144 protein-coding genes, 2 tRNA genes, 1 other RNA gene and 2 pseudogenes are annotated in these 161709 nt (G+C 60.2%); 75 read left to right on the forward strand and 74 right to left on the reverse strand.

Annotated features, from left to right (window positions below; genetic code table 11):
* Positions 1–781, reverse strand: a 781-nt coding sequence (locus tag VFW72_RS00005; protein ID WP_329672205.1) for an amino acid--tRNA ligase-related protein, incomplete at its 3' end; no start/stop codon positions are given.
* Between the two features lie 295 nt (positions 782–1076).
* Here VFW72_RS00005 and VFW72_RS00010 point away from each other — a divergent pair.
* The 6 genes from VFW72_RS00010 to VFW72_RS00035 are packed head-to-tail and all read left to right on the forward strand — an operon-like array spanning position 1077 to position 7182.
* Positions 1077–2480 (forward strand): teichoic acid transporter, encoded by a 1404-nt coding sequence (locus tag VFW72_RS00010; RefSeq protein WP_329672206.1) that lies wholly within the window; start codon positions 1077–1079, stop codon positions 2478–2480.
* Positions 2481–2485: 5 nt separating this feature from the next.
* Entirely contained in the window at positions 2486–3145 is a 660-nt protein-coding gene (locus VFW72_RS00015) for an acyltransferase (protein ID WP_329672207.1), read from the forward strand.
* Complete coding sequence (locus VFW72_RS00020; RefSeq protein WP_329672208.1) at positions 3142–4254, forward strand: glycosyltransferase; 1113 nt, start codon at positions 3142–3144, stop codon at positions 4252–4254. Before VFW72_RS00015 ends, VFW72_RS00020 begins: the two co-directional genes overlap by 4 nt.
* Positions 4247–5383: a glycosyltransferase family 2 protein gene (locus VFW72_RS00025; protein WP_329672209.1), complete on the forward strand. Its 1137-nt coding sequence runs from the start codon at positions 4247–4249 to the stop codon at positions 5381–5383. The genes VFW72_RS00020 and VFW72_RS00025 overlap by 8 nt, the downstream gene beginning before the upstream one ends.
* 15 nt (positions 5384–5398) lie before the next feature.
* A complete protein-coding gene (locus tag VFW72_RS00030; RefSeq protein ID WP_329672210.1) occupies positions 5399–6562 on the forward strand; it encodes a DegT/DnrJ/EryC1/StrS family aminotransferase in 1164 nt (387 codons plus the stop codon).
* Between the two features lie 23 nt (positions 6563–6585).
* Positions 6586–7182: a sugar transferase gene (locus VFW72_RS00035; protein ID WP_329672211.1), complete on the forward strand. Its 597-nt coding sequence runs from the start codon at positions 6586–6588 to the stop codon at positions 7180–7182.
* 67 nt (positions 7183–7249) lie between these two features.
* On the opposite strand, the gene VFW72_RS00040 is transcribed toward VFW72_RS00035, so the two are convergent.
* From VFW72_RS00040 to VFW72_RS00125, 18 genes are all read right to left on the reverse strand, one after another.
* On the reverse strand, positions 7250–8635 hold the full coding sequence (locus tag VFW72_RS00040; RefSeq protein WP_329672212.1) for an L-serine ammonia-lyase: 1386 nt from the start codon (positions 8633–8635) through the stop codon (positions 7250–7252).
* Positions 8636–8637: 2 nt separating this feature from the next.
* A complete protein-coding gene (locus tag VFW72_RS00045; RefSeq protein WP_329672213.1) occupies positions 8638–9252 on the reverse strand; it encodes a helix-turn-helix domain-containing protein in 615 nt (204 codons plus the stop codon).
* Positions 9210–10088, reverse strand: a complete 879-nt coding sequence (locus tag VFW72_RS00050; RefSeq protein ID WP_329672214.1) for a lysophospholipase — start codon at positions 10086–10088, stop codon at positions 9210–9212. The genes VFW72_RS00045 and VFW72_RS00050 overlap by 43 nt, the downstream gene beginning before the upstream one ends.
* 108 nt (positions 10089–10196) lie before the next feature.
* On the reverse strand, positions 10197–11828 hold the full coding sequence (locus tag VFW72_RS00055; protein WP_329672340.1) for a cytochrome D1 domain-containing protein: 1632 nt from the start codon (positions 11826–11828) through the stop codon (positions 10197–10199).
* A gap of 36 nt (positions 11829–11864) precedes the next feature.
* Positions 11865–13070, reverse strand: coding sequence for a heme d1 biosynthesis radical SAM protein NirJ (gene nirJ / locus VFW72_RS00060; RefSeq protein WP_329672215.1), 1206 nt, complete (start codon positions 13068–13070; stop codon positions 11865–11867).
* A gap of 3 nt (positions 13071–13073) precedes the next feature.
* Positions 13074–13628, reverse strand: a complete 555-nt coding sequence (locus VFW72_RS00065) for an Lrp/AsnC family transcriptional regulator (protein WP_329672216.1) — start codon at positions 13626–13628, stop codon at positions 13074–13076.
* Positions 13625–14083: an Lrp/AsnC family transcriptional regulator gene (locus tag VFW72_RS00070; RefSeq protein WP_329672217.1), complete on the reverse strand. Its 459-nt coding sequence runs from the start codon at positions 14081–14083 to the stop codon at positions 13625–13627. The genes VFW72_RS00065 and VFW72_RS00070 overlap by 4 nt, the downstream gene beginning before the upstream one ends.
* Positions 14080–15087, reverse strand: coding sequence for an Lrp/AsnC family transcriptional regulator (locus VFW72_RS00075; RefSeq protein ID WP_329672218.1), 1008 nt, complete (start codon positions 15085–15087; stop codon positions 14080–14082). The genes VFW72_RS00070 and VFW72_RS00075 overlap by 4 nt, the downstream gene beginning before the upstream one ends.
* 2 nt (positions 15088–15089) lie before the next feature.
* On the reverse strand, positions 15090–16232 hold the full coding sequence (locus VFW72_RS00080) for a cytochrome D1 domain-containing protein (protein ID WP_329672341.1): 1143 nt from the start codon (positions 16230–16232) through the stop codon (positions 15090–15092).
* 142 nt (positions 16233–16374) lie between these two features.
* Positions 16375–16722 (reverse strand): c-type cytochrome, encoded by a 348-nt coding sequence (locus VFW72_RS00085; protein WP_414638752.1) that lies wholly within the window; start codon positions 16720–16722, stop codon positions 16375–16377.
* A 2-nt stretch (positions 16723–16724) separates the two neighbouring features.
* A complete protein-coding gene (locus VFW72_RS00090; RefSeq protein WP_329672219.1) occupies positions 16725–17045 on the reverse strand; it encodes a c-type cytochrome in 321 nt (106 codons plus the stop codon).
* Positions 17046–17058: 13 nt separating this feature from the next.
* Positions 17059–18783 (reverse strand): cytochrome D1 domain-containing protein, encoded by a 1725-nt coding sequence (locus VFW72_RS00095; protein ID WP_414638753.1) that lies wholly within the window; start codon positions 18781–18783, stop codon positions 17059–17061.
* A gap of 179 nt (positions 18784–18962) precedes the next feature.
* The gene (locus tag VFW72_RS00100) at positions 18963–19682 is read right to left on the reverse strand and encodes a Crp/Fnr family transcriptional regulator (protein WP_329672220.1); all 720 of its coding nucleotides are present in this window, start codon (positions 19680–19682) and stop codon (positions 18963–18965) included.
* A 172-nt stretch (positions 19683–19854) separates the two neighbouring features.
* Entirely contained in the window at positions 19855–21741 is a 1887-nt protein-coding gene (locus VFW72_RS00105; protein ID WP_329672221.1) for a nitric oxide reductase activation protein NorD, read from the reverse strand.
* Positions 21741–22748, reverse strand: coding sequence for a 4Fe-4S binding protein (locus tag VFW72_RS00110; protein WP_329672222.1), 1008 nt, complete (start codon positions 22746–22748; stop codon positions 21741–21743). Before VFW72_RS00110 ends, VFW72_RS00105 begins: the two co-directional genes overlap by 1 nt.
* Complete coding sequence (locus VFW72_RS00115; RefSeq protein WP_329672223.1) at positions 22729–23514, reverse strand: CbbQ/NirQ/NorQ/GpvN family protein; 786 nt, start codon at positions 23512–23514, stop codon at positions 22729–22731. The genes VFW72_RS00110 and VFW72_RS00115 overlap by 20 nt, the downstream gene beginning before the upstream one ends.
* A 12-nt stretch (positions 23515–23526) precedes the next feature.
* Positions 23527–24963, reverse strand: a complete 1437-nt coding sequence (locus VFW72_RS00120) for a cbb3-type cytochrome c oxidase subunit I (protein WP_329672224.1) — start codon at positions 24961–24963, stop codon at positions 23527–23529.
* A 10-nt stretch (positions 24964–24973) separates the two neighbouring features.
* Positions 24974–25411 (reverse strand): c-type cytochrome, encoded by a 438-nt coding sequence (locus VFW72_RS00125; protein ID WP_329672225.1) that lies wholly within the window; start codon positions 25409–25411, stop codon positions 24974–24976.
* Between the two features lie 220 nt (positions 25412–25631).
* On the opposite strand from VFW72_RS00125, the gene VFW72_RS00130 reads away from it, so the two are divergent.
* Both VFW72_RS00130 and VFW72_RS00135 read left to right on the forward strand, forming a co-directional pair.
* The gene (locus tag VFW72_RS00130; RefSeq protein ID WP_329672226.1) at positions 25632–26171 is read left to right on the forward strand and encodes a YfaZ family outer membrane protein; all 540 of its coding nucleotides are present in this window, start codon (positions 25632–25634) and stop codon (positions 26169–26171) included.
* A 19-nt stretch (positions 26172–26190) separates the two neighbouring features.
* Positions 26191–26565, forward strand: coding sequence for a YbaN family protein (locus VFW72_RS00135; protein WP_329672227.1), 375 nt, complete (start codon positions 26191–26193; stop codon positions 26563–26565).
* A gap of 7 nt (positions 26566–26572) precedes the next feature.
* Here VFW72_RS00135 and VFW72_RS00140 read toward each other — a convergent pair whose 3' ends face one another.
* Entirely contained in the window at positions 26573–27199 is a 627-nt protein-coding gene (locus VFW72_RS00140) for a hypothetical protein (protein WP_329672228.1), read from the reverse strand.
* A gap of 319 nt (positions 27200–27518) precedes the next feature.
* Between VFW72_RS00140 and VFW72_RS00145 the strand changes: the two genes are divergently transcribed.
* Entirely contained in the window at positions 27519–27809 is a 291-nt protein-coding gene (locus VFW72_RS00145) for a co-chaperone GroES (RefSeq protein WP_329672229.1), read from the forward strand.
* 51 nt (positions 27810–27860) lie between these two features.
* Positions 27861–29507, forward strand: coding sequence for a chaperonin GroEL (groL, locus tag VFW72_RS00150; RefSeq protein WP_329672230.1), 1647 nt, complete (start codon positions 27861–27863; stop codon positions 29505–29507).
* Between the two features lie 122 nt (positions 29508–29629).
* Here groL and VFW72_RS00155 read toward each other — a convergent pair whose 3' ends face one another.
* Positions 29630–29791, reverse strand: coding sequence for a DUF3149 domain-containing protein (locus VFW72_RS00155; protein WP_329672231.1), 162 nt, complete (start codon positions 29789–29791; stop codon positions 29630–29632).
* Positions 29792–29921: 130 nt separating this feature from the next.
* On the opposite strand from VFW72_RS00155, the gene VFW72_RS00160 reads away from it, so the two are divergent.
* On the forward strand, positions 29922–32231 hold the full coding sequence (locus tag VFW72_RS00160; protein ID WP_329672232.1) for a patatin-like phospholipase family protein: 2310 nt from the start codon (positions 29922–29924) through the stop codon (positions 32229–32231).
* 10 nt (positions 32232–32241) lie between these two features.
* Here the strand turns inward: VFW72_RS00160 and VFW72_RS00165 are convergent, their stop codons facing one another.
* The 3 genes from VFW72_RS00165 to VFW72_RS00175 are packed head-to-tail and all read right to left on the reverse strand — an operon-like array spanning position 32242 to position 34950.
* The gene (locus tag VFW72_RS00165; protein ID WP_329672233.1) at positions 32242–33345 is read right to left on the reverse strand and encodes a chemotaxis response regulator protein-glutamate methylesterase; all 1104 of its coding nucleotides are present in this window, start codon (positions 33343–33345) and stop codon (positions 32242–32244) included.
* 15 nt (positions 33346–33360) lie between these two features.
* The gene (cheD, locus tag VFW72_RS00170; RefSeq protein ID WP_329672234.1) at positions 33361–34089 is read right to left on the reverse strand and encodes a chemoreceptor glutamine deamidase CheD; all 729 of its coding nucleotides are present in this window, start codon (positions 34087–34089) and stop codon (positions 33361–33363) included.
* 21 nt (positions 34090–34110) lie between these two features.
* Complete coding sequence (locus VFW72_RS00175; protein ID WP_329672235.1) at positions 34111–34950, reverse strand: CheR family methyltransferase; 840 nt, start codon at positions 34948–34950, stop codon at positions 34111–34113.
* Positions 34951–35209: 259 nt separating this feature from the next.
* On the opposite strand from VFW72_RS00175, the gene VFW72_RS00180 reads away from it, so the two are divergent.
* Genes VFW72_RS00180 through VFW72_RS00190 form a run of 3 tightly spaced genes read left to right on the forward strand, consistent with a single transcriptional unit; the run spans position 35210 to position 37200 of the window.
* Positions 35210–35953 carry a GGDEF domain-containing protein gene (locus VFW72_RS00180; protein ID WP_329672236.1) on the forward strand — a complete coding sequence of 248 codons (744 nt, stop codon included), beginning with the start codon at positions 35210–35212 and terminating at the stop codon, positions 35951–35953.
* Between the two features lie 8 nt (positions 35954–35961).
* Entirely contained in the window at positions 35962–36780 is an 819-nt protein-coding gene (locus VFW72_RS00185) for a MinD/ParA family protein (protein ID WP_329672237.1), read from the forward strand.
* 21 nt (positions 36781–36801) lie between these two features.
* The gene (locus VFW72_RS00190) at positions 36802–37200 is read left to right on the forward strand and encodes a group II truncated hemoglobin (protein WP_329672238.1); all 399 of its coding nucleotides are present in this window, start codon (positions 36802–36804) and stop codon (positions 37198–37200) included.
* 23 nt (positions 37201–37223) lie between these two features.
* Here the strand turns inward: VFW72_RS00190 and VFW72_RS00195 are convergent, their stop codons facing one another.
* Positions 37224–37922: a Smr/MutS family protein gene (locus VFW72_RS00195; RefSeq protein ID WP_329672239.1), complete on the reverse strand. Its 699-nt coding sequence runs from the start codon at positions 37920–37922 to the stop codon at positions 37224–37226.
* A gap of 10 nt (positions 37923–37932) precedes the next feature.
* Complete coding sequence (gene radC / locus VFW72_RS00200) at positions 37933–38601, reverse strand: RadC family protein (protein ID WP_329672240.1); 669 nt, start codon at positions 38599–38601, stop codon at positions 37933–37935.
* Positions 38602–38689: 88 nt separating this feature from the next.
* On the opposite strand from radC (VFW72_RS00200), the gene VFW72_RS00205 reads away from it, so the two are divergent.
* The 10 genes from VFW72_RS00205 to VFW72_RS00250 all read left to right on the forward strand — a co-directional run bounded on the left by VFW72_RS00205 (position 38690) and on the right by VFW72_RS00250 (position 46661).
* A complete protein-coding gene (locus tag VFW72_RS00205; protein WP_329672241.1) occupies positions 38690–39148 on the forward strand; it encodes an FKBP-type peptidyl-prolyl cis-trans isomerase in 459 nt (152 codons plus the stop codon).
* A 1-nt stretch (position 39149) separates the two neighbouring features.
* Positions 39150–40127, forward strand: a complete 978-nt coding sequence (ispH, locus tag VFW72_RS00210; protein ID WP_329672242.1) for a 4-hydroxy-3-methylbut-2-enyl diphosphate reductase — start codon at positions 39150–39152, stop codon at positions 40125–40127.
* 21 nt (positions 40128–40148) lie between these two features.
* Positions 40149–41468, forward strand: a complete 1320-nt coding sequence (serS, locus tag VFW72_RS00215; protein ID WP_329672243.1) for a serine--tRNA ligase — start codon at positions 40149–40151, stop codon at positions 41466–41468.
* 55 nt (positions 41469–41523) lie between these two features.
* Positions 41524–41615, forward strand: a tRNA-Ser gene (locus tag VFW72_RS00220).
* 100 nt (positions 41616–41715) lie between these two features.
* Positions 41716–42096, forward strand: a complete 381-nt coding sequence (locus VFW72_RS00225) for a hypothetical protein (protein ID WP_329672244.1) — start codon at positions 41716–41718, stop codon at positions 42094–42096.
* Between the two features lie 133 nt (positions 42097–42229).
* Positions 42230–42922, forward strand: coding sequence for a Bax inhibitor-1/YccA family protein (locus VFW72_RS00230; RefSeq protein ID WP_329672245.1), 693 nt, complete (start codon positions 42230–42232; stop codon positions 42920–42922).
* A gap of 40 nt (positions 42923–42962) precedes the next feature.
* Positions 42963–43871, forward strand: coding sequence for a Tim44 domain-containing protein (locus VFW72_RS00235; RefSeq protein WP_329672246.1), 909 nt, complete (start codon positions 42963–42965; stop codon positions 43869–43871).
* Positions 43872–43950: 79 nt separating this feature from the next.
* The gene (locus VFW72_RS00240) at positions 43951–44499 is read left to right on the forward strand and encodes a Spy/CpxP family protein refolding chaperone (RefSeq protein ID WP_329672247.1); all 549 of its coding nucleotides are present in this window, start codon (positions 43951–43953) and stop codon (positions 44497–44499) included.
* A 27-nt stretch (positions 44500–44526) separates the two neighbouring features.
* On the forward strand, positions 44527–45243 hold the full coding sequence (locus VFW72_RS00245) for a response regulator transcription factor (RefSeq protein WP_329672248.1): 717 nt from the start codon (positions 44527–44529) through the stop codon (positions 45241–45243).
* Complete coding sequence (locus tag VFW72_RS00250) at positions 45240–46661, forward strand: HAMP domain-containing sensor histidine kinase (RefSeq protein ID WP_329672249.1); 1422 nt, start codon at positions 45240–45242, stop codon at positions 46659–46661. Before VFW72_RS00245 ends, VFW72_RS00250 begins: the two co-directional genes overlap by 4 nt.
* Here VFW72_RS00250 and VFW72_RS00255 read toward each other — a convergent pair.
* Positions 46645–47982: a UDP-glucose/GDP-mannose dehydrogenase family protein gene (locus VFW72_RS00255; protein WP_329672250.1), complete on the reverse strand. Its 1338-nt coding sequence runs from the start codon at positions 47980–47982 to the stop codon at positions 46645–46647. The two genes, VFW72_RS00250 and VFW72_RS00255, sit on opposite strands and share 17 nt — an antisense overlap.
* A 73-nt stretch (positions 47983–48055) precedes the next feature.
* On the reverse strand, positions 48056–49147 hold the full coding sequence (locus VFW72_RS00260) for an NDP-sugar synthase (protein ID WP_329672344.1): 1092 nt from the start codon (positions 49145–49147) through the stop codon (positions 48056–48058).
* 212 nt (positions 49148–49359) lie between these two features.
* Here VFW72_RS00260 and rfbB point away from each other — a divergent pair, with 212 nt between their 5' ends.
* The 17 genes from rfbB (at position 49360) to VFW72_RS00345 (ending at position 67466) form a co-directional block, all read left to right on the forward strand.
* Positions 49360–50442: a dTDP-glucose 4,6-dehydratase gene (gene rfbB / locus VFW72_RS00265; protein WP_329672251.1), complete on the forward strand. Its 1083-nt coding sequence runs from the start codon at positions 49360–49362 to the stop codon at positions 50440–50442.
* An 11-nt stretch (positions 50443–50453) separates the two neighbouring features.
* Positions 50454–51353: a dTDP-4-dehydrorhamnose reductase gene (rfbD, locus tag VFW72_RS00270; protein WP_329672252.1), complete on the forward strand. Its 900-nt coding sequence runs from the start codon at positions 50454–50456 to the stop codon at positions 51351–51353.
* 6 nt (positions 51354–51359) lie between these two features.
* A complete protein-coding gene (rfbA, locus tag VFW72_RS00275) occupies positions 51360–52244 on the forward strand; it encodes a glucose-1-phosphate thymidylyltransferase RfbA (RefSeq protein WP_329672253.1) in 885 nt (294 codons plus the stop codon).
* Between the two features lie 12 nt (positions 52245–52256).
* A complete protein-coding gene (rfbC, locus tag VFW72_RS00280; RefSeq protein ID WP_329672254.1) occupies positions 52257–52820 on the forward strand; it encodes a dTDP-4-dehydrorhamnose 3,5-epimerase in 564 nt (187 codons plus the stop codon).
* Complete coding sequence (locus VFW72_RS00285) at positions 52810–53736, forward strand: lysylphosphatidylglycerol synthase transmembrane domain-containing protein (RefSeq protein WP_329672255.1); 927 nt, start codon at positions 52810–52812, stop codon at positions 53734–53736. Before rfbC ends, VFW72_RS00285 begins: the two co-directional genes overlap by 11 nt.
* Before the next feature lie 6 nt (positions 53737–53742).
* Entirely contained in the window at positions 53743–55164 is a 1422-nt protein-coding gene (locus tag VFW72_RS00290) for a UbiA family prenyltransferase (protein WP_329672256.1), read from the forward strand.
* Positions 55165–55175: 11 nt separating this feature from the next.
* Positions 55176–56537, forward strand: a complete 1362-nt coding sequence (locus VFW72_RS00295; protein ID WP_329672257.1) for an FAD-binding oxidoreductase — start codon at positions 55176–55178, stop codon at positions 56535–56537.
* Positions 56534–57271, forward strand: coding sequence for an SDR family oxidoreductase (locus VFW72_RS00300; RefSeq protein WP_329672258.1), 738 nt, complete (start codon positions 56534–56536; stop codon positions 57269–57271). Before VFW72_RS00295 ends, VFW72_RS00300 begins: the two co-directional genes overlap by 4 nt.
* 128 nt (positions 57272–57399) lie before the next feature.
* A complete protein-coding gene (gene epsF / locus VFW72_RS00305; protein ID WP_329672259.1) occupies positions 57400–58830 on the forward strand; it encodes a chain length determinant protein EpsF in 1431 nt (476 codons plus the stop codon).
* Positions 58827–59702, forward strand: a complete 876-nt coding sequence (locus VFW72_RS00310; protein ID WP_329672260.1) for a polysaccharide biosynthesis tyrosine autokinase — start codon at positions 58827–58829, stop codon at positions 59700–59702. The genes epsF (VFW72_RS00305) and VFW72_RS00310 overlap by 4 nt, the downstream gene beginning before the upstream one ends.
* Positions 59703–59707: 5 nt before the next feature.
* Complete coding sequence (gene xrtB, locus VFW72_RS00315) at positions 59708–60637, forward strand: exosortase B (RefSeq protein WP_329672261.1); 930 nt, start codon at positions 59708–59710, stop codon at positions 60635–60637.
* Positions 60634–61359 carry an exosortase C-terminal domain/associated protein EpsI gene (locus tag VFW72_RS00320; RefSeq protein WP_329672262.1) on the forward strand — a complete coding sequence of 242 codons (726 nt, stop codon included), beginning with the start codon at positions 60634–60636 and terminating at the stop codon, positions 61357–61359. The genes xrtB (VFW72_RS00315) and VFW72_RS00320 overlap by 4 nt, the downstream gene beginning before the upstream one ends.
* A gap of 9 nt (positions 61360–61368) precedes the next feature.
* A complete protein-coding gene (locus tag VFW72_RS00325; RefSeq protein ID WP_329672263.1) occupies positions 61369–62661 on the forward strand; it encodes a hypothetical protein in 1293 nt (430 codons plus the stop codon).
* Complete coding sequence (locus VFW72_RS00330; protein WP_329672264.1) at positions 62658–63815, forward strand: glycosyltransferase family 4 protein; 1158 nt, start codon at positions 62658–62660, stop codon at positions 63813–63815. The genes VFW72_RS00325 and VFW72_RS00330 overlap by 4 nt, the downstream gene beginning before the upstream one ends.
* A complete protein-coding gene (locus VFW72_RS00335; protein ID WP_329672265.1) occupies positions 63812–64834 on the forward strand; it encodes a CgeB family protein in 1023 nt (340 codons plus the stop codon). The genes VFW72_RS00330 and VFW72_RS00335 overlap by 4 nt, the downstream gene beginning before the upstream one ends.
* Positions 64831–66273 carry a hypothetical protein gene (locus tag VFW72_RS00340; protein ID WP_329672266.1) on the forward strand — a complete coding sequence of 481 codons (1443 nt, stop codon included), beginning with the start codon at positions 64831–64833 and terminating at the stop codon, positions 66271–66273. The genes VFW72_RS00335 and VFW72_RS00340 overlap by 4 nt, the downstream gene beginning before the upstream one ends.
* Complete coding sequence (locus tag VFW72_RS00345; RefSeq protein ID WP_329672267.1) at positions 66270–67466, forward strand: glycosyltransferase; 1197 nt, start codon at positions 66270–66272, stop codon at positions 67464–67466. The genes VFW72_RS00340 and VFW72_RS00345 overlap by 4 nt, the downstream gene beginning before the upstream one ends.
* Here the strand turns inward: VFW72_RS00345 and VFW72_RS00350 are convergent.
* Positions 67412–68272: a glycosyltransferase family 2 protein gene (locus VFW72_RS00350; protein WP_329672268.1), complete on the reverse strand. Its 861-nt coding sequence runs from the start codon at positions 68270–68272 to the stop codon at positions 67412–67414. The genes VFW72_RS00345 and VFW72_RS00350 overlap by 55 nt on opposite strands.
* Positions 68265–68822: a putative colanic acid biosynthesis acetyltransferase gene (locus tag VFW72_RS00355; protein WP_329672269.1), complete on the reverse strand. Its 558-nt coding sequence runs from the start codon at positions 68820–68822 to the stop codon at positions 68265–68267. Before VFW72_RS00355 ends, VFW72_RS00350 begins: the two co-directional genes overlap by 8 nt.
* 178 nt (positions 68823–69000) lie before the next feature.
* Between VFW72_RS00355 and VFW72_RS00360 the strand changes: the two genes are divergently transcribed.
* Positions 69001–70254, forward strand: coding sequence for a glycosyltransferase WbuB (locus VFW72_RS00360; protein ID WP_329672270.1), 1254 nt, complete (start codon positions 69001–69003; stop codon positions 70252–70254).
* Positions 70255–70261: 7 nt separating this feature from the next.
* Here VFW72_RS00360 and VFW72_RS00365 read toward each other — a convergent pair whose 3' ends face one another.
* The 4 genes from VFW72_RS00365 to VFW72_RS00380 form a co-directional block, all read right to left on the reverse strand.
* Entirely contained in the window at positions 70262–71701 is a 1440-nt protein-coding gene (locus tag VFW72_RS00365; protein WP_329672271.1) for a DUF1501 domain-containing protein, read from the reverse strand.
* A gap of 7 nt (positions 71702–71708) precedes the next feature.
* On the reverse strand, positions 71709–73490 hold the full coding sequence (locus VFW72_RS00370; protein ID WP_329672272.1) for a DUF1800 domain-containing protein: 1782 nt from the start codon (positions 73488–73490) through the stop codon (positions 71709–71711).
* Entirely contained in the window at positions 73426–74529 is a 1104-nt protein-coding gene (locus tag VFW72_RS00375; protein ID WP_329672273.1) for an NDP-sugar synthase, read from the reverse strand. The genes VFW72_RS00370 and VFW72_RS00375 overlap by 65 nt, the downstream gene beginning before the upstream one ends.
* A gap of 157 nt (positions 74530–74686) precedes the next feature.
* Entirely contained in the window at positions 74687–75835 is a 1149-nt protein-coding gene (locus tag VFW72_RS00380) for an acyltransferase (RefSeq protein WP_329672274.1), read from the reverse strand.
* A gap of 26 nt (positions 75836–75861) precedes the next feature.
* Between VFW72_RS00380 and VFW72_RS00385 the strand changes: the two genes are divergently transcribed.
* The 3 genes and pseudogenes from VFW72_RS00385 (at position 75862) to VFW72_RS00395 (ending at position 79323) form a co-directional block, all read left to right on the forward strand.
* Positions 75862–77091: a glycosyltransferase family 1 protein gene (locus tag VFW72_RS00385; RefSeq protein ID WP_329672275.1), complete on the forward strand. Its 1230-nt coding sequence runs from the start codon at positions 75862–75864 to the stop codon at positions 77089–77091.
* A gap of 10 nt (positions 77092–77101) precedes the next feature.
* A pseudogene (locus tag VFW72_RS00390) lies at positions 77102–78259 on the forward strand (glycosyltransferase family 4 protein); the annotation flags it as partial.
* A 32-nt stretch (positions 78260–78291) separates the two neighbouring features.
* Positions 78292–79323 carry an NAD-dependent epimerase gene (locus tag VFW72_RS00395; protein ID WP_329672276.1) on the forward strand — a complete coding sequence of 344 codons (1032 nt, stop codon included), beginning with the start codon at positions 78292–78294 and terminating at the stop codon, positions 79321–79323.
* A 211-nt stretch (positions 79324–79534) separates the two neighbouring features.
* Here VFW72_RS00395 and VFW72_RS00400 read toward each other — a convergent pair whose 3' ends face one another.
* The 14 genes from VFW72_RS00400 to gmd all read right to left on the reverse strand — a co-directional run bounded on the left by VFW72_RS00400 (position 79535) and on the right by gmd (position 95749).
* On the reverse strand, positions 79535–81112 hold the full coding sequence (locus tag VFW72_RS00400; protein WP_329672277.1) for a GMC family oxidoreductase: 1578 nt from the start codon (positions 81110–81112) through the stop codon (positions 79535–79537).
* 387 nt (positions 81113–81499) lie between these two features.
* Positions 81500–81919, reverse strand: a complete 420-nt coding sequence (locus VFW72_RS00405; protein ID WP_329672278.1) for a c-type cytochrome — start codon at positions 81917–81919, stop codon at positions 81500–81502.
* A gap of 9 nt (positions 81920–81928) precedes the next feature.
* Complete coding sequence (locus VFW72_RS00410; RefSeq protein WP_329672279.1) at positions 81929–83533, reverse strand: glycosyl hydrolase family 28-related protein; 1605 nt, start codon at positions 83531–83533, stop codon at positions 81929–81931.
* Between the two features lie 196 nt (positions 83534–83729).
* Positions 83730–84761 carry an acyltransferase gene (locus tag VFW72_RS00415; RefSeq protein WP_329672280.1) on the reverse strand — a complete coding sequence of 344 codons (1032 nt, stop codon included), beginning with the start codon at positions 84759–84761 and terminating at the stop codon, positions 83730–83732.
* A gap of 15 nt (positions 84762–84776) precedes the next feature.
* Positions 84777–86024, reverse strand: coding sequence for an oligosaccharide flippase family protein (locus VFW72_RS00420; RefSeq protein WP_329672281.1), 1248 nt, complete (start codon positions 86022–86024; stop codon positions 84777–84779).
* A complete protein-coding gene (locus VFW72_RS00425) occupies positions 86011–86715 on the reverse strand; it encodes a glycosyltransferase (protein WP_329672282.1) in 705 nt (234 codons plus the stop codon). The genes VFW72_RS00420 and VFW72_RS00425 overlap by 14 nt, the downstream gene beginning before the upstream one ends.
* Before the next feature lie 344 nt (positions 86716–87059).
* Positions 87060–88382: an O-antigen polymerase gene (locus tag VFW72_RS00430; RefSeq protein WP_329672283.1), complete on the reverse strand. Its 1323-nt coding sequence runs from the start codon at positions 88380–88382 to the stop codon at positions 87060–87062.
* Positions 88383–89414, reverse strand: coding sequence for a glycosyltransferase family 2 protein (locus tag VFW72_RS00435; protein ID WP_329672284.1), 1032 nt, complete (start codon positions 89412–89414; stop codon positions 88383–88385).
* A gap of 7 nt (positions 89415–89421) precedes the next feature.
* The gene (locus VFW72_RS00440; protein WP_329672285.1) at positions 89422–90279 is read right to left on the reverse strand and encodes a polysaccharide biosynthesis tyrosine autokinase; all 858 of its coding nucleotides are present in this window, start codon (positions 90277–90279) and stop codon (positions 89422–89424) included.
* Positions 90280–90310: 31 nt separating this feature from the next.
* A complete protein-coding gene (gene epsF, locus VFW72_RS00445; protein WP_329672286.1) occupies positions 90311–91762 on the reverse strand; it encodes a chain length determinant protein EpsF in 1452 nt (483 codons plus the stop codon).
* 28 nt (positions 91763–91790) lie between these two features.
* Positions 91791–92498 (reverse strand): exosortase C-terminal domain/associated protein EpsI, encoded by a 708-nt coding sequence (locus tag VFW72_RS00450; RefSeq protein ID WP_329672287.1) that lies wholly within the window; start codon positions 92496–92498, stop codon positions 91791–91793.
* Positions 92499–92569: 71 nt separating this feature from the next.
* Positions 92570–93475, reverse strand: coding sequence for an exosortase B (gene xrtB / locus VFW72_RS00455; RefSeq protein ID WP_329672288.1), 906 nt, complete (start codon positions 93473–93475; stop codon positions 92570–92572).
* A gap of 10 nt (positions 93476–93485) precedes the next feature.
* Complete coding sequence (gene fcl, locus VFW72_RS00460; RefSeq protein ID WP_329672289.1) at positions 93486–94415, reverse strand: GDP-L-fucose synthase; 930 nt, start codon at positions 94413–94415, stop codon at positions 93486–93488.
* 188 nt (positions 94416–94603) lie between these two features.
* Complete coding sequence (gene gmd / locus VFW72_RS00465) at positions 94604–95749, reverse strand: GDP-mannose 4,6-dehydratase (RefSeq protein ID WP_329672290.1); 1146 nt, start codon at positions 95747–95749, stop codon at positions 94604–94606.
* A gap of 187 nt (positions 95750–95936) precedes the next feature.
* Here gmd and VFW72_RS00470 point away from each other — a divergent pair, with 187 nt between their 5' ends.
* The 13 genes from VFW72_RS00470 (at position 95937) to VFW72_RS00530 (ending at position 111100) form a co-directional block, all read left to right on the forward strand.
* Complete coding sequence (locus VFW72_RS00470) at positions 95937–97409, forward strand: lipopolysaccharide biosynthesis protein (protein ID WP_329672291.1); 1473 nt, start codon at positions 95937–95939, stop codon at positions 97407–97409.
* Positions 97410–97431: 22 nt separating this feature from the next.
* On the forward strand, positions 97432–98526 hold the full coding sequence (locus tag VFW72_RS00475; protein WP_329672292.1) for a glycoside hydrolase family 99-like domain-containing protein: 1095 nt from the start codon (positions 97432–97434) through the stop codon (positions 98524–98526).
* Positions 98523–99593, forward strand: coding sequence for a glycosyltransferase family 4 protein (locus tag VFW72_RS00480; RefSeq protein ID WP_329672293.1), 1071 nt, complete (start codon positions 98523–98525; stop codon positions 99591–99593). Before VFW72_RS00475 ends, VFW72_RS00480 begins: the two co-directional genes overlap by 4 nt.
* A 27-nt stretch (positions 99594–99620) precedes the next feature.
* Positions 99621–101033, forward strand: coding sequence for an O-antigen ligase family protein (locus tag VFW72_RS00485; protein ID WP_329672294.1), 1413 nt, complete (start codon positions 99621–99623; stop codon positions 101031–101033).
* A 19-nt stretch (positions 101034–101052) separates the two neighbouring features.
* Complete coding sequence (locus VFW72_RS00490; RefSeq protein WP_329672295.1) at positions 101053–102096, forward strand: acyltransferase; 1044 nt, start codon at positions 101053–101055, stop codon at positions 102094–102096.
* 129 nt (positions 102097–102225) lie between these two features.
* Positions 102226–103119 carry an exosortase B gene (gene xrtB / locus VFW72_RS00495; RefSeq protein WP_329672296.1) on the forward strand — a complete coding sequence of 298 codons (894 nt, stop codon included), beginning with the start codon at positions 102226–102228 and terminating at the stop codon, positions 103117–103119.
* Complete coding sequence (gene epsI, locus VFW72_RS00500; protein WP_329672297.1) at positions 103119–103805, forward strand: exosortase-associated protein EpsI, B-type; 687 nt, start codon at positions 103119–103121, stop codon at positions 103803–103805. The genes xrtB (VFW72_RS00495) and epsI overlap by 1 nt, the downstream gene beginning before the upstream one ends.
* Positions 103806–103842: 37 nt before the next feature.
* Positions 103843–105282 carry a chain length determinant protein EpsF gene (gene epsF, locus VFW72_RS00505; RefSeq protein ID WP_329672298.1) on the forward strand — a complete coding sequence of 480 codons (1440 nt, stop codon included), beginning with the start codon at positions 103843–103845 and terminating at the stop codon, positions 105280–105282.
* Between the two features lie 24 nt (positions 105283–105306).
* On the forward strand, positions 105307–106182 hold the full coding sequence (locus VFW72_RS00510) for a polysaccharide biosynthesis tyrosine autokinase (protein WP_329672299.1): 876 nt from the start codon (positions 105307–105309) through the stop codon (positions 106180–106182).
* A gap of 26 nt (positions 106183–106208) precedes the next feature.
* Positions 106209–107312: a glycoside hydrolase family 99-like domain-containing protein gene (locus VFW72_RS00515; protein WP_329672300.1), complete on the forward strand. Its 1104-nt coding sequence runs from the start codon at positions 106209–106211 to the stop codon at positions 107310–107312.
* Between the two features lie 5 nt (positions 107313–107317).
* Positions 107318–108709: an O-antigen ligase family protein gene (locus VFW72_RS00520; protein WP_329672301.1), complete on the forward strand. Its 1392-nt coding sequence runs from the start codon at positions 107318–107320 to the stop codon at positions 108707–108709.
* Positions 108710–108716: 7 nt separating this feature from the next.
* Positions 108717–109859 (forward strand): glycosyltransferase family 1 protein, encoded by a 1143-nt coding sequence (locus VFW72_RS00525; protein ID WP_329672302.1) that lies wholly within the window; start codon positions 108717–108719, stop codon positions 109857–109859.
* Positions 109856–111100, forward strand: coding sequence for a glycosyltransferase family 4 protein (locus tag VFW72_RS00530; RefSeq protein ID WP_329672303.1), 1245 nt, complete (start codon positions 109856–109858; stop codon positions 111098–111100). The genes VFW72_RS00525 and VFW72_RS00530 overlap by 4 nt, the downstream gene beginning before the upstream one ends.
* On the opposite strand, the gene VFW72_RS00535 is transcribed toward VFW72_RS00530, so the two are convergent.
* The 5 genes from VFW72_RS00535 to glnE all read right to left on the reverse strand — a co-directional run bounded on the left by VFW72_RS00535 (position 111083) and on the right by glnE (position 118173).
* Positions 111083–112057: a glycosyltransferase family 2 protein gene (locus VFW72_RS00535; RefSeq protein ID WP_329672304.1), complete on the reverse strand. Its 975-nt coding sequence runs from the start codon at positions 112055–112057 to the stop codon at positions 111083–111085. The two genes, VFW72_RS00530 and VFW72_RS00535, sit on opposite strands and share 18 nt — an antisense overlap.
* Positions 112058–112065: 8 nt before the next feature.
* The gene (locus tag VFW72_RS00540; protein WP_329672305.1) at positions 112066–113259 is read right to left on the reverse strand and encodes a DUF1972 domain-containing protein; all 1194 of its coding nucleotides are present in this window, start codon (positions 113257–113259) and stop codon (positions 112066–112068) included.
* Positions 113260–113571: 312 nt separating this feature from the next.
* A complete protein-coding gene (locus tag VFW72_RS00545) occupies positions 113572–114570 on the reverse strand; it encodes an EpsD family peptidyl-prolyl cis-trans isomerase (protein WP_329672306.1) in 999 nt (332 codons plus the stop codon).
* 70 nt (positions 114571–114640) lie between these two features.
* Positions 114641–115279, reverse strand: a complete 639-nt coding sequence (locus VFW72_RS00550; RefSeq protein ID WP_329672307.1) for a hypothetical protein — start codon at positions 115277–115279, stop codon at positions 114641–114643.
* On the reverse strand, positions 115276–118173 hold the full coding sequence (gene glnE / locus VFW72_RS00555; RefSeq protein ID WP_329672308.1) for a bifunctional [glutamate--ammonia ligase]-adenylyl-L-tyrosine phosphorylase/[glutamate--ammonia-ligase] adenylyltransferase: 2898 nt from the start codon (positions 118171–118173) through the stop codon (positions 115276–115278). Before glnE ends, VFW72_RS00550 begins: the two co-directional genes overlap by 4 nt.
* Before the next feature lie 153 nt (positions 118174–118326).
* Between glnE and VFW72_RS00560 the strand changes: the two genes are divergently transcribed.
* The 7 genes from VFW72_RS00560 (at position 118327) to VFW72_RS00590 (ending at position 126371) form a co-directional block, all read left to right on the forward strand.
* Positions 118327–122652: a YhdP family protein gene (locus VFW72_RS00560; RefSeq protein ID WP_329672309.1), complete on the forward strand. Its 4326-nt coding sequence runs from the start codon at positions 118327–118329 to the stop codon at positions 122650–122652.
* 7 nt (positions 122653–122659) lie between these two features.
* Positions 122660–123160 carry a TlpA disulfide reductase family protein gene (locus tag VFW72_RS00565; protein WP_329672345.1) on the forward strand — a complete coding sequence of 167 codons (501 nt, stop codon included), beginning with the start codon at positions 122660–122662 and terminating at the stop codon, positions 123158–123160.
* A gap of 22 nt (positions 123161–123182) precedes the next feature.
* On the forward strand, positions 123183–123737 hold the full coding sequence (locus VFW72_RS00570) for a hypothetical protein (RefSeq protein ID WP_329672310.1): 555 nt from the start codon (positions 123183–123185) through the stop codon (positions 123735–123737).
* 21 nt (positions 123738–123758) lie between these two features.
* Entirely contained in the window at positions 123759–124217 is a 459-nt protein-coding gene (locus tag VFW72_RS00575; protein WP_329672311.1) for a PTS fructose transporter subunit IIA, read from the forward strand.
* A complete protein-coding gene (locus VFW72_RS00580) occupies positions 124186–124455 on the forward strand; it encodes an HPr family phosphocarrier protein (RefSeq protein WP_329672312.1) in 270 nt (89 codons plus the stop codon). The genes VFW72_RS00575 and VFW72_RS00580 overlap by 32 nt, the downstream gene beginning before the upstream one ends.
* 179 nt (positions 124456–124634) lie before the next feature.
* Entirely contained in the window at positions 124635–125615 is a 981-nt protein-coding gene (locus VFW72_RS00585; protein ID WP_329672313.1) for a SphA family protein, read from the forward strand.
* 93 nt (positions 125616–125708) lie between these two features.
* Complete coding sequence (locus VFW72_RS00590; RefSeq protein ID WP_329672314.1) at positions 125709–126371, forward strand: chalcone isomerase family protein; 663 nt, start codon at positions 125709–125711, stop codon at positions 126369–126371.
* Between the two features lie 29 nt (positions 126372–126400).
* On the opposite strand, the gene VFW72_RS00595 is transcribed toward VFW72_RS00590, so the two are convergent.
* From VFW72_RS00595 to queC, 3 genes are all read right to left on the reverse strand, one after another.
* A complete protein-coding gene (locus VFW72_RS00595) occupies positions 126401–128317 on the reverse strand; it encodes a M48 family metalloprotease (RefSeq protein WP_329672315.1) in 1917 nt (638 codons plus the stop codon).
* A gap of 38 nt (positions 128318–128355) precedes the next feature.
* A complete protein-coding gene (locus VFW72_RS00600; protein WP_329672316.1) occupies positions 128356–128949 on the reverse strand; it encodes a LemA family protein in 594 nt (197 codons plus the stop codon).
* Between the two features lie 65 nt (positions 128950–129014).
* A complete protein-coding gene (gene queC / locus VFW72_RS00605; RefSeq protein ID WP_329672346.1) occupies positions 129015–129734 on the reverse strand; it encodes a 7-cyano-7-deazaguanine synthase QueC in 720 nt (239 codons plus the stop codon).
* A gap of 191 nt (positions 129735–129925) precedes the next feature.
* Between queC and VFW72_RS00610 the strand changes: the two genes are divergently transcribed.
* Positions 129926–130702 (forward strand): ferredoxin--NADP reductase, encoded by a 777-nt coding sequence (locus tag VFW72_RS00610; protein WP_329672317.1) that lies wholly within the window; start codon positions 129926–129928, stop codon positions 130700–130702.
* A gap of 41 nt (positions 130703–130743) precedes the next feature.
* Here VFW72_RS00610 and VFW72_RS00615 read toward each other — a convergent pair whose 3' ends face one another.
* On the reverse strand, positions 130744–131013 hold the full coding sequence (locus VFW72_RS00615) for a DUF2061 domain-containing protein (protein ID WP_329672318.1): 270 nt from the start codon (positions 131011–131013) through the stop codon (positions 130744–130746).
* Positions 131014–131211: 198 nt separating this feature from the next.
* On the opposite strand from VFW72_RS00615, the gene VFW72_RS00620 reads away from it, so the two are divergent.
* On the forward strand, positions 131212–132393 hold the full coding sequence (locus VFW72_RS00620) for an SMP-30/gluconolactonase/LRE family protein (protein WP_329672319.1): 1182 nt from the start codon (positions 131212–131214) through the stop codon (positions 132391–132393).
* Positions 132394–132407: 14 nt separating this feature from the next.
* Here the strand turns inward: VFW72_RS00620 and VFW72_RS00625 are convergent, their stop codons facing one another.
* Together VFW72_RS00625 and VFW72_RS00630 are read right to left on the reverse strand one after the other, a co-directional pair.
* Complete coding sequence (locus tag VFW72_RS00625; protein WP_329672347.1) at positions 132408–133157, reverse strand: sulfite exporter TauE/SafE family protein; 750 nt, start codon at positions 133155–133157, stop codon at positions 132408–132410.
* Positions 133158–133210: 53 nt separating this feature from the next.
* Entirely contained in the window at positions 133211–134518 is a 1308-nt protein-coding gene (locus VFW72_RS00630) for a glutamate-5-semialdehyde dehydrogenase (RefSeq protein WP_414638756.1), read from the reverse strand.
* A gap of 31 nt (positions 134519–134549) precedes the next feature.
* Here VFW72_RS00630 and VFW72_RS00635 point away from each other — a divergent pair, with 31 nt between their 5' ends.
* Positions 134550–134885 (forward strand): hypothetical protein, encoded by a 336-nt coding sequence (locus VFW72_RS00635; RefSeq protein ID WP_329672320.1) that lies wholly within the window; start codon positions 134550–134552, stop codon positions 134883–134885.
* 113 nt (positions 134886–134998) lie between these two features.
* Complete coding sequence (locus VFW72_RS00640; RefSeq protein ID WP_329672321.1) at positions 134999–135133, forward strand: hypothetical protein; 135 nt, start codon at positions 134999–135001, stop codon at positions 135131–135133.
* A gap of 18 nt (positions 135134–135151) precedes the next feature.
* Here the strand turns inward: VFW72_RS00640 and VFW72_RS00645 are convergent, their stop codons facing one another.
* Entirely contained in the window at positions 135152–136450 is a 1299-nt protein-coding gene (locus tag VFW72_RS00645; protein ID WP_329672322.1) for an FAD-dependent monooxygenase, read from the reverse strand.
* Positions 136451–136572: 122 nt separating this feature from the next.
* Between VFW72_RS00645 and ispB the strand changes: the two genes are divergently transcribed.
* From ispB to VFW72_RS00665, 4 genes are all read left to right on the forward strand, one after another.
* The gene (ispB, locus tag VFW72_RS00650) at positions 136573–137556 is read left to right on the forward strand and encodes an octaprenyl diphosphate synthase (protein WP_329672323.1); all 984 of its coding nucleotides are present in this window, start codon (positions 136573–136575) and stop codon (positions 137554–137556) included.
* 16 nt (positions 137557–137572) lie between these two features.
* Positions 137573–137649 (forward strand) — tRNA-Pro (locus tag VFW72_RS00655).
* A gap of 256 nt (positions 137650–137905) precedes the next feature.
* Entirely contained in the window at positions 137906–138475 is a 570-nt protein-coding gene (locus VFW72_RS00660) for a YbhB/YbcL family Raf kinase inhibitor-like protein (RefSeq protein ID WP_329672324.1), read from the forward strand.
* A gap of 93 nt (positions 138476–138568) precedes the next feature.
* A complete protein-coding gene (locus VFW72_RS00665) occupies positions 138569–139891 on the forward strand; it encodes an NnrS family protein (protein ID WP_329672325.1) in 1323 nt (440 codons plus the stop codon).
* On the opposite strand, the gene VFW72_RS00670 is transcribed toward VFW72_RS00665, so the two are convergent.
* The 3 genes and pseudogenes from VFW72_RS00670 to VFW72_RS00680 form a co-directional block, all read right to left on the reverse strand.
* A complete protein-coding gene (locus VFW72_RS00670) occupies positions 139892–140572 on the reverse strand; it encodes an anaerobic ribonucleoside-triphosphate reductase activating protein (protein WP_329672326.1) in 681 nt (226 codons plus the stop codon). It abuts the gene before it with no gap.
* Between the two features lie 7 nt (positions 140573–140579).
* Positions 140580–142895 (reverse strand): annotated as a pseudogene (locus VFW72_RS00675) (ribonucleoside triphosphate reductase).
* 74 nt (positions 142896–142969) lie between these two features.
* Positions 142970–144697 carry a monovalent cation:proton antiporter-2 (CPA2) family protein gene (locus VFW72_RS00680; protein WP_329672327.1) on the reverse strand — a complete coding sequence of 576 codons (1728 nt, stop codon included), beginning with the start codon at positions 144695–144697 and terminating at the stop codon, positions 142970–142972.
* Positions 144698–144815: 118 nt separating this feature from the next.
* Here VFW72_RS00680 and chrA point away from each other — a divergent pair, with 118 nt between their 5' ends.
* On the forward strand, positions 144816–146171 hold the full coding sequence (gene chrA, locus VFW72_RS00685; protein ID WP_329672328.1) for a chromate efflux transporter: 1356 nt from the start codon (positions 144816–144818) through the stop codon (positions 146169–146171).
* Between the two features lie 38 nt (positions 146172–146209).
* Positions 146210–148138, forward strand: a complete 1929-nt coding sequence (locus VFW72_RS00690; RefSeq protein WP_329672329.1) for an acyltransferase family protein — start codon at positions 146210–146212, stop codon at positions 148136–148138.
* A gap of 1700 nt (positions 148139–149838) precedes the next feature.
* On the opposite strand, the gene VFW72_RS00695 is transcribed toward VFW72_RS00690, so the two are convergent.
* From VFW72_RS00695 to argJ, 11 genes are all read right to left on the reverse strand, one after another.
* On the reverse strand, positions 149839–152691 hold the full coding sequence (locus VFW72_RS00695) for a DUF927 domain-containing protein (protein ID WP_329672330.1): 2853 nt from the start codon (positions 152689–152691) through the stop codon (positions 149839–149841).
* Entirely contained in the window at positions 152688–153077 is a 390-nt protein-coding gene (locus VFW72_RS00700; protein WP_329672331.1) for a hypothetical protein, read from the reverse strand. Before VFW72_RS00700 ends, VFW72_RS00695 begins: the two co-directional genes overlap by 4 nt.
* Positions 153074–153319 carry an AlpA family transcriptional regulator gene (locus VFW72_RS00705; RefSeq protein ID WP_329672332.1) on the reverse strand — a complete coding sequence of 82 codons (246 nt, stop codon included), beginning with the start codon at positions 153317–153319 and terminating at the stop codon, positions 153074–153076. The genes VFW72_RS00700 and VFW72_RS00705 overlap by 4 nt, the downstream gene beginning before the upstream one ends.
* Before the next feature lie 152 nt (positions 153320–153471).
* Positions 153472–154356: a hypothetical protein gene (locus VFW72_RS00710; protein ID WP_329672333.1), complete on the reverse strand. Its 885-nt coding sequence runs from the start codon at positions 154354–154356 to the stop codon at positions 153472–153474.
* A 17-nt stretch (positions 154357–154373) separates the two neighbouring features.
* Positions 154374–154931 (reverse strand): RadC family protein, encoded by a 558-nt coding sequence (radC, locus tag VFW72_RS00715; protein ID WP_329672334.1) that lies wholly within the window; start codon positions 154929–154931, stop codon positions 154374–154376.
* Positions 154932–154934: 3 nt separating this feature from the next.
* Positions 154935–155150 carry a hypothetical protein gene (locus VFW72_RS00720; RefSeq protein WP_329672335.1) on the reverse strand — a complete coding sequence of 72 codons (216 nt, stop codon included), beginning with the start codon at positions 155148–155150 and terminating at the stop codon, positions 154935–154937.
* Between the two features lie 296 nt (positions 155151–155446).
* Positions 155447–156049 (reverse strand): hypothetical protein, encoded by a 603-nt coding sequence (locus tag VFW72_RS00725; RefSeq protein WP_329672336.1) that lies wholly within the window; start codon positions 156047–156049, stop codon positions 155447–155449.
* 346 nt (positions 156050–156395) lie between these two features.
* A complete protein-coding gene (locus tag VFW72_RS00730) occupies positions 156396–157655 on the reverse strand; it encodes a tyrosine-type recombinase/integrase (RefSeq protein ID WP_329672337.1) in 1260 nt (419 codons plus the stop codon).
* A gap of 178 nt (positions 157656–157833) precedes the next feature.
* Positions 157834–158204: a transfer-messenger RNA gene (gene ssrA / locus VFW72_RS00735) on the reverse strand.
* A 100-nt stretch (positions 158205–158304) separates the two neighbouring features.
* The gene (locus VFW72_RS00740; RefSeq protein WP_329672338.1) at positions 158305–160710 is read right to left on the reverse strand and encodes a YCF48-related protein; all 2406 of its coding nucleotides are present in this window, start codon (positions 160708–160710) and stop codon (positions 158305–158307) included.
* A 182-nt stretch (positions 160711–160892) separates the two neighbouring features.
* A partial coding sequence (gene argJ / locus VFW72_RS00745; RefSeq protein WP_329672339.1) for a bifunctional glutamate N-acetyltransferase/amino-acid acetyltransferase ArgJ occupies positions 160893–161709 on the reverse strand: 817 nt, incomplete at its 5' end.

Consider the following 161709-nt stretch of genomic DNA (forward strand, 5'->3'; position numbering starts at 1 on the left):
CGAAGCCGCCCACCACCAGGCGCTTGAGGTACAGCTCGGGCGCGATGCGCAGGAACATCTCCTGGTCCAGCGCGTTGTGGTGGGTGACGAAAGGCTTGGCGTTGGCACCGCCGGGAATCGGGTGCAGCATCGGCGTTTCCACTTCCAGGAAGCCGTGCTCGACCATGAAGTTGCGGATCGAGGCCACGCCCTTGCTGCGGGCGATGAAGCGCTTCTTGGCTTCCTCGTCCATCATCAGGTCGACATAGCGCTGGCGGTACTTCTGTTCCTGGTCGGTCATGCCGTGGAACTTGTCGGGCAGGGGGCGCAGGGCCTTGGTCAGCAGGCGGATCATGTTGACCTTGATCGACAGCTCGCCGGTCTTGGTCTTGAACAGGGTGCCTTCGGCGCCCAGGATGTCGCCCAGGTCCCAGTGCTTGAAGTCGGCCAGGGTGTCGGCGCCCACGTTGTCCAGGGTCACATAGACCTGGATGCGGCCTGTGGCATCTTGCAGGGTGCCGAAGCAGGCCTTGCCCATGACGCGCTTGAGCATCAGGCGGCCACCGACGCTGACCTTGACGGCTTGTGCTTCCAGGGCTTCGGCTTCGGTGCCGTCGTGTTGCGCATGCAGGGCTGCAGCGCGGTCAGCCGGCTTGAAATCGTTGGGGAAGGCCACGCCACGAGCACGGATGCCGTTGAGTTTCTCGCGGCGCTCTTCGATCAGTTTGTTGGTGTCCACCAGGGCTTCCGCAGGGGTGGCTTGGGCGTGGTCTGTCGCAGAGGGCTTTTGAGGCGTGGTCATGACGGCGTCTAGAGTGAAATCGGCCAAACCCTAGATTGTACGAGAGGGGGAAAAAAAAGCCGACCCCGCTGCCGGGATCGGCCAAGATCTCACCAATGTGAGGGTTTCTACTGGAGTTGAAACCAAAACCTGTCGTAATCAGTGCGCTTTAAGGCCAATGTCAGGGGCTTAATGCGATGCGTCAATCATGAGCAGGATCTTCCTATAAGAAAAGCAGACATTTGTCGAAATGTAAAAAGAATGTCGCTATTTCGTCCCTTTTCAGCCACACGTGGGCCTGGGCGACAATCCCACCATGTCTTTGGAAGAATCTCGCACGTCTCAACCGCTTGTCGAGCCGCGTTGGCGCCAGCTATGGCGTGCCGTACCACGGGCTGCGCTGGGCAACCTGCTGGCCAAGCTGTGCATGGTGGGTTTGGGTTTGGTCATCACCGTGCTGGTCGCGCGGCAGGGGCCCTCCGTGCAGGGGGCGTTCGCGCTGTTTGTGGCCGTTGAATCGGGTTTGCTGACGCTGTTTTCCGGTTTCGGCTTGTGGCTGGCTCGGCAGTTGTCCCTGCGTCAAGGGGGGCAATATGGGGCCGTGCGGCCCATGTTGACCGGCGTGCTGCGCGCCGCGGTGGGCTTGGGTCTGGTGGCCTCTTTGGTCCTGGTGGGGGTGTCGTGGTGGTCTACTCGCCTGCCCTATTCTTTGCTTTGGTTGTTGGCGTTGGCCGCACCGTTTCTGTTGTTGGTACCGACCGCGACCGGCTTATGGCTGGGGCAGGGGCGGATGTGGCCCATCAATGTCGCGCAGGTCGCGGCGCCGGCCAGTGTCTTGATGGGGTTGTCCGTGGTGTGGTGGCTGACCCAAGGGCAGACACGGCAGACCCCCGTGGTGCTGCTGGTGCTGACAGCCTGGGTCAGTGGCAAATCGCTGGTGGCCGTGCTGACCGCCCTGTTTGGTCTTCACGATGCCGCCCGGCATGATGCAGCCTTGCCTCAGCCTGCGGCTCGAGAGGCCGAGGCTCAGGATGCGGAGCCCCTGTCGACACCCGCCACGCCTGTCTGGTGGTCAGCCTGGCCTTTTGTGCTCACCATCGGCGTCACCAATGTGATCAGCCTGCTCAACTACCGAGTCTCCTTGTTCCTGGTCGAGCGCTTCCACGGGCTGGCGGCGGCAGGAACGTATTCGGTGGCGGTGACCGTGGCTGAGTTGCTGTGGCTGTTGTCCTCATCGGTCACCGTGTCGGCTTATGCGCGCATCGGTCATCCAGATTTGCGCGTGGCCTCGGCCATGACTGTGCAGGCGGTTCGCATCAATGTCCTGGCCACGCTGTTGGCCGCCCCTATTTTGCTAGGCGGGGCCTGGTGGGCTCTGCCTTGGGTGATGGGGGCTGCGTACGAGGCATCGCTGTGGCCGCTGGCGGCACTGCTACCCGGTGTGGCGGCTTATGCGGCAGCATCGAGCTTGTCGGCGTTCTACACCAACCACCTTGGCAAGCCCCATTTGTCGGGGGCCATTGCAGGCCTGTCGATGCTGACCAGCCTGCTGGTCGGGCTGGCGTTGGTGCCGCGCTGGGGGCCTACTGGGGCGGCGCTGGCGTCCAGCAGCGGGTACTTCCTTGCCATTTCGGGCGCGTACGCCGTTTTCCTGCGGCATGCCGGTTTGCCTCTGCGGGCCTTGTGGACACCGTCATTGACGCGCGATCAGAGACAATAGTGACCATGTCCATCCTCCTCCAACGACTCAAGCACCCCGTGGTGCGGCTGTTGTCGGTGTTCACCGGGCCGCGCATTGTTTACGGCTGGCAGAACACCGGCGGGGCGTATTGCCCCCACACCCGCGTGAGTACCCACACCTGCTTCGAGGGGCGGGAGGGGCTGACACTGGGTGATCATGTGTTCATCGGCCACTTCAATCGCATTGATGGGTCCAACGGCCTGGTGATTGAAGAAGGCTGCCAGATCACCAATTACGCGTCCATCCTGACCCATTCCAGCCATCGCTCGGTGCGTGCGATGGGGCGCCGCTACGTACACGAAGCCAAGCCGCACGGGTATGTGCGTCGGGCCACTCGCATCGGGGCTTACAGCTTCGTGGGGCCGCATAGCGTGATTGCGCCGGGCGCTCAGATCGGTAAAGGTGTGATCGTGCAGGGCTACAGTTTCGTGTCGGGTGATGTGCCTGATTTCGCGATCGTGGGCACCAAAGTGCCAGGCAAGCGGGCCGAGATCATGGGCGATACCCGTGAGCTGGACCGCGCTTTGTTGCAACGGCATCCGGAGTTGCATGCCATCTACGCCCAGTGGGCCGGTAAAGACAACCTCAAGCGCGCCTTGAATGGCACCGCTTCTGCCAGAGACGAGGACGCGATTCAGCCATGAGCAGTCAAGCGGTGCGAATTCTCTTCTTTGCTGATGCGTCCAGCGTGCACACGCGCCGCTGGGTCGCGGCCGTGGCCGAGCGTGGCGGACGCGCGGTGGTCATCACCCGCGAGCCGGGCGAGGTACCCGGAGCCGAGGAAGTCATTGCCATCGAGCCGGGCAAGGACAAGCTGGGCTGGTTCAAAGCCTTGCCCAAGGTGCGTGCAGTGGCGCGTGAGGTGGCGCAGCGGTTTGAGCCGACGCTCGTGCATGGTCACTATGTGACGTCGTATGGCCTGTGGGCCGCTGCGTGTGGCTTGAACGTGCCTAAAGTGCTGACGGCCTGGGGCTCTGACATTCTGGTCACGCCGCGTGAAAGCCGTCTGATGCGCTTGATTGTGAACTGGTCGTTGCACCATGCCGATCTGATCACGGCCGATTCGATGGACATGCTCGATGCCATCGCACGGTACCACCCCAGTGCCCCATGTCATCAGATTTTGTGGGGGGCTGATACCGACAAGTTCGTGCCGGCCGAACCCTCGCCGGGCTTTGATGTGGTCAGTCTGCGCACTTGGGAGCCGAACTACAACATCGATGTCATCGTGGAGGCATTTGCCGCCTTTGCCAGGCAGCGCCCGCAGTCCCAGGCGCGCCTGCATCTGTTGGGGGGCGGTGTCTTGAAAGAGGCGTTGCAGGCGCAAGCCGCGCAATTGGGGGTGGCCGATCGCGTCGAGTTCCATGGCCGGGTTGGCGATGTGGCGATGGTCAACGCCATCCAGCGCAGTCGGGTGTCGGTATCGATCCCGACCAGCGATGCGACTTCCGTGTCGGTGCTCGAGTCGATGGCCTGCGGTTTGCCCATCATTGCCTCTGACTTGCCTGCCAACCGCCAATGGCTCGACCAGCGTGGCGGGTTCATCGTGCCGGTTCGTGATGTGAGTGCGGTCACCCAAGCCTTGCTGACCGTCTGTGACGCGCCAGCACAAGCCCGTGAAATGGGCGCCTTCAACCATCAGCGCATCGAGCGCGAGGCCTCGCGTCGAGGCCAGATGGATGCCATGTGGCGCCTCTATCAGAAGTTGCTGTTGCCGCGCAACGTGAAAGTGCGAGAAAAAGCCCGTGCTTGAACTCAAGACTCATGGCATTCAGGCTCAGACCATATCGGTCATCGTGCCATGCCGCAACGAACGTGACCACATCGACGTGTTTTGCGCCAGCGTGCTGGAGCAACGCATTCCCGAAGGATGGGATCTGGAAGTGCTCATTGCCGATGGCCGCAGTGACGATGGCACACGCGAGCGTCTGTCGCATTGGGTGCAGCAAGACCCGCGCTTTGCTCTGATCGACAACCCAGGGCGCATCGTGTCGACCGGGCTGAACCGCTGCATTGAGCGGGCGCGTGGCAGTTTCATCGTGCGCCTGGATGTGCACACCGTGTACGCGCATGACTACATTGAGCAGTGTCTCAAGGCTTGGCAGCGAACGGGCGCAGACAACGTGGGCGGCCCCTGGCGCGCCATGGGCAAACCGGGGCAGAAGGTGCAGCAAGCCATTGCGGCGGCGTTTCAGTCGAAGTGGGTGTCAGGCGGTGCCTTGTCGCGCGACTTGAACTACGAAGGCGAGGCCGATACGGTGTACCTCGGAGCCTGGCCGCGTCAGACCTTCGAACGCTTTGGTGGCTTCGATGAAAACCTGGTTCGCAATCAGGACGACGAACACAATCTGCGTATTCACAAGGGCGGCGGGCGCATCTGGCAATCGGCTTTGATTCGTTCAACCTACCAACCCCGCGCGAGTGTGGGCGATGTGTTCCGCCAGTACCGCCAGTACGGCTACTGGAAGCCTTTCGTCATGAAAAAACACGGCCAGGCGGCCGCCTTGCGGCATCTGGTGCCAGGGCTGTTCGTGGCCTCCTTGATCGGGCTGTTGGTGCTGATGCTGGGCTTCGGTGGCCTGACCCTGATCGCGTCGTCGGCGTCCACCTTGAAATGGGTGTCAGCCTGGGGCACCTTGGTGTGCTCCTTGGGTTTGATGGCCTTGTGCCTGACCTATGGCCTGGCGGTTTTGCTGGTCAGCCTGTCGATTTCGCGTGAGTTGGGCGGGCGCTTGCTGGGGCAGTTGCCAGATGTGATCGCGGCCTATCACTTTGGTTATGGCCTGGGCTCGATCCGAGGCTGGCTCGATGTCTGGGGGCGCGGGCGCCCCAATCCCACTTTTGGCCGACTGACGCGTGGCGATGCCCGTAACCGTACCTGACACGATTCCAAGAACATGAGTCAAAACAATTTTTTGCCCTTCGCGCTGCCGGAAATCGGCGAGGAAGAGATCGCTGAGGTCGTGGACACCTTGCGTTCCGGTTGGGTCACCACCGGCCCCAAGGCACGGCGTTTCGAGCAGGAGTTCGTGTCCTTTCTGGGCGACGACAGCCTGCAAGCCATCGCGGTGAACTCGGCCACGGCGGGGTTGCATCTGGCACTGGAAGCCCTGGGCATTGGGCCAGGCGACGAGGTCATCACGACCACCCACACCTTCACCGCCACCGCGGAGGTGGTGCGCTATCTGGGCGCGGACGTGAAGCTGGTTGACATCGATCCGGCCACGCTCAACATCGACCCCGCCGCCATCGAAGCCGCCATCACGCCGCGCACCAAGGCCATCATGCCCGTGCACTACGCGGGCTTGTCGGTGGACATGGACGCCATTGCCGCCATCGCCGCCAAGCATGGCTTGAAGGTGGTGGAAGACGCGGCCCATGCCCTGCCCACGACCTGGAAGGGGCAAACCATTGGCACGCTGCGCAGTGATGCCGTGGTGTTCAGCTTCTACGCCAACAAGACCATGACCACCGGCGAAGGCGGGATGCTGGTGACCCGTGATGCGGACCTGGCTGCGCGCGCCAAGGTCATGCGCTTGCACGGCATCAACCGCGATGCGTTTGACCGCTTCACCGCCAAGGTGCCGAGTTGGTATTACGAGATCGTGGCGCCTGGCTTCAAGTACAACCTCACCGACATTGCTGCGGCGCTGGGCTTGCATCAGCTCAAGCGCTTGCAAGGCTTTCAGGTGCGTCGCGAGCAGATCGCCGCGCGCTACGACGAGGCCTTGGCTGACTTGCCCCTGATCTTGCCCCCCCGCCCGCAGCATGCGGGTGATCTGCATTCCTGGCATCTGTATGTGGTGCGCTTGAAGGATGAGGCGCAGATCAACCGTGATCAGCTGATCGACAGCCTGTTTGCAGACGGCATTGGCGTGAGCGTGCACTACATTCCGCTGCACCTGCACCCCTACTGGAAAGACCGCTACGACCTCAAGCCTGAGCAGTTCCCGCACAGCCAGAAGGCCTACGAGCGCATGGTGACTTTGCCGCTGTACACCCGGATGACCGATGCCGACGTGGAGCGTGTCATTGCCTCGGTGCGCAAGGCTTTGGCCTGAGCCGGCTGGGGTTGAAAGAAGTCATGGGCAAGCGGCTGTTCGATTGGGTGATGTCGACCTTGGGGTTGCTGGTGCTGGCGCCTCTGTTGCTGCTGATGGCCTTGGCCATCAAGCTCGATTCACCGGGGCCTGTGTTTTTCCGTCAGGAAAGGGTGGGTCGCTTTGGCCGGCCGTTTCACATTCACAAGTTCCGGACCATGCGGCATGACCCAAGCGGTAAGGGCTTGCAGATCACTGTCGGGGCAGACAAGCGCATCACCCGTGTGGGCGCGTTTCTGCGCCGCACCAAGCTCGACGAGTTGCCGCAGTTGATCGACGTGTGGGTGGGCTCGATGAGTTTGGTCGGCCCCCGCCCCGAGGTGCCCCGGTATGTGGCGCACTATCCTGCTGACATGAGGGACAAGGTCTTGTCGGTACGCCCAGGCATCACCGACATTGCCTCGATTGAATACCGTGATGAAAGTGCGGTGTTGGCGCGAGCTGCCGACCCTGAGCGAGCCTACATAGAAGAGGTGATGCCCCACAAACTGGCCCTTGCGGCGAGCTATGTCGATCAGGCCTCGGTCTGGCTGGACATCAAGCTGATCTTTCGCACGATTGGTGCCATCCTGAGAGGGTGAAATCCGACCCAGAGGAGGGGGGCGCAAGCCGGTGTCGCCGGTTTATCCGGAGGAATCCGGTCACCGGTCAGCACTCGACGATGTTCACCGCCAGGCCGCCTCGGGCGGTTTCCTTGTATTGGTCTTTCATGTCGGCGCCAGTTTGTCGCATGGTCTCGATGACTTTGTCGAGGCTGACGCGGTGTGAGCCATCGCCATGCAGGGCCAGTCGCGCGGCGTTGATTGCCTTGACCGCGGCGATGGCATTGCGTTCGATGCAGGGAATCTGAACCAGGCCGCCCACCGGGTCGCAGGTCATGCCCAGGTGGTGTTCCATGCCGATCTCGGCCGCGTTTTCGATCTGTTCCGGGCTGCCGCCCATGACCGCGCACAGCCCGGCTGCGGCCATGGAGCAGGCCACACCCACTTCACCCTGGCAGCCCACCTCGGCGCCCGAGATGGATGCGTTTTCCTTGTAGAGCAGGCCAATGGCTGCGGCGGTGAGGAAGAAGTCTTCGATGCCACGCTCGTTGGCGCCGGGCACGAAGCGGTGGTAGTAGTGCAGCACCGCGGGAATGATGCCGGCAGCGCCATTGGTTGGGGCGGTGACGACGCGACCACCGGCCGCGTTTTCCTCATTCACCGCCAGGGCGAACAGATTGACCCAGTCCATCACGTGCAGGGGGTCGGCCGGTGCGTTGGGGCTTTGCAATTTCTGGAACAAGGCCGGGGCGCGACGCTGCACATGAAAGCCGCCAGGCAACTCACCCTGGGTATGGCAACCGCGATCCACGCAAGCCTGCATGGTGTGCCAGAGTTGGCGTAAGCCGGCCTGGGTTTCGGCTTCACTGCGCCAGTGCAATTCGTTGCGCCGCATGATGTCGGCCACGCTGCAGTGGTGTAGACGGGTCAAGGCCAGTAGTTCGGCGGCGCTATGGAAGGGGTAGGGCAAGACGGTGGCGTCGGGCGCGACCACGGGGTGGCGGCTGCCATCTTCGGCCACTTCTTCGCTGACCACAAACCCGCCGCCGACGGAAAAGTAGCTGCGAGAACTGAGCTCCTGGCCGTGCCCGTCCAGCGCAAAAAAGCGCAAGCCATTGGGATGGAACGGCAACGATTTCAGGGGCAGAAAGCGCAGATCGGTGGCCGGGTCAAACGGCAAGTGGGTCTGCCCCAGCAGGGGAAGGACACGGTGCTCGCGCACACAGGCCATCCACGAGGGAATCGAGTCAATGGGGACGGTGTCTGGGGCGTGCCCCATCAACCCCAGGATCACGGCCTTGTCGGTACCGTGCCCACGCCCGGTGGCGCCGAGCGAACCATACAACTCGCAGCGCAGTTGTCGTACCAGGGGCAGGATCCCCTGGGACTCGAGGCGGAGCGCGAAGAGTTTGGCCGCCCGCATGGGGCCGACCGTGTGAGAGCTGGAGGGGCCAATGCCGATTTTGAACAAGTCAAAGACGGACACGGCCATGATCAGCTCTCCGTGCGCAAACGGTCGATCAGTTTGGCCGCCTCGCACAGTGCGCCATGCTCACTCAGGCCCATGTCGGCTAGCTCGCCTTCCGCAATCGCATCGCACAGGCGTTCGAGTTGGAGCAAGATGGCGGCTACGGTGGCGTCGTCGGCGGTCAGGCGTGGCTGCCACTCGCGCAAGGCGGCAATGTGACGCTTGCGGCTGTCGGCGCGAGCCTGTTTGATTTCCGGGTGGTCATAGGCCAGTTGGCGCAGGTGGCGACGGAAGATCAGGAACGAGCGCTGCCCTTCGGCCAGGGCTTCGGCAATTTGCAGGCTGGTGGCTTGGCGTGCCATCAACTCACCCAGGATGGCGGTCTCGGCATCTTCCCAGACCTGGTAGACCTGCACGAAGATGTCGATCTTGTCCTTGTACCAACGGTAGAAGGTTTGCGGGGCAAAGCCTGCACGACGCGCAATGCGGTTGGTGTCCGTGCCGGCAAAGCCGTGCTCGATGAACTCGGTTGCGGCCGCGCGCAAGAGCAGGGTTCGCGTGTCTTCGCCTGCCGCCGCGGGCGCATCAGCCCGGCGACTCATGCGGCGAGGGCGCGGCTGGGAAAGTGTGTCTTCAGCCATGAAAACAGGTCGTGATAGACCAGATGCTGGTCGGGTTCATGGAACAGATCGTGGGCCAGATCCTGATACCGGCATGCATGAACGTGCGCATCGGGGGCCAATTCAACAAAACGGTCGCACGCGCGTGACTGAACCAGGCGGTCGGCCTCAGAGTACAGCAACAGGGTTGGGTGTGTCCATCCGGATGCACGCGTCATCACGGCCTGGCCGTTGTCGAGGATGAACTGAGTCAACCGTGGGGTGATGCGCTGGTGGATGAGAGGGTCGGACTCGATGGCGGCGACCACTTTGGGGTCGGAGCTGCACCAGTCGGCCTTGAGCCCAACCGGTACGGACAGATCCGGAATCAGGCGCCCAAAAGCCGACAGCAGCGCCTTCTGGGTCATGCTCATGCTGGGTTCCAGCGCAGGGGCGCAGAGAACGACACCGTCAATCGGGCGAGCCCAGGCGGCGGGATCGGTGGGGGGCACCCAGGCCGAGGCCATGCGCGCAGCGATCAGTCCGCCCATGCTGGCGCCCACGAGAATGCGTGGCAACTCGGGGTAGGTGCGCTGCGCGGCGTCAAGCACAGCAGCGAGGTCGTGCATGAAGTCGTCGTCTTGTGTCAGCGCCCCACGGTCTCCACCCGAATGGCCATGCCCTCGGTGGTCGTAGGTCAGGACAGCCCACCCGGTTTCATTGAGCTTTTGAGCGACGTCGGCGTAGCGGCCGGCATGTTCGCACAGGCCATGCAGCAGCACGACCAAGCCCTGAGGGCGGTCAATCGGGTAGTGGTAGGTTCTCAGCTGCAGCCCGTCGCGGGCGGCCAGGTGAGGTGGAATCTCGGCTCGGACCATGGTTCGCAGTATGCCGTGAGCCGAGCGTAGTCACGATCATTGGTGTGCGCCTGTGCATGAATGTGGGGGTAACTCGGGACATGGGATTCCCGAGTATCCCCAGCGATCTCAGTGCGACGTGCCCTCTGATCGGGTGATCTTGTTGTAGACGTTGTACTTGCCGACGGGCTTGCTCATGGGCAGTCGCTTGACCTCGGCCAGGGTGTTGGCGTCGTACACGATCAAGGCGCCGTCCATTTCCCACAGGCTGGCCAGCGCGTATTTGCCGTCGCGCGTGAATTCGATGTGGGCCAGCGTTTTGCCTGGTTCGCCTTCGATGGTGCGGGCTGGTTGCAAGGTGGCCTTGTCGATCAGCATGAGCTTGTTTTTCGCGGGGCTCATCATGGCGTCGACCCAGGCGTAGCGGCTGGCCTCGTGGCTGCGCATGAAAAAGCCGGGGCCCAGGGTGGGGATCTGGGTGATGGTTTTCCAAGTCTGCATGTCGATCACGCTGATGACGCCATCCTTCAGGTTGGGCGAAGCCAGCACGGTGGTTTTGCTGCCATCCGGACGTGTCCAGGGCCAGGTGATGCCCGAACCCAGATGCGGCATGCCTGGCAGGTCGATGTGGGCCACGGCTCGGCGGGCATCCAGGCTGATGACCTGGCTGTCGGCCTGGGTTTCACCGGGGCGAGGGCGGGCCGAGCCGATGGCGTAGCGGTAGCCCTGGTCGAAGAAGAAGTCGTCCAGCGGGGCACTCAAGGGGGTGCGGCGTACGCCCAGATAACCCGGCTCGGCAATGGACTCGCCCATCCGGTAGTCATGCACATAGCCGTTGTGAATGGGTTCAGCCTTGGGGTTGTAGGAGATTTCCCATAGCTCGGGGATGTCTTTCAGCGCCACGACAAAGCTCTGGCGCGGGGCGGCGTCATACACAGCCGACACGCGTGACGACTGGGTGCCGTCCAGCGTTTGCGCCGGGTAGAGCTTGAGCAATTGCAGGTTGCTGTCAAACAGCACCACGCTGTGCGGCAGGTAGTTCGCGGCCATCACATAGCGGCCGTCAGCCGACACGGCCACGTTGCGCATGTTGATGCCGGCACGGACCTCGGCCACCACCTTGAGGTTGTAGAGGTCGTACTTGGTGATCCAGCCGTCGCGCGAGCCAAAGTAAACGTACCGGCCGTCTGGCGAGAACTTCGGGCCGCCGTGTAGTGCAAAGCGCGAGGCAAAGCGGTGGATGACCGTGAGCCGATCCCCGTCAATCAGTGACACATGGTGGTCGCCGCCTTCGACCACGACAAACAGGTTCAGCGGGTCGGCTTTCCAGACGGGCTTGCCTGGCCATTTGGCCCAGCCGGCGGTTTCGATGCGAGAGGCCTCAATGTCGGCCTTGGCCCACTGAGGACGGGGCTCTTGAGGCGAATAGATCCATTTGGCCAGCGCGTTGATGTCGTCGGGCTGCAGCTTGTCGCCAAAGGCAGGCATCTGGGTCGCCGCGCGGCCTTGGGTGATGACGGCAATGGCGTCTTTCTGCTTCAGGCGTTCCAGGCTTTCCGGCATGAGTGCCGGGCCCATGCCGCCCAGTCGCTCGGCGCCATGGCAAGCGGCGCAATGTTTGGCGAACAACTCGTGCGGGGCGGTTCCGGCGGCGGGTGCCGAGGTCGCCACGGCTGGCGCTACAGGTTGCGCGTGGGCCATGTCCCATCCGATCCAGGTCATGCCCATGGCCAAGGCAATCTGGGTGATCCATCTCCACATCATCATGTCACTCCGGTTTGTGCGCGCTGGTCTGGATCAATGAGGGGTGTAGGCAAAGGGGGTGACCTTGACGCGCTCGGCCGCCACATCCACCCCGATTTCCTCGTCGGTCAGGTAGCAGCCCGGGTCTTCGGCCCAGAAGTTGCCGGTGACCTGATGGGCTCGCACGCGGGTGTTGCCGTTGCAGATGGCCAGGTGTTTGCACTGGCCGCAGCGGCCTTGCACGGGGCGCGGGTGTTGCTTGAGGCCGGCCATCAGGGCATCGGCGGTGTCGGCCCAGATCTCGCCAAAGGGGCGTTGGCGCACATCGCCCAGGGTGTGGTGCCACCACATGGTGTCGGGGTGGACCAGGCCGAGGTTGTCGATGTTGGCCACGTTCACGCCCGAGGAGTTGCCGCCCCAGGCCACCAGCGCGCGTTGCACATCGTCGGCCCAGCGGGGCAGATGGCGTTGCACCCATTGCAGCAGGTAGATGCCATCGGCATCGTTATTGCCGGTCACGAACTCGTGGTCACGGCCGGCCTGGGCTGCCACCCAGGCGGTGTCGAACAGCAAGTCGAGGGCCTGGCGGGTGGCTTCGAAGTAGGCGTCTTTGGCGCGATTGAGGTTGCCGCGGCCAGCATAGTTCAGGTGCGAGAAGTAGAACTTGCTGATGTCTTCGCGTTCCATCAGTTCCAGCAAGGGGGTCAGTTGGTCGCCGTTCATGGCGGTCATGGTGTAGCGCAAGCCGACCTTCACTCCTCGCTCACGTAGCAGGTGAATGGCTTGCAGCGAGCGGTCGAACGCCCCTTCCAGGCGTCGGAATTTGTCATGCACGGCGCCAATGCCGTCGAGGCTGATGCCGACATAGTTGAAGCCGGTGGCGGCGATGCGATCGGCGCAGGTGGCGTCAATCAGGGTGCCGTTGGTGGACAAGCCGGTGTAGAACTTCATCGCGCGGGCGTGCTGGGCCAGCTCGAAGATGTCTTTGCGCATCAGCGGTTCGCCGCCCGACAGGATCAGTGCAGGCACCCCGGCTTCCTTGAGTTCGCCCATCACCTTCAGGGCTTCGGCCGTGCTCAGCTCGCCCGCATAGTCGGTGTCAGCCGACAAGGCATAGCAGTGCTTGCAGGTGAGGTTGCAGCGGCGGATCAGGTTCCAGATCACCACCGGCCCCTTGGGGGTGCGCTGGGGGCGATGGGGGTAGGTACCAGTGCGTTCGGCCTGGGCCAGGGCATTCATGAATTCGGAAATGCGGAACATGGCTTACTCCTGTGCAGAGCCGGGTTTGCGCAGGCGCAGTCCGGTCTTCTTGAGAATCTGGGTGCTGTAAAGGATGTCGCGTTGGCGCAAGGCGCTGCCCAACACCGCAGCGATTTGTTGTGCCTGCTGCTCGACTTCCTCGCGTGTGTGCCCATGCACCATGGCAAACAGGTTGTACGGCCAGACCGGCAACCGACGCGGGCGGCGGTAGCAATGCGACACGAAGGGCAGTTGCCCCACGCGTTCGCCCAGTTCATCGACCAGGGCGTCGTCCACATCCCAGACCGACATGCCGTTGGCGGTGTAGCCCAGACGGTAGTGGTTGGGTACCGCACCAATGCGGCGAATCAGGCCGCGATCGAGCATGGCTTGCAAGGTGTGGATGACCTCGGCTTCGCTCAAACCGAGTTCGGCAGCCACCTGCTGGTAAGGGTGTGGGGTGAGGGGCAGACCGGCCTGGGTGGCGGCGATCAAGTGGCGCTCCAGATCGCTCAGGCCGGCTGGGGCCTCCGTGTGAGAGCGTGTGGAGGCGGCAGAGGGGGGCTTGGCAGTGTTCATGCGGGCAGACGCAGTTCAACGAAGAACTCGCGCTCCTTGGGAAAGGCCCAGACGGTCAGGCCGGCCAGGACCTCGATGCGCTCGCACACAGCCTGGGCTTCTTGCGGGCTTTCGGCGGCGACCACGAACCACATGTTCAAGGCGTGCTCGCGCCGGTAGTTGTGGGCCACTTCGGTCTGGGCGTTGACGATCTGGGTGACTTCGTCATAGCGCTCATCCGGCGCAGCCAGTGCTGCCAGCACAAACTGACCGCCTGCTGCTTCGATCTGAAACAAGGGGCCAAAGCGGGTCAGCCAGCCTTCGTGCAGCAGGCGGTCCAGTCGGGCCAGAACCTCTTGCTCGCTCAAGCCCAGGTCACTGGCGACTTGGGCATAGGGTGCACTGCACAGTGGAAAGCCGCCATGCAGGTGGTTGATGAGGCGACGATCGGTGTCGTCCAGGCTGGAGTGTGTCATGCCGCGACCGCCAGGGTTGAGGTCTGGCTGGGGCGGAAGTAGCGTCCGCCGGTTTGCTTGTAGCGCTGTGTGCTGAACAGCACCGCATGGTCGTAAGGTAGCAGGCCCGCGTATTGCCGCGCGTGCTCAATGTGGGCACGGGTTTCGGCCTCGGTGCGGCCGTGCACCATGCAATACAGGTTGTAGGGCCAGCCTCCGTCGCGCTGGCGGGCGTAGCACAGGGTGATGCCAGGCTGCTTGGCCAGAGCCTGGCCGCGCTCAATGAGCGATTCGTCAGGCACATTGAACACGGTCATGGCGTTGGCGGTCACGCCCAATTCATGGTGGCGCACCACGGCACCGAAACGGCGCAGCACGCCGGAGTCCAGCCAACTTTCGATGGTGTGCAGCACGTCGGTTTCACTGCGCCCCGATTGTTGCGCCCACAGGGCATACGGTTGGTCGACCAGCGGCAAGCCCGCTTCGATGGCCGCCGCCAAGGCGTGGTCGCGGCTTTCGATCGGTTGGCATCGGCGTTGCTGGACGGCCTGGCAGTGCCCGGTCTTCAGATCGAATCCCAGGTCGATTCGGAAGGCGCGGCGCATGGGCAGACGCAGGGCTCGCAACCCGGTGAGAGTCTCGATCTGGCTCACACAGGTGTCACGGTCGGCCTGGCTGGGGGCGGTCACCACGAACCACAGGTTCCAGTGGTGCTGGCGTGCGTAGTTGTGGTTCACATAGTCAAAGGCGTTGACTTGTTCGGCCACCCTGTCGAGTTGCTCGGGGGGTACGGCGAGGGCGCACAGCATGGCTGAGCCGCCTGCACCCACTCCGAAAATGCCGCCAATGCGGCTCAGGGCACCGGACTGCTGCAACTCGGCATAACGCGCTTGTACCTCCGTGGCTGCGCAGCCCAATGACGAGGCGATGACCTCAAAGGGGCGAGCGCACAGCGGGAAGTCACGTTGCCAGTCGTTGAGCAGCGCCATGTCGAGGGTGGCCAGCGGCCCGATGGATGCATTCATGGTCAGAACCCGATACGTCCAGCACGGTGGGTCAGAAAGATGCCGCTGGGTGCATCGATTGACAGGGTTTGCAGCGTGTCAAAGCTGCTGGGGTCGATCACGCTGACGAGGTTGGCGTCGCGCGAGGAAATCCAGACTTGATCAGCCCGGGGGCTGAATTCCATGTGCAATACGGCCTTGCCCGGTTCGAGTGTGCGAATCACTTGCCGGCTGGCGGTGTCGATGACCTGTACCCGGCTGTAGTCAGGTACCGCAAAATTGACCCAGACCTGCCGGCCATCCGGTCGGGCCATCACGAACACGGGCTGGCCGAGAACGGGGATGCGGGCGATTTCCTGCCAGGTGTCGGTGTCGACCACCAGCACTTCGTGGCGGCCAATGGCTGGCAGGTAGGCGTGGCGACCCGCGACGGCCCAGCCACGCAGGTGCGGCATCTTGTAGACAGGCAGGGGCTCTTGTCCGCGACCATAGCCAGACAGGATCTTGCGGGCCTTGGGTTGCGGTGACCACAGGTCGATCAAGGCCAGGCCGTCTTCGCCAAACAGGCCGGCAATGTAGTGGCGGCCTTCGGGTGAAATCAGCGCGTCGTAGGGCTGGTGTCCCACCTGGGTGATTTTCTGAATGCGGGGTGGCTGGCCCGCGCCGGGTACATCGGCGATCCAGACCTCATCGGCATCGAACAGCGAGAACACGAATCGCTGGCCCTGGCCCACATTGGGGGCATCGACCAGTCCGACCACGCGCGACAGCTTGCCTGGGGCGTACTCGGCCGGAATGTCCGCCACCAGTTCCAGCGTGCGGGCGTCGAACACTTTGACGCCGCCCGGGGTGTAGTTCTGCGCGGCCACATAACGACCGTCTTGTGACATGGCTCCGCCAATGCTGTTGCCGGCTTGCATGATCCGGGCTTCGAGCTTGCGGGTCAGGATATTGACCTTGCTCAGTGCGCCATCACGGCCGAACACGAAGGCGTAGCGTTCGTCGCGCGAGAAGACCACCGATGCGTGAGACAGGTCGCCCAAGCCGGCGACTTCACCCAGGATGGTCATGTGGCTGCTGTTGATGATGGCGACCTTGCCGGTGGCGCGTTCGATGATCACGCCCAAGTCACCGGTGCCCACCGGTTCGGAGGCGCTCGGCTGCATGGCGCAGCCAGACAGGGTAGAAAGGGAGATCAGGGCGCTCAGGCCCAGGGCATTCAGCCAGCGAGACAGCAGAGGCGATCGACTTGGATTTCGTGAGGAAATCTGGGCGGTCATGTTGGTGCTTGCTCCCGGTGGTCTGGTGTCATTCGTTGGGAAAGCCGGCACGCAGTTGCTCGGCGATCCAGCGGGCATCGGCTTCGGAGATCATGGTCTTCCAGCCTGGCATCGGGGTGCCCGGACGCCCGTGGTAAATCGTGGCCACCAAACTGTCGAGCGGCATGCTCGCCAGTGCAGTGGGGGTGAGGGGCGGCCCCAGCCCGCCTGTCAGCTGCATGCCGTGACACGAACCGCAATCTTGTCGAACCATGCGCACCAGGTGGCGGGAGTGATCTGACAAGCTGGCGGCCGTGCTTGGCTGTGGGGCCGTGCTGCAGGCACTGCCCAGCACCAGGCTGGACAGCGCGCACAGCTTGATCAAGCTGTTTTGCAAGATCAGGACTTCAGGATCGAATCGACAGCGCCCTTGAGGTCGTCGTCGTTGATCTTGTCAGAACCATGAGGGGGCATGGGGATGGGGCCCCACACGCCCGAGCCACCCTTGCGAACCTTTTCGGTCAGCTTGGCTGGGGCGGACTTGTCACCCTTGTACTTGGCCGCGATGTCCTTGAAGGCGGGGCCCACCAGCTTCTTGTCCTTGGCATGGCAGGCCATGCAGCCGGCCTTGTTCATGGCTTCTTCAGGGGTGGCCGCCAGGCTGCTGGTGGCCACCAAGGCCAGACCGATGGCAGACAGGGCAATGCTCAGTTTTTTCATGAAGGACTCCTGCTTAGTAAACGTCGTGCTGGGTGTTGTTCACGTTGAAGTGACCAGTCGGGGTGATCAGACGGGGATCCTTGATCACGGCCTTCAGCTTGAGGGTCTTGTCGTCCACCACGACGATGGCCGATTGCTTGTCCTTTGCAGACCAGACAGCCAGCCAGACCTCATCGCCCGCCTTGTTGTACTCAGGCTGAACCACGCGCATGGCGCCGCCATCGGTGATGCCCGCCCACTTGGCGATGGGCAGCACGGTGAACCCCTTGGCCAGGTTCTTGATGTCGTACACCGCGACCGATTGGGACACGTTGGGATCAGGATTCAGAGGGTTGTCCACATACAAGTGCTGAGAGTTCGGATGGCTCTTGATGAACAGCGAACCGCCGCCTTGGCTCTTGATGTTTTCGACGACCTTCCAGGCGTACTGCTTGTGGCCCTTCGGATCGGTACCGATCAGCGCAATGCTGTCGTCACCCAAGTGACCCGTCGACCAGACAGGGCCGTACTTGGGGTGAACGAAGTTCGCGCCACGGCCTGGGTGAGGGATCTTGCCGACATCGATCAGGGCTGACAGCTTGCCTTCCTTCAGGTCCACGGCGGCAATCTTGTTCGATTGGTTTGCAGCGACCATGAAGTAGCGCTTGGTCGAATCCAGACCGCCATCGTGCAGGAAGCGCGCGGTGCCGATTTCCGTGGTCTTGAGGGCGTTGATGTCAGAGTAGTCCACCAGCAAAGTCTTGCCGGTTTCTTTCACGTTCACCACGAACTCAGGCTTGAAGTGCGAGGCCACGATCGAAGCCACGCGAGGCTCGGGGTGGTATTCCTGCTTGTCGACGGTCATGCCACGGGTGCCCACAATCTTCAGGGGCTCCAGCGTGTCACCCTTCATGATGGTGTACTGGGGTGGCCAGTAGCTGCCGGCAATCGCCAGCTTGTCTTCATAGCCCTTGTACTTCGAGGTGTCCACCGAACGGGCTTCCAGGCCCACGCGGATTTCAGCCACGTTGTCAGGCTTTTCCATCCACAAGTCGATCATGTTGATCTTGGCGTCGCGGCCAATCACGAACAGATAGCGACCCGATGCCGACATGCGCGAGATGTGCACCGCATAGCCGGTCTTGACGATGTTGATGATCTTCTTGGTGTCGCCATCGATCAGCGCCACTTCGCCGGTATCACGCAGCGTGGTGGAGAAAATGTTGGCGATGTTGTAGTTGTTCATCTTCTTCGTCGGACGCTTCTCCGGCGGGATGATGACCTTCCAAGTGTTCTTCATTTCGGCCATGCCGAATTCGGGCGGTGTGGGAGGGTCTTGCTGGATGTAGCGGGCCATCAGGTCGACGTCTGCTTCAGACATTTCGCCCGAGGTCATCCAGTTGGGCATGCCGGCAGGCGAACCGTAAGCGATGAAGACTTTGAGGTAGTCGGTGCCCTTGGCCAGGGTGATGTCGGGTGTCAGGGGCTTGCCGGTGGCACCCTTACGCAGCACGCCGTGGCAACCCGCGCAGCGTTCAAAGTAGATCTTGCGGGCTTTGTCGAACTCGGCCTGAGTCATTGCCGGGGCCTTGGGGTTCGAGCTTTGGTACATGGGCTCGTTGGCCAGGGGCGAGGTGCCTGCCTGATAGTTCATTTCAGGCTGGGTCACGCCCTTGTCAGCGGCGTGAGCCAAGCCTCCCAAGGCGGCGAATGCGGCCAGCGCGAGGGTGGTGGCCTGTCGTACTACGGTTGTCTTCATGCCTGGTTCTCCTTATTGCAGCGCAAACCTGCGTGAGCAGGGGTTGTGGGGAGGTTGCTGCTTTCCCTCTGTGCCGATCCATCGTGCGCGGGCAAACCCGCAGGCTCCTTAAAGCAGATCAAGAGCCCCGGGTGGATCGAGACAACATGAGCCACGTCAAACCGTGTGTGGCTTTCGCCTCACGCAGCCATCATTTGGTACTGCGACAAACGTTCGGTGTCTTGAATGCGGATCTGACGCTTGTCGACCTCGATGAGGCCGGCCTCGATCAGTTCATGCAACACACGAGAAAAGTATTCGGGCGTCAGTGACAGGCGTGAAGCCAGCGTGGCCTTGCTGACGGGCAGGGTGACAGTGCGCTGTTGGGTGGACTCACCGTAGGCGCAGGGCAGCGATGGCGTTTCACCGTGCAGGAGGTAGCCAATGACACGCTGTGTGCCGGAACGCAAGGAGTAGGACTCGACGTCGTGGATCAAGCCGTGCAGCTTGCGGGAAATGCCGGCCAGCATGCGCAAGGCGAAGCGGTGATCGGCTTCGATCTCGCGCATGATGGCGATGCGCTTGACCGTCAACAGAGACGTTTCGGTCAGGGCCTGGGCGTTGACGATGTAGGGGCGGCCCGTGAACATCAGGGCTTCCGCAAAGGTTTGCCCGGGGCTGATCAACTCGATCACCTTTTCCTGACCATTGGGGGCCAGCGCAAACAGTTTGACCTGTCCGCTGATGACCGCGTGCAGTTCGTCACAAGGGTCACCCACCCGAAACAGCATCTCGCCACGAGACGCTCGACGAACAATGCAGCCTTCCGCGACTCGCTCGAGTTCAGCAGGTTGCATGTCGGAAAACAAGGGCAATTCGCGCAGATAGGGCGCGATGGCAAACGAGTATTGATGATTCATGTCAGGACTCCAGGACCGCAGCGTGTTGCTGCGTCAGGTGACGGGGGACTGCATGCGATTCTGAAAATACCCGAATTGGTGCATTTGATGCATGTCAATTCCGACCATCTGACTCGGCTTTCATAGTTCTTCAGAACGATGGGGGAAGTCCTCGGTTTCGGGTCTGACCTCGTCACTTTGGGGTGGCCAGTTGCGCGTAAACCGTACTGAGTCGCGACACCAGGTCGGCTGGGTTGTGCACCACAGCGAAGCCGCGTTGCCCGAATAAATTGGGGAGATAGTCGTGCGCCTCCTGGTCGATCGTGACGCAGTAGGGCACCAGACCGGCAGCTTTGGCTTCCAGCACAGCCTGTCGGGTGTCTTCCAGGCCATGTCGGCCTTCGTAGACGTCCAGATCATTGGGTTTGCCGTCGGTCAGCAACAGCAGCAGACGCTGTCTTTCTGGTCGGTCTTCCAGGCCTTTGATGGCATAGCGAATGGCGGCTCCCATGCGGGTGTAATAGCCCGGCCGGATGGCCCCGACTCGCGCCTGAATGGCCGCGTTCCAAGGTTCGTTGAAGCGCTTGAGCAGGTGCATGCGCACGTTGTGGCGGCGTACCGAGCTGAAGCCCAGCATGGCGAAAGGGTCTCCCAGTGCGGTGAGGGCTTCGCCAAAGACATACAGTGATTCTCGGATCACATCGATGATGCGTTGGTCGTTGCTGGCCCAAGCATCGGTGGACAAGGACAGGTCGGCCAGCAACAGGCACGACAGGCTGCGCTCGACGGCCTGCCGGCGGGCATAGACGGGGGCTTCACCATCGTGCCGTGGGCTGGCCAGGGCCTCGGTTTGCCACTGTACCCAGGCGTCGAGGTCGAGTTCCTCGCCCTGGGTCTGGGCGTGCAGGTGCCGCGGCAGCGCGCGCAATATCTCCAGCTTCTTGCGAATGCGACGGGCGGTGCGGCGCAAATGTTCGGGCGGGATATAGGGGGCAGGGGTGCGCGCTTCCAGCAGTTGGGCTGCGCAATGGTCGGGCACCAGGCTCTGGGCTTTCCAATGCCATTCCGGTAGGCGCACGCCAGGGCCCAGAGGTAAATCGTCCTGGGCCGCTCCGGGCAGGTCGAGGTCGAACTTGACACGCGCGGCGCTGGTTTCGCCATCGGGCGCAATGGCCAGGCTGTTCATGTCGTCGGCGGCTGCCATGGCGTTGCCATCGTCGTCGTCATCGGTCTGGCGGTTGACCTTGACGTACTCGCTCCACGACATGATCGATTCGGCTCGGAAGAACATCATCATGCCGCTTCGGTCGGTCGCGTTTTCGGTATGGTGCGCGCGCCGGCGCTTGCGGTCCTCCTGGCTGGCTTGGGCCCGAGGCTCACCCGTCGGCTCCGCGGGGGTGCGTGTGACACCGGATGCCGCCTGCGTTTGGGGCGAAGGGCTGAGCCAGAGCCAGACGGGGGCGACGTCTCGCGGCGCGAGCTGAAGCCCTTGCCAAAGCGGGGGGCTGGCTAGCGGGGGCGCCAAAGCGTGGTGGGTATCGAGCAAGCGTGTGCCGTGCAAGGCCGTTTGCACCAGCGACTCGGCCTGTGCGGCGGGGCCTTTGAGTTGCTCGGTGGCGGGCCGCTGATTCAATAGGTGCGCCAACAAGGCTTGATACCGAGCTTGCATGCCCGGGAAGGCTTGCAGGGCGCATTGTGTGGCCCAGAGGTTGTCGTCAATCCAGCGGCCCGTATCCACATGGCAGGCGGCCAGCGTGGCCAGCCACAGGTAAAGGTCTCGGTTGAGCGTGCGCTCTGGGAAAACGGCGATGGATGGAGGCAAGGCCAGGCTGTCGGCATCGAGCATGGGCAGATGCTCGTGCGTGGCGCTGCCGGCCATCTTTTGCAGCCAGTTGCGTGCCCCGCCGCGCTCTTGCGCGGTGGATTCCCTCAAACGTACGGTGGCGCCGCCACCGGCCGCCCGAAACAGCAACTCGATGGGACGCTTCACCTCGGCGAGATGAACCCGCGCCTGCTCATGCTCCGCGCTGGCCGCGCGGGTGATGAATTGGTGCCAGAGGCGGCCAACCAGCTCTTCCATCAATGGCTCCGTGTAGCGGGTTGGCCCGCAGGGGAGGACGGGCTTGGGGCCGCGGGCGTGGCCATGGCCGAACGGCGTTGACGAATGGTTTCGGCTACCGCGGCCGCGTCCACCTTCCAGGTAAGCAGGGCGGGTTGCTGATGGACCGCTTGCGAGTCGTCGCATGCCTCCAGGCAGCGACCACATTGCACGCAAGAAAACATCATGCGCTTGATGTCGCGCGGGTGCAGTCGCATGGGGCAGGCGTTATCGCAGGCGCTGCCATGGGGGATGTGGCAGGTGCGGCAATCGCGTGCGCGCTCGCGTTCAAAGGCCACCACCATGCCCTTGGGGTTGGCCATCCAGGCCAAGCTTTGAAACAGGCCAACGGCACAGCCAAAACGGCAGAACAGGTGGCGTGCGAACAGGAACTCCAGGCTGAACACCAGGGTGCCCGCACCCAGGAAGCGCGCCTGATTCGGGGTGAGACTGGCATGCAGCAGGTTGTGCCAGATTTCAGCCGGAGGCAGCAAATACGTCAGCAGGGTGATGGCCCACAAGCCTGCAAACAGCACCGACCCGAAGCCGTAGACAGGCCACCACCAAGCCGATTGCTTGATGGCTTGGCCATTGGGGCGCGTGGAGGGCAGGGGGTGTTTGTCCCACAGGCTGAACTTGCCGCAGGCGCGGCGTAGCACGCCGTTGAGCATTTCGACAATGGAAAAGTGGGGGCACAGCCAGCCGCAATACAGGCGGCCATATTTCCAGGCAACCGTCAGCCCCCCCACCACGAACAGCACGATGGGCAGCAAGCCCTTGAAGAACAACTGCGCCGCGGTCTCGGCCGGAGTGGCCTTGCCTTGCATCAGGGCGTCGATGCCCAAATGCCACTTCATGCCCAGCACATACAGCTGGGTCTGGTTCAAATCAAAGCGGAAAAGATCCAGCGCAGGGGCGAGCAGGAACAGGGTGAAGAACCCGATCTGCCACAGCCTGCGCCGGGTCTGTCTAGGTAGGCCAGATGGCATGAACTACCTCATCAAGCGCGGTGGCCGTTTCATGGTCGTCGGTCAGGGCATCGACGATGGCGGCTCGGCAGGCCTGGCGCGGTGTGAAACCGGCGCGAATCAGCTTGCCGGCGTAGATCAGCAAGCGCGTGCTCACGCTTTCTTCCAGGTCATGGTGGCTCAGCCGGCGCAGCGAATGCGCTAGCTTGACCAGGCTTTGCGCGGTGGATGACTCGACCTGCGCTTCGCGAGCCACCACTTGCTGTTCAACCTCGGCCGCAGGGTAATCAAACGTCAAGGCCACAAAGCGTTGGCGTGTGCTGGGCTTGAGGCTCTTGAGCAGGTTCTGATAGCCGGGGTTGTAGCTCACCACCAGCATGAACGACGAGGGTGCGTGCAACACCTCACCGGTTCGCTCAATGGGCAGAATGCGGCGGTCATCAGCCAGGGGGTGCAAGACCACGGTGGTGTCCTTGCGGGCTTCCACCACCTCGTCGAGGTAGCAGATGCCGCCTGCGCGAACCGCACGGCTCAGCGGTCCATCGACCCAGACCGTGTCGCCTTGACCGATCAAATGCCGGCCCACCAGGTCGGCAGCACTGAGGTCGTCGTGGCACGACACCGTGAACAAAGGCCGCCCAAGGCGGGCGGCCATGTGTTCTACGAATCGTGTCTTGCCGCAGCCCGTGGGGCCCTTGATGAGCAGGGGCAGCTGATGGGACCAGGCGCGCTCGAATAACTCGCACTCCTGGCCCTGTGCCTGGTAATACGGGGCACTGTCAGACATGATGATCTCGCATCAGGCACGTTGTGCGGGCGCGGTCTTGCGGCCAGCACCACCCCCAGCCTGGCTCAGTTCTGTCACCGGCTCGCCGCCGATGAAGAAGCTGGCCAGATAGGTCAGCAGACCCAGCAGGAACACCACGCCACCCGACAAACGCAGCCAGTAGAAGAAGTTCAACTGGTCTTGCGTGGCCATGAAGCCCATGGGGGTGCTGGACAAGCGTTGCAGCCAGACTTGCAAGATGCCTGCGCCGGTCAGGGCCAGCACCATCACGCCCATGCCGATGGTCATGATCCAGAAGGACCACATTTCAGCGGCTTGCGCTTCCTTGCTGTTGGCCAGACGGCCGCGCAAGGTGGGCATGGCGTACGAGATCATGGTGATCACCACCAGCACATAGGCACCGTAGAAGGCCAGGTGACCGTGGGCTGCCGTGATTTGCGTACCGTGGGTGTAGTAGTTCACCGCGCTCAGGGTGTGGATGAAGCCCCACAGACCTGCGCCCAGGAAACCCATCACCGAAGTGCCCACCGCCCACAAGACCGCAGCCTGGTTGGGGTGTTCACGGCGGCGACGCTGCACCATGTTGAAGGCAAACACCGTCATCATGAAGAAGGGAATGGGTTCCATGGCCGAGAAGATCGAGCCAATCCACTGCCAGTAACCGGGCAAGCCGATGAAGTAGAAGTGGTGGCCGGTACCCAGGATGCCGGTCATCAGCGCGAAGGCGATGATCACGTACAGCCACTTGTCGATCACTTCACGGTCTACCCCGGTGGTCTTGATCAGCACGAAGGCCAGCAAAGCACCCAGGATCAGTTCCCACACGCCTTCCACCCAAAGGTGAACCACGAACCACCAGTACAGCTTGTCGCGCACCAGGTTATGGGGGTTGATGAAACTGAACAGGAAGAACAGCGCCAAGCCCCACAAGCCCATGAGCAGCACCAGCGAGATGCTGGTCTTGCGGCCCTTGAGCAGGGTCATGGTGATGTTGTAGAGGAAGCCCAAGGCCACCACCACAATGCCGAGCTTCGTTGGCAGCGGTTGTTCCAGGAACTCGCGGCCCATGGTTTCAAGCAGCTCGTTGCCGGTCAACTCCGCCAGCTTGGCGTAGGGCACCAGCAGATAGCCAGCAATGGTCAAGGCCCCTGCGACCAGGAAGATCCAGAACAGGGCGATGGCCAGCTTCGGGCTATGCAGCTCCGTTTCCGCTTCTTCCGGGACCAGGTAATAGGCCGAGCCCATGAAGCCCATCAGCAGCCACACGATCAACAGGTTCGTGTGAACCATGCGAGCCTGGTTGAAGGGGATGTAGGGGAATGCAAAGTCCCCGATCACGTATTGCAGCCCCAGAGCCAGACCAAAGACGATCTGACCTACAAACAGGGCGATGGCGCCAATGAAATAGAGCTTGGCGACCGATTGCGATTGGTATTTCAAAGTCTTCATGATCTTCGCCTCAGCCTTCGATATTGGGTGGCCAGTTCTCGGTGTTGATCTCACCGGTCCACTTCAGGAACTCGACCAGATCGTCGAGTTGCTTGTCGTTCAGATCGAACTGGGGCATCTGGCGGCGGCCAGGTGCGTGTGTGGGCTGAGCCTTGATCCAGGCTTTGATGAACTCGGGGCCGCGACGCTTGTAGACGTTGCCCAGTTCAGGTGCGAAGTAAGCCCCTTCGCCCAGCAGGGTGTGGCAACCAATACAGTTGCGTGTTTCCCAGATTTTTTTACCCGCCACAACGGCGGGCGTGATGGCTTGCGCGTTCGACCGCTTGGGGATTTGCTGCTCGCTGTGAAAGACGATGGCGGCAAACAGGAAGGCGAAAAATGCCGACCCCCCGTAGAACATATTGCGGGCCATCTGTTTGGTGAACCCACCTCCGGCACCCTGGCTCATGGAAACCTCCTGGACACTCAATCCCTAATGCCCACCGCCGAGGTCAACCGACCACGGCTTCCAAATGGGCTGCCCGAGTGTCCGAGTGAACTGCTAGGGCATCCTTAAAGCACATCAAGAAACGAAGGGCCGCCGGGTGCGCTTTGATGTGAGTCAACTGAATGATTTGTCGTCGATATACTGCCGCTGCACTTCTCTCTTATTTGCAACGGAGTTTTCTATGCGTTCCATCTGGCTGGCTGTTCTGGGTCTGGCTGTGTCGGCATCAGCAAGCGCTGACCAAGTCGATTTCTCTCTGAACAACGATGCTTTTGCGGCTCGCTACACCTCGGCGCGCATGGGCAATGGCGCCAGCGTGGACGCGGACTGGTTCCACCATGTTGACCGTGGCAATGTGATCGGTCTGGGTTTGAAGATCGATCAATCACGCGGCTCCAGCACGGTTTCTCTCGGTGGCAAGGCGGTTTTCATCTCGAATGACTGGAAGGACGCTTCGGCCTTGGCGCTGGGCGGCTCTTTCAGCATTGGCATGGCAGGTGACCCGCGCGTGCGTTTTGGCGGTCACGCCTGGGTGGCCCCGGCTGTGACCAGCTTTGGCGATGCCGATGGGTTCATGGACATTGGCCTGCGCGTGGGGTATCGCGTGCTGGATCGCGGCGAGGTCTACCTGGCTTACCGCTATGTGGACGTGAGCTACGAGCGCCACCCTGACCTGAAGGTGCAGGACGGCCTGATGCTGGGCATGGAGTTGTCGTTCTGATTTTCAAGCTGAGCCCAGCATGATTCGGCACACCAAGTTGATTCTGTGGCGCTTGCTCGCCATCCTGGGCTTGATTCTGGCGGTGATCGGTGCGGTCCTGCCTGTCATGCCCACCGTGCCATTTCTACTCTTGTCGGCCTGGGCGGCCGGCAATGGCTGGCCACGGCTGGAGGCCTGGCTGCTGGACCACGCCACCTGGGGGCCGCACATCCGCCACTGGCGTCAGCACGGCGCGGTGTCGCGCAAGGCCAAGGTGCTGGCCTGCTCCATGATGGCGTGCAGCGCCGTGATGATCTGGTTCCTGCCCGTGCCGCTGTGGTTGCGGTGGGGCGTGGATGGCACCTTGCTTGTGGTGGGGGCTTGGTTGGTGTCGCGCCCGGAGCCGCGCGGCTAGAGCGCGGTCAGAAAAAGTCGACGCTCGAGTCCAGCGTGGTGATGGGCCGCCCCTCGTGCGTGGCGTGCTCTTCCGCCGTGGTGTAGGTGCGTTTCAAGCGGGCCAGCCAGTTTTCCGGCAGCATGTCGTCAGACGTGTCGCCGCGCTGTAGCGCCTCTTCCATGCGTTGCATGTCCTGGGTGATGTGCTGCAGGATCTGACTGAGGCGGTCTTCATTTTGCAGCGCCAGAAAAATCTGGTCGACGTTGGCTTGCACCTGTTGTCGGACATTCGCGAGCGCTTGCGACGACGAGGCCAGATCCAGCAGCCCGTTGAACACGTGGCGCACCGTTTCTTCCAGTTCATCGTGGTTGCGGGGGGAGCCCCCAGCAGCCTGGTGGGTGTGTTTGCGCAGTTTGTCGACCTCGCCAACCAGGGCATTGAGCCGTGCGCTGACTTCTTCCCCCGCCTCTCGCGAGTTCAGGGCGGCTTTGACGAGTTCGTCGGCTACCGACATGAAAGAACCCAGCAAGTCCATCGTGGTCGAGGAGGCTTGCACGCGCACAAATTCAATTTGCTGCCGCCAGATGGGCAAAACCTGGATCAGGGCGCTGTGTTGAACGAGGGCGGGAGCGGTCGCAGAGGAGGGCGTCATGTGGCGGCAGGGTCAGGCAATGAAGCGGTCATGCGGTCCCGGCACGAATGAGCCGGACGAGATTGAATCAGGATGCCTGATTCTGATTCGACTTGATCCAAGCCAGACAGAGGTGTTTTGCCGTCATCTTTGCCCGACCTGTCGAGCTGTCGCGAATCGCGTGCATCAGGGGCTTGCATTTTTTTCGGCCCTGCCGATAGAATCATTAGCACTCGACGGTGGTGAGTGCTAATAACTGATCACCGAAGCGATTCAAATGTGAGCGTGTGCTCACTTCTTTTCTCTTCAACCGATGTCTTTTTGATAGACAGGAGTAACGATGAAACTGCGTCCTCTGCACGATCGCGTGATCGTCAAGCGTTTGGAAAATGAAACCAAGACTGCCCTGGGCATCATCATCCCCGACAACGCTGCAGAAAAGCCCGACCAAGGTGAAGTGTTGGCTGTTGGTCCTGGCAAGCGCAACGACAAGGGCGACTTCGTGGCCCTGAACGTTCAAGTGGGTGACCGCGTCCTGTTCGGCAAGTACTCTGGCCAGACCGTGAAGGTCGACGGCGAAGAGCTGCTGGTGATGCGCGAAGAAGACCTGTTCGCTGTGGTGGCCAAGTAATCGGCTGATCCCCAGACTCCCCCATTCAAGTACTGATTTCGGAGAATTCAAATGGCAGCAAAAGACGTCATCTTCGGTGGTGAAGCCCGTGCTCGCATGGTCGAGGGTGTGAACATCCTGGCCAACGCTGTGAAAGTGACCCTGGGCCCCAAGGGCCGTAACGTGGTTCTGGAGCGCTCGTTCGGCGCCCCCACCGTGACCAAGGACGGTGTGTCCGTGGCCAAGGAAATCGAACTCAAAGACAAGCTCATGAACATGGGCGCCCAGATGGTCAAGGAAGTCGCTTCCAAGACCTCTGACAACGCTGGCGACGGCACCACCACCGCCACCGTGCTGGCTCAAGCCATCGTGCGCGAAGGCATGAAGTACGTGGCCGCTGGCATGAACCCCATGGACCTGAAGCGCGGTATCGACAAGGCTGTGGCAGCCCTGATCACTGAGCTGAAGAAGCAATCCAAGCCCACCACCACTTCCAAGGAAATCGCTCAAGTTGGCACCATCTCTGCTAACTCCGATTCCGACGTCGGCGAAATCATCGCCAACGCCATGGATAAGGTCGGCAAGGAAGGCGTCATCACCGTTGAAGACGGCAAGAGCCTGAACAACGAGCTGGACGTTGTCGAAGGCATGCAGTTCGACCGCGGTTACCTGTCGCCTTACTTCATCAACAACCCAGAGAAGCAAGCTGCTCTGTTGGACAACCCCTTCGTGTTGCTGTACGACAAGAAGATCTCCAACATCCGTGACCTGCTGCCTACCCTGGAGCAAGTCGCCAAGGCGGGTCGTCCTCTGCTGATCATCGCTGAAGAAGTCGACGGCGAAGCCCTGGCTACTTTGGTTGTGAACACCATCCGCGGCATCCTGAAGGTGGTGGCTGTGAAGGCTCCAGGCTTCGGCGACCGTCGCAAGGCCATGCTGGAAGACATCGCCATCCTGACTGGCGGCAAGGTCATTGCTGAAGAAGTCGGCATGTCTCTGGACAAGGTCACCCTGGCTGACCTGGGTCAAGCCAAGCGCGTTGAAGTGGGCAAGGAAAACACCACCATCATCGACGGCGCCGGCGCTGCTGCTGACATCGAAGCCCGCGTGAAGCAAATCCGCGTGCAGATCGAAGAAGCCACCAGCGACTACGATCGCGAAAAGATGCAAGAGCGCGTGGCCAAGCTGGCCGGCGGTGTTGCCGTGATCAAGGTGGGTGCTGCCACCGAAGTCGAAATGAAGGAAAAGAAGGCCCGCGTGGAAGACGCCCTGCACGCGACCCGCGCTGCTGTGGAAGAAGGCGTGGTGCCTGGTGGTGGCGTGGCTCTGCTGCGCGCCAAGCAAGCTGCTGGCGCCATCAAGGGCGACAACGCTGACCAAGACGCTGGCATCAAGCTGGTGTTGAAGGCCATCGAAGCCCCTCTGCGCGAAATCGTGGCCAACGCCGGTGGCGAACCCTCCGTGGTCGTCAACGCCGTGTTGAACGGTTCGGGCAACTACGGCTTCAACGCTGCCAACGACACCTACGGCGACATGATCGAAATGGGCATCCTGGACCCCACCAAGGTGACTCGCACTGCTCTGCAGAACGCCGCTTCCGTGGCTGCTCTGATGCTGACCACCGAGTGCATGATCTCGGAATCGCCTAAGGACGACGCGCCTGCCGGCGGTATGCCTGACATGGGCGGCATGGGTGGTATGGGCGGTATGGGCATGTAATGCCTGTCAGAAAGCGGCGAAAGCCGCTTTCACCCAGCGACCCCAAGCGCTGACAAAAAAGCCTCCCGCTGGGAGGCTTTTTTTATGGGCCGACGGATCAGCCATTCAAGTTTGGAACCGAGTCAGGCCTTTGCCCGCAGTTCGCGCTCATGAGCTTCGGTGTCTTCTTTGACATGTCGCGCCACGAATCGGCCAATGTAGCCCAGCATCACAAACATGAATGCGATGACGGCGGCACTCATCAGGCCATAGTCGGTCGTCAGAAAGTCTTTCCAGGCTTGCATGAGGGATCTCCTTTGTTCATCTCGGCCTCTATCTGACGCCTGTTTGGACTTGCGTGTCATGATCCAGATCAATTCCCGGCGGTGGTGCATGGCTGAGCTGTGTGCAAGTTTGAGCGGGCACAATGTCTGAATGAATTTGCCGTTCCGAATCTCGCTACATGCGCCGGGGAAAGCGGCCCGTCTGGCCACGCTTTGCGCCTGCTTGGGGCTCGTTTTGTTGTGGCTGTCGGCGACACCGGCTGTTGCGGCGGCCAGCGTGGAGCGCAGTTCGGAGGTGGTGCGGCCTCGCATTGGCCTGGTGCTGTCTGGCGGCGGGGCTCGCGGGCTGGCGCATGTGGGGGTGCTGAAAGTACTTGAGCGCGAGCGCATCCCAGTGGATGTGATTGCCGGTACCTCCATGGGGGCGATCGTCGGGGGTCTGTACGCCAGTGGTTTGTCTGCCGCCGAAATCGAAACCGAGGTCCTCAAGCTCGACTGGAACAATGTGTTTGCCACTCGGGTCGATCGGCGCGAGTTGTCACAGCGGCGCAAGGAGCAAGATTTCGAAGTCTCCCCCCTGCTGGAGGTCGGCATAGGCAGCGATGGCATCAAGGCGCCGCTGGGCTCGGTGTCGAGTCGAGGCCTTGAAGCCCATCTCAGGCGCTTGACGCTGTCTGCTCGGCAGGTGAAGGATTTCGATCAACTGCCCACCCCATTCCGAGCGGTGGCCACCGACATGGAGTCGGGGCAGGCCGTGATCATGCGTGATGGCGACCTGGCCACCGCCTTGCGATCGAGCATGTCGGTGCCCGGCGTGTTTTCTCCGCTCGAAGTCAATGGCCGCATCCTGGGCGATGGGGGGCTGGTCAACAACACCCCCGTCGATGTGGCCAGAGCCATGGGGGCACAGAGGCTCATCGTCGTCAACATTGGCACCCCTTTGAGCAAGCGGGAAACGCTCAATACCCTCACCGGGGTGACCAGTCAGATGATCAACATCCTGACCGAACAGAACGTGCAGCAGAGCCTGCGCACGCTCAAGTCAGACGACATCCTGATCGCGCCGGAACTCGAAGGCATGACCTCGGCCGATTTCGAGCGGGCCAGAGAGTTTCTGATGCGTGGCGAGTTGCAGGCGGAGGCCATGGTGCTGCGCATGCAAGATCTGCGCGTCAGCGAAGCCGAATACGCCGCCTGGCGGGCACAGCGCAAGCAGCGCGAGGCCAGCCCGGCTCCCTTGGCGTTCGTGAGGTTCGAGGGCAGCAAATTGACCCAGCCCGAGGTGCGCTCGGATGTGTTGTCCAGCCAGCCTGGACAGTTGTTCGATCTGGCCAAGGCGGAGCACGATGTGACCGTGCTGGCGGCCACGGGCGACTATCAGCGAGCTGACTATCGCCTGGTGCGCGGGCCGCGGGGCGAAGGCCTGGTGTTCGAGCTGGAAGACAAACCCTGGGGGCCGGACTATCTTCAAATGGGCCTCGATTTCAGTGCCGATAACCGTGGTCGCAGTGCCTTTAACCTCAAGCTGGTGCACAACCGCCACTGGCTGGATTCGCATGGCAGTGAATGGCGCAATTTCCTGCGCCTGGGCTCGTCGCCGGCCTTGGGCAGCGAGTGGTACCGCCCCATGGACTGGCGCTTGCCCGATGGCATGAGCGGCTTTGTGGCGGTGTCGGGTTTGGCGCAGCGGCGCACGGTGTCTTACTTCACCGATCCGAACGAGCCCCTGTCCGCCAACATCGATCGCAACAGCGCCGGCGTGGCGCTGGAAGCTGGCCTCAACTGGCGTGAGTTGGGTGAGTGGCGCTTGGGTTGGGTGGCCGACGATTGGCGTGATGAGCCCACCTTGATGGCGGCCAGCTATGCCCTGACCAAGGGCGTGCAGCGCTGGCGTGAGCAGGGGTGGCGGATTCGTGCTGTGTTCGACCAGCTCGACCATGCCTATTTCCCCATGCATGGCTGGCGGGTTGAGGGGCGCTGGTTCCAGGGGCATCACTCATGGCGCGACCATGCGCCCTCCGAGCAGCAAGAAGGGGGCACCCGCTACCTTGACTTGCAGGGGCAGTTTGCCCATTCGTGGGGCACCCACACGCTGCAAGGCTATGGTCGCCTGGGCGTATCCGAAGGGGTTCAGCCGAGTGTGCCGCGTTGGGGCCTGGGTGGGTTCCAGCAGCTGTCAGGCTATGCACCGTTCCAGATCAGTGGCTCGCAGGTTGCCTTGGTTCGCCTGGGCTACCAGGTCCGTGTCAGTGACCTTGCCTTGACGCGGGGCTTGTTTGTCGGCGGCAGCGTCGAGCTGGGAAATGCCTGGGATCGGCCGCAAGACATCTGGCGAGGCGCCAAACGCAAAGGCTTCAGCGTGTACCTTGGCGCCGATACGGCTTTTGGGCCGGTCTACACCGCCGTGGTGACCAGCCCCGGTGTGGGGTCGACCGTGATGTTGTTCGTCGGTCGACCTTGATGGCGGAGCGTCAGACCCGGCTGAGGGCTTGGCCCACCGTCGAGCGCAAGTACTCGACCACATGCGGGCCGATCTTGTTCAGGGGCAGCACCTCCTGTACTGCGCCGGCTGCGATCGCTTCGCGTGGCATACCGAACACCACACAGCTGGCTTCGTCCTGGGCCACACAGTAGGCGCCGGCATCGCGCATTTCGCGCATGGCTTTGGCGCCGTCAGCTCCCATGCCGGTCAGCATGATGCCAATCGCATTCGGGCCCACCACGCGGGCGGCCGATTTGAACAGCACTTCCACGCTGGGTTTGTGGCGGTTGACCGGGTCGCCGTCTTGCACGCGGGCGATGTAGTTGGCGCCCGATCGCTCCACGCTCAAGTGCATGCCGCCAGGAGCGATGTAGGCATGGCCGGGCAGAATGCGCTCTCCGTCCTGCGCTTCTTTCACACTGATCTTGCACAGACTGTCGAGTCGGGCTGCATAGTTTTTGGTGAAGCCGGGGGGCATGTGCTGGGTGATGACCACGCCGGGGAAATCGGCGGGCAGGGTGGTCAGCACATCCTTGGTCGCTTCGGTGCCGCCAGTTGAGGCGCCGATGAACAGAATTTTTTCTGTCGACAGCCGGCCCATGGGGCTGCCGCCAGAGGGCTTCACAGCAGGTGCCGCAGGCGCGGTGGCCCCGCCTGTGTTGGCTGGAGCAGCCACATGCAGGCGGCTGATGCGGGCCTTCGATGCCACGCGAATCTTGTCGGTGATGTCTTCCGAAAGCTGACGCAAGCCATCAGCCACGCCGATCTTGGGCTTGGCCACAAAATCAATGGCGCCCAACTCCAGCGCTTTCAGCGTCACATCGGCCCCCCGTTCGGTCAGGGTCGACACCATGACCACCGGCATTGGGCGCAGGCGCATCAACTTCGACAGGAAGTCGATGCCGTCCATGCGGGGCATTTCGACGTCGAGGGTGATGACGTCGGGGTTCAGGTTGCGAATCATCTCGCGGGCCACGAACGGGTCCGAGGCCGCGCCAATGCATTCCATATCAGGCTGGCGGTTGATGATTTCACTCAGCATGCTGCGTACCAGCGCCGAGTCGTCCACCACGATCACGCGAATCTTGGCCATGGTGTGTCTCCTTTATCAGAACAGATCAATCGAACCACCGCCAGTCGAAACCGGGACCACCTTCTGGGCGGCCAGGCGTTCCTGCTGCACGATCTGTTCCGGGTTGGTGGGAGCCAGGCGCTTGACCATGGCTTTGCCGCTATGGGGGAAGAAGCACACCTTGCGTGGGTAGATTTCCAGCACGTCTTTCGAGACCACGGGGATGCGTTCTGTCTTGAGGTACTCCATCACAAAGGCGGTGTTGCGCTCACCCACGTTGATGGTGTTCATGCCGCTGATCACGGCGCCGCCGCCAAATACCTTGGCTTCCAGCGTCAGGCGCGACGCGCCCATCTTCAGCATTTCGTTGATCAGCAGTTCCATCGCGTAGGAACCGTAGCGGCCTGAATCGCTGGCGCCGCCACCGTTGTCGGGCAGCATGAAGTGGTTCATGCCACCGATCTTGGCTTGCCGATCCCACAGGCAGGTGGCAATGCATGACCCCAATGTGGTCATGATCAGTACGTCCTCGTTGAACACGAAGTACTCACCGGGCAGCACCTTCACGGCCTCTGCCTGGAAGTGTGCGTCGAAGAAGAAGAACGAGGCCTCGCCGGGCTTGGGCACCCGAGCCTTGAGCCGATCCAGTCGGTCGCGTCGCTGATTCAGGCCTCCGGCGGCCAGGCCGCTCGTTGACCCGGCGAGCGATCCTCCGGCCAAACCGGCACCTGGACGACCGGCGCTGATGGAAGATGAACTGATCATGTCTTGCCCTTGTCTCCTGGGTCAAACACGGTCATAGACCGTCTTGCCGCGTAACTGGAAAAGATCTTTGGACTCGGTGAAGTTCTCTGAGTGACCCACGAACAGCATGCCGTGCGGCTTCATCACGCTGTGGATGCGTTCCAGCACTTTTCGCTGGGTGGGCGCATCGAAATAGATCATGACGTTGCGGCAAAACACGATGTCGAATGGCTCGCCGAGTTGCCAGCTCGCCTGCATCAGATTGAAGGGGCGGAACTCGACCATGCGGGCCAGTTCCGGCTTGACCCGGATGGCCCCGGCATTGGCGCCCTTGCCACGCAAGAAGAACTGGCGCAATCGTGTTTCGCTCAGCCCTCGGGTGCCGGCGTCGTACACCCCGCGGGAGGCCGTCGTCAGCACGTTGGTGTCGATGTCACTGGCCAGAATCTTGACCGGGGCATGCAGGCCCAGTGATTCGGCCACCGTGATGGCCAGGGAATAAGGCTCTTCGCCTGTGGATGAGGCACAGCACCAGATGCGAGTGGGTTGCGCACCACGCTTCTTGAGGTGTTCGGCCAAGGTGTGGAAATGGTGCTCTTCTCGGAAGAAGGCGGTCAGGTTGGTGGTCAGGCAATTCGTGAATTCCTGCCATTCCTGGCTCGCTTGGGGGCCGGCATTGTTTTCCAGCCACTGCAGATACGAGTCAAAAGACTGGTGGCCTGTTTCGCGCAAACGGCGCGACAGGCGGCTGTAGACCATGGCGTGCTTGCCATCGTTCAGGCTGATGCCCGCCTTGGCATAGATGAGCTTGCGCACGCGCTCGAAGTCGCGGTCGGAGAACGAAAACTCACGATCGATGACCTGGGTTGTGGAATCCGGCATGGAAATAGCCATTTCAACTCACAATGCGAAAGCCAAAACACGGCGACGGAACCGGCGCCCACAGAGGTTATCGGTCAAGCTTTGGCGGGCTTGAATCTGTCAGAAGGACGGGATGCGTTTCGCAGCATGCCTGCATCGACTGGGGCCGCGTGGGGAGATTTCAGGTGGGAAAGCCTCGCAAATCGAGCCTTCGAATCTGACCGTCCTGCTAGACTTGGTCATGAATCAGGTCAGTCCTGTGGAGACCACCATCGCCTCCATGAACACTCTTTCTACCGCCCCGCCGGACACCGAGCTCGCCAGTGCCTTGCGTCTTGACGTCGCGCTCAACCTGTTGAGTCAGGCTGGTTGGCAGGCGCCGGTTTCCGTCACGCCCGGCACCGTGGCTTGGCTCCAGGCCATCGTTGATGGTTTGTGCGACGTTTCCAGCCGCGATGCTTTGACCGGGTTGGCCAACCGTCGTCAGTTCGAAGCTGCCATCAACCGCGAAGTTGACCGGGTGGCGCGTAATGGCGAGCCGGCTTTGTTGCTGGTGCTCGACATTGATCACTTCAAGAAGGTCAACGACACCCATGGTCACGCCGCGGGCGACGAGGTCATCAAAGCGGTTGCACTGGCTTTACAAGAGTGTGTGCGCCCCATGGATACCGTGGCGCGCATTGGCGGCGAAGAATTCGCCATCATCTTGCCCAACTGTCCTCCGGCATTTGGGCAAACGGTGGCGGAACGGATCCGCAAAAAAATCGAAGGCAAGCCCGTCGCCATCATTGGTGGCGAGGCCCTGCAGGTCACGGCCAGCATTGGCGGTGCCTTTGCGCCACAGTGGGTGCGGTCATCCGCCGTGCTGTGGTCTGAGCGTGCCGACCAGCAGCTTTACAAGGCCAAGGCCCAGGGCCGAAACCAGACTTGTCTGGAAATGCCGCCGCTCACCGTGGTGAGCGCCGAAGAGAAGGGCTTGCTGTTTGCCAGCCTGACTCAGTCTGAATCCAACACCACGGAATGATGGTCTCCATGTCCTCATCTGCAAACACTCCACAATCCAGCGCGGCTAACGGCACCTCGCGTCTGGCGCGCACGGTCGCGATCACCAGTGGCAAGGGCGGTGTCGGCAAGACCTTCGTCAGCGCCAACCTCGCTGCGGCACTCACCCGCCAGGGGCTGAAGGTGCTGGTGCTCGACGCCGACCTCGGCTTGGCCAATCTCGATGTGGTGCTCAATCTCTATCCCAAGATCACGCTGCACGACGTCTTCACCGGCAAATCTGAGCTGGAAGAGGCCATCCTGCCTGCCCCGGGCGGCTTTTCTGTGCTGCTGGCCGGATCGGGCCTGGTCGAGTATTCGCGTCTGACCCCTGAAGTGCGCGATCAGTTGCACCAGATCATCGAGGCCGTGAAACCGCGTTTTGACGTGCTGCTGATTGACACCGGTGCCGGCATCTCCGATGTGGTGCTGTATGCCGTGTCCTTGGCGCATGAAGTCATCGTGGTGGCCACCCCAGAGCCCACTTCCATGACCGACGCCTACGCCACCATCAAGGTGTTGTCTTCACAGCAATCTCGCGATCAGCTCAATCTGGTGGTCAACCAGGTGGGGCGCACGGGCGATGGCCGCGCCATCTGCAACCAGTTGCAGCAAGTGGTCGAGCGTTTCGTGCAGTCGCCGGCTGGGCAATCGCCCAAGCTGAATTTCCTGGGCGATGTGCCTCTGGATTCCAGCGTGCGCGAAGCGGTGCAAAAGCGCCAGTTGCTGCTGGAACTGCATCCCGGCAGCCCAGCGTCGCAAGGCATTGTTCAGGTGGCCACCCGTTTGTTGTCGCGTCAGCCTGCTTGATCGAGTCTTGTAGTCCGTTTCATGTCTCAATACGAATCCGCTTACGAGTGGCTGGGCGGCGATGCCAAGGTGCGCGCCCTGGTCGATCGCTTCTACGACCTGATGGATTTGGAGCCGCAGTACCAGGCCTTGCGTGCTGCTCATGGGCCTGAGCTTGATTCGGCTCGCGACAAGCTGTACTGGTTCCTCAGTGGTTGGTTGGGCGGCCCCAATCTCTACATTGAAAAGTTCGGCCATCCGCGCTTGCGGGCCCGGCACCTGCCGTTTTCCATCGGCATTGCCGAGCGAGACCAATGGGTGGCATGCATGGCCCAAGCCATGAACGAGCTGGCGGTTGACCCTGAACTGGCCAACCGGCTGAATCAGTCATTCATGCAAACCGCCGACTGGATGCGCAACCGCGGCGTGGACATGGCCTGATCGCGACCACGCAAGCGGTGGCTTCAGCCCGGCAGCAGGTTCCCCTTGGTGGGAGCCAGCAGAAGAACCAGCGCACCGGCGCCGCCTTCGTCTCCGCGTGCTTGCACAAAAGCCAGCACGCGGTCACTCTGCACCAGCCAGCGCTTGACCTTGTCTTTCAGTACAGGTTGCCGCCCTGGTGAGCCCAGGCCCTTGCCGTGTACCACGCGCACGCAACGCCAGCCTTTGATCTGGGCTTCGCGCAAGAACTGGCCCAGGCTTTCTCGGGCCTCGTCGGTGCGCATGCCGTGCAAGTCGAGTTGCTGCTGAATGGCCCATACGCCGCGGCGCAGCTTGCGCACCACGTCCACGCCGATGCCATCACGGCGCCACGCCAGCGATTCATCGGTTTCCAGCAGGCTTTCCACGTCGAATTCGTCTGACAAGGATTCCGTCAGCACTTGCTTTTCATCTTGCTCGCGGCTGGTCGGAATGGGGGCGGGTTTGGGCGGGGTGTGATGTTTGCGGCCTTTGTCGGGCAAGGCATGCACCGGGCCGACCGCATGTTGGAAGACAGCGCGGTCGGCCTCGGCCTTTCGGCGTGCGGCATCGCGCTTGGCCTGTTCGGCGCGTTCCTGCTCTGCGCGGGCGGCCGCCTCTTTGGCGGCGCTTTTCAGCGCACGCTTGAGGTCACCGAAGTCGCGCAGAGGGGTGTGAGCGGAGGGCTTGGTGGCGTTTTTCACACCGCCAAGCCTACAACAATCCGCGCTCGGCAAATGACAGGCAGGCGCTGCGACCCACCACAATGTGGTCCAGCACCCTCACATCGACCAGTTGCAGGCTGCTTTTCAGGGTTTGGGTGAGCAGCTCGTCCGCTCGTGACGGCTCCAGCACGCCGGAGGGGTGGTTGTGCGTCAGGATCACGGCGCCGGCGTTGTGTGCCAGGGCTTGCTTGACCACTTCGCGTGGGTACACGCTGGTCTGCGTCAAGGTGCCGCGAAACAGTTCTTCGAAAGCGATCAGGCGGTGTTGTGCGTCCAGGTACAGCACACCGAAGACCTCGTGGGGACGGTGCCCCAATTGCATCTGCAGAAAATCCTTCACCCCCTGCGGGTTGCCGAACACTGGCTGGCTTTGCAACCCGTGCTGCAGGCTGCGGCGGGCCAACTCCATTACGGCCACCAGTTCGGCGCATTTGGCCGGCCCCAGACCCTTGATGCGGCCCAGCATTCGGGCATCGGCCTGCAGCAAACCCGGCAGCCCCCCCAGATCGACCAGGACTTTTTCCGCCAGTTGCAATACGCTCAAGCCCTTCATGCCCGTGCGCAGCAGCAGGGCCAGCAGCTCGGCATCGGCCAAGGCGGTGGGCCCCAGCGTTTGCAGCTTCTCGCGGGGGCGCAGGGCAGTGGGAATATCTTTCATAGGGGTATGACGCAAGCGGCCTGGGCAAAACTAAAATTGTCGTTTTGCTCAGCTCACCAATCCATCCTTCTCAAGGGTGGACCGCATCATGACCACAGCCGTCCCCACCGTTGTCTCTGGCTCGTTTCTGACCCTGCACTACCGCCTCACCGGGCCCGATGGCGCAGACGTGGTCAACACCTTCCACGACAAGCCAGCCACCCTCACCATCGGTTCGGGCGAGCTGTCGCCGGCGCTGGAAGCCCGTTTGATGGGCCTGGAAGAGGGCACCCGCACGGTCATGGAATTGCCCGCGGGCGAGGCCTTTGGCCCCCACAATCCGGAAATGGTCCAGAAAGTGGCCATGACCCTGATGCGCGAACTGGGTGACCCCGATGAAACCTGGCGCGTGGGCGATGTGGTGCGTTTCCCCACGCCCGACAACAAAAGCTCGTTTGCCGGCGTGGTGCGCGAGCTGGGGGGCAACGACTGGATCCTGTTCGACTTCAACCACCCCTTGGCGGGCCAGCCGGTGACGTTTGAAGTGCAACTCATCGGGGTGCTGTGACATGACCCAGGTTCAAGACGTCCTGCTGGCCGAGCCACGCGGCTTTTGTGCCGGGGTCGATCGCGCCATTGAAATCGTCGAGCGGGCGCTGGAGCAGTTTGGCGCCCCCATCTACGTGCGCCACGAAATCGTGCACAACACCTATGTGGTCAATGACCTCAAGGCCAAAGGTGCCATCTTCATCGAAGACCTGGCTGAAGTGCCGGCTGGCGCCACCTTGATTTTCAGCGCCCACGGCGTCAGCCAGGCAGTGCGCCACGAGGCCGATGCACGCGGTTTTCAAGTGTTCGACGCCACCTGCCCCTTGGTCACCAAGGTGCACATCGAAGTGGCCAAGCTGCGCCGCGAGGGCTACGAGTTCCTCATGATCGGCCACAAGGGCCACCCCGAGGTCGAGGGCACCATGGGTCAGCTGTCCGAAGGCATCTACCTGGTTGAAGACATCGACGACGTCGCCAAGGTGCAGGTGGCCAACCCCGACAAGCTGGCTGTCGTGACCCAGACCACGCTGTCGGTCGATGATGCTGCGGGCATTCTGGCGGCCATCAAGGCGCGCTTCCCCAACATTCGCGAGCCCAAACAGCAAGACATTTGCTACGCCACCCAGAACCGCCAAGATGCCATCAAGATCATGGCGCCCCAGGTGGACGTGGTCATCGTGGTGGGCAGCCCCACCAGCTCCAACAGCAACCGCCTGCGTGAACTGGCCGAGCGCCTCGGCACCCCGGCCTACATGGTCGATTGCCCAGACGACCTGCAGGCCACCTGGTTCAATGGGCGCCCCCGTGTCGGCTTGACTGCCGGTGCCTCGGCGCCCGACGTGCTGGTGCAACAAGTCATCGCCCGTTTGCGCGCCTTGGGCGCCATCTCCGTGCGTCGCATGCAAGGCGTGGAAGAATCGGTGCGATTCCCTCTGCCCAAGGGCCTGGGTGGCACCGGTCTCGACCGGCCGCTGCCGAATCAGCGTTCTGCATCCTAAATTTTCAAACCCGTAGACAACATGCTCGACATCGCCCTGCTGCGCAAAGACCTCGACAGCGTCCTGGCCCGTCTGGCCAAGCGCAAGAACCCCCAGCCTTTCCTGGACGAGGCCCGTTTCCGCGAACTGGAAGCCGAGCGCAAAACCATTCAGACCCGCACCGAAGACCTGCAAGCGCAGCGCAACAGCCTGTCCAAGCAGATCGGCATGCTCAAGGGCAAGGCCGCCAAGGGTGAAGACACCGCAGCCGAGGTCGAATCGGTCATGGCGCAGGTCGCTGGCATTGGCGACGAACTCAAGGCCAGCGCCGACCGCCTGGAGATCATCCAGGCCGACATGGCTGCCATGCTGATGTCGGTACCCAATCTGCCGCACGACAGCGTGCCCGTGGGCAGTGACGAAACCGGCAACGTCGAAGTGCGCCGTTGGGGCACGCCCGGCACCTATGACTTCGAGGTCAAAGACCACGTTGATCTGGGCGAAAAAATCGGCCTCGATTTCGAAACCGGCGCCAAGCTGTCGGGTTCGCGCTTCACCTTCATGAAGGGCCAGATCGCCCGCCTGCACCGTGCTTTGGCGCAGTTCATGCTCGATGTGCAAACCCAAGAGCACGGCTACACCGAGTGCTACACCCCTTATCTGGTGCAAGCCAAGGCCTTGCAGGGCACCGGCCAGCTGCCCAAGTTCGAACAAGACCTGTTCCACGTCACCTCGGGCGACGCGGAATCGTCGGGCAGCAAGTGGTATCTCATTCCCACCTCCGAAGTCACCCTGACCAACACCGTGGCCGACACCATCGTGCCGCTGGAGCAGTTGCCCATCAAGTTGACCGGCCACACGCCTTGCTTCCGCTCGGAAGCCGGTAGTGCAGGGCGCGACACCCGCGGCATGATCCGCCAGCACCAGTTCGACAAGGTGGAAATGGTGCAAATCACCACACCCGAGCAAAGCTACGAGGCGCTGGAGCAAATGGTTGGTCACGCCGAAGCCATCCTGCAAAAGCTGGAGTTGCCTTACCGCGTCATGGCCTTGTGCACCGGCGACATGGGCTTTGGTGCCACCAAAACCTACGACCTGGAGGTGTGGCTGCCCGCACAGAACGCTTACCGCGAAATCAGCTCGTGCTCGAACTGCGAAGCCTTCCAGGCGCGTCGCATGCAGGCCCGCTTCAAGAACGCGCAAGGCAAGAACGAACTCGTTCACACCCTGAACGGTTCGGGCTTGGCTGTGGGGCGTGCGTTGGTGGCGGTGTTGGAAAACCACCAACAGGCCGATGGCAGTATCCGCGTTCCAGCTGCACTGCGCCCCTACCTGGGTGGACAAGAGTTCCTCAAGCCCTGATTTCTCTGCTATAGTCCAAGGCTTCGCACCGTCAACCACGGTTGCAACCAGTTTAGGAGAGGTGGCAGAGTGGTTGAATGTACCTGACTCGAAATCAGGCGTACGTGTTTAAGCGTACCGAGGGTTCGAATCCCTCCCTCTCCGCCAACTACGAAAACCCCGCCGCAAGGTGGGGTTTTTTGTTTTTGGGTGCACTCTTGGGTGTGGCTCTGCACGCATCAGCGTTTGCCCGTAGAATCAACTCACGATGTTTGGTCGATTGTTCGCGCTCTGGTCCTTGGTTTCCTTGCTGTTGGCAAGCGGGCCTGCTTTTGCTGGGCTGACCTCGACCGCGTTGTACTCCACCGAGTCGACCCTGATTGCCAGCCTGGGCAGCGAGTCGACCGCGCCCTCGACACCCGCAGAGAGCGGCAACGAGGCGCCAGAGTCCATCACGTCCTCCTCATCTTCGTCCGCCGAAGTCGAGTCATCCACACCCGACCCGATGGACTGGCCTGAGGGCATCGAGTTGTTGCCGAACGCGCCGTCCTTGGTGGTTCTGTCTCAATCGGCCCAGCCCAACGTGTGGCTGGGGTTGCCGGATCCCTGCCTCGGCTCTTTGCAGCGTCCGCCCTGTTCGCTGAGCTGAACTCGCTGGCGCGCTAGGCCTGCCTCCGGCTGCCTGGCCGGTTTTCCCGAGTACGCCAGTCTCTCTTCTTTCTCTGTCCTTCCCTTCATGCATTGGCTTTGGCCGTGCATCTACTTCTCAATGGGGTGACCTCATGAACACGCATCTATCTTCGCTGTCCACCACCTACGGTGTGGACGTCATTCAGCAGCGCAATCGCGTGCTGCGCAACACCTACTGGCTGCTCGCGCTGTCCATGGTGCCCACCGTGCTGGGTGCCTGGGTGGGGTTGGCCACCGGCCTCAACAGCATGATGAGCGGCATGGTCGGCCTGGTCGTGTTCCTGGCCGGTTCTTTTGGCTTCATGTATGCCATTGAAAAAACCAAGCACTCCTCGGCGGGTGTGGCGGTGCTGCTGGCCTTCACCTTCTTCATGGGGGTGATGTTGTCGCGTCTGGTGGGCATGGTGCTGGGCCTGGCCAACGGCACAAGCCTGATCATGACCGCCTTTGCCGGCACCGGTGTGGTGTTCCTGGCCATGGCCTCGCTGTCGTCGGTCATCAAGCGCGATCTCAGCAGCATGGGCAAGTTCCTCTTCATCGGCATGATCATGCTGCTGGTGGCGGGCATTGCCAATGTCTTCATCCAATCCAGCGCCCTGATGATCACGCTGTCGGTGCTGGCCATCGGCATCTTCTCCGCCTTCATCCTGCATGACCTCAAGCGCGTGCAAGACGGCGAAGAAACCAACTACATCAGTGCCACCCTTGGTGTTTACCTGAGCCTCTACAACGTCTTCCAGTCCTTGTTGTCCTTGCTGGGCATCTTCGGCGGTCGTGACGAATAAGGCCGGTGTGCTCACTCATTGATTTCAAAAGGAAACCCAAATGAAATTCTTCTCCGTTCTGGCCATGGTGTTTGCGCTGCTGTTGTCCGGCGTGGCCACGGATGCCGACGCTGCTCGCCGAATTGGCGGCGGCAAGACCTCCGGCATGCAGCGCAACAACGTCACTCAGCCCCACCAGGCCGCGCCCCAAGCGCCAGCGGGGCAGTCCGCACAAAAGAACCAGGCTGATGCGCCTGCGGCGGGTACCCCCGCTCAGGCTGCGGCTCCGGCCAAGCGTTCCTGGATGGGGCCCATCGCGGGTCTGGCTGCTGGCCTGGGCCTGGCGGCCTTGGCCTCTCACTTCGGCTTCGGTGAGGAGTTGGCCAACATGATGATGATGGCCTTGTTGGTCATGGTGGTGCTGGGTGTCATCGGCTTCATCATGCGCAAGCGCATGGCTGCACAGCAACCGGCACTGGCAGGTGCGGGAGTCAACGGGGCAGGCGCTCAGTTCGCCGGCCTGGAGCAGGCTCAGCAGCGCACTCCCGTGGCTTCGGGTGGCGCTGGCGGTATCTCGGCCGGTCAGGCTCAGGCAGCACGCGTGCCCGCGGGGTTTGACGTGGCCGCCCTGGAGCGTCAGGCCAAGGTCCAGTTCATCCGCTTGCAGGCGGCCAACGATGCGGGCAACCTCGACGACATCCGCGAGTTCACCACGCCGGAAATGTTTGCCGAGGTGAAGATGTCTCTTTCCGAGCGAGGTGGCGTGGCTCAGCAAACCGACGTGCTGCGTGTGGACGCTCAGGTCCTGGACGTGACCGATGAGCCTGCTCGCTATGTGGCCAGCGTGCGCTTCACGGGCCAGATCAAGGATCTGCAATCCCAGGAAGTCGAGTCGTTTGACGAGGTCTGGCACCTCATCCAGTTCCACAACATCGGCGTGTGGCAACTGGCCGGTATCCAGCAGAGCTGATACACACTTCTTTACGCCCTGCCAACAGCGCGTTTACGCAGGGTCGACATGATGGGCTCCATCGAACAGGAGAACCCACATGTCGACCTCAACCCTTCGTTCCATTTTGATGGCCGCGCTGGTCTCTGCCAGCCTGGCTCATGCCGCCCCTGCGCCGCAGTCGAGCGCTGCTCAGCCAAATGGCGCTGGCGAAGCCTGCCCGCACATGGGGTCAGGGCCGCGTGGTGCGGTGGATTCCGCCCCCATGCCTGGCTTCATGCCGATGCATGGGCCGGGCCTGGAGAAACTGCTGAGCCGCATTGATGCCTCTGCCTCGCAGAAGGAGCAGATTGCGCGCATTCAGGCGCAGGCGCGCCCCGAATTCGACAAACTTCACGCCGAAGGGCAGGCCTTGCGCGAGCAGGCTGCCAAGCTCTGGACGGCGCCTACTTTGGATGAGCGCGCCATCGAGCAGTCAAGCCAGAAAATGGCGGTGCACCACGAACAAGTCAGCCAGCGCATGACCCGTTTCATGCTCGACGTGGCCAAGGTTCTGACCCCGGAGCAGCGGGCCAAGGTGGCCGAGCAGATGCATTCGCGTCGCGAACACATGCGGCATCGTTTTGGCGGTGAACGCCCCCAGAAGTGATCAGGCAAAGGGCGCACAATGCAGGACATGAGCGAGCACCTTCTTCTCATTGACGACGACATGCGACTGTCGGCCATGGTGGGCGATTATTTGCGCAGCCATGGCTACCAGATCTCCAGTGCACCGAGTTTGGCGGCGGGCCGCGAGATGCTGGCCAGGCAGGCGTTTGATGCGCTCATTCTCGATTTGATGCTGCCAGACGGGGATGGCCTGGACTTGTGTCGTGAGTTGCGGGCTTCGCCTCGCACGAGAACCTTGCCCGTCCTCATGCTCAGCGCACGCGGCGAGCCGACCGATCGCATCGTTGGCCTCGAAATTGGCGCTGACGATTACCTCCCCAAGCCCTTTGAGCCACGCGAGTTGCTGGCGCGAGTGCGTGCCTTGCTGCGGCGGTCCAGTGCCGTTGCGGATGATGGCGATGTCTGGCGTTTTGGGCGTCTTGAAATCGACAACGGTTTGCGCCAGGTGCGTCTCGACGGTCAGCCTTGCGATCTGACGTCCTACCAGTTCGATCTGCTGTGTGTGCTGGCCCAGCATCCGGGGCGGGTGCTCAGCCGCGACCAGATCATGGATTTGCTCAAGGGGCACCCGCTGGAAGCGTTCGATCGGTCGATCGATGTCCACATCTCGCGCATTCGCGCGGCGATTGAAACCGATCCGAAAGAGCCTCGACGCATTCTGACGGTCCGTGGGGTGGGCTACGTGTTCGCCAAAAAGCAAGACGCGGACGGCGCTGTGGCATGAAGACCCTGGCCCTGCGCATCTATCTGGCAGTCGTCACGGTTTTGCTGGTGTTCGCTCTGGTGTCGGGTTGGTTGGCCCAGCGCCACATGGATCGTGAGCGCAGCCAGTTGCAGTCGCAGGCCGTCTGGAACGAGCGTGCGGCAGCCTGGGCCGAGTTGCTTGAAAACAGTTTGCCGCCGGCCAGTGCGCCCGAGTCGGCGCAAGCTGAGGCCTTGCTTGAGTGGGCGCAGCGCTTGCGCATGCCGATGGCACTGGATGGGGTCAAAGGCAAGCGCCTGGCCACATCGCCAGACCTCGAAGAACGGCTCCAGCAATTCCCCGAGTCGCGTAGTTGGTTGCAGCAGACCGTGCTGTCAGATGGTCGCACCCTATGGGTCATGCGCCCAGGGTTCTTGCGGCAGCGTCATCGCCTGATGCCTGATGGCATGGGGCCTCCCTTTCCTTTCCCCCCGGCAGATTCTCACCCCGACCGAGTCGGTCCCCGACCTCCCAATGATGAGCCGTTTGGCCCTATTGATTGGTTGGTGCCCCCCTGGCTGGCACGCGGTGCTTCTGCCTTGCTGCTGTCGCTCGTTTTGTTGTTCGTGGCCGTGGCAGCCGGCGCTTGGCCCGTGGTTTCTCGTTTGACGCGGCGCTTGCGTGCCTTGCGCAACGGCGTGGAGGTCTTTGGCGCCGGTCAGCTCCAGCATCGCGTGGCGGTGGAAGGGCGTGACGAGGTTGCCGCCCTGGCGCGCAGTTTCAACGATGCGGCACAACGCATTGAGGACCTGGTGACGTCCAACCGCAGCTTGCTGGCCAATGCCAGTCACGAACTGCGTTCACCTCTGGCTCGATTGAAAATGGCCGTGTCCATGATGGCCGAGGCCTCCCCTGAGCAGGCAGCGCGTTTGCGCAAGGAAGTGCATCAGGACATTGCCGAGCTCGATGCCTTGGTGGAAGAGGTGCTGCTGGCCAGTCGTCTCGATGCCAAGGCTGATCTGTCGATTCAACCGGTCGATCTGCTGGGCATGGCCGCCGAAGAGGCCGCCCGGGTTGGCGCAGAACTGGTCGCCTTGCCCGCCCCCGACGCAATCGCTGTGTACGAAGGCGATGAACGCCTGCTGCGGCGCGCTGTGCGAAACCTGCTGGAAAACGCCCGCCGTTATGGTGGCACTGGGTCCGGTATCACTCTCACGCTGGAGGACGACCACAAGCAGGTTCGGCTGCGCGTGAGTGACCGGGGGCCGGGTGTCCCCTTGGATCAGCGTGAACGGATTTTTGAGCCCTTCTACCGCATGCCGGGCCATGCCGAACATGCCGGTGGGGTGGGGCTGGGTCTGAGTCTGGTCAGGCAGATTGCTCGCCGCCACGGCGGCGATGTCAGTTGCGACGCACCACCCGAAGGCGGTGGTCGCTTCACCATCACTTTGCCACGTTGAGGCCGCGGCCAATGGCGTCGTAGTCCAGACCTGCTGCCGCGACCAGACGAGGGTCGTACAGGTTACGGCCATCAATGATGGTCGGGGTCTTCAGGGTGGCCTTGATGCGATCGAAGTCAGGGCTGCGGAATTCCTTCCACTCCGTCACGATCACCAGGGCGTCAGCACCCTCCAGGGCGGCATTGGGCGAATCGGCATACTTCAAGCGGGGTTCGTCACCGAAGATGCGCTGTGTCTCGGTCATGGCCACCGGGTCATAGGCCGTTACTGTGGCACCGCGCTTGAACAGCTCGGCCAAGACCACGCGGCTCGTTGCTTCGCGCATGTCGTCAGTGTTGGGCTTGAATGCCAGGCCCCACAGCGCAAAGTGCTTGCCTTGAAGGTCTTCACCGAAGCGCTTGACGATCTTGTCGACCAGCACCAGCTTCTGACGGTCGTTGGCGGCTTCTACCGCCTTGAGCACCTTCAGTTCCTGGCCTTCGTCCGAAGCGGTCTTGATCAGGGCCTTCACGTCTTTGGGGAAGCAGCTGCCGCCGTAGCCACACCCAGCGTACAGGAAGTGGGTGCCAATTCGAGGGTCAGAGCCAATGCCCACACGCACCTGCTCGATGTCGGCGCCCATCTTCTCGGCCAGCAAGGCCAACTCATTCATGAAGCTGATGCGGGTGGCCAGCATGGCGTTGGCGGCGTACTTGGTCAGCTCGGCGCTGCGCACATCCATCACCACCAGGCGCTCGTGATTGCGTTGGAATGGGGCATACAGGGCGCGCATCAACAAAATGGCCTGCTCGTCGTCCGCGCCCACCACGATGCGGTCGGGGCGCATGAAGTCGTCCACCGCCGCGCCTTCTTTCAGAAACTCGGGGTTCGACACCACGGCGAACTTGGCATCGCTGCCGCGCTTGGCCAGTTCGTCAGCCACAGCTTCGCGAACCTTGTCGGCCGTGCCCACTGGCACGGTGCTCTTGTCAACGACCACCTTGTAGTCGGTCATCAGGCGGCCGATGTTGCGCGCCGCGGCCAGCACGTATTGCAGGTCAGCCGAACCATCTTCATCGGGTGGGGTGCCCACGGCAATGAACTGAATGGTGCCGTGTGCCACAGCCTTGGCCACGTCGGTGGTAAACGACAGGCGGCCTGCTTTCACATTGCGGGCCACCACCAGATCGAGGCCGGGTTCGTGAATGGGGATGCCGCCTTCTTCCAGGATGCGGATCTTGTTGGGGTCCACGTCCAGGCACAAGACATCGTTACCCATCTCGGCGAGACAGGCGCCGGTTACCAGGCCCACATAGCCGGTCCCTACCACTGATACTTTCATTGAAGCCCCAGGAAAAATAGACAGAAATTGATCGAGATTTTGACAGAAGGGGAGCCAGGCTCACCCAGTTGTCTCAGGCGCGTGCGTCACCCCAGCGCAAGCTGGTGCTTTCGTCGCCCTGGTAGGTGGTCTGGCCGCTCTTGTTGACGCAGTAAACCGGTGAGGCCACCACATCTTCAAATGTGGCCCCTTCACTGATGCGTGTGTATTCGAACAGCACACTGCGACGCACCGTGCACCCCTGGCGCAAGCGGCTGCCGTGACCGATCCAGGCCGGCCCTTCGATGGTCACGCCCGGTTCGATGCAGGTGCTGGATCCAATGTAGACCGGGCCCTTGATATTGACCGTATCCCAGTCGATTCGCGTATTCAATCCTACCCAAACCCCGGGGCGAACCTCGCGTCCGGGCATGTCCATTTGTGCGATTTCCCCGCGCAACACGCGTTGGCATACGGCCCAGTAGTCGCTCACCCGGCCAATGTCGATCCAGTTGAAGTGGCGGGTCTGCGCGTAGAACGGCAACTTGCGCTCGGCCAGCATGGGAAACAACTCGCTGCCAATGTCAAACACCTTGCCGGGAGGCACCAGGTCCAACACTTCGGGTTCGAAGATGTAGATCCCGGTGCTGGCAAAATTCGAGCGAGCTTCCTGAGGCGAAGGCTTTTCCTGGAAAGAGGTGACTTTGCCTTCCTTGTCGGCCACCACGATGCCGTAGTTTTGTACCTGATCAGGAGGAACCGGCAAGGTCACCACGCTGGCCATGGCGCCTTTGGTTTTGTGCTCGAACAGGGCGGCCTTGATGTCGAGGTCAATGATCGCGTCGCCGCACAACACGATGGTGGTTTCGTCAAAGAAGCCGCTGAAGTCCTGAATGCGGCGCATGCCGCCGGCCGAACCCAGAGGTTTGGGCACGATCTCGCCATGCTCGCGCGCGCCCTCATAGGCATACCCGATGTTCACCCCCCAGCGGTGGCCGTCGCCAAAGTAGTTCTCGATCTTCCAATGGTTGAACGCCACGTTGACCATGATGTCCTTGACGCCATAGCGAGCCAGGTGCTCGATGATGTACTCCATCACGGGCTTACCCAGAATCGGCACCATGGGCTTGGGAGTTTGTTTGGTCAGCGGGCGGACACGGGTGCCTTGTCCCGCCGCCAGAATCATTGCCTTGGCCATTTTTCGAGGTGTGAAATGTGTTCGCTCAGACTTTGCATCATGCAACAGTCGTCCCGATTTGCGGGGCTGAATCTAGGTGTTTCCACCTAAATGGTGGGGCTGCGTGGCCCCTTTGTGACGTTGTCACGGGCCGAATTTCTGGGCGCCATCTTCTGTTAGCCTTGGCCGGTCCAATTTTTCTCATTTGCTCGGGGTTTTTTATGGTTCTCATCACCGGTGGCGCTGGTTTCATCGGCGGCAATTTCGTGCACCACTGGATGGAGCGGCGTGCGCAACTGGGCTTGGCTCATGAGCCCGTGGTGGTCTACGACAAGCTCACCTACGCGGGCAACCCCGCCACCATTGGCGAGCACCTGAAATCGGGCGCAGCCACATTGGTGCAGGCCGATATTGCCGATCGAGACGCCGTTCGTGCGGCCCTGCAGAAGTACAAGCCCCGTGCCATCGTGCACTTCGCTGCTGAGAGTCACGTCGACCGTTCCATTCATGGTCCCGGCGAATTCATTCACACCAATATGGTCGGCACTTTCAGCTTGCTGGAAGAGGCTCGTGCTTATTGGATGAGCCTGCCCGAAGGTGAGCGTGCTGCTTTCCGCTTCCTGCATGTGTCCACCGATGAAGTCTACGGGTCATTGTCCGACACCGATCCGGCCTTCTCTGAAACCACGCCGTACGCGCCCAACAGCCCCTATTCGGCGAGCAAGGCGGGCAGTGATCACCTGGTGCGGGCCTATCACCACACCTATGGCTTCCCTACGCTGACCACCAACTGCAGCAACAACTACGGCCCCTATCATTTCCCGGAAAAGCTCATTCCGCTGATGATCCTCAATGCCCTCGATGGCAAGGCCTTGCCTGTGTATGGCGATGGGCTCAACATCCGCGACTGGCTGTTCGTGCGTGATCACTGCGAAGCCATTTGCCAGGTGCTGGAAAAGGGGCGTCTGGGTGAAACCTACAACGTCGGCGGCAAGAACGAGATTCGCAACATTGACGTGGTGACCACCATCTGTCGCAAACTCGATGCCCTGCGTCCCAAGGCATCGGGTCGCTATGAAGACCAGATCACCTATGTCGCCGACCGTCCGGGGCATGACCGTCGTTACGCCATCGATCCCACCAAGATCGAGCGCGAAATTGGTTGGAAGCCCGCCGAATCGTTTGAAACCGGCATCGACAAGACCGTTCGCTGGTTCCTTGACAACACCGAGTGGATCGACACTGTGCGCTCAGGCGCCTACCGTGACTGGATTCAGACCAACTACCAAGGCCGTCAGGGCTGACCCGTTGCTTCATGAAGATCGTCTTATTGGGCAAAAACGGGCAGGTGGGCTGGGAGCTTCAGCGCGCCCTGGCGCCTTTGGGTCGAGTGTTTGCGTTTGATTCGGCCCAGGCAGATTTCACCCAACCCGACCAGGTTATTGAGCAGGTTCGTCGCATTCAGCCAGATGTGGTCGTGAATGCCGCGGCCTACACAGCCGTCGACAAAGCGGAAAGCGACGTCGAACGTGCTCGCCAGGTCAATGCCTCCACACCGGGGGCCTTGGCTCGGTGGGCAGCCGAGCAGGGTGCCCTGCTGGTGCACTACAGCACCGACTACGTTTTCGATGGCAGCGGCGCTGAGGCTCGACGGGAAGACAGCGCCACGGCGCCTCTGAACGTTTACGGGCAAACCAAGCTGGAAGGCGAGCAGGCCATCGTGGCCAGCGGGTGCCGGCACCTCATCTTTCGAACCAGTTGGGTCTATGCCGCCAAGGGGGGCAACTTCGCCCGCACCATGCTGCGTCTGGCGGCTGAGCGCGACCAGCTCAAAGTGATCGCCGACCAGATCGGGGCGCCCACTGGGGCAGATCTGATTGCCGACGTCACCGCTCACGCCATCCGGCAGGTGCAGCGTCAGCCAGAATTGGCGGGGCTGTACCACCTCGTGGCGGCTGGATGCACCAGTTGGTGGCAATACGCCTGTTTTGTCATCGAGTGGGCGCGACAGCATGGCGTGGCCATTCGTGTCGAACCCGACGCCGTGGCGGCCATTCCTACCAGCGAGTACCCCACGCCCGCGCGTCGCCCTCTCAACTCACAACTCTGCACCGACAAATTGCAGACAGCATTCGGCCTCGTCATGCCCGACTGGAAGCAAGGCGTGGAGCGCATGCTGACCGAAATTCACCAGCCCACACTTTCACGGAGCTGAGCCATCATGAATCAACGCAAAGGCATCATCCTGGCCGGAGGGTCTGGCACCCGCCTGCATCCCGCCACCCTGGCCATCAGCAAACAACTGCTGCCGGTGTACGACAAACCCATGGTGTACTACCCGCTCAGTACCCTGATGCTGGCGGGCATTCGCGACATCTTGCTCATCAGCACCCCACAAGACACGCCCCGTTTTCAGGCATTGCTGGGCGATGGCAGCCAGTGGGGTATCAACCTGAGCTACTGCGTGCAGCCCAGCCCTGATGGCCTGGCTCAGGCCTTCATTCTGGGGCGCGACTTCATCGGCAACGACCCCAGTGCCTTGGTGCTGGGCGACAACATCTTTTATGGGCACGCGTTCCAGGATCTGCTGACCAGCGCCACCGAGCGCACCACCGGTGCCAGCGTGTTTGCCTATCACGTGCACGACCCCGAACGCTATGGCGTGGTCGAGTTCGATGGCCAGCAGCGCGCCCTGAGCATTGAAGAAAAGCCCAAACAGCCGCTGAGTAACTATGCGGTCACCGGCCTGTACTTCTACGACAACCAGGTGTGCGACATCGCTGCCAGCATCAAGCCCAGCCCACGAGGCGAGCTTGAAATCACCGATGTGAATGCCGTCTACCTGAAACAGGAACAACTCAATGTCGAGATCATGGGCCGGGGTTATGCCTGGCTCGACACCGGCACCCACGACAGCTTGCTTGAAGCCGGGCAGTTCATTGCCACGCTCGAGCGTCGGCAAGGCTTGAAGGTCGCGTGCCTGGAAGAGGTGGCCTACCGCTGGGGGTGGATCACGGCCGAACAGGTCGAGCGCCTGGCGCAACCCATGCTGAAGAATGGCTATGGGCAGTATCTGCTCAAGGTCATCAACGACAAGATTTACTGATTTTCAAACCCTATGAAACTGATTCCCACGCGCATCCCCGATGTGGTGATCATCGAACCGGCCGTTTTCGGTGATGACCGCGGCTGGTTCATGGAAAGCTTCAACCAGGCCCGTTTCGAGCAAGAGCTCACCCGCTTGGGTTTGCCTCTACCGCGCCCCTTTGTGCAAGACAACCATTCCTGCAGCAAGGCAGGCGTGCTGCGTGGTCTGCACTACCAACTGCCGCCCCATCCTCAAGGCAAGCTGGTGCGTGTGGTGCGGGGTGCCGCGTTCGATGTGGCGGTCGACATTCGCAAGAATTCGCCCACCTTTGGTCAATGGGTGGGGGTTGAGCTCACGGCTTCCAATCACCGCCAGCTCTGGATCCCGGAGGGCTTTGCCCACGGCTTCCTCACGCTGCAAGACGATACCCACTTCCTCTACAAGACCACCGATGTTTACGCGCGCGACTGCGAGCGCAGCATCCTCTGGTCCGATCCGGCCATTGGGGTTGACTGGCCTCTGGCCGGGTTGACGCCTCAATTGGCGGCCAAGGACCAGGAAGCCAAGCTCCTGAAGGACGCGGATGTCTTTTGATGCTCGGCGCTTTCTGAGCAAATGGGGCACCTATGCTCTGTTTGCGGTGTTTGCGGCATGGTGCCTGCATGCCTTTCAGCATGATCTGGCGCAAATTGACCTCAGCACCCTGCAGCATGCCGGCCCCACCATCGCTGTGGTCGGTGGTTTGTCTCTGTTCAACTATTTTTTGCGTGTGGTGCGTTGGCGCATCTACCTGGCCAAGCTGGGGCATCGGCTGCCATGGGGTTTCACGGCTTTGACGTTCATGTCTGGGTTCGCTTTCACCTTGTCGCCCGGCAAGCTGGGTGAAATGGTGCGCGCCCGCTACTACCTGCCGCGTGGCATCAGTGCCAGCAGTCTCACAGGCGCCTTCTTTGTTGAGCGCTTGCTCGATTTGTTGGCCATGATCATCCTGGCATCCGTGGTGTTGGCTGAATTGCAAGCCTATCGCTACTTTTTCTGGGTGGCCGTGGCGCTGGTGGGGGGCTTGCTGGTCATGCTGGCAGTGGTCCCTTGGCAGCGTGTGCGTGTGCCTGTCGGGCAAGGCGCCATCAACATGCTCGCGCATGCGCGGCAGTTTCTGGCTCCTGGCGTGCTCGTCAGTGGGCTGTTGATCGGGTTGGTGGCCTGGCTGGCTGAAGCCGTGGGTCTGAAACTGCTGGCTGATCTCGATCCCACTGTGTCCATTCAGTTGGGGTCTGCCATTGGCATCTATGCCTTGGCCATCATTGTCGGCGCCCTGTCGTTTTTGCCTGGTGGCTTGGGCAGTACCGAGGCAGTCATGACTGCGTTGCTGGTGGCGCATGGCATGTCCGTGCCGCAGGCCATTTTGACCACCCTGATTTGTCGTTTGCTGACCTTGTGGTTGGCCGTGGTGATCGGTTGGTTGTGCGTCTGGCGCTTGCGTCATCACGCAACCGGTTTGCCAGTGTGAGGTTCCATGTCTGACAAGACCCCTGTTTGCGTCGATCTCGACGGATCGCTCATCCACAGCGATCTGTTGCTCGAATCGTTTTTGCTGCTGATCAAGCGCAACCCCTTCTATTTGCTTCTGATCCCCTTCTGGCTCTTGCGCGGTAAGGCGGTTCTCAAGGCTGAAATTGCTTCCCGTGTGCAACTCAACGGGGCGGCTTTGCCCTATACGCAGGCTTTTGTGGCCTGGTTGTGCGAGCAAAAGCAGCAAGGGCGGCCCTTGTGGCTGTGCACCGCGTCCGACCACCGCCTGGCGCAAGCCGTGGCCGACCACCTCCAGATTTTCGACGGCGTGCTGGCCAGCGATGGCCAGACCAATCTGTCGGGCAGCAACAAGGCCAAAGCCTTGGTGGATCGCTTTGGCGAGAAGGGCTTTGACTACTGCGGCAACCATCGGGTTGACCTCAAAGTCTGGTGCCATGCGAGGCAGGCCGTGGTGGTGAACGCATCAGCCGCGCTGGCCAAGCAGGCGCAGTCGGTGGCCCAATTGGGGCCGGTGTTCGAGGCCCCAGTCGCGGGCTTCCGTGCGGTGACGAAGGCCTTGCGTGTGCATCAGTGGGCCAAGAACGCACTGATCTTCGTGCCCTTGGCAACGGCCCACCGCTTGAACGATGGTGGTGCACTGATCCACAGCCTGATGGCCTTTGTGGCGTTCAGTTTGTGCGCATCGTCGGTGTACCTGCTCAACGACATGCTCGACCTCGAGTCCGATCGCCAGCACCACAGCAAGTGCCGTCGCCCCTTCGCGGCCGGCCAACTCAGCTTGTTGTTTGGCTTGGTCATGGCGCCGGGTTTACTGGCTGCCGCCATCTTGTTGTCCACCCTCTTGCCCTGGCAGTTCCTGGGCGTGCTGGCGGCGTACTACGTGGTCACGCTGGCTTACAGCTTCAGCCTCAAGCGCCTGGTCATGATTGACGTGCTGGTGCTGGCCGGGCTGTACACCGTGCGCATCGTGGCTGGTGCTGCGGCAGCCTCGATTGCGCTGTCGTTCTGGTTGTTGATGTTCTCCATCTTTGTGTTCCTCAGCCTGGCCATCGTCAAGCGATATGCTGAGTTGTATGTCATGCGCGAGAAGGGCAAGCTCACGGCCTCCGGGCGTGGTTACCAGGTGGCTGACCTCAGCATCTTGCAAAACCTGGGCACGGCATCGGGCTACATCAGCATCCTGGTGTTGGCTTTGTATGTGAATTCGCCAGACATCGCCGTCATGTACCGGCACCCCAAGCTGGTCTGGGCACTGGTGCCCGTCATGCTTTACTGGATCAGCCGCATCTGGATGGAAACTCACCGCGGCAACATGCATGACGACCCCCTGGTCTATGCCATGAAAGACCGCATCAGCCTGCTCACCGGGGCGGCCGCAGTGGCCGTCATGTGGTTGGCCATGTGAGCCCAACGAGCATGAGCGCCAGCAATCGGTCCATCACATCCTGGGGGCGGGTCCAATGGCCCGAGCATCAGGTTCAAGCACTGGTTGATCGCCATCGAGCCTGGGGCGATGTGGTCGGGGCCCAGGCTTTGAAGCAGCACACCTGGCTGCCCTATGGCAATGGCCGCAGCTATGGCGACAGCAACCTCAACCCAGGGCAAGGTTTGCTGCAAACGCGGCAGCTCGATCGTTTCATCGCTTTCGATCCATCCACCGGGCTGCTGCGTTGCGAGGCTGGCGTTCTGTTGTCTGACATCTTGCGCCTGGTGGTGCCGCAAGGCTGGTTCCTGCCGGTCACGCCTGGCACGCAGTTCGTCACGGTGGGGGGCGCCATTGCCAACGATGTGCATGGCAAGAATCACCACGTGGCCGGCTCGTTTGGTAACCATGTCACCTGTTTTGAGCTGACTCGCTCGGATGGCTCGCGCCGTGTCTGCTCTCCCCAGGAGAACGCCGACTGGTATGCCGCCACCATTGGCGGCTTGGGCCTCACCGGCCTGATCACCTGGGCCGAGATTCAGTTGCGGCGCATTGCCAACCCCTTGATGGACTCGGAGACCATTCGATTTCACAGCGTCGACGAGTTCTTTGAAATCAGCCAGGCTTCCGAGAAGGACTACGAGTACACCGTCTCGTGGATCGACTGTGCTTTCACGGGTCGCAGGTTAGGGCGCGGCCTGTTCAATCGCGCCAACCACGCGCCCGCTGTGTGTCAGCCGCAATGGCTGGAGTCTGATGTGCCGGCTGGTGTGATGGAGCACGCCCGCCGGGTGCCTTTCACCCCGCCGTTGTCGCTCATCAATCAGGTTTCGCTCAAGGCCTTCAACACCCTGTACTTCCATCGTCAACTTGGCGATGCACAGCGTGGCCTGCAGCACTACCGCCCCTTCTTCTACCCGCTCGATGCTCTGCTCGAGTGGAACCGCATTTATGGTCCGCGTGGCTTCTACCAGTACCAGTGCGCCATTCCGCCTGAGCGGGCCTTGGCCGCCACGCGTGAACTGCTCGAAGTCATCGCCGCCAGTGGCATGGGTTCGTTCCTTGCCGTGCTCAAGCAGTTCGGTGCGGTGCCTTCGCGTGGTCTGTTGTCTTTCCCCATGGAGGGCACCACTCTGGCCTTGGACTTCCCTAACCAAGGGCCCAAGCTGCACCGTCTGTTTGGCAGGCTCGACGAGATCGTGCATCGTCATGGTGGGCGACTGTACGCCGCCAAAGATGGTCGCATGACCGCAGCCCTGTTCCAGGCCGGCTACCCGACGTGGCGCCAGTTCCTGCCTTATATCGACCCGCGCCTCAGCTCAGGCTTCGCACGTCGGGTCATGGAGATTGCATGAGAAAAATTCTGATCGTGGGCGCCAACTCGGCCATCGCCCAGGCCTGTGCTCGCCGTTGGGTTCAGCGCGGCGATGCGGTGTTCCTGGCCGCTCGTGGTGCCGCACCGCTGCAGTCGCAGGTTGATGACCTGAAAGTGCGCGGGGCTCGCACCATTGGCTCGCGTGTGTTCGATGCCAACCAACTGGCTGACCATGCGGCCTTGTTTGACGAAGCCACCCGCGCCCTGGGTGGGCTCGACACCATCCTGATCGCCCATGGCACCTTGACCGATCAGGCCAAGGCGCAAGCCGATGTCGATTACGCCTTGGCTGAAATCGCCACCAATGGCACGTCGGTGGTGTCGCTCATGACGCTGGCCGCCGAACGCTTCGAGCGCCAAGGCAAGGGTGCCATTGCGGTCATCTCGTCCGTGGCGGGCGACCGTGGTCGCCAAAGCAACTACGTGTATGGCAGCGCCAAGGCTCTGGTGTCGGCCTTTGCTTCGGGCTTGCGCCAGCGTCTGGCCAAGAAGGGCGTGTCGGTCACCACCATCAAGCCTGGCTTTGTCGACACGCCCATGACCGCCGCCTTCAAAAAGGGCGCCTTGTGGGCGCAACCTGATCAGGTTGCCAAAGACATTGTGGGGGCCGTCGATAAGGGGCGCACGGTGGTTTACAGCCCCGGCTTCTGGCGCTTCATCATGCTCATCATCAAGCACATTCCAGAAGGCATCTTCATCAAGTTGACACTGTGATGACAGTCATCGCGTGTCCCCTTGAATCGGGCGTTTTGAGGGGATTCGCTTGAGCCATTCGGCTCAGACTACGTTTTGTCATACTCGATCCCTAGACTGGTCGGCGTACTGCAAAACGCGAGTCCCGTATGACCTTCCAGCTCATTTTCTCCATCGTTCGGGCACGATGGATCGTGGCAACCAGTGTGTTCGCCACGGTGTTTGCGGCAGCGGTGGCCTTCACCCTGCTCATGCCCAAGAGCTATACCGCCAACGCCTCCATCATTCTGGACATCAAGGGCCAGGATCCGATCGCTGGCATGGTGTCGCCTGCCTTGGCTGCGCCCTCGTACCTGATGACCCAGGTCGATGTCGTGACCAGCAATCGCGTGGCGCTCAAGGTCGTGCGCGACCTCAAGCTCAACGAAATGCCCGACCTGCGCAAGAAGTGGCAAAACGCCACCCAAAGCACAGGCGACTTCGAAGCCTGGTTGGCCACCTTGCTCAAGAGCAATCTGGAAGCCCGTCCTTCGCGCGGCTCCAACGTCATCTACCTCTCGTACCAGGCGGCTGACCCCAACTTCGCTGCCGTGGTGGCCAATGGCTTTGTGAAGGCCTATCTGGACACCACGCTCGAACTGCGCACCGCGCCCGCCAAGCAGTACAACGACTTTTTCGATGCCAACGCGCGCGCCTTGCGCGCTGAGTTGGAGCGGGCTCAATCGCGTCTGTCAGATTTCCAGCGCAATCAGGGGCTGGTGGTGACCGATGAGCGTCTGGATGTGGAAACGGCTCGCCTCAACGAACTGTCGTCTCAGTACGTGATGACGCAAGCCGCCGTGGCGGACTCGGGCAGCCGTCAGAACGCAGCCAATGCACAGGGCGACAAATCTCCCGATGTGCTCAACAACCCCATCGTGGCGGGCCTGAAGTCTGACATCAATCGACAGGAAGCGGCCCTGGAGCAGTTGACTACGCGCCTGGGCGACCAGCACCCGTCGGTGATCGAGGCCCGCAGTGGCGTGGCGGAACTTCGCCGCCGGCTGGATGCCGAGGTGCGTCGTGTCACCAGCAGCGTGGGGGTGGGCAACAGCGTCAACATCAACCGCTCGGCCCAGATCAAAATGGCTCTGGATGAGCAGCGTCTCAAAGTGCTCAAGTTGAAAGCCGTCCGCGACGAAGCCACCCTGCTGCAGCGCGACGTCGACAACGCCCAGCGTGCTTACGACGCCGTGGTGGCCCGCATGAGCACCACCAGCCTGGAAAGCCAGGTCAACCAGGCCAACATCAGTGCACTGGAAATGGCCAAGGCCCCTTCAACCTATTCCAGCCCGCGGCTGTTGACCAACTTCGCGCTGGGCTTCCTGGTGGGCTTGATTCTGGCCGTCGCGGTGGTTCTGATTCTGGAGCGACTCGATCGGCGCTTGCGTGGCAGTGAAGACATGGACGCCTTGCTTCAGTTGCCTCTCATCGGTTCTGTACCGGCTTTCCGCAAGCTGGCCAAAGGGGCAGAGGTCGGTCGCCGCCTGTCCTTCACCCGCTCCCCTCTGCGTGCGCTGACTCACAAAACCGCCTCATGATGCACAACGCCTCTACTACCGCCGGTAGCGTCACACAGCCTGATGGCGCGCTTGGGCACATTCTGCAAAGAACCAAGGGCCTCACGGCCGAGCAGGTCCAGTCTGCGCTTGACTATCAGCAGCAGCACGGTGTTCGCTTTGGCGAGGCCGCTGTGGCGCTCGGATTTGCCGTGCCAGATGACGTGGTCTGGGCCCTGTCGCAGCAGTTTCGCTATCCCTACACCCCGCGATCTGATGCGAAACTTCACGCCGAACTCGTTGTGGCGCATTCGCCCTTTGAAGACGAGGTGGAATCGTTTCGTGACCTGCGTTCGCAGCTGTTGATGGGCGTGTTCAGCGAAACCGGTGTTCGCCAGGCCTTGGCGATTGTCAGCTCCGATGAAGGCGACGGCAAAACCTTCGTCGCAGCCAACCTGGCTGTGGCTTTTAGCCAGCTGCCGGGTCGCACCTTGATCATTGACGCGAACTTGCGTGAGCCCCGCTTGCACGAGGTCTTCGGTGTCGATCAGAACGTCGGCCTGACCGGGGTGCTGTCGGGGCGTGCGCAGCCCAATGTCATCAAGCCTGTTGAGCATCTGCCGAATCTGTACATGATGCCCGCCGGTGTGTTGGCGCCCAACCCCGCCGAGCTGTTGCAGGGGCCAGCTTTCAGTCTGTGCCTGAAAGAGCTGCTCAGCCGTTTTGATTACGTGCTGGTGGACACGCCTGCCGCATCCACCGGGTCTGATGCCCGTGTCGTGTCTGTTCACTGTGGTGCGGCCTTGTTGGTCGGTCGTCGCGACAAGAGCCGTGTTCCGCGTATGCAGTCGCTTGTCAAATTGCTGAACAAAAGCAAGGTCAAGATGGCTGGCGTCCTGATGAACGAGTTCTGAGCACCATGGCCATTCCTGCCAACGATGCACTGGCGCCTGGCGCCCAAAGCCGAAGCTGGCTGCCTTTGCCGCTGGACGTGGTCATTCTTTTTGCAGGCCTGTTGGGTCTGTATGGCATGACCGTCTACCGTCTCTTGCAAGATGATTCCGGTGGTTTGTGGAGCCAGGGCGAGCACAGCCATGGCCCCATCATGTTGAGCCTGGCGCTGTGGTTGCTGGTGAACCGTTGGCGCGAGCAAGCGGCGGCGGGTGAGCTGCCTCTGAAAGGGCAGGGCTGGGCCTGGCCCGTGATGGCTCTGGGTATGGCTCTGTTTGCCTCCGGGCGGGCACTGGGCATCATCTATTTCGAGGTGGGGTCTTTCATTCCCATGCTGGCCTCGGTGGTGCTGCTCATTGGCGGCACCCCTTTGCTCATGAGGCTGAAGTTTCCGGTGTTTTTCGCCATCTTCATGGTGCCTTTGCCCGGCTTCCTGCTCGACCCCATCAGCCACTTCATCAAGCTGCGCATTTCGATTGTCGTGAGCGAGTTGCTGTGGGCCTTCAACTACCCCATCAGCCACACGGGAGTGGTCATCAACATCGGGCCTTATCAGTTGCTGGTGGCCGATGCCTGCGCCGGCATGCGCACCCTGTTCATGCTGGAAGCCATGGGCATCTTCTACCTCAACGTTTTCCGCCACAGTTCCTGGGTGCGCAATGTGGGCCTGGCATTGTTGATCGTGCCCATCTCCTTTGTGGCCAACATGATCCGGGTGCTCTTTCTCACGCTCATCACCTTTCACTTCGGGGATGAGGCAGGCCAGGGCTTCCTGCACGGCTTTGCTGGCATCGTGCTGTTTACCAGCGCCATGTTCCTCATGATGGGCATCGACACCCTGCTGAGGGTCGCTTCTCGCCGATTCGAATCCCGCGCAGGCAAGGAGGCCCAAGCATGAGCCAGTCGGCCTTTTTCAAGCCCTTGCGTCTGAAGGCGTTGACGGTGGCGGTGGCCATCGGGTGCATGGCCCTGGCCTTGGGGGCAGGCGAGTTCTTCCGGCCCCGGTCCTACTGGGCCGATGAAATCGGCAACCCCCAATACGAGCACCTCCTGCCTGCGCAGTTTGGCGACTGGGTGACCCTGCCCAATGCCTCGGCGGCGGTGGTCAACCCCGTTCAGGCCGAAATGCTGGATCGCATCTACAGTCAGACCGTTGCGCGGGCCTATGTGAACCGCAAGACGGGACGCGCCATGATGCTGTCTCTGGCTTATGGCCGCGACCAGTCGACCGACACGCAATTGCACACGCCTGACATGTGCTACCCCTCTCAGGGCTTCCGTGTCATGGATCGCAACAAGCACCAACTCGTCACCCCCTGGGGCAGCTTGCCTTCGGTGCAGTTGCGTACCGCCATGGGTCAGCGCATCGAGCCGCTGACCTACCTGGTGCGCACCGGCGATGTCGTCACCGATGGTTCTCTGCCGAGAAACCTGGCCCGTCTGGGTCTGGCCGTTCGTGGGTTCAAGATGGATGGGTTGCTCATCCGCGTCTCTGAAATCACGAACAGCGACGACGCCTTTGAACAGCAGGAAATCTTCCTGAATGAGCTGTTCGGGGCCTTGTCGCCGAAAGACCGCGCCAAGTTCATTGGTCGGCCCATGCAAGGCCAGGCTGGCTGAGGCTAGGGCATGAATCCGATGTTCGCACGCATTGTGGCGGCCATGGGGGCAGGGGCCCTTGGGCAGGCCATCAGCATCGTGATTCAGGTGGCCTCCTTGCCGCTGTACCTGCTGCACTGGGATGCCAATCGCTACGGCACGTGGTTGATGCTGTCTGCCGTGCCGGCATACTTGCTCATGGCGGATGTCGGTATGGTGGCCACCGCCGGCAACCGCATGACCATGGAAATGGCCCGAGGCCGTCCGGATCATGCCAATCGCATCTTTCACAGTGCCACGGTGTTCATGATGGCCGTCTGTGGTGTGGCGGGCGCACTGGCAACCGTGATCCTGTTGAGCGGATGGATGCCCTTGCCGGTCGACCAGACACTGGCTCTTTGGTTGCTCATGCTCAGCGTGCTGGCCGCCTTGTTCACGGGTTTGAGCGAAGCCGCCTTCAAAGCCACTGGGCGCTACGCTTTTGGCACATCGCTTGGGCACTTGATTCGGCTGGCCGAATGGCTTGGGGGCTTGATCGGCCTGCTGCTGGTTGGCAGTTTCCCGGCCGTGGCCTTGGGTGGCTTGGTTGCTCGCCTGGGTGGCTTGGCGCTCATCATGAGTTGGGCTACGCGCCAGCAAACCGGCCTGAGTTGGGGCGCCGCTCAAGCTCGTCGGTCTGACGTGCTTGACATGGTTCGCCCGGCCATGTCCTTCATGGTGTTTCCGCTTTCCAATGCGCTCACCTTCCAGGGTGCCACCTTGCTGGTCGGGCACGTGTTTGGTCCGGCCCTGGTCACCGTGTTCAATGCGCACCGAACCCTGGCGCGTGTCGCCGTGCAGGTCACCAGCGTGTTCTCCAACGCCATCTGGGCCGAGTTTTCGCGCCTGTATGGCACGGGCCATCGGGACGCTCTGGCGTCTCTGTATGGACGTTCCTTGCGCAGTGGCATCGTAGTGTGTACGGGCTTCAGCGCTGTGCTTTACCTTGTGGCCCCGTGGCTCATCCAGAGCTGGACTCATGGTCGCATTTCGATTCAGCCTGCGCTACTGGCCTGCCTACTGGTCTACGCCGCCGTGGCGGGCATCTGGAACGTGCCGCGCGTCTTGTTGATGGCCTGCAATCAGCACATGGGTCTGGCGCCTTGGTTTCTGGCCTTGTCCAGCGCCATGCTGGTGCTGGCGTATGGGCTGGCACACGCGGTGGGGCTCTCCGGCGTGGCTCTGGCCATGCTCGTGGCCGAGGGGATCATTGCTGCGATCTGCCTGCAACAAGCCTGTGAGCTGATGCGCAACCCAGCCTGGCAAGAGGCGAGTCAGTCATGAAAGTGGCATTGTCTACCCTGGGCAAGTTCCACAGCTTTGACCTGGCTCGTGAGCTGCACGCGGCTGGCATGCTGCAAGCCATTTTCACCAGCTATCCCAAGTTCAAGCTGCACGACGAACGCATTCCAGCGGACCGGCTGATGAGTTTCCCCTGGATTCATGTGCCTTACATGGCCTTGAACAAATGGGGCGTGGCTGGGCCACTCTCGAACCGCGTCATGGAATACCTGGGCAAACGCGCGCTCGATCGCTATGTGGCCAGCCGTCTGCCCGATTGCGACGTGTTTGTCGGGCTGTCCGGCTCCGGGCTGGAGAGTGGGCGACGGGCCCGCCGACTGGGCGCTCGGTACGTGTGCGATCGGGGTTCGGCCCACATTCGGGTACAAAACGACTTGTTGTTGGCAGAGCACGACCGCTGGGGCATGCCGTTCGAGGGCATTGACCCACGTGTGATGGATCTGGAGTGCGCCGAGTACGAGGAGGCCGACTGCATCACCGTGCCCTCGCAGTTTGCCTTGCGCACTTTTCTGGAGCGAGGCATTCCATTTCAGAAGCTGCGGCTTTTGCCCTACGGCACCCACCTTCAACGCTTCCATCAAGTGGGAACTCCCAACCCCATGCGGTTCGATGTGCTCTTCGTGGGAGACATGAGCTTGCAAAAGGGCGTGCCTTACCTGCTCCAGGCCTTTCAGCGACTAGAACATCCTCACAAGCGCCTGCATTTTGTGGGTACACGGTCATCTGCCCTCATGGACCACATGAAGCGGCACCAGCTTTGGTCTGACGACATCCGTGTCTGGGGACATGTGCCTCAATCAGAGCTCAAACGCATCATGAGCATCAGCCACGTGCTGGTCTTGCCCAGCATCCAGGAGGGTTTTGGCATGGTCATGGCACAGGCATTGGCTTGTGGCTGCCCGGTCATCGCCAGCCGCTCCAGCGGCGCGCCCGATTTGTACGAGCATGGCCGCGAAGGCTACATCACCGCCGAGCGCGATGTGGACGCCATCGCCAGCCACCTGCAAATGCTGGCAGACCAGCCTCAGGTGCGCATGGCGATGAGCTTGAGGGCACGCACCCGCGTCGTGCAAATCGGCGGTTGGCGCCAGTACGGCGAGCGCGCCCAGCAGATTTACCGAGAACTTTTGGCATGAAGTCCCTGAACATTCTTTACCTCGGTGTGCGCAGCGGAACCTGTCTGGATCGGGCTCGCGCGTTGCAGCGGCTGGGGCATCAGGTCACCCAATTTGATCCTCGCCACATGTTGCCTCGCACCGGGTGGACCGACCGGGTTACCTGGCACCTCGGGGGGCAGTACTTCGGCCCCTGGTTGGCACGTGCGCTGAATCAGACCTTGAAGGGGCAAACCTACGACCTGTGTCTGGTCGACAGCGGCGAGTGGATGACTCCTGCCGTGGTCAGGCTGCTCAAGCGCTATGCCACCAAGGTGATCAGCTACTGCATTGACGACCCAACCGGTCCGCGTGACTGGCGCCGGTTCACGGCCTATCGCCGTGCGTTGCCCTTCTATGACCTGGTGGTGGTCATGCGCGAGCGCAATGTGCAAGAGGTACGCAATCTGGGGGCGAAGAACGTGCTGCGTGTGTTCATGTCGGCTGACGAAGTCAGCCATGCGCCACGTGTCATCACCCCGCAAGATCAGGCCCAGTGGCAGGCCCAGGTGCTGTTCCTGGGAACCTGGATGCCGGAGCGTGGCCCCTTCATGCTCGAACTGATTCGGCGTGGGGTGCCGCTCACCATCCAGGGATCGCACTGGGCCAAGGCCCCCGAGTGGGCCGAACTCCAACCCTACTGGCGGGGCGATGCCCTCGCGGGCGATGACTACGCCAGGGCCATCCAGTGCGCGCAGATCAACCTGGGCATGTTGTCCAAAGGCAATCGCGACTTGCACACCACGCGCAGCATGGAAGTGCCCGCACTCGGTGGCTTCCTGTGCGCCGAGCGAACCAGTGAACATGAATCGCTCTATCAAGATGGCGTGGAAGCAGTGTTCTGGAAGGACGCGGCCGAGTGTGCGCAACTCTGCACCCATTGGCTGTCGAACGAGTCGGGCCGAAAAGCGCTTTCTCAAGCTGGTCGCATCCGGCTGCAGCGAAACGGGCATCTCAATGAGAACGTCATGCAGCACATCCTGTCCAAGGCCTATTCATGAGTCACGACCCGTTGACCCTGCGAACCGATCTCTCCATTTGGGTTCAGTCGCTCACCTTGCTGGTGGCCGGCGCCTGGTTGCTGATCGCACCATCACATGACGCCTATCTGCTGGCCCTGGGCTGTTTTACTGCTGTCGGTGTGATTGGGCTATTGCATTGCATTTTGCGTGCTCGATCCATCACCATCTGGGACTTGATGCTGGTCTCACTGGGCCTGGGTTATGGCTTGGGCACCTTGAACACCGAACTCAACTGGATCCATTCCACGCTCGACTACTGGGCCTTGACCGCAGCATCTCCTGCTCACGTCATGCGCGTCAGTGGCTGGCTTCTGTTGTTGGGTGCGCTCATCAGTGCCGCATCGGGTCTCGATCGCCGTCCCATTTTGATGGGCGCACAGGTCGCAGACAGTCAACTCAAACTGGCTGCCTCACTGGTTGCCATCACGGCAGCAGCCGCTGCAATTTTGGTGGCCATGGGGACCATTGGTTACCACGCTGACGTCACTGATGGCGGCGTCAGTGTCTCGCCCATGGCGGCCATTGTCATCAGTGCGATTTGCCCTGCGGCTGCCTTGGGGTGTTTCATCTTGCCTCGTGTGAAGGGCAGCATGCGATGGGTCCTGTGGATTGCCTTGTTCGCACTGCTTCTGATTCAGCTCTACCAGGGCCGACGGGTGTTCATCTACACCCTGGTCATTTGCCTGATGTTGCTGTTCGACGCGTGGTCGCCCAAGAAACTGCTGACCTGGCGAACGTTCTTTTCGCTGGCCTTGGCATTCGCGTGCATCGTAGGCGCATCCAAAGTGTTTTATGCGCTTCGCATGGCTGTTTGGGAGTTGGGGTCAGCCAAAGATACTGTGGCCCTGTTCATCAAGGGAAAAGAAATCTTGTTCGATCAGCAGCGGTCTGGTCTGGACGAGGCTGTCAGCGACAACCAGGACAGTCGCACCTTCATCGTAGGCTACCCGGCTGCGTTGCTACAGGCGCTCGACCAATACGACCCGCTCTATGGTGACCTCATCAAGTTCGACGCCGCACTCAGTGTGCCGACTGTGCTGTGGCCGGGTAAACACAAAGTCATCGCCATCGGGTTTGAAGAAGCCTTGGCGAATCCCCACTTTGGTTTGCCCATCATTGACGAGGCCAACAGCATTGTTACTGCTGGCCTGTCCGACTTCGGTGTGGCGGGGATGTTCATCTACCCAGTTGTGCTGCTGCTGATCTACCGGCTTGTTCTTGATCGGGTGCGCACTCTGGGAGGCTTGCCGTATCTCGTGGTGGCGGTCATCTTCATCAATACGCTGTTCAACGTGGAAGCTGCCACGGCTGACTACTTCAACGCGATTCGCAGTGTGTTGATCCTTGGTGCCATGTGCATCCCCTGCATCTTTGTCTGGCAGGTCATCGTCAAGCCCTTTCAGCCCCAACCTGTATGAACCTCGTCTTCTTCTGCCATCCCCCCTTCATGCGGTCGCAGAGCATGCCGCGCTTTGCCCGCATGGTGGGTGAATCCATGCGCGAGCTGGGGCACCGGGTGGACTACTGGGCCCCGCGAGATCGTTGCCACGCGCGCTTTCAGGGCACCCGCCTGGAAAAATGGGCCGGATACCTCGATCAGTATGTGCTGTTTCCCATGGAGGTGAGGCGTCGCCTCAAGCACACCAGCCCGGACACCTTGTTTGTTTTTTGTGATCAGGCCTTGGGGCCTTGGGTGCCATTGGTCAAGCATAGACCTCATGTGGTCCATGCCCACGACCTGCTGGCCTTGCGGTCTGCTCTGGGCTTCATCCCTCAAAACCCCACCTCATGGAGTGGCCGCCTCTATCAGCGCTACATCCGTTGGGGTTTCAGCCAGGCACGGCACTTCATTGCCGTATCAACTCGGACCGAGCGCGAGCTGCGTTCGTTCGGTGGGGCCCAGCCAGACACCTCCACCGTCGTGTTCAATGGTTTGAACTATCCCTACCAGCCTATGGACCTGTCTGCGGCCTTAGCGGTTTTGCAGCAAGCGGGGTTTGATGTAGGGGATCAGGCCCCCATCCTGCACGTGGGCGGCGACCAGTGGTACAAGAATACCGCTGGCGTCATCCGCTTGTACGCGCACTATGCGCGTCAGCAGGTGGCTCCGGCACCCTTGTGGATGGTCAGCCCCCAGCCCAGCCGACCCGATGTGCTGGCTGCCTTGCAAACCGTGCCGCCGCAAGGCCAGGTGCGTTTCTGCCAGGGCATCGACAACCGCACCTTGCAGGCCGCCTATTCGCTGGCTGGGGCCTTGTTGTTCCCCAGTCTGGCCGAAGGGTTCGGCTGGCCCATTGTGGAAGCCCAGGCTTGCGGGTGCCCCGTCATCACCACCGCCGATGCACCCATGAACGAAATCGGTGGGCCCGAAGCCACCTACCTGCCGCTGTTGAAGCCCACCGACGACATCGATCGATGGGCTGCCCACGGCGCCACGGTGTTGGCCAAGCTGGTGGAATTGGAGAGCGAGCCTGGTGTGGTTGAAGCCCGTCGCCGCCGCATCGAGTGGGCTCAGCGCTTTGATGCCCAAGGCGCCATTCGCGACTACGAGCGCGTTTACCGCGCGGTGTGCTCCAGCTCTTCCACCTTCAGCACGATCATGTATTCGTAAATGGCCCGCAGCACAGCGTAAACGAAGCCGGCGCGGCCATCCAGAAAGCCGCGCTTGCCCACATACAAGCCCAGGAACATCACCAGGGGGCGCAATGGCAGTTGGTAGTACAGACCCTTCTGGTGCACGCGGCGCTCATTGGCATCCTTGCTGAACAAGGCCTTGCGCCATTCGTAGCGCGGCTGGGCCTGGCGGGTGTCCAGAATGTGCTTGGCCTCATAGGTGCTGTAGCCATTGTGTTTGGCAAACCAGTGGCTCATGCCCTTGCTGAACGGAAAGTGGTTGAAGTGTGCGTTCAACTCCAGCGTGTCGCCATGCACCACCGTGATGGGGTTGATGATGCGCTCGAAATGAATGGCATCAGGGCGCACCAGCCGAATGTTGAACGGCGAGGGCGTCACATGCCGAATCCAGGTGCCCATGAAATGGTCGCGGCGGTGAATGCGGTAAGCCGCCGCGGGGCTGTGCTCGGTACAGTGCTCGCGCATCGCGGCCAGCAGCTCCGGCGTGGTGCGCTCGTCGGCATCCAGCATCAACACCCAAGGGTGTTTGAAGCCAATGTGGCGCAGCCCCCAGTTTTTATGGGCTGACTCGTCTCCGCCAAATGGCGCCGTGCTGTTGGGGTAGGTGCGTTGGGTCACCTGCGCGCCATGTTGCTCGGCAATGGCCAGGGTTCGATCGGTGCTGCCTGAATCGTACACATGCACGTCGTCGCACCAGCTCACGCTTTGCAGGCAGCCGGGCAGGTCGTGTTCCTCGTTCTTGGTCAGAATCAGAACCGACACCGGAATGGTTGCGTCACTCACGAATTGCTCTCGTCTTGATGGGAACCGCCGGGTTCCCGGCAAACACACGCCACGCGCCGCTCTCAGGCGTACGGGTCATCACTGCACGGGCGCCCACCACGCAGCCTTCGGGTACGGACACCCCAGGCCCAATGAAGGCCTCGGTGCACACCCAGGCCTTGCGACCGATGTGAATGGGGCGCGCCATCAGCTGAAAGTCGGGGCTGTTGTAGTCGTGCGTGCCGGCACACAGGTGCGCGCCTTGCGAGATCACGGCCTCGTCTTCCACCGTAATGGGCGCCATGTTGTAGAAGTGAACGCCTTCACCTATGCCCACATGGTGGCCCACGGTCAATTGCCATGGTGCCCAAACCCGGCAGCTGGCGTGCACGTGAAAGTGCTGGCCCAGGCGCGCGCCAAATAGCCTGAGCAGGGCGGCACGCCAGGCGTGCATGGGTCTGGGTGTCGGACGGAACAGGCACAGCCACGCCACGCCCCATACCGCGCGCATCAATCGGTTGCCCATCGAGAACGATGGCCCCGTTCGCGAATCCACTCCCTGCAAGATCACCGGCGCACTCCTTTCGGCGCACATCGTGGGGCTTGGGGGTAACACCACCAAGTCCCTGGGCATGATCCGAACGGACTACGCCTTGCGGCCTCGGGCCCACATGGGTCGAACGGACTATGCGCTGGGACTTTCTGGCGTTACAGGGCCCCTGAATCATCCCTTCCGTCGAGGAGCGGTGATGAAAATTCTGATCTACAGCGCCAACTATGCGCCCGAGCCCACAGGCATCGGTAAGTACTCTGGGGAAATGGCTGAGTGGTTGGCAGCTAAAGGGCATGACGTGCGCGTTGTGGCCGCACCGCCTTACTATCCTCAATGGCAGGTTGACCCCAACTATGCGGGCTACGGCTATCAGCGGGAAACCCTCAACGGCGTAGACGTGTGGCGTGCCCCGCTGTGGGTGCCCAAGCAGCCCGGCGGGCTCAAGCGCGTGCTGCACCTGCTCAGCTTTGCCGTCACGTCGGCTCCGGTCATGTTGCGGCAGGTGTTCTGGTCGCCTGATGTGGTTTTGACCGTGGCCCCCGCCATGGCATGTGCCCCCATGGGATGGCTCACTGCCCGTCTGAGTGGCGCCACCGCGTGGCTGCATGTGCAAGACTTTGAAGTCGATGTGGCCTTCCAGATGAACCTGCTCAAGGGCCGCCGCATTCAGCAGTTTGCGCTGTGGTGCGAGCGTCGCCTCATGCGCGCGTTTGACAAGGTTTCCACCATCTCCGGCAAGATGGTCGAGAAACTGCATGCCAAAGGCATCGATGCCCAGGCCATCGAGCTCTTCCCCAACTGGGTGGACGTCAATGCGGTGCGCCCGCTGGATGGGCCCAGCGACTATCGTGCCCAGCTTGGGCTGCGAGCCGATTGCAAGGTGGTGCTGTTTTCCGGCACCTGGGGCGCCAAGCAAGACCTGCTGCTCATTCCCGAAGTGGCGCGCCAACTGCAACACCGGCCAGACATTGCCTTCGTGATCTGTGGTGATGGGGTCATGCGTCCGCAGCTTGAAGCTGCCTCCAAGGGCCTGCCCAATGTGCACCTCTTGCCCCTGCAGCCCAAAGAGCGGCTGGGACAGTTGCTCGGCATGGCTGATGTGCATTTGCTGACGCAAAGCGCTGATGCGGAAGACCTGGTGCTGCCCTCCAAGCTCACGGGCATGCTCTCCAGTGGTCGCCCCATCGTGGCCACCTGTCGTGCCAACACCGAAATCGGCCACGTGGTGGCGCAGTGTGGCCGTGTGGTTGAACCCGGCCAGGCCAATACCTTGGCCCAGGCTGTGCTGGAGTTGGTCGATCAGCCTCAGGCTCGTGCCGAACTGGGCCTGCGTGCCCGCGCCTATGCGGAGCACAGTCTGGCCAAAGACCCCATTTTGTTACGCTGGTCGCTCAAAGCGGCCCCGCAAGGCAGCAGCTTGCCAGTGGCTGCCAAGGGCGAAACACTTTGATCGCCAGTCAGGCTAGAAAAAGTCGATCCAGGTCTGACGAAGCGGGGAAGCGATCCAAGCCCGGAAATGCTCTGATCAGCTGATCAGAGCTGGCACCCATCCACCTGCCCAATGCTGCGCCATAAGCCTGGGTGGCAATCGCGGGAAGCAGCACGCCGTTCGACAACATGTCCGGTGAATCGGCATATTCATTGTCATACCGACCCTTTGCGCCATAAACGGGGAAGCGTCCCAGGATTTCGCCCCCATTGACGGCGCCGCCCATCACGAAATGGTGTCCCCCCCAGCCGTGGTCGGTGCCATCGCCATTGCTCACAAAGGTGCGCCCAAAGTCTGATGCGGTAAAAGTCGTCACGCTGTTTCCCACACCCATGCCGTTTAGCGTCTGGTCAAAGTAAACCAAAGCTTCGTCCAATTGCCGAAGCAGCTTGGCGTGACGGGTGTTCTGTCTGTCATGGGTGTCAAACCCGTACAAGCTCACGTAAAAAAACTGCCGTGACATCCCCAGCGTCTGCCTGGCCCCGATCACTCGGGCCACGATTTGAAGCTGCTGGGCCAGCGGGTTGCCGGTTGCCGCTCCCAGTTCATAGGGAGCCTCCTGGGCAGGCGGTAAGGCATTGCTCAGAAGCGCCTCGGCTTTAGATGCGCGCTGGTTGATCTCGCACAGATCAGCCTCCATCGCGTGTGGTGTGCGATGGGTGTTCAGAATGGTCTGAAGAATGGCTGCGACCTGATTCGAGCCATACACATGGGGCCTGCCATTTCCATCAATTTGAAAACCCATTCTTAGGCTGCCCTGTTCAGCAACCTGATAGGGGCGAATGCGACTGCCTTCCAGCCATGCTGTCGAACTGATGCACGAAACCGCTGAAAACAGTGCGTTCTGATTGCCCTCAGACAACTTGTCGGCCAGCAGGCCGCCCCACCCGGTCTGAGTTCCTTCGGGGCCGTGCGTCAACCAAGTGCTTTGCTGGTCGTTGTGCGAAAAAAGCTTGGCCGGCTTCTCCACCGCACCTTGAACATATTGCGCCTTCGTGGTCGGCTGAATCAGTGGCCCGACATTCGGCACAATCGCCAGCCGTTTGGCCTCATTGAATAGCTTGGCCAAGCCTGGAAGCGAAGGGTGCAGCGCGAATTCACGTCCCTCATGTGGGGTTTGGGGGCTGATCTCGTGCAGCTTGTCGCGCGGCAGTGCAATGGACTCCGGTTGTTGATTTCGCGTGGCCTGGTAGCGCGCCCAAGATGCCGAATCAGTCGCCAGCACGGTGTTGTAAGCGTCGTTGCCTCCGTGCAAGAACACGCACACCAATGCCTTGTACGGAGCGGAGCCTGTCGGGGCAGCCCAAGCTTGCAGGCTCGATAGGCTCGCCCAAACGCCCATGGGCATGGTGCTGCATTGGCTTAGAAAGCCGCGCCGTGTCGTTGCGTACACAGTTTTCTCGCGCATGGGCGTTTTACCTTTGAACCAGGAACTCTGGCGAAGCCACAGTCAGCAGCAGTGCTGTGTGCACCCTGTGTCGTCGGTTCTTCAGCTGCTCTGGTTGGTGAATCGAACTCACAGCATCCGTGATCAGCCGCTTCAGCTCTGCGTTCATCAGTCCTCCCATCAACCTCTTGTCCACCTCATTGACCAAGTCGGATGGGGTGCTCGCCAGGGTGAGCAGCGGATGATCGTCGTTCAAATTGAAGGCCAGCTGAATGTCAGGGGGGCCTGACTGGCGATCAAACCCTTGCCATCCAGTACCGAACTCGATGAACCCCCGCATGAAGTTCACGTAGCCGGCTGCACTCACGTCACTGACGAGCTGCATTTCCGGGTTCAGAAGGCCGCCCTTGGCCATGCGCGAGCCGGCTGCCACATACCCTGGTCGAAAGAAATTGAATACCGTAGGACTGCGCAGTGGCGACTGCCCCAGGCCAAAGCCAGGGTCGTGGGTGGGGCGCATCAGAAATGCCCCGGTGGCTGATTGTGCATCGAACGCCCGCATCAAGGCGCTCAGCCTCAACACCGGTTCCTTGAGCTTGCCGGCGTATGTTGAATCAGAAGAGGTGGCGGGTGCCACTCGCGCCTCATCGTCTAACAAAATGGCCCGAATCACTGCCCCCAGGTCACCCTGACTCTTTGTAAACACCGAGGCAACCCGTTGAACATAGCTCGGGCTTGGGTTGGCGGTCACAAACCGTTGAATCAGCTGCTTGCTGATGAATGGCGCCACATTGGGGTGCGATGCGATGGCATCCAAAGCAAGCTGTACATCGCCCATCGGGTCTGCAAGCCAGGTGCTGGCAATCTTCACACCCAGGAAGCGCTTCTCAGCTGTCGAGTGAAACTGAGGGTAGGGCGCCATGGGCATGACCCACTTGTCAGCGTACGAAGCGCCGGTTGCAGAGTTCACCCCTTGCAGAAAACAACCGCCATTGCGAGGCATGGGGCAATCCCAACTGAAGCCGGTCCACACCTTCGCCAGCCCGATTACATCGTCAGCTTGATACGTTTCGATCGGCTTACCTTGTGCATTCAGCTTTGGCGAACCATCCAGATTCAGTTCAAACAACCCTATAGAAAACAGCTGCATCAGCTCGCGGGCAAAGTTCTCGTCTGGAATGCGACCCGTTGCCAAGTCTTCTTTTTCATTGTGCAGATGAGACAGGAAGCAGCCCATGGTGGGGTGCAGCGCCACACGCTCAAGCAGGAAGCGATAGCGATCGAACGCCATTTCGTTGAGCATGTCGAAGAAATTCGCCACGCCACGAGCGGCTTGCAGGTCTCCGCAACTGTCAGCCAAAGACACCACGAAAATTTCAGACAGAGCGAAGGCCATACGCTGCCGTAATTGATCACGGCCTGTGATGGCATGTTTCCAGAAACTTGCAGTGACCTCATCGGTGCTCGACTGGTCGTTTTGCTTACGCAAAATCGCGTTGCGTTGATCCCAGTAGGCCTGGTGTGACGGCAATTCGCGTGGCATGGCGAACTGCTCATCCAGCCACCCTGCGTAGCCCAGGGCTTGAACCCTCGCTACATCAGCAGGGGTGGGGCCAAAAGTGGCCTGCGTCAGAAAGCGTGCGGCATCTGACTCGCTGATGGTTGCACCCCATGCCGTCGGCGCAGGTGCAACCATCAACGCGATGGCCGTCCATGCGGCCATCGCCCAGCGCTTCAGGCCTGCATCAGGCCCGCGCATCACCCCACCGCAAGGTGGTGCCTTCTTCGCCCTGGTAGGTGGTGTGGCCATGGCGGTCCACCACATACTGCGGCGAGGCAATCACCTCCCACAAGGTGCTGTTCGTGTCCATGCGTGTGTAGTCGAACAGCACGCTGCGCACCAGCTTGCTGTCTTTGCGCATCACGCAGCCGTTGCCCAGCCAGGCCGGGCCTTCAATCACGGCTCCTGCATCAATCTGGCAGCCCGAGCCAATGTAGACCGGTCCCTTGATCTGCACGTTGTCCCAGTCCACACGCGTGTTCAGGCCCACCCACACATTCGGGCGCACTTCCTTGCCGGGCATGCGCATGTCGGAAATTTCGCCAGCCAGCACGCGCTGCAGCACAGTCCAATAGTCTGTGACCTTGCCGATGTCGATCCAGTGGAAAGGGCGGCTTTGTGCGTAGAAAGGCAGCTTCTGCTCCACCAGCATCGGGAACAACTGGCTGCCTATGTCGAACTCCTTGCCTGGGGGAACCATCTCCAGCACTTCGGGTTCAAACAGATAGATGCCCGTGCTGGCCAGATTCGAGCGGGCCTCTTCGGGCTTTGGCTTTTCCTGGAACGACTCAATCAGGCCATCTTCTTTCGCCACCACAATGCCGTAGTTCTTGACTTGGTCGCGAGGCACTTCCAGTGTGATCACGCTGGCAATCGCCTTCTTGGCTTTGTGCTCTGCCACCGCGGCGGTGATGTCCAGATCAATCAGCGCATCACCGCAAATCACCAGCGTGGTTTCGTCAAAGAAACCGCTGAAGTCTTGAATGCGTCGCATGCCACCAGCAGACCCCATCGGCCGCGGTGTGATCTCACCGTGTTCGCGCACGCCCTCAAACGAGTAGCCAATCTCCACGCCCCAACGGTGGCCATCGCCAAAGTAGTTCTCGATCTTCCAGTGGTGATAAGCCACGTTGATCATGATCTCCTTGACGCCGTGCCGGGCCAAGTGTTCGATGATGTACTCCAGTACCGGCTTGCCCAGAATGGGGATCATCGGCTTGGGCATGCCCTTGGTCAGGGGGCGGATGCGGGTTCCCTGGCCCGCGGCAAGAATCAGCGCTTTGGTCATTTGTTGGCTTACAGCTAGGTCTGGCAATTAGGACACAGGCATGTTGCAGCTAGATGTCAAACAGGCTTATTGGTTCCCGGTGTGAGGGATGGCTTGTGTCGTAAGGAGCAACTGTACAGGTGTATCCGACTGGATCATTTAATGATTCCAGAGGGGCTTAAGTTCGTCTGAGCAGGCTGGAGAAAAAACGTTTCCACAGATCTTTTTTTCGCTCGGTGAACTGCGCGATGACAAAAACCAAAAATACAGTAGCTGAGAAGGAAGTGTAAGCCCACATGTCTGGCTGTTCTTTTAATGGGTTAATGGCGAGGAACATGAGCAGTATGGGCTGGTGAATAAGGTATAGCGTGAATGTGGCTCCGGCAAGCCATTGAATTGGCTTTTTGTATTTTGTTATAGCTGTCTCCAGCTTCCTTAACCTTGTTGTGATCTGCTGGAATGCAACTAGGTTTAGACAAAACACAATTCCTACAATGTGAAAGTAGGCGACGCTGCTGATGACGGTGAGGCTCAAATCTTCATGTCGAAACATGGATTGACTCATAGGTGCCATTTGATGCCTCACTCCTAAATAGATTATCGGTGTGGCAAGGAATAGTGCGACAACCGACCAGGTCGGTAGCGTAGAGAGCGGAGGTGTGGGGGAGGTCATCCGCCGATAGCAGTAGACACCCATAAGCCAAAGGGGGAAATAGGCGCAAATTTTGGGGCCGGCTATGATCGCTGCGATAAAAGATAGGGTTACTCGACTTGATTTTGGGCCTGGGCCAAAGTGGTACAGACCAAAAATTATGTAGTACCAAACCTCGAAACCGAGAGACCAGTAGGGCTCTCCGCTTCCAACCTGAATGTGGCTAGTCCATAGCTCGTTTGTGAATGTTATTAGTCGTAGAATTTCGTCGACGGACCACGTAAGGTTCAGGTAGTCTGTTTTAAAACCAGCAAGAGTGTTGGGTAACAATCCCAAATAAGGTCGGTTGTCTGCGCTATACCCTATGTAGTCGGCTGCGATGGTAATGGCAATTGCAGGAAGCGCAACGGAGTACATTCTCGCCAAGCGAGAAACGAGGTAGTCCATCCCATTTCGTTCTTTTTTTTCTGTGACAAACGCGATCACAAACCCTGATAGGACAAAAAAAACAGACACAGCTGTGGTGCCGTGACCCGCCAATAGTTTGAAGTGTCCGCCAGTGAAAGTATAGGCGTGACCTAACGCAACCAGCATCGCTGCTAGCAGGCGTACGACATCAAGATAGAGCGATAAAGAAGCGGTCACAGCAGAGGAGGTGGCTCGTTGGAGCTGCATGTTATGCGGAGGGCACACGATGCTAGGTGCAGGGCACCATTCTCAACATCCCTGATTCCGGGGAAACCCTGTCCTCCGGTCTCGAAAAATCTCTTAACTCGATACACTCGAAAGCTCCACCCAGCTCGCCCACTTTTCCGGATATGGTTTTTATGACCCAAGCCTTGCGTATAGCTGTCAATGGGCGCTTTTTGTGTCGTCCAGTCACAGGAGTCGAGCGCTTCGCAACCGAAATCCTGCTGGCGCTTGATCGACTCATTTCGCAAGGCAAGGTTCAACTGCCTCCCATCGAGGTGCTCCTGCCGCCTGGTGTTGAGCCCAAGGTCCGGTTTGACAATATGCCTTTTCGCACGGTGGGTCGCAGGCAAGGGCACCTTTGGGAACAGTTGGACCTTCCGCATGCATGCTCTGGTGCCTTGCTGCTCAACTTGTGCAACACGGGCCCTATCTTGTTGCGCAATCAAGCCACGGTGGTGCACGACGCTGCAGTCTTCGCTGTGCCTCAGGCTTACAGCTTGGGTTTCAAGGTGGCGTATCGATTGCTGCACACCTGTCTTGCATTGAGGGCGAAGCATTTTTGGACCGTGTCGGAGTTTTCGCGCAAGGAACTGGTGCGCTTTCTACCGCTGGGGGGCAAGTCGGTTGTGGTGTTGCCCGAGGGTGGTGAGCATGTGCAGCGAGTCCAGGCCGACGAATCGATCCTGGATCGCTGTGCTCTGCGTACCAGGCCTTATGTCCTGTCTGTCAGCAGTGCTCAACCGGCCAAAAACTTCGGGTTGTTGGTTCGTGCGCTGGAGGGGCGTGGCGATCCTGGTTTTGATGTGGTCGTTGCCGGTGGCACGAATCCCGCCGTGTTTTCTGGCCAGCACACCGCTTTGCCAAGCTATGTCAAACATGTTGGCTATGTGAGCGATCAGGAGTTGGCAGCGCTCTACAAGCATGCGTCTTGCTTTGTTTTTCCTTCGCTGTATGAAGGGTTCGGTATTCCTCCGCTGGAGGCTATGGCCATGGGGTGCCCTGTGGTTGCATCGACTGCCGCATCGATTCCTGAAGTTTGTGCAGATGCCGCCAACTACTTTGATCCACATGATCCGGAGGCCCTGTATGTTGCGTTGATGGCAGTAATGACTGACCCACATTTGAGGGATCGGTTGCGAGCCAACGCCATACGACAGGGACAATACTGGACCTGGACACGAGCCGCGGCCAGTCTCGCGAGTGCATTGAATGAAGCGATCAGCGGCCCACACATCTAACCCGTAACTGATGACTGCTAATCAAACGACCCAAATCGCTTCGACCACTCGTCCGCGTCGAGTGGCTCTTGTGCACGACTGGTTGGTCGTTTACGCCGGTGCCGAGAAAGTGCTTGAGCAAATGCTCGAGATCTGGCCCGAAGCTGATGTGTTTGCGCTGGTTGACTTCGTGCCAGAAAAGGACCGAGCGTTTTTGAAAGGCAAGAAGGTCACCACCACCTTCATCCAAAAGCTGCCTTTTGCGCGCACCAAATACCGTGCCTACTTGCCGTTCATGCCCTTGGCCATTGAGCAGCTCGACCTGTCCGGGTATGACTTGGTTGTGTCCTCCAGCCACGCTGTAGCGAAGGGGGTGCTCACATCGCCTTCACAGGTTCATGTCAGCTATGTGCATTCGCCCATTCGCTACGCCTGGGACCTGCAGCATCAATACCTGCGCGAGTCTGGCTTGACCAAGGGCTTGAAGTCTTGTTTGGCTCGAGCTTTGCTGCACTACATTCGCCTGTGGGATTTACGCACGGCCAACGGCGTAGACGTGATGGTGGCCAACTCCAAGTTTGTGGGCAAGCGCATTCGCAAGGTGTATGGGCGCGATTCGGAGGTGGTTTACCCCCCCGTGGACACGGCCCATTTCACCCTTCGCGCAGACAAGGAAGAGTTCTACCTTACGGCCTCTCGCATGGTGCCTTACAAGATGATTCCAGCCATTGTGGAGGCGTTTGCGCTCATGCCCGACAAGAAGCTGGTTGTCATTGGCGATGGTCCTGAAATGGCGCGCATTCGTGCGGTAGCTGGATCTAACGTACAGATCTTGGGGCACCAGCCCTTTGCTACTCTGAAAGACCATATGCAAAGGGCCAAGGCCTTTGTATTTGCCGCCGAAGAAGACTTTGGCATTACCCCGGTTGAGGCGCAAGCCTGCGGTACCCCCGTCATTGCCTACGGCAAGGGCGGTGCATTGGAAACAGTGCGTGGGCTTGGCGTGGCAGACAGCCAGCCAACAGGCGCGTTCTTTTACGAGCAAACCCCCGAAGCCATCGCCCGGGCTGTTCGCCAGTTCGACGAGCAGGCCCGAGCCATCACTGCTGCAGACTGCCGCGCCAATGCGGAGAAATTCTCCATCGAGAATTTCAAGCGCAATTTGTCGGAACTGGTCGCTCGTACCTTGGCCACCCATAACTGAGATCTGAAGGCATCCCCATGAAAATTCTGGTGACCGGAGCGGCTGGCTTCATCGGAATGCACACCACGCTGGCCTTGTTGGCACGCGGCGACCAGGTGGTCGGCATCGACAACATGAATGACTACTACGATCCGCAATTGAAGCGCGATCGTTTGGCCCACATTGCTCAGCAGCACCCGCAGGCGCCTTTCAAATTCATTGAAATGGATGTGGCCGACACATCGGCGCTGCTGCATTTGTTTGAAACCGAACGGTTTGATCGAGTCATTCATCTGGCTGCGCAAGCCGGTGTGCGCTATTCGCTGCAAAACCCACATGCCTATGCCCAGTCGAACTTGGTGGGCTTTGTGAACATTCTGGAAGGGTGTCGCCACCATGGTGTGCAGCACTTGGTTTATGCCAGCAGCTCAAGCGTGTATGGTGGCAACACCAAGATGCCGTTTTCGGAAGACGACTCGGTAGACCACCCTGTGAGCCTTTACGCTGCAACCAAGAAGGCCAACGAATTGATGGCGCACACCTACAGCCACTTGTACGGTTTGCCCACCACCGGGCTGCGCTTCTTCACGGTCTATGGGCCATGGGGGCGCCCAGACATGGCCCCCATGCTGTTCACCAAAGCCATCATGGCTGACCAGCCGATCAAGGTGTTCAACCACGGCAAGATGAAACGCGATTTCACCTACATCGACGACATTGTTGCCGGAGTCGTGGCCACCATGGACCGCGTGCCCGAGCCAGATGACGGGTTTGACCGCAATGCACCCACCCCTGCCAGTTCCTGGGCCCCCTACCGCGTGTTCAACATTGGCAACAGCGAGCCAGTGGAGTTGCTGGCCTTCATTGGTGCGCTAGAAGGTGCGATTGGGAGGGCAGCGACCAAAGATTTCCAGCCCATGCAGCCTGGGGACGTGGTGGCAACCTATGCGGATACCACCAAGTTGGAGTCATGGACCCAGCTAGTACCGAAGGTGTCGGTTGAGGATGGTGTGAATCGGTTTGTTCAGTGGTACCACGCCTATTTCTCGCACAAATCGGCGAGTTATTGAACTTCGATTTGCGTGGTGAATGCCGAATAGAGGCCCAACGCAAGCAAGCATAGAAAGCCGGGGCCAGCCCACAGGAGCAAGGTCAAGGCCCAGGCTATCAGCCAGGCCGTGAACATCCACGTGAACTTACTCCAGTTGCGTTGCCATGCGGATGGAGCCCACGGGGCAACCACTAAGAGCGGTGGCAAAGCCAATTGCATCAAAAGTGATCTCATGCGGCCCGCCGATGTACGCGAATCAAGTGATCGGAGAGCCTGATCGAGAACGCCATGATGATCATTGTCGGAACCGAATGGCCTGATGTGGGGAAAACTGCGCTACCGGCTACGTATAGATTCTCGACGCCGTGAACTTTGAGATTGGCATCGACCACGCCATCCGAGGCGTCTTTGCTCATCCGTGCCGTACCGATGTGGTGATTGTTGCCCTTGACCATGCTGTTGATGACATCCGGAACCAACGGTGGAGCAACCACTGTACCCAACTTGAGGCGCGTGAGTTCCTTGATCAGAATCTCTTGCCCTTTGGCATATGTTTTGTAGTCCAGGTCACTGAAGGACCAGTTCAATACGACTTTGCGACAACCAAGCACGTCACGTTCATTGCTCAGAGTGATGCGTGAGTCTCGGTTAGGTGCCTGCTCTATACGATGATCTAAGTTGAACGCAGATCCGGTGATTGGAACGCGCGCCCATTTCGACAAGGCATAGTTGTAGAGCCCAGGAATATCCCCAACGACCTGGCCCAGTGCCTTGAGGGCTTTCATGTCGGCGGGTTTCCAGAAAGCTGCTTTCAGTTGACGTGCGGCATCCTGGGTTTGCTCAAACTCCGCGACAGGAAGGAAGCGACAGTAATAGTCAAGAATGCCTTCTCGTTTAATGCACGACTCGGTTAACCCAAGGTTAGCGTTTCGCATGAGTGTGTGAATGGTTCCTCCGTCATAAAGGCGCAAGAACCGCTCGTTAGGGAAGAACCGCCCCGATATCAATTTCGGGTGTTCCATGAAGTACCGTCCCACGTGATCGTGCTCATTGCCGATGCCAGTAGGGACGATGTCATTCGAGTCCAGCAGTAGGCGAGCATTCTCAATGGCATGAGCAGCCAAGACAAAAGTGGTCGCCTCGACGGAGAATGACTGTCCACCCAATGATTTGACGCTCAACGACGTCACTCGCTTGCCATCCTTGTTAAGGTTTATGCGAGTGACATTAGCGTGAAGAAGAACCTGAACATTTGGCAGACCTGCCAAATGGTCTCGCCAAATCTGTCCTTGGCGAGGTTTTCGCGTCAGTTGAAAGACCTGGGTGTAGATGTCTTTTGAGCTTCGGTCCGGCAGTTGTTGTGGGTCAATGCCATCCTTCAGCGCTTCATGTGCCGCGGAAAAAGAATCTGTGTCGAACCCAAGGTCTTGTGCGGCGCGATCAATGTATGGCTTGATCTCGCCCTCCTGTATCGGCCAAGCGGGTACGCCGAGCTCAGGTCGGCCAGAGTATGTGTTGTGTGTGTACGGATGGCAGTATCCCGCCCAGTGGTTGGTTGTGCCGCCAAAGTAGCGAAGTCGGCAAGCGGCGAGGTCGTAGTACTTCACCCCATGCTGCTCAGCTTTGTATAGCGACTGAGTTTCGCCCTCAAGGGTCAAGCCACCGGATTCGAGGAGCAGGACTTGCACGTTGTGCTTGCCCAAGTACCGTGCCAAGGTAATCCCTGCAGCCCCTGCGCCCACAATGCAAATATCTGCGCGCGCCGCTGTTGGTTGCCCGGCGGTACGCAAGTCAACAAAGGTACTCACGCTGTGTCATCCCTCTGGCGCCGAGCTTCGGAGACTAAATAGCCGACCTGCGTTGATGAGAAAGACAATCCGTGAATTTCGTGAACGCGACCAGCAGCCAGGTCTTCCCTGTGCAATAGCTTCAACGACAAAGATAGGTCCGGCTGCTGAGGGGCGGTCAATTTGGCTAATCCATTTTTGAAGTGAGCCAGCGCGGAGGCACAGACCTCTGATGGCAGCGCAGACTCTACCTTTTGTGCCAAGTCACTCAAACATGAGTTCCCGAAAATCGAGGCTACCTCCGGCTCTGTCTCGTAGGAGATATATCCGCAGGCTGCGAGGGCCAATGAGGCTTTAAGAGCAACACGACGCTCCCTGGTCACTGAAAGGGGCTTGGGCCAAGACATGTCAGTCCTTGGATTTGAAATATGCAACCAATGCCTGAACTTCTTCAGGTGACCACCCTTGTACGGCCATTTTGGTACCTGGGACCGTAGCTTGAGGGTTGGTCAGAAACTGGGCAAGGCGTTCTGCGCTCCAGCTCCCTTGGTGGGCGCGCATGGCTGGAGAGTATTCATACTGCACAACGCTGGCAACAGATCGGCCTAGCAGTGCAACCAAATGAGGGCCGATGAAGTTGGCCTTTTGGTCAAGATAGTGGCAGGCTGTGCAGGCTTCTGCCGCTTGCCTGCCACGTTCCACCAAAGAGGCATTTGCCTGGTCGGTGAGTGCCACATGGTCGTTGTAGTGGTGCAAACCGACATTAACGAGCACGTAAGTAACAAGTAGCGCTGATGTTCCGTAAGCAAGCTTTACCGTACGCGCCATGTTAAAAAATCAGAATTTGGAGCATTCCAAGGCGGCTCCTGTAACCTTCGGCTTGGTCTGAAGAGAGCAAATGGCCGAAGTGACAGCCTTTAGATCGCCAGTCAGATTCGCCGAACAGTTGGCCTTAGGAAACGTGTCGTTGGAGAAGTACCCGCCGATGGGCAATTTGCCAATGGACGACAAGCGGTTGTTGCTGATCGCGACGTCTTCAATGGAGCCTGCTGGGCTAAACCGTCCGACGCGAATGCCATCACCAAGGGTGCCTGTTACGGTGTTGTTGTCGATTTGGATGCTCTTGATTTGAATCGCTGGCTTCAGTGTTGGGTCAGCCGGGTCGGTATCGGGTGAGGTGTTATAGATCTCGATGCCACCTTGCCCAGTTGTACCTTTGCTCAAGTTGCTTGCCAACTTTGTGAAGTTCGCTCCCGTTGGAACATATGCCGGCGTGGTTGTTTGTACCGCATTGACGCGGTTACCGGAAATCAAAACATTTTCAACACCAGTCGTGTTGTAGTTGTTCTCGCGCGCGACAAGAATGCCAGCGCCATAAGTGGCGTTGTCTACCTGGTTGTTTTGAATCGTTACTGATTCGCCGCCAACAACCGCAATCCCACGCCCCCAGTACTGGCCGTTAACGGTGTTGTCTTTGATCAAAACATTCCGCACGCGGGCGCTAGTCAAGTAGTCGGAAATCCAGGTGCTGTCAGCTACAGCGCTTGCGCGCCAGGTGGAGGGCATGTAGGTGACGATGGCGATCATGTCATCACCCGTTTCGGTCACCGTGTTGCCAATGATCCTGCCGTCCCTTGAGCGGCCGGTGACATGAATGCCATCGGCTAGGCTTCTGGAAACCAAATTGTTGGCAACCGTAAAGAATCTGGAGGCATAAATGAAAATGCCGGCAGACGAAGCGGAATTGCTTCTATCTGTATTGGGTTGAGTAGTCGCAGGTACAACCTTGTTGTCTTGAAAAACTACTCCGCTGATATATCCGCTGGCAGCCTCTCTTCCATCTGAGACCAAGCGAGCAGAACCAATCTCGGTGCGGCGATAGTCGGTGGTTGCATGGAATGTGAATCCGTACACGCGATCTCTGTCAGCGCGAACAGTTAACGACTGATCTGCTGGCGTAGTTGCGTTGAGCGTCGCGCCATAGCCCCAAAGCGTTACATCAGGGACACGCAGGTTCAGAGACCGTACATGGTCATATCGTCCTGGGGGGAAATAAACCCACTGGCCGGGCTTTACCGCGCTGAGCGCTTGTTGGATAGCGTAGGAGTCATCGATGTCGTCGTTGGGAACTGCGCCAAACGATTTCACATTGATGGCATCGACCGGAACGGATGCGGGGACCGCCGGCGCGGTGTCGCACGATGCTGGGGCAGCTGCAGGGCCACCTTGCTCTGCTTGACCCGCTACTGGCTTGGCCAGAGCCGCGGCAAGCTGTTCCTGTACGAAGGGACCTGTGCTCGAACCAGACGGCGGCACCACGACGTTAGCAGTCGGCGACAACGGATCGCCTGAAGCTCCACCGCCACAGCCGGGTAGTAGAAACGCTGCGGTCGCACAAACGGCGGTAAAGAGGCTAGTGGGCATTCCGGGGCGGGCGTTCATGGTGAGACTCTGCGTTCTTCAATTTACTTAGGCCTCACTATGAACACAGGGGCACGTTTCGGCACGTTAATAAATCACTTTGTGTGTTTTGCTAACGCCTTGATACAAATGATGCAAATCAAGTGGGGCGTGAGAAGTTACCACAAAACCAGAGAACTTCAAAGATGCGCCTTCTTATGCTCTGCAAGTTAGTAATTTAGGACAGCATTCGCTTGAGGGATATCTTTTGTGGTGGGCTGAATACCCAGCCAAGCCCCATTTTCCTCAATAGATCTGCAGCTAAAAGAGAGCCGAATACTCCAACTGGTATTCCAATCAGAAGAATAATATAAATGTTGGTTATTCCGAATATTTTGTGTAGGGCGATTCTCGCCGGGGCAATCAGAAGCAAGTGGATGAGATAGATATCCATTGAGCGCTCTCCAAGAGTGGAGAGCCAGCCAAGTTTCTTGGCCGGAAGCGAGTAGCAAAACAAAAAGAATGCAATCAATACAGTAATAGCAATCGGTGTGGCATTGGGGGTGACAGACCTAAAGCTGTAAGTTCTTTCGTTGAAGGTGATGTGAAAGACGTAAAGTGTCGCCAGTATCCCCGCGAGGGAGATGACAGTAATTCCAGCGTGGCTTATTTGCTCCTTTCTAAGGAAGGGGGCAATAAATACGCCAATGGCGAAATATATAAAGCTCATCTGAAACTCAGACAAGGCAAAGGGCAGATTAACCGGCTTCCAAAGTATCAGGAGTGCAACGCCGATGGCAGGGAGGATAAGTCTGGCTGTTCTAGGGGATGTAAGGAAAATGAGTAGTTCAGTCAAAAGGAACGCCTCAAATAACGCATAAAGGAACCAGAAGATGCTTCTTGGGGCCCAGGGAAAACTCAGTAGCGCGTAGGGGCTGGTTGAGCCATTTGTATAGCCAGACCCAATTACCTCAAATGCGCCAATTATTAGCGACCAGATGATGTAGGGGTAAAAGATGCCATCAAATTTTCCTCCAACTTCCTTCAGTCCATGTCTCCGCTCCATTGTTCCGCTGTACAGCGCTCCGGAGACAAAGAAAAATGCGGGCATCGACCAGATGGTGCTACTACTGCTGAGTGCGTAAAACCAATTCTGTGGGACGTCCTTTAATAGGCCTGCCCCGTCAATTCCTCGCCAAAGGTGGGCAAAGACAACGATAATAATGCCTATGCCTTTGGCGTAGTCAAAAGATAAGTTTCTCTGGCTCATTTTGTATTTGATGTTTTAGTGTGGCGCGGCTGAAGTCGCCGTGTCCTTGATTTGCTGGTTGCTGACTCGGATTCTCTTCACGGTTCGGGAGACAAGAACGAATGTCAAAAACTCTGTCAGAACGACAGAGGCCGCCGCGCCGATTACGCTAAATTCGTTGACCATCAGAGGGGCTTGTATGCAATGGAAGGCCACGCTTGTCGCATAAATCCATTTTAGTCTCTTGTGCTCGCCCCAGGCCAGTATTTTGAGCTGAACGGAAATCATGGTAAGTCCAGCAAATATCGGGCTGATTGTCAGCACTTTCAGTACGGACGCGGACTCGACGAAGCTACGCCCGTAAATGAGTGGGACTAACCAATCGCCCAAGACGACAGCGCCGACCCAACACATCGAGGTGAACGTTATGACAAATGCGTATATATACTTTAATGATGGATTCGAGCCAGCGCAAACCCGAGGATATATGGCCTGAACAGCGGGGCTGGTCATTGCGCCAACCGCCTTCACCAGCTTTTCGGATGCAGAGTACAGGCCTAGAGCGGCTTCCCCTCCTACAAAGCGAATAATGATGCCGTTTGCGTAGATGTAGATGGAACTCAATATCGTTGAAGTGTATATATGAATCCCATCAGTGAATGCATACCTAATGTGGCTGAGTTTGGGTTTTGTGTATTTGAATGGCCTGCTGACTGCAATCCAGGCAAGGCATAGCAGTCCGGTAACAAACTGAGGTCCGAACTGAAGCCACGCTGCGAGTTCCAAATCCGATGGGGTTTTTACATAGATTGCCAACGGAATTAAAGAGAGGAATCGCGGTACGGCGGTGATGGCAGCAAAAATGTGATTTTTTTCCAACCCATGGAATAGCCATGCGGGTGTCATAACACTACCAATGACTGACACGAACGAAATCAATATCAGGGTGCGCGTGCTTGCTAGAGAAGGGGTCAAGCTAAGTGCGGTATATACGATGGCGCAAGCTGTAAATGCAAGTACCATGCGCACCACAGATGTGTTGATAACGATTTCAGAAAGGTTTTCTCGATTGCTGTTGGCTTGTGAGATGCGACGGGTGGCGGTGAGGTTGAACCCAAAGTCCGTGGTGAGTATGAGGTACTGAAGGATAAGTTGTGAAAATGCGAGTGTGCCGAAGGCTTCGGGGCCTAGTGCTCTTCCCAAATAGGGGAGTGCGAGCAAGGGAACCAGGATATTGGTTCCCTGAATGATATAAAGGTGGAGGGCGTTTCTACGTGTGCTCACGGCGTGTGATCGCTTCTGTTCTGTAGAAAAGTTTATAGCGTTCGCAGCACTTGTTCCAGCCAAATTCTCTCAGTGCGAAAGCGCGTGACTCTAATCCAGTAGAGTCCTCATTTAGGGCGCATGCTTGAGCCACAGTATCTGGAAGCGATTCATCGCTGCTTAGTAATAGGACACACTTGGTCTGATTTGCAGCCCATTCGATGAAAGGGGTTGGTCTGGCAATAATAATTGGCGCCTTGCCAATCGCCTCGAAGAACATGCCGCTAACTAGACTTGATTCTGGGTTGTGTGGCAGTAATAACGCGTCGGTTTCGTCTAGCGCTTGTCTCAGATCTGCATCGCTCAAAAATCGGGCGTCGATGGTGACCGAGTCCTCTAGATCGAACTGTTTAACTAGATTTTTGAGTGTATTTAAATAGCCTTCTGAGCACTGGCCCGAAATTTTCAGATGATGTCCCTTTGGCCAGTTTGAAATAATCCTATCAATCCCCTTGTAGGGGCGAATCGCCCCAATGATTCCAAAGTGCAAGGGTCCACTACGATCTTGCCTGTCTTGGCATTGTTCGGATATGGGTGTCTTTGAATCCCAATAGAGCGGGTGTGGCAGATAATGCGCCCTGTAGAACTTGGCGAGCGGGGGGGAGTGAGTGGCGCGCTTGGTACAGATTGAACCAAACGCACTAATCAGCATTTTCGAGATTGTTCTGTTTATCCCTGTTGTGTCGTGTACGGCGTGATTGTGTATGAAATATACTGATTCACCGCGGCTCAATTTGGTAATAAGAAAATAAGTTGCCCAAATCAAAAAGCCTATAAGGCTGAATCTCGGGTTATTTTTCCCATGTGAGAAGCATCGGTTCTCAATCCAGTGAAATATGAGAGTGGAGTCGCGTGAAAGCAGGGTAGGTAGGTAGGGTGAAAAAATCGTCCTGAGTGTCAAAGGCCTTACCTGGTATCCGCATTCAATGAGGATTCTCTTTTGGATCTCGATGTATGAATTTGAAGGGTTGCTGAAGGGGGAGATAAAAGCAGTCTTCATTTTTTTGCGAGGCGGACAGTTGTGGCTGTTAGTTTCGACAACGCTGCCTTCTTGTTGATTTGCTTTCTCTTCAGTCCAAGAACCCAAAGCGCTAGTAATCCCCCGAGTACGGAGGTGAATGACCGTGAAGATCCTAGATATGGATACCTATAGATCTCAAGCATCATGATAAAGAATAGGGGATAGAAAATAACCCCGCGCGCACCGCCGCCTAGGAATGATCGATATAAGACGCCAGCCAGAAAGCCCATGATGGCGTAGTAATAGAATGCGCCAGCAATACCCATGTCGAAGACCGTTGTGTATAGGCCTGATGGATTGTTGAACTCTGGGTCAGCATAGAGGTTTAGAAATTCGTCTAGCGTTGAGTGGCTTGTTCCTGTGTAATAGCGAAATATTGGGCCAATCAGGGCGGGTGCTTTGTGTGCAAATTGTAGTGTGTGCTCGAATTTGTATGTTGGCCAATCATACAGTTCTAGTAATCCTGCGCCGTTGTTCAGGGATGTGTAATAGTACGAACCAAGTCGTCCTACAGCAAAACTCCAGAAGCTTGTCTTGTTGTTGTATACGTCTGATTGCCAGGAGCGAAAATATTCTGCGCCTCCAAAATAGGCGATAAGAGCAGGAATGCCAACAATGGGGCCTAGCTTTAAGAGCGTTTTGATTGCTGTGTTTGTGCTGCGTCGGTGCATTTCGATCAGAAAAGGCAGGAAGCTGGCGACGAATAATTCGATTAGAGCCAGGCGTTCTGCCCACACGTACACTCTAAATATTGTGAATAAAAACAATATGACTGAGAGTGCCTTCAGGCTGAATGGTACTTTTTTAGGTTCGGTTGCAAGCAGGTAACTAATTACGGCAAAGTAAACTGGTAAAAAATTAACTAGCGATGTGACGCCAGCGACGGCGCTGAGGTCGTTTCGGCTAAATTTTTTGCCTCCGGTTATCACCCCTACTAAGGCTGAGGGAGAAAAGATGATGTCTTTAAACCAGAAGGTATATGCGAAAAGGACAATCAAGCCGTAGGCCCAAACGAACGGTGTCCAGTTGCGCTCAGAAATTTTTCCGTGATCTGAGAGCTGAACTTGTTCTCCTACCTTCGATCCTATTGCCATAACAGCGATCAATGCGGCACCCAATGCGAGGTGCCAGCTCTGTAAGAAAACCATCCCCTTAACTCGAATGCTCTCAGTGCCGATGGAACCAACGAAAATGATCGCAAAGTAAACCGGCAGGAGGAAGCCTATCGCGAGGCCGCTCGGCGATAGCCACCAAGGGGCGCTTGGCGTGAAGCTGGATTTCTTTTGAATGTGGATCATTTACTGTCCGCGACTTGCTGGATTGCAGACAAATCGTGCGATCGGGAGCCCGACGCTGCGAGGGGCAACCAAAATAAAAAGAGCCCACAAAAGAAGGCCTAATTTCATGGTGGCAGTGCTTGGTCGCCTGATGATGGATTTGGCTAGCCGGGGTAATAATCTGGATCCGTTCGCAAATCCCTCTAAATAGCTATTTGTATTGAAGAGGCCTCTGGCGTAATCTTGCTTTTCAATCGAAAACTCGAAGATATCTGTAGGAAGGTCGACTTGATTTGGAAGACGGCTGGTGATCCAAGCCTGAAATCGAGCGTATCTTCGCTTGAGTCGCTCTGATTCGTTGGTACGCTTTGCTGCGTTACCCAGCACGAAGCTTTGCTGATCCTCTTTGCGGTGCACTCGATATTCACCAAGCGGGGCATCATTGCCAGCCGTTGCGGCTTCGCCAAGCAGGCTGCAGCCGTAAATTGCAAAGAAGTCTGCGCCGTGCTTGTCTTGATCGTCTAGGGGCAACGGGGCAAGTTTTCTTAAAACAGAAACCCTATATGCGTTTCCGCTGCCAGGCGCAGACTGGTAAAGGCATTGCTGCCTCAGCATGATTTGAGATACCGGACCGCTTGCGAGATGTGTTGGAATAGTTCCCCCGGTTGGGGTTCCAGTCGAGTCTATCAACCGGAGGCGAAAGTGAACCTTGGCAGCGGCCAAATTGGATTTGAATGCGGCAACTACTTCTGTGGCAGCGTTGGGTAGCAGTCGGTCGTCTGAGTCGAGAAAGAAAACAAACTCACCCTTGATGATGTTCAAGGCTGCGTTGTAAGCAGAGATCTGCCCTTCGTTTTCCTTAAGGATGATCTCTGCGCGGTCGCGATAAGACTCGATCACGTCCCGTGAGCCGTCGGTTGATCCGTCATCAACGATGATGAGCTCGATCCGTGGGTAATTTTGAGCCAGAGCTGATTCAATGGCTTTGGCGATATAGCCTTCATAGTTGTAGTTGCATACAACTATTGAAACCAGCGGGACGGATTCAGCCATACGGGGTTCAGCAGTCGTTCAGAATAACGCCAGCGACATCGACCTTGGCAATTTTCAAGGTTGCCAACAGTCTCGAGATGTCTCGTTCAGCGCTTTTATCTTTTCTAGCAATAACCAGACCAGAGCCGCATCGGGCGGCAATGGCGCAGTTGTCCGCGCCAACTTCGGATGCGGGGGTATCCACAATCACGTAGTCAAACTTCTTGCTCAGTTCAACCAACAACTGGGAAAAAGACTGGCGTTCGATCAACTCCAATGGATTGGGAGGAGGATTGCCCGCAGGCAGTAGGTAAAGGTTGGGAATGTCTTGCGCGGGCATGTAGACATTTGGCGCAGATCTTCCGACAAGCGTGTCTGCCAAGCCGCCTTCTGACTTAGGCAAGCCAAATATGCTAGCTAGTCTCGGATTGCGCAAGTCTGCGTCAATCAAGACAGTATTGCGACCGAGTTGGGCGAACGAAATGGCCAGGTTAGCAGCATAAAAACTTTTGCCATCACCTCGATTTGGGCTTAGCACGGCAAATGGTTTGTGTGGCTGATTTTCTGGGAACTGAGACATCAGCAACTGACTGCGCAACTCTCGAAACATTTCCGCCTCTGGCGAAAATGGGTGGCGCGCCACAATCAGCTCCTCGCTCAGATTGGTTGATTTGGAGTGGATGTACGGATATTCATATTGCTGGGCGAGGGCCCAGACTACATCGTCGCCACTGATATAGCCTAGTGCAACTGCGGCTTCACCAAAGCGAGAGCCGTTGGCTTTCTGATACTGAAGGACCGCTTCTACCTGATCGGACGTCAAGCTATTAGCTTGGCTGATGATGTCGCCAATAGGGCGGCTCTTGTTTGGGGTAGTCGAATTCACTCTTGCTCCTGTTCTGAACTAAATGCCTTGCTTACTTGCTCTTCAGCAGAGGGGGCAATAGTTTCGATGCGAGGGACTTCTTATTGTTTTGTCCAAGCTGTGGGTTGGATGCGTTGAAACTTTGTGTCGTGGGGTTGAAGTTGATCTTTCCGATGTTCGCAAGAACTGGGAGTTCAAACATCAACGCGGCATCCTCTTCGCTACGCACTTTCCGATTGGTCGACTCAAGGCGAATAGCCAGCAAGATCCCGGCAAGAATGCCCAAGGCGGTTCCAACGCCTGTATTCAACAAAATTTTGGGTGAAGTAGGTTCAGCTGGCTCGTCAGCGCTGTTCAACAGGCTGACGTTGGTTTGCGTGGTCTGGCTTTCAAGTGACACCTGGTTCAAGCGAGCGAGAATTCCGTCGTACGCCTTCTGGGCACTTTCCACGTCCTGATTCAGTGCTGCGGCTTCATCGCGAATTTGCTTCATTGACAATACTTTTTGTCGCTGAGCTTCATAGCCTGCGATGACCTCTGCCTCGCGGCTGCGATTGACCTGGTTGGCCACGCCAACGCTGCCCAGGATGCGGCGAGTTTCGGATTCAAGTTTCACCGCCAGATCTGCAATCTGGGCCTTCTGTTGCTGCACGGTTGGATGAGCGTCGCCATATCGCGACTGCAGATCCTTGAGTTGTGCCTCTTGGCGAACAAGGTCGGCCTTGATGCCATTAACGACTGGGTTATTCAGGACGTCCTGCAGCTTGTCGCCCTGGGCCAAACGGCTTTGCTGCTGGCGGCTGTTTGTGTCTGCACTCAATGCACGCAGGGCAACGACTTGCTGACTCAGTTCAGCCAGTCGAGCCATTTCGACGTCAAAGCGCTCGTCGGAGCTGATCAGACCCTTGTCCTTAAGGTAGGTTGATAGAGCCGAACGTGCTGCGTCAAGCTGCCCTTTTGCGCGTCGCAGTTGCTCATCAAAGTAATTCGAGTACTGTTTGGCTGGAGCATTGCGCAGTTCCACGGCGGTTTCCATGTAGGCCTGAGCGAATGCATTTGCCACTGCAGCCGAAAACTTCGGGTCTGGCGAAATGTAGGTGATGTCGATCACATTCGATTCTTTGGCAGGCTTGATGTCGGTATTGGTTTGCAGCCAGTTACCGATCCATCCGACAAAGCTGCCACGCCCGTCTGTTGCCGATTGCCACTTGTCCTTAAGGATCGGGCTCTCTGTCAGTTTCAAGTTGTTGACAACTTTCTTGGCAACTCGGTCACTGCGAAGAATATCGATCTGGGTTAGCAAATATCCCTGGCCGCCCAGCCCCGGAACCAGTCCGTTGATCGGGTCGGTTGCCTTGTTGTCAATAACGACCGTGGCGACAGCGGAGTATTTTTTGGGGAGTACCAAACTCACGCCGGCGCTGAGCGCGAGGAACGCACCAGCGGTTGCGAATATGACGAGGCGGCGAGCCTTCAGAACGGTTGTCAATTGGGTAAGGGTCATTGGCGCTCCAAAATCTGTGAGCAAAGGTTTATCTGGCGATCAAGTTCCGGCCGGCGGCTGGGGTCGCGGCAACCAGATCAGCAAGAAATTGTTCTTGTTTACGGAAGGCTGCATCGTAATCGCCTCCAGTCGGGACGCGTTGAGAGGCGCGAACCAAAATACCGTCGGTCATTTTTCCAGCAAGGCCTTCTTTCAAAATAGTAAGGCGAGTGACCCAAGCCGAATCGCTGTAGGTTGCCCCGATTCTGATCCAGTAGCTAACAAGTTCAACCGTGCCGGGGCCACTCGCAGCAATCATCCGTTTTCCCGTGATCAAACTGGTTCGTTCGGGTACCGCGGGAAATGAAGCGGGCTTCAGGTCCAAGACCTTCAGGCCTTGGGCGGGGTAGCACAATTCAGGGCGATGTATTTTTACTTCTTGTCGTTGTCTTGCACCATAGGCAAGCGTCAACATAATCCGAGTGCCATCCTTGAAAGCATATGTTCTCGACAAAATGTCGTCATAGGGCTGGTCCAAATTGGTTTGACCTGGAGTCAGGGTTTGGTCAACCTGAATGGTGCTGCTAGGAATGTATGTCCACCCCGCAAATTCTTTGGGGACGACAGAATCAAGGGCTGGGGCAGGAGAATCGGCGTGGAGTCTCGGGGCCAATGCCACGGCCAAAAGGGCGCCGACCAGTAACGCAGCCACTGTCAGGATCGTTATCCGGCGTGTTTGAAGCTTTTGTTCAGCCATGGTTGCCTATATTTGGTCGAGGTGTGCTGTTGATGCCTTAGCCGCTCTGGCGTGGCAGGACACATGCACAGTCACACTGGACTCCCATTTTTGTTCGTCGAGGGCTTGAAAAATAGGCCGAGAATGCTGTCAACGCCAACTGTCAGCGCAGTAGCGACCATGAATAGAAGAATACCTGCGAAGCCGTGCACGAAGCCTTGGCCGGCTTCGTCGCCAAAATAGTAGGTCACCAGCACCAGCACGCACACGCGCGTGACGTTGGAGACAAAGGAAATGGGCAGAATCAGCGAGGCCAGCAAAATGTTGCGAGCCTTGCTGGCGTGCTGGGCCACGCTCATGTAGAACACGCCAATGGCTTCCAGCGCGAAGATGGAGTTCAGGCCAGCGCAGGCGTCGGCCACAAGCAACCGGTAGGGCCCGATGGTCAAAACAACCCCTGATCGACCGATCGGGTAGCCCAGGTGAAACAGCAGGGCTTCTGACACATAGGACACGGCTGCTTTGAGTGGCGCGGTGATCTGGTCAACCACCGAGCCCGGAATGGGGATGATGAAGATGATGAAGAAGATGGGGAAGGCCATCAGCCGCCAGGCAGCCCAGCCTTTGTAGAGCAGGGCAATGGCCGAAATGACGAACATTTGCGACCCCACGTCCAGAAAGCTGACGTCTTGCGAGCGGCCCACCACGTACATCAGCAAGCCCAACACCATGGACACGCTACCGGCCAGGGTGGCTGGCGATGAGGCCAGGGCCTGAAAGCGGGGCAGCCGCTGCCAGATCAGCCACATGGTGAGCGCCAGCATGACCGGGCCGTGGCCTTGACCCACGACCTTCCACAGCGTTGCGTTCAGCTGCAGATAGGTGGGGGTGTACATGGCCGCCAGGCCCAGGCCCACGGCAATGAGCTCGGCATGGCTTGGCGCGTTGGGTGCAGCCGGTTGTGTTGATGCTGGCGAAGCCAGGGTGCCTGATGTCATGTGTGGGGCGTCAGGTGCGGTTCTTCAGAAAATCTTGGTAAGCAAGACGAATGCCGTCTTCCAGAGATGTTTTGGCCGTCCAGCCCAAACTGCTGAGGCGGGACACGTCCATCAGCTTGCGGGGTGTGCCGTCTGGTTTGCTGGCGTCGAAACTGAGGTCGCCTTGGAAACCCACGACTTTAACGATGGTTTCGGCCAATTGGCGAATGGTGATGTCTTGCCCTGTGCCAATGTTGACCAAGGGGCCGCTGTAGCCGGTTTCCATGAGGTACACGCAGGCGTCGGCCAGATCGTCTGCATAAAGAAACTCGCGCATGGGGGTGCCAGAGCCCCAGACGGTGAGGCTCGCTTGCCCTTGTTGCTTGGCTTCGTGGGCCTTGCGGATCAGGGCTGGCAGCACGTGGCTGTTGTTGAGGTCGTAGTTGTCGTTCGGCCCGTACAGGTTGGTGGGCATGACACTGATGTACTGACGGCCGTATTGGTCGTTGTAGGCCTCGCACAGCTTGATGCCGGCAATTTTGGCAATGGCGTAGGGCTCGTTGGTGGGTTCGAGCGGGCCGGTGAGCAGGTAGTCTTCCTTCAGCGGCTGGGGGGCCAGCTTGGGGTAGATACAGCTGGAACCCAGAAACATGAGGCGTTGCACGCCGGCGGTGTGGGCCGAGTGAATGAGGTTGGCCTCGATGATGAGGTTTTGGTAGATGAAGTCGGCCCGGAAGACGTTGTTGGCCTGAATGCCGCCGACTTTGGCCGCAGCAATGAAGAGGTAGTCAGGGCGCTCGGCGTGCATGAAGTCGTGCACGGCCTGCTGGTTGAGCAGATCCAGTTCCTGGCGGCTGCGGGTGATGACCTGGGTGTAGCCCAGGGCTTGCAGCTTGCGCACCAGGGCTGAGCCCACCATGCCGCGATGGCCCGCCACGAAGATTTTTGCGTTTTTGTCCATGTTGGGCTGAATGCGGAAAATCGGAGGTTGGGTGCTTGGCGTGGTGGAGGGTGCGCCGCAGGAAAGGTTCCCTCCCGCTTCCCCCTGGGATGGGGTGGGCTTCGGCCAAGTGTATCGGCTTTGCGATGGCAGAAGGGGGGAAGCGCGGTGCCTCCCCCCTTACTAAGGTTTCCCCTGATCAGGGGTGTTTACTCGTGGTGATCGTAGGCTTGGAAGCCTGCGAGCTTGACCAGGCTGTCGCGCTTGGCGGCGGTGTAGTCGCTCAGCACCATTTCCTTGACCAATTCGGACAAGGTGATCTTGGGCGTCCAGCCGAGTTTTTCTCGTGCTTTGGTGGGGTCGCCCAGCAGGGTTTCGACTTCGGTGGGGCGGTAGTAGCGAGGGTCGACCTTGACGATCACGTCGCCCACTTTGCATTTGGCGAGCATTTCGCGTTCGCCCTTGGCGTTGACGATGGGCGCCACGGCGGTGACGCGACCCACTTCGGCTTCGCCTTCCCCTTCAAATGCCAGGCTGATACCCAGTTCCTTGGCCGCAAATTCGACAAACTGGCGCACGCTGTATTGCACGCCGGTGGCGATGACGAAGTCTTCGGCATGGTCTTGCTGCAGCATGAGCCATTGCATTTCGACGTAGTCTTTGGCGTGGCCCCAGTCGCGCAGGGCACTCATGTTGCCCAGGTAGAGGCAGTCTTGCAGGCCCAGGGCAATGCGGCTGATGGCGCGGGTGATCTTGCGGGTGACAAAGGTTTCGCCGCGCACCGGGCTTTCGTGGTTGAACAGCACGCCGTTACAGGCGTAGATGCCATAGGCCTCACGGTAGTTCACCGTGATCCAGTAGGCATACATTTTGGCCACAGCGTAGGGGCTACGTGGGTAGAAGGGAGTGGTTTCCTTCTGGGGAATTTCCTGAACCAGGCCGTACAGCTCGGAGGTGGAGGCTTGGTAGAACTTGGTCTTTTTCTCCAGACCCAGAATGCGGATGGCTTCGAGCAGGCGCAGGGCACCAATGCCGTCGGCGTTGGCGGTGTATTCGGGCTCTTCGAAGCTCACGGCCACGTGCGATTGAGCGGCGAGGTTGTAGATTTCGTCGGGTTGCACTTTCTGAACGATGCGCACCAGGCTGGTCGAATCGGTCAGGTCGCCGTAGTGCAGCACGAAGTTGCGGTTGTCGACGTGCGGATCTTGGTAGAGGTGGTCAATGCGGTCTGTGTTGAACAGGCTGGAGCGGCGCTTGATGCCATGCACCTCGTAGCCTTTGTTCAACAGAAATTCAGCTAGATAAGACCCGTCCTGACCTGTGACGCCGGTAATCAGGGCGACTTTTTTGCTCATTGACTTGCTCCTGAGGCAGTTGATCCCGACTTCTGTCGAGCTAATCGTCAAGGTATAGCAGATTTATTTGAAAGTTCGTTGTGGTTGGGGGTGATCAGTTGTATGGACGGCACCAACCTGGCAGGTGTGGGTGCTAGAGTGAAATGCGGGTGAGGCCTGATTCCTGTGGCCTGTGGTGGTGTGATGCATGAGTTCTGATCAGGCCGGGGGCTCGGCCAAGTCGGCTTCGCTTTGGGCGATGGCCGGCAGCCTGGGAACGCGCGGGATGTCGTTCCTGTTTTTCATGTTGATTGCGCGCGCGCTGTCGCCTGCCGAGTTGGGCGTGATGGCCATGGCGTTGGCCGTGAGTGTGTTTGCCGATGCGCTGATCGATTTTGGTCTGTCGTCGCAGGTGATGCGGCATCAGGACGCTGACGATCAGCCCTTTTTCAGTGGCGTGCTGTGGCTGCAGATGCTGTTGGCCACGCTCAGCGGTTTGACCATTGTGGCCGTGTCGGGCTTGGCCGCTCAGGGGTATGACGAGCCGCGCCTGCAATGGGCCTTGTGGGGGGTAGTGGCGGCGAGCTGGTTGAATGCGGCCGGCTTGGTGCCGCATGCTTTGCTGTCGCGCCAGTTGCAGCACAAGTCGATTGCCCTGCGCAATACCTTGGCCACTTTGGTGGGGGGCTGCATTGGGGTGGGCATGGCCCATGCCGGCCAGGGGGTGTTGGCCCTGGTGGTGATGCATGTGGCCAATGCGCTGACCGGCTTGGTGACGGTGTGGTGGGCGGCCGGCTGGCGCCCGTTGGGCTGGGGCTTGTGGCGTGTGTGCCTGGAGGCGGTTCGGCCGGTGTGGGGGCAGGCCCGGCATCAGTTGGGCACGCAGTTGCTGGAAGCCATCATGGTTCGGCTCGACCAAGTGCTGATTGGCGCGGTGTTTGGCGCCGCCACCTTGGGGGTGTATGCCCTGGCGGTGCGCATTTTCGATGTGCTGTTCCAGGTGACCTGCGGACCGATTGCCTCGGTGTTGCTGCCCTACATGGCGAGGGTGGCCAGCGATGCGCGGCAGTTTCGCGAGCGTTTTCTGTCTGTGCTGGGCAGCGTGGCGCTTTTGGCCCCCCCCATTTACGTTTGCGCGGCGCTGTATGCCGGGGTTGGCGTTAACCTCGTGTTTGGCGAGAAATGGGCCCCAGCCGTTCCTTATTTGCAATGGGCTTTGGGAATGGGGGCGGTGCAGGCGGTGGGGTTTGTTCATCCGCCGGCCTTCATGGCCTTGGGTAAGCCCAATTTGAATTTGTCTGTGGCGCTGATCTCTTCGGCGCTGTGGGCGTTGGGGTTGCTGTTTGTGCCCCAGTTGGCGCCTATTTTTGCGATGGTGTTGTGGGTGGGCCGGTCAGCCGTGGGTTTGGCCATGCAGTTGCTGTTCACTCGCCGCTTGATGGGCATACGTGTGGCCGACTACTGGCTGGCAGTGCGGTGGCCTGTGTTCACCACGACGCTGGTGGCGGCGCTGGCCTGGCTGTCTGACTTTGGGCGGGCTCTGGGCATGGGCGCTTGGCTGGGTTTCGTGCTGATGGTGGGCGTCAGCATGGCGCTTTTTGTGTTGCAGGCCTGGCTGCTGTCGGCCGAGTTTCGTGGGTTTGTTTCGGGTGCGCTGGCGCGTAGGCAGCGCACCTCCTGAATCGAGTAGAGAGATAAGAAAGATGGCGAGGCTCGGGGCGAGCGGATCGTGGTTGCCTGGTGTGGCGGCTTTGTTGCTGGGGGTGGGCTGCGCCTTGACCTCGGCTGGGGCTTTTGCGCAGCGCGATCTGTCTTTGGGTGTTTTTTACTTCCCCGGGTGGCGCGACGATGCCCCAGGCGCCCCCGCAGCCAAACCGTGGCAACGGATCAAAGACTTTCCGGAACGCAAGCCTTTGCTGGGTTGGTATGACGAGGGCAATGACGATGTCATGCGCCTTCAGCTCGAATGGATGATTCAGTACGGGCTGCAGTTTGTGGTGTTTGACTGGTACTGGGCCAACGACGGTCGAGTCATGCTGGATCATGCTTTGGCGGCCTATTTTCGAGCCCCCCAAAGAACCAGGCTGCCGTTTGCCCTGCTTTGGGCAAACCATGGCGATGTGCCATCCAGCCAGAGTAATTTTGACCAGATGGTGGACTGGTGGGTGAAGTACTACGCTGCGCGCAGTGAGTTCTTGCGCGTGGATGGCAAGCCCGTGGTGTTCATTTATTCATCGCAGGATCTGGCTGCGCGCGCCAGGGCGTTTGGCACCACAGCCCAACAGTTGTTGTCGGGCGCACAGAAGCGGGCCCGTGATGCGGGCTTGCCAGGGTTCTATTTTGTGGCTGGGGTAACGGGCGATACGCCCGATTTGCTGCGAGAGGCTCGTGCGATGGGCTACAGCGCTGTATCTGCCTATAACTTGCATGCGCCTGCTGGGCAGCAGGGCAAGCTGGCCCACAGTTTCAAAGAGCTGGATGCGGCCTACCAGACGCACTGGCGTCAATATGCGGCCAGCAGCTCAGTGCCCACCATCTTGCCGTTGACGGCAGGCTGGGATAAGCGGCCATGGGGTGGCACTTACGATTCTCGCCATGACCAGTGCATGCCCACGCTGAATGAGTTTCGCGACCACCTGGCTGCAGGGCGCAAGGCTTTGGAGGCCGTGAAGCAGCCTGGCACCAAGCTCGGCGTGTTGTGCTGCTGGAATGAGTTTGGCGAGGGTTCGTATATCGAGCCGACTCAGGTCGAAGGCAAGGCGCGCCTGGAGCGTTTGCTGGAGGTGTTCGGCAAATGAAGGTGCATTTCGTGTTGCCCACCGAGGGCACGGTGCCCGTAGGCGGCTACAAGGTGGTGTACGAGTACGCCAATGGTTTGGTGGCACGTGGCCATGAGGTCACGATCACGCACCCGTTTTGTTTGCTCCCCAGCCAGGTGCGAGAGATGAAACGCTTGCGCCCATGGCTTACGTTCGCCAAGCGATGGGCTTTGCGGCGCTTCACGCCTGAGGCGTGGTTCAAGCTGGACCCGGCTGTGAAGTTGCGGTTCGTGCCTTGGTTGCATCGGTGGTTCATGCCAGCGGCTGACGTGGTGGTGGCGACGGCATGGGAAACCGCGGAATGGGTGGCCACGTACGAACCCAGGCAGGGGCGCCGCTTTTACCTGATCCAACACTTTGAAGACTGGTCAGGGGACCGCGATCAGGTGCTGCGTACCTGGCGTTTGCCGATGCACAAGATCGTGATTTCTCGCTGGCTGGAGGCCATGGTGGCCGAGCAGGGGGAAACCTCCAGCTACATCACCAACGGCCTGGACTTCAAGGCATTTGGGATGGATGTACCCCCCCAGGATCGCGACCCCCACTCTGTGGCGATGCTCTACCACCAGGCGGCGTGGAAGGGCAGTCGTTATGGGCTGGAGGCCTTGAAGCAGGTGCAGGCCCAGTGTCCTGATTTGAAGGCAACCCTGTTCGGGGTATGTGCCCCACCAGCTGATTTGCCGCCGTGGGTGACTTACCACCAGCTGCCTTCGCAGCACTTGCTGCGCGAAATCTACAACCGGGCCGCCATTTTTCTGGCGCCCAGCTTGACGGAAGGCTGGGGCTTGCCGCCTGCCGAGGCCATGATCTGCGGTGCTGCGGTGGTGCTGACCGATGTGGACGGGCACCGTGAGTTTGCCCAGGCGAATGTGAATGCTTGGATGTGCCCGGCCGCGGACGCCTCGGCCCTGGCGCAAGGTGTGCTGACCTTGATGTCAGACCCGGTGCAGCGCTTGCGTCTGGCGCAGGCGGGGCGTGAGTCGATTCAGCGGTTCACGTGGTCGAGCGCATGCGAGGCCATGGAAGAGACATTGAATAAAAAATGAAAACGAAAATGAAACAGGGAGTTCTTCATGGCGATATTCGCACCGGCCGCCCCAGGCATGAGGGCATGGCCACGGACTGAGTATGGGCGCCCTCGCGTGGTGGTGGCGAGGGTCATCAAACAGTTGATGGGGTTAGGCGCCTGGCTCACCGTGGGCTTGCTTTTTTCGTTGGTGGCACTGCCCAGTTATGCGGAAATCAAGCCAGGGGGATTGCCCAATGTGTCGCCAGCGCGGTGGGCACGCTTTGTTCTGATTGGCTTGACGTTGCTGCTGGTGTTCGTCAAACCGTTTCGTGCGCCGTTGACCGAACTGGCTGGGCCTGAAACGCGCCGACTGTGGCGCACCGTGGCGTTTTTCTTCGTTTGGTATTTCTGCTTGAATCTGTATCTGAACTATTCAAGCGGCTATTTCATCAACGAAATCAAGAACAACATCTTCCCGTCGTGGTTGGCGTTCGCGTTTGCGGCCATCTACATTCGCCGCGAGCAGGACTACTTGCTGTTGTTGCGCGCGCTGGTGGTGGCCATGCTGGTCGTGGTGTGTGTGGCCCCAATCGAGTTTGTGTTGAAGCGGAATGTGTTTGAGGGCTTCATTTCGTCGGAAGGATGGAGCCAGGTCGGTCTGGTGGACCAGACGCGCGATGGTGTTTACCGAGTCAAGGTGACCTTCGAGCATCCGCTGACGTGTGCGCAGTTCCTGATTACGGTGGGGGCAGCGTTTGTGGCCAAGGGCATGTTCAGCCAGACTGGCACGCAGTGGCGTTGGGTGTTGCTGGGCTTGTTGTCGTTCAGCGGCGTGGTCTTGACCTACACCCGGTCTGGGATGTTGATGGCCTCGATTGTGTTGGGCGCCATTTTGATTTTGAAGTTTCTGACCTGGACTGCGACTTTTCGAAATCGCTTGACCGCCGCCGTACTGCGGGTGCAGTTGCTGTGGCTGCTGTTTGTGGCCATTGGCCTCGGGCTGTGGGTTTACGAACTGGTCAGCGGGCGCACGGCTGAAGAGTCGATGAGTTCGCAAGCGCGGATCAGCATGCTGACGCGTGGCATACCGGCCATTCTGGACAGCCTGATCGTGGGGCGAGGCACCGGTGAGGGCGCCAAGATTGCCGGTTTCAAGGGCTACTTCGGTGTTTACTTCATTGACAACATTTACCTGGCCTATGCACTGGACTATGGCTTGCTGTATTGCCTGGTCTTTGTGTTCATTTTGGGGTTTGCCATTTGGCGCTTGTGCCCAACCTACGATGAGTTGCGCGCGCCGCAGGCCAACACAGGTATTCGGATTGGCGCGGCCCTGGCCTTGGCTGCATCGGCCTGCATGTTGACGATGCATGCCACTTCGGCGCTCAATGAATTCATTTTTGGTTTGATCGGGGCGACCTTGTGTTTGCGTGGGCGGCGGTTCGCGAAGCCCCGTAGGTGGCGGCGGGGGCCATGATGTGCTGTGGGATGTTTGAATGATGAGTGGCCGAGCAGTTCAGTTCACAGCCCTGGATGCCTTGCGCGGGGTGGCTGCTATGGGGGTGGCCTTGTTCCACTTTTTCCCGGGTTGGGCCGGGTATTTGGCCGTCGACTTCTTCTTCGTGTTGAGCGGCTTCATTCTTTCGCATGGCTATTTGTATGGGCCCCGCCAATTGAGTTTGAGGGAGTTTCTGGTGCACCGATTGGCGCGCTTGTACCCCTTGCATATTTATGCCCTGGGCGTGTTTGTGGCCGTGGCCTATTGGCTCCATGGCCGGTGGCCCAGTTACCCAGACGGCACCGTGTTCACCTTGGTTCAGCATCTTCTGCTGTTGAACAACGTGGGCTTGAATTCAGAAGGTCTGACCTATAACGAACCCAGTTGGTCGATTTCGGTGGAGTTCGTGGTCAACCTGCTATTTTTTGGCTTTGTGAGCGCAAGAACTTCGCCGCTGCTTCTGGCTGCCGTGGCCTTGGTCGGGTTCGCTTTGATGGGAGCCTTGACCGGACACCTCGATGTGCATTACCAGAACTATTTCGATTACCTGAACGCCGGGCTGGTGCGCTGCGTGTCGTCGTTTTCTCTGGGCATCTTGACCTATCGTTTGTACAGGTGGTGGCAAAGCCAGACGCGGGCTTCGTCCGCAGCGAGTTGGGTGGAGTGGGCCCTCGTGGCGATGGTGGCCGTGGTGTTGTTTGCCAGACCGCACAAGACCAGTGCCCTGGATTTTGTGGCGCCTTTCCTGTTCATGGCGGTGGTGTTTGTGTTTGCGCTGGAGCAGGGGTGGTTGTCAAACCATGTGCGGCGCCTGGCTCATCTAGGAAAGATTTCATACTCGATCTACCTGAACCAGTTTGTGGTGCTGATGGTGTTTCGCAGTTTCTGGCCCGATGGGGGCGGACGCTTGATGCTGCTGGGCTTTCTGGGGGTGTTGCTGGTCTATTCCTATGCGACCTTCTATTGGGTTGAGCAGCCGGCACGTCTTTATTTGCGAAGGAAGTTCGAACGCAACCGTTCTGGTGCGTGGAATAACACCTGAAACAGGCCCCCGAGTAGCGGGGGGTGGCCGGGTTATTACTAGGCGAATTGCCGTCTGCCCAGAGGAACTTCGCTGAGCTTCTTGCCACAATCACTGGCCCCCTTTCATCTATCCCAGTTGTCGTCTTTTATGAGTCAGTCGTCGGTTTCCTTGCCAGTTGCACCCTCCGGTGAGGTGAGGTGGCCGTTTGCTCAGTTGCTCATCCTGGCGGTAGGTTTGCTGGCGCTGTTTATTCCCACCTACGTGTCGTTGGCGGGAACGGCCTGGATGAAGGACGACAACGGCCATGCCCCCATCATCATCGCCTTGTCGTTCTGGTTGCTGTGGAACGACCGCCAGAAGTTGTTTGCCGGGGAGGCGCAGCCCGCGATGGTGTCGGGTTGGCTGGTGTTGATGGTCGCGCTGGCCATGTATGTGTTGGGGCGTTCTCAGGGGCTCGACACCCTCGAGGCCTTGTCGCACGTGTTCCTGCTGGCTGCAGGCATGCTGATGCTGCGAGGCTGGACACTGGTTCGAATGGCCTGGTTCTCTTTGTTCTTCATGCTGTTCATGGTGCCGCTGCCAGGGGTGCTGGTGCAAGCCATCACGATGCCACTGAAGGTGGCGGTTTCGGTGGTGGCCGAAGCGGTGTTGCATCTGGCGCATTACCCAATCGGTCGCTCCGGTGTGACCCTGACAGTCGGCCCCTACCAGTTGTTGGTGGCTGATGCTTGCTCCGGCTTGAACTCGCTGTTCACACTGGAGTCGCTCGGCTTGTTTTACATGAAGCTGATGAACTACCAGTCGCGCGCACGAAACACCCTGCTGGCGGTGGCAATTGTGCCGATCTCGTTCATTTCGAATGTGGTGCGCGTGGTGGTGTTGGTGCTGGTGACCTATCACATGGGCGACGAAGCTGGCCAAGGTTTCCTGCATGGCTTCGCCGGCATGCTTTTGTTTGCCGTGGCTTTGGTTTTGACCTACATGACGGATCGCCTGTTGGCCTCCCGCTTTGATAAGTCTGAAGGGCTGAAGAGGGTGTGATGGCGATGAAGAAAGGCATGGTCGGTCTGGTGTTGGCAAGCGCTTGCATGTTGGGCGCTGCCTATTTGTCCGAGGCGCTCAGACCCACGCAGAGCTTGGCCGACGTGCGCCCAGCCATCGTGCTTGAGCAATTGGTGCCCATGGAGTTCGGTGGCTGGAAGGCCGAGCCTTCTTTGACCCCGCTTCTGCCCGATCCTTCCGTGCAGCGCGTGATCGAGTCTGCGTATTCCCAAACCCTGGCTCGGGGCTATGTGAACGACAAGGGCCAGGTTGTGATGCTGACCATTGCCTATGGCAAAGATCAGAACTCGGAGTCGACTGCGGCGCATCGGCCTGAGTTTTGCTACACCGGCCAGGGGTTCACGGTTCACGAGTTGGGCGTTCACCAGGCGCAACTGGCCGGCCATGCGCTGACGATGCGGCAGTTGGTGGGAACGCGTGACAACTACACCGAACAGATCTCCTACTGGGTCACGCTGGATGATCAGGCCACTTTGCCTGGTCTGGGCCGCAAGATCGCACAACTGCGTTACGGCCTGCAGGGGCAAATCGCAGACGGCATGCTGGTGCGGGTGTCGACGGCCAGCCGAGATCCGAAACTGTCAGAGCAGTTGCATGACGCATTCATCCGGGATCTGGAACAGCAGATGCCGCCGGGGTTCCGCCCACGTTTTTTCGGGTCGTGATCGCACGGTTCGGTACACAGGTTTTTAAGGTTTTGGCATGTCGTTAAACCAGATCTACGCAATTCTGAAAGCCCGCTGGCTGGTCTTGCTGTCGGTGTTTCTGTCGGTGGTGGCGATCGCTGCGTTGGTGTCTTTCTTGATGCCGAAGAAGTACACCTCGTCGGCCCAGGTGCTGATTGATGTGAAGTCGCCCGACCCGATGATTGGCATGGTTTTGCCAGCCATGATGACGCCCAGCTACATGGCCACCCAGGTGGACCTGATCTCGAGCGAGCGCGTGGCCATTCAGGTCATTCGCCGCTTGAAGATGAACGAAAGTGGCGCCATGCAAAAGCAGTGGCGCGAAGCAACCGATGGGGTGGGCTCGTTCGAGTCCTGGCTGGCCGGTATCCTGGCCAAGAACCTGACCGTCAAGCCGGCCCGTGAGTCGAACGTCATCACCATCAGTTATGAGTCGACCGACCCGCAGTTTGCGGCCGCCTTGGCCAACGGGTATGCCGAGAGCTTCATTGACACCACCGCCGGGCTGCGAACCGATCCGGCGCGCAGCTTCAATGCCATTTTCGATGGCCTGGCCGCTCGCTTGCGTGAGCGACTGGAGGAGGCTCAGACCCGTTTGGCCGAGTTCCAGAAAGAGCGAGGGCTGGTCGCGACCGATGAGCGGCTGGACATTGAAAATGCGCGTTTGCTCGATTTGTCGCAGCAGGTGACCTTGCTGGAAGGGGTGCAATCGGAATCGGGTAACCGTGAAATCCAGGCCAAGCGTGCCGCCGGCAGTTCCGCTGATGTGCTGGCCAACCAGGTGGTTGGGGCGCTGACGGCTGACCTGGCTCGATTGGAAGCCAAGGCGGAAGAACTGGAGTCACGCTTTGGTGATGCCCACCCCCAGGTGATCGAGACGCGCGCCAACATCAAGGTCTTGCGCAAGCGCATTGCCGAAGAAACCAACAAGGTGACCAGCAGCGTGGGCTTCAGCAACACGGTCAACGAAGCCCGCCTGGCCAAGGCGCGCGCCAATCTGGAAGCCCAGCGAGCCAAGGTGATTCAGATGCGCGCCAATCGCGATGCGGCATCGGTGCTGGTGCGCGATGTGGAAAACCTCCAGAAGGCCTACGACACGGCTCAGAACCGTGCGGTGCAGGCCAGCATGGAAAGCCAGACCACCCAGACCAATGTCTCGATTGTTCAAGTGGCTTCGCCTTCGCCCAACCCATCGTCGCCCAAGGTTTTGTTGAACATGGCCTTGGGCATTGTGGGGGGCTTGATCTTGGCGCTGACTGCGGTCTTGCTGGTTGAACTCAATGACCGGCGTGTTCGCACCGCCGATGATGTGCTGATGGAGCTGAACCTGCCGCTGGTGGGGGTGTTGCTCAAGTCTGAAGATGCCCCTTCTGGCCTGTTGCGCCGCAAGATTCGTCCCTGGCTTCTTCGATCGCCTCCCACTGCCGTTGGCGGTGCGGGTGGGTCAACGTTGTAAAGAGTGACTATGGACACAGAAATCATGCCGAGTTCTTTCGCAGGGCAGTACCCCGGCGAAACGGGTCTGGAAAAGCCGATTGGGGACATCATTCGCGAGGCGAATAACCTGTCGGCTGAGCAGGTCGAGAACATCCTGGCTTACCAGCGCGAGAACAACGTCAAATTCGGCGAAGCCGCCGTGGCGTTGGGTTTGGCCAATCAAGATGAAGTGCTGTGGGCCTTGGCTCAGCAATTCCACTATCCCTATGCCAATCAGGCTGTTTACGGCTTGAGCGATGAGTTGGTGGTGGCGAACAAGCCCTTCTCGGATCAGTCCGAGATCTTTCGGGGCATTCGCACGCATCTGTGCAGTTCGGTTTTTCACAACCGCGACAAGCGGGTGGCCTTGGCCGTGACCAGCACGGAACCCGGAGACGGCAAAACCTTCTTTGCGGCCAATCTGGCGGTGGCGCTGAGCCAGTTGGGTGGGCGTACTTTGCTGATCGATGCCGACATGCGTTCGCCACGTTTGCACGAGGTGTTCGGGGTGGAAAACCGCAGCGGCTTGAGCGGTGTTTTGTCGCGCCGCTCCGGCACCAATGTGTTTCGTCGGGTCAATGGGTTGCCCAGCTTGTATGTGCTGCCGGTGGGCATCGTGCCGCCCAACCCTCTGGAATTGTTGCAAGGCCAGACCTTTGATTTGTTGATCAAGGTGGTGACTGGGAAATTCGATTACGTGGTGGTCGACACGCCCTCGGCTTCGAAAGGCGTGGATGCTCGTGTGATCGCGGCCAGCTGTGGCTCGGCTTTGGCGATTGCCCGCAAGGACAGGACTCGCACCGAGCGGCTGCGCGATTTGCTGGAGCCTCTCAGCCGTGGTGGCATCAACATGGCGGGTGTCGTCATGAACGAGTACTGATCGACTTGCAGAGAGGACGCTCCGTCATGCGGCGATGGTTTCAGCTCGTGATCGCCACTTGGTTTGGCGGTCTTGTTCTGCTGGCCAGCCAGGCCTGTGCCCAGGCGCCCACGAATGTCGGGGTGTATTACTTTCCCGGTTGGCGCAATGACACGCCTTACGCGCCATCCAACAGGCCTTGGGAGCGCATCCAGCCGTTCAAGGAAAGAGAGCCTCTGCTCGGTTGGTATGACGAAGGGGCAGACGATGTCATGCGCCAGCACATTGACTGGATGCTGTCCGCTGGGCTGAAGTATGTGGTGTTTGACTGGTACTGGGACATCGACAACAAGGTGTATCTGGACCATGCGCTCGCGGCCTATTTCCGTAGCCCGAAGCGTGAGCGTTTGCCGTTTTCGATCATGTGGGCCAACCACGGCAAGGCCCCGAACAACCGAGCGAACTGGGATCGCATGGTCGATTTCTGGGTGCGGTTCTATGCCCCCAGGCCGGAGATGCTGCGCATTGATGGCAAGCCGGTGATCTTCATTTTCCTGGCACGCGAACTGGAAGCCAGTGCGCGCAAGTTCGGGGCTTCAGCCAGTGAGTTGCTGGCTTCGGCGCAAGCCAAAGCGCGTGAAGCCGGACTGCCTGGTTTTTACTTCGTGGCGGGCGCGGCCAGCGAGGAAACGACGGTCGTCAGGGACGCCTTGAAGACGGGCTATGACGCCGTGACGATGTACAACATGCATCGCCCGCCGTTTGTGCAGAAGGAGTCTTACTCGTATGCCGAACTGGACGACGCCTATCGGGCGCATTGGCGCACCTATGAAGCTGTCAGTCCGGTGCCGGTGTTTTTTCCGATGACATCGGGATGGGACAAGCGCCCTTGGGGTGGGAGCTCCGACCCTCGGCACGATGGGTCCATGTCGGTGCCTTCCGAGTTCGAGCTTCATTTGCGTGCGGGGAAGAAAGCCATCGAGGCAGGGCGACTGCGCGAGGGGCAGGCCGCGCGCTGGGGTTTGATCTGTTGCTGGAACGAGTTCGGCGAGGGGTCCTTCATTGAGCCCACGCGTGCCTTGGGCACCGTCATGATCGACAAGGTGAAGTCGGTTTTTGGTGCAGCCAAGCCTGTGAGTCCGAAGGAGTAACGGGGATGGCCGCGAAGCACTTGCAGGTCTGGCCTCGGCAGAGGACAGGGCAAATGTCGGTCGCCACGCAGGCGGTTCTTGATCAGTTGCTGCGTTTGTCGTTTCTGGCGTTCTGTCTGTTTGTCTTCTTTCTGGTGGCCTTTCCGGCCTATGGCGAGTTGAAGATTGGCGGGTCACCCAATTTGGCGCCGTCGCGTTTGCTGCGACTGGCCATGCTGGGCTTGATGATGCTGATCTTGATGATCAAGCCATTCCGCCACAGCTTGACACGCCAGGAAGACAGGGGCGCGCGCATTCTGTTCTGGTTGGTGGCCGCGTTCTTTTTGTGGATCTTGCCCCTGGTGCTGTTCAACGCCGCGTCCCTAGGCTACACGCTGACCAAGTTGAAAAATGAAATCATCCCCGTGTGGGTGACTTTCTGGCTGACTGCCGCGCTCGTGCGCAGCCGCAGTCAGCTCAACTGGTTGATCAACATCCTGGCACTGTCGACCCTGGTGCTGCTGTGCGTGATGGGGCTGGAGGTGGTGTTGCGCCGCAATGTGTTCGATGGCTTGCTGCAGGTCGAGAACGTGTCGACCCAACTGGCGTTTCTGGAAGATTTGCGTGATGGCTTCTATCGAGCCAAGGGGACCTTCCAGCATCCCTTGGTGCTGGCCCATTTCCTGGTGTCGTTCGGGCTGATGTTCCTGGCCAAAGGGCTGTTTCATCCTCAGCCCAGAGCCATTGGCGGACTCAAATGGTCCTTGTTGGGAGGGATCTGTTTGGGATGCGTTTACTTCACCAATACGCGCTCGGGGCTGGCAATCGGGGTGGTGTTTGGTGTCGTGCTGTTGAGCTTGCGCTATCTGGTCTGGCTCAGAGGCTTTGCCAGCCAGGTGATGGCAACGGTGCTGCGTTTGCAACTCATGTGGCTTCCCGTTTTGGCGGCGGGCGGCATGTATGTGTTGGCCGATTTGATGGCGGGTCGCTCGGAGGCCGAGCGCTCCAGCAGTTCATCGCGTCTGCAGACCATCGTCAATGCGTTTGGCAACATTGGCGAAAGCCCCTTGATCGGATTCGGTGTGGGTTTGGGGGACACGAAAGGCGGCGTGTCATACGCCGGCGGCCGCATGTACACCGTCGACAATTTGTTCCTCTTGCAGACCTTGGACAACGGCATTCCGGCTGCCTTGTTGCTCCTGGCCTGTTTCCTCTATTGCGCATGGCGCGTCACGCCGCGTTGGAAGGATTGGTGTTCCAGTGAGGATGTGGGTTTGCGGGTGGGCATTCTGTTCGTGATGCTGACTACCTCGGCCATGTATTTCATTTATGCGTTGCCCGACTTGTTCGAGCTGTGCTTTGTGCTGATTGGCGCGACCTTGTGTTTGCCCGGCCGTCGAAGGCCTGCTGGGGCCTGAATCCTTCATGAGTGCGATCAAGCGTTTGCGGGTGGGCGTCGACTTTCACGAGTGGGACGGCATTTTTCAGGGGTCGAGAAGTCATGTTCTCGGGCTCTACCGCGAGGCCATTCGCCTGTCGCCTGATGTGGACTTCGTGTTTTTTCTCGATCAGGTTGATTCCCTGCGTGATGCCTATCCGGAGTTCCGTCTGGCCAACGTCAGCTTGGTGCACATGCCTACGGCTCATGGTTTGGTTCGCCTCGGCTTGTGGCTACCTTGGTTGTGCTGGCGGCATAGCTTGGATGTGTTGCACACCCAATATCGGGTGCCGTTCGTTCGGCCGGTCGTGACCGTGACGACGATCCATGATGTGCTGTTTGAGACCTATCCGCAGTTCTTCTCGCCGGGGTTCGTGAAAGAGGCCAAGCTGACGTTTCGGCTGGCTGCACGCAAGGCGGCGAAGATCTTCACCGTGAGCCGATTTTCGAAAGCCGAGATTTGTTCGCACTACCAGATCGATCCGGCCAAGGTGCATGTGACCTACAACGGGGTGGATCGCTCGCGGTTCTTTCCGGGGCAGGCGGGCGAGGAACAGGTGCGCGGCTTGGGGCTGGAACCTGGTGGCTACATGTTGGTGGTAGGCCGTTTGGAGCCGCGAAAGAACCACCTTCAGTTGATCGATGCCTGGGTGAGCATGGGAGCGTCCGCGCCGCCGCTGGTGATCGTGGGGCAGGAAGATCGTGGTTTTCCGGAAGTCAAGCGGGCCATCGAGCACGCGGCCAAAGTGAACCAGTTGCTGATGTTTCAGAATCTGGGCGACGACGCCTTGCCTGCCGTGATGCGGCATGCCAAGTTGTTTGTTTACCCAGCATTTGCCGAGGGGTTCGGCATGCCGGTGGCCGAGGCCATGGCCAGCGGCGTTCCCGTCATCACGGCCAATACGACCTCGTTGGCTGAAGTCGCGGGGGAGGGGGCCGTGCTGTTCGATCCGACCCAGCCCGGAGATCTGCGGCGGGCCTTGCAGCAAACGCTCGCCATGTCGGCGCCTGCACGCCAGGCGTTGGTTGAGCGCGCCTTGGCCCAAGCCGCCACGTTCGATTGGCAACAGTCTGCACGGGTGTTGATGCGTGAGTTGCGTGCCGTGGTGCGTCAGAGGCCCAAGCCATGAAGATTGCCTACTTTTCCTGTCAGATGCCTTACCCGGCCACGCATGGTGGTCTGGTCGATGACTGGGCGCGCTTGAACGCCATGAAGGCTGCGGGGGCTGATCTGGCGCTGGTGACCTGGTACGCCGAAAAGGGACAGGGCTTGCCGCAGGCGCATGTGCAGGCCTTGCACACGGTGGCTTCGGTGGTGCACACCTTGCCCATTCAGGGCACCTGGTCGGATCGGTACAAGCGCCTGGTGCGGCTGGCTCGCTGGCCCTCTCATGTTTCTTCTCGGGTGCCCTCGAAGCACGCTTTGCGGGCGCTTTGGGCCAGCCTGGATGCGTTCAAGCCCGAGGCCATCTGGCTGGATGCGATCTATCCGATCTGGTTGGCGCGAGCCGCTGCCCGGCGTTATGGCGTGCCCTTGTTCTACCGCAGCCACAACATTGAGCATCGCTACATGCGGGGGCAGGTCAGCCGGGCCACATCGCTGCGTGATCGACTGGCGTGGAGCATGAACCTGCCGCATTTGCGACGGGTCGAGTTCGATGCCTGGAGGCAGGCCGAGGTCGTGTTCGACATCTCGATGGACGACCTGGCTTGGTGGCGCGAGCAGGGTTTTGCGCAAGGCGTGTGGTTGCCCCCCTTGGTGAACCCGGAGAAGGCGAGCCAGTTGCGTGCAGCATGGGGGCCGCCCCCTGCGTTCGACGTGGCGTATCTGGGGAACCTGCGTACACCCAACAACGTGGAGGGGGTGCTGTGGTTCTTGCGGGAGGTGTGGCCCCTGGTTCGCCAGCAACAGCCTGGCGCGCGGATGTTGCTGGCCGGCAGTGCCCCAGCCTTGGCCATTGAGGATGCGGTGAAGGCATCGCCAGGCGTGGTGTTGCGCCCGAACCCGCCAGATGTGGTGCCGGTGTTGCGGGATGCGCGCGTGCTGGTGAACCCGATCTTTGGTGGCAGTGGGGTGAACGTGAAGTCGGTGGAAATGCTGTTTGCGCCGGCACGCCTGGTGTCATCGCCTCAAGGCGTTGCCGGCTTGCCTGAAGCCGTGAGCCGTTGCTTTGCGGTGGCGATCGATGCCAAGGCCTTCGCCCAAGCGGTGTGGCAGGCGCTTCAAGATGGCGCCTTGCGGGGCACTGAGCTGGCTCAACGTGAGGCCGCCCGTGCGCAGTTTGACTTCGAGCGAGTGGGTGATGTCTTGCGCTTGATGGCGGACCGTTGCGCCAAAGCGGCGGCAGGCGCCTCAGGCCGAGGGCAGTAAAAAACGCCAGCCTGTCAAGGCATGCAGGTAGATGCGTGCGGCGTCCCAGTCTCGTCGTTTGAGGTAGGCGGCTGTTTCCCACCACATGCGCTGGCGTACCGAGCTGTAGCAGTGAGGCACCCGCTTGCGCGTGAATCGCAGTCGGTTGACGCACATGTAACTGAGCGATTTGTTGGAGGGCCGTTGGCGATGGCTGGAACCAATGGAACCGCCTTCTTTGTGCCAGACAAAACTCAAAGGCGCCCACCCCAGGGTGAAGCGGCCTTGCGCTCGGATGGCCCAGTCGATTTCCTCGAAATACAGGAAATAGCTTTCGTCCATCAGGCCGATGGCTTCCAGAAACGCTCGCGACACCATCATCGATGCGCCTGAAACATGGGCCAGTTGGCTGGTGACGAGCGACGCCGGCATTTGACGGTCGAATGGCTGGCCGTAGCCGATGGGCTGCCCGACCGCTTGGCTCAGATCGAAGCGAGATCCTCCGAGGCATTGAACCACCTCGGGCGTGTCGAAATAAAACAGGGTGGAGCCACACATGCCGATGCGTGGGTCTGCCTGCATGGTCCGGATCAACTCGGGGGCAGAGTTGGGATCGACCACGGTGTCGTTGTTGAGCAGCCAGATGAAATCAAACCCGTGGCGTAGCGCATAACGCATGCCCACGTTATTGCCGCCGGCAAAGCCAAGGTTGCCGCCGGTGTCAACCAGGACGAGCTGTGGGTCGTGCCCCGTGCCACCTTGTTCGGCTTGTGCGCGAGTCAGTTGGACAAAGCCGGTGGTTCCCAGTTGCACGGTGGCCCAGCGGGCCAGGTGCTGCAAAGAACCGTCGGTCGAGGCGTTGTCGCAAACCAATACCCTTGCGCCCTCAGGTAGATGAGGCAGCAGAGATTCAAGACAGGCGACGGTGTCGCGCCAGCCGTTCCAGTTGACCAGAACGACCGCCAGGCGAGAAGACATGCAGGAGATTATCGGGCTTTGCGCGGGGTTCGAGCCTGTTCGACAATCAGTTCGCGGACGGTGTCTCGGGCATCCCGGTGCAGTGCAGGCCTGGCTTTCGTCTTGGGCTTGAGAAAGCGTTCCAGCAGATTTTCGTACTCGCCCAACACGATGGGCCAGGTCAACGCTTGCTGGAAGCGCTGTTTGCTGGCTTGGCGCATGCTCGACAGCGCCTTGTCGTCGGACAGCAGTCGGCTGAAGCAGTCAGACAGCGAGGCGGTGGAGTTGAAGTACTCGGCACCGTTGCCTGCCACCCACTTGTTGAAACGGTTGTCGTGGGCGATGACCGCATTGCCGGCGCCCAGCGCCTCGACGAGCGAAGGATTGGTGCCGCCTACCTGGTGACCATGGACGTACATCGCGCTGTGAAAGCGCAGAGCCTGAACGACGGGCGCATCGTAGATGGCGCCCAGGAACACCACTTCATTGCTGGCCGCGCGCTTGACCGCTGAATGGTAGGGGTTGTCTTCGTTGTACGCACCCAGAACGGCCAGCTTGTAACCGCGAGGCTTGACCGAGAACGCCTGCACGATTTCGAGCAGAGAGTTTTCCGGTTCGGGGCGGGCGATCACAGTCAGGTAGCGGCCAGGCTCCAGGCCCAGTTTGCGCACAGGTTCTTCAGACGCTTCCGCTACCGGAATGGCGCCATAAGGAATCATGGTGATCTTGTCGCCGGACACGCGTGTCACCAGATGGTCCTTGATGGCCGGATGGTCGGCCACCAGGTGGTTGCCCAGCCAGCAGCCGAACCAGTCGTTCATCCAGAACCAGAGCTTGGCGGGCTTGCTCCATTTGGCGCGAATCCACTCGATGCCGTCCATGTTGATGATGTTGGTCACTCCCTTGACGCGCAACACGGTGTTGAAGATGGCTGTGTTGTAGCCCAGGGTCAGGCACAGGTCGTTGTGCTGGGCTGCATCCAGGATGGAGAGCCAGTCAAACCACATGGTGGAAAGGGAGTTGTCGCCAGGGACCGAAATACGGATGCGCTCGATGCCTTGCCACGTGTCGCGGACGGTGGGCGCGCGACCTTCTTCCTGGCAGTACACGATGACTCGCCACCCACGATCGCGAAGGTACAGCGCCAAATGCTCGGCAAATGTCTCGAATCCTCCGTGAGCCGCTGGGATACCCCGGGTGCCGAGAATGCGCAGTGTTTTCATTTGGAAAGCGGATGTGTCACGCTCTTGCTTCGCTATTTCGGGGCCGAGGCCTTTGAGATTGCGGGCGACTGAGCGATAAGCATCCACATTGTTGATACGCCGAAGATGCCGAATAGTGACCACATCATGACCCGCGCGCCGAGGGGTTTCAATCGAGAAAGCCCCCGCAATAATCCACGACAGCCCCCCCGATATCGAGGGGGTGTTGGGGCATAAATTGCACGAAAAACCTGGGAATTCGGCCAGGAATAGACCCCCAAAAAGAAAACGAGCACCGGGGGTGCCGGTGCTCGCGTGAGGGGGGGGACGGGTTTACTTCAGACCCGACAGACCCTTGTTGAGCGCGTTGGCATCGAGGCCGCCAGAGGCTGCTTCAGCGGGTGCTGCTGTCGAGGCAGCTGCAGCCGGGGCCGAGGCTGGAGCCGCGCCAGAGGCAGGTTTCTCGGCAAACTTGCCGATGTACTCGATCTTGGCCGCGGCGCGCAGGTTCTTCATTTCCTTTTGCGCAAATTCGCGACGGCGTTCGGCGGTCAGGTATTGCTCGATGGCAGGCTTGGCCTGTTCGAAGGTCACGGGCTGTTGCTTGGACTGAACGACCAACAAAGCCTTGAAGCCGTCGTCGCCGGTGATGAACATGGCCTTGCCGTCAGGCACGTCCTTGAGCTTGTCGAGGATCATCATGGGCAGCCCTTCGGCAGCCTGGGTGACCTGGTTGGCGCCGACCTTGAAACCGCTGTTCTTGATCAGTTCAACGAAGGCCTGAGGGCTGGGGGCGGCGTCGAGCTTCTCGATCAGGGCCTTGGAGGCATCACGGGGCGCGGCCACGGTGAATTCTTGCAGCGCGTAGACCTTGCGCTGAGAGAACAGGGCGGGCTTGGAGTCGAAGTACTTGCGGACGTCTTCAGGAGAAGGGGTGCCCACGGCGGCAGCCGCGGCCTTTTCCAGGTAGGTGCGGGCCAGCAGGCTGCGACGGATGGCATCCAGCTGTTGCACCACGGTGGGGTCACGATCCAGCTTCTGTTCTTCGGCTTTCGCCACAGCCAGTTGTTGGTCGATCAGACCTTCGAGCGCCTGGCTGCGGGCGGCATCGACCTGTTCGGGCTTGAGGCCATTCTGGCGCTCGAGCAGCAGGTTGATCTGGTGAACGGTGATTTCTTCACCGTTGACACGAGCAGCGGCCTGGCTGGCCTTGCCTTCAGACTTGCCTTTGTCGCCACAGCCCGCAACCAGGGCGGCGGCAACGACGATGGGCAGCATGGCCATCAGGCGAACAGATTGATGGCGAGTGATTGCTTGCAGGCGGGTTTGCATATTGGTCTACGAAAGGTTGGATCGTGATTTTTCGATTCCGGGGAATTTCCCGAAGTTCCCTGACTGTCAGTTATTGACGCTTGAATTGGGGGGCAAGGTGTTTGATCCCGATCAGAACCAGTCCCCCACTTGCCAATCCAGCCAGGACGCCACTGAAATGTGCCCAAGGGGCCACCTTTATAGCCGACGCGGATGACAGAATCAAAACGGCCCCCCAGGGGTTTTCCATGACGACCTTGGTGATCAGGCCGAGCAGCAAGGCCCAGCCAGGCCAGCGGGCGGGCGGTGTGGGCGGGCTGATGATTTGTTGCAGAGCCACGATGGCGGCCCCGGCGTGCAGAACGCCGGACAGGCCGATGTAGCTGGTGAGTTCCGGACGCCAGAGCATGCCGATGTGCGTGAGGGGCCAGGCCAGCAGCCAAGCCAGTGTCGCGGGCGGGCCCACCCGAGCGGCCCACCCCATGCCGGCAACGAGCGCGACGCCGGCGAGATTGCGCCACAAATGGGGTTCACTGCCATGCAACCAGGCTGTCGCCCACCAACTGGGTAGCGATTGTCGCCAACCTTGGTGTGGGTGCAAGATGAATGCTTGCAGGCTGGGTGGCCACAGAGAAGGGTGGTCCAGATCGATGATAGGAAGGGCCGCAGCCGGCAAGGCCAGGAGCAGACACAGGGTCAGCCAACCGAGCCGCCCCGTGTGGGCGCTCATGCGGGCGACTGGCCGGGCGGCGCGCCAAACACCGACTGCCAAAGCGTGATCACGGCTTCTCGATGTGGGGCCATTTGCTCGAACGCATGGCCTTGCAGTTGTGTGGGGGCTTCATCCAGGCGCGCCCGGTGTTGCACCTGACGCAGCGCACGATAGGCCTTGCCGGCGGCTTGGCCAACGCCGGCGGGTAGCAAGCCAGCGGCCTCGGCTCGACCCAGCAACGCGATGTTGCCCAGGTTGTCCATCAGCTCCGGGTGCTGGTGGCTGTGCGCCAGAATCAGGTACTGCAATACGAACTCGACGTCGATCATGCCGCCGGGGCTGTGCTTGATGTCGAATTGATCGGCCGGGCAGGGATGGGCCTGACGCATGCGCTCACGCATGGCCACGACCTCGTCCCGCAAGGCCGCGGGGTCGCGCTGTGACGACAGCACGGCGCGGCGAACGGTCTCGAACTGGCTGGCCAGGGCCGGTTCGCCGGCGCACCAGCGTGCACGGGTCAGCGCCTGATGCTCCCAGGTCCAGGCGGTGTTGCTGCCGCGTTGGCGCTGGTAGTCGTCAAAGGCATGGAAGGATGTGACCAGCAGGCCAGAGTTGCCATTGGGGCGCAAGGCGGTGTCGATGTCGAACAGCTCGCCCGCGGCAGTGCGCAGTGTCAACCAGTTCACCAGCTTGCGCGCGAAGACCAGGTAGGCGTCGATGGCCGTGGGGGTGTCGGGGCCAGCATTCGGTGTGGGCTCGTCGAGCGTGTCATCGTAAACAAAGACGACATCGAGGTCGCTGCCGTAGCCCAGTTCTTTGCCGCCGAGCTTGCCGTAGGCAATGATGGCGAAGTGCGGGTCGTGGCCCACGGCCCAGGCGCCTTGTTTGCCGGGGCGCTGCTGCAGGTGCAGCCAGGCCCAGCGCAGGGCGACCTCGAGGGTGACGTCGGCCAGTGCGGAGAGGTCGTCGGCCACTTGCTCGACGGTCAACTGGCCTTCCACGTCGCGCACCAGGGTGCGGAAGATTTCGCCGTGGTGGGCGCGACGCAGGGTGTCGAGCAAGGCTTCCTCGCTGGCTTGGCCGGCCTTTTCCCAGGCGCGGTGTCGCTCTTCCAGGTCTTGTCGGTAAGCCTGCGGGTCAAAGCGGCCGTCCATGAGGCGGGGATCGGCCAGTTCGTCGATCACGCCGGGGTGGCGCATCAGGTAGCGCATGGGCCATTTGGCCAGCCCCAGCAGGCGTAGCAGGCGGTTGAGCACTTCGGGGCGCTCGGCCAGCAGAGACAAGTAGCTGTCGCGGCGCAGCAGGGGGGTGAGCCACTCGATGAAGTGCAAGACGGCGTCGGCGCCCAGGCTTTCGCCGGTGGACTCGTCGGGTGTCAGAGCCTTTTGTGCTGCGCGGCCAATGAGCTTGGCCAGGCGCAGTTTGGCCGGATCGCTGAGCATGGTCACCCGGGCCTGGCTGGTGAATTCGCGCAGGCGGGTGGCGATGGGCTCGGGGAACTTGGCGATGTACTCTTCGCTGTCCACCGGCAGGGGGGGGCCGCCGCAGTTCTTGCAGCCTTCGCCCGAGTTGTTGCTGCGACCGTCGTGCAAGAGCGAGTCGAATTCGGTGGCCACCAGTTCGCGAATGCTGCACAGCGCTTCGAGCATCTGGCAGGTGGGGCTTTGGCAGTCACTGCGTTCGGGGTGGCCCGTCAGGCCCAGGCTCGTGGCAATCCAGAGCAGGTCGCGGTCTTCCGTGGGCAGCAGATGGGTTTGCTGGTCGTCGAGGTACTGAATGCGGTGCTCGATGCGGCGCAGCACCACATAGGCCAAGCCCAGTTGGTCGGCCGTTTGTTGTGGAATCAGGCCGCGCGCGGCCAGTCGTTGCAGCGCCTTGAGGGTCGAGCGCGTCCGAATTTCAGGAAATTGGCCGCCGCGTACTACTTGCAGCAATTGCACGGTGAATTCGATTTCCCGAATGCCGCCGCGCGACAGTTTGACGTCGTTGGCGCGCTCGGGGCGGCCTGCGGCACGGCGGTTGGCCTCGTCGCGGATCTTGCGGTGCAGTTGGCGCAGGCCTTCGAACACGCCGTAGTCAAGATAACGCCGGAACACGAAGGGCATGACGATGTCACGCAGTGCCAGGGAGCGTTTGGCGTGCTCGCCGCCGGTCATGGCGCGCACGGGCGCCACGATGCGGCTTTTCAGCCAGGCGAAGCGTTCCCACTCGCGACCTTGTACGAGGAAGTATTCCTCCAGCATGGCCAGGCTGACCACGGAGGGGCCAGAATTGCCGTTCGGGCGCAGGGCCAGATCGACGCGGAAGACAAAGCCGTCTTCGGTGGTGTCGCCGATCAGGGTGTAGACCTTCTTGACGACGTGTGAGAAGTACTCGTGAACGGTGATCTGGCCCGACTTGCCGCCGCGGCCATCGTCCACGCCGGTGGTCAGACCGTCGTCTTCATAGACGTAGATCAGGTCGATGTCGGACGACACGTTGAGTTCGCGCCCGCCCAGCTTGCCCATGCCGACCACCCACAGGTCAACGCGTTGGCCTAGCTCGTTCAAGGGTGCGCCGAAGCGAGCGTCGCACTCGGCTTCCGCTGCGGCCAAGGCGCGGTCGAGGGTGACCTCGGCCAGTTCGGTCATCGCGCCGGTGATGTCGGCCAGTGAGGCGCCGGCTTCCACGTCCAGGGTGGCCAATCGTTCGAGCACCAGTTGACGCGTCACGCGCAGCGCGGAGCCCAGTTCCCGGCCTTTATCTTGTAACGAATCGATAGCCGCGGCGATTTCTGCCGTTCTGGGGACCCGGTCTGGCGGCAAAATGGCGGCCTCGATGTCTGAGGCATAGCGCCGTCGGATGCGTTGCACATAACGGGAATGGTCAGCCGAGGCTGAGGTCCGCACCGCATCTGAAGGGAAATCGATCATGTAACTCGCGGGTCTGTTAAAGGGCTGTGCTGGCTTGATCGTGACGTGACTCCGTCGCCACTGTCAGGATGCTACGGCATTCAGAAAGTGTCTGGGCTACGGACTTCGACCGATCCACAAAGTACACACGGTTGCGTTGAGTTGATACAGGCAGTGATTCCCAGTTGGTTGAGCCAGGCGTGCAAGCGCTGGTGGCGGCCTGTGGCGTGGGCCTTGGGCAGCCTGTTCTTGCTGGCTTCGGTGGCATGGGGCATCTTGCTGTACCAAATTCTGCCAAGAATCGACGAGTGGCGAGATGCCTTGGCACAACAAGCCACGCGGGCGCTAGGGGTGCCCGTCCAAATTGGTCGCGTGGCGGGCCGGCCGGAGGGCCTGTGGCCTGTGTTGAGCCTGTCGGAAGTGCGCTTGCTGGATGAGCGCGGGCAGGTGGCCTTGCGCTTGCCGGAGGTGTCGGTTCGCATTTCGCCTTCATCATTTCTGCCGCAGGCCCTGTGGCAACAAGAGTGGCGGCTGGACCGCCTGATCGTTGTGGCGCCCGAACTGGACGTGCGCCGCGACCGTGAAGGTGTGCTGCATGTGGCGGGGCTGCGTGTGGATGTGTCGGGGAAAGCCGCGAAGGGGGCGAGTGACACCGCCGCCGACTGGCTGTTGTCGCAACACCTGATTCGCATTGACCGTGGGCAGATTCGCTGGACCGACGAGTTGCGGGGCGCACCGACCATCGGTTTGCAAGACGTCAACCTGGCTTTAAGCAATCGACCGGGCTTCGGGCGACGCTGGCATGAACTGAAGCTGGAGGCGACCCCGCCGGCTGAGTTTGGCCGTCGTGGCCTGATTCAGGTGTCGATGACCCAACCTTTGTGGCAGGTGGGCGAAGTGCTGATTCCGGAAGGGGCTTCCGTGCCCTGGTGGCGGCGCCTCGTGGGGGCTGCCCCGCGGCCCAGCCAGTGGCAAAGCTGGTCGGGGACGGTGCGCCTGGATCTGCCTTGGGTGGACGTGCAACAGCTGCGTCGACATCTGACTTTGCCGATCGAGGTGAACGGCGGGCGTGGACGAGTGGGCCTGGATCTGGCGCTTTACCAGGGCAAATGGCAGGGATTGAGTCTGGACGCCGATGTGCAGGACGTCAGCGTGCGTTTGGCGCGCGAGCTCGCGCCGCTGTCTTTCCGTCAGGTGGCGGGCCGGGTGTCGATGACGCACGAACCGGAGGTGACTGTGCTGCAGTACCAGAACCTGCGCTTTGTCACGGCCGAGGGCGTGGTCTGGCCCAGCAGTTCGGCCAGCTTGCAGTGGCGCCATGCCAAATGGGATGGCGTGACCTTGAATGACCAGGTCTGGCAGTTGACCAAGGGCGGGGTGTTCGAGGCCGAGCGGCTGGATCTGGCCTTGCTGGCCCAGTTGGCCGACCGTTTGCCCTTGTCCCGCCGGGTGCGCCAGGCTTTGAATGACCTGGCCCCCCAAGGTATTGGCGATGATCTGCGTTGGCAGTGGGAGGGGCCGCTTGATGCGCCAACCACCTATCGCACCAAAGGGCGTTTCTCGGGGCTGACGTGGTCAGGGTCGCGCGAAGCGGGGTGGCCGGGCTTGTCGCAAGCCAACGTTCGCTTTCAGGCCGACGAGTCAGGCGGGCGCGCCGACCTGGAAGTCGAGCGTGGCTGGATCGAGTTTCCCGACGTGTTTGAAGAGCCACGCATTCCCCTGACCTCATTGAATTCGGTCGTGCGCTGGGACATTCGCCGCTCCCGTGTGGCGGGGCAAGCGCCCGACATTGACCTGTATGTGAAGCAGGCCCAGTTCGCCAACCCCGACGCCCAAGGCGAGCTCGAAGGCCATTGGCAAACCGGGGGGCGCGCTGATGCACCGCAGGTCGCCCGGCTCCCGGGGCGCCTGGAACTGCAAGGCAAGCTCAGTCGTGGCCAGGCCAATCGGGTTTGGCGCTATTTGCCCTCGGTGTTGCCTGCCAGTGCGCGCTACTACGTGCGCGACGCCCTCAAGAGCGGGCAAGGCGAAAAGGTGCGCTTCCAGGTCGAAGGCGACTTGAATCAGTTCCCCTTCAAGGATGATGTGGGGGGCAAGTTCCGTGTCTATGTGCCGGTCAAGCAACTCACCTTGGACTATGTGCCCGAGGTTCGCCAGGCTGGCCAGCCTTATTGGCCGGCTTTCTCTCAGCTCGACGGGGAACTGGTTTTCGAGGGGCAACGCCTGCGCATTGAGCGTGCGCAAGCCCGTCTGGGTGAGGTGGGAACCGGTGGCTTCGTGTTGCACAACGTGTCTGGGCTGATTGACGACCTGGGGGCCGACAACCCGCATCTCGTCATCAAGGGGCAGGGCGAGGGGCCGCTCGATGATGTGTTGAAGTATTTGTCGACCTCGCCCGTAGGGCAGTGGACCGGCAACATGATGTCGGTGGCCCATGGCTCGGGACAAAGTGCGCTGCAGTTGGCTTTGGACATTCCGCTGGATCAGGTCGAACACACCACCCTCAAGGGGCGCGTCACCATGAAGGCGTCTGATCAGGCCGCGTTGCGTCTGACGCCCGCTTTGCCGCTGTTTGACGCCTTGGTGGGCGAGATTGGTTTCACCGAGTCGGCCTTGACGGTGAAGGCGCAGACCCGAGTCTGGGGGCAGGATGTGGGGGTGGAAGGGCAGCGCGATGCCTCTGGCACGACCCAGTTCCTGGCGCGCGGGGTGATGACGGCTGAAGGCCTGCAGCGTGCCCAAGACTGGCCCCTGCTGGCACAACTGGGCAAACATTTGACCGGGCAGTCGCCGTTTACCGTTTCGGTGTCGATTCCGAAAGTGGCCACCCCCGAGGCGCCCGCAGGCTTGCCGATCGTCGAGGTGCAGTCGAGCCTGCAGGGCTTTGCATCGAGTTTGCCTGCGCCTTTGAACAAGGCGGCCAGCAGCGTCTGGCCCTTGAAGGTGACCTATCGGCTTGACGACGCCCAAGGCCACAACGACGCACTCGTGGTCGATGTGGCCAATCCGCAGGCGCCTGGTATGAGCGAGGGAGCGCCTTGGTTGAAGGTGGACCTCCGGCGCGACGTTACGGGCGCGGAGGCCAAGGTGCGGCGGGGTCTGATCAGCCTGATGCAGTTGTCGGCGGGGGCCGCGCAGGCCGTGCCCGTGTTGCCGGCCAAAGGCGTGTCGCTCCAGGTGGTGGTGCCGGCCCTGGATCTGGATGCCTGGCAAGCGGTGGGTAAGTCCTTCCAGTTGGGTGGAGAGGGCGCTTCCGCGGAGTCGTCCTCTGGCTATGTGCCCGATACCATTTCGGTCACCACCGGCACGCTGGCATATCAGCAGCGCACCCTGCGCGATGTGTCGGCCACGGTGGCCCATCCTGCGGCCGGGGTTTGGCGCGCTCAATTGGATGCACGTCAGATCAGCGGTCAGATCGAGTGGTTGCCCGATACGGCCAATGGCGGCAACGCGACCCAGTCGGGTAGCAGACTGGTGGCACGTTTGACCCGTTTGTCGATTCCTGCGGCCGAGGCGCAGGCTCTGCAAGAGCAGGCGACCGAACGCATGTTGTCGACCGACAAGGCGGGGCAGGACGTACCAGCCCTGGACATCGTCGTGGACCAATTCGATTGGCGTGGGGTGTCGCTGGGGCGCCTGGAGGTGGAAGCGGTCAACCACATGGTGTCAGGCGCGGCCGGCGCGGTGGTGCCGGAGTGGCGTTTGACCCGATTCAAACTCGGGGCGCCCGAGGCGCAACTCAATGCCACTGGAGCGTGGTCTGCTGTGCCCGGGACCCGCATGCGTCCGCGTTCCAGCTTTGACTTCACGCTGGACGTGAACAACCTGGGTGACACCCTGACCCGGTTGGGCTTGCCTCGCACGGTCCGTGGGGGCAAGGGCAAGGTTTCGGGGCGCGTGAGCTGGCAAGGCTCGCCACTGGAGCCCGATGTCGAGACCCTGTCGGGGGACCTGAATGTGGTGGTCAATGAAGGCCAGTTCTTGAAGGTGGACCCGGGTATGGCCAAGTTGCTGGGGGTGCTGAGCTTGCAGTCGCTGCCCCGACGTCTGACGCTTGATTTCCGAGATGTGTTCCAGCAAGGCTTCGCCTTTGACGCCATCGACGGTCAGGTCCGAATTCAGCAAGGGGTGGCGGAAACGCGCAACCTGCGCATGCGGGGCGTGCAGGCGGTGGTTCTGATGGAAGGCCAGGCAGATCTGGTCAAGGAAACGCAGAATCTGCATGTGTACGTGGTGCCCGATGTCAATGCGGTAGGGGCCTCGTTGGCTTACGCCGCCATCAATCCGGTGGTGGGCCTGGGGACATTCCTGGCGCAGGTACTATTGCGCAAATCGGTGTCTGAAGCCAGTACGCAGGAGTTTCTCGTGACCGGACCGTGGGCGGACCCCCAGGTCGAGAAACTGAGTGCCCGCACGGCGGTGCCTCTGGCAGCTTCGGCGCCCTCGGCGCCTGCCCTGCCCCCAGCAGCAGCCGCCTCGCGACTCAAGGAAGGACAGTGACATGTGGATGGCCCGGCGTAGCGTGATGTTGACTCTGGCCCTGGCTGCGGCCCTGGGTTTGCAGGCGTGTTCGCCCTCACCTCAGGCGAGCTTGCCAGACCTGGGCTACACGCGCCTTGATGGCTCGCAACACAAGCTGACCGATCTCAAAGGCAAGGTCACCCTGATCAACTTCTGGGCCACCAGTTGCACCACATGCGTCAAGGAAATGCCAGACCTGGTTGCCACGCACCAACTGCTGGCGCCCAAAGGCCTGGAAACCCTGGCGATCGCGATGGAGTACGACCCGCCGGCTTATGTGATGCAGTTCGTGCAGTCGCGTCAGTTGCCTTTCCAGGTGGCCATGGACCATACCGGGGAATTGGCGAAAGCATTTGGTCCCGTCCAGCTCACGCCCACCACGTTTGTGGTCAACAAGAAGGGGCAGGTGGTCAAGCAGTACATCGGTCAACCCGATTTCAAAGCCCTGCAGGCGTTGTTGAGCGACTTGCTGGCCGAGCCCGCCTGAGACGCCAATCCGTTTGACGGCCATGCCAGCGCTTCGCAGTCTCGTCTTGGGTGTGAGTCTGGTCGCGCTCAGCCAGGTGGCGTGTTCGCCAGCCCTGGATTGGCGCGAGGTCAGGCCGGCAGAGGCCGATGGCCTGATCGCCTGGTTTCCTTGCAAGCCGCAAATGGCCGAAAGGCCCATGAGTTGGCCCGGTGTGGAGGCCGTGACCGTGCGCGTCTTGAGCTGTCGTGCGGATGGTTTGATCTGGTCATTGGCCTACGCTCGCATGGTGGATGCCCCGCTGGTGCCCCGGACCTTGACGGGGTGGGCGACCGCCTGGCGCGCCCGCAAGGGGTATGACAGCGTAGCGATTGCGCCTTTGCACGGCCGTGGGATGGTGGTTCCCGAGGCGGGCCATGCTTGGGCACTCACGGCACGTGCTTCCCAGACGTCGCCCCGGTTTGGCCGGGCGTGGCATTTTTCCCACGGATTAACCGTGTTTCAGGCGTCGGTATGGGGTGACCGGCTGCAGGAATCCCTCACAAAAGGTGAAGATGTGACCGCGACGTTCACGAATGGGCTCCATTTCCCGAGTTGAGCGACCGATAATCCAACATCTATGCCCGGCCTCTTCATCATTGCGCATGCTCCGCTGGCTTCCGCCTTGAAGCTGGCCGCGCAGCATTGCTTTCCCGAAGCGGCGCAAAGCTTGCAAGCGCTCGATGTGCAGCCGAATTTGCCGGCCGACGAGATCGAGGCCCAGGCGCGACTGCTGCTGGCCCAGGCGCTGGCCTCAGACGCCCGAGGCGAAGCCCTGATCCTGGCCGACGTGTTTGGCGCGACACCCTGCAACACGGTGCAGCGCCTGGCTGACGGGGTGCACGTGAAGGTCATCACCGGGGCCAACGTGCCCATGCTGTGGCGAGCCTTGAATTACGCCAATGAGCCCCTTGAATCCTTGATTACCCGAGCGGTCGCTGGCGGGTCTCAGGGGGTCATGCAAATCGCGACCAGCCGTCCTCAAAATCAGGTTATTCAGACGACTCATGATCAAGACCACCGTCACCATCAGCAATAAGCTGGGTTTGCACGCCAGGGCTTCTGCCAAATTAACCAAACTGGCTAGTAGTTTCCCTTGTGAGATATTCCTGACAAGGAATGACCGACGGGTTAATGCGAAAAGTATTATGGGCGTGATGATGCTGGCGGCGGGACTGGGTAGTACCGTTGAACTCGAGTGCGATGGGAATCGCGAAGAGGAAGCCAGCAAGGCGATTGAAGCCCTGATTAATGACAAATTCGGCGAGGGCGAGTAAACCCTGATATTGCTGGCGTCAGTTAAAGCGTGAATTGACGGGTGGAACCGGTACTATGACCGTGAACTCGTGGTGACCCGGCGACACTCGCTGACACAAATCCATACAAAACAGGGCACAGTATCGACACCTGTTTCGCTTTTTCGATACGGCTTTTTCAAGGAGTCATGATGCAACGTATGAGCCAGTCATTTTCAATTCGCCACGCAGCCGTGAAGACCTCGGTTTTCGCTCTGTCGCTGGTTGCCTCTGCGGCGTCGATGGCCGCTGAAAATGGTCTGCAGCGTTATTCCGCCGGCGTGGGCGGCAGTGACATGACCTCTCCTGTTGTGCCTGGTTGGTACTGGCAGACGGCCATGGTGTCTTACAAGGCCGACGACAAGCCTGACTCTGCTGGTCGGTCGGTCAACGAACAGTTCAATGGCGCCGTGACCTTCAATGCGGCGACCACCGCATTCCTGAACCGCCTGACCTTCGTGAGCACCGAGCGCGTGCTGGGTGGCAACCTCGGTTTCACCGCCATGCTGCCAATTGGCCAGCGCAAGGCCGACGTCAAGTTCAACGGCACCAAGTTGGCCAGCCGCTCGGGTCAGTTTACCGGCATTGGCGATCTGGAGTTCGGCCCACTGGTTCACTGGGAAATTGGCGATCACCAGGCTGCCAACTTCGTGCCCACCTTGATTCTGCCCACCGGTGAATACGACGCCAGCCGTGTCACCAACCTGGGTTACGGCAACTTCTTCACCTTCCGCCCCTCGTTCCAGTACGCTTTCATTGGCGATGGCTGGGATGTGGGTGGTCGCGCCGTGTTGTCCTTCAACACCCGTAACAAGGCGACGGGCTACTACTCCGGCAACATGTTCAATGTCGACTGGCAGGCCATGAAGTTTGTGACGGAAGACGTCCGCGTCGGCCTGCAAGGCTACTTCGTCCGCCAGATCAACAAGGACACCTGTAAGGCAGCAGATGCGCAAGACGTGTCCTGCGGCGCAGCGCTGACTGTGAGCAACAAGACCAGCGTGAACGCAGTCGGTCCTGCTGTGGCATGGCTGAAGAACGGTGGCGAGTTCCTGCTGGAAGGCAAGTTCCTGAAGGAATTCGACGCCAAGAACCGCACCGAAGGCAAGGTGTTCTGGCTGACTCTGTCCAAGCCGCTGTAATTTCGGTAGTAGTTCCTTATTGCGGTGGACGAAGGCAGCAAGTTCTTGCGGCCTTCGTCGAAGTACCCGTCGGTCTATTGGAGCATTTTTCTCATGTCTGATACCTTGGATCCGCGTTCAGAAGTCAATGGTCTGCGTCGCAAATTGCTGTTGGGTGCTGCAGCGGCGACCACTTTGGGCCCTTGGGTGACATCAGCCCATGCGGGTGTCGAACTCGAGGGCGTTACCGTGGCTGATACCGCCATGGTGGGTGGCAAGAAGCTGGTGCTCAATGGCGCGGCAGTTCGCAAGCGCGGCTATTTCAAGGCTGACGTGACGGCTTTGTACATGCCCGAAAAGCGCACCAACCCAGATGCGATCTTCAAGTTGGACGGTCCTCGGCGTATTCAGTTGAATATCCTTCGCGAATTCACCTCGGGCACCATCTCGCGCATCTTCGTGGCGGATTTCAAGCAGTCGGCCACCGATGAAGAGTTCAAGAAGCTGATTACCGTGGTGGGCCAGATTGGCCAGGCCTACGGCAATATCAAGAGCGTGAACCGTGGCGACGTGGTGAATCTGGACTGGGTGCCCGGTACCGGTTGGACCGCTGCGATCAATAACAAGCCGGTCATGATCGAGGCAGGTGTACCGCTGGTGATCAAAGATGAATTGGCTTATCAGATCTATATGCGCATGTATCTGGGCCCCAGTGCCCCCGACGAATTGCGCAACGGCTTGCTGGGCTTGACCAAGCTGCATAGCAAAGACGATTGATCTGACGGCGAGTCACTACGCGTCAGCTGTCAGAGCTGGTAGTGAGATTCCAATACAGGCGGCAGGGGTGAGTCAATCAGCCCTGCCGTTAGTCTTAGTGCGTCTGCTGTTGCGTGTGACATCAAGCCTTGCGGGCTGTGGTTTAACGCTTCTTCCACCCAGGCGCGCAGCAAGACCGGGCGAACGATCCACGACATTTCCTGAACGCCAGCCAGGGCGTGAGCCAGTGCGTCTGCGTCGGGTGGGGTGGTCAGTTGCCTTTGCTCGGTGGGGGCAGCACAGCGCAACATGACGGCGGCAAACCAGGCTCGGCCAGCGGCCGTGGGGCCGTCACGGGTTTCGGGCTCTGGAATGAAGCGGGCCAAATAGGACGTGAGCGCGGCAACGTCGCGTAATTCTCCAGGCTCGAGGGCGTTGAGCTCGCGCCCACTGCCACCTGACAAAGGGCGTGGGTAAGGATGGGCTTTGGGTCCGACCCCCATTCGGTGGCGCAACGCCATCCACCACAGGCGATCTTGCGGGCTGACTCGGCCATCGACGCGTAGCAGATCACGCGCCGTTTCCGCCAGGGTGCGCTTTTCGTCCAAGGGGCGGTTGGCAATCAGGCTGGTCAGGCGCTCGAATTCGGGAACACGGCGTTGCGGCAGCAGGGCCAGCACATCTTCCAGAATCTGCGGCGCATGGCTGAGGCCTTGGCCCAATTGCATCCACAGCGTCCGTTCTTTGCTGTTGTGGGGGTCAAGCATCAGGGCCAGGACGGCCAGCCGTTGTTCTGTGGGTCCGGTGAGTCGGTGAAGTCGGGCGCAAGCATCCTGATCTTGGGCCAGACGGGCCTGGCGCTCCTGTTCGGCTCGTTGCGCAATGGCGGCCGCTGAGTCAGCGCGCGGTGCTGCATGCAGCGCCGCGGTGAACGGTGAGGCCACAGATGTGGTCATCGCACGTCGGCGTGGTTCGACCACTTCGACTCTCAACAGAGGCGCAGGCAGTGGGGGCAATACGGCCCCACAAATGCGTCGGATGCGGTCTTGCAGTCGGGGGTGGGTGGCCAGCCACGAAGCGTAGGCTCCGTCGTACATCAGCAAGGCAGCAATCATTTCAGCGTGGGGGCTGCGCATGCGGCCTGTCAACACCTCCTGGTCATGCCAGATCTTGCGCAGCACATTGCCCAGCCCTTCACGAGAACGGGTGAACTGGATGGCGTTGGCGTCGGCCAGGTACTCGCGTTGGCGGGAAACCGCTGCTTGCAACAGGCGTCCTGCAAACCAGCCCAGCCAACCCAGTGTGGCAAAGACCAGGCCAATCAGCCAGAGTTCAGCGCGGACGCGGCCTCGCTCGTCGCGGGCCATCAGGGTCTGACCGTATCCATGAATCAAGGACAGGCCCCAGACCAGGGCGAGCATGCGCATGCACAGGGGCAGGTCTTCTTCCTTGATGTGACCAAACTCGTGGGCCACCAGGCCCTGCAGTTCGGCGCGGTTGAGTCGTTCCAGCGCGCCTCGGGTCACGCACAGCACCATGTCCTGAGCATCCCAGCCGGCTACGAAGGCGTTGATGGCGTCTTCCTTGGTCAGCACATACACACGGGGCAAGGGCTGGCCGCTCGACAGGGCCATTTCATCGACCACGTTGATGAGCCGGCGCTCGAGGGCATCGTCGGGGTCGGTGATTTCGCGTCCGCCCATCCAGTGGGCGATGCGGGGGCCTCCGCCTTCACGCAGACGTTGGGTTTCAACCCAGGCGCCGCCCAATACGAACAGCACGACCACTGCCGTATTCGTTTCGAAAAACAGGGCGGGGTAGCCCTGCGACAGGGGCATGATGAGTTTGTAGACCAGAGCCAGAAGCAGGTTGATTGCACCGGTCAGCGCGATCAGCAGCAAGGCAAACCAGGCGAACAGGCGCAGGGTCTGCGAGTGCGCTCGTTCCTGGTGCTGCCGGAATTTCATGGTCAATGGGGGCGGAAGTCAGGCGCGAGCGGGCTGGTTCAGAAGTTGACCTTGACGGGCGCGCGTTCGGCCTCTGTCTGGGTGGCCTGTAGCATGGCGGCGGTCTTGAAGCCGAACAGGCTGGCCACGATGTTGGCAGGGAACTGGTGTGCCGCGTTGTTGTAGTCCAGGGTCACGTCGTTGAACAGCTGGCGCGAGAAGGCCACCTTGTTTTCCGTGTGGGTGAGCTCTTCGCTCAGGTCGCGCATGGTCTGATCGGCCTTCAGTTCGGGGTAGGCCTCGACCACGGCTTTGAATTGCGCCATGGCATTGGCCAGCACGCCTTCGGCCATGCTCAGGCTTTGAATGGGGCCGGCCTGGTTGGGGCGGCTTTTGACCAGATTGGCTGCGGCAATGACCTGAGCGCGCGCTGCGGTCACGCGCTCCAGGGTGTCGCGTTCGTGTTCCAGAAATTTGCGTGCCACCTCGACCAAGTTGGGGATGAGGTCGTGACGGCGCTTGAGTTGCACGTCGATCTGCGCAAAAGCGTTGCTGATTTCATTGCGCAACCGGATCAGGCGGTTGTAGGCGCCCACGGCCCAGAACACCACAAAGGCCAGCACGGACAGGGCAATGATTTGCGAAGCGGGCATGCGAACTCCTTGAATAGTTTGTTGGGGTCTTGTGAGTGTGGGGCGCCATTGTCAGGCCAGGGACGCTATCGGCTGGGCAAGTTGTCTGATTTCCACTGAAAGTAGCCCTCCGCTCGCAATTGGCATGCCGGGCACTGGCCGCAGCCATAGCCCCAGGGGTGGCGCTGTTGGCGGTCGCCCAGGTAGCAGGTGTGCGTGTGTTCGATGATCAACTCATTGAGTGCATTGCCACCGATGTCGTCAGTCAGGGCCCAGGTTTGAGCCTTGGTCAGCCACATCAGGGGGGTCTCGACCGTCATTGGGGTGTCCAGGCCCAGGCTCATGGCCACCTGGAGGGCCTTGAGTGTGTTGTCGCGGCAGTCTGGGTATCCCGAGTAGTCGGTTTCGCACATGCCTCCCACCAGCACACTCAGCCCACGTCGGTAGGCCACCGAGGCGGCAAAGTTCAGAAACAGCAGGTTGCGACCTGGCACGAAGGTGTTGGGCAGCCCATTGGCTTGCATTTCGATGGCGCGCGACTCGGTCAGCGCCGTATCGGAAATCTGGCCCAGCAGTTTCAAGTCCAGCAGGTGATCGGGGCCCAGTTTGGCCGCCCACTCCGGCCGTAATTGGGCCAAGGCCTGGCGTATGGGCTCACGTCCATCCAGCTCAATTCGGTGACGTTGGCCGTAGTCGAAGCCGATGGTCTCAACCCGGGCGTAGCGCTCCAGCGCCCAAGCCAGACAGGCCGTGGAGTCTTGCCCACCAGAAAACACCACCAGAGCGGCGCGGGGATCGGTTGACATGGATGCCTTGGAGGACCGGTAAGACATGGTGAGGCTGCAACAAAGGGGGCGTCGAATCGACAAAAAATGACCTGAATAACCTGACTGTGCCCCTGCATTTGATCACGGGGTGGCTATGCGGTCGAAGCTAAGCGACAATAGAGGGTTTTCGAGAGCCCGACCTGCATTGTGCAGGTTCTTCAGGAACCGTTATGGCTGCTTTCAACCAAGAGACCGTCACCCACGTTCACCACTGGAACGACACGCTGTTCAGCTTCAAGACCACACGTGACCCCGCCTTGCGATTCGCCAGTGGCCACTTCGTGATGATCGGCCTCGAAGTCGACGGCAAGCCTCTGATGCGCGCCTACTCGATTGCCAGCGCCAATTACGAAGAACACCTCGAGTTCCTCAGCATCAAGGTGCCCAATGGCCCGCTCACCTCCCGCCTGCAGCACTTGAAGGTGGGCGACAAGATTCTGGTGAGCCGCAAGGCTGTGGGTACTTTGGTTGTAGATGACCTCAAGCCCGCCATGAACCTGTACCTGTTCGGTACCGGCACCGGCTTGGCGCCGTTCATGAGCATCATTCAAGACCCCTACACCTACGAGAAGTTCGAGAAGGTGGTGCTGGTGCACGGTGTGCGCACCGTCAGCGAGCTGGCCTATCACGACTTCATCACGCAAGAGCTGCCCGACCACGAACTGCTGGGCGAGCTCATTCGCGAGAAGCTGGTGTACTACCCGCTGGTGACCCGTGAAGAGTTCCGCAACCAGGGCCGCCTGACCGACCTGATCGAAAACGGCAAGATGGCCGCCGATCTGGGCATGGCCCCGCTGAACCCGCACACCGACCGCGCCATGATGTGCGGCAGCCCCTCCATGCTGACCGACCTGTGCAAGATCCTGGACGCCCGTGGCTTCCAGGTCTCGCCATCGCAAGGCGTGCCCGGCGACTATGTGATCGAGCGCGCATTCGTCGAGAAGTAATTTCTCCCCCTGTCACCTGGCGGCCTTGGGCTGCACAGGTTTCAAGAAGCCCCGGCCGTGTGACCCACTCCGGGGTTTTCGTTTTGGGCGCCACGAATCGAGCGATGCGCAGGCTTGATGGTCATGGCCTGGCGCACGGCCACCGCACGGGGGTGATCCCAGTACTTGTCGAAGAAGTAGTGCATCACGGTGTTGACCACGGGCTCGACAAAGGTCACCACGCCAGCAATGGTCACACTGCCCGTCAATGCATAGGTGACGGTGAACGATGTGGCCACATGCATGAGGCCGAAGGTTGCGGTTTTTGCCATGGTGGTCTCCTGGTGTGTGTCTGTGGATGCGATGAAGTGATTGTGCTGATCCAAGGTTGATTGGTCCAGTCAATCGAATAAATTGCGCTGATAGCATTTGCCCTTGCGGTGCCTTGCTGGTACCTTGCGCTTTTCTTCTTCTCGCCATCTGAAATGGGCTGATGGCGTGCGATTCAGAAATTCGACCAGGATGTGTGTATGAATCTGACTTCTTCTCGACGCCAAACCGGGCGTGTGCAGTGGTTGGCCTCGTGGGCGACCCCAATGGCTGCGTTGGTGGCCTATCTGGCTTTCTGGCCCACCGGCGTCGAGCCCGTGGCTTGGGATGCGCCGAAGGATGCTGGTTATGTGGGCGCTCACTCACCCAATGAACGATTGGCCGCGCTGCAGCAGGCGGCGTTGCCGGCGGGGCAGGAGGGCCCCGAGCACATCGTGGCTTACCAGGGGGCTCTGTATACAGGCTTGGCGCACGGTGAGGTGCTGAAATTCAGCCCAGACGGGCAGAACCAGTCGGTGGTGCTGAATACCGGTGGGCGACCGCTTGGCATCGACTTTGATGCACAGGGGCGCATGCTGGTGGCGGATGCTTTCAAGGGCCTGTTGCGTATCACGGGCCAGGGCGAGCAAGCCAAGGTCGAGACGCTGTTGACCCAGGTTGACCACCCGGAGGCGCAAGACCCTGTGCGCTATGCCGATGCCGTGAAAGTGGCCCCCGATGGCACCTTGTGGCTGACCGATGCCTCGCGCCGCTTCGGTGCGAAGGAATTGGGCAGCACCTTCGAAGCCAGCGTGCTCGACATCCTCGAGCACAGCTGCACCGGTCGCCTGATCGCGGTGGATCCGCAGTCCTTGAAGAGCCGTGTGGCTTTGACGGGCTTGTGCTTTCCCAATGGCGTGGCCGTCACCCCCGATGGTCGTACGCTGTTCCTGTCGGAAACAGGCAGCTACCGCATTCTCAAGCTCGACCTCGCGCGTTTGAGCGGTTTGGGGGCGACACCGGCGGTGGATCAGGCTTTGGCGCAAGGCGCAGCCATGGTGTTGGTGGATAACCTGCCGGGTTACCCCGACAACCTCATGCGCAGCGACAGCGGCCGTTTGTGGGTGGGGCTGACCAAACCTCGCAGCCCTTTGGTGGACAAGATGGCGGCATGGCCCGCCCTGCGTCAGGTGGTGTTGCGTTTGCCTCGCGCCTTGTGGCCTGTGCCCAAAGCGTATGGCCACGTGATCGCGTTTGACGAGCAGGGCCGGGTGGTGGATGACCTGCAAGATCCGAAGGGCGCTTATCCGGAAACCACCTCAGCCACCGAGGCAGACGGCAAGCTGTTCATTCAAAGCTTGCACGCGCGCAGCCTGGCCTGGTTGCCCTACTCAGGGAAGTAAATCAGGGCACACCATCAGGGAAGTAGGCGCCAGGCATCCCAGGCGGTCTTGAGGATCAGGGCGCCGACCACGCACAGAAACACCCCGCGCACAAAGCGCGTGCCATGTTTCAAAGCCAGGTGCGTGCCGATGGTGCTGCCAGCCACATTGGCCACGGCCATGGGCAATGACAGGGCCCAGGCCACATGGCCGTGGGGAATGAACCAGGCCAGCGAGGCCAGGTTGGTGGCGAAGTTCAGCCGCTTGGCCGCTGCGCTGGCGTGCAGGAAGTCCCACCCCAGGCCGCGCACCAGCGCAAACACGAAAAAGCTGCCGGTGCCTGGGCCAAATACGCCGTCGTAAAAGCCCACGGTGCCGCCCAGTGCGGTGGCCAGCACGGCCTCCTGGCGGGGCGTCCAATGGGGTGCATGGGTGTGCCCCATGTCTTTGCGCCACAGGGTGTAGACCCACACGGCGGCCAGCACCATGGGCAGGGCCACACGGAAACGCTGGGCAGGCACCTGGGTGGCCAGCCAGGCACCCACAACGCCCCCCAACATGGCAGCGGCCATGGCGCCCCACAAGCGGGCCGAGGGCAGTTTGACACGCTTGGCATACTGCCAGGCCGCCCAGCCCGTGCCCCAGATTGAGGCCGCTTTGTTGGTGCCCAGCAAGGTGGCGGGCAGGGCCTGGGGGAACAGGCCGAACAGCGACGGCACCATGATCAGGCCGCCGCCGCCCACGATGGCGTCAACCAGGCCGGCCAAAGTCGAAGCCGCCAACATCAGGCTGATGTTGACGGCGTTGAGGTCGAGGCTCAAAACAATCGGGGCTGAATTCAGGTGCGGATTTCGCCCTGGCCCAGCACCACGAACTTCATCGAGGTCAGTCCTTCCAGACCGACGGGGCCACGGGCGTGGAACTTGTCGGTGCTGATGCCGATTTCAGCACCCAGGCCGTACTCAAACCCATCAGCGAAGCGGGTGGAGGCATTGATCATCACGCTGGCCGAATCGACCTCGCGAATGAAGCGCATGGCGTTGGGGTGGTTGGTGCTCAGGATCGAATCGGTGTGGTGCGAGCCGTAGCGGTTGATGTGCGCAATGGCCTCGTCGAGCGAGTCCACCACTTTCACGGCAATCACGGGGGCGAGGTATTCCTCGTACCAGTCTTGCTCGGTGGCGTCGACCACGTTCGCGCCGGGCACGTCGGCCAGAATGGCTTTGGCTCGGGCGTCTGCCCGCATTTCCACGCCCTTGTCGGCAAAGACCTTGCCAATGCGGGGCAGGAAGGCAGCGGCTTGCTTCGCATGCACCAGCAGCGACTCGGTCGCATTGCAGGGGCTGTACTTTTGCGTTTTCGCGTTGTCGGTCACCTTCACGGCCAGGTCCAGGTCGACTTCGCTGTCGACATAGGTGTGGCAGTTGCCATCGAGGTGCTTGATGACCGGCACGCGGGCTTCGGCGCTGATGCGCTCGATCAGGCCCTTGCCTCCGCGGGGAATGATCACGTCGACATATTGCGGCATGGTGATGAGCTGGCCCACAGCGGCACGGTCGGTGGTCTGCACCAGCTGCACGGCATTGGCAGGCAGCCCGGCTTCGATCAGCGCGGCTTGTACCAGTTTCCACAAGGCCAGATTCGAGTGAATGGCTTCTGACCCGCCGCGCAGCACGCAGGCGTTGCCACTCTTGATGGCCAGCGACGCGGCTTCGATGGTGACGTTGGGGCGCGACTCGTAGATCATGCCGAACACGCCGATGGGCACCCGCATCTGGCCGACGCTGATGCCAGTGGGGCGGCGGCGCACATTGGTGATCTCGCCAATCGGGTCGGGCAGGGCGGCGACTTGTTCGCAGCTTTCTGCCATGGTGGCGATGACCTTGTCGGTCAGGCGCAGGCGATCGACCATGGGCGCCGACAGGCCGTTCTTTTCTGCGGCAATGACGTCGGCTTCGTTGCGCGCTTTCAATTCACCGGCGTGTTGGCGAATCTGGCGAGCCAGGGCCAGCAGGGCGTTGTTTTTCGCGGCCGTCGAGGCGGCGGCCATCACGGTGGCGGCCACGCGGGCAGCTTGCCCGACGGCAGTCATGTACTGGTCAACCGGCAGCTTGGCGGCGTCGGGGGATGCAATCGAGGTGTTCATGAGGCAAGATTGTCTCAAACACTGAGCCACCATGCAGCATCAGGTCATCCACATTCATCCTTCGGCCCCTCCGAAACCGCCAGAAGGCGCCCCCTGCAATGGTTGCGGGGTGTGCTGCCTGGCGGAACCGTGCCCTCTGGGCGTGGTGGTCAGCCGACGCTGGAGCGGGGCGTGCCGGGCATTGGTTTGGTCGCAGGAGGCGGGGCGCTACCACTGTGGCGTGCTGGCTCAGGCGTATGTGGGGGCTCGGCCTCGGGTGGATGGCCGAAAGGCGCCTTTATGGCGCCGCCTGTGGTGGCGTTGGGTGCACCGCATGATTGCAGCCGGTGTGGGGTGTGATGCGGCCTACGAAGCAGAAGCGGGCTAGGCGGCCCTGCGGGCTGAGTTTCTGGTTTGTTTGCGCCCGTTAAGACCCGTTTATGCCTTGATCGCAGCAGTGCCGCATTTCATAGCATGGAGCCATCCTTGAAGGAGGCTGCCATGCGCAAGAAGAAACTGCTTCAGAACACCCTGTTTGCTGCCATCGTGGCGTGCGCTGCGTACATGCTGCACTCGCAAACCGACGCCGAAGTGGCTGCCTTGTCGCAGTCCGTGGCTCAGGCTCAGGCCTGGTAAGGCGCCAGCCACCGCCCCTCAGCGCCAGCCGAACATCATCGAGCGGGCAATCAATCGCTTGAGAGGGGATAGGGCTCCCACCGCACCCAGGCCCAGGCCACGCACCGTGGCCAAGATGGGGGCCGGGTAGGTGAAGCTGCGGGCCAGGAAGTCGGTGGTGGCCAGCAGGGCCACCCGATCGGGCTGGCGGCGGCGCTCAAAGCGCCTCAGTGCACGTTGAATCCACAAGGCCTTGTCGCTGGCCGATTGGCACTGGGCCGGGCGCGCATCGCGCAAGGCGCTCAGCAGTTCATGCACGTCACGCATGCCCAGGTTGAAGCCTTGGCCCGCTACCGGGTGCAGGGTTTGGGCGGCATTGCCAATGCGCACAATGGCCCCATCGCTGACCAGGCGGCGATGGGCATTGAGCCCCAGAGGGAAACATTTCAAAGGCGACACAGCTGTGATGGGGCCCACGCGTGGGTGGAACAAGCTGTTGAGCACGGTCAGGCGTTGGGCGTCGTTCAATTCCTTGACGGGGTCGTCGCCCTGTTGAACACACCACACCAGGGCAGCGCGGGGGCCAGTGACGCCGTCCGCACTCACAGATCCAGCCGGCAGCGGCAGCAAGGCCGCTGGGCCTGATGGGGTGAAGCGTTCGTAAGCCACGCCGACAGGGGTGTCGGCGCTGAGCATGACGGTGCCCACCCAGGCCACTTGTTCGTAATCGCGACTCACGCCGTCGGGCCAGGTCAGCTTGGGTTGGTCGGCAAACACGCCACCTTCAGCCACCACGGCCAGGTCAAAGGACTCGGCGATGTCGGCGTCGATTTCTACGCCTTGCTCGGTGGGCTTGAGGCCTTTGACCGGGGTGCCAAAGCGCAAGCTGAGTTGCTGAGGGCGTTGAGCGCAGGCCGACTGCCAGGCTTGTTGCAACGGGGCAACGAGGGTGCCGTAGCTGAGCACTGCGCCGAGTTGGGGGACGCCCTGTTCGGTCGCGGTGATGCGGACCTCGGGTTGATCTTGTCCGGGCCACAACACGGTGGGCTGTTGTTGCGAGACATGGACCTCGCGAATGGCGGCGGTGGCGCCCCCCGCCTGGATGGTGTCCCACACGCCCATGCGCTGCAATTCCTGCACGGTGCCCAGCGACAAGGCCAGGGTCCGTGGGTCGCCGCTGACATCCTTGTCGGCCGGTCGCGCATCGAACACCGTGATGCGGGCATCAGGCAGAGCGCGTGCCGCTTGCAGTGCCAGACTCAGCCCAGCCGGGCCGGCTCCGACGATGGCCAGGGACACAGTGGGGGAAAAATCCAGTTGAGTGCTTGCGGAGGTCATGATGCAATGCAAAAAAAGCCGGCTTGATGCGGTGGCGTGCAGTCTATTTTCGCGCCGAAACCGAATGAAAAAAGTGGCGCTTTCTATAATCCGGCTTCCAGCCTCTCTGACTTGATCCCAGCGTGTCTTCCACTTCTACCCCTGCTGCAAGCTACCGCACCCTTGTTGCCTCGGACATGGCCGAGGTCGATCAGGTGATTCATCGCCGTCTGGCGTCGGAAGTGGTGCTGGTCAATCAGATCTCGCATTACATCGTCAACGCAGGGGGCAAGCGCGTTCGCCCCATGTTGCTGTTGTTGATTGCGCGTGCCTTGGGGTGCGACAGCCCTCAGCGCCATGAATTGGCCGCCGTGGTGGAGTTCATTCACACCGCCACCTTGTTGCACGACGATGTGGTGGACGAGTCCGACCTGCGTCGTGGGCGCAAAACGGCCAACGCCATGTTCGGCAATGCTGCCAGCGTGCTGGTGGGTGACTTCCTTTACTCGCGCGCCTTCCAGATGATGGTGTCGACCAACCGCCTGCGTGTGATGGAAGTGCTGGCCGATGCCACCAATGTGATCGCCGAAGGCGAGGTCTTGCAGTTGATGAACATGCACGACCCCGATATTTCTGTCGACGATTACCTCAAGGTCATTGAATACAAGACCGCCAAGCTGTTTGAAGCCAGCGCGCGCCTGGGCGCGGTGCTGATGGACGCATCGGCGGAAGTGGAAGAGGCGTGTGCTTCATATGGCCGTACCTTGGGCACGGCTTTCCAGCTGATCGATGACCTGCTGGACTACGAAGGCAGCACCGCCGAGCTGGGCAAGAACATTGGCGATGACTTGCGCGAAGGCAAGCCCACGTTGCCCTTGCTGGTGGCTATGCAACGCGGCACGCCCGAGCAAAGCCAACTGATTCGCGAGGCCATCATTCACGGTGAGGTCGAGCGCATGCCGCAAATCGTCGAGGTGGTGAAAGCCACCGGCGCACTGCAGGCCACGCGTGAGGCCGCGCAGGCGCAAGCCGAGTTGGCCAAGCAGTGTCTCAACGCCTTGCCGCCCTCCGAATTCCGGGACGCATTGCTACAATTGGCATTCGATTCGATCAATCGATCCTCGTGATCGCATCAACAGGCCTCGGGGTGTAGCTTAGCCTGGTAGAGCGCTACGTTCGGGACGTAGAGGCCGGAGGTTCGAATCCTCTCACCCCGACCAACTTCATTTTGCAAAGGGCTCTTCGTCTGGTACGAAGAGCCCTTTTGCTTTACTGTTGCTGCAGGCCTGTGCAGTCGCCCCTGTTTCCGCCATTCCGCTGGCCACACTGACGCCTTTTGGACAGTCCCGTAACCACTGGCATTGTGGTGCTCTTTTTCGTGAAAGTTTTCCTATTGGCAATCGGTAAGGTCTCGTTACACTGCCCAGCAGATCGAAGCCTTTTTTCATCTTCCGCAAAATCCATAGGAGAACTGACTTGACCATCCTGCGCACTCTGAAGCTGGCCGCCCTGGGCGTTGCCACCATGTTGTCGACTCAAGTGGTGCGGGCCGAAGGCCTGGAGCTCAGCAGCCCCGATATCAAAGTCAATGAGCCCATTCCAGCCGCTCAGGTCTTCAATGGTTTTGGCTGCACGGGTCAGAACATTTCGCCCGCACTGAACTGGAAAAACGCCCCGGCCGGTACCAAGAGCTTTGCTGTGATGGTGCACGACCCCGATGCGCCCACCGGTGGTGCCGGTTTCTGGCACTGGGTGGTGCTGAACCTGCCCGCGTCAACCACGGGTCTGCCGCGTGGCGCAGGCACGGTTGATGGCAAGGGCCTGCCTGCCGGTGCCAAGCAAATCACCACCGACTACGGCAACCCGGGTTGGGGTGGTCCTTGCCCACCCCAAGGCAGCGAACCTCACATGTATTACTTCACCGTGTACGCCTTGAAGGTGGACAAGCTGGACCTGCCGGCCAACGCCACCGCCTCGTTGGCCGGCTTCATGATCAACGCCAATGCCATCGACAAGGCTGTGATCACCGCGTTCTACAGCCGTTGATGGCCGGATGATCGGCCAGCAGGACTAGTCCTGTTGGTCAGGCTTGTGCTGTGTCAATGCCATGGGGGAAGAGGGTTTTGAGAATCGTTTCTCATGAACCCTCGTCCCCCCATCCAGATTCAGCCGGTTGCGCCGGCACCTCGCCCAGCCAAGGGCCCCGTCGTCTTGCCGCCTGATGCCCGCATCTGGCGGGCTCAGCGATTGTTGTGGGCCCCTCATCGGCTGGGCTTTTTTGCGGCCGCCTGTGTCATGGCCGCCGCGGCCCTTTGGTGGGCCTTCGAACTGTTGTGGCGGGTGTTGCCCATGCCGGCGCTGCATCATGCATCGATTGCCACGTTTTCGCATGCCCTGGTCATGAGTCTGGGCTTCCTGCCGCTGTTTTTCGTGGGCTTTCTGTTCACGGCCGGCCCCAAGTGGTTGCACATGCCAGAGGTGCCTGCACCCATCTTGGTCAAGCCTGTGGTGGCGTGTGTGCTGGGGTGGCTGGGCTTGCTCGTGGGAACGCACCTCGGTCAGCCTTTGGCTGCGGCCGGTGTGGCCTTGGCTGCAACGGGTTGGTCGGTGTTGAGTGGGCGATTTGCCTGGCTGGTGCACCGCAGCCTGGTGGCAGACCGTTTGCATGCGACCCTCATTGCTGTGTCGTGCGGTTTGGGCGCGGTGCTGATGTGGGTGGCGGCGCTGAGTTTGCTGTTTGACCAGATCGAGTGGGTACGGATGTGTGCCTACCTGGGCTTGTGGTGGTTTGTGGTGCCGGTGTACACCGCCGTGGCGCATCGCATGATCCCCTTCTTCACGGCGGCAGCGGTGCCTGTGCTCGATGGCTGGCGGCCCTACTGGCTGCTGTGGTCATTGCTGACGCTGGCCTGGTGGCATGGGGCCTGCGTGGTTCTGGACACCTTTGGCTGGTCGCAAAACGATGCAACGCTGCTGACCAGGGCCGCGGTATCGGCGGTGGCCGGTACCGGCGTGCTGGCGCTGGCGGTGCGATGGGGGTTGGTGCAGAGTCTCAAGATTCGGTTGCTGGCCATGTTGCACGTGGGCTTTGTGTGGTTGGGCGTGGCGTATGGGCTGGACGCGGTGTCGGCCTGCTTGCAAGTGGCGGGGCATGTGGGCCTCGGTCTGGCACCCTTGCATGCCTTGAGCATGGGGTTTCTGGGCAGCATCTTGCTGGCCATGGCCACCCGCGTCAGTTGTGGTCACAGCGGTCGCACGCTGACCGCCGATGATCTGGCTTGGGCCTTGTATGGTGTGTTGCAGTTGGCGGTGCTGGCGCGTATGGCCGCGGCGGTGTGGCCGCAGTACGGCGCAGGCATTCTCGTGGTGGCGGCCACACTGTGGGTGGTGGCCACGGGCGGCTGGGCATGGCGGTATGGCCGCTGGTATGGCTTGCCTCGGGTGGATGGCAAAGCGGGCTGATCAACGCAGCACAATGCGCAGGCCGGTGGTTCTCAGTTCGGCCAGCAGTGCCTCTGGTACCTGCTGTCTGACACGCCCCAGTTTCTGATGGGTGTCAGGGCTGGGTTGAAAGCCTTGTATCACCCATTCCTTTGCGCCCAGTTCCCGCAGGGTTTGCGCCAGTTGGCGCATCTGGGTATCGTCATGCAGATGCGGGTGATAAGTGGTGCGCAGCTCGTGGGCGATGCCTGATTGAATCATCTGAACCAGGCTGCGCCAGGCGGGGACACCGCTGCCGGGGACATCGGTCACGGCGGCGTACTGGGCCACATGGGCTTTCACATCGAAGCCCACCCAGTCGGTCAGCGGCAGCACCGCTGCCAGCCGGTCTGGGTACATGCCTGCGGTGTGCAGGCCCACTTTCAAACCCAGTTGCCGAACGGCCTGCATGACCTCAGGCAAGGCCCGGTCGAGGGTGGCTTCGCCTCCGCTGAACACGACACCATCGAGCAAGCCCTGGCGTTGTGCCAGTCTGTCGAGCAGCTTGGGCCACGACCATTGCCCCGTGTCGTCGCGAGACTGCAATTCGGGGTTGTGGCAGTAGTGGCAGCGCCAAGGGCAGCCCTGCACAAAGACCACCGAGGCCAGATGGTCTGGCCAGTCGGTGGTACTCAAAGGCACGAAGCCGCCCACTTGCAGCATGCTGCGCTCAGGCGGTTTCGCGCGCTTCAGGGCAAGCCGCCTTCTGGCTGCCTGTGCTGTCTTCGCGGAAGTACAGGCGCTCGGCAAACTCGCCTTTCTTGCCCGTGTTGAACGACGACACGGGGCGGTGGTAGCCCATCACGCGGGTCCAGATCTCGCAGCGTTGGCGTTCGCTATCGTGCAGCACGGGATGGACGGGGGCAGTGGTACGCAGGGGCATGGCAACTCCTTGTTGGCTTGGGTGGATGGGGAATCAGTGCGAGCCGCAGCACGAGCTGGGCCCGTTGGCGAGCTGTTTGCGGGCCAGGGCTTCTTCATCGCAACGCGGGCAGAACTCATGCTCGCCAGCGATGTAGCCGTGCTTGGGGCAGATCGAAAACGTCGGGGTGATGGTGATGTAAGGCAGGCGGAAGCGGCTCAGGGCGCGACGCACCAACTCCTTGCAGGCCTTGGCAGACGACACGCGTTCACCCAGGTAAAGGTGCAGCACTGTGCCGCCGGTGTATTTCGATTGCAGGGCTTCCTGGCGTTGCAGGGCTTCGAAGGGATCATCGCAAAAGCCCACGGGCAGTTGCGACGAGTTGGTGTAGTAGGGCATGTCGGCCGGGCCAGCCTGCAAGATGTCGGCAAAGCGCTTGCGGTCTTCCTTGGCAAAGCGGTAGGTGGTGCCTTCAGCGGGCGTGGCCTCAAGGTTGTAGAGGTGGCCGGTCTCTTCCTGAATCTCGACTATGCGAGCGCGAATGTGGTCCAGGAAGCGCAGGGCAAAGGCCTCGCCCCAGGGGGTGGTGATGTCTTCCAGATCGTCGGTGAAGTTGCGGATCATCTCGTTGATCCCGTTCACGCCGAGCGTAGAGAAATGGTTGCGCAAGGTACCCAAGTAGCGCTTGGTATAGGGGAACAGACCGTTGTCCATGTGCTGCTGGATGACCTTGCGCTTGATCTCCAGGCTGTTCTTGCCCAGCTCGATCAACTCGTCTGCACGGGCCAGCAAGGCTGCTTCATCGCCTTGGTACAGGTAACCCAAGCGGGCGCAGTTCAGGGTCACCACGCCCAATGAGCCCGTTTGCTCTGCCGACCCGAACAAGCCGTTGCCGCGCTTGAGCAACTCGCGTAGGTCCAACTGCAGGCGGCAGCACATCGATCGGATCATGTTGGGCTGCAAGTCCGAGTTCAAGAAGTTCTGGAAGTAGGGCAAGCCGTACTTGGCCGTCATCTCGAACAGGCGCTCGGTGTTGGGGTGCTCCCAGGCGAAGTCCTTGGTGATGTTGTAGGTGGGAATGGGAAAGGTGAAGGCACGGCCTTTGGCGTCGCCGTCCATCATCACGTCGATGTAGGCGCGGTTGATCATGTCCATTTCCACTTGCAGGTCGCCGTAGGCAAACGGCATTTCCTGGCCGGCAATCACGGGCACCTGTTCCTTCAAGTCGTCGGGGCAGACCCAGTCAAACGTCAGGTTGGTGAAAGGCGTTTGTGTGCCCCAGCGGGAAGGCACGTTCAGGTTGTAGACCAGCTCCTGAATGCATTGGCGCACCTGTTCATAGGCCAGCCCATCTTTGCGGATGTAAGGTGCCAGATAGGTGTCGAACGAACTGAAAGCCTGCGCGCCGGCCCATTCGTTTTGCAGCGTGCCCAGAAAGTTGACGATCTGCCCCACCGCGCTCGAAAGATGCTTGGGCGGCCCAGCTTCCACCTTGCCGGGTACACCATTGATGCCTTCGTGCAGCAAGGTGCGCAGTGACCAACCCGCGCAGTAGCCCGACAGCATGTCGAGGTCGTGGATGTGGATGTCGGCCTCGCGGTGGGCATGGCCAATTTCGGTGGGGTAGACATGGGTCAGCCAGTAGTTGGCAATGACCTTGCCCGACACGTTCAAGATCAAGCCGCCCAGCGAGTAGCCCTGGTTCGCGTTGGCGTTGACCCGCCAATCTTGCTGCGACAGGTATTCGTTCACCGACCGTTCTACGTCTACGGCGCAAGCCTTGTCTTGTCGCAGCGCCGAGCGGCGTTCGCGGTACACGATGTAGGCACGCGCCGTGTCGAAGTGACCCGCGTCGATCAGCGTGCGCTCGACTTGATCTTGCACCTGCTCCACCGTGGGCACCCGGCGTTGCAGCCGAGCCAGAACGGCCTGCGCCAGAGTGAGGGCGCGCGCGTCATCGAACTCGCCAGTGGCCTGGCCTGCGCAGGCAATGGCGTGGGTGATTTTGTCGAGGGTGAAACTGGCTGTGGCGCCGTTGCGCTTGATCACGGCCACCGGGTCGGTGCTGATGGGCATGGCTCGTCTCCTACTAGATATAGTGTTTTTCTTGCTTGAAAACACCATAGGTAGTGTTTGAGATCGAAATATCCCTACGGTTGATCCCCGTCAAAGTCCCAGTGATTCAATCGGGTTTCCACTCAACGCAGTTGAACGCGGCGTTCCCGTTCTTGTTCCAGAACAAGCGTGATGTCGTTTTCGGGCACACCCAGTGTGTGCAGCGCATAGCCCGACAACTGCAGCCCGGCCTCCAGCGTTTCGGGCACCACGGCCGTGGCGCCCACTTCGCGCAGTTCGCGCGCGTGCTGCTCGTCGCGTGAACGGGCGTAGATGGGCAACTCGGGGTAGGCCTGGCGCGCAGCGGTCACGGCATGCATGGCCGCAGAAGGCTGGTCCATGGTGATCAGCAGCGCGGCGGCGTGCTCGGTGTGCAGCTTGCGCAGCAGTTCGGAACGGGCCGCGTTGCCATAGAACACAGGCAAGCCCTGTGCGCGCAAGCGTGCGGCCACATGGGCATCGTGCTCAATGGCCACATAAGGCACGCCTTGTTGTTCGAGCACCTTGGCCAGCAGTTGGCCCACGCGGCCAAAGCCGGCAATGACCACGTGCCCGGCCAGCCCTTCGGGCAGGGCCTCGTCTCGTGTGGGGTGCGGCTGGGTGTCATCCAGGCGCTGGCCAATGACGTGGCCCAGGCGAGCCACCAACGGGGTCACCATCAAGCTCAGGCTGACCACCAGCAGCATGAACTGCGCGACCTCGGGTGGAATCAAATGCGCGGCTGCTGCATAGCCGACCACAATGAATGCGAACTCACCGCCTTGAGCCAGCAGCAAGCCACCTTCGATCGATTGGCCCCAGGTTCGTCCACCGACGCGGAAAATGCCGGTCACCACGGCGGCCTTGATGGTCAGCAGCCCCATCACCGACAGCAAGATCCACACATGGTTGCGGGCCACCTCTCGCAGGTCAATGCCCATGCCCACCGACATGAAGAACACCCCCATCAGCAAGCCCTTGAAGGGCTCGACGGTGACTTCCACCTCATGCCGATAGGGCGTTTCGGACAGCAGCAAGCCAGCCAGAAAAGCACCCAGTGCCATCGACAGCCCCGCGCGCGACGTGATCTCGGCTGTGCCCAGCGCGACCAGAAGCGTCAGGGCCATGAACACCTCGGGCTGGCGGCGGTGCGCAAACACACGAAACAGTGGGCTCACCACCCGCTTGCCCAGCAGGTAAATCAAGACCACGGCAGCCACTGACTTCAGCACGGTGCCGACAACCAGGGTCGTCACGCCTGACTGGGCTGGGCGCGTCAGCAGGTCCACCAAAATCAGAAGTGGCACCACGGCAAAGTCCTGCAGCATCAGAATCGAAAACGATGCCTGTCCGGTGGGGCTGGTCATGGCGCGTCGGTCTGTCAGCAGTTGCATGACCACGGCCGTGGAGGACAAGGACAGCACGAGGCCCAACATCAGGGCTACGCCAGCGGCGTTTCCAAACGCATAAGCCAAGGCGCCGATGATGGCGGCACTGATCAACACCTGAGCGGTGCCACCCAGGAACACCCAGCGGCGCAGCGCCCAGATGCGCTCGGGCGACACCTCCAGTCCGATCAGGAACATCAGAAAAATCACGCCCAGTTCTGCCAGGCTGTGCACCGAGGCACTGTCGGCAAAGGTCAGCAACTTGAGCGCAGGCCACTCGCTCACCCACAGGCCCAGGCCATTGGGCCCAGCGACCATGCCCATGACCAGAAAGCCCAGCACCTGATTGATGCGCAGGCGCTGCAGCAGGGGGATCAGGATGCCTGCCAGGATCAGGAACAGCAGGGCTTCATGCAGAAAGGGGAGGGGGCTGGTGTGCTCCATCGTGCTCCAACATAGTGCATGGTCTATTTTGCCTAGCGATCTGCATGCAACTGGCCGGAAAAGAGCGGTATCTTCGGGGCCGTTGGCTTGTTTGCCACGCCTCCAACCACAACCTCGAATGAATACTTCATCTTCCAGCGTCCAACCTGTGAGCTTCTGGCAAGCCTTTGCCTTCTGGCTCAAATTGGGCTTCATCAGCTTTGGCGGGCCAGCCGGGCAAATTGCCATCATGCACACCGAGTTGGTCGAGCGCCGCAAGTGGATCAGCGAAAAGCGCTTTCTGCATGCGCTGAACTACTGCATGGTCTTGCCCGGGCCGGAGGCGCAGCAACTGGCCACCTACATTGGCTGGCTCATGCACCGCACCTGGGGTGGCATTGTGGCGGGGGGGCTGTTTGTGTTGCCCTCGCTGTTCATCTTGATCTTCCTGTCCTGGCTTTACATCGCTTTTGGCGAAGTGCCGGCGGTAGCGGGGCTGTTTTACGGCATCAAGCCCGCGGTGGCCGCCATCGTGGTGCAAGCGGCGCATCGCATCGGCACGCGCGCCCTGAAAAACAATTGGCTGTGGTCGATTGCGGCCGCATCCTTTGTCGCCATCTTTGCGCTCAATGTGCCGTTTCCCGCCATCGTGGCGGCTGCGGCTGCGATTGGATACCTCGGTGGGCGTTTGGCGCCAGAGAAGTTCAAGGCCGGTGGCGGGCATGGGGCGGCCAAGCACTCATACGGTCCCGCCTTGATTGACGACGACACCCCTACGCCTGAGCACGCCCGCTTTCGCTGGAGTCGGTTGGCTCGGGTGGTGGCCATTGGCGTATTGCTGTGGCTGGTGCCCATGGGGCTGCTGTCTGGGGGGCTGGGGTGGGCACACCCCTTGACACAAATGGGATGGTTCTTCACCAAAGCCGCTTTGCTGACGTTTGGTGGGGCCTACGCGGTGCTGCCCTATGTGTACCAAGGGGCGGTCGGGCACTATGGCTGGCTCACCCCTAGCCAGATGATCGACGGCCTCGCCTTGGGGGAAACCACTCCGGGCCCGCTGATCATGGTCGTGTCGTTCGTGGGCTTTGTGGGGGGCTATGTCAAAGCCTTGTTTGGCCCTGACGCGCTCTTTCTTGCGGGCGCTACTGCGGCGGCACTGGTCACCTGGTTCACCTTCCTGCCCTCGTTCGTTTTCATTCTGGCGGGCGGGCCGCTGGTCGAATCGACTCATGATGATCTGAAGTTCACCGCTCCCCTGACGGCCATCACGGGCGCGGTGGTCGGCGTGATCCTGAATCTGGCCCTGTTTTTCGGCTACCACGTGTTGTGGCCGAACGGCTTCACGGGTCAGTTCGAGTGGATGTCTGCCCTGATTGCGGTGGCGGCCACGGTGGCGCTGTTTCGCTTTCAAATCAAGGTCACCCACGTGATTGCAGCGTGCGCTTTGGTGGGTCTGCTTTGGAAGGTTGTGGTGTCGCCAGCCCTGGTTGGCTGATGGCGGGCTGATCGCGTGGCCCGCCGATAATCCGGGCCATGCATTCCATGAGACCCGACATACAGGTCCTGCGTGCCATCGCGGTTCTGTCTGTCCTGATTTTTCATTTCAACTTGCCAGGCCTTGGCAAGGGCTTTCTCGGCGTCGACATCTTCTTTGTGATCTCGGGCTTTCTGATGTCCCGGGTCATCTTGGACAGCCTGGATCAGGCGTGCTTCAGCGCCAGCACGTTCTACCTTCGTCGTGCGCGCCGCTTGCTGCCGGCAGCGTGGGCCGCCTTGCTGCTGACCACGCTCGCTGCGCCCTGGGTCCTCGGGCCTGCTGCGCTGCGTGACTACGCGGCGCAACTTGGCGGGGCCATGAGCTTCAGCGCCAACATCGTGTTGTGGCTGCAAAGCGGCTACTTCGACAGCAGCGCTGACCTCAAGCCGCTGTTGCACACCTGGTCCCTGGCTCTGGAAGAGCAGTATTACTTCGTGCTGCCGTTGGTGTTGATCTGGGCTGGCCAGCGCTGGCGTGGGTGGATGCTGCTGGCCCTCGCCTTGGCCAGTGCGGGCCTGTGCCTGTGGCTGAACGATGAGGCGCCATCGGCCTCGTTCTACCTGTTGCCATCTCGCGCCTGGGAGTTGATGCTGGGGTCGCTGTGCGCTTTACCCGCGGTGCGTGCAAGGGTTCGGTCGCTGCCTGCGCGCCTCGACAGTGCCTGGCTGGCGCTGCCCATCATGGCCGGCAGCTTGATCTGGGGTTGGGACGAGGTCCACCCGCGTACCGATGCCTTGCTGGTCTGCCTCGCTACCGCCATTCTCATCCTTTGGCCCTCGGCCGCGCTCAACCGCAGCCACCTGGCCATGCGCGCCCTGGGCTGGGTGGGCGACGTGTCCTACTCGCTGTATCTGGTGCACTGGCCGGTGCTCGCCTTGGCGCGGCATGTGTGGCTGGATGGTCTGCCCGCTTCAGTGTCGTGGGCCTTGCTGGCGTTGACCTTCCCTCTGGCTTGGCTGTCCCATCGCTTGGTGGAGCAGCCTTTTCGCAAAGTGGACACCTGGCCGGCGCTGGGCCGCCAACTGTTGTGGCTGGGTGTGCCCTTGTTGGCCGCATGTGCGGTGCTGTTCTGGCGCATTCAGCAACCGGCGGGGCAGCAGTGGGCGCAGGCGCTGCAGCCCAACTTTGGCCTGGGCCCCAGTTGCGAGTTCGAAACGGCCTTCGCCCCCAAGCCTGGCTGTCAGACCCGCGAGCATGCTCATACCCTGGTTTGGGGTGACAGCTACGCCATGCACCTGATCGGCGGCATTCAGGCCTCTTCACCCCACGGGCAGGGCGTGATTCAGGCCACCCGCAGCGTCTGCGCACCCTTGTTGGACATGGCGCGCCTGATGCCCGATGACCCTGCTGATCGAGCCCGGCGCTGCCTGGCTTTCAACGAATCGGTGCTGCAATGGTTGGCTCATGCGCCCGAGGTCGAGTACGTGGTGCTGTCATCACGCTGGCAATACCTCTTTGATGATCCGGTGGTGAACGCGCAGGGCCAGTTCATCACCCCTGACGCAAACGAAATGGCCGCCTCTCTGGGCCGCACCGTGGCCCGATTGCATGCCTTGCACAAAAAGGTCGTGGTTGTGTCTCCACCCCCGTCACTCGGGTCGGATGTTGACCTGGGTGTGTGTGCCGAACGCCTGGGCATGGGTCTCTTGACGACCAGCGAGCGGGTTGACCAACGCTGCCGCTTTGCCTTGTCTGCCGCGCGCCAAAGCCAGTCGCAGGTCACCACGCTCATGGCCCTGTTTCCTGACCAGGCCGATGTGGAGGTCATAGACTTGGCCGATTTCAACTGCCACCAGGGGCGCTGTGAGAGTGTGATGGCGCAAACGCCGATCTACCGGGATGCGGGGCACCTCTCCCATGCGGGCTCAACCCGACTGGGTTTGCAAATGAACCTGGGGCAGCGGATCGTGCAGCAGGCGCATTGATTTCCTGGCGTAGTAGGCAAAAAAAATCCCAACCGGTGAGGGTTGGGATTTTTGGGTATTGGTGGGCCGGGGTCACTTGAATGTCGCCTTGAAACCACGATGGATAAAGGATGTTGTCTTGGTGTGGGGGTGCAGTTACCCGCAAAGTTACCCGCAACTTGATCCCGCTACCCCAACAACTGGTTGGCAAATGGGCGACGTTCATGAGCTATCACCGGAAAGCCAGGGGTGCAGTGTACGCGCCACATCCTCGCCTAATAACCATAACGACCATACAATTCCGCGCCTGATATAACGACCATCGTTAATCGACATTTGGCGGAAAAATTGGCGCCAATCGATCAACAGCAAATGTCCTACTTCGCAAGCGAAATTGGCAAAGAGACCCATTTGTAACCGTGCGCAATGCAGGCCATGTGTGCATAAATGGTTTCGACAACCCCCCTATGAAGGGCTTCAAAACTAGGCGGCGAGCGGGGTCCGAATTACCCTTGACGGGCCCCTCTCAGGAGGACCCGCAGCCACATGGGGAGCGTCCTCCTACACGTTACCCCCAAGACGCAGCAACGGACTTGACTCAAAATTTGCGGGGAGACCGGGGATATGGGGAGAAATTTGGCTAAGTCGTTGATGTGTTTGGAGTTTTTCTCTCCCCACATTTCGCGTTTACATATCCCCGGATGTGGGGATATGGGGAGAAAACCAACCTCAATCTGTCCACACAAGTCCAGTGAGCCCAGGCACCTCAAGGCCAGGGGCCGGTTCTCCTAAGTCTGGAGCAAGTAAACCGCCCCAAAACAAGCGCGAGACGTGCCCACCACGCGGCCCCCACCGCACCCGGCCCAAACGAGAAAGCCCCGCCAGGTGCCGGGCTGATGTGCGGGTGCTTGCTGTTCTGGCTGGATGTACAGGCAGGCAACGCCGTCAGAGGCTCAAGGCTCAGCTCCAGGGGTGCAGGGCTGATTCTGTGAGCTGGGGCAATGACAGGGCATCCAATGGGGCGGGAGACGTGCCCACCACGCGGCCCCCACCGCACCCGGCCCAAACGAAAAAGCCCGGCCAGGTGCCGGGCTGATGTGCGGGTGCTTGCTGTCCTGGCTGGATGTTCAGGCAGGCAACACCGGCAGAGGCTCAAGGCTCAGCACTAGGGGAGGAGGGCTCACGGCTGGGCGGATTGATGGCAACAAATCGACTGTAGAGACGCTGGATTTCAAGCATGGCCCCCAAGTACTCACCCACCCAGAGAGGAATAGGAGCATGACCCTTACGCCAACGCCATGCCGTGTTCGGCACAAGTCCTGCCTTCCGGGTAAAGTCCACAGCCTTCCAGCCAAGAGCGTGAAGAGCTTCGTCAAACTGCTCAGGCGTGATTGGCTCATGTCCTGGCGTGTCGTGGGGTGTGTCTGTCGCTTTCAATTCGGTGTTCCTTGCGGCTATCCAGTACGCTGCATGCAGCGTACCACATCGCATAAAGTAGATCAAACACTGCGAAAACTCTACTTTGGTTTACATAACGCCCGTTGTAGGAAGTACGGATTACAAGTTATGCACACCCCTATCGGCTTGAACTGCCGATGAATAAAGGGCCTCGCTTCTGTGCTTAAAAATTAAGCAAATCTAACCCCTGGTGAAATTCGATTGTGTAGATTTTTACGGCAAAGTTATCCACAATTTGTAAGAATAGACTTTTGTGGGTGAGGCTAGATGTCACCACCCTCATCGGCCAAGATGCTCGCCTTGATGCGAAACACGCGGGCATAGCCCTGGCCTTTGATGTACTCCTTGCGATCAAGGCGCCGATCCGACTCTGGCACCAGATGCCCACGCTTTGCCAGCAGGCGGGCCACAGTCACCGGGTCATACCCTTCACACAGCTTGTTTCTGAATGCCTCGACCAAGACGAAATACTCCACCTCTGTGCCGTCATCATCCAGAAACTCCACAGCCCGCCCATACTCGTTCGCGTCATCCATGCGGCTGATGGGTTTGCCTTTCTTGTCCACCAGGCGCCGGAAGCCCCAACGCTCTGTCGGGTTCGGCGCCCGGTCGTCCGCTACCCGGTTCATCCAGGCAAAGCAACTGGCGCCACGCTCCTCCAGCAGCCTTTGCACCTGGCTGAGCATGTTGGTCACCTCGGCATCACCAATGCCGCCGCGTGAGGCAAGCCACGCATTGAAACAAGCTCGCACACCGCGTGTAGCCTCTCCCTGGGGCCATCCAGTAATGCCCGCCTCGGTTGCCAACTCACCAGCCACAGCCAGCAGGGCGAAGCGCCTGCCCACCCGTTGAACCTGGCCGCTCGCTGCCTCGGGTATCCAGTCCTGTGCGTGTTGCTCAATCCCGGCCCGGCATGCATCTCGCAGGGTGTCAACATGCTCGACCAGCCATTGCAGCCAGGCCCGGCCCGCTGTGCCGTGGTGGGTCTCGCATGCCTTGCCCAGGTGCATAGATAGGGCCGCACCGCTGGGCAGCTCATGCAGCACGTTGAAGAGGCCCAAGCCTTGGCCAGCATCGGCGGGAACATCGGCCATGCGTAGTTCCTGCCCGGCCTTGCTGCGCTTGCCGCCTTCGGCCATGTGCTGAGACAGGCTGATTTCGCCAGCAGACAAGAACAACAGGCGCCAGGACAAACGGGGCCGGGCTTGCATGGTGCGGGTGTTGCGTGCCTTGCCTTGCTCGTTGCTCAGCATGTAGGCGCATTCGCCCGCCGTCTTTGGGTCAACCTGGGCAAGCTCATCAAGGATCAGCAGGCCGTCACAGTGTTGAGCTGCGATGCTTTCCAGGGCATTGTCTGTTGCCCGCCACCGCTGCATGTATGAGGCGCCACCCCACACCGAAGCTGCCACCTTCAAGGCGGTTGTCTTGCCACAGCTCGACCCGCCCCGCAGGTGGAAACCCCCGCTATCGACACCCGCATGACGCACCAGGGCACCGGCCAGGGCGCAGCACACTGCAAACACAAGCCGGTCATTCCCGACGCAAAAGGCTGCTACCTTGTCCCGCCATTGCTCGACGGTGCCTCGCTGTTTGAATGGGTTCTCGGCCAAGCCGTCAGCTTGGTACACGATGCGTTCATCATCGGCCTGGCTCAAGGTTTCGCGGGGCAGCACATAGGCGCGACCATGCCACCCCAAGCGATCCACACACCGGGCCATCTCGGCAGGCTGGCGAGTTTGAAGGTACTGGGTGAGCCTGTTGCGTGCATTGGTGCCGCTGGCAATGCGTAGGCCCATGTTCAGCAGCGCGGCCCTGTACTCGCCGCCATCACCGGCCAGCATGCGGGCAGGCATGGCCCAAGTGCGCAGGGTGCCCGCAGGATCGGTGAAGGTCAGCAGGAAGCCCCACCCCTGGCCATCTTCGTCGCGGGTGGTGGCCGTCACGTCCAGGCGGCTGCAAATCCATTGCGGGGCCGTGGCTCTGCCGTCTTGGTCTTGCCCCAGGTAGAACACGCCTTCATCGCTCACCAAGAAGCGGTCAAGCACCTCGGGCACATCGGGTGTAGCCGGCTTGTCGCTGGCCTTGCCTTCCTGGCTGGCCTTGTTGCTTTTGTCTTGCATGCTTTGGATGGCCTCTTGTATGCGGGCCTTCACGGCCTCAAGCCCTTGTGTCTGGTGGGCGTCGTTGAAGTCGGTGAGGCCATCGGGCAAGCCTTCCGGCCAGGTGGCTACACCTCGCACGGCTTTGGCCGCTTGTAGGGCCTTTTCCTTGCCTGGGTTGCGGCCCGCACTGGTCTCGGTGGCCTTGTCGTTGTCGCCGCACATGACCAGCAGGGCAGAAGGCCGCAGCCCCCGCACCGCCTTTGCTACGGTTGGCAGGTTGCCCGCGTCGAAGGTGACGCACACCGGGTGCCCCGTCGCTTGGTACAGGCTGGCGCCCGTGGCGAAGCCTTCACACAGCAACAGCACACCGGCCCCGTTTGGCTCGCCGATCCAATGCATAAGGCCAGCTTTGCGGCCACCCTTCAGGAATCGCTTTTCCGGGCCTTCTGCGGGCTTGTTTGGTGCAATCCTTTGCAGGTTCCACATTACCCCGCGTTCGTCTCGCATCGGCACCAACAGTACGCCATGCGCATCTGCCCGCACACCCACCCCCTTCACGCCTTTTCGCTCCAGATAAGGTGTGCTGGTTGTCTCTGTGGCTTCGTTCCACAGCTTGGCGGCCAGCTCGGCGGCCTTGTTGTGAGCTGCCTCGGTGGCTTTGCGCTCTGCTTCGTCGCGGGCCTTGCGTGCTTCGGCCATTGCTTTGATGCTGGCTGAGTCGGGCCGGGCCTCGCCTGGCTTGTCCTCAAACTTGAAGCCGTGGCCCTTGGCAATGTGAAACAGAGTGCCGATGCTCACCCGGCCCCCGGCTTTGATGCTTTGCCAGGTGTCGCGGGTATCGGCCTTGTTGTATCGCTCGCTTCCCTGGGACCAGTTGTCGAACAGGGAGAGGCCATCGGCGCCCATTTCGGACTTGATAGCCATGCCTACACGAGCCCATTCCTCACGAGGAAGGTCAGGGGGCACGCACGCCAGTGCGGCCCGAACTAGATCGGGCGTGATGTGTCGCTTCATTGCTGGTTGATGCGTATTTGGTGCTCTAACAATTGCCGTTCTTCACTGATCGACAACATGCAGGCTGAAAGTGCATCACCTGCCTTTACGAACAGGCATACATAGGCGGCATTAAGTTGCTCAAGCGCTTGCAAAATCGCCGGTTCAAATCCTTCGGCAATAGGGGGAGCTTCTTCGTCATCCTGGCGCATGGTTTCAATCGCAGATCCGGGGTCAGGCTGACGTTTCAGTGCCGCGTGCAATGCGTCGCTTGCGCGTGCGATCAAGTCACCAGCTAAGTCCATTGCTTTGCTGTGCTCACCAAAGTTTTGAGTCTGGGCCGCAGCCAAGACGCGCAAAGCAGACTTCAGATCCTTAAGCTGAGAGATGTTTTCATTTGAGCTCATGCCACACCTCCCTTTTGGATGCGGTCTTGAACCCACTGCAAAACCAGTGATTCAGGCCATGCGGACATACGGGATGTGATGCGGACGCAGGCCGGGAATTTCCCCTCCTTCATCAGCTTGTAAATGGTTGACTTCTTGCAGCCACTGAGAACTTCAACTTCGTTCAGGCGCAATAGGCGATCACGGGGAATGACGGGCTTGGCGGAGTGGGCCAGGTGCACGGCAGGCGCGGGAGTTTGCATGGGTTACCTTTCATCGACCGCCGTGCATCCGTTGACGTGCACTGACGCGGTTATGAAAGGTTCAGGCGGCAAGCCTTGCCTGGCAAACCGGCAGTTTTGCCGGGCTTGAATGCCGCATGAACAGAGGCCCCAGGCTGAACCAGCCCGGCAGACTACCGTCGCTTATTGCCGGGCCGGGTGGCTAGAACGGCGACCGCCTGCCCAAGTGGGCCGGATGCCTTCACCCTTGCCTTTGCGCGGCGAATCTCGCGATCAGAAAGACCTGACTCCTCGCAAAGCTTGAGCGTGGGCGCCCGTTCTCCAGCCGCCTTCAGTTCGGCGTGCCTGGCTGCGATTCGTGCGTCAGTCCATCCGCTGGCGGGACCGGTGGCAAGGTCCAGGTTGTCCCGGCCCGTTTCCTCGCCAATCCCAGCATCAACCAGACGCCCATAACCCCACCATTCAAACGCCTTGAGTAGTGGCACAGCCAGGTAGTTGGCCTGCCATGCCTTGCCCTGCATGGTGGTGGTGCACACGTCTGCACGCGTTCTGGCGTCCCTGGTCGTTGGCTTGCTCCAGCAGGTGGATAGCAGCAAACGAAGTGCGGGCACTCCCGGATCTGCGGTGGGCCTCAATGCTACCGGGGCCGAGACTCGGTGCACTGGTGCAAACTCAGCCAACCATTCAGGAGAGGCAAACGCCCCGCTTTTTAGTGCACTGGCCGAATTGGCTCTGTTTGCTTCTTGACGCTGTTGGGTAGCGGGAAATCCGAAGCTTTCCGACTCTGATACTTTGCAAGCAAAGCTTCCAGGCTGCACCCGGTATATACGGCCCATGGCATCGACAGGAAGTCGATTGAGCAGGCATTTCAATGCCTCATCGCGCGGCCATTCGCGGCCAACCTCAATCCATTTGAGAACATCACCCAGGCGAGCCAGTCTCCCCGCCTTCGTACCATCGCTCGACAGGTGCCCGAATGGTGTGCTTGCCTGCCACCCGTCAGGAGGTTCTACAGTGCGGTCACCCTGATGCAGGCTTGTCACGTTGTTGCTTGCCATGCCATGTTCCTCTGAGTTCATCGTGTGCAGGCTGCATCCGCCTCTGGCGCCTTGGTGCGGTCTAGAAGCCCTTGTTCTGCGAATGAGTAGGCTTTGACCCCGCCCACAATGACATGATCAAGAACCGCGACATCAATCAAGGCCAATGAACGTTCTAGCGTATCCGTCAACAGCTTGTCCGACGTGCTTGGCATGATCACCCCTGATGGGTGATTGTGGGCAAGGATCACGCTTGCAGCGTTGTGCTCCAGGGCGCGGCGGGCCACTTCACGCGGGTACACGGATGTTTGCGTAAGCGTGCCTTGAAACATGATCTCGAAAGCGATCATGCGATTCTTAGCGTTCAAGAACATCACGCCGAACACCTCACGTTCAAGGGCACCAAGCTGAAGCTTCAAGAAGTTCTTAACGGGTTCGGGCGAGCTAACAGTTAAGGTCACGGCCTTCAGTCGGGCCTCAACAATGGCGAGGGCGGCCATGATCACCGCTTGCTCGTGCTGGGCGCTCATGACCACTGCGGGTGACTGAGCTTGTGCGGTTTGCGTTGCCGCGTTGGCCTTCTTGCGTGTTGCCATTGTTCAGCCCTCCACCGTCGCAGCCATCGAGCCGCCGCCTTCGACCAGGCCGCGCAATTGGTTCAACGCGGCCAGGGCCTGCACGGCCTTGCGGGATGCGCCGGGCACGTTAGCCGCAGGCTGGCGAAGGTGGAACAGGGCCACGCTCAGGGAGTTTTCCGCTTGGGCGAAAAGCTGGGCTTTGTCCAGCTCGCTGACGGGCTTGGTGATGTCGGTCATGGTTTCAGGCTCCTTTGCGAGACTTGAAGCCACCCACCATGTTTTGAAGCATGAAGGGTGGGCGGGATGTTCAAAACACGCGCAAAGACGTGCGGACGCCCTTACGGGTAGCCCCATCCCACCCGCAACCAGTGGCCGCCCCAATGCCTGGGGCCGCCTGTGTACGGACGTGACAAAGCCTCACTATCGGGGAGGCTCACCGCTTTGCGAAAAGGTGTTTTGAAGCACCGGCCCTTTCGGGTTGTTCAGATTATTGCACGCGGAATTATGCGCATGCAATCACATGCTCAGCTGCTCTACAGCTTTGAGCGCACCAACTGCCCTGCTTCCCTAGTGCTTCTCACTATCGCAGATGGCAAGATTGGTTCGGTGTACACGCGCAGACGGCCCTGGGCAATCAACATGGCGCGGTAGCAGTTGATAACCACAGCGGCCACTTCGTTACTGACTTGCTGGCCGGATGCGATCACGGTGTTACCGTCAGTGATGATTGCCAGTTGGGCAAGCTTGCCGTCTACGGTCGCTGTGGGCGACTCATGCGCAACCGTGCTGATGAGGATGCTCCCGATGTGTTCGGTCTCTTGTTCTTGTATGTCTTTTGGCCCTCTGAGTCCTGCAATCGGCAAGATCGGTTCGCTGTACACGCGCAGATGGCCTTGTGCCTTCCACATGGCGCGGTAGCAGTTGATGACGACTGCTGCGACCTGGGTGCTGACTTGCTCGCCCGATGCGATCACGGTGCCATCGTTTGTGATGATGGCCAGTTGAGCCAGCTCGCCGCCTACGGTCACGGTGGGTTTCTCATGCGCAACCATGCTGATAACTACGCCAGCGATGCATCCAGTCCTTTGGTCCCCGATCATTTTCTGCCCTTGCAGTTGGTTGAATTCAACACACAAGAGGCATCGTATTTCCCATTTGTGTCGGGCGCGTAAGGTTGGGGCGCCAGGGAGAACGCCGCCGCGCCTTCGTCCGCCTTTATCCGCTGCGGTCCAAGCAAGGCCGCAAGGGGCCGGGGCGAGGTGGTGAGGGGTGAGGATAGGTATTACAAGAAATAGAGAGTTCTCCTCACTCTCTCCTCATATACAGCCCAACTTCTCCCCACTCCCTCAAAAGGCCGGAAAGCCTTTATTCATCGGGGTTCTGAGGAATCAGCCTTGCTTCTCCCCACATCCCCAGCAGAATCGACGCCCCAAAACGCGAAACGGCCCGCGTGGGGCCGTTCGGTGCTGCGCTCGGGGATGCTCAGGCGGTTTTGAAGGGGATGACCTGGGCACCCTGGCGCAGGCTGTCCAGGTAGTCTGACCACCGTTGCATCATGTCGCGCCTTTGCTCCAAGAACTCGGTGCGGTTGTATGCCCGTCCGAGGCTGTCCTTGACTGAGTGGGCAAGCTGCGCCTCTATCACGTTGTCATCAATGCCCAGGCGCTCGGCCATGAGGGTGCGGGCCATAGCCCGGAAGCCATGCCCGCTCATCTCTTCTTTGCCGTACCCCATGCGCCGCAGTGCAGACAACACAGCGTTGTCGCTCATTGGGCGCTTTGGGCTGCGTAGGCTGGGGAAAACGTACTGACCCCGGCCCGTGATGCGCTCCAGTTCGCGCAGCACGGCCACGGCCTGGGTGGAGAGGGGCACGAGGTGGGGCGTGCCGCTGGCTTTCTGTTGCTTGGTGCGCTTCATCCTGGCCGCAGGTATGGACCACATAGCCGCATCGAGGTCGAACTCGGCCCATTCAGCCTGGCGCAGCTCACCGGGCCGCAGAAACACCAAAGGGGCCAGCTTGAGGGCGCCTCGCGTCACGGGGTGGCCTTGGTAGTCATCAAAGGCGCGGAGCAAGGCGCCTACCTCCTTGGGGTCAAGAATGGCCGCGTGGTGCTTCACGATTACCGGCTGCAGGGCGTCCCGAAGGTCTGCCGCTGGGTCGCGCTCACACCGGCCTGTGGCAATACCGTACCGGAATACCTGGCCGCACACCTGGCGCACACGGTGGGCCGTCTCGATGGCGCCACGTGCTTCCACTTTGCGCAGCATGTCTAGCAACTTCGGCGCCGTGATGTCGGCTATTGGCATGGCGCCGATGTGGGGGAAAGCGTCTTGCTCCAGGCGTAGCAGGTTTCTCGCCGCGTGGCCTTCTGAAACCTTGGCCACATGCACGGCCTTGTGCCACTCACGGGCCACGGCCTCGAAGGTGTTGGTGGCCACTTCGGCCCGTGTTTCCTTTTCGGCCTTGCGCTTTGCCCCAGGGTCGATACCTGCCGCCAGTTCGCGCCGGGCGCCTTCTCGGCGTTCGCGGGCATCCTTCAGCGTCACCTCTGGGTGGGTGCCGAAGGACAGCATTTTTTCTTTGCCGTCGAATCGGTACCGGAACCGCCACCACTTCGCGCCGCTGGGTTGTACCTCCAGGCCAAGGCCGCCGCCGTCCGCTAGGTTGAAGGCTTTGGATTGCGGTTTGGCATTGCGAATGGCTGGGTCCGTCAGCTTGTTTGTGGCGTTCTTGGTGGCCATGTGGGTAACCCCGTTGTGGGTAACTGGTTTGCGGGTAAGTCGGTTACCCACAAAGTTACCCGCAAAGTGGGGCGGATGTCCATAGACTTACCCGCACCGCAATGGACAACAAAAAACCCCTAGAGCGTTGATTTCTCTAGGGGTTTTGTACTTCAGCGGATGACGCTGGAGGTTAAATTGGTGGAGCCGGGGGGAATTGAACCCCCGTCCGTAAGCCATCAACGAGTAGATCTACATGTTTAGCTGTCTGATTTAGATCTCGCCAACCTGATCGCGCAGAAGCACGCTACCAGATCAGCCAGTCACTTGATCTTGGCCCCATGCGAGTGACCCGCATGAAACCCAGCCTATGTGAATGACCTCTCAGCTCTTGTCTTGCGACTCAAACCCAGCCCATAGGCCAACTGTTGAGAGGCTCACCGGTATTAAGCGGCGAGTGCGAACGATTCGTCGTTTGCAGTTAGTTTTTTTCCAGTGGATTTACGAGCTGACTGGTGCTCGACATGCCCTATCCCGCATCCGCACCCACGTCGAAACCAGGTCGGCCCCAGGAAAGTTTGGTCATTGTAGGCCGGATTGTTCCGGCCTGCCTGACCTTATTGCTTAGATGCAGGTGCTTTCCTCTTTTTCAAGAGGGCGCTCGAGTCGTTTAGAAGCCACCAGATGCCGTTGTCAGGATGGAGCCGTTTTCGCCAACTGCCCAGCCCGTGCTTGCGTTGACAAAGAAAATCTGGCGCAGAGCGCCGGTAACTCCCTGCGTCTGGGCTGACCAACTTTTCCCTCCGTCTGTGGATGCGGCAATCAGGCCGTTACCTCCGGTCACCCAAACGTGCTGGCGATCAATTGCAAAAATGTCACTGTAGCCGTTGTCGTTTCCTGCTGAGGCGACCGAGGTCCAGGTTGCACCACCGTCAACGGTTTTCAAGACTTGTCCACTGAAGTTGTAGTAGCTTGAGATGGCCCAGCCAGTTTGCTCATCAACAAACACAATCTTGCGAATCTGATCTTTCGTATCGGTCGCAATGGCCCGCCAAGTCTTGCCGCCATCGGTGGTCTTACGAATCACGCCCGTTGCGGTCCCCATGAATCCAAGGTCTTCTGACACGAAGTGAAGTGCAGTGGGTGTTGGGATTACTGGCAAGGTGGAAAGGGCATTGACAATAGCCCCGTTCTTGATTGCCGCCACCGTACCATCCTGCAACGTCGCCCAACCACGGTCGGCGGTCAGCATAAACAGAGCCGTGGCACCGTTGTTGGCTTGGCTCACAGGTAGCCAGGTCGCTCCGCCATCATTGGTTTTGCTGATGGTGTTGTCAATCAGTCGCCAGCCAATCGTCTCTGAGAAGAAGCGGAAGTAATTGATTTGGCTGACGCCAAGGCCGGGGCCCTCTTTTTGAACGGGGGTCCACTGGCGTCCACCATCGCGGGTTTCGAACAATCTCCGATTTTCCCCAATCGCAAAGCCTCGTTGGTCGTTAAGGAAGGAAACGCCAGCAATTGCCGATCGAGTTCCTTTACCTTGAATCACCAAATTCCACGTCAAACCGCTGTCTCGGGTGATACGGGTTCCGTCCTCTGCGCGCACAAGGTAACTGGCTCCACCCAAATAGGCTGCGCGATTGGGTTCGATGACACCATCGTTCGTCACGGGAATTCGCAAAGAGAATGGGTCACCCAGTGACTGCCATGAACGGCCGCTATCTAGGGTGCCATACATTGGGCCGGGTTTATCGCCGTTAGTGCAGTACACAGCCATTAACCGTGCATCTGGCTGACGGTCTGGATCTGGAACGATCATTTTTGTGCTGTTGGGACACGGAGAGACCAGTTCACTCCAGGTTACACCTCCGTCGCGGGTGACAAAGCTGATTGGATCTGTCCAGGCACCTAACTCAAGCCAGCCATTGTTGGCGTCAAAGAAGCGCATCTGGCTGGGTACGTTGTCTGGGTTCCAGGCGTTGGCTGGAGTGCGAATTGGGCGCTGTACCTGTGCGATCTTCACCCATGTGGCACCGCCGTCAATGGTTTTCCAGATCGACGTAAAGTGAACGTCGTCGACCGTTTCGTGTGCTGCGACCCATCCGCGCTGAGAGTCAACGAACCAGATGTAAGTCTCTTGAGCGTTGTATGGCAGATTCAGTGTTGGCGTGAAGTTGCGCCCGAAGTCTCGCGACACAACGATGGACGACAGATCGCGTGTCCACATTTCTCCAGACTGAGTCACAAAAATTGGCCAGGAACCAGACAGGCCCGAGTTGAACCAAGTTTCGCCGTGGTCAGTCGATGCGGTGGCAGCGACCCTTCCCACAATCAATATCGTTGCGTCCTTCAGTACGATAGATTGAAGGTCTGACGATTCTCTAATCCTATGGTCGGTGAAATGGCTTGTCCAAGTCAATCCACCGTTTTCGGTCACCAAGGCGATGCCATTGGTGGCAATCGCCCAGCCGTATTGGCTGTCACGAAATTTGACGCCCAGAATTTCTTGCTGGATCGGCAGGTTCAGCTTGCTCCAAGACTGGCCAGCATCGTTTGTTTTTAGAACGAGGCCGCCTGTACCGAAAGCCCAGCCCAGTTGGGCATCCAAGAAAAAGGTACCGTTAACTTTGTTGCCCGTGGTGTTGGGAGTCTGCCAGCACCAGCCCTTGACGCGGGCTTCGTCGCACAACGCATTTTGCAAGTTGCTCGGAAGGCTGACGGTGATGTTGCGTTTGCTTTGGATCTGGCTGCCGTTTGGCAGCGTAAGCAACAGCGTCACCACATACTCTCCCGGCTGTGAGTATTGATAACGGGGATTCGCTTCTGTGCTGGTTGCGCCATCTCCAAAACTCCACGCGAAGGTCAAACCGGCATTTGACTCGTTGAGATCCGTGGAGAACGTAATGGTGGCGCCAGCGCTGCCGCCCTCGGGGGCAAGAATGTTGACCGCCTCGGGGAGGACCGAAGAAACCGTTGCCGCGGGGCTGGACGGATCGCTTGCGCCGCCGCCGCCGCAAGCTGTTATTGACCAAACCAATCCTGTGATGACGGCGATACGAATGAACTTCTGAGCCACTTTTGGCCCCCCCGATATGGCGAAAAACGCGCGAAGTCTAAGAGGGAGCTTGTTGCTTGCCTACTCCGCGATTCGGGGTCAGTGCGCTTCTTGTCTGAAAATCCAAAACTGGGCTTGTCCTGTACCAAAGAAAAAGGCCCTTTGCCTAATTTGCAAAGGGCCTTTTTCCGTATTGTGGACGGTCAGCTACGGTAGTCGGCGTTGATGGTCACGTAGTCGTGCGACAGGTCGCAGGTCCACACGGTGGAGGTGGCCTGGCCGCGCGACAGGTTCACGCGGATGGTGATTTCGCTTTGCTTCATCACGCGCTGGCCGTCTTCTTCACGGTAGCTGGGGTTGCGACCGCCCTTGGTCACCACGTGCACGTCGTCCAGGTGCATTTCGATCAGGTTCTGGTCCAGATCGTCAATGCCGGCATAGCCCACGGCAGCCAGGATGCGGCCCAGGTTGGGGTCACTGGCGAAGAAGGCAGTCTTGACCAGAGGCGAGTGCGCAATGGCGTAAGCCGCCTTCTGGCACTCTTCCTCGGTGCGGCCACCGTCGATGGTGATGCTGATGAACTTGGTGGCGCCTTCGCCGTCGCGCACGATGGCCTGGGCCAGCAGACGAGCCACCTCCAGCATGCCGGCCTTCAGCGCCTGCCCCGCCGGGCTCGCGAGCGAGTCGATCGGCGGGTGCGCCGCGCGGTTGCTGGCAATCACCACGAACGAATCGTTGGTGGAGGTGTCGCCATCCACCGTGATGCGATTGAAGGACCCCTCGGCCAGCTCCAGCGCGAGCTGGCCCAGCACCGCCGCACCGACCCGCGCATCGCAGGCGAGGAAGCCCAGCATCGTCGCCATGTTCGGCCGGATCATGCCGGCGCCCTTGCTGATGCCGGTGATGGTCACCGTGGCGCCATCGATGGCTACCTGGCGGCTGAAGGCCTTTGCCACCGTATCGGTGGTCATGATGGCCTCGGCAGCCCGCAGCCAGTGGCCGGGGCTGGCATCGGCCAGC

Source organism: Aquabacterium sp., from assembly GCF_036273115.1.
GTDB lineage: Bacteria > Pseudomonadota > Gammaproteobacteria > Burkholderiales > Burkholderiaceae_C > Aquabacterium.

Coding starts and splice junctions, on each gene's coding strand:
- VFW72_RS00325 (WP_329672263.1), top strand. CDS start 61,369: ATGAATCCGATGTTCGCACGCATTGTGGCGGCCATGGGGGCAGGGGCC.
- VFW72_RS00380 (WP_329672274.1), bottom strand. CDS start 75,835: ATGCAGCTCCAACGAGCCACCTCCTCTGCTGTGACCGCTTCTTTATCG.
- VFW72_RS00340 (WP_329672266.1), top strand. CDS start 64,831: ATGAGTCACGACCCGTTGACCCTGCGAACCGATCTCTCCATTTGGGTT.
- gmd (WP_329672290.1), bottom strand. CDS start 95,749: ATGAGCAAAAAAGTCGCCCTGATTACCGGCGTCACAGGTCAGGACGGG.
- glnE (WP_329672308.1), bottom strand. CDS start 118,173: ATGATCGATTTCCCTTCAGATGCGGTGCGGACCTCAGCCTCGGCTGAC.
- VFW72_RS00575 (WP_329672311.1), top strand. CDS start 123,759: ATGCCCGGCCTCTTCATCATTGCGCATGCTCCGCTGGCTTCCGCCTTG.
- VFW72_RS00610 (WP_329672317.1), top strand. CDS start 129,926: ATGGCTGCTTTCAACCAAGAGACCGTCACCCACGTTCACCACTGGAAC.
- VFW72_RS00545 (WP_329672306.1), bottom strand. CDS start 114,570: ATGCAAACCCGCCTGCAAGCAATCACTCGCCATCAATCTGTTCGCCTG.
- radC (WP_329672334.1), bottom strand. CDS start 154,931: ATGGCAACACGCAAGAAGGCCAACGCGGCAACGCAAACCGCACAAGCT.
- VFW72_RS00630 (WP_414638756.1), bottom strand. CDS start 134,518: ATGAACACCTCGATTGCATCCCCCGACGCCGCCAAGCTGCCGGTTGAC.
- VFW72_RS00240 (WP_329672247.1), top strand. CDS start 43,951: ATGTCGACCTCAACCCTTCGTTCCATTTTGATGGCCGCGCTGGTCTCT.
- VFW72_RS00720 (WP_329672335.1), bottom strand. CDS start 155,150: ATGACCGACATCACCAAGCCCGTCAGCGAGCTGGACAAAGCCCAGCTT.
- VFW72_RS00405 (WP_329672278.1), bottom strand. CDS start 81,919: ATGGCGCGTACGGTAAAGCTTGCTTACGGAACATCAGCGCTACTTGTT.
- VFW72_RS00580 (WP_329672312.1), top strand. CDS start 124,186: ATGATCAAGACCACCGTCACCATCAGCAATAAGCTGGGTTTGCACGCC.
- VFW72_RS00625 (WP_329672347.1), bottom strand. CDS start 133,157: ATGTTGGCGGCTTCGACTTTGGCCGGCCTGGTTGACGCCATCGTGGGC.
- VFW72_RS00570 (WP_329672310.1), top strand. CDS start 123,183: ATGCCAGCGCTTCGCAGTCTCGTCTTGGGTGTGAGTCTGGTCGCGCTC.
- VFW72_RS00690 (WP_329672329.1), top strand. CDS start 146,210: ATGCATTCCATGAGACCCGACATACAGGTCCTGCGTGCCATCGCGGTT.
- VFW72_RS00430 (WP_329672283.1), bottom strand. CDS start 88,382: ATGATCCACATTCAAAAGAAATCCAGCTTCACGCCAAGCGCCCCTTGG.
- VFW72_RS00250 (WP_329672249.1), top strand. CDS start 45,240: ATGAAGACCCTGGCCCTGCGCATCTATCTGGCAGTCGTCACGGTTTTG.
- VFW72_RS00345 (WP_329672267.1), top strand. CDS start 66,270: ATGAACCTCGTCTTCTTCTGCCATCCCCCCTTCATGCGGTCGCAGAGC.
- VFW72_RS00565 (WP_329672345.1), top strand. CDS start 122,660: ATGGCCCGGCGTAGCGTGATGTTGACTCTGGCCCTGGCTGCGGCCCTG.
- VFW72_RS00470 (WP_329672291.1), top strand. CDS start 95,937: ATGAGTTCTGATCAGGCCGGGGGCTCGGCCAAGTCGGCTTCGCTTTGG.
- VFW72_RS00285 (WP_329672255.1), top strand. CDS start 52,810: ATGTCTTTTGATGCTCGGCGCTTTCTGAGCAAATGGGGCACCTATGCT.
- VFW72_RS00055 (WP_329672340.1), bottom strand. CDS start 11,828: ATGTGGAGATGGATCACCCAGATTGCCTTGGCCATGGGCATGACCTGG.
- VFW72_RS00245 (WP_329672248.1), top strand. CDS start 44,527: ATGAGCGAGCACCTTCTTCTCATTGACGACGACATGCGACTGTCGGCC.
- VFW72_RS00130 (WP_329672226.1), top strand. CDS start 25,632: ATGCGTTCCATCTGGCTGGCTGTTCTGGGTCTGGCTGTGTCGGCATCA.
- VFW72_RS00450 (WP_329672287.1), bottom strand. CDS start 92,498: ATGGCTGAACAAAAGCTTCAAACACGCCGGATAACGATCCTGACAGTG.
- VFW72_RS00045 (WP_329672213.1), bottom strand. CDS start 9,252: ATGGCTGAAGACACACTTTCCCAGCCGCGCCCTCGCCGCATGAGTCGC.
- VFW72_RS00710 (WP_329672333.1), bottom strand. CDS start 154,356: ATGGCAAGCAACAACGTGACAAGCCTGCATCAGGGTGACCGCACTGTA.
- epsF (WP_329672298.1), top strand. CDS start 103,843: ATGTCGTTAAACCAGATCTACGCAATTCTGAAAGCCCGCTGGCTGGTC.
- chrA (WP_329672328.1), top strand. CDS start 144,816: ATGAATACTTCATCTTCCAGCGTCCAACCTGTGAGCTTCTGGCAAGCC.
- VFW72_RS00160 (WP_329672232.1), top strand. CDS start 29,922: ATGAATTTGCCGTTCCGAATCTCGCTACATGCGCCGGGGAAAGCGGCC.
- VFW72_RS00070 (WP_329672217.1), bottom strand. CDS start 14,083: ATGACACACTCCAGCCTGGACGACACCGATCGTCGCCTCATCAACCAC.
- VFW72_RS00115 (WP_329672223.1), bottom strand. CDS start 23,514: ATGTCTGACAGTGCCCCGTATTACCAGGCACAGGGCCAGGAGTGCGAG.
- VFW72_RS00435 (WP_329672284.1), bottom strand. CDS start 89,414: ATGGCTGAATCCGTCCCGCTGGTTTCAATAGTTGTATGCAACTACAAC.
- queC (WP_329672346.1), bottom strand. CDS start 129,734: ATGTCAACCGATCCCCGCGCCGCTCTGGTGGTGTTTTCTGGTGGGCAA.
- VFW72_RS00700 (WP_329672331.1), bottom strand. CDS start 153,077: ATGAGCTCAAATGAAAACATCTCTCAGCTTAAGGATCTGAAGTCTGCT.
- VFW72_RS00370 (WP_329672272.1), bottom strand. CDS start 73,490: ATGGCCACACCACCTACCAGGGCGAAGAAGGCACCACCTTGCGGTGGG.
- xrtB (WP_329672261.1), top strand. CDS start 59,708: ATGGCCATTCCTGCCAACGATGCACTGGCGCCTGGCGCCCAAAGCCGA.
- VFW72_RS00595 (WP_329672315.1), bottom strand. CDS start 128,317: ATGAAATTCCGGCAGCACCAGGAACGAGCGCACTCGCAGACCCTGCGC.
- VFW72_RS00255 (WP_329672250.1), bottom strand. CDS start 47,982: ATGAAAGTATCAGTGGTAGGGACCGGCTATGTGGGCCTGGTAACCGGC.
- VFW72_RS00235 (WP_329672246.1), top strand. CDS start 42,963: ATGAAATTCTTCTCCGTTCTGGCCATGGTGTTTGCGCTGCTGTTGTCC.
- VFW72_RS00705 (WP_329672332.1), bottom strand. CDS start 153,319: ATGCAAACTCCCGCGCCTGCCGTGCACCTGGCCCACTCCGCCAAGCCC.
- VFW72_RS00730 (WP_329672337.1), bottom strand. CDS start 157,655: ATGGCCACCAAGAACGCCACAAACAAGCTGACGGACCCAGCCATTCGC.
- VFW72_RS00300 (WP_329672258.1), top strand. CDS start 56,534: ATGAGAAAAATTCTGATCGTGGGCGCCAACTCGGCCATCGCCCAGGCC.
- cheD (WP_329672234.1), bottom strand. CDS start 34,089: ATGATCAGTTCATCTTCCATCAGCGCCGGTCGTCCAGGTGCCGGTTTG.
- VFW72_RS00680 (WP_329672327.1), bottom strand. CDS start 144,697: ATGGAGCACACCAGCCCCCTCCCCTTTCTGCATGAAGCCCTGCTGTTC.
- VFW72_RS00310 (WP_329672260.1), top strand. CDS start 58,827: ATGATGCACAACGCCTCTACTACCGCCGGTAGCGTCACACAGCCTGAT.
- VFW72_RS00080 (WP_329672341.1), bottom strand. CDS start 16,232: ATGCAGCCGAGCGCCTCCGAACCGGTGGGCACCGGTGACTTGGGCGTG.
- VFW72_RS00035 (WP_329672211.1), top strand. CDS start 6,586: ATGGGCAAGCGGCTGTTCGATTGGGTGATGTCGACCTTGGGGTTGCTG.
- VFW72_RS00225 (WP_329672244.1), top strand. CDS start 41,716: ATGTTTGGTCGATTGTTCGCGCTCTGGTCCTTGGTTTCCTTGCTGTTG.
- VFW72_RS00180 (WP_329672236.1), top strand. CDS start 35,210: ATGAACACTCTTTCTACCGCCCCGCCGGACACCGAGCTCGCCAGTGCC.
- rfbB (WP_329672251.1), top strand. CDS start 49,360: ATGGTTCTCATCACCGGTGGCGCTGGTTTCATCGGCGGCAATTTCGTG.
- VFW72_RS00620 (WP_329672319.1), top strand. CDS start 131,212: ATGAATCTGACTTCTTCTCGACGCCAAACCGGGCGTGTGCAGTGGTTG.
- VFW72_RS00185 (WP_329672237.1), top strand. CDS start 35,962: ATGTCCTCATCTGCAAACACTCCACAATCCAGCGCGGCTAACGGCACC.
- VFW72_RS00540 (WP_329672305.1), bottom strand. CDS start 113,259: ATGAAAACACTGCGCATTCTCGGCACCCGGGGTATCCCAGCGGCTCAC.
- VFW72_RS00410 (WP_329672279.1), bottom strand. CDS start 83,533: ATGAACGCCCGCCCCGGAATGCCCACTAGCCTCTTTACCGCCGTTTGT.
- VFW72_RS00425 (WP_329672282.1), bottom strand. CDS start 86,715: ATGCTGATTAGTGCGTTTGGTTCAATCTGTACCAAGCGCGCCACTCAC.
- VFW72_RS00515 (WP_329672300.1), top strand. CDS start 106,209: ATGCGGCGATGGTTTCAGCTCGTGATCGCCACTTGGTTTGGCGGTCTT.
- VFW72_RS00330 (WP_329672264.1), top strand. CDS start 62,658: ATGAAAGTGGCATTGTCTACCCTGGGCAAGTTCCACAGCTTTGACCTG.
- VFW72_RS00485 (WP_329672294.1), top strand. CDS start 99,621: ATGGCGATATTCGCACCGGCCGCCCCAGGCATGAGGGCATGGCCACGG.
- VFW72_RS00140 (WP_329672228.1), bottom strand. CDS start 27,199: ATGACGCCCTCCTCTGCGACCGCTCCCGCCCTCGTTCAACACAGCGCC.
- VFW72_RS00375 (WP_329672273.1), bottom strand. CDS start 74,529: ATGACCAAAGCGCTGATTCTTGCCGCGGGCCAGGGAACCCGCATCCGC.
- VFW72_RS00635 (WP_329672320.1), top strand. CDS start 134,550: ATGCAGCATCAGGTCATCCACATTCATCCTTCGGCCCCTCCGAAACCG.
- VFW72_RS00490 (WP_329672295.1), top strand. CDS start 101,053: ATGATGAGTGGCCGAGCAGTTCAGTTCACAGCCCTGGATGCCTTGCGC.
- VFW72_RS00110 (WP_329672222.1), bottom strand. CDS start 22,748: ATGCCATCTGGCCTACCTAGACAGACCCGGCGCAGGCTGTGGCAGATC.
- VFW72_RS00510 (WP_329672299.1), top strand. CDS start 105,307: ATGCCGAGTTCTTTCGCAGGGCAGTACCCCGGCGAAACGGGTCTGGAA.
- VFW72_RS00165 (WP_329672233.1), bottom strand. CDS start 33,345: ATGGCCAAGATTCGCGTGATCGTGGTGGACGACTCGGCGCTGGTACGC.
- VFW72_RS00395 (WP_329672276.1), top strand. CDS start 78,292: ATGAAAATTCTGGTGACCGGAGCGGCTGGCTTCATCGGAATGCACACC.
- rfbD (WP_329672252.1), top strand. CDS start 50,454: ATGAAGATCGTCTTATTGGGCAAAAACGGGCAGGTGGGCTGGGAGCTT.
- VFW72_RS00100 (WP_329672220.1), bottom strand. CDS start 19,682: ATGAATCATCAATACTCGTTTGCCATCGCGCCCTATCTGCGCGAATTG.
- xrtB (WP_329672288.1), bottom strand. CDS start 93,475: ATGACATCAGGCACCCTGGCTTCGCCAGCATCAACACAACCGGCTGCA.
- VFW72_RS00365 (WP_329672271.1), bottom strand. CDS start 71,701: ATGCGCGAGAAAACTGTGTACGCAACGACACGGCGCGGCTTTCTAAGC.
- VFW72_RS00010 (WP_329672206.1), top strand. CDS start 1,077: ATGTCTTTGGAAGAATCTCGCACGTCTCAACCGCTTGTCGAGCCGCGT.
- xrtB (WP_329672296.1), top strand. CDS start 102,226: ATGAGTCAGTCGTCGGTTTCCTTGCCAGTTGCACCCTCCGGTGAGGTG.
- VFW72_RS00615 (WP_329672318.1), bottom strand. CDS start 131,013: ATGGCAAAAACCGCAACCTTCGGCCTCATGCATGTGGCCACATCGTTC.
- VFW72_RS00075 (WP_329672218.1), bottom strand. CDS start 15,087: ATGAATGCATCCATCGGGCCGCTGGCCACCCTCGACATGGCGCTGCTC.
- VFW72_RS00525 (WP_329672302.1), top strand. CDS start 108,717: ATGAGTGCGATCAAGCGTTTGCGGGTGGGCGTCGACTTTCACGAGTGG.
- VFW72_RS00475 (WP_329672292.1), top strand. CDS start 97,432: ATGGCGAGGCTCGGGGCGAGCGGATCGTGGTTGCCTGGTGTGGCGGCT.
- radC (WP_329672240.1), bottom strand. CDS start 38,601: ATGAAAGATATTCCCACTGCCCTGCGCCCCCGCGAGAAGCTGCAAACG.
- serS (WP_329672243.1), top strand. CDS start 40,149: ATGCTCGACATCGCCCTGCTGCGCAAAGACCTCGACAGCGTCCTGGCC.
- VFW72_RS00020 (WP_329672208.1), top strand. CDS start 3,142: ATGAGCAGTCAAGCGGTGCGAATTCTCTTCTTTGCTGATGCGTCCAGC.
- VFW72_RS00695 (WP_329672330.1), bottom strand. CDS start 152,691: ATGAAGCGACACATCACGCCCGATCTAGTTCGGGCCGCACTGGCGTGC.
- fcl (WP_329672289.1), bottom strand. CDS start 94,415: ATGGACAAAAACGCAAAAATCTTCGTGGCGGGCCATCGCGGCATGGTG.
- nirJ (WP_329672215.1), bottom strand. CDS start 13,070: ATGTTCCGCATTTCCGAATTCATGAATGCCCTGGCCCAGGCCGAACGC.
- VFW72_RS00535 (WP_329672304.1), bottom strand. CDS start 112,057: ATGTCTTCTCGCCTGGCGGTCGTTCTGGTCAACTGGAACGGCTGGCGC.
- VFW72_RS00095 (WP_414638753.1), bottom strand. CDS start 18,783: ATGAAGACAACCGTAGTACGACAGGCCACCACCCTCGCGCTGGCCGCA.
- VFW72_RS00295 (WP_329672257.1), top strand. CDS start 55,176: ATGAGCGCCAGCAATCGGTCCATCACATCCTGGGGGCGGGTCCAATGG.
- VFW72_RS00040 (WP_329672212.1), bottom strand. CDS start 8,635: ATGGCCGTGTCCGTCTTTGACTTGTTCAAAATCGGCATTGGCCCCTCC.
- VFW72_RS00290 (WP_329672256.1), top strand. CDS start 53,743: ATGTCTGACAAGACCCCTGTTTGCGTCGATCTCGACGGATCGCTCATC.
- VFW72_RS00090 (WP_329672219.1), bottom strand. CDS start 17,045: ATGAAAAAACTGAGCATTGCCCTGTCTGCCATCGGTCTGGCCTTGGTG.
- VFW72_RS00530 (WP_329672303.1), top strand. CDS start 109,856: ATGAAGATTGCCTACTTTTCCTGTCAGATGCCTTACCCGGCCACGCAT.
- VFW72_RS00125 (WP_329672225.1), bottom strand. CDS start 25,411: ATGAGCCAGGGTGCCGGAGGTGGGTTCACCAAACAGATGGCCCGCAAT.
- VFW72_RS00030 (WP_329672210.1), top strand. CDS start 5,399: ATGAGTCAAAACAATTTTTTGCCCTTCGCGCTGCCGGAAATCGGCGAG.
- VFW72_RS00640 (WP_329672321.1), top strand. CDS start 134,999: ATGCGCAAGAAGAAACTGCTTCAGAACACCCTGTTTGCTGCCATCGTG.
- VFW72_RS00205 (WP_329672241.1), top strand. CDS start 38,690: ATGACCACAGCCGTCCCCACCGTTGTCTCTGGCTCGTTTCTGACCCTG.
- VFW72_RS00585 (WP_329672313.1), top strand. CDS start 124,635: ATGAGCCAGTCATTTTCAATTCGCCACGCAGCCGTGAAGACCTCGGTT.
- VFW72_RS00335 (WP_329672265.1), top strand. CDS start 63,812: ATGAAGTCCCTGAACATTCTTTACCTCGGTGTGCGCAGCGGAACCTGT.
- rfbA (WP_329672253.1), top strand. CDS start 51,360: ATGAATCAACGCAAAGGCATCATCCTGGCCGGAGGGTCTGGCACCCGC.
- VFW72_RS00190 (WP_329672238.1), top strand. CDS start 36,802: ATGTCTCAATACGAATCCGCTTACGAGTGGCTGGGCGGCGATGCCAAG.
- VFW72_RS00145 (WP_329672229.1), top strand. CDS start 27,519: ATGAAACTGCGTCCTCTGCACGATCGCGTGATCGTCAAGCGTTTGGAA.
- VFW72_RS00120 (WP_329672224.1), bottom strand. CDS start 24,963: ATGAAGACTTTGAAATACCAATCGCAATCGGTCGCCAAGCTCTATTTC.
- epsF (WP_329672286.1), bottom strand. CDS start 91,762: ATGACCCTTACCCAATTGACAACCGTTCTGAAGGCTCGCCGCCTCGTC.
- epsF (WP_329672259.1), top strand. CDS start 57,400: ATGACCTTCCAGCTCATTTTCTCCATCGTTCGGGCACGATGGATCGTG.
- VFW72_RS00520 (WP_329672301.1), top strand. CDS start 107,318: ATGGCCGCGAAGCACTTGCAGGTCTGGCCTCGGCAGAGGACAGGGCAA.
- VFW72_RS00320 (WP_329672262.1), top strand. CDS start 60,634: ATGAGCCAGTCGGCCTTTTTCAAGCCCTTGCGTCTGAAGGCGTTGACG.
- VFW72_RS00550 (WP_329672307.1), bottom strand. CDS start 115,279: ATGAGCGCCCACACGGGGCGGCTCGGTTGGCTGACCCTGTGTCTGCTC.
- VFW72_RS00645 (WP_329672322.1), bottom strand. CDS start 136,450: ATGACCTCCGCAAGCACTCAACTGGATTTTTCCCCCACTGTGTCCCTG.
- VFW72_RS00260 (WP_329672344.1), bottom strand. CDS start 49,147: ATGATTCTGGCGGCGGGACAAGGCACCCGTGTCCGCCCGCTGACCAAA.
- VFW72_RS00050 (WP_329672214.1), bottom strand. CDS start 10,088: ATGGTCCGAGCCGAGATTCCACCTCACCTGGCCGCCCGCGACGGGCTG.
- VFW72_RS00600 (WP_329672316.1), bottom strand. CDS start 128,949: ATGCCCGCTTCGCAAATCATTGCCCTGTCCGTGCTGGCCTTTGTGGTG.
- VFW72_RS00065 (WP_329672216.1), bottom strand. CDS start 13,628: ATGAACACTGCCAAGCCCCCCTCTGCCGCCTCCACACGCTCTCACACG.
- epsI (WP_329672297.1), top strand. CDS start 103,119: ATGGCGATGAAGAAAGGCATGGTCGGTCTGGTGTTGGCAAGCGCTTGC.
- VFW72_RS00670 (WP_329672326.1), bottom strand. CDS start 140,572: ATGCTGCAAGTGGGCGGCTTCGTGCCTTTGAGTACCACCGACTGGCCA.
- ispH (WP_329672242.1), top strand. CDS start 39,150: ATGACCCAGGTTCAAGACGTCCTGCTGGCCGAGCCACGCGGCTTTTGT.
- VFW72_RS00015 (WP_329672207.1), top strand. CDS start 2,486: ATGTCCATCCTCCTCCAACGACTCAAGCACCCCGTGGTGCGGCTGTTG.
- VFW72_RS00415 (WP_329672280.1), bottom strand. CDS start 84,761: ATGAGCCAGAGAAACTTATCTTTTGACTACGCCAAAGGCATAGGCATT.
- groL (WP_329672230.1), top strand. CDS start 27,861: ATGGCAGCAAAAGACGTCATCTTCGGTGGTGAAGCCCGTGCTCGCATG.
- VFW72_RS00135 (WP_329672227.1), top strand. CDS start 26,191: ATGATTCGGCACACCAAGTTGATTCTGTGGCGCTTGCTCGCCATCCTG.
- VFW72_RS00590 (WP_329672314.1), top strand. CDS start 125,709: ATGTCTGATACCTTGGATCCGCGTTCAGAAGTCAATGGTCTGCGTCGC.
- VFW72_RS00230 (WP_329672245.1), top strand. CDS start 42,230: ATGAACACGCATCTATCTTCGCTGTCCACCACCTACGGTGTGGACGTC.
- VFW72_RS00175 (WP_329672235.1), bottom strand. CDS start 34,950: ATGCCGGATTCCACAACCCAGGTCATCGATCGTGAGTTTTCGTTCTCC.
- VFW72_RS00480 (WP_329672293.1), top strand. CDS start 98,523: ATGAAGGTGCATTTCGTGTTGCCCACCGAGGGCACGGTGCCCGTAGGC.
- VFW72_RS00360 (WP_329672270.1), top strand. CDS start 69,001: ATGAAAATTCTGATCTACAGCGCCAACTATGCGCCCGAGCCCACAGGC.
- VFW72_RS00155 (WP_329672231.1), bottom strand. CDS start 29,791: ATGCAAGCCTGGAAAGACTTTCTGACGACCGACTATGGCCTGATGAGT.
- VFW72_RS00665 (WP_329672325.1), top strand. CDS start 138,569: ATGAACCCTCGTCCCCCCATCCAGATTCAGCCGGTTGCGCCGGCACCT.
- rfbC (WP_329672254.1), top strand. CDS start 52,257: ATGAAACTGATTCCCACGCGCATCCCCGATGTGGTGATCATCGAACCG.
- VFW72_RS00105 (WP_329672221.1), bottom strand. CDS start 21,741: ATGGAAGAGCTGGTTGGCCGCCTCTGGCACCAATTCATCACCCGCGCG.